A 230,686-nucleotide genomic window follows, 5' to 3' on the forward strand; every position below is an offset into this window, starting at 1 on the left:
TGGGTGTAGCTCATAGCGATTCCTCCGTCTGAATGTTTGTGTCGTAACTTCATTCTAAACGAGGCCATCGCTGTGGGCTTTTTTTTGCGTTCACGTTCAGATGTTGCACTTAATTTTATAATTCATCATATACAAAAAAACCGTCTGTTCGCATGAAGCGATCAAACGGACTCAGTCGTTAGTCAAATAGCGGGCCAGATTGTCGAGCGTGGAGTGAAGTCCGGTGTCATGATCTAGTTTCTGAATCCCCGGTGGGACGTTCTCACAAACGATTGTAACGCGTGTTCCTCCATCGAGTGCCTCCAAATACCACGTCTGAATCATCTCTCCAGCAAAGGCCGGGTCTGCTGACTCGAATGTACCCACCTGCACAATCTTGAGACCGGGGACGAGGTCAACAAAGCGTCCTTTCGACACATCGGTCCGGTCCGTCGTTTTGCCGGATACGAGATCGGCTTCTTCATACGTGAGGACGAGCTGGTACGTGCCGCCAATCCAAGGCTCGAACACGGTCGCGCGAGCCGACATACCTTCCGGCGGTAGCCACTTGACGAGCTCCTTTTTGTCGAGAAACGCTTGATAAATTCGATCTGGTGGTGCCTCAATCCATGTCATGGCCGTATCAATCCGTCGATTCATCACTTATCACCCCTTACATGTCGTTATTGAATTCTCTATCAACTATTCGCGTACCCAATCACCAGTTCTCAGCCCTCGATACGAGTCATTGATTGAACTCGTTTTCGGTCCAACTTGCCTAAAGACGTATAGGGCAGCTCTTTAACGAAAGCGATTTCTCGAGGGATTTGATAGGTTGCCACTCGTGTGCGTAACCAGCTCAAAAGTGCTTCTTCAGTCATTTGTTTATCAGAATATAATTGGACGTATGCCTTCAGAATTTGGCCAGCGTAGACATCGTCTACACCGATGACAGCGACGTCTTCGACACTCGGATGGGTGCACAGCGCAGCTTCGATTTCCGACGGATAGATGTTGTTGCCGGCTGAAATGATCAAGTCGTCTGTCCGTCCACATAAAAAATAATACCCGTTCTCGTCCCGATAACCCATATCGCCCGTTTCAATCCAGAGGTCTGGGCTATTTTTCATGGACCATGTATTCCGAATGCAAAATTGACCGATCCTACCCGGTCCAACTTCTTTTCCGTCCATTACGACCTGCAATCGGTTTCCCGGAATTGCTTTTCCGAGCGTGTCTGGATGATCATATAAATCTTCGGGTGTCGCAATGATGTTCAAACCGGCTTCCGACGTCCCATATAGATTGTATAAGACATTCCCCAGATGATTGGTTACTTCACTCACTAAAACCGGATTTAGTTTTGCACCCCCAGACGCAATGCAAGCCAAGGAACCAAGCGCTTCTTGGTCGTGCTTCAACATTTTATGGACCATCAAAGGAACGACCGTGACCACTTCGACTTGATGCTGCCGAATGAGGGCGCATGCGTGTTTCGCATCAAAGCTCTCTTGCATGACAACTTTCTTTCCCAGAGCAAGAAAGGATAATAGGACAGCGATCCCATAGCCATGGTAAATCGGCGTGGCGATATAGGCCGTATTGTAGGTTGGCAGCTGCAATCGGTTCAGTAAAGCCGCAAACGGATGGAGGAAGTTAAACAGGGACGGACGGTGAATCACTTGTTTCGGCTTCCCAGTCGTGCCACCGGTCAACAGCACAATCTTTCCGCTGGATGAAGCCGTCAGTTTGGCTTTTTGGTGTGAAGCCGACGTTGACAACCTGTTGATGGATTCTTGCGTTTCATGATAACTGACGAGTTTTGCATGCTGATAGGACGATTTTTCAATCAATCCACGAAATTCTTCGTCGTAAATCAGGAAGTCGAAGAGATGTTCTTGTACGAGCCGGTCGAACTGCTGTTGACTCATGGCACAATTGAGCAAATATACATCTGCGCCGAGCCGCGATGCAGCAAAAATGCCTTGCACGAACGACGCGTGGTTTTTACAGAAGAACGCCACTTTATGGCCTTTCACAATCCCATACCTCTCTGCTAAAAGAGAAGCTAGATGTTCACAGCGCTTCTTCAACTCCTCATAATTGATTGTTCCCCGACCATCCACCAAAGCAATCTTTTGGCCGCCTGTCTTTTCCGTCAATGCAAAAAGAAGCATCAGGTTGACACCGTTTTGACGGATTGCCAAGCAAAGACGTCCTAAGTTCGATAAGGAAAGAAAATTGAGCTGCGACAATATGTTCAACAAATTAAACATTGCTTCTGTCACGCTCCTTTTTCTTGACTAACTTGAGAACGATAAAGGATAACGGTGACCTGAAAACGACTGAAGCCCATTGACCTAGAATCAGCCACCACGGTTTATAGACGTTCCGTTTCGTATACAAGGCGTGACCAATCATTTCCGCCACGTGAACCGGTGACATGGCGGGAGAGTTCTGGTAAGCAATCGTCGGTTCGATCATCGGTGTCCTCACGAGCGGCAAGTAAATCGAAGTGGTGTATATGTTTTTGACTTTCAGTTCCGGCTCCGCCGAGCGCAACCACGTATCAAACGCGGTTTTAGACGCCTGGTAGGCAGCCCAGTAAGGTACAGGCAAGAGCAAGACGTTGATTGTAGAGACGTTGATAATTTGTCCGTTCTTTTGGGCAAGCATCGGAATGAGCGAGAGCAATAACTGGACCGGGGCAAAATAATTGAGTGCCATCGTACGTGTGAAGTCATGGTAACGATCTAGCGATTGGACAATTGGACGGTTGATGGAGATGCCGGCGTTGCTGACGACAACATCCAATCCGTCCGGCAATTGGTTCAGAAATGCCAGCAATTCGATTCGTTCCTCTTCGTTTCGCAAATCTGCCGGGAATACCGTCACACGGGCTGAAACCTGTTCAATGTCGTCTTTCATGGCGTTCATGTTTGCTTCGCTGCGGGCCACTAGAATCAGGTGCGCAGTCGTATCCGCTAACAGATAGGCGAACGCCTTGCCGATTCCTGAACTCGCTCCAGTGATTAGGATCGTCTTCCCGTCCACTTCTTGTTTCATCTTTTCGAAATGAAAGGAAGGCGATAAAAATAGAAACTTCTCCAAAAGCGTGTAGTTATGCATATAGCCAGCACCTTTTTATAAAATATTGTGATTGAATCAGGAATCACTGTTGACTTAATGTTCAAGATACATATCCAAATGCAACAGCTCGTCTCGAAGCGGTGACAAATCTTTTACCGAATGGACCCCCATCATATAGTCGTATCCGAAGAACACCTTGAACGTGTATTGTTTGTCTGACTCATTCTCTTTATACTCTAACTCGGCATAAAGCGTATTCCGGAACATGAGGCGAAACATGTTCGGGACTTGGTCTCGGGACAAGACCTTTCCTGGCTTCACTTTTTTACGAAGTTCTCTCATCCGGATCGGATAAAGCTCATTGAACGCGTGTTGCGAAAAAGGTCGATAGTCATAGTCGCGTCGTTCTAGATAGGAGACGGTCAATGTCTTTACGCCTAAATAGAACATGATTTGCTCAATCGCTTTGACGTAATTCGATTCCACGCGGAGATATTCCTCCAATGTGAAGACGACTCCGTCAAACGTTCGGAGGATGTCCGTGATTTCCGTCCACTCGTCAATTTTTCCTCTCGTTTCAGGATGATATTTGGTTATGCTATAGATGTTCACATAGTCACCTAGCCTGTTCCTTTGTTTTGTGTGTAGTCTAAAAAAAGGACACGACAGTAGAGTCGTGTCCGATTATGCGCCGACGATGGCGTCGTGATTCCCTTTTGTCCATCCATAGGCGACTTCACGGAGGGCAAGTTCCCCGAACAAGCGCTCTTTCGCATCGATGACCTGCCCATCACGTTGCTCATAGAACGTGCGGTACGGGTTCAATTCAAGCGCCCAGATGATGAGCCCGTGATTCGACATCGCTTGGACCGCTCGCTCGAGCAGGAGCGAGCCAATCCCGTTGCGTTGATGGTCCTCTAAAATGTAAATCGCATAAATTTCATTGCGATGATCCGGATAGTCGCCGGTCCGCTCTTCCCCGTAAAGGACGAACCCGACGATTTCCTCTTCGACGATGGCGACGAACCCTTCGACTTCGCGTTTGGCGAGGGCGCTGCGGACCTTTTCAGACCACTCGATCGCGTTCGAACCGAGCTTCAAAAGAAAGTCGGCCGGCACAATCCCCCGATAGGTCGTGCGCCACCCGTTCACCCTCACCCGCGCAATCCCGTAAGCGTCTTTCGGCTCGGCTTTCCGTATGAGCATCCGTACCCCTCCTTACCCGTTCAATTTACAAGTATTTTACCACAAATCATCCAACTGAAATCACAGTTCTTCCAGATTTGACTGACAATCATTTGACAAAAAACGACCGTAGGATAGCCTACGGTCGTAAAGGTTAAGCGACGTTACGCGTCGTTGTAGCTTGCGTGTCCGTCAATGGTTTTTTCAAGAATGACAAGAGCAATGCTCCAATCAAGGCTCCCGCAAGAATCGCAAGGGCGTAAAGACCCATGCTCATAGCGACGTTTCCGGCTCCTTCAAGGAGTGGGAAGACGAAGATTCCGCCGTGCGGCGCTGGCAATTGGATGGCGAAGAAGGCTGACAATCCACCAGCGATGGCTGATCCGAGAATCGCTGACGGCAATACCCGAATCGGATCGGCCGCTGCGAACGGAATGGCCGCTTCTGTGATGAACGAGGCTCCCATGATATACGCTGTCTTCCCGGCTTCACGTTCTTGTTTCGAGAACTTTTGACGGGCGAATACAGTCGATGCGAGTGCGACGAGAAGTGGTGGCACCATCCCGCCGGCCATGACGGCCGCCATGACTTCTTGGTTACCGGCAGTAAGTGCCGCTGTACCGAAGACGTAGGCTGTCTTGTTGATTGGACCGCCCATATCGACGGCCATCATTCCACCAACGATAACACCGAGCAAGATGGCGTTCGCTCCGCTCATGCCGTTGAGTGTGTCCATCAACCATGTCATGAGTGCAGCGATTGGTTCGTTGACGACGAGCAACATGATCATCCCAGAGATGAATGAGCCGAGTAACGGATACAACAGGACTGGCTTGATTCCTTCAAGTGTGGCCGGCAACTTCGCGAGCGCTTTCTTCAAGAAGAGGACGACATAACCGGCAAGGAAACCGGCGATGAGTCCACCGAGGAATCCGGCGTTCCCTTGGCTGGCGAGTGCCCCGGCGACGAGACCTGGTGCGAGACCTGGACGGTCGGCAATCGACATCGCGATGAAACCAGCAAGAATCGGAACAAGGAAGCCGAACGCTGCGCCACCGATTGTCATGAGTTGGGCGGCGAATTCGTTGTATGACGGGTCATCCGGGTTAGCCGAGTTGATGCCCCAGAAGAAACTGAGGGCAATCAAGAGACCACCAGCGACGACGAGAGGAAGCATCGCAGATACCCCGCTCATCAAGTGCTTGTAGATACCGGTGCGCTGTTCTTTTTGCTGACCTGACTTCCCAGTCGCTTGATAGACCGGTCCATCTTGTTTCACAGCACGATTAATCAACTCTTCTGGCTTCCGGATCCCTTGGGCGACCGGGACTTCAATGACGTGTTTACCCGCGAAACGATCCATCTCGACGGCTTTATCAGCCGCGACGATGATGGCTGTCGCTTTCGCAATATCAGCCGCTGTCAATTCATTCTTGACGCCGGTCGAACCGTTCGTCTCGACTTTGATATCGACACCCATCGCTTCCGCTTTCTGCTTCAAGCTATCGGCGGCCATGTACGTGTGAGCGATACCCGTTGGACAAGCCGTGACAGCAAGGATGTAAGGTGCATCGGCTTGAACCGGTTTCGAAGCAACAGGAGCCGCCTCAGCCGCTTCTTTTTCTTCGATGGCCCGAATGACGTCATCTTCTGACGTGGCTGCATAGAGACGTTCTTGGAACGCTGGATCCATAAGGAAGACAGATAATTTCGAGAGTGTTTCCAAGTGTTCGTTATTGGCGTGTTCTCCAGCGGCGATCATGAAGAACAAGCGGCTGTTTTGGCCGTCGAGTGCTTCGTAATCGATGCCTTCCGAGCGTCCAAAGGCGATGGCCGGTTGTTTGACGGCCTTCGTCTTCGCGTGCGGGATGGCAATCCCTTCACCGAGTCCGGTCGTACTTTGTGCTTCACGTGCGAGGATGGCGTCGCGGTAGCCGTTACGATCCGATAGTTTGCCAGCGCGGTCGAGCACGTCGACGAGTTCTTCGATGACTTCGGCTTTCGAACGGCTGCGGAGATTCAGTTGAATCGTGTCCTTTTTAAGAAGGTCCGTGATATTCATGTTGTTTCCTCCAATCGAGATAGTGGGATGACGCTGACTTCGCCGACCAGGCGGTCCACGTCTTCTTTTGTGCACAGCCCGAACGTATATGCAGACGCGCTGCCGGTCGTGACCGCATAGCGGAACGCTTCGGTTGCGTCGTGGTCGAGAATGTTGGCGACGAATCCGGCGACGAGTGAATCGCCTGCTCCTACCGAGTTGACGAGTTTGCCGCTCGGTGTGTTCGCCGTATAGGCGCCTGAATTGTTGACGAGCATCGCACCGTCACCGGCGAATGAGACGATGACGTTTTGGGCACCGCGTTCGACCAACTGCTCCGCATACGGGAGCGCCTGTTCGAACGTCTCGATGTCTGTATCGAACAGTTCACCAAGTTCATGGTGGTTCGGTTTAATCATGAGCGGATTGAGTGAGAGGACTTCGAGCATCGCTTCCTTCGTCGTATCGACGACGAACTCGGCACCGTTTGCCCGCACCGTCTCAGCGAGCGTGCGGTAGAGTGTATCCGGCAGATTGCCCGGAATGCTTCCGGCGAGGACGACGATGTCGCCCGGTTGAACGTGATCGAACTGACGCGTCAACCGTTCAAGTTCCGTGTCCGAGATGACCGGGCCGCTCGCGTTCAATTCCGTCTCTTCTTGCGCTCGAATCTTGACGTTGATGCGCGTCTGACCATCGACTTCGACGAAATCGGTTTGGACGCCCTTGTCGGTCAGCGCCTTCTTGATGAAGTCTCCCGTCGTGCCGCCGACGAATCCTAACGCGACTGTGTCGACGTCATATTCACGTAAGACGAACGCGACGTTGATGCCTTTTCCTCCGGCCCGCTGCGTCGTCTCTTGAATCCGGTTGACTTCACCGAGGACGACTTCAGGGAGCGTCACGTAATAATCGATTGAGGGGTTCAGTGTTAACGTGTAAATCATTGGGCGTTCACCACCTTTGTGATTGATTGAATTGAACTGACGCTTGTCGAGTCGCTCCATGTGACGAGTGTAGCCGCTTCGAGCGGAGCCACCCGACTGAACGAACGTTTCCCGAATTTTGAATCGTCCGCCAAAATGTACGCCTCGCGAGCCAGTTCGATTGCTGTTTTTTTGACGAGTGCCTCTTCCGGGTCTGGGGTTGTGTACCCGGCCTCTAGGTCGACGCCATTGATGCCAAGAAAAGCGAGGTCGACCCGATAGTTCATCATGCTCTCCCGAGCGTTATAGCCGACGAGTGCCTGTGTCGACCGTTTCAACTCACCACCGATCACGAACGTCTTGATATCGAGGTCGAACAAGTCGTTGGCGATTGGTAAACTGTTCGTCACGACGATGACGTCTTTTCCATCTAAAAAAGGAACCATCGCTTGCGTCGTCGTCCCAGCATCGAGATAGACGGACATCCCGTCTTCGATGAATGTCGCGGCCTTCCGTGCAATCGCGACTTTTTCATCGACGTGCTGATCTCGTTTCTCCTCGAACGTCGGCTCTTCTTCGTAGCGGGCCACGAGCGTTGCGCCGCCGTGTACCCGTTCGAGATAACCTTCTGCTTCGAGGTCGGTCAAATCCCGGCGAATCGTCGACTCCGACGATGCCGTCAACTCGACCAATTCTTTCAATTTGACAATCTTTTGCTCCGACAGACGTTGCAAAATCAGTTGATGTCGTTGCTTCGTTAACATCATATTCCCTCCGTAGCTCTAATATAAAGCGTTTTCATTTAAAAAACAATCATAAACATTCAAAAACATTCATCTTTTTTTACGTTTTCACAATTATAACATAAAAAACGGTCACTTAGTGACCGTTTTTGACAGTTCATTATCGTTTCATCAACCAATCGTTCAATCGGCGAATGAGTTCGGGATGAAGCGGTGCCTCAATGGCGTTTCGATATTCCTTATGCAATGTGAGGAGCGCGTGCGGACTCGTCCGTTCGACGAGCAAGTGGTTCATGTTGTGGATGATGTGGCTGTCGATGTCCCCTTTCGTCCGAATCGAGTGGACATGCTCCGGCGGGACTTGGACATCGCGGTCACCGGTCAGGGCGAGCACCGGGACCCGCACATGTTCGAGTCGCTCGCGGACGTCATACGACGCATGCTCGCGAATCCATTTGGCGTTCACGACTTGGCCGCGGTACTTGAAGGCGGCGACGTTCGTCCGCAGCGACCGTTCGAGCAAATCGTCTTGGCGCTGGCGAATCTTCTTCGGGACGCCGGTCAATCGATAGAACACGCCCTTGAGTCCTTTCACCGAACCGACTTCAGTTGCGAGTGCGTCGGCTTGCAGCAAGAACATCTTCTTCGAGGAATCGTTGAATCCGGCAAGAAGAAGCAGTCCGGCCGCGTTCGTCTCGAGCTGGACCGCCGGGGCAATCACTGCCCCTTCGCTGTGACCAAGCACATACATGTCACTTGCGTCCGGCTCCTGTTTGATGGCGTTGACGACGGTGATCGCATCTGTAACCAAATCGTGCAGCCCGACTTTATTGAAATCACCGTCCGATTCACCGATGCCTTGTTTATCATAGCGGTAGACGTTGACACCCATCTCAAAGAGCGCCTCGGCCAGCTTTTTATATGTGCCGAATTGGGATGGTCCAAGATTGCCGTCCCGGTCGCTCGGCCCACTCCCGCTGAGCAGGACGACCGTCTTACGGGGTTCGCCGTGGGTCATCCACGTACCGACCAGTTGTCCATAATTCGTTGTCACGTTCAGTTGTCGTTCCATTGTATCGCCTCCCCTTTCATCATACCGAAGTATTTAAGAGAGGACGAGTGTTTATCCGTAAAGAAAAGACGTTCTTATTAGGAACGTCTCGGGGAAAATCGTTTCATTGAGTAATCAGCCACTGCTTCAACCATTCAACTTGCTCTTCCATCACTTCATTGGATAGACGATCTAGATTATCGTATTCAGTATGCAATTCATAAACCGCCAACCGCGAATCGCTCAGGACGGCTAGAGGTAAGTCAGTTTCTCCGTAGCTGTCCAGACTTGAACTGCCTAATATCGTCACATCAAGTGCGTCGAACGGTTCTGTCTCTAAAAAGGAGTGGCGTTTCATCCCAATCGTTCGAATGTAAAGTGGGTCGTCCCCCGTTCCCATGGCATCTAACTGCAGAATCGTCTTCAACGATGGTTGACGCTCTTTCAATTGAGCGAGATAGTCATCACTTGCCTCTTCTCCAAACCCACTACCATTTAAAAAAACGTAGCGGATTGTGGCATCGGTTTTCACACCGTCCCTCTTTTCTAATAAATGATAAAGGACGGAAGACCCACTAACGCTTGATAGGACATGATCCCCTTTCCACGAAGCGTCAAGGCGAGACATGATGACAATTTCTTCATCCCCTTCCCCTTGTTGTACATACTCTATATACGGTATTTCTTCGAGGTACGGTTCGATGACAATCATTTCGCCATCACGAAAAGCTTTGGCCGCCTCTCCATCGACTCCGGTACCCCCAATCGGTAATGTATAGGAAACAATCACGAAGCCGCTCTCATCCGGTTCATTTGGATGCGGTGTAATGACGTAACCGGCTGCCCCTGTTTCAGCGAGTTTACCTAAGTAACGGTTGCCCGCTTCATCATTATCGATGACCCCGTAATAATCTGACGTATAGGCCGTATGCGACTTTTCGAGAGAAGTGTCTGTCATCGGCAACACGATCACTTTGCCTTCTACTTGTTCGATGGGGTCATCCCAGTTCATATGTAAAAGTTCACCTTCGATCTCCTGTTCGAGCGCCATGCTCGAGTATCCTTCAAAATAATCGTCGCCTAGATAAATGTCCGTCCAATAAGTAGAGCGCTGGACGTAATGGACGATACTCTTCGCACTCACTTCTAGCTCTGTACCAAATGTGTCAAAAACTCAAAACTATCGTAACTATCTGCATCTCGATCTTGTGACGCAAAATATTCAGCCATCTCATAAGGACTTGTTGATGAGAGCGGATTGAAATAAAGAAAAACGGTAAATAGTGCCGACAGTAAGCTGTACATAATTGTCATCTGCGTATCTCCATGAAAAAAAACTCATCAATAAATGGTTGTATTATCCTATTATATTAAGTTATCTGACAATTGTATATTTCTTTTTCACAAAAAACGGCCTCCCTCTGAATGAGGGAAACCGTTTTGATCGGTGCAAGACTTATACACCTTCGTATGCAGCGTACATGATCTCTTTCAATTCTTCGACGAGCGGCATTTTCGGATTGGCCGTCGTACATTGGTCTTCGAACGCGTCGACTGCCATCTTGTCGACTTTCGCGTCGAGCTCCGCTTTCTTGATGCCTTGGGCTTTGAACGAGAGTTTGATGTTCAAGCGCTGACCGAGCTCGATGACAGCTTGAATGAGTGACTCGACGCCTTCCTCAGTCGTGCTGGCTGGAAGTCCGAGGTAGCGCGCGATTTCTGCGTAACGCTCGTCGGCGATGAATGACTCATATTTCGGGAACGCCGCGAGTTTCGATGGGCGTGTCGCATTGTAGCGGATGACGTGCGGCATGAGGATCGCGTTCGTCCGTCCGTGTGGGACGTGGAACTCGCCACCGATTTTGTGTGCGATCGAGTGGTTGATACCGAGGAACGCGTTCGCGAACGCCATACCAGCCATTGTCGATGCGTTGTGGACTTTCTGACGCGCTTCGGCGTCACTTCCGTTCTCATACGCTTTCGGGAGGTAATCGAAGATCATCTTCATCGAACGAAGCGCGAGTCCGTCTGTATAATCGTTAGCCATGACTGAGACGTACGCTTCGATGGCGTGTGTCAACACGTCCATTCCTGTATCGGCCGTGATTGATGCTGGGACCGTCATGACGAACTCAGGGTCGACGATGGCGACGTCCGGTGTGATCGCGTAGTCAGCGATCGGGTATTTGACGTTGCGTTTCTTATCCGTGATGACCGTGAAGGGTGTCACTTCAGAACCCGTGCCTGATGTTGTCGGGATGGCGACGAACATCGACTTGTTACCGAGCGTCGGGAACTTGTACGTCCGCTTGCGGATATCCATGAATTTTTGGCGAAGGTTCGAGAACTTCTCTTCTGGGCGTTCGTAGAAGAGCCACATGCCTTTCGCGGCATCCATTGGTGATCCACCGCCGAGTGCGATAATCATATCTGGTTGGAAGTGACGCATCGCTTCGGCACCGCGCATGACCGTCTCAACTGACGGGTCTGGCTCGACTTGGTCGAAGATGCGGTACTCGATGCCAGCAGGCAAGTTTTTGACGACTTTATCGGCAAATCCGAGTTTGACCATCATTTCATCCGTGACGATCATCGCCCGTTTTTTCGATGTGAGCGATTGAAGGTACTGGACTGAGTTTTTCTCAAAGTAAATCTTTTCAGGGACTTTAAACCACTGCATATTCACGCGACGTCTCGCCACCTTTTTCACGTTGAGTAGATGTTTCGCCGTCACGTTCTCAGAGACGGAGTTTTTACCGTACGACCCACAACCGAGTGTGAGTGATGGTGTCATTTCGTTATAGAGGTCACCGATACCACCGTGTGCCGTTGGCGAGTTGACGATGATGCGGCAAGCTTTCATCCGGAGTCCGAAGGCGAGGATGGCGTCGTCGTCAGTCGAGTGGATCGCTGCCGTATGTCCGAGACCACCGATTTCAAGCATCTTCTCAGCGATAGCAAATCCTTCTTCACGCGATTGGACTTTATAAGCACCGAGCACCGGGCTGAGTTTCTCGTGTGAGAGCAACTCTGTCGCACCGACCGTCTCGAGTTCGGCGATCAAGATTTTTGTATCGGCCGGGACTGTGAGTCCAGCTCGTTCGGCGATCCAGGCTGCCGGCTTCCCGACGATTTCCGGGTTGACCGCACAAGAGTCTGTTTTGATAACGAGTGTCTCGAGTTTCGCTTTCTCTTCTGGTGAGCAGAAGTAGCAACCGAGCGCCGTCATTTCCGCTTTCACTTCTTCATACACTTCTTGGTCGACGATAATTGCTTGTTCAGATGCACAGATCATGCCGTTATCGAACGTTTTCGACAAGATGACGTCCGAGATGGCACGTTTCACTTTTGCTGTTTTGTCGATGTAGGCCGGAACGTTACCAGGACCGACGCCAAGGGCTGGTTTACCAGTCGAGTAGGCTGATTTGACCATCGCCGCTCCACCAGTTGCGAGGACCATGGCAACACCTGGGTGGTTCATGAGCGCTTTCGTCGCGTCGAGTGACGGTTTTTCGACCCATTGAATCAAGTGTTCCGGAGCTCCCGCTTCGATGGCTGCGTCACGAAGGATCCGTGCCGCTTCACTTGAACACTGTTGTGCCGACGGGTGGAAACCGAAGATGATCGGGTTACGTGTTTTGATGGCGATGATTGCTTTGAACATCGTCGTTGATGTCGGGTTCGTGACCGGTGTGACCCCGGCGACGACTCCGACTGGTTCCGCGATGTACGTGATACCGTTTTGCTCATCGTCCTCGATGACGCCGACCGTCTTCTCGCCACGGAGTGAGTTATAAATATATTCTGTCGCAAAGATGTTTTTGATCATTTTATCTTCAAACACACCGCGACCGGTTTCTTCATATGCATGTTTCGCGAGGGCGACGTGTTGTTCGAGACCTGCGAGCGCCATCGCTTGAACGATTGCATCGATTTTCTCTTGGTCGAACGTCATCAATGTCTCGAGCGCCGTGTGGGCTCTAGTGACGAGCGTGTCGACCATCTGTTCTGCTGATGTTTCTACTACTGCTTTCTCTTTAACTGCCATGTTGGTTTCCTCCTCATGAATGAGAGCTTATACTGTTGACTTGATGGAGAGCACGGGGCAATCAATTGGTTCGAGAAGAGTTTGTGCTTTCCTTCACATTCATAGAATACAACGTTTCTCGCATTTTGTGCGTGACAACAATGTGAACTCTTTCACAATATTTTTCAGGGGAATGAGGATAGGGCTTGCTTTTTCATATGTCGCTCAGTAAAATCGAATGCGTTTTCATGAAAATAAAGCAGATGCGATATGAAAACGCTTACATACGTTGTGTCCATGATGGGGCGAATGCGCTGTGCAAAATGTCACGGGATGAGGATTGGTCGTCCAGCCTGCGCTCGGTCGTGTATAATGAAGAAAGAACCTAATTAGGAAGTGACATGATTATGCCGAGACAAGACGCATCCGATCAGTTCGTGAAACTGATCCCATTTATTCGCCGGAAGTTGTTACGTCGTTCCGACCTTCCGCAAATCCCAAACTTAAACTTTTCCCACTTTCATCTCCTCATGTTGATTGAAGATGAAGGCGCGGTCACGAACGGACACATCAGTGAGACGTTATCGATTGCCCCGCCGAACGTGACGCCGCTCATCACGAAGCTCGTCGATGAGGGCTACATCACCCGCGTCCCGGACGAACGCGATCGCCGCGTCATCTGGAATCAACTGACCGAAAAGGGCGAACTCGTCCTCCGCGAGCGTCGCGATTCGTTCCGTCGCCTGTTCGAGGACCGTCTCGCGTTTCTGAACGAGGAAGAGACGGACCGCCTGATCGACAGTTTGAAGACGTTGACGGAGATCGTCGAGAAGATGGATAAAAGCGAGGGATGATTTTTGCTCGTCAACATCCACGTCTTCTTATATAATCGAGGATGAATCAATCGAACAATGGAAAGAGAGATGACATGTAATGGGTCGTAAATGGAACAACATTAAAGAGAAAAAGGCGTCAAAAGACGCCAATACGAGTCGCATCTATGCGAAGTTCGGCCGTGAAATCTACGTAGTCGCCCGTCAAGGGGAACCAGATCCAGAATCAAACCAAGCACTCAAGTTCGTCGTCGAACGAGCGAAAACGTACAACGTCCCGCGCGCAATCATCGACCGTGCTATCGACAAAGCGAAGGGCGGCGACGAAGAGAACTTCGACGAGCTCCGCTATGAAGGATTCGGACCGAACGGCTCGATGCTCATCGTCGACACGCTCACGAACAACGTCAACCGGACGGCGTCTGAAGTCCGCGCCGCTTTCGGTAAAAACGGCGGCAACATGGGTGTCAGCGGGTCGGTCGCTTACATGTTCGACGCGACGGCCGTCATCGGTGTCAACGGCATGTCTGCCGACGATGTACTCGAACTCATGATGGAGCACGACCTCGACGTCCGTGATGTCATCGAAGAAGATGAGACGGTGATCGTCTATGCGGAACCAGAAGCGTTCCATGCCGTCCAGACTGCCTTCAAAGCAGCAGGCATCGAGACGTTTGAAGTCGCCGAGTTGACGATGCTGCCCCAAAACGAGATTACCCTCGACGACGAGTCGAAAGAACAGTTTGAAAAATTACTCGACGTCCTCGAAGACCTCGAAGACGTGCGCCAGGTATACCATAACGTTGAAGGATGACGAACGAGCGATAACTTTTCGGAGTTATCGCTTTTTTTGAACAATCGATTTGACAACCCGAAACACGTATGTTAAATTTCAAAAGTCTTTATCATATTAAAGTGATAACAAGAGAAAGAGTTTTGAATGAAAGGTGTTGGAAATGATGAATGCTGTCTTATTAGCTGTTATCGTATTATTCGCGCTCGCGATCAGTCGCGTGCACATCGTCTTGTCACTCATCCTTGCCGCCGTCGTCGGTGGTCTAGTCGGAGGTCTCGGATTCAATGAGACGTTGACCGCCTTCAGTGACGGGCTCGGCGGAGGTGCGACAATCGCCCTCAGTTACGCGTTGCTCGGCGCCTTCGCCGTCGGTCTATCAAAAACTGGACTCCCAGACATCCTGGCTGAAAAGTTAATCAGCATGTCAGGACGCGACGTCACTGGCAAAAGTGTGACACGGGTCAAGGCGCTATTGCTATCGTTCTTATTACTTCTAGCGATAAGTTCACAAAACGCGCTACCGATTCACATCGCGTTCATCCCGATCGTCATCCCGCCGCTCCTCGTGCTGTTTAACGAGTTGAAGCTCGACCGCCGGCTCGTGGCGACGATTCTCACATTCGGTCTCGTCACCCCGTACATGTTACTCCCGGTCGGATTCGGTGGCATTTACTTGAACGAGATTTTGCTGCCGAACGTGGAAACGAACGGCATGACCGTCGGTGATGTCAACATCGTCAGCATCATGGCCATCCCGGCGCTCGGAATGCTCGTCGGTCTCATCACTGCCTTCTTCCACTATCGGAAGCCGCGTTCGTATGAGACGATTCAACTCGGACCAAGCGACTATGAGGTCCGGACGTTGAGCCCGCTCAAGATTTGGCTCACGGCCGCTGTCATCCTCGTCGTGCTCGTCGTACAGCTTCAAACCGAGTCGATGATCGCCTCGGCCGTCACAGGACTCATCTTGTTGACGTTGCTTCGCCTCATCCCTTGGTCAGAGGCCGATGACATCTTCACGAGCGGCATGCGCATGATGGCTTTTATCGGTTTCGTCATGATCGCAGCGAGCGGTTTCGCCGCCGTCATTCGCGCGACCGGTGCCATCGAACCGCTCGTCAGTGGTGCGAGCGGCATTATGGGTGACTCACAATTCGTGGCCGCACTCGTCATGCTCCTCGTCGGACTCGTCATCACGCTTGGCATCGGTTCGAGTTTCTCGACGGTTCCGATTATCGCAGCCATCTTCGTCCCGCTCTGCATCCAATACGGTTTCTCGGTCGAGGCGACAATCGCCATCATCGGGACGGCCGGTGCACTCGGTGACGCCGGTAGCCCGGCGAGTGACTCGACACTCGGACCAACGAGCGGCTTGAACGCCGACGGTCAACACGATCACTTGCGTGAGACGGTGTGGCCGACGTTCCTCCACTACAATATCCCGCTCATCATCTTCGGCTTGATTGTCGCCATGGTACTGTAATCACTTCCGATTGCGCCGAGCGTAAATCGTGCCGAGCAAGACGAGCACGAGTAAGAACCAAATCCCGGTATACATGAGGATCTCGATAATCATTGCTAATTCCTCCTAAATGTCCATGTAAAAAGGAGCGACGAAATCGTCGCTCCTTTTTATGATGAAGTTTTTAGCTGTTGTTGACAAGTGTTCAAGTATCCGTCGACGGTATCCGCGACTTCGCGGCCTTCCCGGATTGCCCAAACAATCAAGCTTTGTCCCCGTCTCGCATCCCCTGCGACAAACACACCCTCGACGTTCGACGTATAGTCATGGTTCGCCTCGATGCCGACTTTCCGGAGTTCACGCTCCGGTCGTTCGAATCCGATGGCGACAAGCACGAGATCGGCTGGATACGTCTCGACCGAACCGTCGACGACGAAGAACGTCGCCTTTCCGTCCGGTTTGACGATTTTCTCCATCCGCTCCGTCTCAATCCCGACGACCCGGTCCCCTTGTTTGATGACCCGGTTCGAGCGAATCAAATATGTGCGCGGGTCACGGTCGAAGTGTTCGATTGCTTCCGCATAGGCGTAATCGGTCGATAACGTGTCCGGTTGGAGCGGCCATGGCTTCTCCGGCGCCCGGAACATGCCTTTCTCCGGATGCTTCCCGAACTGCGTCACCGACTTGGCTCCTTGACGGATCGCCGTCGCCACACAGTCCGCGCCCGTGTCCCCGCCACCGATGACGATGACGTCTTTCCCGTTGGCGTCGAATCGAGCGTCGAGCGATTTCCCGCCGAGCGAACGCGTCGACTCGGTCAAATAATCCATCGCCGGCTCGACGCCTGTGGCATCATCCCCATCGATGCCGAGCGTACGCTGTTTTTGAGCTCCCGTGGCGAGAATGACGGCATCGTACGTGTGACGAAGTGACTCGATGGTCACATCGGTCCCGACGTTCACGCCCGTCTTGAAGCGAATCCCCTCCGCCTCAAGCAGACGTACACGACGTCGGACGACATCTTTCTCGAGCTTCATATTCGGGATGCCATAGAACAACAGGCCACCCGCCTCATCCGCTTTCTCATAAATCGTGACCGCATGGCCGAGCTGATTCAACTGATCGGCCGCTGCGAGCCCGGCCGGCCCGCTGCCGATGATGGCGACACGGCGTCCGGTCCGCTTCACGACGTGACGAGGTTTGACCCAGCCTTCCTCGAAGGCGCGGTCGATAATCGTCCGCTCAATCGATTTGATGGCGACCGGGTCTTCGCTGATACCGAGCGTACAAGATCCTTCACACGGCGCCGGACAGACACGACCCGTGAACTCCGGGAAGTTATTCGTCTCCATCAACCGTTCATAGGCTCGATACCAGTCCTGATCCGTTACGAGCTTGTTCCACTCCGGAATCAAATTGTGAATCGGGCAACCGATCGTCTCTTGTCCAATCATATCCCCGACGTGACAGAACGGGGTGCCGCAATCCATGCAGCGCTCGGCTTGTTTGACGATTGGTCCGTCTTCCATGCGGGAAGCGTATTCTTTATAATCATGAACCCGTTCGACGACTGAGCGCTCCGGCAATGTCTGTCGTGGGATATCGATAAATTTATGTCTCATACTCCCCCTCCTTCAGTCACGACACGGAATAGTTCGAGGGCGCGGTCGGCGTCACTCAATTCCGGACGCGTCGCCTCGATGTGACGCATGACGTCAAGCACGTTCGCATAGTCACGCGGCACGATTTTGACGAAGCGTTTGCGTTCTTGCTCGAACGCCTCGAGCACAGCTCTCGCTTTGACACTGTCCGTATGGAACTGGTGCATCTCGAGCAGTGCATAAATTTGTTCGGCATCCTCGTCGGTCAACTCACGGTCGACCGAGACGAGTTCTTGGTTGACGAGCTGTTCGTACGCTTGGTCCCCGTACAGATAGGCGACCCCGCCCGACATCCCGGCACCGAAGTTACGCCCGATATCCCCGAGGACGACGACCGTGCCACCGGTCATATACTCACAGCCATGGTCGCCGACGCCTTCAGTCACGGCGACGGCACCGGAGTTCCGGACGGCAAACCGTTCTCCGACATGACCGTTGAAGAACGCCATCCCTGATGTCGCGCCATACAGGCAGACGTTACCGGCGATGACTTGTTCACTCTCTTCGAACGGGGCATGTTTCTCTGCGATGATGGCGAGCTTTCCACCGCTCAGGCCTTTGCCGACATAATCGTTGGCGTCACCGATGACCGAGATGGTGATCCCGTTCGGCAAGAAGGCGCCGAGGCTTTGTCCGGCCGAACCGCTGAGACGGAGTGAAATCGTGTCCTCGGCGAGTCCGACGTTGCCATGCACTTTCGTCACTTCATGGCCGAGCATCGTTCCGACGGCGCGGTCCGTATTGCGGACGCGCCCGACGAAGAACGTCGGTTGGAGCGATTTGATGGAACGGGAGACGGCCGGAATCAATTTGCGATGATCATAAGACTGATAGGCCGGATGGGCCAATTCCTCTTTCTCCGGCAAAGCCGTCGGAATCGACAGCATCGGCGTCAAGTCGAGCGTTTTCGCTTTCGGATGAGCTTGTTTCCAGGCACTCTCCTCCAACAAGTCCGTCCGCCCGATGACGTCACGAAGCGAGGTCGCTCCGAGCGAGGCTAAAATCTCCCGTACTTCCTCGGCGAGGAACGTCATCAAGTTGACGACATGTTCGGGCTTGCCCATGAACTTCGCACGCAACGCCGGGTCTTGGGTCGCGACACCGACCGGGCACGTATCGAGGTGACACGCCCGCATCATGATGCAACCGAGCACGACGAGCGGTGCCGTCGCGAACGCGTATTCCTCGGCCCCGAAGATGGCGGCGAGGACGATATCGCGCCCGGTCATGAGTTTGCCGTCAGTCTCGAGCGTGACGCGACCCCGGAGCCCGTTTAACGCGAGCGTCTGGTGCGTCTCGAGCAGACCGAGCTCCCACGGGAGTCCCGTATGCTTGATTGACGTCCGCGGCGACGCCCCGGTCCCACCGTCGTAGCCGCTGATGACGATCGTATCGGCGTTCGCCTTGGCGACACCGGCCGCGATTGTCCCGACGCCTGACTTCGAGACGAGCTTGACGCTGATTTTCGCGTTCGGATTGACATGCTTCAAATCGAAGATGAGTTGCGCCAAATCTTCAATCGAATAGATGTCGTGGTGCGGTGGAGGCGAGATGAGTCCGACGCCTGGGACGGAGCCGCGCACTTCGGCGACCCATGGGTAAACTTTGTTACCCGGCAGTTGTCCGCCCTCACCCGGTTTCGCCCCTTGCGCCATCTTGATTTGAATCTCATCGGCGTGATACAAGTACTCGGCCGTCACGCCGAAACGTCCACTCGCGACTTGCTTGATACGACTGACGCGTTCACTGCCGTCCTCATCAGGGGTGAATCGCTTCCGGTCTTCACCGCCTTCTCCGGAGTTGCTCTTGCCACCGATTCGGTTCATGGCGATGGCAAGCGTCTCATGGGCCTCTTTCGATAGAGAACCGAACGACATCGCTCCCGTCTTGAACCGACTGACGATTGATGCGACCGACTCGACCTCGTCGAGTGGAATTGCATCCTGTTGTTTAAAGGAGAACAATTGGCGCAAGAATTGACCTGACGACTCATGGAGCTTGACGTAGGCATCGTAATACCGGCGCTCGTTCTCGCGGCAGGCTCGTTGCAAGAGGTGAATCGTCTTCGGATTGAAGGCGTGTTCTTCCCCATCGGCGCGCCACTGGAAGTCGGTCCCGGCCTCGAGTGGTCGTTCGTGTTTATAGGCGGATTCGTGCTGCCGGCGCGACTCGTCTTCAAGTTCGGTGAAACCGACACCGGACAACTGTGACGTCGTACCGCGGAAGTGACGCTCAATCAAGGCGCGGTCGATGCCGACCGCCTCGAAGATTTGGGCGCCACGGTAACTTTGGACGGTAGAGATGCCCATCTTCGACATGATTTTGACGATGCCGTCGACAGAGGCCGTCTGATAGCGGCGGACCGCCTCGTCGAACGAGTAGGACAGCTGGCCCGCCTCGACCGCCTCGGCGATGGTCGCATAGGCGAGATATGGGTAGACGGCGTCGGCGCCGTAACCGATTAAGGCGGCAGCTTGATGGACTTCACGAACTTCGCCGCTCTCGGCGACGAGACTGCATGATGCCCGTAGATTGACGCGAATCAAATGTTGGTGGACGGCGCTCAATACGAGAAGCGCCGGCATGGCGAGCATATTTTCGTTCATGTTGCGGTCCGACAAGACGATGACGTCGACGCCGTCACGGATCAGACCGTCGACTCGCTCGAACAGCGTCTTTAGCGAAGCTTCCAAATCGTACGCATATGACGTATCGACCCGCTCGACGCGTAGTGTCTCGTTCACTTTCTCGAGCGCGGCCGCATCGAGGAACGGATGCTTGAGCCAGACACGACGGGCGTGACCTCGCCCGGTATGGACCGGGTTCGCTTGTGGCCCGAGCCATGTGAATGTCGCAGTGACAATTTTCTCACGCAACGCATCGATCGGCGGGTTCGTAACTTGGGCGAAGTGCTGTTTGAAGTAATGGAACAAAGAACGTGGCCGCTCGGATAACACCGCGACCGGTTGGTCATGTCCCATCGACCCGATTGGATCTTTTTTCTCGAGGATGAGCGGGACGAGATATTGTTCAATGTCCTCTTTCGTGTATCCGAACGCACGCTGCTTCCGATGCAGGTCGGCGACGAACGGCTCGTCGACCGGTCCATCGCTGAGCTCGGTCATCTGCTTCAACCATTTGCCGTACGGCTCGGCCCGTGCAATCGTCTGTTTGATTTCCGCGTCCGGGATGAGTCGTTTCGACTCCAAGTCGATTAACAACAGTTGCCCGGGACGAAGTCGTTGCTTCGACTTCACGTTCTCGGCTTGAACCGGGATGACGCCGCTCTCTGACGATAAAATGAGCTCGCCATCGAGCGTCTCGATATAGCGCATCGGCCGCAGTCCGTTCCGATCCAAGATGGCACCGATTTGACGGCCGTCCGTGAAGACGACACCAGTCGGTCCATCCCAAGGCTCCATGATCGACGAATGATATTGATAGAAGTCTTTTTTGAACGGGTCTATTTTCACTTCCGCGAACGGCTCAGGGATGAGCATCATCGCCGTATGGGCGATGGAACGCCCGGTCCGGGTGAAGAACTCGAAAGCGTTGTCGAGCATCGACGAGTCACTCCCCGTCTCTTGGAGGACCGGGAACAGCTGATTCACATCCTCGAACAAATCGGTCGAGGTCACGCCTTCGCGGGCCCGCATCGCATCGATGTTGCCACGGAGCGTATTGATTTCCCCGTTATGGACAATCATGCGGTTCGGATGCGCCCGTTCCCATGACGGGAACGTGTTCGTCGAGAAGCGGGAATGGACGATGCCGAACGTGCTCTTAAAGGACGGCGCCTGCAAATCGAGATAGAAGCGCTCGATTTGTTCCGGCGTGAGCATCCCCTTATAGACGATCGTCTTTGTCGACAAGCTCGGCATGTACAGGTTCAACGCTTCGGTCTTTTCAATCATCCGCCGGAGCTGATAGAGCGTCCGCTCGTTCGAGTCATAGTCCGCGAACGGGCACGAGACGAACCATTGATAGATGGTCGGCTGTGTCACGCGGGCATGTTCACCAATCGCATGTGGATTGACCGGGACTTCGCGCCAGGCGATGGTCGCAAAATCGAATTCGTCGGCGATTGCTTCCATCTGACGTTGCTTGTCCCGAAGTCTCGACTCATCCGGTTGGAAAAAGACCATTCCGACTGCATAGCGACCTGGCGTCGGCAAATTCATCGTCTCCAGGAACAGTTCGTGCGGCAGCTCGGTCATGATGCCCGCGCCGTCTCCCGCATCGATGACCCCTTGTCCGCCACGATGTTCTAGCTTGCAGAGCATCGACAGCGATTTACTAACGATGTCATGTTTTTTCTCTCCATTTAGGTTGACATATAGCCCAATGCCACATGCGTCTTTTTCGAATCGTGAATCGTACAAGCCTGTTCGCTTCATCGAATCAACCCCTCTCTCTCGATCTTGTTTCGTAAATTTTATTTTGTTCTAAATATTCTGATAAATCAAGTGGGTTGTATACTATTCTGCATAACACAAATCGTCAAAGTCATAATTGAAAGCGGATTCATTAGCTTTATCAAGCTATTTATGAAAACCACTTATAATCTATAAAGAATAATTATCCATCAAATATATTAGTATATAGGTTCAAAAGAACTTAAATATGCACAAGAAAAAGCGATAACCAAATTAGGCTACCGCTTCAACTTCAACCAACTTATTCGACCATCTTGCGAGAATGGTGTAAAAATGCCCGTGGCTTCTTCCAAATGATCAAGCCTACATAACCGAGCGTGAGCAAAATCAAGGCACTGACGAGGACGACGTAAAGCGTTGCTTCCTCGATTCGCGCGAAGATGGCGATGTACGCCCAGACGAAGACGAGCGGATAGATGAAGTCACGATGCCACCACATGAAGACGAGTGCTAGGACGACCCCGACCATGAGCATGAGCGACGTCCAAGCAAGCTCGTCGAGTCCGAGCACGGTTGTGACCCGCTCTCGATTCATGACGACGAACACGTTGACGATCGTCGCGACGGACACCCAGCCGATATATATCGAGAATGGGAACCGGTCGAGCCAGCTCGTCGACGTCCGGAAGGCGATGTAATAGAGCCAAGCGAGCGTCGCCAAGAACGCGACCATGACGACGAGCGAGGCGATGAACCACTCGTTCGTAAACGTGAGCAACCAAAGGCCGTTCAAGATACACGAGACGAGAAAGCCCGCTTTCATCCGATTCGCCTGCCGGTTCGCGACCGACCCTTTCTTCAATTGCAAGACGAGCCAGACGGCGAGCGCGACATAAATCACGCCCCAAATCGAGAACGCATAGCCGGCCGGTTTGAAGTAAATATCGATGCGGTCCGACACAGCAGCGTTTTCACCGCTCGCGAAGTAGTTGATGACGACCGTCGCCAAAAATGCCAGCCAGTTGATTAATGGCCATTTTGATAAGTCCATAAGTAGGATCCTCCGAAGAAGACCTGACACCTCCTTTATTAGCATAGTTTTCTATACCCATGTGCCAACGCTCATACACATCCGGACTAGCTCTAGGAAGAATCGCTAATTACACAATAAAACGACCCCGATCTCAACCGGAGTCGTTTCAAAGAAGCGGCAGTGTCACCGCATTCGGGATCGCCCATCTGAGTTCATGGACAAAAGGCATCAATTGTTTAAAAGTCGATCTCGTCCGGATCTGGACCGAGACGGTCATGGGTCGCCACGGCATCGATTTTCGCCAAATCGTCCGCGTCGAGCGCGAAGTCGAACACATCGAAGTTCTCTTGAATCCGGTGCGGCGTGACCGATTTCGGAAGCGCGACGTTCCCCGTGTCCAAATGCCAGCGAAGCACGACTTGGGCCGGCGTCTTCCCATGTTTCTCAGCAATCTCGGCAAAGGCCGGGATATCGAGGAACTTCCCTTGCATGAGCGGGCTCCATGCCTCGACTTGGATGCCCTCGTCTTGGCAATATTCGACGACATCCGGTTGCGGGAGTTGCGGATGGAGCTCGATTTGGTTGATGAGCGGCGTCATCAGGCCTTCCTGTTTCAACGTCTCGAGATGATGCTCTTTGAAGTTCGACACGCCAATCGCCTTGATTTTACCGGCCTCATAGAGGTCAATCAAATCTTTCCATGCCTCGACGAACCCGTCGACTGGCCAGTGGAGCAGACAGAGATCTAAATAGTCAGTCTCGAGTCGAGCGAGTGATTCGTCAAACGCCTCTTTCGTCCGACGCTGGCGAATGTCTTCGTTCCAAATCTTCGACGTCAAAAAGATATCTTCACGAGCGACGCCTGATGTTTGAATCCCTTTGGCGACACCCTCTTCATTCTTATAGACGGCTGCCGTATCTATATGGCGATATCCGACTTTGAGTGCCTCGGCGACGGCCTGTGGCGCCTCCGTCTCGTTATCAACTTGCCATACCCCAAAGCCGATCATTGGAATTTTAACACCGTTGCGTAACGTTGCGAGTTGCATACAATCATTCCCCTTTCCAATCTGTTCGAGCTGATTGTATCATACCCGTCATTCTATTTCGAAAAACTAAATCGTCAAATCTTTTCGTGTGAAGCGTCCATAAGATAGGAGCACGCTGACGACGAGAATCCCCGCCAACAAGAAGAAAGAACGAAGCGTGGAATCCCCTTGGATTTGTGCGTTGGCGTCAAACAACGAGAATATCGACAGCGCATTCAACCAGTCGAGTTGGTCACTAAATCCTGAGAACACATTCGCCATCAAGAAGAGGGCGAATATGCCTCCCGTGACCATATACGACCGTGAGCTGTCGTCGAACAGGCTCGCGAGCACATAAGCGAGCGTCCCAAGCACGAGCAGCAGCAGACCCGCGTTTAACTGCAACGTCCACAATAAGCCAAGGTCAATCTGTAAATCAAACAAGACGTTGGCGAGCATCAGGCTGAGCCCGTTCAGTCCGACGAGCAAGGCTGACGCCATCAAGAGTACGACCAGACTGGCCGTCACGTAACCGCCACGCGAAATCGGTGCGGCCAAATAGAGCATGACCTCGCCTGAGTCCACCGGTTTGGCCATGAGCCGTGAGGCGAATGTGAGTGCGAACAGAATCGCCAACACGTAAAAGATGAGCCCATAGTAATTGCCGGCCAACAAGTTCATGACGTTGTCCATCGCCAAATTCGGATCGATTTTGAACACATCGAGTAGCTCAGGTGGCAACGAATCCAGTTTGCCTTCAATCAGCCCCGTCTCTTGGATGGACGGGAACACCGCCGCCAAAAAGAACAAAGAGAGACTCGTCCCGAGCGAGTATCCAAAAATCCAGCTCCGGTTTTGTTTGAACAGTGCCGCGATGAGAACCATTTAGTTCGCCTCCCCGTAATATTGCATGAACAGATGCTCAAGCTCGTCGGTGCCGCTCGACAACGATTGGACCTCGAAACGAGCGAGTCGATGAATCAAGCGGACGCCTCATGGCAACAGTTGGCCGGGCGGGGCTACGCCGCATTCCGGCAATTGATTGAATATGGGAAGACGAGCGGGGCCATCGACCCGGAGCTGTCGACCGATTCGTATTTACGGTACGTGCAACTCGTGCAACAAGCGATTTTATCTGACCCGGGCCTGTTCACGTCACCGATAAGCGAATCGATGCAAGACTATTTCCGATTTTTCTTGCACGGCATCATTCGGAAATAACTAAAAAGTCGCCTTCCCCTTCTTTTGTGTATAGCAAGGGGGAGGCGACTTTTTATATTTCGTTGTTATTTATCATTCGTTCTAAACACCGATTCCTTGATTGGATAAAGCGACAGGTCGAGCTCGCAATCTCCTGTCAGAACGAGGTCTGCGAGCACTTTCCCGATGAACGGACCGACCGTCAAGCCGGACGAGCCGAGACCGTTCGCGACGAGCAACTGCTCCGCTCCCGGTACGCGTCCGAGAATCGGAATCGAGTTCGGGGTGACCGGGCGAAAGCCGACCCGCGTCTCAATCAGTTCAGCCTCAGCGAGTCCCGGAGCCGATTCTAGCCCTTTCGAGAGCACTTCATGAATTCCGATTGCCGTCGGCCGTGCGTCGAACGCCTTGTCACGCTCATGCGTCGAGCCGATGACGATTCGTCCTTCTTCAAATCCGAGCAAATAGCGGCGCCGCGGCGGCATGACGACCGGCCAGTCGGAAGCATCCGTGTCCGGCAGCTGGACGTGCACGATTTGCGCTTTTTCGCCGGCGACACGGGCCGTATAGCCGATCGGCTCCATCAACTCGGGCAACCACGCCCCACAGGCGAGCACGATCTCATCCGCCTCAAAGCGGACACCGTCGCACTCGACATGATAGCCGTCCGCTTCGACGAGGACGGCCGAACCGTCAACCAAGGTCACGCCACGCTTCACGGCGACCCGTTCGAGGGCAGCTCGCAATTTCTCTCCATCGACACGAGCCCCGCCTTCGACAAGGAGGGCGTCATATTCGTCCGAGAGCGGTGGAAATAGCGCTCTCGCCTCTTCCGCTGTCATCCGGGTCAACTCCCCGATTTCTGGTGCTTCTTCCCGGCGCAGCGCCGTCCGTTCTTGCATCTCGTTCAATTTCTTGTCTTCATGCAAGGCGAGCGTCCCGACTCGTTTATAGCCGGTCTCGGTCTCTCCTTCTCGTTTCAAGTCATCGACGACCGTCGCATAGTAGTGAGCGCCGCCTTTGGCGAGCGCGTACCATGCCTTATTGCGACGCTGGGCGATCCATGGGCAGACGATTCCTGCTGCCGCGTCGGTCGCACGGCCCTTTTCTTTCCGGTCGATGACGGTGACGTCGGCTTTCCCCGCCAAATGATACGCGGTCGAGATGCCGACGATTCCTGATCCAATCACAATCACTTTTTTCATAACAGTTGCGCCCTCATCGGTTCGATGACGGCTTCACATCCTTTCTTAAAAAAATCACCGGCCCGAGGGCCGATGATCAGTCGCGCATGGCGAGGCGATAGAGTAAATCGAGTAGTTCAATGTAGAGCCAGATGAGCGTCACAATCAAACCGAACGCTGCCACCCATTCGAGCTCTTTCGGAGCCCGGCTCTCGACTTGACGCGCGATGTAATCGAAATCGAGTACGAGCGCGAGCGAGGCGATGATGACGATCACAAACTGCACACCGATCGCAAGCGGTGATGAGCCCGTCATGAACGGGAGCCCTGAACCGAAGAAACTCATCCCGATTTGGACGAGATAGAGCAACATGACCGTAAAGATTGCGGCCGTGACGCCGGCACGGAACTTTTGCGTCACTTTGACGAGACCCGTCGAGTAGACGAACCACATCGCGAACGCGACGATGAACGTCGTCAACACGGCACGGCCAACGATGCCCGGAAGCATCGCTTCGAAGAAGTACGAAATCAACCCGACGAACACACCTTCGACGATACCATACAATGGCGCAACGACCGGTGCCGTTCTCGGTTTGAACGTGATGACGAGTGCTAACACCAAACCAAGGATGAGTGAGCCGATCATGAGCGGGAACAACAACGCCTCCCCGATTGTCGGCACGAGCATCCACGTCGTCCCGGCGGCTGCCGTGACGAGCAAGAGTAGTGTGAACACTTTCGACCACGTGCCGGCTTTCGTCATCGGCGTGGTGCTATAAGCTGTTGTCTCCATCGATTTACGAAGAACTGGATTCGATTTAAGTCTCAACTGTCGTTAACCCCTTTATTCTATTTTCAGTGTTTAGCCATGACCTTGATGAATTCGCGCATATAGTCAGGCAGGTCAGGCGGACGGCGGCTCGAGACGATATGACCGTCGACGACGACCGGCTCATCATGCCAAATCGCACCCGCGTTTTCCATATCATCTTTAATGCCCGGCGTGCTCGTGACGTTGACACCATCGAGAATCTTCGCTGAAATCAACACCCATCCGGCGTGACAGATTTGACCGATTGGCCGCTTCTCGTCATGCATAAAGCGGACGAAGCCTTTCACCGAATCGAATCGGCGCAACAAGTCTGGTGACCAGCCACCCGGGACGAGGATAGCGTCGTACGATGAGATGTCGACGTCATCGAACGCAATGTCCGATTTGGCCGGAACGCCGTATTTGCCGATATAAGCATGATCCGCCTTTTCACCGGCCAGGATGACGTTTGCGCCTTCCTCGCGTAACCGATGGACCGGATACCATAATTCTAAATCTTCGAAGTCGTCGCTGACGATTTGCAGGACGTTTTTACCTTGTAATTGCATCGAATCCCTCCCTTTATTTGTCTTTCACAAGTATACCCCATAAGCTACGTGGCGAAAACAGTGACTGTCCACCAAGTACGTGCCTCCCATCAATTCGTTTATGTCACGGTCACAATCACATTGCCAGCCTTTCCTCCAGCATCGACGTATCGATGCACCGCGACGATGTCCTCGAGCGGGTAAACCGAATCGATGACGGCCTTTAACCGACCGGCTTCGAATAGCTCGTTCAAGAAAGCCAAATCCTCTTTCCGTTCACTCGCAGGTCCTTGCCCGGCGACAGAACTGAATTTCCCGTGTTCGGCAACATGTTTCCGTGCCAACCGCTTATCGATGTTTCCAGCCGCATCGAACACAGCGTCGTATGTGGTCAGTTTCTCGTCGTAGTTAGGCTTCGTGTAGTCGACCACGACGTCCGCGCCGAGACTTCTCACCAGTTCGAAGTTTCGCTCCCGACAAACTGCCGTTACGTGAGCCCCGTAATATTTCGCGATTTGAACGGCCATCGAACCAACTGCTCCGGAGGCCCCGTAAATTAATACGGTCTTCGCTTGTTCGATGTTCACTTTTCGCAAAAAGTGAAGAGTCGTCGTCCCGCCAAACGGCAAGCTGGCTGCTTCGACAAAACTAGCGTTGTTCGGCATGCGCTCGACACATTTACTCGCTTTGACACACGCATATTCGGCATAGCCACCGAACCGCATCCCGGTCAGCGCATAGACACGGTCGCCGACCTTGAAGTGCTCGATGCGGCTGCCCGTCTCGACGACCTCGCCTGCCAAGACGACACCCAGAATCGGTTGACGCGGTGCCTTGAAACCGACGACGATTCGCATCGGAAGCTTACCTAGAGCCGGTACATCGAGTGACCGTAGCCGACGGTCCCCGGAATGAACGGCTGTGGTGTAAACTTGAATCAATAACTCATCCGATTTTGGCACCGGTTTGTCGACTTCTTGAAGCTGCAATACGTCCGGTGGTCCATATGCGGTACAAATTACTGCTTTCATCGTATCCCTCCTCTTAAGACGTGATGTTGTTACTAGAGGAATTCACCGTTTCAATAAAATAAAACCAGATGAAAGAGTCATCTGATCTCTGAAATTGGTTTTTCATCATACAAGCTGAGGAATTAGAATGACCGCCAACAGAAATACGGCAGTGGTCTTTGCTTTATTTCGATTCAACGAAAAAGGAAGCAAAAATAGCCCAAGAACAGTGATGGCGAGGATTAGGAATCCATGGATGAAATACCCTTCGGCGGATGCGATTGGGATACTGATCACCTGAACGGTTGGATTTGAGAAAAAACCCATCGTTTCAAAAACAACATTTCCGATTAGGCCAAGACTCAGTAAGCATAAAGATAATGCAAAAAGTAATGAGTGCTGTTTCAAGATGATCCTCCTTTTAAAAGTATTTCAATAAACATGACGAGCTAGACTCGCTTGTCTTCTTCATTATAAGCAATCACATATTGTTTATGGAAAAAAATTCAACTAGTTCGGTTACAATGAGGTGGCTTCTATATCAATTTATTGAAAGAACTCTTACACGAAGGAGGTTTACAATGAAGACGTGCTATTATCTTGGATGGTTCAATGATTTTTTCCCAACTTATTTGGCAAATGCCTTGTCACGAGACGTGACAGATCGGCAGTCCCTTGTAATGATTAGCTCAGATCCTGCCTCAACTGCGGTTAATGGTGTTATCGAGCAATCGTGGCTACAGGAGGCTGGCATCTTGTTCAACGATTCTCACGTAATCAATTATGAAATGGATCGCACTAATGCGAAACATCTTCTCGACGCAGCTTCGATGATTTTCTTATTAGGTGGGGACACCATCAAGCAAAATCAGTTTATTCATGAATATGACCTAATCCAATCGATTCAACAAAGCGACGCTATCGTCTTAGGTGCTAGTGCTGGCGCCATCAATATGTCTTCGTCTTGGTTATGCTCGCCAAATATGGGTTATAACGTAACAACCTCAACTATTTTTCAAGGCGTGGCCCTCAACGATTTTTCGATGCTCTCCCACTTCAATCTCGAACAACACATGCACGTCGTCAAGCAAGAGCTAGCCTCGTTCTCTGAAGAAATACCAATCTATTTGTCGAACAAAGATTGTGCGCTTCGTGTTCAAGGCGATCAATTCGATATCTTCGGTGACGTCTATTTGTACTCGAATCGAAACATGACGAAGCTACCTGAAACCAAGTCCTTTGCCACTAATTTTTCACCCCCGCTCTAGAAGGGACTGATTATGCATCCTCGAGATGTGTACGAGAGTAAATCTGTATATGGAAAGCGAAACGTTCTGAAGTCCACATATTGTGTTATAATGAGTGCGACTTTTTGTAAATTTGAACGAGAAAGGGGACTTCCCACATGAAGCAATATCATGATTTATGCACCCATATTCTTGAGCACGGTGTCGTCAAAGAGGACCGGACCGGGACCGGGACGACGAGCGTGTTCGGCTACCAGATGCGGTTCAATCTTCAGGAGGGATTCCCCCTGGTCACGACGAAAAAACTACATACCCGCTCAATCATCCATGAACTGCTCTGGTTCATCACCGGTGATACGAACGTCAAGTACCTTCAAGACAACGGTGTCCGTATTTGGAACGAATGGGCAGACGAGGACGGCAATCTCGGTCCGGTTTATGGGGCACAGTGGCGCTCATTCCCAAAACCAGACGGCACGAGTGTCGACCAGCTCGCACAAGTGATCGAGCAGATTAAGACGAATCCGGACTCGCGCCGACTCATCGTCTCGGCATGGAACCCTGGGCAACTCGAGGACATGGCGCTCCCACCGTGCCACCTGTTGTTCCAATTTTACGTCGCGGACGGCAAACTATCGTGTCAGCTCTATCAACGTAGCGCCGATACGTTCCTCGGCGTCCCGTTCAATATCGCGTCATACGCCTTGCTCACGCACATGGTTGCCCATGTGACCGGCCTTGAGGTCGGGGACTTCGTCCATACGCTCGGCGACGCCCACATTTACCATAACCACTTTGAACAAGTGAACCTTCAATTGACGCGTGAGCCACGCCCACTCCCGACATTGAACATCTTGCGTGACGTGACGTCAATCGAGGACTTCCGCTTCGAGGACTTCGAGATTGTCGACTATGACCCGCACCCGCATATCAAGGGAGCGGTCAGCGTATGATCGTCCACGTCGTCGCCATCGGGAGAAATCGGGAAATCGGGAAAGATAACGCCTTGTTGTGGCGCCTGCCCGATGACTTGAAACAATTCAAGGCCATCACGACGGGCCAAACGGTCGTCATGGGTCGAAAGACGTTCGAATCAATCGGTCGTCCGTTACCGAACCGCCGCAATATCGTCGTCACGTCCGACCGATCGTTTTCAGCTGAAGGTGTCGATGTCTGGTACGACCTCGATTCGCTCAAAAATGAGACGACAGACCTTTACATCATCGGCGGCGCCACGCTTTATGAGCAGACGCTTTCGATGACGGACCGGTTCTATGTCACCGAGGTCGATGGCACGTTCGAGGCGGACACGTATTATCCACCGCTGCCGGACGGACTCACCGTGTCGGACGAACAGTTCCATCCGGTCGACGAGCGACATGCCTATAGCTTCACTTTCCGTCAATATGACAAAAGGGACATCGACTGAGTCGACGTCCCTTTTTAGTCGGGCAATTTTTCGAGCCACTTCTCGATTTTTTCAGTGATGACATCATGATGGTCCTGTTCGGCCAAATCGTCGTATAGCGTACCGAGCTCGAGTGCCGTCCGTTTCGACAACGCTAACACATGACTGTACTTGCCACGCTGCTCTTTGACGGCCGAGAGCGTCCCTCTCGTCTCCGTCGTACTCGATTCGTCTAAGATGAACATCTCCATATGATCGTTACAGGCGTAACGGTCGTAAGGACGATAGATGACCTCGTATCGTCGATGCTGTTTCGGCAATTGTTCGGCGAGCATGGTGTACTTCTCCGGGCTCATCGTCACGTAAGCGAGCCGCTTCTCCTCCCGGACCGCCGTCGAATAACGGATGATTCGATTGCGACCGTCACGCTTCGCCTTGTAGAGCGCCTCGTCGGCGTAAGCGCACCACTCCCCGAGTGTCATCCCGGTCTGACAGACGCGCGCATAGCCGATGGACACCGTCACGTGATGTTCGTATGTGAACGTCATCTCCTCAATGCGGCTGCGGACCCGTTCGAGCACCGCATCGACGACGTGGCGCTCGGACACGTTCAAGATGATGAGGAACTCTTCCCCGCCGTAACGAATCAACTCGTCACTCGAGCGAATCGCCAAACGAATCTCCTCGGCAACGCGATGCAACACCTCGTCCCCATACGCATGACCGAACGTATCGTTCAACTGCTTGAAATGATCGATGTCGAGCAACGCGAGCGTGAAGCTTTCACCGGACCGCTCCACGCGGGACATAAAGCGACTGAACGTCGCTTTCAAATATTTACGGTTGAAGGCGCCTGTCAATTCGTCGACGAGCAGCGCGTTCGAAACGAGCCGTGCCTTCTCGATATGATGTCCAAGCCGCACGAGCCGCTCTTCCATCGGAATCCACTCTTCCCAATAATCATCGAACCCATACGAGTAGGCGGCGAGCCGATAATGTTCATTCGTTCCGATCACGATGAGCGGGACGTACAGCTTCTTCATCTTGCTGACGAACGATTGGATCGCCCGTTCCGGGAAACGGGCCCACAGTTCGACATCCATGATGATCGCCTTCGGCACGTCCTCATAATCGTATTCACCGGCTTCTTCTAACGTCTGTAAAAAGACAGGACGTGCCCCGAGCTTTTCCACCCGCGGCTTATAGCGGCTGAACGTCGCAAAGTTGTTCGACAAAATCAAGACGAGGTCCTCGTCTTCTTGCTCGATGCCCAGGATCGTATGGATATATCGTTTCACCGGGGCAATCAATGCCATCGCTTCTGCTTGCGTCAGGACGGCCGGCAACTCACGCACGTCAGATTCGACACGACTGAAGATTTCAAGCAAGTGCATGAACCGTCTCTGTTTCACTTCTTGTTTCATCCAATCCAATAAAAACTCGATGTCTGTTGTTTGAATCTGTCTCGCGCTCGTGATTTGCGCCAAAATCTTATGTATACGATCTGTGAGTTGCTGCTTCATTCCCGACCCCCCAGTTTCGTTCTCCCGATATTCGCTTCTGACTATGATTATGCGACTTCATCCACGAAAATACAACTATTTACTTATTTTTTTCCTATTGTTTGACAGTAAGATGGTTCTTAAGACCCATAAGACAGCAGAAAAGAGCGGTCATGGACCGCCCTTCCCTTATTTACCAACTTTTAAGTTAGGAGACGTCATCTCTTCCGGACGAATCCATTGATCGAACTGCTCTTCCGTCAATAGTCCGGTCTCGAGCGCCGCTTCCTTCAACGACGTCCCATTTTTATGGGCGAGTTTCGCGATTTTGGCTGCGTTCTCGTAACCGATATGCGGGTTGAGTGCCGTCACGAGCATGAGCGACCGTTCCACGTTGTGAGCGATGACGTCCAAATCCGGTTCGATGCCGACGGCGCAATGCACGTCGAACGAATGTAGACTGTCCGTCAACAAGCGGCACGTCTGGAGGAAGTTGTACATGATGACAGGCTTGAACACGTTTAACTCGAAGTTTCCTTGGCTCGCCCCGAATCCGATGGTCGCATCATTGCCGAGCACTTGAGCCGCGACCATCGTCAACGCCTCGCTCTGCGTCGGGTTGACTTTTCCTGGCATGATCGAGCTGCCCGGTTCGTTTTCCGGAATCAAAATCTCGCCGATACCGGCACGCGGACCAGAAGCGAGCCAACGGACGTCGTTGGCGATCTTCATCGCGTCCATGGCGAGTGCTTTCAAGGCACCATGGGTGAATACGAGCTGATCGTGGCTCGTGAGCGCATGGAACTTGTTGACGGCCGTGATGAACTGTTTTCCGGTCTCTTGCGAGATTTTCTCGGCCACGACTTCGCCGAACTGCGGATGGGCGTTGATGCCCGTCCCAACTGCCGTCCCGCCGAGAGCGAGCTCTGTCAACGGTTCAAGCGTACGCTCAATCATCTGTTTCGACAGCTCGAGCATACGGACCCAACCGCTAATCTCTTGACCGAGCGTGACCGGCGTCGCGTCTTGCAAGTGCGTCCGACCAATCTTGACGATGTCCATGAATGACTCGGCTTTCTTCGCGAGCGTCGCGTGGAGCGCCTCGATTGACGGCAACACATGATCCTCGACTGCTAGGATGGCCGCAATGTGCATCGCCGTCGGATACGTGTCGTTCGAGCTTTGCGACTTGTTGACGTCGTCATTTGGATGGATCGTAAGCGTCTGACCGCGCGCCTTCAACTTATCGTTCGCCAAGTGGGCGATGACTTCGTTGACGTTCATGTTCGACTGTGTCCCTGAACCCGTCTGCCAGACGACGAGTGGAAACTCGGCGTCATGTTGCCCAGCGACGATTTCATCTGCGACTTCGGCGATGACGTCGGCTTTCGCTTGCTCCAACACACCGAGCTCGGCGTTGGCAAGTGCGGCACCTTTCTTCAAAATCGCGAAGGCATGCACGACCTCAAGCGGCATTTTTTCAGTCCCGATTTTAAAGTTCTCTAGACTGCGCTGTGTTTGGGCTCCCCATTTGGCTGAAGCCGGAACGTTGATTTCCCCCATCGTGTCCCGTTCGATCCGATATTCCATGAAAATTCCCCCTCTTTTTTTGACTACGCTTTCATTTTAGCGAAACTTTTGCAAAAAAGAAATCATTCCCCCGCAATTGACAAAAAGTCGGGCCCACGCCCGACTTTTAGCCTGTCATCAATGCCCGTTTAGCCACGTCATGGGCCCGGTTCTCCGCTCGAGGAATCCATTTGATGAATTTATTCGGCAATTCGTCATAAAGCGTCAGCGCCTTGACGAACAACGGACGCATCGATTGGTCTTTGAGGAAGCGCTGTTCGAGCGCCCGTACGACCGTCTCGGCGTCTGAATAGAACATGAACGTCGATTCGCCCGTCAGTTCGTGCGCTTGTTCGAGGGCGAACGCGAGCGCGGCGAGCTCCGCCTGAACGCTCGTTAACCCGACGCGTTGGGCAATGTACGTGGACACCGTGCCGTCGGTCTTCTTGATCCAGACGCCAATACCGTTCTCACCAGCCTCTTGGTTCGTCGCCGCATCAAAATAAATGTGAACCAAAGCGATACGCCTCCCAATCGGTCTCAATCGGTGCATGAATATCGATGAGCGAGAGACGTTTCGACAAGAGCGCCACTTCTTCTTGCCCATCAAGTTTCTTCGCAAACTTCTGATGCGCCTCTTGAAGCGCTTCTTGTCTCACGATGTCGTATAGCGTTTCGACCGTGTCATACGACTGGACGAGGATGGTCGCTGTCTTCGGTCCGATGCCGCGGACACCGGGAATATTATCTGAGGCGTCGCCTTGGAGCGCCTTCACATCGACGAACTGCTCTGGTCGGACGCCGTATGTCGCAACGAACACTTCCCGATTCATCATCATCTCTTCCCCTTTTTTCGGAACGATTTGAAACACGTTCGGGGAAAGCAACTGATGCAAATCGCGGTCTGACGAATACATATACGATTCGCCCGGGAATGCGGTTGCGACGGCCCCAATCAAGTCATCAGCCTCGTACCCGGCGAGCTCAGACTGAAAAATCCCGCGCTCGGTCAACGCTGCCCGCAACTTGACGTAATCGTGGAACAACGGTTCCGGCAAGCCGGTGCGAGTCGCTTTATAGTCCGGAAACAGGGCGTAACGGTGCGTCGTCTCGCGTGGTCCGTCCCAAAAGAAAGCGATATGCGTGAAGTCGTTCGTCCACCCGTCAACTTTTCGAAGCAGTCCCTTCAACGTCACATCGGGGTCGAGAGCCCGACGACGCTCTGTGGCAAAATAATATCGCGACAAGAGGTTAAACCCATCGACCAACATCAATTTCATCATGCATTCACCTCACAAGCTTGTAATCCGCGCGTGAGCGCGTCCCGGTCAAGATTTTTTCCAATCCAGACGAAGACGGAACGTGAGTCGTCGCTCGGTTCGTTCGCGAACGTCGCCCCCATCAGTTGATTCGTCGCTTGGACGACGAATTTTGATGTTTCTCCGTCTAAACGAACAATCGCCTTCAAGCGATAGACATCATCTTCATAGTGCATGAGCACTTCTCGGACGTATTGAGTGACGCGTTCCCGTTTGAGCGGCACGTCCGTCGTGAGCGTGATGGCCCGAAGTGATGAGACCGAGGAGTGTCCTGCCGTCAGTTGGCCGAGGAGCTGTTCGTCGACTCGTGAGAGCTGGAACGTATTCTCCGTCAAGTCATAGTCGCCGACCGTCTGAACCGTCTCGATGACTCGAACGGTCGGATTCAGCGCATTAATCCGCTCATGCGCCTGTTCGAGCGCATCCGCATCGACGAGGTCGACTTTATTCAATAAGATAACGTCCGCATAGGCGATTTGATGAATTCCTTCAATAAATAGCTCACGGTCCAATTGACTGGCATCGACGACTGTCAAAATCGCCGTCAACTTGAAGCGCGTGCGCAAGTAGTCATCATAATAAATCGTCTGAATGATCGGCGCCGGGTCGGCCACACCGGTCGTCTCGATGACGATGCGGTCGAACGTGTTTTTCGATGCGAGCTGATAGAACGTCTTGCTTAAATCGCTTTGAATCGAGCAACAGATGCAACCGTTCGACAGCTCGATCTGCTCTTGGTCCATCTTGACAATTAACTGTTCGTCGATATTCACCGACCCGAGCTCGTTGACGATGACGAGCAGCCGCTCGTCCGTCGCTTCTAGCAAGCGATTCATATAGGTCGTTTTTCCGGCGCCTAAAAAACCGGTCACCAATTGCACGGGAATCATGTACTGCACCTCACCTTATAAATTTTCGTGGACCCGCGCCCATTTCTCATAGCGCGCATCCAGCAAGTCGATCAAATGTAGCATCCACGCTTCTGTCGTGACCGGTAACACGCTCGATCCCCACTCGCGCTTGCCGTGGTGGGATAAAATCATATGCCAAATCCGATGATGGGCGTCGAGCGACAATGTGACACTTGCGGCCTGTTGACTCTTCTCGAACAACAGTCCGCCGTATGGCATATGTCCGATGAAGCTTCCCATCGGATTGATCGAGATGCCGGTCGTCTCACTTGTACCTTTGACCGAGAACAGTTGCTCGAACCGATTCGGGGACGACAGCAAGTGACTGTACTCGAACAACTTGCCGATATCATGGAATAAAATCCCGAGCGCGAGTTCGTCCCAACGGAGCGGCTCCTTCAATTCCGCGATGGCCTCGCAGGCCGCGTAAAGCGACTCGAACGTGCCCCGGAACGCCTGTTCAACTTTTACACCGTTCATCGTATTCCATACGTCTACTTTGTGCAACTGCTCGGCTTCTTTGATGACCCGGAACGCCATCGCCAAATGGTCGTCCTGTTCTTGGATGCGATAACCGAGTCGAAGCATACAGACCGTATGCTTCAAGAGGCCGCCGACATAGTTATGATGATGATACAGTGCAGCCGGTGCGAGTACGAAATCGTCCCAATAGCGGTCGAGTAGCGACATCGCAATCGCTTGATAGTCAGGCGAGAGCGTCGACAGAATCGCGAACAGCTCATCGGCGTATTGTTCCATCGTCTCGTCTCCAGGAAGACCTGGCAACAATGAGACTGCCTCGTCCCGGGCAATCGGTTTGGCCCGGTCGATTGTGATCGACTTGGCGCCGTCCGGTTTCGGATAGACGTCGATTTTCCCTTCAAGCTCGATCACACCAGACTCGTAAATCGGTAACAACTGCTCTTCGTTGCCACGCAACCATTGCTTGGCACGGATAAGTCCGCTCGATGTCGTCAAATTCAGTTGCAGCCATTTGGCACCCGATTTGCCTTCTCTCACTTCGACTGTACTGACGAGCGCTTTCGTCTGGACCGGTGTCCCGTCCGTAAGGTCAGTCAATCGCGTCGACGCTTTTTCGACGGTCGGGAGTTGGAACCGCGTCCGGTCGAAGCCGCTCCCCGTGATCGGATCAATCTGTTGGTAATAGTTCATATACAATGCCCTCCTTCTTCTCTTTGCCCATTGTATCGTGTTTTCCACTTCGAGGCGAACATACTTTCGTTATAGGTCATGAAGATTCCTAAATTATATTGAAAGCGCTTACTAGAATTGATACGATTAAGACAGCCAGATAAAGGGGGAACTCACATGATTTCATTGATAGATACGTATGAACGGTTGATCGCAACAGGGGAAGCGACACGTTACGCAACAACGCACTCAACAATTGATAGCATTTTACAGGCATCGGCTTGCCCGGTCTCACATCACGAACTCGTGGCGGCGGTCTCGGGACATGCGGGGAATCCATATACGCCGGACCAACTCGTCGACTCGGTCATCGAGCATGAGATGAAAGGCGCAATGGCCGTCCTCGTCGTCGCCGGTTATCCGATTCAAACACCGCTCGCCAAAGCCGTCGTCTTATCGGCATTCGCTCGGACGAACCGGATGAATATCGAGAAACTGAAAGAACTCGGTCATGCCGACCTGCTCGTGCGCATCCAGTCGGCCGAACGGTCATGGAAGCGGACGTATACACACTTATACCGCTCGGCACCAAGTCAGCTTTGTGACCAACTCGACTCACTTCTCGGCGGTTGTGCCGTCCATCGTGTGCTCGAGGCCATCGATTTCAATCCGAACGTCAAAACGGCATAAAGAAAGAGCGGTCCCCGGGCCGCTCTTTCTTTATGCCTTCAATTATCCTTCTGTCACTTCGACCGCTTCCGGTTCGAACAATGTGACGTTCCGTGCTGGTGAGAATGTTGAAATCGCATGCTTATAAATCAACTGTTGGCGCCCTTCCGATTCGACGATGACCGTGAAGTTGTCAAACGATTTGATGACTCCCCGAATTTGAAACCCGCTGACTAAAAACACGGTCGTCGGCACCATTTCTTTACGTAACTGATTCAAAAAATGATCTTGAATGTTATAGCTAGCCTTCATGTTGCATTCCCCCTAGTCTATGTCTCTTTGAAATAATCGGAATTTTCGAAAAAACTCCTCAACTTCATCATAAATATTTTGATACGATAGTTCAAATGATTTTCGTCCCATATCGACCCAAATCCCATTAAATTGATGACGGAACCATGTCAATTGACGTTTTGCGAACTTGCGCGTGTGCTGTTTGAGCGTCTCGCTCATCTGTTCTCGGGTCATCAATCCATCAAGATACGGAACGACTTCCTTGTAACCGATGGCGCGCATCGCTTGCGTGTCCCGATAACCAGCCGCGAGCAAGCGCTCGACTTCCTCGATGAGGCCCGCTTCGAGCATCAAGTCGACACGATGGTTGATGCGCGAGTAGAGCACGTCCCGGTCCGCATGCAAGACGAACAGTTTATAGGCGTAATGTTCCGACGGGAGGCTGTCCATCGCCTGGGCGTCGCCTTGGAGCGCGACTTCAAGGGCCCGGATGACGCGGCGGACGTTATTCGGATGAATGCTCTCGGCCCGTTTTGGATCGAGCGATTGCAGACGCGCATGCAGCGCCTCAGGTCCACCCGTTTCAGCTTCTAACTCGAGCGCTTCACGCAATTCGTGATTGACCGGTCGTTCTGTGAACTCATAGTCATATAGAATCGCACGGATGTAGAGACCTGTCCCGCCGACCAGAATCGGCAATTTTCCGCGCGCATAAATATCATCGATCGCCGCCCGGGCCAACTTTTGGAAAGTGGCGACGCTCATCGCCTCGTCCGGGTCGCATATATCAATCAAATGATGCGGAACCCCTTCCGCCTCCTCGACCGTCACTTTTGCCGAACCGATATCCATCCCGCGGTACACTTGGACCGAGTCGCCCGATACGATTTCACCGTTGAACGCTTTGGCGAGCTCAATCCCTGTCGTCGTCTTCCCGACAGCCGTCGGTCCGACGAGGACGATGACTGGTGTCTTTTCCATCCTTGTCACTCCTCAAACGAAAGACCGTCCCTTAAAGGAAACGGCCCGTTAAATTCTTCTTTTTATTGTATCATCAAACACGACCGCAAACAGCATCCATCCGCATAATAATAGTCCCATCAGTAAAATTAAGCCGTCACTCATCCGAGGTCGCCTCCTTTACGTATCTCATTCCCGCTTTTCACATTTTAGACACAAATGAATGCGCAAAAAAACGACGCTCCCAAAGGAGCATCGTTCATTGTGTCACTTCTACTAAACGGCGCTGGCGCCACATCGTCAATCCAAAATAAAGAATCGCGGTGCCGCTCGCGGCCCACCACATAACGCCATAGAGCGGCGTCATCAAATTTGCGAGACCGAACAGCGCCGGAATAATCAAGGTCAACCAAGCGAGCACGAAGGCGATCCGGGCCGTCAAGCCGTCAATCTGCCACCCTAGGCCCATCCCCATGAAGAACAGTCCCCACAAGAGCGACCAAAACAACCACGTGACTGCTCCCATCACATCGCTCGTCGTGAATGCGATCACCGCATAGAAGACGGCCGAAATCGATACGAAGAGCGAGAACCATCCGACGCCCCGACCGTCCAAATCGAACAGGAACGTCACACCGACGTACAAATATGTGAACGCGAACAAGTAGATGCTCGCATATCCAAACATCTCCGCCGAACTCGCCCCGATGACGAGCCACGTCGCGATGAACGTCTGCAATAGTCCAGTGAACAGACTAAACACACCCGCACTCTTAACGTCCACTTTTCCAAACAAAACGAGGCTGTTGATGAACAGTGCTACGCCTCCAAATAATAAACTTATATTCCCCACACTCATTGCTCCTTCATACAGATGTCTGACGTCTAATTTTATCTACGTCCACTGTAACTTGAATTCGCTTTCAGTGCAAGTGGAGAAATGGACGTTCACGGACTCGACAAACGTCACTCGTTTTCGAGCGTTTGAATCGCTTCATCGATTCGTTCCTGTTCGTCTTCTGTAAACGTCGGGAATTGTGGATCGATGTCTTCAAGAACATCAATCATGACCGTCGAGACGATATAACGTGCGTACCAGTCATCATCTGCCGGCAGTACATACCACGGGGAAAGTTCTGTTGCTGTGTTCGACAACATATCCTCAAAAATAGCTTGATAATCGTCCCAATGCTTTCGTTCCTCGACATCACTGAACGAGAACTCCCAATTCTTGCTCGGGTCTTTTAGTCGTTCGAGGAGACGGTCTCGTTGCACTTCTTTCGATACATTGAAAAAGAACTTGATGACCGCGAATCCGTTCTCGTTCAAATATTGCTCGAAATCGTTGATTTGACGATAGCGGACTTTCCATACCGACTCTTTGTCCTCATCGTCCGGGATGACCTCTTCTCCGAGCAGATCATGGACGCGCGGGGCAATCACTTCCTCGTAATGGGAACGGTTCAAGATGCCGACCTGACCGCGTTCCGGCATGAGGTCATGCATCCGCCAGAGATAGTCATGTTTCTTCTCTGTATCCGATGGTTTTTGGAACGCATTCGTCTTTAACCCTTGCGCGTTCAAATTCGAGAAAATGTAACTGATCGCCTCATCTTTACCACCCGCATCGAGCGCCTGTAAGACGACGACGACACCCTTTTTGGCTTCGGCATATAGTTTCCAATGCAACTCTTTCAATTTTTCGACACTCTCCGGAATCAGCTTGTTTTGCAACGTCTCGTCCGATGGGCGGCCCTTGATCGTGGTTGGGTAATCGTTCAGACGAATCCCGTTTTTATGGTCAATGCGAAATGATTGAATGTCCATATGTCCTCCTTGATTGCGACAATTTTTACGTACAATCCGTATTTACCCTATTCTTTCAAAAAATAGCGACAAAAAAATCCTTTCCGCCGAAACGGAAAGGATGTTTGAATGGACTCGGCTTAGTAGATTCCGACCGCGTCGAACGATTTCGCTGCCGCGACCGCTTGTGTACTCGTTGGACCGTACAAGTCTTTGGCTGACTGTACGACTGCTTGACGTAGGCTCGAGAAGTTCGATGTCGGTGTCAAGTAGACAGTGAGCGCGCGGTAGTAGACATCGCCCATTTGCTTGACGCCGATGCCTTGAACCGATACGCCGTAGTGTGAGCCCCCGCTCGCGAACAAGTAGGCCGCCTTGTTGACGATACCTGAGTTGATATGGACGCCACCGTTGTCTTGCGTCCCTGTGTAGCGGACCGAGTAGTGGTCCGGGTCACCGTTGGCCGCTGGGTTCGACATCGAACGGAGACCGTCCCCGGCAATACCCGGCGTATAGATGTCTTCCCCGACCAACCAGTCGAAGTTCGAGCCGACGCTGTACTCCGCGACCGTACCGAAGATATCAGAGATCGCCTCGTTGATGGCTCCTGATTCGTTCTGATAGATCAAACCGGCCGTGTACTCTGTGACCGCGTGTGACAATTCGTGAGCAACGACGTCAAGGGCGCCCGAGAGGTATGTGAACGTTTGGCCGTCCCCGTCACCGTACACCATCTTGCTGCCATCCCAGAACGCGTTGTTGTAGCTGCGGCTATAGTGGACCGTCGAGTTGAGGGCCGCACCGTTGTTGTCATAGCTGTTACGACCGTACGTGTTCTTGAAGAAGTCATACGTCTTCGTCGCGTTGACGTGGGCGCTGACCGCGGCCCGGTCGTACGTCGTGTTCAAGACGTTATCGACATCGGCCCAAAGCGATCCAGGAAGGCGCGTCCGGTTACCGGCGTCATACGTATAGATGCCTTTGCCGCGTGTCGAGTCCTGGAGATAGTAATATGAACCGCTCTTCGTCGTCTTGAACGTTTGGCTCTGGCCAAGGACGTCGATTCCCGTGCCGGTATACGTCGTACCCGTGACACCGTTCGTCGGTTTGGCGTGTGCCAATTGGTTGTACTTGTTCAATACTTTCCCGCTTGCCGCATCGATGAAGTACGTCCAACGTGACGGCTCATCCGCATCAAGAATCGTCCCGGTCACTTCATACGCATAGACCGCCTCTTCCCCGTTCGGATAGACGACGAGTTCCGCTGCCGGCTCAAGCTCGTATGCGCCTTTGTGGCCGACAAGCTCTTTATAACGAGCGACCGCTTTTTGTTCATTCAGCTTGATTGACTTATGTAATCCTTTGAGTTGTTTCGTATCATCGACGACCGTTTTCAATTGGCCATCATTATCGACGACACCGACGACGATTCCACCGAAGACCGGTACACCGTCAACCGTCTGTTGTAATTTGACGACTTGTCCGACTTTGTCACGCTTCGATTCGAGCGTTTTGAATTCGCCTTTCGCTTTCGCATACTCTTTGACGATTGTCGTCGGCGCCTCGTTCGATGGTTTCGTCAACGTACCTGACTTGAGCTCCGCCGCGCCGACAAGTTGCGGCACAAGCAAGACGCCTGCGATGAGTGATGTAGATAAAACTTTTTTCATGTGTGTTTCCCTCCTTATGTGGTGTCTCCTACTTTACATAGTTTCCCACATTTAATGTATCCAACTTTTTAATTATTTTGACAATTCAAATTATTAAGACATTTGGACTAACCCATCATTTTCTCTAGTCGTATCAGCCGTAACAAAAAAAGCGTCACCGTGGAAGGTGACGCCAGTCATCAATAAACATCTTTTTGTGTGAAATGGTAGAACGCATAAGCGAGAGCCGCTAGCGACCAGACGAATATGACGATGAGCGAGAACGGTAATGTCATCCCCTCGATCGGTGGGGCTTGCCCCTCGAGATAGGTATGAAGACCGAAGTTGACGTTCACCAAATATTTCGAGCTGTCCCAATTCGACCCGAGCGACGTGAGGAGCGGTCCTGAAATCAGGACCGCCATCATGATCCCAATCCCAGTCGCCGTATTTTTGACGATGACCGAGATCATGAGTGCGATCGTCCCGACGGCCGCGACGACGAACCAGGATAGGCCGACCGACATGAGCAAATATTGCCACATCGGCAGCGTATGGACGAAGTCGGTCGAGAACGTCCCGGTCGCCGAGGCTTGGAACCCAGTCAAAATCGGCGCGGTCCATCCGTCCCAACCGAGCACGATGCCAGAGATGACATAACTGACGAGTGCCGTGATGAAGATAAGAATCGACGTATACAGCAGCGTCGTCATCCATTTAGCAAGCAAAATCTTAAAGCGCCGGACCGGACGGGACAACAGCGTCTTGATTGTGCCATCATTATGCTCACCGCTGACGATATCGGCCATCAGGACGATGATGAAGAGTGGGAGCACGAGCGTCGTTCCTTGCGAGAAGAAGACACGCATGAACGTCGGCGCCCCAGGATAGTTCGGGTTAATATCATTATCTAAGTAATATTGATTCTGTTGGACCTGGAACTCCAAAATTTGACGGAACTCATCCTGAACGTTCGCCGAGGCGAGCCGGTTTTGCGTATCAACGATCTCTTGCTGTAAATCGACACGCCAGTCAATCGTTCCTTGTTCTTCCCGTTGTTTCTCGATCTGCCGGTAGTTGGCATACGTGAACATCGAGACGAGCACGATGAGAATGGTCGACACGACGAGAAGCCGACGTTTCTTATGAATCTTTAAGACTTCGTTCCGAATGAGGCCAAGGATTGACGGATTAGACAATATGGTCACCCCCGGTCAATGAAATAAACAATTCTTCTAGCGTCTGGACGCGTCGTTCGAGACCGAACACGTCGACGCCTCGATCGAGCAAGTAGCGATTCAAGCGAGCCGTTTCTTCCAGATTCATTGAGACCCGAATCGTCCGTTCATCGACAACATCGGCGTGATCAATCGACTCGAATCCGCGGATGATCGGCAAGACTTCAAAACTGTCGGCCACGTGGACATCGACCGTCGACGCCAACTCATGAATCAGTTCCTCGACCGTGCCGACTTTCACGATTTTCCCGCGCGACATGATGGCGACGCGGTCCGCGAGCAGTTCAATCTCGGCCAAGATGTGGCTAGAGACGAGGACGCTCAGTCCTGTCTCTTCAACGAGACGGCGGATGAAGAGTCGAAGGTCACGAATCCCCATCGGGTCGAGCCCGTTCGTCGGCTCATCGAGAATCAAGACACGGGGGTTGTTCAACATGGCCTGGGCGATGCCGAGACGTTGCCGCATCCCGAGCGAGTAGGTCTTCACTTTATCATCGATTCGTGCCGTCAAATCGACGAGATCGATTACTTCTTGAATCCGGGCCTCATCGACACCGGGCAACATCCGCGCGAAGGCGTTCAAGTTCTCACGCCCGCTCATGAACTTGTACAATTCCGGATTCTCAACGATGGCGCCGATTTGATTCATCGCCTGAACGAATTGACGTTCGACGCTGAACCCACAAATCGAGACGGTCCCGTTCGTCGGCTTAATCAATCCGACAATCATCCGAATCGTCGTCGTTTTACCGGCCCCGTTCGGCCCTAAGAAGCCGAACACTTCACCGGGGAACACATCGAACGAGATGTCATCGATGATCGTTTTTTTACCGATTACTTTTGTCAAATGATCTATCTTCAATGTTGGTTGCATCATCTCACCTCTCCTACATTCTATCGGACTCGATCGCATCTGTCCTATTCGAACATTCACATAGGGCAGGTTCACACTTATTTGATATGATAGTTCTATAGAAAGTGAGGTCATCACATGAAAAATGGGAAATGGTATGCGTTTTTAATCGGTTCTGTTTTCTTGACGGGCATCGCCCTATACGGTTTATGGATCGGTTACCAAGATATCGTCAATCCGCCGGAACGGACACTCTCGGTCAGCGAAGATACGAGACCCGAACCGGTCGGTGATGTTTACGTCGCACTCGGAGATTCATTGACACGCGGTGTCGGCTCTACATCCGGTGCGGGCTACGTCCAACCGGTCGGTGAAGCGCTCGAAGAGAATAATATCCGTACGCAGAATCTGGCCGTCTCCGGCGCCCGGACGGAAGACTTATTGGCGCAGCTCGAACAACCTGAAGTAAGACGCACGATTGAGAACGCCCGCTATATCACGCTCACAATCGGCGGCAACGACTTGTTCAACCGCGGCGAGAATGTCGACAATTTCGAATCGGTCGATATCGATCAAGTCGTGACCGAAGCGAAGACGAACTTGAATGAGATCTTCGAACAAGTTCGCGGATTGAACGATACGGCGCAAATCGTCTATATCGCGCTCTATAACCCGTTCCAAGAGAACGAAAACGGAGAGGCGTTCAATCAATTGATTCTCGATTGGAACGCCTCGGCATCCACGTTCGCTAACGCGCAACGCATCGATGTGATCGATCCGTTCGCTTACGTCTCGGACGTCGGCCGTGACCTTGCGACCGACCAGTTCCATCCGAGCGACCGGACATATGAGAAGTTAGCCGAGGACGTATTGTTCATCCTCGAATAAGCAACATGGCCTGATCGTCGCGATCAGGCCATGTTTTATCGTTCATATTTGACGAGCCAGCTCTCCCCGTCGCGTGTCATCGTCGTCCCAAACCAGCCTGCCTTCAATAAGGCGACTTGTTGCTCCGTCTCGCCCATATCGAGCCACGTCGTGTCACCAGTCGGGAGCCAGTCGCTGTGCAGTTCTTTCATAAAAATGTAGCGCAGCTTTCCGCCATATTTCGGTTTGAGGGCACCGATGCGAAGGCCGAGGGCGAACTTATCCTTCAGGCTCGGGATATTGAAAGGCGCCACGGTCGCACAGACGAGGTCGAACCGACTGCCATGTTCAAGCTCTTTCATGAGTAGCCTACCGAGATACTGTTGCAGACCGTAGCCGCGGTAGTCCGGATGGACGTTCGTCACTTCTTGATACAAGATACGGTCGAGCGCATCAAGCGGATAACCGATGTCGTATCCTAGATGCTCTTCGTCGAGCGGCGGGATCAGGAGCGCGCGGAATGCGATCAACGTGCCCTCGTGGTACGCCCCAATCAATGTGCGGTCGGTCAACAGCTTTACGAACTCCTCAGTCGTGAGGGACTGGTACTGGCTTCCTTCCGTCAATGTGGCCATGACGGCCTGTTGCACCGCCTCGACTTGTGCGAGCTCTGTCATCGTCAAATAGTTGACCTCGATGTCGAGGCCGTTACACTCACTGCGCCACATGGTCGACCCCTCCGATGACATACGTCGCCTTTGTAAGCCGTGACAAGACGGCCTCGTCGACGTCGACACCGAGACCTGCCCCATCGGACAGGCGGATGAACGGCAAGTCGTACATCAAGTTGCCGATGTCTTCGGCGAAACGAAGCGGACCTGTCAACTCGACCGATTGGACGATTTTGCTCGAGAAGGCGACATGAAAGCCTGCACTCGAGGCGACCGACGACTCGACCATCGACCCGATTTGACACTCGATGCCCGACATTTCGGCCATATGCACGAGTTTTTTCGCCGGGTAGATGCCGCCACACTTCATCAGTTTGATGTTCACTTTGTGGGCGGCCTGCATCATCGTCAACCGACGCATCTCCGTCACGCCGCGCACCCCTTCATCAATCATGAGCGGCACCGTGATTTTCCCTTTCACTTCGACCATGCCTTCAAAGTCGTCGGCCTTGACCGGCTGTTCGACCCAATCGATTTGGAATGGCTCGAGCTGCTTCATCGCTTGGAGTGTCTTGGCGGCATTCACCCAACCCTGATTGACGTCGACCCGAATCGGCACGTCTGGGCCGACGGCACGACGGACCGCCTCGACCCGACGTACGTCCGAGGCGACGTCGACGCCGACTTTCATCTTGACGGCCGTGTACCCTTGTTCAATCTGTTCGCGAGCCTCGGCCGCCATCGCCTCCGGCTCGCCGATACTGAGGACGTGCGTGACCGGAAACGCGTCGTGATAACGGCCACCGAGCAAATCATACACTGGAAGCCCGAGCTTTTTCCCGACGACATCATGACAGGCGATATCGAGAGCCGCCTTCGCCGCCGGCACGTCACGGATGGCCCGGTCCATCACGTCGTGAATCCGTTCCATCTGTATCGGATTTTCTCCGATTAAGAGCGGTCCGAGCACATGTCGAATCACACTGATTGTACTATCGAGCGATTCGCCCGTGACATGTTCATCGGCGACGGCCTCTCCATAGCCGACGTGACCACATTCGGTTGTCAATTTTACAATCACTGAAGGCATGTCGTCATAACGATGGTAACTGACGATGAACGGCACTTTTAACGGTAAACGAATCGCAAACAGTTCGATTTTCTCTATTCTCATATCCATTCTCCTTTACTTCTTACTTGTCATTAGCTATATTGTCGTTAAATAGTCGTTAAATTGCAAGGAGGAGTTTTGATGTCCATCCATATCGCCATCGTCGGATCGCACGAATTTGTGGAGACGATTCGCTCGCTCGGTTCACCAGAGGACGTCCGGTTCGCCTATCATCCGTATGAGCATCCGCACGAAGCAGCGACCATCGCTCAAACGCTCGGCTCGTTCGACGGCGTCTTTTTTTCCGGCTCATTCCCGTTCGCCTATGCGACCCCTCATCTTAGCCACGTGGCGGCACATCACGTCGTCCAAGACGAGACTGTCCTCTTGACGACGCTTCTATATGCGACGCTCACCCACTCCGTGTCGCTCAATCAAGTATCAATCGATTTGGTCGAACCGAGACGACTGACGTCGATTCTCGACTCGTTTCCAAACGAACGGGTCGCCCCCACCGTCATGCGCATCAGTCCTGATCTCGCATTCGAGGACGTCATCGCCTTTCATACCAATCACCAAGGCAAACAAACGAATCTGGCCATCACGAGCATCGAGCGGGTACATCATGAGCTCGTTCGTGCCGGGTTCAACAGTCAACTGATGATTGAGCCGACAGTGACCGTCAGGAACCATCTCGAACAGTTAATTCAACAAGTTCGGCAACAGTTGGCCGATGCCGCCCAGTTCGCCATCATCCGCTACGACACGGACGATATGGCGTTGCGTGACCATCTCGACTCGGTCCGGTATCTGGGTGGACATCTCGAGTCCGCGGAGGACCATCACATCACAGTATTGACGACCAAAGGTGAAGTGCTGAACGCGTTCGAAGAAGATACGCTCGCACCGAACGGGACGTACCGCATTGGAATCGGTTATGGCACGGACTATCAACAGGCGGACGAGCATGCTCAAATCGCCTTGTCTGCCGCAAGTGAAGAGCGCATCCGCATCGTCGATGATTCCAAACGATTATCGTTCCCGACCCGTGACGCGCACATCCCGTATCGCGTGACGGAACAACTTGCCTTCGACTTCATCAAACAAGCCGGAGTCAGCCCCGTCAATATCGGGAAGATTTTACAATTCGCCAAACGAAAGCACGAGTTCACGGCTAAAGAGTTGACCGACTATCTCGACGTGACGCGACGTACGACGGAACGGCTCATCAAAAAACTACATGACGCCGGCATCGTCGATGTGATCGGTGAAGAGATGAGCTATGGCCAAGGCCGGCCTCGCGCCGTCTATAAATTCAATTTCCCGACCTCATGAGGCCGGGAAATTTTTTATTGCGCCGCTTGTTGTTCAATCGGTGGTTCTGCACTCAACACAGCGATCCGTTCAATCGTGAAGCCTGTGAACGCATAGATGATTGAAATGACAGGAACGACAAAGTTTAAGATAGCGTATGGCGCGTATTCGAACGCCCCGACGCCGAGTGTCCCGAGAATGAACACGCCGCACGTATTCCACGGGATGAAGACCGACGTGAGCGTACCGCCGTCTTCAAGCTCTCGCGACAAGTTCTTCGAATGAAGTCCCATCTTCTCGTAGGCACTGGCGAACATGCGTGACGGCACGACGATCGAGATGTATTGTTCGGAACATGATGCGTTCGTCGCGAACGCCGCTAAAATCGTCGAAGCGACCATCGATCCGGCCGTCTTCGCAAGTTTGACGATTTGGTTCATGATGGACTGGAGCATGCCCGAGTATTCCAAGATGCCCCCAAACGTCATCGCGACGATCGTCATCGAAACGGTATACATCATCGCATCGAGACCACCCCGACTGAACAAGTTATCGACGAGTTCGTTGCCGGTGTCGATCACGTATCCACTTTGGAGCGCGCCGACACTATCTGAGAGCGAGCCGCCTTGGACGATGACTTGCGCCAAAAAGCCAAGGGCGATGCCGACGACGAGTGCCGGAATGGCCGGCACTTTTTTCGCGACGAGCGCGATGACGGCGAGCGGGATTAGCAACAACCACGGTGAGATGACAAAACTGTCTTTTAAAATCGCGAGCGTCTGGACGATTTCCGACGAGTCCGTCATCGTCTCGCTGAAGCGGCGGCCGAGCCACCAATACGCGCCAAGCGCAATGATAAGGCCCGGGATAGTCGTATAGAGCATGTGACGGATATGGACGAATAGGTCAGTATGCGTCAAACCGGCCGCCAAGTTCGTCGTATCCGACAGCGGCGACATCTTGTCCCCAAAATAGGCGCCAGAAATGACCGCTCCGGCGACCATCGGTGCTGGTATCCCCATACTTAGCCCGATGCCCATCCCGGCGACGCCAATCGTCCCCATCGTCGACCATGAACTGCCGATGGAGAGCGCAACGACCGCACAGATGATACAAATCGTCACAAGAAAATAGGCCGGCGAGATAATCGTCAACCCATAATAAATCATCGTCGCGACGACACCTCCCCCAATCCACGCCCCAATCGTCAAGCCGACCAAGATGATGATGACGACCGCCGGCAAGGCGAGCCGAATCCCTTTGTACATCATCTCTTCAATCTCTTTCCACTTATAGCCGTGTCGCCAGGCGACAAGTGCCGCCACCGCCGTCCCGATGATGAGCGGGATGTGTGGCCCTTGTTTTAATTGGACGATGGCTACGAGCATGACCCCGATCATGACAAGTAGCGGCAATACTACCCAGCGAAGCTTCATGTCTACCTTGTTCCCCTGTTGTTCCATGTGTCTTCCTCCCCGATAGCGAAAGATTCTGAATTGTCGTTATATTGTCGCTAATAAGATGATGATAACGCTTACATTCGGGGAAGGCAATACAAAAATGAACGGAAGCGAAGTCGCCTCGTTCATTTCGTCGTTCATATAGCGTGTACGGCCCGGCGCAACGTATCGGCGAGCAGGGCGGCCGCTTCCGGTAATACGTCACGATCGAACATCATCTGTGGATGATGAAGCCCTGGCGTCAAATTGGCCCCGATTCCAATCATCGTCGCATCGAGTCCCGGCTGTTCGACCGTATAAAAATGAAAATCGTCGCTACCTGACGTGATGATGCGATCGACAAGCACATCGGCCCCGAACCGCTGACTAATCGCTTCGGCCGCATGACGGCTCGAACGCTCGCCAATCAAGGCGCCAGGGGTGAAATCTTGCCACTCCCAGTCAATCGTCACTCCATGCAGGACTGCAATCTGGTGCAACATCGTCTCGACCCGGTCGCGTAGCTCGAGCAGTTCCTTGTTCTGTTGGGCCCGGACGTCAATCGAGAATGTCGCATTGCCCGGAATGATATTCAAATTCTCACTCCCGGCTTGGACGCCCGTCAGTTTGACCGAATGCGGCTCGAACGGCGACAAATAGATGCTTTTGAGCATCTGTTGAATCGTGAAGATGACGTCTAACGCGTTCTGACCTTGATGCGGCCGCGCACCATGAGCATCGTCCCCGCTGATCTTGCCTTTCAAGAAGAACGCGGCCCCATGTTGAATCGCAGCCGCATATTGACCGCGTTTCAGTTCCTCGAGCGGACGCAAATGAATGCCGTACAGCTGACTGACGTCTTGTAACGCCCCGTGTCGAATCATCGCGAGCGACCCGTTGCCTTGTTCTTCGGCCGGTTGGAAAATAAACCGGACCCGTTTCGGCAAGTGTTCGTGTCGCAACTCATCAAGTGCACCGAGCACCATGCTGATATTGGCATCATGGCCACATGAGTGATTGGCTTGGAACGTCCCGTCAACTTGTTGCCATAACGCGTCGATGTCGGCTCGGACAGCGATGACGTCATCTCCCTCACCAATCTCGGCGATGACGCCGGTGACGTCGGCAAACGTTTCGTGACGGACTTGCCATGACGTCAAAATATCGGCAATCGTCTTCGTCGTCTCGAATTCATTCCAGCTCACTTCGGGATGGGCATGAAAATGCTCAAACCAGTTCAATACGTTCGTCATGATCGATCCCCCATATGTACTTATATTTTTTTGACCCCTTTAATCAATACCCATTGCAGCGGCAATCGGGCCCACGTCACCCATTTCGGGAGCGGCATCTTGCCGAGTTTCGACGGTTTGAGCGCCATATTGATATTGGCCGGGAAGACGGCAATCAAAAATGCCGGTAACGTTCCCTTCACAAACCGTGTTCCCTTGTTCGTGAGCAACAGTGCGCCATAGACGACTTCGATAACCCCGCTCGCCTGGACCATGAACCGTTTGAACGGCCATGATTTCGGAATGATCGACATGAACGCCCGTTCTTGAACGAAGTGCATGATGCCGGCTCCTAAAAATAAAACACCGTATAGTGTGCGAATCAATGGAATCCCCTCCTTTTTTCTAAGCATAACAAAAAAGATGGGCTACGTGCCCATCTTTACAATGCATCCCCATTCGCATTTTGAATCTCGACATCGACCGTCTCGGTCTTGCCGTCACGAACGTATTCGATTTTGACCTTTCCGTCCGTATCGCGAATCAATTCACTCCGAAGGTCAATGAACGACGAGACGGCTTGATCGTTAATTTTCACGATAACGTCGCGTGCTTCGAGTCCGGCCCGTGCGGCCGAGCTATTCGTCTGCACTTCGACGATAATCGTACCGGCCGTCACCGACTCCGGCAAGTTGATTTGCTCGGTCAAGTACCCCGGTGGAAACTCGGACACGTCACGGAGCGACACGCCGAGCGATGGATGGTTCACTTCGCCCGTCTGTTCGATTTGGTTGATGAGCGGCAAGGCGATATCGACTGGAATCGAGAAGCCGACCCCTTCCACCGAATCGGTCGCAATTTTCATCGAGTTGATTCCGACCAATTGGCCCGATTCGTTAATCAAGGCGCCACCGGAGTTACCTGGGTTGATGGCAGCATCCGTCTGGATGACCTCGGCATTGAAATCGGCTTGTCCGTTCTCATCCGTATCGACCGGAACGAGACGGGACGTCGACGAGACGACGCCGCGCGTGACCGAGTTCTCAAACTGGCCGAGCGGATTGCCGATGGCGATGACAGTCTGTCCAGGCTTCAGTTCACTCGACTTCCCCATCGTGATGACGGATGAGACTTTGTCCGCATCGACTTCGAGCACCGCCAAGTCGTACGTGGCGTCACTGCCCATCAACTTGGCGTCCGCTGTCGATCCGTCATTGAATGTCACGGTCAAACGGTCAGCACCGTTGACGACGTGATGGTTCGTGACGATGTAAGCCGAGTCACCGTCTTTCTTATAGATGACACCCGAGCCGACACCAGCTTCGACCGATTCATTCGATAATCCGTTCGAAGCAAAATTGTTTACCGTCACGACGGCAGGTTGTGCGGTCGCGACCGCATCGATGACCGAGCTGTCCGCCGTCGTCGATGTCGTCTGGACCGGTGACCCTTCCGACGTCACGTTCGTATCAGACACGTTCGTTGGGACTTGATCGATGAACGGGAAGGCGATGGCCCCAGTCAAGACAGCACCGATTACCCCACCTACAAACCCAGGGAACATCCGACCGACGAATGAAGGTCGGGCCGGTTGTGTTGCGCGCGACGGCTCGTGTCGTTGTTCGGACGAGCCAAGCTCGGTGTCGAGCCAATCCTCGCGGCGATTTGGTTCATTTGATTCTGTTGGACGATCGTTGCGTTCCATGTGTAATCATCTCCTATATGATGTCTCCTCTTTTGTTATACCCTTAGTATAAGAGGCATAGTCATCGTTGTGCGGAAATGAGACATCGATTACAAGATTCTTCACAATTTGCGTCAATTGGGTCAGACGATAACGTTTTTTAACGTCCCGAGTCCCGTGATGCTCACTTCGATTGTATCCCCAGATTGGAGATAGACGGGCGGTTTCATCCCATGGCCGACCCCCGCCGGCGTACCGGTGGCGATGATATCACCAGCTTCTAGCGTCATCCCTTTCGACAACGTCCGAATCAACTCTTCAATTGGACGAATCATGTCCGCTGTCGACCCGTTTTGGCGTGTCTCACCGTTCACGACCGTTTGAATCACAAGTGGAAACGAGAGCTCATCCGGTGTGACGATATACGGTCCGAGCGGACAAAACGTGTCGAACGATTTACCGCGGAAAAATTGGACGTGCTGTTTTTGAACGTCCCGGGCCGTGATATCGTTCAAAATCGTATAGCCGAAAATATGGGCGTCGACGTCGTCGATGTCCCGCCCTGATTTTCCGATAATGACGGCGAGCTCGCCTTCGTAATCGAGTTGGTCGGTCAGTTCGGGATGACGTTCGACGACAGCCCCTGGTCCAACGACCGAAGTCGGAGCTTTCGTGAAGATGACGAGTTTGCCGGCTCCCGCCGTATCCATCTCTTTCACGTGTTCTTCATAGTTCTTGCCGATACAGATTACGTTTTTGAGTGGTCGGTATGGCGCGACGAGCGTGACGTCGGTCAATGGGATCCGAGGTGCGACGTCCAAATCGACATCCGGTTTAAACTCCCGCGCGATGACCTCTAACAACGAAGTCGTATGTAATTGGTCACTGACGTCATAAACAAACTCCCCTGCCACGACACCGACCCTTTGCTCTCCTTCAACTTGAAAACTACACCATTTCATCAAAATTCCCCCTTTTTTGCTAGTATACAAAAAATCGGGACGCGACGGTCCCGATTACGCTTTGTTCAAGAAAATAATTCGCTGATTGCTCGACCCCCGAAATCGGAGCGACCGGTCCATGAGCGGCTGTTCGAAACGACCGTCGACAAGTACATCGGCACGATCGAGCACGCTCGTGACGTACTCATCGTCCATACCTTGTAACTGTTCGAACGTATAGCCTGTATACACCCACACATTTTTCTGAAGTGCCTTGCACCCGTCGACGAGCCGGGCTAGTGCTTCCGGTTGCAGGAACGGCTCTCCGCCCGAGACGGTGACACCGTCCCAACCGGATTGTTCGATTCGGGTGAGCAGGTCCTCGACTGGTACGTCTTCCCCACCTCGCGGGTTCCATGATTCCGGATTGTGACATCCAAGACAGCGATGAGGGCATCCCGCCGTAAAGATGACCGTGCGAATGCCTGGACCGTCGACAACCGATTCGTCAAGTACGGATAGGACGCGCATGATGCTTCACCCTCGCTCGTTCTTCATCTCGTTTCGCCGAATTCCATCGGTCCATCGTGCCGACCAGATAGCCGGTGATGCGACGAATCCGTTCAATCTGCTCTTCCTCGCCACACGTCGGGCACGCGGCATCGATCGTTCCCTCGAGGCCGCAGTTACCGCACCGGTCGACGGGATGATTAATCGATCCGTAGCCGACGTTTTCGGTTCGCATGAGCCGGACGATCGCTTCGACCGCTTCCGGGTTATGGGCGAGCGACCCGTCGACTTCGACATAAGTGATATGACCCGCGTCACAGAGCGCATGGTACGGTGCCTCCAACCGAATCTTGTCACGAATCGACACTGACTTGTATACCGGCACATGAAACGAGTTCGTATAAAAGGCGCGGTCGGTGACACCCTCGATCATCCCGAACGCCTGCTGGTCCTTCAATACGAACTTCCCAGACAATCCTTCGGCCGGCGTGGCCAAGAGCGAAAAATTTAAATCGTGCTGCTCTGCCGCCTGTCTCATCCGATCACGTAAATGAGTGACGATATCGAGTCCGAGACGTTCCGCTTCCCGTGAATCGGCATGCGTGCCGCCTGTGAGCACGCGTAGCGCTTCGGCGAGACCGATGAAACCGACGGACAACGTCCCTTGCTTCAGTACATCCCGTAGCTCTTCTTCCGGTTGGAGTCTCTCGCTGCCCCTCCAGACGTGTTGAGCGTAAAGGAAGCGGAATTCGTCGGCATGACGCTTCGCTTGATAGTCGTACCGTTCGAGCAATTGATCGATGGCGACGTCGACGTAGGTGTCGAGCGTCTCATAAAATGTATGGATGTCCGGAGCGACGAGCGCCATCTTGACCAAGTTCAAGGTCGAGAACGATAAATTACCTCGTCCAATCGATGTCTCGGCGCCGTGACGATTCCCCATCACTCGTGTCCGACACCCCATATAAGCGACTTCTGAGTCATGGCTCCCATCATAATATTGCAAGTTGAACGGGGCATCGACGAAGGAGAAGTTCGGGAATAGACGCTTGCCCGTCACGCGACAGGCGAGTCGGAACAAGTCGACGTTCGGGTCGGTTTCATGAAAGTTGACACCCTCTTTTACTTTAAAGATTTGAATCGGGAAAATCGGCGTCTCCCCGTTACCGAGCCCTCGTTCGGTCGCATGCAACAACTCGCGGATGAAAATCCGGCCCCAACGGCTCGTGTCGGTCCCGTAGTTGATGGAGACGAATGGCACTTGGCCGCCTCCTCGCGAATGCATCGAATTGGCATTATGGATGAACGCTTCACACGCTTGATAGGTCGCTGTGATTGTCTCGGTCTCAGCGACTTCGAGAAGTTGCTCGGTCGACCATTCGACCGGAAGCTTCTTGAGACGCTCCAGTTGACGTTCATACGTCTTTTCGACGTATGGCGCTAAATCGACATCGAACATCGGGAACGCTTGACCCCCGTGTTGCATATTCTGGTTCGCTTGAAGAATGATCGAAGCGAGTGCCATCGCCGAACGGATGTCCTGGGGTGGTCGAATCGTCCCGTGACCGGTATGAAATCCGTTCGTCAACAACTCGCCGAGCGGGATTTGACAACACGTCGTCGATCCCGTCACGTAATAGTCGGCGTCGTGGATGTACAAAAAGTTGTCTGCGACGGCCTGACGTGTCCTCTCTGACAACAAATACGTTGTCGACAGCTGTTTCGATACTTCCGAGGATAATCGTGCCAGTTTGCCAAGTGGTGATTTCCCGTCGACGTTGGCGTTCTCTTGTACGAGATCTTGATCTGGGAGAACACAGACATCTTCATAAAGCTGGAGCATGTTCACTCCGCATCACCTCACTATATATTGATATGAATCGAGTTATGAACTCGATTCAATTCCATATATAGATTATGTCATGTTTGAGCATGGAGATGTGGAGTCTAAATTGTGAGCGTTGGTTGTGATATAAACGCAAAAACAGCCAAGCCCGCATATGGACTCGACCGTTCTTTCAAGTGACCCAACTTATAATTCTTTAGCTGGTTTCACGATTTTTAATTCAACTTCTTCTTTTTCCTCTGACTCTTGAGCTTCGCGCAAGCCTTTCGCGTTCAACCACGTATAGATCGCACCCATGAACAAGGCGCCGCCGATGATGTTACCGAACGTGGCCGGAATCAAGTTGTGGATGGCGCCGGCAAAGCTAATCGCCTCAGGGTGTGGGACGACGAGCGTGAGCGCAAATAAGACGAAGTTGGCGATGACGTGATCAAATCCTGACGCGAAGAAGACGGCGACGAGGAAAATCATCGAGAAGATTTGAGCGAACTCATTTTTCATCTGTTTTGGTAAGAAAATCGCGAGACAGACCATCCAGTTACAGAAGATGGCACGGAAGAAAATCTCGACCGTCGTATGATGCATCTTGCTCTCGACGACCGCGAACAACCAGTTATCCATCCCGAGTTCTTGGATGACGCCGGTCGGGGCGAGCAACAAGGCGAACAAGACGCCACCGAGCGCGTTCCCGACGAAACAAAGTAACCAGACGAGCATCGTGTCGCTGAGCGTCGTATAGCCGCGTAACGTCGACGTCGTGAAGTACATTGTGTTCCCCGTGAACAGTTCGGCTCCGCCGTAGATGATCATGACAAGGGCGATCCCGAATGAGAACCCGCCGATGAGTGTCGTGAACGGCGAATCGATCAAGTACATCCCGTTGACGACTTTAAGTGTGAAGATTGAAGCGAATCCGATAAAGATCCCCGCGAGCATTGCCCGTAAAAAGTATTCCATTGGCCGATAATGAATCATTTGCGAAGATGCCTGAGCTTTTTTCCGTAATGATTCGAGTGCATGGATTTCCATTGATGCCATGTCACAAACCCTTCTTTCTGTTTGAATGAACCCATATAATAAGAACGAACATGTGAAATCATTAACAATATAAGCCCGAATCCAATAAATTGCAATCGACCTTGGACCATGTTGACACATTTTTCACATCGTAATCGTTTACATATGTCGGATTTGTGACGAAAAAAACGACCCTTCGCAAAGGGTCGTTCGATCATGATTATTCTTTGCCTTCAGACTTCTCTTCAGACGCTTCAGAAGTTTCGTCAGCTGACTCTTCAGTCGCTTCGGTTTCACCTTCTGTCGTTGTCTCTGTGTCTGCTTCAAGCTCCTCAAGCGAGACCGGCTCGTTCACAGATGCGATTTGAAGCTCACCATCCGAGACGATTTCATAGTCTTTATTCTCTGGAATGTCAGCTACCGTGACCGAATCACCGATACCGAGTTCAGACACATCGAGTTCGATGCGTTCAGGAATGTTGGCCGGTGTCGCCGATACCGTTACTTTATAGAGCGTTTGCGCCAAGAAGCCGCCTTCTTTGACACCTTTAGCGTCGCCGACGAGTGTGACGTCCGCTTCGACTTCCGTCGCTTCGTCCATCTTTACAGCCATGAACTCAACGTGCTTGTATTCGTTCGTGAACGGGTCAACTTCTGTCCCGTGAACGAGCGTGTTCACTTTCTTGCCGTCGATGTTCAACTCGATTAACGCGTTGTCACCGTGTTCGCGGAGAATCTTGCGAAGTGCCATCTCCTCGAATGCAACTGGTGTGCTCTCGACTTTATAGCCGTATACGACACCTAGTACTTTACCTTCTTTACGCAAGTTTGCGCGGACCGAACGTGGTCGTAATTCTCGTTTCGTTACTTTAAGCGTGTCTGCCATAATCTTTTCCCCCTACTGGTTTATCGATCATGTCTACATCTTGAGGGTGAGGCAGTGAAAAAGCCACCTCTCAACCTCGATGCGTTGAGTGACATGTGTATATTGTTCCCATAGGCACCCGGACATAAACGTTACAGCCGGTTAAAAAAAGATTACAAGCGTGTCACATAACCCGTTTGAACAACTTCTCAAGTTCGTACGTGCTCCATTTCACCAAGATCGGTCGCCCGTGCGGACATGTATACGGGGACGTCGTCTGATTGAGGTCATTCAGCAATTGCCGCATCATTTCGTAGTTCAATGGATGGTTCGCTTTAATCGACCGCTTGCACGCCATCAAGATTGACGCGTCTTCCCGATATTTGGCGAGATTGACAGAGCGGTCCCGAATCGCCATCTCAATCAAATCGCGGACCGTTCCTTCTAAATCGTGTTGCGGGTACCACGTCGGAATCTCCCGGACGAGGAACGTGTTGCCACCGAACGGCTCCAATTCGAGACCCGCTTCTTTCAAGAGCGGAGCGACTTCTTCAATCGCGAGCGTCTCTTCTTGCGTGAACTCGAGCGTGAGCGGGAGCAGCAACAATTGATATTCCTTGTCCGGATTCCCGAGTTGCTCATAAAACAATTCGTATTTGATCCGTTCCTGAGCGGCGTGTTGGTCGATGACATACATGCCGTCTTCGGAACCGCAGACGATATAGCTCGCATGCAATTGGCCGATGACGTCGAGCGGCGGCAACCGCTCTCCTTTCGTCTCAATTTTGTCCGATTCGATAATCGGGTCGGTCGGTGCAGGCGCTTCATTGACGAGCGGGGTCGGCGACCATCGGCTTGGTGACGTGACAGGTTCACGGGGAATCGGATAGTTCCACGTCGGCGGTTCATCCATGACAGGTGTCCGTTCGACCGTGAAATCAAGTCGTTCTTGTTCGGTCCGATTAACCGGTCGCTCTTTCGGTTTGACCGATGGGATTAAACGCTGTTCCCGGAGCGTCAGTTGGACCGTCTCGCGAATCAACTGGCACAGCTCTTTCTCTTTCGAGAGTCGGACTTCCCGTTTTGTCGGATGGACGTTAACGTCAATCAACATCGGGTCCATCTTCACTTCGAGGACGGCGATCGGATAACGACCAATCGGGAGTAGCGTGTGGTAGCCCTCGAGCACACTTTGGGTCAGCGCAAAGTTTTTGATGCTCCGTCCGTTCAAGATGAGCGTCACATACTGCTTGTTCGACCGGGTCACTTCCGGACGGACGAGATGGGCGCTCAAGCTATAGTCGTTCGTCTTGCTTGACGCGGTGACGATTTGCGCCGCGACTTGACGTCCGTAAATGGCGAGCATGACTTGCTTGATGTCGCCGTTGCCACTCGTCCGCAGGAGTTCCTTGTCTTCATGGAACGCCGTGAGGCGAACTTCCGGGTGGGATAAGGCGATCCGGTTCAACGTATCGGTGATGCTCGCGAGTTCGGTCGCCGACGTCTTCAAGTATTTAAGGCGGGCCGGTGTATTGTAGAACAATTGACTGACCGCTATCTCTGTTCCGACGTTGGCTGCGGCCGGTGTTTGCGCCGTAACGACACCCCCTTGGAGCGTCATCTCAAATCCGTCCTCTTCGGTCCGGCGTGACTTCAGCGTCACATGACTGACCGAGGCGATGGACGCTAAGGCCTCTCCACGGAAGCCGAGCGTGCGAATCCGGAACAAGTCGTGCTCGTCCCGAATTTTGCTCGTCGCATGACGCAAAAAGGCGCGCGGAGCATCCTCTTCATAAAACCCGTGCCCGTTATCCCGAACTTTAATGAGACGTATCCCCGCCTCCTCCAAGTCGACTTCGATTTTCGTGGCACCGGCATCAATCGCATTCTCGACGAGTTCTTTCACGACCGAGGCCGGGCGTTCGACGACCTCGCCGGCCGCGATTCGGTTGGCCAGTTGCTCCGGTAACTCTTGAATGATTCCCATCGACTCACCCCTTCTTCGCAGATTGTTGGAGCGCATAGAGCGCCTGCATCGCCTCAATCGGGTTCATCGCCAGTAAATCGAGGCCGAGCAGTTGTCGTTTGATATCGTCTTCCGCCTCAAATAGTGACAGTTGGGCCACAGGTTCGGCTGGCACCGGATGTTCCACGACTGTGCGGGCCGGTTTCGGTTCCGTCTCGAGCTCAGACAAAATCGTTCGCGCCCGTTCAATCAAATCAGGCGGCAAATCAGCGAGTTCGGCGACATGAATCCCGTACGACTTGTCGGCCCGTCCCGGGTGAACTTCATGCAGGAAGACGACGCGCCCGTCCCGTTCGATGGCACGGACGTGCACGTTCTCAAGGGCAGGAATCGTGTCCTCGAGCACGGTCAACTCGTGATAATGGGTCGAGAACAACGTCTTCGCGCCGATGGTGGCCGCGATATATTCGACGATGGCCTGCGCGAGCGCCATGCCGTCATACGTCGAGGTTCCTCGTCCAATCTCATCGAGGAGGATGAGACTATCTGCTGTTGCTTCCGTCACCGCCTGCCGTGTCTCCGTCATCTCGACCATGAACGTCGACTGACCGCTCACCAAATCATCGGCTGCCCCGATGCGGGTAAAAATGCGATCGAACAATGGAAGTTCGGCCGCTTCGGCCGGCACGAACGAACCGATTTGATGCAGGATGGCAATCAGTGCGAACTGGCGCATATACGTCGATTTACCGGACATGTTCGGTCCGGTGATCAACAGCATGCGCCGCGTGTCATCGAGCGTCAAGTCGTTGGCCACGTATTCACCACGAGGCAATACCGTTTCGATGACCGGATGGCGCCCACGATCGATTTGGACATTGTTTGACGTTGTCGGCCGGACATAGTCCCGTTTTTCGGCGACAATGGCGAGCGCGAGCAGGACATCTAGTTCACTTAATGAGCGGGCCAGTTGTTGGAGCGGTTTCGTCTCTTGTTTGACTTCTTCACGTAACGTGACGAACAAGTCATATTCAAGCGTACAGCTCTTCTCCTCGGCACCGAGGATGAGCGCTTCTTTTTCTTTTAACTCAGGCGTGACATAGCGTTCGGCGTTCGTAAGCGTCTGTTTCCGTTCATACCGCCCCTCTTCGAGTAAGCGCGCGTTCGCTTTCGTCACTTCCAAATAGTAGCCAAAGACTCGGTTATAGCCGATTTTCAGCGACTTGATGCCGGTCGCGAGCCGCTCTTGTTGCTCGAGATTGGCAATCCACATCTTCCCGTTCGCTTTCGCCTCGAGCAGTTCATCGAGTTCTGTCGAATAGCCTGAACGAATCATGCCACCTTCTTTAATCGAGATGGGTGGTGTCTCGACGAGCGCCGCCTGAAGTCGTTCCGATAGCGCGTCGAACGTGTCGAGTGTCGCATCGATGTGATGCAATCGTGTTGCCGTGACATTCGCGAGCAACTCTCGTACCGCTGGAATGCGTTCAAGCGTGTTCCGCAACTGAACGAGGTCACGTGCGTTGGCCGTCCCGTATCCTACTTTCGCGACGAACCGTTCGATATCGTAGACGTGACGTAACTGCTCCCGTAATTGATCGCGGAGCATGAAATCATCGACTAAATTTTCGACGGCATCTTGGCGTTCACGAATCGCCTGTTCCGTATAGAGCGGCTGTTCGAGCCAACGTTTCAATAGTCGTCCCCCCATCGCCGTCGTCGTCTCATCGAGCAGGGCGAGGAGTGATCCTTTCCGTTCCCCGGACCGGGCCGAACGGAACAGCTCCAAGTTCCGGGCCGTGTTCGCATCGAGTTGCATATGGGCCTCAACCTCGTAGGCGACAGCGGGCTGCAGGTGATCGAGGGCTCGTTTTTGCGTCCGCGTCAAGTAGGCGAAAAGGAGTTCGAACGCACTTACTTGCGCCTCGTCGCGGGCACCGCTCGACAACGTGCTCGACAATCGCTCCGTCTGTACCGACAGCGGGATGCCGAGTGATGAGAGATGGTCTGCCAACTCGGCGTCATCAACGATGATCTCGCTCGGGACCAGTCCTTCGACTTCGCGTAGGACGGCCTCACGCGACGGTAAAGTCGTCAACCAAGATTCACCTGTCGTCACATCGCCGCGGGCGATTCCAAAACGGCCTGCGACGTTCACGACCGATAGTAAATACCGGTTCTCTTTCTCACCGAGCGCGGCCATATATGTACCCGGCGTGATGACTTGAATGACTTCACGTTTGACAAGTCCTTTCGTCGCTTTTGGATCTTCCATCTGCTCACAAATCGCCACGTTGAACCCTTTTTCAATGAGTTGCTCGATATAGATCGCAGCGGAATGATGCGGGACCCCGCACATCGGAATCGGGTGCTCGGCGTTTTTTCCGTTTTTCGCAGTCAATGTCAATTCGAGTTCTTTGGCGACGATTTGAGCATCTTCAAAAAACAGCTCGTAAAAGTCACCGAGCCGGTAGAAGAGAAAGGCGTCTGGATAATCGGCCTTGATTGAAAAGTATTGTTTCATCATCGGGGTTTGATGTATCGTTTCCATTCGTGTTCACCTCTAGAAATTAGAACAGCTGACCAAAGGCCAGCTGTCTGTTTGTTAGTATCCGCAGCCGCCGCGTGATTTCTCCGCTGCCATGCCGCTTCCTGTTTTACCGGCGAGAACGTCACCGTCCGTCGACTCGATAATGCGATCTGTCACCGAGTTGGCGAGTGTGACCGTCACGTATTGAAGCAAATCGTTCACTTCGACTTGCGTCTCTTGGAACGCCTGGACGACCGGAATCGAATCGAGTTCGTCCATCGCCTTGTCGATTTTTAGCTCGACTTTGGCGAGTGCTTCCGTCTTCCCGTAGTGCTTGCAGTTGACGGCTTCTTTTTGTAAGTATTTGATACGCTTAATCAACGTTTGAACGCGCTCACTTTCGTTCACTTTCGTTTCCGCTTCTTTGAAGCGGGCCACTTCCGGCATGCTCGCCAATAAGTCGGCTAATTCTCTCGCTTTTTGAATCACAGTTTGATCAGTCACCATCGTAAACCCCTTTGCTCTCTATGATTGAACGCACGTCTTGACGCACGCAAGTATTCCTCATCATTCTACCACGAACTTATGGCAAACGGTACCGCATCGATTCACTTCGAGATGGTCGCCGTCCGAACCATATCGACGTGAGGAATCCCATCCTCTAAGTACTCCTCGCTCGTTCGTGTGAACCCAAAGCTTGCATAGAACGGCTCCACGTACGTTTGCGCTTGCAAATACAAATCGCGATCCCCAAAGTCGGCCACGGCTTCTTGCATCAAGCGCCGCGAATGGCCTTGTCCCCGATGCGTCGATTTTGTGACGACACGACCGATGGCGATTGGCGATTCATCCTCGAGGACACGTAACGCCGCAATCGGGCGACCGTCTGCCTCAATCCAGTAATGGACCGCCGTCACATCTTTCCCATCGACTTCTTGGTACGGGCAATCTTGTTCCACGACGAAGATTTCAGTGCGGAGCGCCAATAACTCATAGAGCTCTCTCGTCGTCAATTCGTCAAACCGTTTTTTCTGCATATCAACTTGTCCCCCTCATAACTTCGAACCGAGCGCTCGGGCGACGTGGAGCCCGCTCGTCATCGCCCCGATCGTCCCGGCACCTGGAAACACCGTGTCGCCGCAAACGTAAAAATTCGGAAGGTTCGTCCGATAGCTCGCCGCATGGAATAACGCTTGTTGCGGTGTTTGGGCATATCCACCGACCGCACCGTGCGGACGTTTCGTATATTTCACCCATGCCCCCGGTCCGCCCGGAAGCAACACCGACGATGTGCCGGTCCAACTCGGGAACGCCCGTCGCACTGCCTTGACGAGGCGCTCGGTCCATTCTGTCTCTAGTTTCTCATACGTCTCCTTGTCTTTCCAAGCCTGCCACTCCGACAAATCGATATGGGTCGAGACGGTCAACGTTCGTTCCGACCGTTCGGTCCGGCGCGTATCGTCCGTAGCCGACATCGAAATGAAGGCGTGACCTGACGGCAAATCATCACTATATACTTGTTGGAAGAGCGGACGTCCCGTGCACGCCGCTTCCGGTAACGTGACGTAAAGACTGAACGTCCCCCATTGCGACCGTTCTAGTTGACGGCCGTACTGTCTATGGAACTGTCGAGCCGCTTGTCCCGTGACCAACTGGGCGGTCGCCTCGAGCGGGATGGCCGACACGACGACATTGACGAGGTCGAGCCGGCCCCGGCGATCGGTCAACAACCAACCGTCAGCAATCCGCTCGATTTTAACAATTTGTCGTCCGAGAATCGTTTTTCCATCGTCTCTTCGAATCGACCGCTCCAACGCGTGGGCGAGTGTGTACAATCCCCCATCGACGTAATATGCTCCCTCATGGTAAATGGATAAAGCGACGGCCGCGAGCAAATGGCTCGCCTCGCGGGCACCAGTCTGCAAGCTATCGAGCAAAATCCCGTCGATAACCCGCTCGAACGCAGTCCCGTTCAATCGATGCCGTTTTAACGTTGTACCGAGTGGTCGATACAGCTTCCGGAACGACCGGAGCTGTGCCGGTCGAAACGCTCGTATCGCAACCGATGCGTCACGAATCGTTCGAAACGGCAACGCCGGTAGCGTCTCAAACAAAGGACGGATCGTCTCGAAATCGGTCCACACTTCATTCAAAAAAGCACGAATTCGCGGAGCGAGCTCTGGAAATATCGACTCAAGTTCTGCTAAAAACAGATCCCGGTCTTGAAGATAATGGACAGTCTGTCCGTCGAGATGAATCTGCATCACCTCGGTTAACGGGCGAACGTCAATCGTTTCACCTAAGTAGGACAAGACTCGCTCATGCAGGCCGCCCGGTTCAAATCCCATCCCGAGCGTCGCCCCGGCCGGGAACCGATAGTCCCCCCGTTCGAATTTCCCGGCACAACCACCCCATTCTCGTGACGACTCGTATACGGTCACGTCATGGCCGATTCGGCTCGCTAACGCACCCGTCGTCAATCCGGCAACTCCTCCACCGATAATCCCGATTCGCATGTTAATCCCCTCCTGCCTTCATCATACATGGCTTCCCGAAATCCGAGACATTTCAACGTGTTCCGTAGACATATTTCACCGGTCAGGCAGGGTTCTGCCGGTAGATGGCGAAAAAATCGATAAAGGACAGGTGAAACCATATGCGAAGTCGGGTCATCATTTATCTGCTCATTCCAATCTTGATTTTTATCGGTATTTTGATTACACCTCCATCAGAAGAATCACAAAAAGTCGCCACCATGACGGCTGTCAACATTCAAGAGATGATTCCGTATGAACGCGAGTACACGGCACAAAAAGTGTTACTCGAGGAAGCGAACGATGGCCGCGAGGCGATGATCGAGGAGTGGCGGCTCGAACGCGGGGCGCGCACGACTTATAGTTACGTGTTGCGACTTCAGGGGTTCGATACGGTGATTCAAGTTGATGCTGGGGCGGCCAACACACGCTCGGACGGCTATTATGCCATGCAGGCGCACAGCCCCGTCTTTGAAGCGGACGAACCGCTGTCGATCGGTTATCCGATTGTGCTCTTCGCTAGCGAGCAGCGGCTCGTACTGAACCAGATGGAAGTACGCGTCCTATACGAAGAGGACGGTGTCATTGAAAAATGGCGTATCCTAGAATCCACAGAATCTTAATGAAGGCGGAACTAATATGAATCTCACATTTCAACGGGCAACCGAATCACAACAAGCCGAAATTTATGCACTTGCAGGCGTCAATCGTGAGGAAGCGACCAACCACGTGTCGACTGATAGCCGAGAAAAGATGATTGAAGCGTACGAACATTCTGCAAAGTTCGGTGCTTATTTTCTCTGTCTCGTCGATGACGAGACACTCATCGGCTGGACGCAAATCGACAAAGCGTTCGATTATTTGACGGGTGCGGAGGTCGGTTGGGTGAACGACCTATATATCAAACCCGTTTTTCGCGGGCACGGTTATGCCAAATTATTGATGCAAGAGGCGCTCGCCACGTTCAAACAAATGGGCTATACCGACGTGCGCTTGAACGTGTATGCGCATAATCAAACAGCGATGCATCTATATGAACAACTTGGCTTCTCCGACGTCAGCAAGTTCATGAAAATTGACATATGAGAGGCGAGACGTCATGCAAAAAATATTATTAATCGGTTCAGGCGGTTCGGGCAAGTCGACACTCGCCCGCGAGTTGGGCGCCCGACTCGGAATCGATGTTCATCACCTCGACGCGTTACTATGGAAGCCGAATTGGACACCCGCCACGCGACAAGAACAAATTAGAACGCAGTCCGCATTGATTGGACGCGATTCATGGATCATCGACGGCAATTATGGGGGCACGCTCGACTTGCGCCTTCATGCTGCCGACACGATTGTATTTCTCGACTTGCCGAGGATCATTTGTACGTATCGCGTCTTGAAGCGCATGCTTTCCTATCGTGGCAAGACACGTCCGGACATGGGACCAGGTTGTGAGGAACGGTTTGACCCGAAGTTCTTGAAATGGGTGTGGGATTATCCAAAGTCGCAGCGACCAGCGATTTTGCAACGTTTACACAAACTTGAATCCGAAAAAGACATCATTGTCCTGCGTTCACGGGCCGAAGTCCGTCGTTTCGTAGCGAATTAACTGGAGGCAAATAAATAAATCCAATTCTCGCAGAAATCGGGACCGTCTTTATTCCCGTCCGAGACGTTGCGACGTCACGGGACTGGTACTGTCAGCTATTCGATTTACCAGCAGATGGGCAGATTTTGTTCGGTCATCTCTATGTCGTTCCGCTCGACGGACCGAATCTCGTGCTGGATAGTAAGATATTTTCTGAAAGGAACGTCCTGAAAACTCCACTGTTTCATTTGAACACAACGGATATTCATCAGGCGTATGCGCACATGGAGCAACGACAAATTGACATTGTAACCCCGATTGAACACGACCATTGGTTTAATTTCAAAGACCCGGATGGAAACGTCCTGATGATGTGCCAATGCTGACGGGGGCTACGTAGGTTTCATGAATGGCTTGTCCGATGAGGAGGCGAATGCCTATTGGAACAGCGTGTTATCGCCGGACGTCCATTTGTTGATTGCCGCACTTCTACTTGAAAGGAGTACATAATGCCTTCTAAAATTGACCCGCTCGAAGCGGCACATCACTTTATCTCTACACATTTCCCCTACTGTCAGGCCGCGTTGCTCGCCGGGAGTGTCGTCCGTGGTGAGGCGACCGAGACGTCGGATTTAGACATCATCATCTTCGACGACACCCTCGTCTCGTCTTATCGAGAATCGTTCATCGAGTCCGGATGGCCCATCGAACTATTCGCCCATAACTTGACGTCGTATCGTACTTTCTTCGAACAGGATTGCCAGCGTGCCATTCCATCGTTACCGAGAATGATCATCGAAGGCATCGTCTTGAAGGACATAGACATCGTCGAAGACATCAAACGTGAAGCGAGAGCGTTGCTCGACAGCGGGCCGGAGGCTTGGTCGGACGAGACGATTGAGTTGAAACGATACTTTCTGACCGATGCACTCGATGACTTGATTGGATGTACCCGTCGCTCGGAAGGACTGTTCATCGCCGCAAAAATCGGTGAGCTCACGGCTGAGTTCATATTGCGTACGAACAAAAAATGGATTGGTTCATCGAAATGGACTTATCGTTCGCTTGAACAATTTGATGCGTCAGCCGCACGTCAACTCACTGGCGCCCTTGAGGCGTATTATCAAACGAACGAAACCGACGCGCTCATCCGTTACGTCGATGAGACGCTCTCCCCGTTAAGCGGCCGGTTGTTCGTCGGATTCAGCCGCGGGAAATCAAACGAAACGTGAGGGGCCTCCATGTTCTTTCTACAAATGTCCGGTTTTCCCGGATCAGGTAAGTCGACGCTGTCTCGGGAAATCGCCCGACGACTGGATGCGGTCATCGTCGATCACGATGTCACGAAGACGGCACTGCTCGAATTAACCGCACAACATTCGCTCGACCCGGAGCTGGCCGGAAGAGTCGCCTATGATCTCGACTGGGCGCTCGTCGAGTTCCATCTGTCTTTAGGACGGAATGTCATTCTAGATAGCCCCTGTCTGTATGGCGTAATGATTGACCGCGGCCTGGCGATGACGGCAAATAGCGGAGCCACGTATCGTTACGTCGAGTGTCTCGTCGACGACGTCGATGAAATCAATCGTCGCTTGCGCGAGCGCGAGCGAAAGCTCAGTCAAATCAGGAGCGTGTCACCAGAAGATTTTTATCGGACTGTCACAGCCAGTAAAAGACCTGCACATATGCATACGCTTACAATCGATACGAATCGCCCCCTCGAGACGTACTTGCCTGACGTCATCGCCTATCTTCAAGGGATTGATAGACCACCTGATGCATCCTGCGACTTTTGACCGGATGCATTTTTTTAAACTTTTTTGTATTTTTATGCTTTACAATTAATAATCATACATATACACTTAGTCTCATATCTTGAAGGAGGAATTCATACATGAAAAAGTGGTTCATTACAGGGGGATTAGTGGCAAGTGAATTATTAGCAGGATGTAGCCAAGAGACGACGGGCGAAGAGAAAAAGACACTCGTCATGGGGACGAGCGCCGATTACTTCCCGTATGAGTTTGTCGATACGGCGAACGGGGACGAGATTGTCGGATTTGATATCGAGATTGCCGAAACGGTCACGGAACGCCTCGGCTACGAACTCAAAATTGAAGACATGGACTTCGGTAGCCTGCTCGGGGCACTAAACGCCGGACGTGTCGACTTCGTTATGGCCGGTATGACGCCGACCGAAGAGCGGAAAGAAAATGCCGCCTTCTCGGATATCTACTTGTCGGCGACGAACTTAGTCATGACGAAAGATGAGTCACTCGAATCGATCGAAGCGCTCGCCGGCAAGAAAATCGGTGTCCAAACGGCTTCGATTCAAGAAAACATCGCCAAAGACCAAGCTCCGGAGGCAGAGCTCGTCTCATTGAATAAGATTCCAGAGATCGTCCAAGAGTTGAATACGGGTCGGATCGACGCGATGGTCATCGAGGACACGGTCGCCCAAAAATACTTGGATCAAGACGCAGGGCTCTATACGTTCGCGCTTAAAGAAGATGGCGAGAAAGGTTCTGCAGCCGCCTTTAAATTGGAGGATGACCTTCGCGATCAGTTCAACGAGGAGTTGAACAAGATGATTGACTCAGGTGAAATCGACAAACTCGCCAAAAAATGGTTCTCGATGGAGCCGACGGAATGAGACCAGTCTCGTTGCCAATTTATCCAGTCACCTATCCAGAAGGTAACCGTTTGAATCAAAACGAGAGTCAGTTCCCGGTGCCGTCCCGCCTGTATGACCAGCTCGCGACGATCTCGTTCCAAGACTTACATGAGTATCCGGTCCAACCGATTGACGAGTTGTTCACCCGTTATGCAGCCTACGCCGGTGTCGAGCCGAATCAATTGCTAGTCGGTTGCGGCAGTGACGAGATGATTCACGTCGTCACCCAGGCGCTGTTGGCACCGGAAGACGTCGTCTTGTCACCGAGCCCGGATTTCGCACTCTATCCGATTTTCACAACGATCGCGCACGGTCGTCACGTGCAAGCCGATGACCTGTCGTATGACGCACTCGTCCAGGCGATCACGAAACACACACCGAAGCTGTTGCTGTTGTCGAACCCGAACAATCCGACCGGAAAATTGTGGAGCGTCGCTGAATTGACCGAACTAGCGGGACTCGTGCCGTACTTGATCGTCGACGAGGCGTATATCGACTTCACGCCGGCGTCGAGTATGGTGGCTCACCTTGATTCATTCACGAATGTGATCGTGTTGCGGACGTTATCGAAGGCGTTTGGCCTGGCCAACGTCCGCCTCGGTTTCATGGTGACGACGACTGAACTCGTCGCTTACTTCCGTCAGTTCGTCCCGCCGTTCAACATTAGCGGCGTCAGTGCGAAAATCGCCAACATGTTCTTACAAGATGTGACGTATCTCGATGAGGCCATCGCTTGGCACGCCGACATGCGTGGACAGTGGACCGACTTGTTCGCCACGATTGGACACGTCCATCCCGCCGAGGCGAACTTCATTTACGTCACGCTTGATGAGCCGGAAGCCGTTTGGGCTCACCTCGCCGCGCATGGGGTTCACACGTCCCGGCAACCGAATGGGATTCGCATCACCCTCGGCAGTGAATCTGCTCTTGAAGCAGCACGTCAGGCACTAGTCACCTACGCGTCACAACCGACAGTATAAACAAACGACCCGACATCACGACGGGTCGTTTCGTCATGGTATGAACTTGAGCACTTTTGCTGGATTCCCCCCGACGACGGCACGAGCTGGCACATCTTTCGTCACAATGGCGCCAGAGGCGATAACGGCATCGTCACCGACCGTCACCCCTGGATTCAAGATGGCTCCGCCGCCAATCCATACCCGATGTCCGACCGTTACCGGCTTCCCGTATTCAAGGCCCGAGATTCGTTCGATCGGGTCGAGCGGATGCGTCGCCGTATAGACGTGCACACCTGGACCGAGCATACAATCGTCACCGAATGTGATCGGACAGATGTCGAGGAATACGCAGTCAAAGTTGGCGAAGAACCGTTCTCCGAGATGAATGTTATAGCCGTAGTCGCATTTGAACGTCGGTTCCAGATAAAACGAACCTCCGGTCGACCCGAACAGCTCCGCTAACAAGGCTTTGCGGATATCCAGTTCATCGATGCCAGACCGATTGAACCGTTCCGTTAAACGTCTGGCCTGACGCCGGTCGGCGACGAGCTCGTCGTCCCCGGCCATATAAAGTTCGCCTCGAATCATCTTTTCTTTTTCTGTCATCTGCTTCTCCCCCTTTTCTTTTTTTAGTATAGAGGAATTTCTGACCAAACGGGGAATAGGAACATGACGAATTAGAGGAGGAATAGACAGATGAAACGAATTCTTGATTGCAGAGCCAGTGATTTCTTGACGTTCAATCGTTCGGATTTGATTGGATCGATTCGGAAAGCCGAGGGGCGGACCGTCCTCGCCGAGGTCATCCCGACCGTGCAGCCGCTCTATCCAGAAGTGACGAACGCCGAACTCGCTCGAGCGTTCGGAGCCGATATGATTCTATTGAATATGCTCGACGTGTTCCACCCGTACATAAAGGGTCTCGAAAGCCACGCCTTGTTCGGTAACGTACCGGGCGAGACAATGTCTGACAATCCGATAATGGAATTGAAGCGGCTCGTCGGTTTGCCGATTGGGGTCAACCTCGAACCAGTCGACTTTTCCGAGAAATCGGAGGACATGTATGACGTGAAACAAGGACGGCTCGCGACACGGGAGGCATTCGCCAGAGCGTCCGAGCTTGGCATCGACTTCATTTGCTTGACCGGAAACCCGAATACCGGGGTGACAAATGAGGCAATCGAGCAAGCCATCATCAACGCGCGCCAAGAGTTCGCTGGGGTCATCATCGCCGGCAAGATGCACCAAGCCGGTGTCGGCCGAGTGCTCGATCAAGAGGCGTATGTCCGCTTTGCTGAGGCCGGGGCCGACATTATCTTGATTCCAGCGCCCGGCACCGTTCCTGGCGTCCGCGAAAATGAATTCTATGAAGTCACGCGCGAGATTCAGGCGTTGGATAAACTCGTTCTCGCCGCCATCGGTACGTCGCAAGAAGGGTCAGATGAAGCGACGATTCGTGACATCGCCTTGTCCTCGAAGCGCGGCGGGACGGATATCTTCCATATCGGCGATGCCGGATTGTCCGGAATCGCCACGCCGGAGAACATTCAGGCGTTATCAATCGCCATCCGGGGACGGCGCCATACGTATATTCGCATGGCCGCCTCGGTCAACCGCTAATCAAAAGGAACGAAGCCGTTTGTGGCTTCGTTCCTTTTGTGTTACCAGTCCGTGACGTCACGGCGTGGTTTAGCCGGAGTCGTCGTCCCATGTCGTTTGGCGAGGAGCGTCTCGACGTCTTGTAACGATACGCCTTTGGCGGCGAGCAAGACGAGCAAGTGGTACAAGAGATCGGCCGACTCTTCGACTAAATCTTCATCGTTCAGTGCCGCGATGACGACTTCGAACGACTCTTCCCCAAACTTCTTGGCAATCTTGTCGACACCTTGGTCGAATAGATAAGACGTATAAGACCCTTCTTTCGGTGACGCCTGTCGTTCTTGAATCAACTTCTCTAATTCGTGAATCATCCTTCCACCTCCGTGAAAAAGCAGCTTCGATTTCCCGTATGACATGTCGGTCCATTGGCACGGACACGTACCAAGAGTGCGTCTTGGTCACAATCGACGTGGATGCTTTCGAGCTCGAGCGTATTTCCGCTCGACTCCCCTTTCATCCAGAGTCGCCCTTTCGAACGTGACCAGAACGTGACTGTGTTCGTCTCGAGCGTCTTTTGAATCGCCTCATCGTTCATATAGCCTAACATGAGGACGGCGTCGTCCGCTGTCGACACGATGATGGCTGGAATCAATCCGTTTGCGTCGTAACGAACCGCATCGGCAAGTTGTGCTCGTTGCATACGTTCTTCACCTCTTCCACTGTCGTTTTCCGGTCATGCAAAATCGAGGCGAGTAGCGCCGCATCGACCTTCTCGAGCGCGTCGACGACATGATTCGCGTTCCCGGCACCGCCAGAGGCGATAATCGGGATATCGACGGCGTCCCGGAGCAAATCAAGGATTCGCAAATCGTAGCCGCTCTGCTTTCCGTCCTGATTCATCGACGTGACGAGCAGTTCACCCGCCCCAAGTGCAGCCACTTGCTTTGCCCAATCGACGGCCCGCAACTCGGTCCGGTTCTTCCCACCATACGTATAGACGAAGTAATCATCGTCCTCAAACTTGACGTCGATGGCGATGACGATACATTGTGACCCGAACCGCTCGGCCGCTCGTTTAATCAAATCGGGTGATTCGACGGCGAGCGTGTTGAGCGACACTTTATCGGCCCCGGCTTTTAAGAGCGAGGAAATATCCTCCAGCGACCGAATACCGCCACCGACCGTGAGCGGAATAAACACTTTCCGGGCGACGGCACTGACGACGTCAAGCATCGTCTGGCGGCGTTCCGTACTCGCAGTGATATCTAGAAACACGAGCTCATCCGCACCGGATGCGTCATAATACTTAGCAATCTCGACCGGGTCGCCGATATCCCGGAGTGCCACGAACTCGATTCCTTTGACGACACGACCGTCTTTCACATCAAGACACGGAATAATGCGACGTTTAAGCATGGCGCGCCTCCCACTCAATCAAGTCATCGAGGCTGACTTGTCCGGAAAGTAGTGCCTTCCCGACGACCGCTTCGTCGATACCGGCCGCTTGAAGTGCTTCGACATCAGCCTCGGTCGTCACACCTCCCGAAGCGATGAGCGTGACTGAAACAGCCTCACGCAGCGCCTTCATCCGCTCGAGATTCGGTCCGTTCAACTTCCCGTCCGACCCGATATCCGTATAGAGAATCGTTTTGACACCACGGTCAACGAGCCCTTTCGCGGCATCGATATCTTTTAAGTCGGTCGCTTCTTGCCAGCCGTTGACGGCGACGATGCCATCATAGGCATCGAGGGCGACGGCGACACGATCCCCGTACTTCGCGAGCGCCCGGTTCAAGAAATCCGAGTCTGTGAATGCTTTCGTCCCGAGCAAGACCCGGTCCGCACCGGTTGCCATGACCGCGTCGAGCGCTTCCTCGGAACGGATGCCCCCGCCAGTCTGAACGAAGAAACCGCACGTTTTGGCAAAGCGGACGACATCGAGATGTCTCGGTTCACCGGCTTTCGCCCCTTCGAGATCAATCAAGTGAAGCATCGGGACGCGCCCTTGCCACTCCTTCAATTTCTCATACGGGTCTCCGTACTGTTCTTCTGTATTGAAATCGCCTTCTGTCAAGCGGACGATTTTTCCGTCAATCAAATCAATGGCCGGTAGTAATCTCACGTTCGACCGCCTCCTTCCATTCTTTCAATAAACTGAGTCCAAACGCGCCGCTCTTCTCCGGGTGGAACTGCATCCCCGTGACGAGCCCTTTTTGCACGATGGCTGGCACGTCTTCACCCATATAATCGGCAGAGGCGATTACATTTACCGGGTCGGTCATGACGTGATACGAGTGAACGAAATAGACGTCCTCGTCTCGTAAAATCGAGTTCCAGCCGACGTGCGGCAGACGTTTCGCACGCATCCGTTCAACGCGGCCTTCAATCAAACCGAGTCCTTCTGTCGGGATCCCTTCCGTGCTCGACTCGAATAAGAGTTGCATGCCAAGGCAAATGCCAAGGAACGGCTTCTCCTGTGCCGAGCGCTTTAACAACGGAATCAGTCCCGTCTCGTTCAGCGATTGCATCGCCTGCGGGAATGCGCCGACGCCCGGAAGCAAGATGGCGTCAGCTGCCTCGATGTCGACAGGATTGTTCGTGATGGTAACGTAACAGCCGATGGCTTGGAGCGCCCGTTCGACATTGAATACGTTGCCCATTCCATAATCGATGACCGCGACCTTCATCCTTCGATCAGTCCTTTCGTCGATGGGAGTCGATTCGATCCGTCTTGCCCGATTGCTTCAGCGAGGGCGCGACCGAACGCTTTGAACAGCCCTTCAATCATATGGTGCGAGTTCGACCCGTAGAGCACCTCAAGATGAAGCGTTAAGCGGGCGTTCATCGCCACGGCCCGGAAAAACTCTTCGGCGAGCTCGGTATCAAAGTCCCCGAGTTTCGGATTTTTGATTTCGGTCCGGTAGACGAGGAACGGACGGCCGGACACGTCGACGACGGCACGCGCGAGCGTCTCATCCATCGGCAAATAACTCGTGCCGTAGCGGCGGATACCGATTTTGTCACCGAGCGCTTGATTGATCATCTGCCCGAGGGCGATTCCGACGTCTTCGACCGTATGGTGAGCGTCGACCCACGTATCCCCTTCGACATGGACCGTCAAATCGATTTGGCTGTGGAACGCGAACAGTGTCAGCATGTGGTCAAAGAAGCCGACGCCTGTCTTAACGTCACTCTGCCCCGTCCCATTCAAATCAAGCTTGAGCTCAATGTTCGTCTCTTTTGTCTCTCGTTTCGTCTCAGCTGTTCTCAAGTGAAGTCACCTCTTCTATCGTTTGTTGAAGCAAGCGGTATGCCTCGTCCGTACCCGCACTGACACGAAGCCCGTCTGCGAACGCGCGAACGTGCACGTCTTTTTCAAGGAATCGGGCGGCCCAGGCTTCGCTGTCCGGTGTCTCGACGTATAGGAAATTAGCACGGCTTGGCAAGACGTTCCCAATCGGTGCGAGCAACGTCTCAAGCTTTTGTCGCTGCGTTTGATGGAAGTTGATCGACTCATCGATATAAGCGGAGTCGTTCAAGACGACCGTCGCCACGGCCGCACTCAGCCCGCTCACATTGAATGGCGAGCGGAACCGGTCAATCTTCTCGACTAAGCGCTCGTCGGCAATCATGAAGCCGATGCGCAGATTCGCGAGTCCGAACGCTTTCGATAACGTCCGGAGAATGATGACGTTCGCGTGATCCGCTAGGCGGTCTTTGAATGAATCTTCCATCGTGAAATCGATATACGCTTCGTCGACGACCAAATACGGGACTCGACTGGCAATCCTCTCAAGATCATCGAGCGACCACATCTTTCCGGTCGGGTTGTTCGGGTTCGATATGAGGACAAGTTTCGGCCGTTCCGCCTCAATCGTCTGCATGAGCGCCTCGAACGACAATCCGTCCGTATCCGGCTGTACGAAATTCCCGCGGGCGATGTGCGTATAAATCCCATACATCGAAAAGTCTGGAATCGGTGCGGCGACGACATCGTCGGCATCGAGAATGGCCTGACAGAGAATCGCGAGCAATTCATCGCTGCCACTGCCGACCATGAGTTGCTGCGGGCTCACACCGGCATACGCCGCATAGCTTTGTTTAAGCGCCGTCAACTCGTCGACCGGATAATGGCTCAAGTCGAGCGGAAGCTCTCGGATAGCCGTCTTTAAGCGCTCTGGGAAGACATATTGGCTTTCGTTTTGATTCAACGCGTGCCCTTTGACCGCATGCGGAACGTAGCGTGGAATCGTCTCATAGTTCAGTCTCATACGTCCTCCAATCGGACCGCCATCGCCCGGGCGTGGCCGTCAAGTTGTTCTTGTTGCGCGATTCGAATCGCGGCACGCGTGATGCGCTCATCGAGTTCTGTCATTTGCAGGAATGTCTGGCGTCGGTAAAAATCATCGACCGAGAGACCGCTCGAGAAACGGGCCGTCCCGCTCGTCGGCAGGACATGGTTCGGTCCAGCGATGTAATCCCCAAACGCCTCCGCCGCTTCATGACCGAGGAAGAACGACCCAGCGTGACGGATGGCTTGCATGTAATCTTCCGGGTCGGCGACGGCGAGTTGGACGTGTTCAGCCGCCATCTCGTTCGCATACCGAATCGCCTCATCCTTCGTCTTCACGAGGACACCCCCGCGCTTCATCGCCTCTATCGCAATGTCACGCCGGGGTAATTCAGCCAATTGTCGCTCTAATTCTTGTCGAATCGCTTCGGCCAATTCGTCAGTCGTGACGAGCGCAAGTGCCGTCGCTTCGACATCGTGTTCGGCTTGGGCGAGCAAATCAGCGGCGACCCATTTCGGGTTGGCCGTCTCATCGGCGATGATAAGCACCTCGGACGGTCCAGCGACCGAATCGATGCCGACGATGTGGGAGACGAGCGATTTTGCCGTCGCGACATAGGCATTCCCAGGCCCGACGATTTTATCGACCGGTTGAATCGTCTCGGTGCCGAACGCCAAGGCGGCCACGGCTTGCGCCCCGCCGACGAGATAACATTCATCCGCCCCTGCGATTTTTGCCGCAATCAATAACGACAAATCGATGCCGTCTTGTTTCGGCGGCGTCACCATGACGACTCGCTTCACGCCTGCCACTTTCGCGGGAATGATGTTCATCAACACGCTCGACGGATAGACGGCCGTCCCGCCTGGTACATACACACCGACCGAATCGAGCGCCATGAAACGACGTCCAAGCCGGAACATGCCGTCTTCGTACACGTCATCTTGACGTCGCTGGCGTTCGTGAAACGTGCGAATGCGTTCGGCGGCGAGCGTCAACGCCTCGGTCAGTTCGGCGTATGCTTCAGGCGGCGTAAAGGTCGTCAAATCGACCGTCTCAATTTTGTCGACGCCGTCAAATTTCTTCGTGAATGCGAGGAGCGCCTCGTCCCCGTTCGACTCCACGGCCTCGAGGATTGGTTTGACCACTTCAACCCAGCTTTCCCGCCGGGTCCGGTTCGTTTCAGTGCTCATTGGGCATCCTCCTTGCTCAAGCGACGAATCCACGCCTTCAATTCATCAGGATTGTTGGCGAGTGCCGCCTCACTCGTGATGAACTTGGCGTTCACCGTGAAAATCGTCTCGTATTCTTCAAGGTCGTTCGCGCGGAGCGTCGCCCCCGTCTCGACGATATCGACGATACAATCGGCGAGACCTGTGAGCGGTGCGAGTTCGACCGATCCGTTCAATGCAATCACTTCGACGTTCTGTCGTTTCGAAGCGAAATGAGAGATGGCGATATTCGGATATTTGCTCGCGACTTTCAATTTTTTCGTTCCATTCTTCCATTCTTTCGGTCCGCAGACCGCCATGCGGCAACGGCCGAACGGCAAGTCTACGACTTCAAGAACCCCCGGCGTTTTCTCTCGCAAGATGTCTCCGCCGACGACGCCGACATCAGCGGCGCCGTGAATGACATATTTGTAGACGTCATCCCCTTTAACGAAGATGAACTCATGCCCGTCGACTTCGACCGTCAGTTCACGGCCGCGCTTTTCAGGCCAAACGGTAAGTCCGACTTGTTCGAAATAGTCTCGGGCCGCTTTTTCAATGCGCCCTTTTGCGATGGCTACCTTCATAAAATCACCTCACTTAACTGTTCTAAATCAAGGGACAGGCCGAACGCTCGTCGAGATTGTCCAAAATGTCCGTATAATGAATCATAACGACCACCCGAGAGGACGCGCCGTCCGTCGATGCTTCCTGTCACCGTCAATCCTGAATAGTAATCAAAATCACCAGTCTGACCAAAGTCGTACGAGACATTCAAACCGATGGACCGTAAATGTTCGACCGCCCGTTCGACTTCATCGATTGCAGCCGTCAAGCTTGACTCCGCGACTTCACGTAACTCATCAAGTGCAGAGTCACCAATCAAGAACGGTAATTTCGCGATTAACGGGTATTGATACGTATCGGCGAGTTCTCGAAGCGATTCCAAGTTACGGAGCGCCAAATATTGGCGTAACGTCCGTTCTGGGATACCGGCTTCGTCCGCCACTGCAGCGACCAAGGCAGCCGATCCAACTTGAATCCGGAGTCCGTCTTGCGGCAGGACACGCTCGGTCATACTGAGGAACGAGGCGATCAACTCCATATCAGGAGCGTCCCCGTCAATCCATTCGAGACCGAGCTGTTGACGTTCATGCGGCTGTCCCGAATGCTTCGGGGTACGTCGGTAGACGGCACCGGCATATGCGACACGCATCGGCTCATGACCGTCCGCGAGTTTCCGTGCAATTTGTAACGTATAGTCTGGACGCATGACGAGCAACTCTCCGTCATTCCCGAACAGACGATAATAGGCCGACTCATCAAACAAGGCCAAGTCTTGATAGTGCGAATAATATTCTACGAGTGGGGGTTCGATCACGCTGTAGCCGTTCGATTCGGCTCGTTCGAGAAATGATAACATCCACTGCTTCGGACGCAGAACGTCCTCCCCTTGCAATTCGTGCCATCCTTCCGGGATGGATCCTTTTGTATTGAACCAAATCATCGATATCACCCTTTATCTCATTATCACTTTACCAAACTAAAGTAGTGTGTTAAATTTATCAAATCAAGCCGGTGCTGTCAACCGGCGAACTCGAAAGGAATGTCGCCTGATGATTGACTTTACCCGTGATGGTCACCTTCACACCCCATTTTGCCCACATGGCTCGACAGACCCGCTCCAGGCGTATGTCGAGCAGGCGTTAGCCCGTGGTATCAAGACACTCACGTTCACCGAACACGCTCCGCTCCCGGCCCGGTTTCAAGACCCGACACCAGACAAAGACTCGGCGATGGCGTTCGAGTTGCTTCCGGATTATATCGAGGCCTTGCAGTCGTTAAAACGGACGTATCCGGCACTCGACCTTCGCCTCGGTTTAGAGATCGACTACTTGCCCGGCTATGAAGCTGAGACGTTGGCGTTGCTCGAGCCCTATGCCGACGTATTAGATGAAACAATCTTGTCTCAACACTTTATACTCGTTGACGGTGAGCTCCTGCCTGTCGACTTCTCGCTCGAGACGTTTCATGTCCTCGTCGAACGTATCGGCTCGTTCGAGGCCGTGATGAAACAATATTATACGGCGCTTGCTGCCGGCCTCGCATTCCCTTGGGAGCGCCTGAAAGTGGACCGCATCGGGCATATCGATTTACCAATCAAATATCAGTCCAACTATGTATGGGACCGGTCCAACGTCCAGGCCGAACAGTCGCGCCTGCTCCAGACGATGGCTGCCCGTGGCTTCGGGATCGATTTGAATACGGCCGGACTCCGCAAACCCGAATGCGGACAGCCGTATGCCATCGATGTCGCGTCTGAGGCGGCCGGACTCGGAATCCCGTTCGTGCTCGGATCGGACGCCCATATCGCTGTTGACGTCGCCGCTGGATTTAATGACATACAAAAAAAAGCCACGTTCCTATGAACGTGGCTTTTTCACAGCGATCTAGCTATCTAGATCCCCATTTTTGGTTGTCGATAACGATATGGCGTTCCATTTCTTCATCTATTGACAATAATACCATACTAATTCGGCAATGCAACCTGAAAATGAAAAAAAGGATGACGGAGTTGTCATCCTTTGTTATTTAGACCGCCATTTCAGCGTATAAACCTTTTAATTCCTCTGTAGACGCCTCGTCCATCTGTAACGCCACGAGTTCGACGAATTGAAGGGCTGGATCCTTGTCGCCCGACATCCGAACGATCTCGGCTGCCGCATCATCGAGCGCGAGCAAGATGCCCGATACACCTAGCGTCGGATAGTAACGGAGTAGCGCGCGGACGTGCTTCATTTCTGAAATATCATTTCCATTGATCTTAAGTGCTTTGACTGCCAACTCTTTATGCGTTCCAATCGCGAACTTATCTTCCCACACCTCTTCGAGTGTGATCAACGCTTCCACATCATAGGCACCATCTGTGAAACGAACTTGTTTTTCCATGTAACATTTCCCCTCTCGTTAATCTACTTTCATTATAAGAAAGAAACCCCCGAAAAGATTGTGAAATGTTGAACATTTTGTGGAATTTTTGTCTCACCTAGTTGTGAACATAAAAAAAGGTCCCTCCGAGGAGAGACAAATAATGGAAGAGTAAAACACCATTGGCAGTACATTAATAATATAACACCGAATGTAAACGTTTACAATGTGTTTTTAAAACTTTTTTCAAGTGGCATATGTACCACGTCAATTCCGCTCTCGCGCATCAAATCGAGACCGTCGCCATGTTCATAACCAACCGCATAGACGACACGAGCGACGCGGGAGGCGATCAAAGCGAGCGAGCAGGCGTGGCACGGCGAATGGGTCACATAAGCCGTCGCCCCGAAAGCGTTCGTCGAATCGGCGGCGAGCTTTCCGATTGCGTTGATTTCAGCATGAATCTCATGTTGTTTCGACCAATTGTGATGATCGTACGGGTCAGAGCATTTGATATAAGTCACACCGTCATGAATGAACGAGACCGGCGTCTCAAGCAAGTCGACCGCATTCGCGGATACGTATTCAGCACGCTTATAAAATCCATCATCCCGCTTTAAGAAGATTTCATTGCAGTTCGTATGCCCCGGCGGCGTGCCGTTCAGGCCAATCGAAATCGGCTTCTCATCTTTGACGATGACGCAAGCGACACTTTTAGAAGCACACTTCGAATGACGTAACGCCATCATATCGGCAAACTGTAACCACGTCTCGTCCCATAGGTGTTGTTTATCCATTGTTGATCCTCCTCGAAGAAAAGGAAAGTCTGAATGCTCAGACTTTCCCCGTTCAATATCCAGTCTCTTTTGGCAACTCTTTGTTTTTCGAAGCAATCTCGATGACTTTTTCTTTCAACTCGTGCTCCATCCGATCGAGTTCACGTTCCGCCTCACGACGCTTCTGACGTCCCTCTTGTTGAATCCGGAGCGTCTCATCGAGCGTCGAAAGCAAGTTCTCGTGCGCCACTTTGAGCGACTCGACCGAGACGATGCCTTTCTCGTTCTCCGTGGCAATCTCGATTGACGAGTCTTTCAACATCTTCGAGTTCTGCTCGAGCAAAGTATTCGTCGTCTTCGTGACGTCTTGCTGCATCCGGAGCGCCGTCTTTTGCCGCGTCAAGCTGAGCGCGAGCACGACTTGGTTTTTCCAGAGTGGAATCGTATTGACGACCGCCGACTCGATTTTCTCGGCTAGAATCTGGTTGTTCTGCTGGATGACCCGGATTTGCGGGGCCATCTGTAGGCTGATCGTCCGGCTCAGTTTCAAGTCGTGCAACTTCTTCTCAAACCGGTCTGCGAGTTGAATCATGTCGTTCAACTGTTGCAGTTTGACCTGGTCTTTCGACATCTCAACTTCTTGACGAAGCGGGGCAATCTCATAGCTCCGTACGTGATCAAGCTTCGTCTCCCCAGCGGCGATATAGACGTTTAGTTCTTCGAAGTAGCGTTTGTTTTTGTCGTACATTTGATCGAGCATCGTGATATCCTTCATCAAACCGAACTTGGCTCGGTCTAGATTATGGATGACCTCTTCTAAATAGACGCTCATCTTTTCAAACTGTAACTTATAGTTCTCGGCTTTCTTTTTGGCCCGGCCAATGAGCGGCAGGTTGTCCATGAAGCTCTTCTTTTCCGGTTGCAACATGTCCGGGTCCATCTTGCGCACGTTCTGCATCAAGTCGGACAACAGCTTGCCGGCGTCTCCGCCATCTTTCATCCGGACCTCAGTCAAGATTTGGTCCGAGAATTGCGATAGTTCACGTTGTACGTTCGAACCGAACAGCATGACGGAATCCGTCTTTTTAATATCAATCGACTCCGCGATGCGCGTGATGCGTTCCCGGTGCGCTTGTGGGACGTCGGCATTCACTTGAATGGCCGGTACCTCATGTTTCTCGGTCATCGCTGACCAGTCCACGGACGGGTCCGAAATCGCATCGGTTTCCGTCTTCGTTTTCGTTTGGGAAGTAAGTTCTTCTTCTGGCCATGACTGCCAGTTCGTTTCATTCGATGAAGTCATGCTTTTTTCTCCCTTCTGGTTGATCGGCCAATACTCTCTCCATCATGATCAACTCTCGTTCAAAATCGACCGCGTCATCTTCGAGGAGACGACTGCGCTGTTGTTTGAACTTGTCGACGATGAGCCGCATATTGGTCATCAACTGTTCACGTGTCTCTTCTTGAATGACGACCCGTTTTCCTTCTAGTTCTTTGAATTTCAATACGACCGATACGAGCGAGTCCAAATAGAACGTGAACAAGTCACGGACATGCTTGGCATCTTGAGGATTCTCGAACAGCTCAGCGAACAGTTCGTGTGCTTCTTTCGAGACCGCCTTCATCTCACGCCGCACCTCGATGTCTTTAATCTCAGGCAAGACGCGGTCAATCTGTTGTAACTTCTCATAGCCTTGTTCAATCGTCCGCTGTAAAAATTGAAGCTCTAAATCATCTGTCGCTTCAAATTGGCGCACCGGTGCCGCTTCTTCGAGCGGTTTCAAGATGCGTGAACCGACGAACGGTTCATCCTCATCGAGCAACAATTTCTTTTTGGCCCGCTTGGCGACGGGCGCCGGTGAGCGCTTCCGACGTTTGCTGTTCGACCACACTTCGTTCAATACGAGCGCCCCGACGATGATAAACAACCAAGAGAAATCAAAAACGCTTATGGCAAAATATAGGATTGCCCCGGTCAGGGCCCATTTCATCCATGTTTTCATCCGTTTCACCTCGTCTCATGATACTTCTATTGTACCTTACGTGACCCTTCAAAAAAAGTTTCGTCATCTTTATAAGCTTAGCATAACGTTCCCGCGCGCTCTCTCGGTCGCAAGAACGAAAAGTATTGCCGATAACTATACAAAAAACCTCCTGATTCAACGAATCAGGAGGTTGCTTCCGTTATAATCTGACCCACGTCGTCACCATAACTACGGCGACCGTCACCGGAATGACGTACCGGATCAAGAAGTGCCAGATCGGGTACAACTTCACACCGATGTCTGACGTTTGAATCTCTTCTTTCAAAATGCGTTGATCGACGATATATCCGACGAAAATCGACGTCAAGAGCGCACCGACCGGCATTAATACGTAGCTGACGATGTAATCCATCGAATCGAAGAACGTGCGACCGTCTAAGAACTGCATCTCGCTCATGACACCGAACGAGAGTGCCGATGGAATCCCGACTGCGAAGACGATTGCCGCTGACAACAGGGTGACGTAACGCTTCGATATCGTTTGTTTCTTCTCGTTCAACTTGTCCGTCACACCTGCTACGACGACTTCGAGCATCGCAATCGACGATGTGATCGAGGCGAATGTGAACAATAAGAAGAACAACACCATGAAGAATCCACCGAGCGGTACTTGGTTGAAGACGGCCGGCAAGACGACGAAGAGAAGCGCCGGTCCCTCTGCCGGGTCAAGACCCGAAGCGAATACGGCCGGGAAAATCGCGAGGCCTGCCAATAGCGAGACGGCGATATTCAAGAGAACGATCATGTTCGCTGAACGATTAAGCGTACCTTTCGTCTGAATGTACGAGGCGTACGTCAACATGGCCGCGACACCGAGCGATAGCGAGAAGAACGCTTGACCGAGGGCGAACAAAACCGATTCACCGGTCAAGGCCGAGAAGTCAGGCTGCAAGAAGAAGCGAACCCCTTCCATCGCACCGTCGAGCGTCAACGAACGGATGACGAGCACGATGAAACTGACGAATAAGAGCGGCATTAAAATCTTACTCATGCGCTCGATGCCAGCCTCGACACCTTTCAAGACGATTAAAAGCGTAATCAATAAGAACAAGAACTGACCGAACACGGCGATGCCTGGAGATGAGACGACATCTCCGAAAACGACACCGAACTCGTCGGGAGAACGTCCGTTCAATGTCCCGCTCAATCCGAGCCCGACATAGATTAAAACCCAACCGCCGATGACACTGTAGAATGAGAGCAATAAGAAACATGCGATGACGCCGAGGTAGCCGACGAGTGTCCAACGCCCGTGGCCTAATTTTTTGAAAGCGAGCAGTGCCGTCTTTTGTGTCGAGCGTCCGACGATGAATTCACCAATCAATAGTGGTAACCCGAGTAAGAGCGTGAACGCTAAAAACATGAGCAAAAAGGCGCCGCCTCCACTTGTGCCGGTGACATACGGAAATTTCCAGATTGCACCGAGACCAATCGCAGACCCTGCGGCCGCTAAGATGAATCCAATTTTTGAGGCGAACGAATTTTGCGCCATTACCATCCCTACTTCCTGTTTTCATATCTTTTTTCATAATAATAGTGAAATACTAACACGGTTCAGAAATGAGAACAACTAAAAACAGAGAAAAGTCTGAATTCTTTTCTCTGTCAGCAATTTTTATAGATTTTTAGTGTGACGGGACAAGAAATGACAACTCGCCCGGCAAGACATCGATATCCAACCGTTCAGCCTCGAAGTGCTCCCCATCGACGTCGATGATTTGAGATTCACTCAAATGGACGGTCAGTTGAGACATCTGTAGATGCACCCATTCCGGTGACGACTGTTCGAGCCCGAGCTGTTGGGTCAACAATTGACGAATCATCGGGAAGCCGATGGCGGAACTATGGACGACCTCGACGAGTCCGTCCGTGAACGATTGGGTCGGGAGCTTCGTCGGTACTGTCCCGAGATAAGCCCCGTTCCCTACATATAAGAAGCTGACTGGTCCATCGTGGACGACTTCCCCTCCGTGTTCGATGCGAACGTCGAACGGATCGAGTTCACGAAACTGCCGGATTGTCGCTAAAAAGTAACCGATTGACCCGAGTGATTCTTTTTGGAGCGGATCGATTTGTCTCGACGCGTCCGCGATCAGGCCGACCCCGATGAAGTTGAGCCCGTACCGTTCGTTGACTCGCATCACATCGACCTTTTGCGCGTAACTCATCTTGAACAAACGGGCCGCCTCGATCGGTTCGACCGGTAGAGCGAGGGCACGGGCGAAATCATTACACGTGCCAGCCGGAATCAGACCGATTGTCGGCCGTTCATCCCGCGGAAGCTTCATCAAGCCATTGACGACCTCGTGAAGCGTCCCGTCCCCGCCGACGACAATCAAGTGCTCGTAAGCCCCGCTCTCTTCGGCGAAACGACCGGCGTCTCCTTGCGCGAGCGTCTTCCGAATCAAAATCTCATCGTATAACGATTCAATCGTCCCGACTACCTCACCGAGCATCGTCTCGTTCCCGCCAGACGTGGGATTGGAGATAATCAATGCTCTCATAATAAGCCCGCCTGCTCCAAGAAATCTTTCGCGACGTCATACGCCCGTTCATTCCCGTACGCGACGCGACGGTTCAATTCAGACATCTCTTCGTCAGTAATTTTACCACCCAATTGGTTGAGGGCATCCTCGATTTCCGGATGTTCATCGAGCGTCTCTTGTTTCACCAACGGAGCTCCTTGGTAAGGTGGGAAGAACTGTTGATCGTCCTCGAGGACAAGCAATTCGTTCTCGGCGATATCCGGGTCGGTCGCATACGCATCGACGAGGTTGACGTCTCCACGTGCGATAGCACGATAGCGCAACTTTTGTTCCATCGAGACGACCGACGGGAAATCGAGTCCATACGCTTGTTGCAGTCCCGGGTATCCGTCTTCACGGTCCGTGAACTCGAGCGTGAATCCGGCTTTAATATCCGATTGAACGTTTCGTAAATCCGAGATGGTCGTGATGTCTTCTTGCTCGGCATAGTCGCGTGGGATCGCGATGGCGTACGTGTTGTTGAACTGCATCGGTTCAAGCAACGCATAGCCGTCATCGGCGAGCGCGTCCCGAGCCTGTTCATACACTTCACGTGCATCGTTCGAGTTCGGTGTCTCTTTCACGAGACTCGCGAGCACCGTTCCTGTGAATTCTGGATAGATGTCGACATCACCAGATTGTAACGCGCCCCAGACGAACGTCGTCTCTCCGAAGTTCGGACGGACGGATACAGACAAGTCAGTCTGATCTTCAATCAACAGCTTATACATGTTCATTAAAATCTCAGGCTCTGGCCCGAGTTTCCCCGCGATGACAAGGTCGGTCTGTTGCGTCCGACCGAAGGCGAGCGGGGCCGCGACGATGAGTGCCAACACGGTCGAGACGGCAATCAATTTCGTCTTGTTCCGGGTTGCCGTCGCCCCTTCCATTTGGCGAAGCAAGAAATCAAACAACAAGGCAAGGATGGCGGCCGGGATTGCCCCGAGCAGAATTAAGTAATTGTCGTTTCGGTTGATCCCGAGAAGGATTAACGTCCCGAGCCCACCAGCGCCGACAAGGGCGGCGAGCGTCGCCGTTCCGACAATCAGCACCATCGCCGTTCGAATCCCGGCCATGATGACCGGTAGCGCGAGCGGGAGTTCGACTTTCATCAAACTTTGGTTCGGTTTCATCCCACAAGCCCGGGCCGCTTCGATGAGAGATTTATCGACCTCGTTCAGCCCGGTGAATGTATTTCGTAAAATCGGGAGCAAGGCATATAGCACGAGGGCAATCGTCGCCGGTAAGGCACCAATCCCGACGAGCGGAATCATAAGACCGAGTAACGCCAAAGAAGGAATCGTTTGAATGATGGCGGTAACGCCTATTGCGGTCTCGGCCACTTTCTTGCGACGCGTCAACCAAATCCCGAGCGGAACGGCGATTAAGACGGCTATCAAGAGTGATACGACGGAGAGCTGCAAGTGCTCAATCAGCGCCTCGACGAGTTCGCCACGCCGGTTTTGAAATGTCTCAAGCATCTACCTCACCTCTTCCACGTTGGGTAAAGTCGAGGACGAACGGATCCGTACTCGCTCTGATTTCATCTGGAGTACCGATGACGACCAATTCGCCATCACGCATCAAGGCGATGCGATCCCCTAGTTTCATCGCTTCTTGCATGTCATGGGTCACGAACAGAATCGTCTTCCCGAGCTCATCGTTCAAGCGTTTAATATCATCTTGAAGCTGACCTCGGCTAATCGGATCGAGCGCCGAGAACGGTTCATCCATCAAGATGACTTCTGGGTCGGCTGCAAGCGCCCGCAATACGCCGACGCGTTGTTGCTGTCCACCGGATAGTTCCGTTGGCTTTTTCACTCGCAAGACCGGATCCAGCCCTGCAATGTTCATGAGTTCGGTCACGCGGTCCTTCGTCTTCTGTTTCGGCCATTTCAATAATTCGGGAACGACAGAAATATTTTCCTCGACCGTTAAATGAGGGAATAAGGCAATTTGTTGGAGCACATAACCGATGTTGCGTCGCAACTCGTATATATCGAATTGATAAATCTCTTTCCCGTCGATGAGGATTTTTCCATCTGTATGGTCAATCAGTCGATTCACCATCTTCATCGTCGTCGTCTTCCCGCATCCCGATGGCCCGATTAAGACAAAAATCTCTCCTTTACGGACTGTCAAATCCAAGTCTTTGACGGCTAGCGTCCCGTCTTCGTAGCGCTTGGACACATTTTGAAATTCTATCAACTCTACCCCTCCTCGGCTCGTAACTTTTTCATGAAAGTCAAATATTAGTTTGCCCGTTTCCAACGTTTGTTAAACAATCGGACGTGCTATCTGGTGCGTATGACCACTGCCGATAAGTAAAATCATGAAACAAGGCACAAAAAAAGGTCCTCCTGAAGGAGAACCTGCTGTTATGGAAGTGTAATCGTGATGTGGCGACGACCCCAGTTGATGGCCTCGTCTTTCGTATCGACGAGCAAGTCGACGATATTTCCTTTGATGCGTCCACCCGTATCCAAGGCGATCGCTTGACCGACACCTTCGATTTGAACAATCGTTCCAAGTGGAATGACAGCTGGATCGACGGCGATGATACGCATGCCGTTATAGAAAATCGAATCCGTGACATCATGACCGGTTGCCGTCAAGACGCGGCCCCCGTATGAGCCGTTATCGGCTGCATCGTTCGTGTACGCCGTCGACTCGGCTTGAATGGAGCGTCCTGTCGTCGAGATTGGAGTTGCAGTCGTTGTCGACACCGTCGATTGCTTTTTCGAAGTTGCGGCTTGACGTTTCGCTTCTTCTTGTCGTGCCTGCTCGGTAGCGACACGTTTTTCTTCGGCCAAACGTTCTGCTTTTGCTTCACGCTCTGCCTGCTCTCGCTCGGCTTTCTCTTCGGCGGCATGTTTTTCTTCCGCAATCCGTTTCGCTTCAGCCACACGTTTTTCTTCCGCGATCCGTTTCTGTTCGGCTAGTCGTTTTTCTCGTGCAATCTTTTGTTGGCGTTCTTGCTCGATCGCTTTTCGTTCCAATTCAAGTGGGTTTTGGACAATTTTTTGTTCCGTCCCAATCCCGATTTGGGCGGCATCCGCCGTCGCGGCAAACGCGAACGTTCCCACCGCCATAAGTAGGACAGTCATCATATATTTTAAGGAATGCATAATCAATAGGTCAGCACCTTTCTCGTCATCTAACGAACAGGAGTTAATTTACCATGTCCGTCCGACCCCGAGAAGGGATTTTGATGAAGTGAAATATTTCTGACACATCGACTCTCTGTCGGTTACAATCTGTAACATTTACGTGAAACATAGCTCTACCAAGCGTTTTAATAAAAATTACAGATTCGTTACAACATATCGTGTAACAAATCTGTAATCTGATTGTCATTCTGTTTCAGCTTCGGTCGAGCGCAAATCGTGAGGTCTTACCATGCCCCAAGGTGCCACGTCGACGTCCACTTCGAACGTCTTCGCTCCTTCGATTGCTGATGTCTCTTCCTCAGCGACACGATACGAACTCATATCATCAATATATACTTGGCGGTCGTAATAGTTGGCCCGAGTGCCTCCGAAAAACGGCCGTGAACTGACCCGGTCAATGGTCGCATATCCATCGTCCCCCGTTTTGAATGAGACGTATACTGTCCCTGACTCGACATCTTGTCTTCCTTCGAACGAGTCATACTCCAAATAGACGAAGTCTCCGAAAAACGGGTCGTACGGTTCGTAGGAAGTCGCTTTGAACGTATATGTCTCACCGAACCAGGACACCGCATAGACGAGCAGTATAAACCCGACGGCTATCAACACTTGCACAATCGGTACTAGCCAAGGCGTCAATCGTTTCATGTCTGAGCATCCCCTCTCGTAGTACGACTACGGCTTCGCCACCACAAGGCGAGCGACAATAAGAAGACGATCAATGCTCCGATGAGGAAGAAAAGTGAAATATCGAGTTTATCCCAAACATAGATGAAGTAGATCGTCATTTGAACGAGCAAGAAATAGATGAAGGCGAGCACGATCGGTTTGCGATTATGGTCTTGATAGACGAGATAAGCGAGGGCGACCGCTTCAAGCAGGATGGCCAGCAAGATGCCCGAATCCTCGAACAATGAGAAGGGGATGACGGCGAGCAGGCTGACCCACATCAAATCTGGACGTCGGTGCAACAAATAGACGGCGACGAGGACGACCGAAAGGATTGTCGCCTCGATGACCGACGGCGTTCGTTGAGACAACCAGCCTTCCGTCGCATTAATCAAATAGCCGATTGATAGGACGGCTGCGACGAAAAGGTACAGATAGTTCCATTGGGCCCGCTCCCGATAAACGAGAAACAAGACGTGTAGCGCAGCGAGTGCCCATAGCGGCCAAAAGCGGCCTTCATAGTCGGCGTACTGACCAATCGTGATCAATAGGCCGTAGAAGCCGAACCAGGCGAAAATGCGATCGAGCTCGTTGTCCCCATAATGGAACCAGACCCACGTCACGATCAATCCGAACGCAATCAACGTGATGCCGATGCCTTGAAAACTATTCGTGATTGCCAAAAAAGCAGCGAGTGCGGCCAAGAACGTGAAAATCGGATGTTTGAAAATCAATTTGTGCATGACGGCGACGGCAAGGAATAACCAGAATAAGAACGGAATTTGCGAGGAAAGATTATACGTCGAGAAAATGACGATCATCGTGGCGACGAAAAAGGCGACGCCTAACAGTCGGAATAGCGTGACATAGCGTGTCGCTTTCACTTGCAGGCGTTCGGCGGTCACATACATCCCGACCATAAACACGAGTAAAATGGCGACTTTCACAAGATCAGGAATCGCTTGCCAATTGGCCGCGACAAAACTGAATAGACTAAGTGCGAGCAAAATCGATCCGATAATCACAAGAATAGGCGGTTTGTGCTCACGTTTGTCACCGACCGCCAACTTCTTATGTTCATACTCGACCAAGCGCTGACCGGTCACTTCATCCAGTAAACCGGCCTCTTCCCATTCACGAACTTTTTTGTCAATGGACACCTGAATCATCCCTTTCGATTAAAAGGTCAGCTGGCGCGTTCGATCAATTCCAAATCTTTTTTCAGTAAAACTTGCTTCTCGAATTCGAGACCAAGCTGTTGAAATTCTTCCATGATGGAAACGTCCCCGATGACCGTATTGGTCAATACGGCAGTCACTTCTGCGACCCAACCTTCACGAGTTGACTTGACGATATCACCCACAACGAATTCTACAGACACAACCATTCACTTCCAATCTTAAATTTGTTTCTATCATTATAACGAAATTATATCGGTTTGAATACGTTTTCTTTAAGCCGTTTAATAAATTGTGTCAAAATTTTCCCAGTCAATCCCCAAATAATGTAGTCTTCATGTTCATAAAAAGGTTCTCTCATTTTAATTACCCGTTTTTCGTACGCTTTAGCATTCGCCATCCGGTCAAACGGAATATTTTGATCAGGATTCATCGTCCATTCCATTTCGCCGTGGAACGGGTCGAGCAACAGCAACGTCTCGACCGGGATTGAGAACAGATGGTCGACTTCATCGGTGTGACGGACGTCAGGGATTGTCGGAATCACCCCCACGAACGGATAGATCAGTTGCCGATGTGGCGTCGCGAGAGGTTGCAGGCGACCGATCACTTCAATCTCTTCCATCGCGAGCAATAGCTCCTCACTCGTCTCACGAATAGCCGCCTCGACCGGGGTCTCGCCAGGATCGAGACGGCCGCCCGGGAATGAGATTTCTCCAGGCTGGCGCCGCATCGTATGGGCGCGCACTTCAAAGATGACATGCCACGCTCCATCGACCTCGACCAAAGGAATCAACACAGCAGCCGTCTGTTCATAATTCTCTTCCATCGAAAAACTGTCACGCAATTGTTGTTCCGTGATCCACGATTGTTTCATGTTCTCCACCTCATTCTCTATGTTTCTACAGTTCCACCGTTGTCCCCTCGTTTAAACGCATCAAATGTCGGAAATATCATTATTAATGATAGGAGATGGTAGATGTGGTGGACAAACAAGTTGATGTATTGATTGTCGGGGCGGGCCCGACCGGACTCACGCTCGCGCTGACGTTAGCCAGATATGGAATCTCATTTGAAATCATCGATCGCAAGACGACACCGTCGAACAACTCCCGCGCCATCGGGATTCAACCTCGGACGATTGAAGTCTTCTCTCGTCTCGATGTCGCCAAAGAAGTGCTCGACCGGGCGCGGACCATCGAGAAAGGAAATCTATATTTTTCAGGACAATGGACGGCCAAGCTCGAATTCTCCCGTCTCGTCACGCCCTATCCGTTCGTGACGTTGCTCCGTCAAAACGAGACCGAAGCAATTCTCGAGGCGGCGTTAAACGAGCACGGGCATTACGTACAGCGTGGCGAAGCGCTCGTGTCACTGACTCATTACCCGTCTCGTGTGCTCGCACATTTGGAGTCAGACTCAAACCGGACAATCGAGGCCAAATATGTCGTGGCGGCCGACGGAGCGAACAGTTCGATTCGACGCATGCTCGCTCTGCCGTTCAGCGGAAAATCGTTCAAGGAATCGTGGGTGCTCGCCGACATGAAAGCCAAATGGAACATCTCGCGTGAAGAGGTGCATATTTTCTTTTCGGACCGCGGTGTATTGGAAGTCTTCCCGCTCACGGACGACACGATTCGCATCACCGGCAATCTCGCGAGCGATGAGTCGTTCAGCGAGGCGGAATTGCGTGAGTTAATCGAACAGCGCAGCCATATGGATGTCGAAATCGACGAGGTCGAATGGTTCTCATTGTTCCGGGTCCATAACCGCATGGTTGACTCATTCATTCACAATCGCGTCATTCTCATGGGTGACGCCGCCCATATCAATTCACCTGTCGGCGGACAAGGGATGAATACCGGCATCGCCGATTCGTTCAACCTCGGCTGGAAGCTGTGGCTTCATTTGAAGGCGGGTGCCCCGTTCCGCGTCGTCGATTCGTATCGCGATGAGCGCGAGCATGTGGCCCGTAACGTCCTGCAGACGACGAACGTGGCGACCGAAGTGTTACAGACAACGCTCCCAGTCCTCCTGCCGTTCCAAGCACTCGGCGCCGACGTCTTCACGCGCGTCAATCTCATCAACCAAAAAATCACGGAACGGATTGCCCAGCTACACTTGTCGTATCCTGGACATTCCCGCGTCCCGTTTTTACGCGTCACCGAAGGCAAGATCTTCCCGGAGATCGAGATTATCCGGACGGACGACGGACTCCGCACGAAGATTTCAGAAGTCGCCGACGGTCGCTTCCAAGTGCTCGTGCTCGACGACGATAAACGGGATGCGAGCGCGTTGTATGACTATTTGAACGATCATCAATCGTTCTTCCAAATCATCACGCTGTCGAAGACGAGCCGTCCCTTCTTCGATCAAGGCAACGAGCTCGCGAAATCGCTGTTCATGAAACGCGGCGTCCTCGTCATCCGTCCGGACGGTTATCTGCTCCACAAGCAGCGGCATCTTCGCCCGGAAGCGCTACAAGCGACAATGGCAGCATGGTTGCCGTCCCTATGACAAAAGCTCCACTCGGATTTGAGTGGAGCTTTTGTTTACGCTTGATTGTAATAAAGCGTCCCTGGTTTCGACAGCGTCAAGTCATAAAACGCCTCGAACGCTTCGATATCTTCCAACTTGCGAAAATCAACTTTGTCCGTCTCTTCATTCGGGATTGCAACGATGATGCCATCATCGGTTTGTTTGATCATCCCGGTCTGTCCATTATGGATGCGGATGTAGAGCACGTGCTTGTCTTCTAGCAGCGTCACGGCTTCGCGACGCGATTGAATCGTTGTTTTCATAGTCATCCCCCACTTTCTTTTGAGTATACCGGTCCATCGTTGTTGCTTTCAAGCGGTTGCGCCCTTAAAATTATGTAAAGAAGGGGTTGAACGCTTTGAATTTGGAAACTATTTTAATTATCGTCTTAGGCATCACATTCGTTGTGCTCGTCTCAATCCGCGCCGTCCGCAACTTGCAGTGGGTCCGCTTCGGTGAGGCGTTTGGCAAACAAGGCGAGGCGCTGCTGGACGACTATACGTACTTAACAGAACAAGGCATCACGTGTCGCGTCGAGCACGGTTTGCCGACCGGCCGCCTGTTCCGCCCGCTCGCCAAAAACTTGGACGACCGGGTCGCCTTGTTCGTCCATCGCAAAGACGAACAGAAGGCTCGACAATTATTGAAATGAAAACGACGCTGAAACTACAGCGCCGTTTTGTCAGGCTGTAGACATAAACATCGTCTGCAGCCTTTGTATTTGTCCGACCGGGCACAAGGAGTTTGTATTTTTACCACTTTCTCGCTTCCTATAACTTTTTGTTGTCGGCTTTGTCCTCCAGTAATCGTTCTAAAATTAATACGTAGACCAAAGCAACCAGGATTCCCAACGTACCTGGCAGAACAGCAATAATGGAGTCAGCCAGATATGCTACTGGGATTAAGGAAGTCAATAGAGATTTCACACCGAACAGCACCATCAGGGACGTAAGCAGAACAAGGGTCACCGTTCTCTTCTGCGTGCTCCCAAAAAATTGACGTCCCTTCTTCTCTCCCTTCGTCATCCCCAGCCAAGATAACATTCAGAAAACCTCCTACAATGAAAACGGCGCTGACTCTTCAGCGCCATTTTCATTTATGTACTTGCCGCTCCGAGCAATAGTAGGCGATGTGTTTAATCGTCGCCTCAGACAACAGCTCGAGCTTCGTCTTCGTGATGACGTCGTCAATCACATCGAATGTCTCGGCACAGTTCGCTTTGATGCGTTCCACTTTGAGACGTGGTGTCTCCGGGAATATTAAAAATGACGTGACGGGGACAGCTTGTCCGCATTGCCTCTTCAAGACGCTCCGGGCATGCTTCGTCATCCGCTCAAGCTCTTCCATCGGATGCGGATAGATGTTTTTCCAACCGAGCGGTGTCTCGAGACGACAATCCCGGTTCGTCATATGGACGGCCGACGTCGTCCGGTTGATGCGGACTAAAAAGACGCCTTTCGGTCCGACCAACACATAATCGAGAACGTCATCGCCGAGCTGGACGTGTTCAATCATCATCCAATCAAAGCGACACGTATGACGAATGATCTCAACGATCTCGTCCGTGTACGATTTCGGTGGTGCGATGACTTCTTCTTTCGTGCGGAACAAGCCTTTCGTCTGTCGTTTCTCAGGTTCTTTCTTGACGGCCGTCAATACTTGTAACATCTACTCCACCTCCTCCCTTTATTCGCTTGGACCGACCTGTTTTCCGAAGACGGCCTTTTCTAAATTCGAGATGCGTCGCAACATGTCATAGTTCGACGCGACAGGCTGGGCCGGTTTGACCGGTTCTGCTGCTTGTTCGTTCGAACCGCGACGAAGCGACTCGTTCTCTTGGCGCAACCGTTCGATTTCTTTCGTCATCTTCTCGTAATCGCGGATGACGACGTCCAAAAACTGGTCGACTTCTTCTTGTGAGTAGCCACGGAGGGCGGTCTTGAATTCTTGTTTATAAATGGCTTCAGCTGTTAGTTCGGTCTGCATGATTTTCACTCCCAATGTTGTTCCCATTGTTTTTCTTCTTCGATTACACGTAACTCTTCCGGCGTAATCAAGAATAACTCCATCTGGTGTTTTCGTTTAGCCCCTTCGACGAGAAAACGAGGGCTTCCCCCCGTCTCTTCGTCATACAGCGTGATTAATCCTGCTGCTTTGTCCAAAAAGAAGGCAGTTTTTGCGCGCAATTGGCTCGGGTCCTCGTACGGACGTTGGGTCAGCGGTTCAAAAAAGTCAGCCTCGAGCTGCAAGCGGATGAACAGTTCTTGTTCAAACGGCTTGTACTTCTCTTCCATCTGTAAAAAAGGTGGAAACACGGCAATTTTGATTGGATAAGATTCTCTTAACTCTAACAATACTTCTCCAGCCCACAATTCACAACCGTTCGTGCCACTAAAGATGAACCATTCGGCCCCACGCTCGATTGCTTCCATTATTTTTCGCTCGTAAGCTTCTTTGATGATATCGATGCCAGGATGGTCGGCTTTGAAGATGCCGAGCTCATGTGGACGATATCCTGTGATGGCGACAACTTTCATGACCGCTTCCTTTCTAACCGATTCATCCGATGACGGAGTGCCCGCATCTCGGTCAAGGCGGTCTGTCGAAGTACCGTCTCTTTACGTTCCGAGAGCGTCAGCGCCTGCTCGGTGAACGTGATGGCTCGGTTGATGTCTTTTTGATGATGTTCGGCATATTTCGCGAGCTCGACGAATGCCTCGACCGTACCGACCTGTTCGAACAGCGGCAACGCCTGCTCCATCTGGCCGGTCCGTTTCAACAGCAGGGCTTGACGCATCAAGGCACGTTTCGTCGGCTGTTCAAGCCGCTCATATTCTTGAAGCGCCGCCTCGGCATTACCGAGATCGTTCAACCAGTGGGCCCGCTCTTCCCCGAACGGCGTCTCATCAGCTTCGACGAGATGACAGAGCCGTTTATAGAGCGAGACGAGACTCAAACAGTCGGCATGGTGGTGTTCGATGACGGGCTGGATGATATCCGGTTCCCGTTCTTTCACGTATTGAAAATAGTGCATCGGCGCCAAAAAGCCGGGCATGTCGTCCGTCCGGGCATGACCGAAATGGGCCTCGACCGCTTTGAGCGAGACCGATTCAAGCGTCGGTTTCAACAGACGACGTGAGGCATGCAACAAATCGACGTGGCCGACGGCCGGGAGCGCCTTCACTTTCGAACGGACGAACGTATGCCTTGTTTTGATTTGGGGCCAGTCGAACGACTTGCCGTTATACGTCACGAAACGAACCTCGTCGCCGATGTCATTCAAGAAGTGATAGTAGAACGCGGTCTCGAATGCCGGGTGCGGCAACACGTACTGAATCATCTCCAGATGATCGTCTTGGAAGCGCGCGAAGCCGATTAAAAAGATTGAGGTGCCGGAGCCGCGAAGCCCGGTCGTCTCGGTGTCCATGAACAATACCTGTTCGGATGGCACATCGACTTGAAAGAACGGATGGGTCGATGTCGCGAGCGAGGCTTTCGCCTCTCCGAACGTATAATCATGATACGTCTCATCGAGTGGATAAATCTGTTTCAAGCGGACGCACCACTCTTGTTCGAACGTCAAAATCTCTCCGCCTCGGGCCCGCCATTTCGCTTGCTCGACGTCGTCCGGCGTCACGGTCACCTGTTTCGGTTCATTCGTTTTAATGAGTCGTGATAGTTTTGCTTTCATATCGTTCCTTTCAATGCTTGCAACTGTCTGACGACCTGCTGTTTAAAGTCACCGTAGCCAATCATTCCGACACAGCGCGGACAACCGCTCTCGCACGGACAATCGTCGACCGTTCGAATGGCCGCATCCAAGACCTCATCGGCGTCGCGATAAAGCGCTTCGCTCAGCCCGATGCCGCCCGGATAACGGTCATATAAATAAACGGTCGGTTTATTCGTATGGGTCGCTTTCATTTGAATCGTCGTGAACAGATCAAGCGTGTCACACATCAAATAGAGCGGGGCCAGGCGTCGCAACAGATCGCTGACCGCCTCGAGCTGGTCTTCCATGTCGGCCTCTGAATAGGCGAACCGTTCGTCGAGCGTAAACCATGTCGCGGTCGTATGAAGTTCCCGCTCCGGCAAGTGAATCGGTCCGGAACCGATATTCTCATGCGTCCCGAACTTGATTTTCTTGAACAGGGTCGCCATCGCGATGACCGACACTTCCCCAAACGTCTTCACGCCGGTCGTCTTGTTCTCTTCCAACACTTTCAGTTCGACTGCCAAATTGGCGTCCGTATAGTAGTCGACGTCGACGCGTCGGACGTACGCTTTCTTCTCTTCGAAGTCGAGACGTTCGACTTGATACTGCTCGGCGCCATGTAAATAGATGGCTTCGTCGTGGAGCAATGTCATCGCGCTGAACGTATCCATCTCACCGATGACTTGGTTCTTCGCGGTTTGATCGACGATGACGACGTTCTCTTGGTCACTCGTCCGAAGCGAGATGTCATGGGCGGGGAACGCATCGGTCATCCAATAATATTTATCGGCCCGTTCGTGCAAAATGTGGGCGTCCGTCAAGAAATCGAGAATCTCTTCCGTCTCGACTGTGCCGAACCGCTCCCCTTTCTGGAAAGGCAGTTCGAAGGCGGCACATTTCATATGGTCGACGAGGATGATTAAATTGTTCGGGTCGAGACGAGCCGCTTCCGGAGACCGGTCTAAAATCAAATCGGGTTGTTCGACGACGAGTTGGTCGAGCGATGACGATGAGGCGACGAAGATGACGAGCGCCTCGGAATGACGGCGTCCGGCCCGGCCGGCTTGTTGCCACATCGAGGCGACCGTGCCCGGATAACCGTTCAACACACACGCTTGCAATTGGCCGATATCGACGCCGAGTTCAAGCGCATTCGTCGAGACGACGGCCTTAATCTCCCCGTTACGGAGCCGGCGTTCGATTTCGCGACGCTCCGATGGCAAATAACCACCCCGGTATCCGACAATCGATTTAGGACCAAGCTCGCGCCGCGTCAATTCTTGTAAATACGTCAACAACACTTCGACCCTGACGCGTGAGCGGGCGAAGACGATCGTCTGGATGTCCGCCTCGACCAGTTTGGAAGCGATACGCTTCGTCTCGAGCGTGGCACTCCGGCGAATACCGAGCGCTTCATTGACGACGGGCGGGTTATAGAAAATCAAATGCTTCTTGCCTTGTGGCGCCCCGTTATTGTCGACGAGGACGACGTCTTCTTCCGTCAACAGTTCAGCCAGCTTGACCGGGTTGGCAATCGTCGCCGACGTCATAATCCATTTCGGATGACTCCCGTAATAGGCGCAAATCCGTTTCAGGCGGCGGAAGACGTTGGCGACATGGCTGCCGAACACGCCGCGATACGTATGAAGCTCATCGACAACGATATACTCTAAATTCTCGAACAAGCGAATCCATTTCGTATGGTGCGGCAAGATGCCGGAATGTAGCATATCTGGATTCGTGATGACGATATTGCCGGCGTCCCGTACTTTCGTTCGGGCTGCCGGTGCCGTGTCGCCATCATAGGTGAAGCAACGCAAGTCGCCCTCGAGCGCTTCGACCATCTCCATCAAATCGCTGTTTTGGTCTTGCGCGAGCGCCTTCGTCGGATACAAATAGAGCGCCCGGGCGTTCGGTTGTTCAATCATTTTCGACAGGACGGGCAGGTTGTAACAGAGCGTCTTCCCGGATGCGGTCGGTGTAACGATGACCGTCGAGTTCCCACGCGACGTCTGCTCGATTGCTTCGGCTTGATGAGTGTACAGTTGTTCAATTCCCCGGCCATGCAGCACCCGGACGAGATCTGGCGGCAGACTCGACGGAATCGGTGCGTAGCGGGCCGGTTTCGCCTCGACCGTATGCCAATGTGTCACGTTTTGAGAAAAGCCCGGGTCGGTCTTGAGCGTATGGATCATTTCTTCCACGGAACGTTTTTTCCGCATGAGGTTCACCTTCTTTACGATTTCGAAGGTGCGAGTCGCTCCACGATAGCTTTCACTTCGCCGATTCGTTCATCGCGTACGAGCCGATGGACAGCAGGTAAGCGCAGCACAGCCATTTCTTTGAAGGCGTCGGCGACATGTCCATTCTCTTCTTCGAGACGAATGATCGCATCGTCATACAACCGTTGCGTCGACCGTCCGAACAAGACGATGGTATGTAGCTTTGTGCATTTCGAATGGACGGCTTGCAAATGTTTCGTGTAACGCTGCACCGCTTTATGGTAGTCTTCATGCGTTGCGAGCGCTTGACGCTTGCCTCGCAGAAGTTCTGGATAGAATGGTTCGTCGCCGAGGAACATCGTCTCGACGCCGATTCGTTTCAAATAAGGATGGCCACTGGCCTCGGCTATCGCTTGATCATCAATCAAACGTCCGAACGGAATCGACTCCTCGACGAGCAATCGGCTCATTTTCAAGCCGTTGATACCGTGTAACGGAATACCTAAATCATCGTCTTGCAGTCGGTCGATCACAAACAACACTTTCATCTTGCGTTTCAGTGAGAGTTGTACCATGTGTCACCATCCTATTCGCTTTCTTTTCATTATAGCAAACGAAACAGAAAAACAGGGCGCTGATGTCGCCCTGTTTCCTGTGAATCTGTTTTAGTCACGACCACCGTTGCCATTCCCGTTGCCGTTACCTCGGCCATTCGAGTCTGTCGATTGACGGCTGACGTCTCCGTTCGAATCCGTTTCGCCATCAGTCTCATCTGCTGGCGGTTCTTCTTCGGTCGGTGGTTCCGTGTTCTCGTCTTCGGTGTTCGTGTCGTTCCCGTTATTCTCATTGTTACCATTATTGTTATTACCGTTATTGCCATTATTATCGTTGTTCTCATTATTTTGACCATCGGTTTGATCGCCTTCTTCTTCAGGCGACGTCTCTTCCGTGGCTGGCTCTTCTTCCTCTTCGGCCGGAGGCTCCTCGCTTCGTTCGACGGTATACGTAGTCTGAAGCGGGCTCGATTGTTGATCGCCGACGAGCGCGTTCGTCGCGTTGGCGACAATCGTGAACGTCGTCTGCCCTGAAGCGAGATCAGCGATGGCGATGCTCGTGTCCTCGGTTGTCCCGACGACACGCTCGCTTCCGTCCGGACGTTTTTCGGTCACCGTGAACGAAAGTCCTTGGTAACCTGCAGCCTGCACCCCTTGAGTGTCATACGACCACGAGAGTGTACCCGTTCCAGCAGGCACATCATAGTCAATCGATGCGCCGGTCGGAGCGGCCAATTTATCCGGCTGTAAGTCTTTCGGTTTCGTTCCTTTGACGTACAGCTCGTTGCCGAGCGAGAGCACCGACTCCGGTTGCTGGAAGCGGTCCGGTTGACCCGTCGCGTTCGTCACTTGCTGCATCATATACTCGAAGTAGTACTGGGCGTAGTTCGGTTTAAACAACGATACTGGTACGTCATTTGCACGGCCCGTCCATACCGAAATCGAGTAATCAGTCGTATAGCCGGTGAACCATTTATCCTTCTCGTCGCCTTTATCATCGTTCGTCGTTCCGGTCTTACCGGCGACGTCCCATGGGAACGCGCCAGGCTCATACGTCCCGTTCGAACCGCTGACGACGTCACGGAGCATGTCCGTCAACATATACGCCGTATAGTCTTCCATCGCCTGCTTCGCCTTGATCGGCGAATTGATCGTCGAGCCGTCGTTGAACTCGATTTTTTGAATCAAGTGCGGCTTCGTGTACATCCCGTTCGTGCCGAGCGCAGCGTAAGCGGCTGCCATTTGCGTCGTACTTGCTTCCGCCGTTCCGAGTGCGTTCGAGGCGTTCATCTCGTCGCCTGACATCGATGGCTCGATGCCGACGTTCTCGACGAACGATTGAATCGCTTCTTGACCGAACTCGTCCCGCACTTCATAGAAGGCACGGACGGCCGGTGTGTTACCGGAAATCGTCAAGTAGTAGCGCATCGTATTGGCACCGCGGAATCCTGTGTAATAGTTTATAGGTTTATAGTTATCGCTGTCGTCAAACGCTTTATCGATTAACACTTTCCCGGTCGACCATTGTGCGTTCTCGATCCCTGGACCGTAATCGAAGAACGGCTTCGCCGTCGAACCGATTTGGCGTTTCTCCCGTGAATAATCGCGGTAGGTTTTATCGCCTTGTTTCGCTTGTTCACTGTCGATGACGGCGACGATTTCACCCGTCTTCGTGTTCAACACCGTCGCCCCCATGCGGAGATCTTCTGGGAACGCACCATTCGGAAGGTTTACGTTATCGTTCTTAATGTCGCTATTGAACTTCGTGTGCAAGTCTTTATTGATTGACGTGTACACTTTCAAGCCAGTCCCGTAAATATCTGCCTGCTCGAGACCGTAGTCTTCTTCGAGCTCGGCTTGGACGCGGGCGTAAATCGAACGAGTATACGTCTCTTCTTCTGTTTCTTCACCAGGCGAGATGACGTCGGCGATCTCGACGTCAAGCGCCTGGTTGTATTGTTCTTCCGTGATGTGACCGTCACGCTTCATCGCCGAGAGCACTTGCTCTTGACGGTAACGCGTGAGCTCCTGGTCCCCGTTAATCGGGTCGTAGGCACTCGGACGTTGCGGGAGACCGGCCAAAATGGCCGCCTCTTGATAGTTCACTTCCGATACCGGTTTATTGAAGTATCGTTTCGAAGCCGTTTGGACCCCATATCCACCTGAACCGTAGTAGTTCTTATTCAAGTACATCTCTAAAATCTGTTCTTTCGTGTACTCGCGTTCAAGCTTGATGGCGAGCCACTGCTCTTGCAGCTTGCGCTTCAATTTCTTGTCGGTCGACAAGAACGATTGTTTGACGAGCTGTTGCGTGATCGTCGAACCACCTTCGGCCCCGAAGCCGTCGGTCACGTTCGCGAGCACGGCGCCACCGATGCGACGCAAGTCGACCCCGTTATGCTCATAGAAACGACGGTCCTCAATCGAGATGACCGCTTGTTGCATCACTTCCGAGATATCGTCAATCGAGACGTACTCACGAATTTGACCGCTGCCTTCAAGCGGCTCACCTTCAGCCGATAACAGCTGAATCGGGTACGTATCGACCAATTTCTCTTCATCGAGCGGTGGTGCTGTCGCAATCGCATACGCGGTGTATGCGCCGCCGGCGATGACGCCGATGATGAATAAAATCCCTAAAATCGTTATGATGCGTCGAAACTTCGACTTCTTCGCTTTTGGTTTCGGCTTTTTAGCCGCTGGTTTACGTTTATTGGTCGTCGTGTCTTGCCGACGTGCCATCCGACTTCGTTCCATTCATGCTTCACTCCTTCTATTTCAATCGAGCCATGCTTCAATCGCCGTCAAATAATCGATGGCCGGCATCGCTCGGGTTGGAACTTCAATTGCTTCTTGCTCGATATAGGAGAGCGGAATCGACTTGCGTCCCGATTCGCGCTGTTCCCACCAAACTAATAATTGCTCCGTTGATAACACATATTGCGTATTATAGCGGCTAAACCGAATGATGACAAAACAAATCCCTCCATGCCGCTCACACTCACGCATGTGGTGGATTTGGTGGTCGTGGAAGTTTCCGAGCGGAAACGACGTTTTATTGTTCGTCTCTTTCGCTTCGAAATCGATATACTTGCCGCGATACACCCCATTATAATCGGTCGTCGATGCTTGCTTGAAATACGCCTCGGTCACTTTTGCCGCACTCCGTTTCGGATAATCGACTTTCACGATTTGCAGCGGCGTCGGTTTCTTATGGATGACCGCCCGACTGTGGAGCCGATAAAACTCGTTCGTGTCGTTCAGCAGCGTCTCGAGGTTCATCCCTCGGTTCGCATACGTCTGCGGATTCGAGCGGGCCGGTCCAGCCGAAGGTTTCGGCTTTTTTCCGTTTGGATAGTGGAACAATGTCGTCACCCCTAATATCTAGTTTAACAGGTTCGCCCAGCCGTTCCTTCCGTCTGAAGTCTGATTGTCGAGTTCTGTCGCTCGACTCCTGTGTGGATTTTCCGCAATCCATATCGTACCAAACTCCCGTATGTTAAACTAGTATGTAGTGCATTGTGTAGTCAAATTGACACGACCTTGTTACGGAGAAGCTATTTATTTTTCTGAAATAAGTCTTCTACTTATTAGCCATAATCAGGGCGGAGTAAACGCAGATTGACGGAAGTTTCTAAAAAGTGTGCAATAAATAGTGTAAACCAAGGTTGATAAACAATTAGCAGGCCCGCTTTTATAAGCAGTAGAGCCATGGTTGGAGGAGTAAGATGGAAACACAAAAGAAGTATGTCATGTTCGTCGACGAGACGGGGACGCCAAAGGGAAACACGCAATTCAACCTGACCGGTGTATTGATGGAATATAAATATGCGATTGATGCCGACGAGGCTGGCATGCCTTGCGAATTGAAGCGTCGGTTACATGCCTTCAAACGCGACGTGTTCAAGACAGAAAATATCCCGCTCCATTTAAAAGAGATTTTAAAGGCTGAGCACCCTTACGGGAAAGAGGATGGCATCACAATCGATATGCTCCGTGATTTCTGGAACAAGTTGCCTGATTTCTTGCGCGATATCGACTGCACGATCGTCAGCGTCGAGGTCGATAAACAAAAACTTCATGACTTCTACTCGACACCGAAAGACCCGTACGTCGTCGCGTTCGCTCACTTGATGAAGTCGTTTTATGCGTTCTTGGAAGAGACGGAAGCCGTCAGCGCCCGCGTCGTCTTGGAGTCACGGGATGACTATCAGAACTTGCTCATCCAAAAAGCGTTCTTCGATATCTTCAATTCGGGGACGGTCCATCTCGACGTCGAGAAGAGCCGTCAAAAAATCAAAGGCTTCATCTTTTCAGAGAAGCAGAACACGGTGTATCAGTCGGGTCTCGAAATCGCTGACCTCGTCTGCCTCCCGCTCTCGCGCGTGCGTCGCGGCGTCATCGAAGTAAAACCACGGTTCGTCCATTATGGGGATGAGAACCGCATCTTCAAAGCCATCAAGGACAAGATTTACATTCGTAAAGAAAGTCCTGACCAAGATTTCCGCAACTGGGGATTCAAAAAAGTACCGATTACGAAAAAGCGCCGCGAATGGAGCGACCATCCGTGGAACCACTAAAAACTGCCTTGCCGATTATTCGGCAAGGCAGTTTTTTCGTTCATTGTCCGGTCGCTTGCTTGGACTTCATTCGTTTTTTCCCTTCGCGGCACATATCGAGCAGCGGACATGTCTCGCAAGCAGGACGTTGCGCTTTGCAGTGATACCGGCCGAAGAAGATGAACTGGTGATGGAGCTGTGACCATTCTTCGCGCGGGAACTTCTTCATGAGCGTGTCCTCGACTTGACGGACGTTATCTTTCCAACGACAGATACCGAGACGTTTCGAGACACGCTCGACGTGCGTGTCGACGGCGAATGCCGGTTCGTGAAATGCGACGGACAAGACGACGTTCGCCGTCTTCCGTCCGACGCCAGGCAACGCCTCGAGCGATTCGCGATCCGACGGGACGATCCCGTCGTGACGTTCTACGATTTGCATCGAGAGCGCCTTCACGTTTTTCGCCTTGTTCCGATACAGACCGATGCGCTTGATTAACGCCTCAATGTCGGCGACGTCAGCAGCGGCCATCGATTCGACGGTCGGATAGGTCTCGAACAGACCAGGCGTCACTTTGTTGACGAGTGCATCGGTCGCCTGCGCCGATAACGCCACGGCCACGACAAGCTCGAACGGATTACGGTGCGTCAACTCACAGTGGGCGTCCGGGAACATGCGACGCATCGTGTCAGACACTTCGGTCAATTGGGCTCTCGTCAACATCACTTTTTCCTCCGTTGATAATCGACGAGGTCCTCGAGTGACTCGACGTTGTGGTCTTGCCACACTCTGAGAATCTTGTCCATATATTTAAAGTTGCGTACGTTGCGAAGCTTTGCTTCCCGAAGCGCGGCCATAATCAGCTCTTCACTGAAGCCGTCCTCGGTCAACCAACCGACAATCTGTTCGATCTCGAACGGAGTGATCGTCCCGAATTCGCGCTCAAACGTATGAATGATGTTCTCATTTAACGAATGAGCCGATTTTTCAGGTGTCGCCCCTTCTTCGAGCGCAAGGAACAACGGGAGCAGACTGTATCGTTCAACCTCGGTCGACGCATCGATGGCGATCAACTCTTTTTGGAGCAAGCCGAGCAAAACGGAACGAGCCTCGCTTTCGGCCACGTTCATTCGGTCTCCGAGTTCGCTCGGAAGCGGCATCTCAATACCTTCCCCTGTCATCTCAAGCAAGTGGATGACGAGATTGAACTCGACCGGACTCAAGTTGAGGCGACGCGCCTCCGTGAACAGTTTTCTCGGAACGACGACTGGATTTTGTTCGAACAGCTTGATTAGATTATGTGCATCCATGTCGCACATCCTTTCTAGACAAATCAATCGGGGAAGACGAAGTCATCCCCGATTGGCGATTATGGGTGAATGCGGTTCAAGAGGCGTGGGAACGGAATCGCTTCGCGGATATGCTCGATACCGCTAATCCAGGCGACCGTACGCTCAAGACCAAGACCGAAGCCAGAGTGCGGGACCGATCCGTATTTGCGAAGTTCGAGGTACCAGTCGTACGCGTCCGTCTCATCGAGACCTTCTTTGATGATTTCTTCTTTCAACCGGTCGTAATCGTCTTCACGTTGCGAACCGCCGATAATCTCGCCGTAGCCTTCCGGTGCGATCAAGTCGGCACAGAGGACGAGTTCCGGGTTTTCCGAATCGACTTTCATATAGAACGGCTTGATGTCTTTCGGCCAATGTGTGATGAACACCGGGAGGTCATGCGCGTTGGCGATGGCCGTCTCGTGCGGGGCACCGAAATCGTCGCCGTACTCGATGTCGTCGAAGCCTTCGTCTTTTAAGAACTTGATCGCATCGGTGTAACGGACACGCGGGAACGGTGCTTGGACTTTCTCAAGTTTCGACAAGTCGCGTCCGAGCAGTTCCAATTCGTTGCGGCAGTTTTCGAGCGCCGATTTGGCGATATACGAGACGTAGCGCTCTTGGAGCTCGAGGCTCATGTCGTGGTCGAAGAATGCCATCTCCGGCTCGATCATCCAGAACTCGATCAAGTGGCGGCGCGTCTTCGATTTCTCGGCCCGGAACGTCGGTCCGAACGAGAAAACTTTGCCAAGTGCCATCGCGGCAGCTTCCATGTATAGCTGGCCCGTTTGTGACAAGTAGGCCGGTTGTCCGAAGTAATCTGTCTCGAACAACTCAGTCGTTCCTTCCGGTGCACTCGACGTGATGATTGGTGGATCGATTTTCACGAAACCTTCTTGGTTGTAGAACTCATACGTCGCCCGAATCAATTCGTTACGAACTTTCATGATCGCGTGCTGGCGACGCGAACGGAGCCAAAGGTGACGGTTGTCCATCAAGAACTCGGTACCGTGCTCTTTCGGTGTGATCGGATAGTCGATTGATTCTGCAATCACTTCCATCGCCGTCACTTCGAGCTCGAAGCCGAGCGGCGTGCGCCCGCCGTCCGATTTGACCGTACCGGTGACCCAGACCGAAGTTTCTTGCGTCACGCCTTTAGCGAGCGCGAACAACGCTTCGGCTACATCGGCTTTGACGACGACGGCTTGAGCGAAACCGCTCCCGTCACGAAGTTGAAGGAAAGCGATCTTTCCACTCGAACGTTTGTTGGCGATCCAGGCTCCGACGCGGACCGTCTGGCCTTCGTAATCTTTAAATTGGCTGATTGAAATAGTTGTCATATCCATATCCATCCTTTCGCTTATCGAGCTTTACGTGTAATGAAGTCTTCTACTCGATCGAGCGCTTCTAATACCCGTTTCAATTCTGTTGCATAAGACAAGCGGACGTAGTCGTCCTGTCCGAAACCTGAGCCTGGAACGAGGGCGACAAACGCTTCGCCGAGTACGGCCTCACACCATGCGTCGACCGAGTCATATCCGCTCATCAATGCCGCCTCTTTGGCGTTGGCATATAAGTAAAATGCGCCTTGCGGCTTCAAGCATGTGATGCCTGGGATGGCAATCAAACGCTCATAAACGATCTCGAGTCGTTCCGCGAATGAGACACGCATCATCTCGACGTCGTCTTGTGGTCCGTTATACGCTTCGACCGCCGCCGCTTGGGCGATTGACGTCGGGTTCGATGTCGAGTGCGATGCGAGGTTCGTCATCGCCTCAATAATCGTCTTATCGCCGACCGCATAACCGATGCGCCATCCGGTCATCGCGTGTGACTTCGAGACGCCATTGATGATGATTGTCCGCTCCAACATCCCTGGAAGCGTCGCGATTGAGACGAACTCCGCATCGCCGTAGACGAGTTTCTCATAAATCTCGTCACTGACGACGAGCAAATCGTGTCGTTTGATGACGTCCGCGAGTGCCGACAGTTCGGCCTCGGTATAAATCATACCGGTCGGGTTCGACGGACTGTTCAAGATGACCGCTTTCGTCCGTTCCGTGATGGCCGCCTCGAGCAACTCTGGCGTCAATTTGAACATCGTCGACTCATTCGTATCGACGTACACCGGGACACCGTCCGCGAGCTTCACTTGCTCCGGATAGCTGACCCAGTACGGTACCGGGATGATGACTTCGTCGCCTTCATCTAAAATCGCTTGGAACAATGTATAGAGGGCATGCTTCGCACCTGAGGCGACCATGACCTCCGCACGCGTGAACGTCAAGTTGCTGTCGCGCTTCGTCTTCTCGATGATCGCGTCTTTCAATTCGACCGTCCCGCCTGATGGCGTATACTTCGTGTCACCATCGCGCGCGGCCTGACAGGCTGCCTCGATAATGCGTTCCGGCGTATTGAAGTCCGGTTCCCCTGCGCCGAGGCCGATGACGTCTTGTCCCGAAGCCTTTAACGCTTTCGCTTTCGCTGTGATGGCGAGTGTCGTTGAAGGTGTCAACTGCTTTACACGTTGTGCCAATAGATGTTCCACAAAAACTCCCCCTTGGTTTCGTTACGAGTCCGTCAATTGGACCCGTCGAATAAATTCGCCCGCTTGGAGCGTATAATACGAATACGTATACGATGCGCCCGATTTCGTCACGACCTCAATCAAGGCCCGTTCGTCAAACCCGTATTTACAGCTGACGAGTGACCCGCCCGTTTCTGCGACCGATTCGGCACAGACTTGATCTAAGTCGACCGACGCGATGTCACGCGTCACAATCGGCAACTTGTCATCGACTGGCACGAACTGGACTTGATCCGTCTCCTCGAAGACGACATACGGTTCCGTCCCGTTATACAGCTCGGCCCGTTCGATGTTGACGGACGGTTGCTCGGTCTCGAGACGCTCGCGTGCCGCCTCGATCATCTTGTCTTTCGTGCGCTCGGTATGACCGACCGTGAACCAATAGATGCCACTAAATACGATGACGGCACCGATGAGTGCCGTCATGAACGCAACCACTACTTTGGTCTTCCGTGTCATTCCGTCCGATAGATGGTGAACACCATCTCTTCTTTCTTCGGATCATTCACTTTTTTCTCTAAAGCAAGACCGAACATTAAATCTTGGCCCTTCAACGTGCGGTTCAACAAGTCGACAATTTTGTATACATCTGCCGTCGGCTCGATTCGAACCGTCGCCAACGTCTCGATATTCGAATTCATGATTACTCCTCCTTCAAAAAACACTATACCCATTATTATAAAACGATAATATCACGATGCCTAGCGTTATCTCTGATTTCCTAGGCCGGTCTTTTCTTTCTCGTCTAAAAATAGCTCCAGTTCGGCGAGTGCAGTCTCGAGCGGACCGTCGATTCGGTCGACGGCCGGCAAACTGTTGATGAACTGCTTCCCATAACGGGTCGTCTCGACACGACGGTCAAAGACGAAGATGGCGCCGTAATCCTCTTTCGAGCGAATCAGACGGCCGACCCCTTGTTTAAAGCGGATGACCGCTTGCGGGAGTGACAGCTCGAAGAATGACGATTTGCCTGTCGCCTCGATTTTCTCGGACCGCGCCTGCATGACCGGTTGGTCGGGCGGGGCGAACGGGAGTCGGACGATAATGAGGCAAGTGAGTGCCTCGCCCGGAATGTCGACGCCTTCCCAGAAGCTGGCCGTCCCGAACAAAATCGATTGGTCGATGCGCTTGAATTGTTTCGTCAAACGGCTGCGTGATCCGCCGCTGACGCCTTGGGCGAGGAGCGTATAACCTTCATCAAGCTGGTCTTTGACGGCCTCGTGCGTCAACCGCAACAGTTCGTTCGATGTGAACAAGACGAGCATCCGTCCTTTCGTCACATTGGCGATTTGGGCAATCGAGCCTGCAATCTGTTCGACGAACCGCGGCAACGGAACCTCGTTGATGAGCGGGATATCGGATGGCACGAACAGTTTCGCTTGTTTCTTGAAATCAAACGGTGACGCCAGGACGACGCGACGGACATCCTCGCCGTCGAGTCCAAGACGGCGTTCGATGAATCCGAATCGGCCCGAAACGGTCATCGTCGCCGACGTCAAGACGGTCGAACGCTTGGCGAACAGTCGTTCATGCAAGAGCAGACCGATTTCGACCGGTTGCGTATACACCGAAGTCAACTTACGATTGGCCAGATTGAGTTCGACCCAACTGACAGCATCGTCATCCCGCGTGAGCATCGTCTCGTAGAGCACGCTCTCGATATCGCGCACGTCCCCGATGAACGCCTTCAAATCCCCGAGTACGGCCCGTTGTTTGAACGTCATATGTTCTTTATGCTCATCGAGAAGGCGATGCAGTTGCCGGAGCGTCGTCCGGAGTGTCCGCAGACGGTCTTCGAGTCGCTTCGCCACTTCCCGAATCGGACGGAACGGCTCCCCTTCCCGCTCAAAGCGGACGGTTTGACGTTGCTCCCGCTTTTTACCGAGCGACTGGAGCGCCGTGAGCAAATCGTTCAGTTCATCGTCGACGCGGGCGAGCGCTTGATCGGTCGCCTTGCTGAACGCCTCGGCTTCTTCTGCGACGGCCGTCAAATCAGCGAGTCCGAGCACGCGTGAATGGAACTTGCCATCGGCGCCGTAACCGAACCACTTGAACAAGCGGTCGAACTGAATCGCGTCGAACGTCACACCGAAGTGATGCGACGCGACTTCCTCGACTTGATGGGCCTCATCTAAGATGAGCGGCGTATCGGTCGGAAGAATCCCGGCCTGATGCTGCAAATCAGAGAACAATAAGGCGTGGTTCGTCACGATGATATCGGCCTCTTTCGAGCGCAAGACGGCCCGGGTGAAGAAGTCCCGGCTATACCACGGGTCAAAGCGGCCGAAGTCCGAGGCCGCGTCGGCTTGGATGAGCCGTTTGAACGAGGCCGGCCCTTGTGACGCCGCGCCTGGTAGCGACAACTCTTCCAAGTCGCCTGTCACGGTCTCGGTCAACCAGACGAGTACCATCGCCTTGCACATCGCTGGGAGCAAGCCTTCGTTCTCCTCCTCGAGAATCATCTCGAACTTGCGGAGGTCGATGTAATTGCGTCTCCCTTTCAACAACGTGAATTCGACTTCAGGGAAAATCGCTTTTAAAATCGGCAAATCTCGAGTCAACAGCTGTTCCTGCAATTGAATCGTATGTGTGCTGACGACGACCGGTCGTTTCGTCTCGAGCGCGTGATGTGCGCTCGGAATCAAATACGCCAACGTTTTTCCGGTCCCTGTCCCCGCCTCGATTAACAGTGTCGCTTCGTCATCGAGCGCTTTATAGACGTGGCGCATCATCTCAAATTGACTTTGCCGCGGCTCGAATTGCCCGAACAATGCCGGGAGCGTCTCTTCAATCGTCCGGTGAAGGAACGGCTCGAACGGCTCGCGTTCGATGGCGGGTTCGAACGTGTCGACGAGACGTCTCAGTGCGATTTTCCGATGAACATCGTACGTCGTCTCGTCGTCGGCCCGGATCCCGACTTGAATGATCAACTCATCGAGCAGCGGCTCGACGTTGCTCGTCCACGACTCGGACAACCGCCGCAATTGTTTTAGCGTGACGAGCGGTAACGCTCGCAACCGCTCGACCAAGCGAACGAACAGTTCAGCCGTTGCCTCGGCGTCGCTGAGCGCGCGGTGCGCGTCGGTGTGGACGAGGTTGAACGTCTCGGCGAGCGACTCGAGTGCGTGGCTCTCGAGCGTCGGGTATAGAATCCGCGCCAGCTCGACCGTGTCGATGGCCCGGCCCTGGAACGGGATATACCCGGCCAACTCTAAGCTTTCATTCAAAAAATTCAAATCAAACGATACATTATGGGCGACAAAAATCCGCCCGTCTAGCATCTTCCATATATCTGGGATCACTTCCTCAAACGTCGGGGCTTCCGCCACGTCTTGATTCGTGATCGTCGTCAACTGCGTGATAAAAGGCGGGATTGGGCGACTCGGACGAATCAAGGTACTGTAGCGCTCAATCACTTCACTCCCTTGAACGACCACCGCCGCAAATTCAATCAATTCGTCGCCGGACTTGACGGAATGACCAGTCGTCTCCAAATCCACTATCACATAGGTGTCCATAACATCCATCCCATCTTCGGCACGCTCGTGCTTTCTGTCTGTCTCATCTTACCATAGAACGATACACGAAAAAACGGGGATGCCTCTCGCGGACATCCCCGTTCGTCTTATAAAATCGTATGGGCGATTTCTTCGTATAGAAGTTGATCAATCTCGTTTCGCTCGTTCAAGACGGCGACTTTCGGACGATGTTGTTTCGCTTCCTCGGCCGTCATTTGACCGTACGCCATGATGATGACGACGTCCCCGACTTGGAAGTGACGGGCCGCAGCCCCGTTCAAACAGACGACACCTGAGCCTCGTTCGCCCTTGATGACGTACGTCTCGATGCGAGCCCCGTTATGGTTGTTCGTGATGTGGACATGCTCGTTCTCCATGATCCCGACCGCATCCATTAAATCTTCATCGATCGTGATCGAGCCGACGTAATGTAAATTCGCCTCGGTGACGGTCGCCTTGTGTAGTTTTGCGTGCATAAATGTTCGAATCATTGGATTCATCCTTTCTTCCAAATCACATTATCAATCAAGCGGGCCCGTTCGAACTGCACCGCTACAGCAATCAATAGTTCGGTTGACGCGGAGGTCACCTCGGTCAACGTCGGATAGTCTTTGATTTCGACATAGTCGATCGTACTGCTCGGAATGTGCTTCAAGCGGTCCTCGAGCCGTGCCATCACGTCTCGAATCGCCTCACCTTGCGCAAGGGCGTCTCGCGCCTCAATCAAGGCACGGTTGATGTCACTCGCATCCGCCTTCTCTGACTCCGACAAATAGACGTTACGGGACGATTTCGCAAGGCCCGACGGTTCACGGATAATCGCACAGCGGCGAATCTCGACCGGGACGAAATAGTCGCGGACGTAACCTTCGATTAGAGCGACCTGTTGCGCATCCTTCAACCCAAAGTAAGCGCGGGTCGGACGGACGAGATTGAACAGTTTCGAGACGACGGTCAAGACGCCATCGAAATGACCGGGACGACTGGCCCCGCATAAGACGTCAGCGCCGGTGCGCACCGTCACACGTGCCATGTCGAGCGGATACATCGTCTCCGTGTTCGGGTAGAACAAGACGTCGACACCCGCCTCGCGAGCGAGTGCCTCGTCCCGCTCGAAATCACGCGGATAGCGGTCGAGGTCTTCGTTCGGTCCGAACTGGGTCGGGTTGACAAAGATACTCATGACGACGAGGTCGTTTTCTGACTTGGCCGCTTCGACGAGACTGAGGTGCCCTTCATGCAAATAACCCATCGTCGGGACGAAACCGATCGTCCCGACACCTGTCAATGCTTCTTGTAACGAACGTGGGGTCGTGACGATGTTCATGCCTTGCCCCCGTAGAGCGTGTCGAGCAATGACTCATCCATCGTGAACGTGTGCCGTTCGAGCGGGAACGAGCCGTCTTTCGTCGCATCGACGTAATTGCGGATTGCTGTCGTCGCTACTTCATTCACGTCGGCATATGCCTCGACGAACTTCGGAAGGCGGTCGACGCCATATTTCAAGATATCGTGATAGACGAGTACTTGGCCATCCACATCGGCACCCGCACCGATTCCGATGACCGGGATGCTGAGCGCCTCGGCAATCTTTTTGGCCAATTGATGCGGCACACACTCGAGGACGAGCATCTTCGCGCCGACCCGCTCCGCCTCGAGGCTATCGGCAATCAACTGTTCTGCGTCTTCGAGCGACTTGCCTTGTACTTTATAACCTTCGAGCACACCGACCGATTGCGGAGTGAGACCAAGGTGGGCGACACACGGCATACCGACTTTCGTCAGACGCTCGATCGTTTCAAGCACCTCACCCGCCCCTTCAAGTTTAATCGCATCGGCTTGTCCGTCTTGGAACAACGTCGCGGCCGCTTGAAGCGTGCGGTCGAAATCACCGTGGTATGTCGCGAACGGCATATCGACGATGACGAACGTGTCACGGGCCCCGCGGCGAACCGCTTTCGCGTGATGGACCATGTCCGAGATTGTCACAGGAATCGTCGAATCGTAACCGAGCACGACCATCCCGAGCGAGTCCCCGACTAAAATGATATCGACGCCTGCAGCCTCGGCCAGTTTCGCGGACGGGTAATCGTAGGCAGTCAACATAACTAATTTTTCTTCTTGCTTCATCTTCTTCAATAACGAAGTCATCGTATGCATATAGTTCTCCTCCTAATGTGGAGACAGGTTAGAAAAAACGCCTTCCTACACGAATGGTAAGAAGGCGCACGAAAACAATCTCAAGTAGATGAGTGTCCTTCTGTCCCTGTCAAAATGATCAAGGCAGACAAAAAAATGTAGTGACGGTCTGCAGTACTGGTACACTTCGCGAGCGATAGCGTCCGGCACATTCATTATAGACCACGAACCCGTTTCCATCAATCATTCCAAACTGCGATCTCGGCAGAATAAATCGGCTCGACCGTTCCTTCATGTTCCAACAGGAGTGCCCCTTCCTCTGAAATGCCGCGCATCGTCCCGCGTCTTGGCTTCCCTGACGCCGTCAACGTCACCGGTTCGTTTAGATAGGCGGCGTGTTCGAGCCAATGGGCGCGCACAGAATCAAATCCTGAGGCGAGGAACAAATCGTATTCCGTCTCGAGCTCGGCGAGCAAGTGCGCGAGCAACTCGCTTCTCCGATACGTCTGATTCGTTTCAAGCTTGATGGACGTCGCGCGATGGGCGAGCTCGTCCGGGATGACATCGCTATTGACGTTCAACCCGAATCCGAGGATGACGGCTTGAATCCGGTCACCCTCCGTCTGCATCTCGGTCAAGATGCCGCCGATTTTTTTCCCATTGAGCAACAAGTCATTCGGCCATTTGATGGTAGCCGGGATACCTTGCGCATGCAGGGCGCGCGCGAACGCGCTCGCCGCCATGAGCGTCAGCTTCGAGGCGTCGCGAATCGGCAACGCCGGGCGCAGGATGACACTCGCCGCGATATTGACGTGGCTCGGATTATACCAGTTCCGGCCGAGTTGGCCTCGTCCCGCTGTCTGCTCCTCGCTGATGACGAGCGTTCCTTCGAGGACGCCTTTTTGCGCCAATTCATGGGCGATGCGTTGGGTCGTATCGACTTGATCAAACGCATGGACGGCTTGTCCGAAGCGTCCTTTTCGGAACGATACGAACGCTGGCTCATCGAGTCGGTCGGTCTGGCCGAACAATTGATACCCTTTTCGAGGAATCGTCTCAATCGCATACCCATCTTGTTTTAACATCTCAATATGCTTCCAAATAGCGGTACGTGAAATATTAAATTGACGGGCCAACTCCTGACCACTCCAGACGGTCCCGTCCTGCAACAGGTTTAATACTTTTCCGCGTGTTGAAGCCATCGTTTCGCCTCCTTTCGTAACGGTTCCGGTTCGTTGGCGAGCTCGCCTTCCAGCACGAGCCGTTCGACGTGGGCGAGCATTTGTTTGATGAGCGGACCCTTGGCCCCGATTTGGAGCGCGTCACGGCCGTCGAAGCGAAGCTCCCGGCGCGATTGAATCGGCAACTGCCGCTTCAACTGTTCAGCCGTCTCCGTCCGACCCGACATGTCGAGATACGTCGAGAGCGTCGCCGTCGTCGTCTCGTAAATCGTGAACGTGTCGAGGCCGGTCGTGAACAACCGGGCGAGCACGATCGCTTCCCGTTTCAGCGCGTTCGAGCGTTTCCACGGCGTCAACCAATCGGTCGCAGCGGCATGATGGACGAACAGCGCCCAGCCGCCGACCGGATTGACCGGCGTCCGTCTGTCGGCGATGACGCGCTCAATCAGTTCTGCCGAGACGTTCGGTAAGTACTGATGGATGCCGAGGTCCAGTATCGCCGCCAGCGCTTTTCGATACGCCGGACCGACCATCAGCTTCTCAAACTCGATGGCGACCCGCTCCATCGCGATGTCTTGCAGTTTATGACCGAGTTCGCGGGAAGCCCGTTGCACGTCGTCATCGAGACGGAAATCGAGCTGGGCCATGAAGCGGAACGCCCGCATGATGCGGAGCGCGTCCTCATTGAAGCGTTCGTACGGGCTGCCGACGGTACGAATGACACGCGCCTCAAGATCCATCCGACCGCCGAACAAATCGACGACGTTGCCATCGTGGAACGCCATCGCGTTCATCGTGAAGTCGCGCCGTTTCATATCCTCCTCGAGCGAGACGCCGAGCGACACGTGGTCGGGCCGTCTCGAATCCGAATAGGTCCCTTCCGACCGGAACGTCGTCACTTCGAACGGATGATGGTCGAGAATGACCGTCACTGTGCCGTGATCGATTCCGGTCGGTACCGATTTCGGGAACAAGCGCATGACTTCGTCCGGAAAGAGCGACGTGGCGATATCGATGTCATCCGGAAGCGTACCGCGCATATAGTCGCGGACGGCCCCCCCGACGATATACGCTTCGCCGCCGTGGGCGTTAATCGTTTCGATAATCTGTTTGGCGTATTCCCATTCCGTCATGGGCGCACCACCTGTTCATAAAGCGATTCATATGCCGTGACGATATCAGCCGACGCGAACTGTTTGGCCCGTTCGAGCCCGTTCGTGCGGAAGCGTGCATGCAGTTCCCCGTCGAGCAAAATCGCTTCGAGCGCTCTCGTCGCCGCGAGCGCGTCGCCGCGTTTGACGACGAACCCTTCCACGCCGTCAGTGATGACTTCCGGCAATCCGCCCGCATCGCTGACGACCGACGGGACGCCCGTCGCCATCGCCTCGAGCGCGACGAGACCGAACGCCTCTTTGTCCGATAACAGGATGTGGACGTCGCAAATCGACAAGAGCGCCGCCACTTGTTCTTGCTTCCCGGCGAAGATGACTTGCTCTTCGAGTCCCATTTCGCTCACGAGGCGGCGCATCGCTCCCATGAGCGGACCGTCGCCGACGAGGAGCAGTTTCTTATGTGGGACGTTCATCTGCTGGAACGCCTCGAGCACGAGATCGATTCGCTTCACTTGCCGGAAGTTCGAGATATGGATGACGACCCGGTCTTGATCGGACAAGCCATACCGTTCGCGGAGCGACGTGTCGGCCTGCGGTTGATAGACCGCCTCATCGATGAAGTTGTGGATGACGTCAATCGATAAGTCGGACCCAATCCGCTCGAGCGTCTCTTGCTTCAAACTGTCCGAGACGGCCGTGATGGCGTTCGATTGGCGTAAGCCGTACAAAATCGCCGGCTTCAATTCCTCATCTTCCCCGAGCACGGTGATATCCGTGCCATGGAGTGTCGACACGATCGGTGTCTTTGTCCCCGCCATCTCGCGTCCGAGGGCGGCACAGACGGCGTGCGGCACCGCATAGTGGGCGTGGATGACATCGAGGCCGAACGCCCGGATGACGCTCGCAATCTTCGACGCCAGCGTGATGTCGTACGGTGGATACCGGAACACCGAGTATTGATTGATCTCGACTTGGTGGAACGTGATGTTCGGATGATAGGCGTTCAATCGGAATGGGATGCTCGACGTGATGAAATGGACGTCATGGCCCCGGTCGGCGAGTTTCATCCCGAGCTCGGTGGCGAGAATGCCCGAACCCCCGACCGACGGATAACAGAGAACTCCGATTCGTAGACTCATGTGAGCTCACCTGCCCGATGGACGACGTACGGGCGACTCGTCATCAACCCTTCCGCATATGCGGTCCCGATTAAGCTGCCGAAGTGACGTTCCCGCGCCAACACCCGTTCGAGATAGGCGTCCGTGAGCGGCGTTGCCACGCCGTCGACCGGTGTGAACTGACTGGCATAGGCGCGCAAGGCGTCAAGTTTTTGCTCGATTGTCCCTGTGATGTCGATGCAGACGTCCGGTGTCGTATGGGCGTTAATCATATATTGATAGACGCTCGACGGCCGATATGCCGGGACGTCGGGCATGTATTTACGGATTCCGGCATTAAAGAGCGCCTCCTCGACGAGTCGGGCGCAGGCGCCGTGGTCGGGATGGCGGTCGATGCCGTATGGATACAGGACGTGTGTCGGACGCTCGGACCGAATCAATCGGACGATTGCCTCGATTTGCGTGGTGTCCCCGGTCAGGCCCCGGTCCGGGAACCCGAGATTGATGCGACGGATGCCGAGCACCCGATCGGCCGTTTCGGCTTCGATGCCGCGTGTGACGACGTCCCCGTTCGAAGACAGCTCCGCTCTCGTCAAATCGACGTATAGGACGTCGACCCCGGCCTCGGTCCATTGGGCGGTCATGCCGGCGATTCCGATTTCGATATCGTCTGGATGGGCCCCGATTGCTACTATTTTCATAAAATCACCTCTTCTGTGAAAATTATATCGGACTCATCGCAGAATGTCATATGTAGAGGGTAGTCAATCGAGAGGTTTTTCGAGTACGCTACTAGGTGGGAGGTGAACCAAATGACGGTACAATTACCGATTCGGTTTCGCAATATATTCTTTATTTTAATTGGTTCCTTTATCTTCGCGTTCGGCGTCTATCATTTCAACGTCCAGAACAATTTGGCGGAAGGCGGATTCACGGGCATCACCTTGATTCTGCGCGGTTTGTTCGACTGGTCGCCATCGATCACGAACTTGGCGCTCAACATCCCGCTCTTTTTTGTCAGCTACAAGCTGCTCGGGCGGACGACGTTCATCTATACGCTCATCGGGACGTTCAGTTTCTCGCTCTGGTACGCCCTCATCGCCAAGTACTCGAATCTAATCATCGATTTGACGGACGATATGGTGCTCGCGAGTCTATTCGCCGGTCTCTTCATCGGAGTCGGTCTCGGCATCATCTTCAATAACGGCGGGACGACGGGAGGCGTCGATATCATCGCCCGGCTCGTCCAACGTTATGTTGGCTGGTCAATCGGCAAGACGTTCCTCGTGTTCGACTTTTTCGTCATCGTCCTCAGTTTGACGTATCTCGATATCCGCGAGGCGATGTACACGCTCCTCGCCGTCTATATCGGTGCCCGCGTCATCGACTCGATGCAAGAAGGGACATACGCCGGCAAGGCCGCCATGATTATCAGCGATCATCGTACGGCCATCGCTGACGGGATTCACGCCACGATGAACCGCGGGACGACACGGCTCCTCGCCAAGGGCGGCTATTCGAATAAAGAGCTCGAAGTGCTATACGTCGTCGTTGGACGAAACGAAGTCAATCGGTTGAAGACAATCGTCAAACAGATCGACCCGCACGCCTTCGTCACGTTCCACCACGTCTATGAGGTCGGCGGTGAAGGGTTCACGTTCGATGAGAACCGTGTCCCGCTGAAATAAGTCACGACAAACGACGCCCCGTTCGGATGAACGGGGCGTTTCATTATTGCTCGATCTGGACGATCTCAAAATCGAGTGGGCCGCCCGGTGAAGCGATTGATACGGATTGACCGACAACGCCTCCCATCAACCCGCTACCGAGCGGGGACGATACGGAAATCGTTCCTTCCGCCAAATCAGCCTCGAGCTCACCGACGAGGCGATACGTCTCATCGTTCCCGTCCGGTAATTCCCGAATGACGACTCGGCTCCCGAACGCGACGACGTCGGGCCGACCCTCGTCGACGATGACGGCATCAGCGAGCAGACGCTCCAGTTCGATAATTTTAGTCTCAATCTGCTCTTGTTCCCGGACCGCGTCCGCATACGTCACGTCTTCACGGAAATCACAAAACTTCCGGGCCGTCTTGACGCGTTCGAGCGCCTCGCGCCGGCTATCGCCACGCAACGTCTCGAGCTGCTCCTGCAAGCGGAGACGCCCCGCTTTCGTCAATCGTGGGTGATTCATCGGCTGCTCCTTTCAAAAGCGAAATGAAAAAGTCCCGTCACGTGGACGGGACCCTTGATTCTACTCATCACGTGGCATAAAGACGATGAGTGCCAAACGGATCAGTTCGGCGACGGCGACGAGTGTGGCCGCCACATATGTCCAAGCTGCCGCGTTGAGCACTTTGCGTGCGCCCGACTCTTCCGTTGCCGTGACGATACCGTGGCTCGTCAATTCAGCCATGGCCCGTTTCGAGGCATCGAATTCGACCGGTAACGTGACAAGCTGGAACACGACCGCCCCGAGCATCATGATGACACCGAGTTGAGCGAGACCCATCGCGCCGAGCAAGAAACCACCTAAGAGAAGTGGGAACGACAAGTTCGACGTGATGTTCACGACCGGGACGAGACGATGACGGACCCGCATCATCTTATAATCGGTCGCATCTTGAATCACGTGGCCGATCTCGTGGGCCGCAATCGCAGCGGATGAAATCGTCGCGCCTTGATACACTTCGCGCGACAGACGGACGACTTTATTGACCGGGTCGTAATGGTCACTCATCAAACCATCGACCATCTCGATCCGGACGTTTTGAACGCCGTTTTGTTTCATGATGAAGTCAGCGACCTGTGCACCCGTGACTCCGCTTTGAATCGGTTGTTGGAGAAACTTTTTGTACGTACTTTTCACTCGCATCTGGGCCCATAACGGAATGAGCATAATCAGTGCAAGATAGAAAATATAGCCACCTAATGACATGTTCTCTATCACCTCTGCGTGTATTTGATAATCTGATTTTACATTCTAATGAACTTATTATCAAGCGAAGTGCGTAGGATGATGTGGTATCCCATAAAAAAACATATTCCGGTCAACCAGAACGACCCGTAGCCGATCCAGGCGATATGTTCGGCCAGTGACGGATAACGCGGCCATTGTCCGAGCACGTAGTCAACGACGTCGTTATGGATGACCCAGATGAGCGTCAAGACGAACGAGCGGACCGTCCATGTCATGAACGGTGCGTACAACAGCGCCTGGAACGCCATCGCCCCGTGTGACACCATCAGCATGACGGCCATGAGCACGGTGAACGTCTCGGCATCCGGACCGAGTTCCCGTAAGAACAAGATGTTCATGATGACGGCCCATACCCCGTATTTGATGAGCGTCACGAAGGCGAGCGTCTCCATGAGGGGCGACTTCTTCCCGGCAATCCATAAGCCGAGCACGACCGTGAAGAAGAGCGAAGCTGTCGGACTGTCCGGCACGAACGGCCAATAGATGAGCGGTGTGTCACGGAGCTGGGGCTCATACCAGACATATCCGTAAATCGTTCCGAACAAGTTGATGATGAACAAGAGCACCAAGACGGTCCGATGGGTGAGAATCGGGCGTAGCATATGTATCATTCGTGTATTCCATCCTTTTTTTCTCTATTGTAGCGCAACGGAGGCGAAGTAAAAAGAAGCGTGACCCGTTAGACGGGCCACGCTTCTTGAACCAATCGATTATTGGTTGTTTTCGCCGCCTTCACCGTATGAAGCGATGAATTCAGACATGGCTTGGAGATCTTCATCCGAACCATCCCATTGACCGGCTGGCATCGTACCGACACCGTTGACCGCGATATCCGCGATCTCTTCGGCCGTATACTGTGTGCCGACGAGTGCAGGAGCTGCTGCCCCGCCTTCGAGGTTCTGACCGTGACAGTTCACACAAGACTGAGCCGAGTAAATCTCATAGCCAGGTGCGGCCGTATCGATTTCAGGGCCCTCGCCCGGAACTTCCAAGATCCCTTGTTCATGAACTTGATCCCAGTGCGTCGTTTGAACCGATTCCCACGTCAAGTAGAAAATCGACAACACGCCGAGAAGCATGAAGCTAATGGCGATCGGACGTTTGGCCGGACGGCGTTCGAGTCCTTGGTCGAGCCATGGTGCGATCAAGAGCGCCGTGAAAGCGACCCCTGGCAAGATGACCGTCCCAAGCAAGATCCAATCCCCTGCTGCGAACTGATACTTGAGCAATTGATACAAGAACAAGAAATACCAGTCCGGAAGCGGAATGTATGACGTGTTCGTTGGGTCGGCGATGTTTTGGAGCGGTGGGGCCTCGACAATCGTCAAGGCGATGAATCCGATCAAGAAGACCGAACCGACCATCCACTCTTTCAACAAGAAGTTCGGCCAGAACGCTTCCGTGCGTCCTGGATACTCTGAATAGTCTTTAGCAATATTTTGTTTCCGATTCGAGATTCCTACTCGAGAGTCGGTTACAAATTTCATCCCTTTACCGCGATGCATATCGTTTCTCCTCCTTTTTGTCTTCGATTCGGCTTATAGCGGTCCTGAGATCCCTTGCTTACGAATCATCAAGAAGTGGGCTCCGAGGAGTCCGAACAAGGCCGCCGGTAAGAAGAAGACGTGAATGGCGAAGAAGTTCGTGAGCGTCCGTGCGCCGACGATCTCGCCACCGGCGAGAAGCGTTTTGGCGATACCACCAATGACCGGGACACTCTCGGCAATTTGAAGTGTAACTTTCGTCGCGAACAACGCTTTCATATCCCACGGCAACAAGTACCCTGTAAGACCAAGCGCCAAGACAACGAAGAACAAGAGAACACCGACGACCCAGTTGAGTTCGCGAGGTTTCTTATACGACCCGGTAAAGAATACGCGGAGCGTATGTAAGAACAACATGACGATCGCAACCGATGCGCCCCAGTGGTGCATCCCACGAACGATTTGTCCGTGCGCGATCTCGTTTTGAAGATAGTACACCGACGCGTGCGCGTTGATGATGTCTGGTACATAGTACATCGTCAAGAACATCCCTGACAGAATTTGAATCACGATCGTGAAGAACGTCAGACCGCCGAAGCAATAAACAAATGCTGAAAAGTGATGGGCAGGGTTGACGTGTTCTGGAACTTCATGGTCAGCGATGTCGCGCCATAACGGCGTGATGTCGACGCGTTCATCGACCCAATCATAAATTTTTTGTAACATCGACTATTCCCCCTCTCACAACTGTGCGACTGGACTGCCCAAGTATAGGAAGCCGTCTTTTTCTTCTTTTTCGTAGCGTGCAAGTGGTGCAGTCGGAGGCGTACCAGGAATGTTCGTTCCATCTTTCTCATAGCGACCGAAGTGACACGGGCAGAAGAATTCTGTCGGTCGAGTCGGGTCTCCACCATATCCTACTTGGCAGCCGAGGTGCGTACAAATTGGAGACAAGGCGATGATTTCGCCGCTCTCATCTTTAAATACCCACGCCGAAAGCGTTTCTTCAAATTCATACCAAGCATCTTGCGTTTGTTTCTTAAAGTCGACACGTTGCGGCTCAGTCGTGATGTCATCAAGACTGATGACTTTTACTTTATCGCCCGCTCCCGATTTTTTTAAGACCGGATCGATCGCAAAGTTGACCATCGGACTGATCAATGTTGCCGCCATAAAGCCACCTACACCAGTCAACGTATACGTTAAGAACTGACGGCGTGTGACTTTTGACCCATTTTGAGCCATTTCGTTCCCCCCTCATTCGTGTGCATAACCCCATAATTCTTTATGCATTCTTCACAAAAATTTCTCACTCAACAAAATAGTATATCAATAAAACCTCCACGTCAACCGCTTCATGTCGCCATCCAACGGCTCGAAAGATCGGTAATGACTTGCGTCGCAAAATTTTGAACCATCGTGTGCGACTGCTCGCCGGACATGCCTTTCAACGCAAGCGGCGGAACGAAAATAATCGGCAGTTCAGAGCCCTTGAAACGCAAATCCGAGGAGATGAACAACACATGGGTAAACCCCGATGCCGTCGCCTGAACAGTAACTTGTTCGGCGAGCGCACGCCCTGCCTCCGCGTCGACATAACTGATTGTCGGGCTTAGCATCGTCCGGCCGGACAATTGGCGCTCGGTTTCAAGTGCCACCGCCTGGATGACTTCGTTTCCTTCGGCTTTCCGCACCATGTCCTCATCAAACGCCAATTCGACGAGCGGGACGACGAGCGTATCGACGTATTGGCGTTCTGAGAGCGACTTCATCGCGTCTAGACCATCGAACCTCATCTTCCTCCTCCTCTCCATTAGACATACATCATTATGTTCATTGTAGCGTACCTACAATCGTTCCCTCTGCGAAACTTATGAACGAAATGTGAAATTATTGTGTATTCCTACGTCATTAATATACCAAAAAACAAGCGCAACCCATAACGGAAGCGCTTGTTTTTATTAAAATAATTTTGAGGCTCGGACTTGATGGAGCTGGCTCGTCAAGTTGCGGAACAATTTCTCGTCCCGTCGGTCGAGTGCCTTATCGATTTCGACGAGCAGACGCTCCTCCTCGAACTGGGCAACCGAGGCCCGAATGACCGTCTGGGCCGACGTCGTCACTTCGTCTTTCACTTCGGCGACGGGTTCGAACGGATTCAATTCCACGATATCAATCCACAGCTCATCAATCATCATGCCTTGAAAGTTCAACTCCACGTAGATGGCGCCGTCGTGGAGCCGGATGTCGTGATACGCCTTCTCGGGATTGACCGTGATGAGGTCACCCCGACGGTAACGGAACGGTTCGCCGTCAAATCCATACGCCGTCATGATCAGACTGCGCGGTGAGACCGAGGCGTTCGTGACGAAATGAACGTTCCCGAGTTTTTCTGGATGTCTGAGCCAGTAGTCGATAATCCACTTGGCTTCTCGTTTACGAAGCGTATGATGAGCGAGGAATCGCTTTAAAAATGTTCTTTTCCGCTCGACCATATGACCCCATCTCCTTTATATCGTTTAATCGTGATCCGTCAACCGTTCGAGCCGCTCTTCAAGTGCTTGGCGGTCATCGACATCGACAGTGAGCGCAAGCGTTTGCTCGAGCACTCGTTGCGCTTGGTCACGCTGTCCCTCTTCTATCAATAGTGTAGCCCATTCAATCGCAAATGACACGTCCTCTTTATAAACTTGCTCGATCGACCGGTATAACGTGACGGCCGTATCATAGTCCTCAAGTTCATAGGCCGCTTTCGCCTTGTACCATGTCATGAGTGGAGACGTCGAATGTTCCTCGAGCGCATCGATTGTCTCGAGGACGGCCTCCATGTCCCCGGCTTCGAACAAGACCGATAAGAGCAGCTCAGTCGCCTGAAGAGACTCCGGATTCAATGCGAGCGCCTCGCGCAGTTCCGTGACCGCCTCATCTGTCCGACCTTGTTTCAAGAACAGTTTCGCTTTTACCGTACGCAACTCGTCGTTATAGTCGTCGCGGTCAATCCCTTGGCCAATCACCTCGAGCGCCTCATCGAAGCGGCCGAGTTCGTCGAGCGCTTCCGTGTAAGGCAGATAGAGCGACGTGAAGTCCGGGTCCATCGAGCGAAGCGACTCAAACTGTTTGACGGCAATTTCGTCACGTCCGATGCGGTGGGCCGTCATGGCGTGACCGAAAATCGTGTTCAAGTTGCGGTTTTCCGCCTTCTCATACTCATCGAGTGCCTCTTCGAACGAACCGATCATCGTGAGCGCCTCGGCGTAATCGGCCTGATAATCGAGTTCTTCCGGCAAGCGCAAGTGCGGCAGACGCGCGTACAGCGGTACCGCCTGTTCGAACGATCCGATCGACGCGTACAACTCGGCCAATCCGTAGATGAGGAGCGGTTCGTCCGGGTTCGTCTCGAGCGCCTCCATCAGTTTCTTGACGGCGACCTCGTCCAACCCTTGTGATTGATATAAATCGGCGAGGAGGACGAGGCTACGCATATGCGCTTCCTTGTCCGTCGTATCGATTTTCTCGAGGACGGCAATCGCCTCTTCTTCCCGGTCACTGTCCAAGTAGGCCTCGGCGAGCGACAAGGCGACGTGCGGGTTGCCCGCATAATCGACATATAGCGCTGCGAGCAACTTGACGGCCCGATCGGCGAGGCCGAGTTCGAGGTAGAGATCGGCGATGGCCAACCGGTCCTCGTCCGACCCTTCCTTTTCGAGCGATTCGAGATGCATGAGGGCATGCTCCGTCTCACCTTTTTCAAGCATCTCAATGATATGGTTTAATTCTGTTTCGTCTAACATCGTCAAAATTCCTCCTAGCGGCTACTCGTATTGACGTTATTCTATCTCACGACCGAGTCGTTGTAAATCGTCACGGAAGCGCGGGTAACTCACGTCCGCTGCCTCGACATCGTCAATCGTCACATGTTCCGTCGTCAATAAGTCCGCAATTTGGAGCATCATCGCCAAGCGATGATCTCCGTGCGAGGAGACGTGTCCCCCGTGCAAATGGCTCGGATAGACGTCAAAGCCGTCATCCGTCTCGCGAAGGTCGACACCGAGCACCTTCAATTCGCTCGCGACCGTCTGAATCCGGTCCGTCTCTTTCACGCGGAGCTCCCCCGCATCCCGGACTGACGATGAGCTCGACGCCTGCGACGCGACGAGGGCGAATAATGGCAACTCGTCGATTTGATGTGGGATGGCGGTCCCGTCCAACCGGATGCCGTGGAGCGTGCTCGTCGACACGGTGACGTCCCCGACCGATTCTTCTCCGAGTGCGCGGACGTTCGTCACGTCAACGTGCGCCCCCATCCGTTCGAGCGTGCGCAAAAAGCCAATCCGTGTCTCGTTCAAACAGACGTCGGTCGTCGTGACGCGACTATCCGGGACGAGCGCGGCCCCGGCCCACCAAAAGGCGGCCGAGGACGGGTCAGCCGGTACGGCCACCGTCGCGCCTTCCAGGACGGACGGCGACAGCCGAATCGTCCGAACCCCCTCTTCCGAGGTGATGTCAATCTGCCCGTTGAACAGCGGCAGCATGCGTTCAGTATGATCCCTCGACAAGACCGGCTCGCGCACGATCGTCGGGCTGTCCGCACGGAGTCCAGCCAATAAAATGGCTGATTTCACTTGCGCGCTCGCGACAGGCAACGTGTAATCGATGCCCGTCAACGCCCGCCCGCGGATGTGGAGCGGAGCGACGTCACCTGCAAGGTCGGCTCCCATGGCGCGCAACGGGGCAGTGACGCGTCGCATCGGTCGCTTCGAGAGCGAGGCGTCGCCGGTGAGCGTGAACGTCCCGTCGTAGCCAGCAAGCAGTCCCGTCAAGAGACGCATCGTCGTGCCGGAGTTCCCGCAATCGAGTTCCGCCGACGTGAGCGACGGGCTGCCAGTGATGACGAGTCGTTCCGCTTGTTCATCGACTTGTGCGCCCAAACGACGGATTGCCTCGAGCGTCGACCGGCAATCCTCACCGAGGAGCGGGTCGTACACTGTCGTCTGTCCGTGCGCCACGGCCCCGAGCAATAACGCCCGGTGCGTAATCGACTTATCGCTCGGTACGCGTATCAATCCGTTCAATCCCATCTTAAAACCACCCTTTCAACTGATTATACGCTTCGACGAGCCGTTCGGTCGTGACGCTCGTCACGGTCACTTCTTCACCGAGCAGTACGAAGCGAATCTGTCCAGTTCGATTCTTTTTATCGTGGCCCATCACCTCGAGATACGCCTCGAATGGTTGCCAGAGGACCGGCGTGATTGCTTGCTGTTTCATGAATCCGGCGAGCGTTTCCGCGCGTGAGAAGTCTCCGGCGACGAGGAAGGCGTACACCATTCCGTATAGGATGGCCTCCCCGTGCGCTAGTCGGTACGCCTCGACCGACTCCAACGCATGGCCGAACGTATGACCAAAGTTCAGCCATGCCCTTACGCCGTGTTCCCGTTCATCGGTCTCGACGACCTGTCGTTTCACTTCAATCCCACGTGCGAGCCACGCCTCCCAATCGAGCGGTCCTTGCGCCAAAGCGGTGAACAGCTCGGTCTCGAACGAGTACCCGAGGACGTATCGTGACAAGTAGGCATGTTTAATTAACTCGCCGAGCCCACTCAGCACGTCACGGTCCGTCAACGTCTCGAGGCGGTCGACGTTATAGTGGACGCCCGCTGGTTGATAAAAGGCACCGATCGCATTTTTGGCGAGCGGATGGTTGACCGCGACTTTTCCGCCGACCGCTGAATCGTGGGCGAGAACCGTCGTCGGCACTTGTATGTAATGCAGCCCGCGCATATAGACACTCGCCAAAAAGCCGGCCAAGTCCCCAATCATGCCGCCGCCAAAGGCGACGACGAGCGTGTCCCGGTCACAGCCGGACGTCAACCCGTCCGCGACGAGACGTTCAATCGTCGCGAGAGATTTCGATCCGTCGCCCGGACGGACGACCGACCAGACGATTGGACGCGCGCTTGCCTCGAGACGAGTCCGAAACGCCGTCCCGTGCAGGCGATCTACCGTCTCGTCCGTGATGACCCACACGGTTGAGCACGAGAAGTAAGGGACGCAGTCGAGCCAGGCGTCCCCTCGTTCAATTGTGACGTCGTATGGAGTCGAGGCGTTCACGCGAATCGTCACCACGTGCGAATCTCCTCGCGGTACGCGTCGACGCGCGCTTGGATGCGTCCGACCGTGTCATGTCCGAACGTCTCGCATAACTCACGGGCGAGTTCAAACGCGACGACGGCCTCGACGACGAGTGAGGCGGCCGGGACGGCACAGGCGTCACTTCGCTCGATTTGGGCGAGGAATGGTTCTTTCGTATCGATATCGACGGATTGGAGCGGCTTGTAGAGCGTCGGAATCGGTTTCATCACAGCGGTACACACAATCGGCATCCCGGTCGTCATCCCACCTTCGAAACCGCCGAGATGATTGCTCAGGCGTGTATAGCCGTCCGGTCCATAGGCGATCGGGTCCATCACTTCCGACCCTGGTCGATACGCCATCTCGAACCCATCACCGAAAGCGACGCCTTTGATGGCGTTGACACTCATGACGGCGCGAGCGATGGCCGCATCGAGTTTCCGGTCATATTGGACGTACGACCCGAGCCCCGGGATGACACCATGCACTTCCGTACAGATGACACCGCCGAGTGAGTCACCGGCTGCTTTCGCCTCATCGATTCGACGCATCATCGCCTTGCCTGCCGTCTCATCCATCGTCCGGACCGGTGACGCCTCGATCGTGGCGCGCAATGTATCGAGCGACTCGTATGAGGCATCGGCCTCGACGCCGCCAATCACTTTGACATAGCTGACGAGCGACATCCCGACAGCAGCGAGCAATTGTTTGCTGAGTGCGCCGACTGCGACCCGAGCGGCCGTCTCACGTGCGCTCGAACGTTCGAGGACGTCCCGTAGGTCACGATGGTCGTATTTCAAGCCGCCGATGAGGTCCGCATGTCCGGGTCGTGGGCGGACGACACGGCGTTTGATTTCCACGTCCGCATCAATCGGTTCGGCCTGCATCACGTTCCGCCAATGAGTATGGTCCTTGTTCTCGATCCAGAACGAAATAGGGGCCCCTGTCGTCACCCCGTGACGAATGCCGGCCCTCACCTCGATTCGGTCTGATTCAATTTGCATGCGGCGGCCGCGGCCGTAGCCGGACTGCCGTTTCGCGAGTTCCGCATTGATGGCTTGCACATCGACCTCAAGCCCGGCCGGTGCACCCTCGATAATGATTGAAAGTCCAGGCCCGTGCGATTCTCCTGCCGTCAAATAACGCATAGCTGCCACCTCATTCTTCAAATTTTTCGTAGAAGAAGCTCTGCTTCATCTTGTAGCCGTATCGCTTCGGTTGAAAGATCTGCTCGGTCCCTCCGACGAAGAGGACACCGCCTGGTCGGAGTGATCGGTGGAACGATGTATAGACTTTCTCTTTCGCTTCCTCGGTGAAATAAATCAAGACGTTCCGACAGACGATTAAATCAAAATTCCGTTCATACACGTCGGCCAACAGATTATGTTTTTTGAACGTTACTAATTTTTTGATGTCCTCTGTGATGTAATAGTCGTCTCCACGGCGGGTGAAGTAACGTTGCCGAAACTCTGATGGCAAGTCAACGAGCGCCCGCTCATGATACTTGCCTTGTTTCGCTTTTTCGATCACCACGTCATCTAGGTCCGTCGCCGTGATTGTGAACTGGGCGGGTGACAAATGTTTCGATAACAGCATCGCCAACGAATACGGTTCTTCGCCCGTCGAGCACGCCGCGCTCCAGACGCGCAACTTGCCCTGGCTCTTACGGATGAGTTCCGGCAAAATGTCCGTCTCTAGTTGCTGCCAGCGGACCGGGTTCCGGTAAAATTCACTCACGTTAATGGTCATGCGATCCAAAAATTCATCGTATAAGCCCCGGTCCGACTCCATCGCTTTGAAGTATTCGATAAACGTGGCATACCCTTTCTTCTCGCGAAGTGCAATCATACGTCGCTTCATCTGGGCTTCTTTGTATAGGTTTAAGTCGATCCCCGACTTCATATAAAACTTTTTTACGAAGATGGCATAATCATTTATCACCAGTTCCAACCTCAATTCTTTCTCTTCTCCTAGATCATGTCGTGCCAAAACAAGCGAAAGCGCTTCAATCCCAATATAAAAAGGGACAGGAGGCCCCCGTCCCTTTTATCGTCATCAAACGTGTGATGCTTCAGTGGCGAACCAGAGTGACAATTCACGCTCTGCGCTTTCCACGCTATCTGAACCATGGATGACGTTTTGTGACATCGTCGAGGCCAAATCGCCACGAATTGTTCCAGGTTGTGCGTCCAACGGGTTCGTCTTCCCGATCATCAATCGAGAGACGGCGACGATATTTTCGCCTTCCCACTCCATCGCTACAACAGGACCAGACGTTAAGAATTCGACAAGCTCTCCAAAGAACGGCTTTTCCTTATGTTCCGCATAATGCGATTGTGCGACTTCAACCGATGGCGTCAATAGCTCAAGACGGTTCAACGTATATCCTTTCGTTTCGAAGCGCGAGATGATTTCCCCAATCAGACCGCGTTTCACTCCATCCGGTTTTACCATTAAAAATGTTTTTTCCATTCCCCTAATCCCCCTAAATCAATATGTGTACCATGTACTTTATTAGTTTACACGGTCATCTTGATTATTGAAAGGGTTTACAAGGTGGTTGTTACCATTTTCGTTTCCCGATATACTCGGCGATTTCAATGAGCGAGCGTTTGTCCGGTAAGTCCGGCAAGCCATCGAGACGTTGAATCGCCCGGTTCACGTACCGGTCGATCGTCCGTTGGCTTCGCTCGAGCGTCCCGTTGCGCTGCACTTCACGAACGAGCGTATGGGTCGTCGCGTAATCGGACGACTGGTTGACTTGCTGCAACCGACCAAAGAATTCAGGGTCTTCCGCTGAATAGAAGAGCGGCAACGTTTTATGACCGTGCTTCAAATCTTCTCCGACCGGCTTTCCAAGCTGAAAACTTTTCGCGGTGAAATCGAGCAAATCGTCCGTCATTTGAAACGCCATCCCGATGTCATAGCCGAACAGCCGCAGCTGTTTGACGACTTCGGGTGACGCCCCTGAGACGACGGCCCCGGCCGCACAACTCGTCTCGATCAAGAGCGCCGTCTTTCGGGCAATCCGATCGAGATATCGTTTCGGGGACTGGCTCCAGTCGTATTGGTCTTGGATTTGATTGATTTCACCGATACAAATCAGTTCCATCGTGTCTGCCATGATTTCCATCACGCGCGGCGAGTCGACCTCAGAGACGAGTCGAATCGCTTCGCCGAACAACGTATTCCCTGTATACATCGCGACCTGCTCATCGTAACGTTCCATGACGGTCGGTTTGCCCCGGCGAAGTGTGGCGTCATCGATGACGTCATCATGGACGAGCGAGGCCATATGAATCAGTTCAAGACTCGCCGCCACTTTCGTCAAGCGGATGTCTTTCGCTTGCCCGAAACCAGCGCTCAGCAATACGAACGCCGGACGGATCCGCTTCCCGCCCGCATCAAGCAGTTGCTTCGAGGCCGCCTCGATGACCGGGTGATCCGTATGGACCCGCGTCGACAAGAAGCGATCGATCTGCTCAATCTCTCGGTTCATGTGGCGATAAAGTCGCTTCAAAGACATCGGTCACCACTTCTTTCCTAGGTGCATGGCACACGCACCGCCGGAGAACGCCTTCACTTCGACTTGTTCGAAGCCTGCCGTCTCGAACATGCGTTTTAGCGTCAACCGGTCTGGGAATTGGTCGGTCGACTCTTGGAGCCATTTGTATTGATCGTATGAGCCGGCGAACACTTTCCCGAATAACGGCATGACCGAGCCGAAATAGAAGCGATACAGTTCGCTGAACAGCGGTGCTGTCGGTTGGCTCGTCTCGAGACAGACGACCGTCCCGCCCGGTTTCAAGACCCGGTGCAGTTCACGGAGCACCGTCATGTAATCCGGTACGTTGCGAAGGCCGAAGCCGATCGTCACGTAGTCGAATGAGTGATCCCCGAACGGCAATGCCATCGCGTTACCATGGATGAGTTCGATCGTCGGATAATCGGCCACTTTTGCTTGGCCGACCGCGAGCATATTCTCGGAAAAATCAAGACCTTTGACGACACCGGTATTACCAGCCGCCTCGGCGAGTTGAATCGTCCAGTCGGCCGTCCCGCAGCAGACGTCGAGACATTTTGCGCCCGGGAACACTTGCATGCGACGCATCGTCGCTTTGCGCCACCATTTATGCAAACGGAAACTGATGATCGAGTTCATCGTATCGTAGCTCGGTGAGATTGATTGAAACACGTCATATACTTTTTGCTCTTTTTCTTTCGGTTGCAATACGTAACATCCTTTCCGTTCTAAGCGACAGCGTGCGCCAGGAGCGTCGTTAGCTGTTCTCGTTGATCTTGGCGCAGTACTGTCGCCTTTCGTTCGATGATCGTTTTTCCGTTTGTGGTCAAGTAGGACCGACCTATCACCTCAGAAAACGTTTTAATCAATCCGAAGTTCGCTTCCATCCAAGTCGTGACGGATACGTCCGCATCAAGCGCGAGCGTACATTTCGCCCCATTGACAAGCTGGACCGACCGACCGAAGCGATTGCTATAGTCGGCAGGAAACAGTGCCAATATTTTATAAAATTGAGCCGAGGCGAAATCGCCGGCGAGCACTTTGAGTTGCCGCTCGAGCGAGCCGTTCGGGCAATCCTTTACTTGATCATGCAGTTCAAGTGCTTGATGTGCAAAATACGTCGCAAGCACGAGCTGACGTTGTTGATTCGATTCGATTTCAATCATCTCGACCATCCAACGAAGTAAAGGCATGTCGACTACGGGTACAATCTCGTGTCTCGTCAAATACGGATGGTTCATGCGTTCTTCGATTTGACGAGCAAGGTCGGTGACAACGGTTTCGTATGTCATCTGTTCCATGCTATCCCCCCTCGTCCTCTTCGTTGTCATTCTGACATAGTATAGCACATTTTTGTCACATTCACGCCATGGGAACTCGCTTTCCGACACAAAAAAAGCCGCCTTTCGGCGACTTATGTATTGCCCATTATTTGACCGCATCTTTAAGCGCTTTACCTGCTTTGAAGGCAGGAACTTTGCTTGCCGGGATTTCGATATCTTCTTTCGTACGTGGGTTGCGACCTTTACGGGCAGCGCGCTCACGAACTTCAAAAGTACCAAAACCGATCAATTGAATTTTATCACCGTTTTGGAGTGCTTCAGTGATAGATTCGAAAGTAGCTTCTACAACTTGTGTAGCTTCTTTTTTCGAAACATTTGCTTTCTCCGCAACTGCTTGGATTAATTCAGTTTTGTTCATCACGATTCACCTCCTCTCACTGAGAGTTTACGGGATTAATCATATCGTACAAACGTTGATATGACAACATTTTTTAAGCAATCGGTCTATATTCGACCCACTCAGTCGATCAGTTGTTTAAAAACTCGACTTCACCTTGTTCATTAATCGTGTACCCTTGCGAATAAGCCGGAGCGAATGGGGAGTCATTATAGAGCAAATACCGAATGTCCTCACCGACTTTTGGCTCTACATCCGTGTTCTCGAGGGCGGCCTCCAGGTCGGCCCGGTAGTCGACAAATAATTGTCCGGTCCCGTCGACATAGATCGGCAACTCGTTTTCCGTGTACGGACTCGGGATACTCGGCTCTTCAGAGACGAAGACGAGATCATAATCAATCGTGAATTGGTTCTTTCCGAGCGACCCGTCAAACGGGAACTTGCCTTCTTTGGCCCGGAACGCGTTAATGTTCGTCTGTAACTGTTGCAAGCTTTCTGACACACGTAAATCAATGAGTTTGACCTTCGGCTCCGTCTCGGCGTCCACGAGGACGTACAAGAACAGACCGCCTCCTTCGAAGCTGTTCGCCGGCGGGTCGGCTAAATAACCAGGGACGAGCCGGGCGAACTCAATCGGATAACGTTCCATGAGTGGCGTCTCGGCCGGCCTTGTTTTAATCGGCAACACCCCGGTCGTCTCCTTGAACGAGTCGACGGCCGTCTGTACCGACTTCAGTTGGTCTTCATACGGGACGTTATCGACCCGATTCGAATCCGGGAACATACATCCACTGAGCACGGTCGCCGCCAATAGACTCGCGACCAAAAAAATCCGTTTCACGTCTTATCCTCCTGTCGGTCCTGAAGCGACCACATAAATCATGATGATCGTCCCAAATAAAAATATGACGAATGCGATGACGCGGACGAGCGCCGCGAACCATCCCGTTAGTTTCGTATGGCTGACTGCCACCATGAGCGCGGCGATGGCAAACGCCCCGATGCCCGCAAATGAAATCCACATCTTGATCAGTGACGGTGTCACGTCTATCCCCTCGACTTTCTCTTTAAATCTAGCTCCGTACATTAGTGTAGCAAAAAAAACAAAGGAACTGAACGAAAACGTCAGTCCCTTTGCTCTACGTCGCCTTCGAAATGGAACACTTCTTCCATTTCATGCTTCTGCGGGCGTCTCATTAACTTTTGTACTTCATCATGTGGGCTCTTACCTTCGAATAACACGTTGTAGAGGGCCTCTGTGATCGGCATCTCGACACCGGCTTCCCGAGCGAGCGTATGCGCCGCCTCACAGGCACGCACCCCTTCCACGACCATGCCCATTTGACCGAGCACATCCTCGAGCTTCTCGCCGCGACCGATCGCGTTCCCGGCACGCCAGTTACGGCTATGCTGAGACGTGGCCGTGACGATCAAATCGCCGATTCCCGTCAAGCCGGAGAACGACGCCGGGTTGGCACCGAGTTGGACCCCGAGCCGGGCGATTTCGACGATCCCGCGTGTCATGAGGGCCGCTTTTGCGTTATCGCCATAACCGAGCCCATCCGTCATTCCTGCGGCAAGCGCGATGATGTTCTTGAGCGCACCGCCGTACTCTGCCCCGATGACGTCCGAATTCAAATAGACCCGGAACTGATCGTTCGTGAGCAACTCTTGAATCTCATCGGCCACGTCCAAGTCCTCGCAAGCGATTGTGATGGTCGTCAATTTACGGACGGCCACTTCCTCGGCATGCGTCGGTCCCGTCAAGACACCGATGGCCCGACGTTTCGACGGGTCGATCTCTTCGGCGATAATCTCCGACAGACGCTTATGCGTCTTCGGTTCGATTCCTTTGGCGGCATGCACGATGACCGCCGGTTCCGTAAGGAGCGCGTTCAACTCACGCGACACCGGACGAATCGCCGAACTCGGGACGACGAGGAATACGATGGAACGATCTTTGACCGCTTCCGCCAAGTCTGTCGTCGCCCGAATCGAAGTCGGCAACGGTGCGTCTTTCAAATAGGTCGCGTTCGTGTGGGCCGTGTTGATTTCATGAACGTGGTCTTCCTCACGTCCATATAGTAGAACATCATGTCCGTTGTCAGCGAGGACGAGCGATATCGCCGTTCCCCAGCTCCCTGCACCGATGACAGCTACTTTTGCCATAGGAGGCACCCCCATTACTAGTTTTTCTGACGAGCCACGATATGAATCGGTGTACCGGTAAAGTCAAATGCGCGGCGAATCTGGTTATCTAGATAACGTTTGTATGAGAAGTGAAGCAACTCTGGATCGTTGACGAACAACACGAACGTCGGCGGCTCGATGGCCACTTGCGTCGCGTAGTTAATCTTGAGTCGTTGTCCTTTGTCCGTCGGTGTCGGGTTCATCGCGACTGCGTCGACGATGACGTCGTTCAAGACGCTCGTCGAGATGCGACGGCGATGTGAATCAGCCACTTCTTTGACGACCGGCAGAAGTGTCTGCAATCGTTTCGACGTGAGTGCCGACAAGAAGACGATCGGTGCGTAGTCAAGGAACAAGAATTCTTTACGAATCTTCTCTTCCATTTTCTTCATCGTCTTATCGTCTTTGTCGACGGCGTCCCATTTGTTGACGACGAGAACGATGGCTTTCCCAGCTTCGTGGGCGAGTCCGGCAACACGTTTGTCTTGTTCGATGATGCCTTCTTCACCGTCGATGACGACGAGAACGACGTTCGAGCGTTCAATCGCTTTTTGGGCACGCATGACGCTGTAGCGCTCGGTAGATTCATACACTTTCCCGCGCTTGCGCATCCCGGCCGTATCGATGATGACGTATTCTTGCCCATCCCGTGTGAACGGTGTATCGATGGCATCACGAGTCGTTCCTGCGATGTCCGAGACGATGACGCGTTCTTCACCGAGAATCGCGTTCGTCAAGCTCGATTTCCCAACGTTTGGACGTCCAATGAGCGAGAACTGGATGACTTCTTCGTTGTACTCATAGTCGTCTTTGTCTGGAGCCATGTCGAGCACTTTGTCGAGCAAGTCCCCGAGACCAAGACCGTGCGTCCCTGAAATCGGGAACGGATCGCCGAATCCGAGTGAATAGAACTCATACATGAGTTCGCGCATCTCGAAGTTGTCGACTTTGTTGACGGCGAGGACGACCGGTTTGTTCGAACGGAACAACAAGTTCGCCACTTCTTCGTCTGCTGCTGTAATGCCTTCACGTCCGTTCACCATGAAGACGATGACGTCCGCCTCATCGATCGCAAGCTCGGCCTGATGCCGCATTTGCACGAGGAGCGGCTCATCACCGACCTCGATTCCGCCTGTGTCGATTAAATGAAACTTACGGTTCAACCACTCACCCGTCCCATAAATGCGGTCGCGTGTTACACCGGGCTTATCATCGACGATCGACACGCGATCTCCGATAATCCGGTTAAAAATCGTGGATTTCCCAATATTCGGGCGGCCTACGATGGCCACTGCTGGAATTCCCATATAAACACCTCTCTAACTTTCATTCAATAAGTCTATCGTTTCTAATTGCAACTGTACTATCATATCACAGGCGAATTTCTGTGACCATACAAAAAGAAGCGGGAGTCTGGCTCCCGCTTGAACGATCGTCTTATTTAGAATCGTCCAAGGCCTCGTCACCTGTCAATTCAGAGACAGAGAAACCTCCTTGGTCGCTATACTCGTCAAGCAGCGATTGATCCGCGTCGCCACGTGATGAATCGCTCGACTCGAGCGCACGCATCGACAACGAGATTTTCTTCTCGTCAAGATGGACGTCGAGTACTTTGACGGTTACTTCTTGGCCTTCTGACAAGACTTCAGACGGTGTCGCGATGTGCCGGTTCGCAATTTGCGAGATATGGAGCAAACCTTCAACTTGTGGTGCGACTTCGACGAACGCACCGAACGTGACGAGACGTTTGACTTTCCCTTCAATCACGTCACCTGGCTGAATTTTACCTTCTACCGATTCCCACGGTCCAGGCTGCGTCTCTTTAATCGACAACTTCACTTTCTCGTTGTCGAGGTCAAGTCCAAGCACTTTCACTTTGACTTTATCTCCTTCAGTCACAACATCGCTCGGTTTCTCAACCCGGCTATGCGCCATTTCCGAAATATGGACGAGGCCATCGACACCGCCGATATCGACAAACGCACCGAAATCTGTGAGACGTTGAACCGTCCCTTCGATGATTTGACCGACTTCAAGCGATTCGAGCGTCTCCGCTTTCTTGGCGCTCATTTCCGCTTCGGCAACCGCTTTATGCGACAAGATGACGCGATTTTTTTCGCGGTCAATCTCGACGACTTTAACCGTAATCGGTTTATTCAAGTAGGATGAGAAGTCTTCGACGAAATGGTTCTCTACGAGCGAAGCCGGGATAAATCCACGGATACCGATATCAACGACAAGTCCACCTTTGACCTTGTCTTTTACCATGACTTCGAATACTTCGCCGGATTCGAATTTCTCGACGATTTGATCCCAAGCTGCCTCGGCATCAACGTCTTTCTTCGAAACGACCACCTCTTCGTCCGTGACCTTTTTCACTTTGACACGGATTTCGTCGTTAACATGGAGTGATTCGTTTAAATCGTCTAAATGCATGCTTGATACTTCGCTGATTGGTAAAATTGCCTCGGTTTTATAACCGATATCGATCAACGCTTGCTTGTCCTCGATTTTGACGACAGTACCGGTCACAATTTGACCTCGATTGATTTCAAAATCAGGCATATCTTTCATTTCTTCGACCATTCCAACACTACCCCCTCACGATGAGTACAAAAAGGAGCGCCGTAAGGCGCTTACACCTAGTATAAACTTCTTATAATTCGAAAGATTTGTCAAGGTGTTATCAGGTTAGTTCCTCTCCTAGCGCGAGATTAAACCTGAAATTAACGAACGTTCCGTGAATGCTGCATGTACAAGTCACCGATTGTCGTCATAATCAAGTCGGCCGCGATTTGGGCGCTCGCCTTGTCCGCTTTCAAGCCGCTCATGTCGATCGGTTGGCCGATGACGACCTTCAACTTCGAGCGGAACTTATACGTCCCAATAATCGCCACCGGAAGTACCGACGCGTCCGAACGGAGCGCGAAGAACCCGACGCCGGCTTGGGCTTTGCCGAGCGTACCGTCTTTTGACCGCGTTCCTTCCGGGAAAATCGAGATGACCTCGTCTTCCTTCAACTTTTGCAAGACGACCCGGAGTGCTTGTCGGTCTCCTTCCCCGCGTGACACAGGAATCTGTCCAGCCCGATTCAAAATGTGTTTCAATACCGGCACGTCGAACAACTCTTTTTTCGCGAAGAAACGAAGCTGACGCTGTTTCGGCATCGCCCCGGCGAGCATGACCGGGTCCCAGTTCGATTGATGGTTCGAACAGACGATCATCGAACCGTTGAGTGGGACGTTGTCGCGCCCGATATACTCGACACGGAAGCTCAATCTACGGATGACATTGACGACAGCTACGGCCAGTCGATACATGCCGAACGGTCCATCGTTGAGCGGTTTCATCGATCAATCACCTGCTTCATCAAGTGCTCGATCGCCTCAACGACGCCGTCAATCGACAGCTCGGTCGTATCGAGATAATGCGCATCGTCGGCCTGACGAAGCGGGGCGACCTCACGCTCGGAATCGCGTTTGTCCCGCAAGGCGATCTCGAGCTGTAATTGTTCAAGGTCGCTCGGCAATCCTTTCGATACGTTTTCCTCATGGCGGCGGCGGGCCCGTTCTTCGACCGTCGCCGTCATGAACACTTTCAAGTCGGCGCCTGGTAAGACGTGCGTGCCGATATCGCGGCCGTCCATGACGATTCCGCCTTTACTGGCGAGGTCCCGCTGTAAATCCATAAGGGCAGCCCGTACTTCCGGCTGGCGTGCGACGAAGCTGACGTTGTTCGTCACTTCGCTCGTCCGGATGACGTCGGTCACTTCGTCGGCGCCGTCGAACACACGTTGTCCGTTCTCGGACGGGACGAGCCGTAAATCCATGTTGCCGATCATCTCGGCGAGTTTCGGCCCGTCTTCGAGACCGACCCCGTCTCTGAGGGCACGATACGTCACGGCACGATAAATCGCACCCGTATCGATATAGACATACCCTAGTTTTTTGGCAAGTGTTTTCGCGATCGTACTCTTCCCGGCTCCGGCCGGTCCATCTAATGCAATCTGTAACGGTTTATTCATAAAAATTGGGTATCGGCTCATCCCGATACCCGCCTCCTCTCGGTCATTTGTTCCGAGAACATCATACCAGTTTTTTAACGTGAAGAAAATACAGAGCCCGTCCGTTTTCTCGCTTCAAGTTGGGCCCGGAAGCAATAACGTAAAATCGTTTCCTGGTCCCTGTGCGATAATTCTTCGAAACGAAGCGACAGCTCTTGTTTCGCCGCCTGTTCGTGAATCCGTACGAGTCGGCTCTTGACGCGGAACGTTTGCGGATTCCCGCGGTCGTCATTGACCTGGAACGAGACGATGATGGCCTCGTCGACAGCGACCGGTGCCCGATTGGAGATGATGCGCATGCCTCCGGCCGATAAGTCGAGTGATGTCGACTCGAACGACGGGAACGCCTGCCCATCTTCCGCGGATACGGTCACGCGAATCATCTCCGGCACCCGCAAATATTCACGGCGCTGGACCCGTTTGATTTTCTTCTCATCCGGCATCGGGAATGCATAACGAAGCGTCAACTGCGCATCGCTCACCCGTCTCGAAATGACGGTGTCGAAGGCATATAGTTGCTCTTCTCCTTTAAAGAAATAGACGCGCATCGGCTCGTCTTCGTGCAAGAAGAACGTCTTTAACGTATCCGTTTCACTCGGGGACTCGATCCAGACGACTTGATCGTTAATGGCCGCGACCTTCGTCTTTCCTTCTTTTCTCCCTTCGACTTCCACCCGTAACTCTTGACCTACTTTTAACATGAAACGATTCCCCTTTATTCTATTTATATTGACGATGATTGGAGCGATTGGCAGTGCGGACGAGCAATAAGGCGACCATCCATAAGACGACTATATAGACGACAGCCGGTACTTTGTTCATCGGTTCGACGAGCAAGATATAGTCGAACATGCCATGCAACAGCGTGGCCGCCATGACAGCGGTGAACAGCCAAAACCGCTCGTGGTTGGAATGTTTGGCCCGGCCGAGACAAAACCCCATGACGACGGCGAACAGCGCGTGGCCGCTCACCGGCAGCACGGCGCGCCAGATGGCGATCTCGATTGAGTCGTACACCCATAAATATAGAAAATTCTCTAACGTGGCAAAGCCGAGTGAACAGGCGACCGCATAGAGAATCCCGTCGTAGTAATCATCAAAGACTTTATGTATGTATATTGTATAATAAATCATGAACCATTTAAAAAATTCTTCTAAAAGCGCGGTGGCCACGAACGCCTTCCAAAACGGGCCCACGAGCACCCCTTCTTCCACGAACGCATACTGGACGAACATGATCGGAAAGACGAGAATGGCCCCGGCGACGAACGACCGGATCACATAGCCGAGCGGTTCCGCTTCCAGTTCATGCCGGAGATAGAAGTAGGAAAGAAGGGCGAACCCTGGCGCAACCGCAGACAAGGCGATTGCAATCATGATGCATCTCTCCTTTCTCACGTTAAGCATACACTGAAATAGAGGAAAGAAAAAGTAGGGCACGCCTAGAAATTGGAAGAAACGAACAAAAAAGTTGGAGGTCTGTTATGAATCATTTATTACTCATCCACACCGGCGGCACAATCGCCATGTCCCAATCGGGGTCGGGACATGTCATGCCGAGCGAGGTCAATCCGATTGATGCGACGTTGCCGAAAGCGACCGATATCGCCAACATCACGACGAAACACTTCTCAAACATCCCATCGCCGCACATGACGCCTGAAAAAATGCTCGAGCTCGCCCAGTTCATCAATCAACAACTGACGCAAGACACGTATGACGGGGTCGTCATCACCCACGGAACCGATACGCTCGAGGAGACGGCTTATTTCTTACAAATCACACTCGGTGCCCCGGTCCCGATCGTCTTGACCGGGGCGATGCGCTCGTCGAACGAAGTCGGCTCTGACGGCGAATTCAATCTCATCACGGCGCTTCGGGTCGCCCAAAGCGATGTCGCGCGTGGCAAAGGAGTACTCGTCGTCTTCAATGGCGAGATTCATTCCGCCTTCAACGTCACGAAAACGCATACGTCCTCGGTCGACACGTTCAAATCGGTCCACTTCGGGAACGTCGGCATGGTGACGAAAGACCACGTCCTCATCTATAGCCAACCGACGACGAAGCAACCGAAGATGATTTCGACAATCACAAAACGGGTCGCGGTGCTGAAAGTCGTTGCCGGGATGGACCCGGACTTGATTGAGGCGGTACTCGCGCTCGGCTATGACGGACTCGTCCTCGAAGTGCTCGGTCAAGGCAACGTCCCGCCGTCGATCGTTCCCGCGCTCGAACTGCTCGTCGAACGCATGCCGGTCGTCATCGTCAGCCGCTGCTTCAATGGAATCGTTCAGGACGTCTACGGCTACGTCGGCGGTGGCCAGCAACTGAAAGAGATGGGCATCATCTTCTCGAACGGCTTGAACTCACAAAAAGCGAGACTGCGCCTTCTCGTCGAACTCGAGTCCGGTTCGTCGCAAGCGGTCATGGAACACAGCTTCAGTTTCCAACAATGAGTTGGCGACTTGCCAACCGATTCGTCCTTCCATACAATGAGGGATGAGGTGATTTCATTGAATAAACACGCTATCGTCGTCGGCGCCGGACCGTGCGGGCTGTCGGCTGCGATTGAATTGGAACGCATCGGCATCTCGTGCACGATTATCGAGCGCGGCAATATCGTCGATGCCATCTATCGGTATCCGACCCATCAGACGTTCTTCTCGTCTGCCAATCTGCTTGAAATCGGGAATATCCCGTTCATCTGTAAAGATTTGAAGCCACGCCGGCAAGACGCACTCGTCTACTATCGGGAAGTCGTCAGCCGGACTGGGCTCGATGTCCATCCGTTCGAGACGGTCGAGGCGGTCGAGCGGACCGAGAACGGTTTCGTCGTGCGGTCCCGACACGACCGGGACGGTGCCAAAGAGCGCCAGGCCGACTATGTAATCTTGGCGACGGGCTATTACGGACGCCCTCGTCGGCTTGACGTGCCCGGTGAAGAGTTGCCGCACGTCGCCCACTATTTCAAAGAGGCGCATCCGTTCTATCGGCAACGCGTCACGGTCATCGGTGGGAAGAACTCCGCCGTCGACGCGGCCATCGAGCTCGAGAAGGCCGGTGCCCACGTCACGGTACTTTATCGCGGGGACGGCTACAGTCCGTCCGTCAAACCGTGGGTATTGCCGACGTTCGACTCGCTCGTCCGTCATGACAAGGTGCGGCTCGAGCTCGAAGCGGAAATCGTTCGCATCGAACCGCATCACGTCGTCTATCGTCAGCATGGTGAAGAACATCGGCTCGAGACCGACCACGTCCTCGCCATGACCGGCTACTTGCCCGACCATGGGCTGTTCGCCGATGCCGGGGTCCAAGTCGATGAGGAGACCGGTGTGCCGGCGTTCGATGAAGCGACGTACGAGACGAACGTCGACGGCTTGTTCATCGCCGGTGTCGTCGCGGCCGGAAACGATGCCAATAAGATCTTTATCGAGAACGGACGTTTCCATGGCCAAGCGATCGCCGAGACGCTTCGGGAGCGCAACGGTGTCACATCATAAATAAAGAGAGGGAAGACCTGATTTCAGATCTTCCCTCTCTTTTGTTATACCCAACCGCGGAAGCGCGACGCTTCTGCCATCTTACGCACACCGACCATATAGGCGGCGAGACGCATGTCGACCTTACGGGCCGACGAGGTATTGTATACCGTATTGAACGAGTGGACGAGCACTTTCTCAAGCTTCTCTTCCACTTCCTCTTCCGTCCAATAGTACCCTTGATTGTTTTGAACCCATTCGAAGTATGAAACCGTTACCCCACCGCTCGAAGCGAGCACGTCCGGGACAAGCAGGATGCCACGTTCCGTCAAGATGCGGGTCGCTTCGTTCGTCGTCGGCCCGTTCGCGGCCTCGATGACGATGGACGCTTTGATGTTGTCGGCGTTGTCCTCGGTGATTTGGTTCTCGATCGCGGCCGGGACTAAAATGTCGCAGTCGAGTTCGAGCATCTCTTTGTTCGAGATCGTGTTCTTGAATAAGGTCGAGATTGTCCCGAACGAGTCACGACGGTCGAGCAGATACGGGATGTCGAGACCGTTCTCGTCATGGATGGCTCCGTACGCATCGCTGACGGCGATGACTTTCGCTCCGGCGTCATGCATGAACTTCGACAGGAAGCTACCGGCGTTGCCGAACCCTTGGACGACGACGCGGGCGCCTTTTAACTCGATGCCGCGACGGAGCGCCGCTTCTCGAATCATGATGGCGACACCTTTTGCCGTCGCCGTCTCGCGACCGTGCGAGCCACCGAGCACGAGCGGTTTCCCGGTGATGAAACCTGGTGAGTTGAATTCATCGATTCGGCTATACTCGTCCATCATCCATGCCATGATTTGCGAGTTCGTGAACACGTCCGGTGCCGGGATGTCTTTCGTCGGCCCGACGATTTGACTGATAGCCCGAACGTAACCACGGCTCAACCGCTCAATTTCACGGAAACTCATCTCACGCGGATCACAAACGATTCCACCTTTACCGCCGCCATATGGCAGGTCGACGATGCCGGCTTTCAAGCTCATCCAGACCGACAACGCCTTCACTTCGACCTCGGTCACGCTCGGGTGGAATCGGATTCCACCTTTTGTCGGTCCGACCGCATCGTTATGTTGCGCACGATATCCCGTGAAAATCTTTGTCGATCCATCATCCATCCGAACCGGGATGCGGACGGTCAACATCCGAAGCGGCTCTTTCAAGAGCTCGTACATCTCTTCTGGATACCCGAGTTTATCGAGCGCCTCGTGTATAACTTCTTGTGTCGATTCAAGGATGTTTTTTCGTTTTTGATGACCTTTTTCTTGATCCGTAATCATGAAGGTTTCCTCCCCTAAATTGTCGATTCTCCCCCAAGAATCAACCTCGTATTCGTTTAAAAGTATATCTGATACGCGCCTAATTTGAAAGGCTTTTACAAAAATAATGAAAGCGTTTTCTAAAACGAAAAAAGAAGGGAGTGCCCCTTCTTACTTTTCAAGTGCGAGTGCGATGAATCGCTCTAACAGTTCACCGTACGAGATACCGACGGCGCGAGCGCTGTCCGGGAACAGGCTGAGCGGTGTCATGCCAGGCAGTGTGTTCGTCTCTAAAATATAGGCGAGCCCGTCTTCTGAGACGAGGAAGTCTGAACGGGAATATCCGCTGCAGCCGAGGGCACGGTGCGCTTGAATCGCAGCCGCCTGAACTTCTTCGGTCAACGAAGCCGGCAACTCGGCCGGACAGACGTGAATCGATCCACCTTCTGAATACTTCGACTCATAGTCATAAAACTCGTTTTTCGGGATAATCTCGATAACCGGGAGCGCGGCTTCGGCGCCATGGTTTCCGAGTACAGGTACCGTCAATTCACGACCTTTAATATATTGTTCGACCAAGACGGCCGTATCGCAGGCGAACGCTTTGTCGATTCCTTCACGGAGCATCGTTTCGTCCATCGCGATCGTCAATCCGTTCGAAGACCCTTCTTGGGCCGGTTTGACGACACATGGGAATTCACCGCCCCACTCGACGATTTTCGCGTCGATATCGTCCCCTGTCTCGATGAGGACGTCACGGGCGATTCGGATGCCGGCAGCGGCGAAGATGATTTTCGCACGGGCTTTGTCCATCGCGAGCGCGGACGCCAACACACCAGACCCCGTGTACGGCAAGCCCGCCATCTCCAAGAGCGACTGCACGCGTCCGTCTTCACCGTACTTGCCATGCAAGGCGCTGACGACGACGTCGGCTTGAAGCGTCAACAGCTCATTGGCCCGGTCCGGGTGAAAATCAATCGCCACGACGTCGTGACCCCGTTCTTCGAGCGCTTCAATCATTCCTTTACCACTCGTGAGCGACACTTCCCGCTCACCTGATACACCACCATATAATACCGCGACTTTCATCAAATCTCTCCTTCAGCTAGCTACTCCAAAATTCAAGTTTTATCATACCATGTGTCGGCGGAAAACAATAGAAACAGAACAGTAAAAAAGCCGTACTTACGCGAACGTATCGTACAGCTGTTTCACGGCCTGTTCAGTTTGAATCGTCTTGCCGTACTCCATCATGACGTACGGACTGACGGTCGTCGTTCGACCGTACTCCGACAAGATGGCGGCCAGTCGTTCTTCCACGTCTGGTTTGAGCACCTCGACAAAGTGCAGATAATATCGTCCCTCGTAATGATAGAACGCTCCGCCCTGCTCGGTGTCTCGCATATGTGGGAACAAGCGAATCGAGGCGTTGATGACGTCCTCGATATCGTCAAATTGATAAATCAAATGATGAATCACGTCGATGGTGAGCCGAATCTCGACTTGCTCTTGATCCGACTCTGCTACGGGCGCATCGACTTTCTGGACGTCGATGACGAGCCCGTCACGGGGAAACATCGTCACGTTCAAGTCGACGGTCCCTTGTGGCATGAAGCCAAATTCCGCTTCCGCCGTCTCAAGCAATTCCCGCCACAGGTCTTGACCGCTCTCCCCCACGATGGTATCGATGGCGATGCCTCGAGTGGATAGGTCGCTCGCGGTCAAATATACCCTTAAATGTTCTTTTGTTTGCTTTTCAAATCTCAAACGAAAACCTCCAAAGAATAATCAATCCTACTTTATAAGCTACTCCCGTTTGTTCGAGCTGTCAAATAGTTGACAACCACTCGGTCCACGCCTCGGGCGTGTCCCCGAGGAAGGCCGATCCGAATTCGGACGCTTGAAGGCTGACCGCGTAACCACCGGCCCCGATGACGAGGTTCGGGTGGTCGGCTTGGATGAACTGCATCGCGTCTTTCAGGCCATCGAGATGTTCTGTCAACGTACATGAGAAAATCAGACACTTGGCATCGATATCGTGCAACGCCTCGTTCAAATCCTCTTTCGGGAATCCCGCACCGAGGAAAATCACGTCATAACCGTATTGGCGTAAGTAAAGCGTCACGAACAAGAGCCCGATTTCATGCATCTCGCCCGGGGCACAGACGCAAATGATGCGCGGCAAAAAGGGATTCATCGGCATTTGGAGCGAGAGCGTCGATAGACGGGCACGCAAAAAGGCCGTCGCAAAATGTTCATGCGCAATCGTGATCGTCCCATTCTCCCAACGTGTCCCGATTTCCATCAATAACGGACCGATGATATCTTTCGTAACCTTTTCAAAACTGAACGTATTAAAGGCACGATTAATCAAATCGTGCGCCTTACGTTCATCAAATGAAAGTAACGCCTCGAGCAACCCGTCCATGAGCTCCTCGTCATAAAGGCGGGCAGGCTTCGGCTTCGGGGCTTCATGTAGCTGTTGAATTGCTTGGGACACGGTCAATCCTTCCCGTTGTTTTTCAACGACCCATTTTATCTTCTCGACGTCTTGGTCGGAATACAATCGATGACCCGAATCTGTCCGGCTCGGAACGATGAATTGATAGCGTCGTTCCCACGCCCGGATCGTGGTCGGGTTGACTCCGGTGAGTGACGCGACCGTCTTGATGGAGTACTTCGGCACAGCAGCCCCTCCTTTCCTACTAGTTCTTCTCTTTCAGTATAGACCCATCTGTACGGCTTTACCTGTTTTATTGTGCAAATCTTGTGAGAAATTGGTGAGATTGTGCATATTCACAACCTCGGGCACGAAATCATAAAAAAAATACGACGTTCTCGTCGTATTGTTTAGAAAAAGATGTCGTGACGACCTATATATAAAAATACAAGAATAATGGCAAACATCGTCAGTGTAAGCATCATGGCGAGCGGCCGCTTCAGCCAGTTGTCGTTCAATTTCTCTTTTCGCTCATGCTCTTGCCGTTCAGCGCGAGATGGCAACGTGTCCACCACTTGTTCACGAAGTGAGTCCGCTTGATTCCGATGTCGCAACGTGTGCCCTCCTTTACCTTTTTTATCATTTTACTATGATATCAATCAAAGGAAAAGATACGAGCCAACCGATGTTTCCAATCTGTCACATTTTTAGACACAAGTTGCTCCGACGGCGGGAACACGATTTCGCCGCAGATGTCGCAACAATCGCTTTGCTTGACCGGTTGCTCCGAGAAATAATTTAACAAATAATCGCGCCGGCACGTCTTGATGAGGGCATAGTCCATCATCTGCCCGAGTTGACGATACCGGGCCCGCTTTCTATCTTTTACCCAATCCACCGCCTCGGCAAGCGTCCGCTCGGCAAGCATCTGATTCAACAGTCCCCAAACCGGGTCTTCCTCGTTCAAGCGCAATAAGCGTGGCAACTGGGCCAGGCTCGTGCCATTGTCTCGTTCAAAATAAGCGAGACGGATATCTTTGTCTTTCGGATATTGCTGGTCAATCAAAAACTGTTGAATCCGCTCATCCCCTTCGGCGTATAGCAAGACCGCGAAAGCCGGCTCACCGTCACGCCCAGCCCGACCGATCTCTTGCATGTACGCCTCGAGCGTGGCCGGGATTTGATAATGGATGACGGAACGGACGTTATCTTTATTGACACCCATCCCGAACGCACTCGTACACACCATGATGGCGACTTCGTCACGTAAAAATTGTGACTGCACAAGGCGCCGGTCCTCGGTCGACATGCCACCGTGATAAAACAAGGCGTCATCGAGATGGAGGGCGAGCGCTTCGGCCTCACGCCGTGTCGCCGTATAGATGACGGCCGGTTTCGGCACGTCGTGGACGAGTTCACTCAGACGACGCATCTTATCTTCTGACCCGAGACGTTCCACGATGAGGCGAATCTCGGGACGGTTCGCCGAGTGGACGAACTGCGCCGGCGAGAAGAGCGCCAGTTTCTCGACAATATCTCGTTTCACCGTCTCAGGCGCGGTCGCCGTGACGGCCATACACTGCGGACTGCCGAGCTGTTTGCGCAGTTCACCTAGGCGCGCATACTCCGGCCGGAACTCATGGCCCCACTGCGAGATGCAGTGCGCCTCGTCGACGACGAGCATTTGAATTTTCGTCCGCGCCAGCGCCCGAGTCACATGGGGCACAGCGAGTTGCTCCGGCGATAAATACAAGAAGCGGTACCGTTTCAAATGATTTAAAATCTCTTGCTTCTCTTCGAGCGTCTCCATCGACGTCAATCGCGCCACCCCGCGTTCGCCGCGTTCGCGGATGTGGAGCATCTGATCCTCAATCAGTGACAAGAGCGGCGAGACGATAATCGTCAACCCGTCGTTTTTGATATAGGACGGGAGTTGGAACGTCAATGACTTCCCGGCACCAGTCGGCATGATGGCAAGCACGTCCTGCCCATCGGCGACCGCTTCGATCACCTCGCGCTGTCCCGGACGGAAACTGTCATAACCGAAAACTCGCTTCAACGTCTTCTCAAACAAATGTCTCACCTCGTTTCAATCGTGCGAACACCAATCGGATTTGATAGTAACTGATTCCGTCGATTTGTTCAAAAATCGGCTTGAGCGCCCAACTCGATTCGTCACGTAGCTGCTCGACTTGCTTGATTTGCTCGAGCGGTACGAATTGATCGAGCGGAAATTCGTCCAAATACATCGCCATCTCGACGACGTGGTCTTCAATCGTACTGGTGCGTAATCGCCGCTGCGATTGCACTTGCTGGAACGACCGGCCGGCCAAGAACTGTTCATACGACCCCCGCGCCGATAAAGTCATCCGTTCACTCGATAAGCCGTGGGCGAATCCTAACAGTTTTGCATCTCGCGGCAGTTTCCATAGGAGCGCATTCCATCCGGCCAAAAAGTAAAGCCGGGCTGTCCGTGCATCAACGTCGAGGAGGGCCGCGATTTGCTCATACGTATATCCGGTCTCGAACGCCCCTGTGAACCGGTAGACGACAGCGGTCGCATAAGGATCGCCGATGTCTTCAAGCGCCGTCTCGAGCTCGTGGTGGAAGCTTTGAATCAACGGTCGCCATTCACGTTCGGTCCGCACGATTTGTTTGACCCAACGTTCGGCTAAACGGTCGGCTTGGACCGGATAAAACGTGCGCTCATGCTCGAGCGACATGAACGTCTGCACGAACAGACTGAGCCGTTTCCATGTCATCGTCGTATAGTCTCGATACTCACCGCCGAGACGGTCGAACAAGTCACTGACGGCCTCGGGCGAAGCGAGCATTGCCCCGGCTTCGGTCAAGGTAAAACTGGAGCGGTTGAGCCAACCACGCTTTTCGAACGAAGCGAGCAATTTCTCATAGTCGTACTTCGTGTAGGGGAACAAGCCAAAAATCGGTTCTAAATCATAAAAAAAGGCATCTTGCAGCGTCGTCGCCGATCGTTTTCCGTTCAATACGTGAAACAAACTACGTTCGCTGCGTTCACCTTTCAAGCGCTGGATGGATAGCAACAACACCCCGTCCGCCAAATGAACCATCGTTCCACCTCCTTGTTAAAATTATGCTTCCAAAACGTTATTCGTTTCCTCATTGAAATATTTGGGTATGTAGACTACAATTACTCATAGTCAGTAGAAAATCATTTCTATGCAGAGAGACGAAACGTATGGAGGGTTACAAATGGCAAAATTTACGATTGTTGATAAAGATACATGTATCGCATGTGGGGCCTGCGGAGCAGCTGCCCCGGACATCTTCGACTATGATGACGAAGGCCTCGCGTTCAACTTGATGGACGACAACACGGGTACGATTGAAGTCCCGGATGAGTTGTATGAGGACTTGATGGACGCGTTCGAAGGCTGCCCGACTGACTCAATTAAAGTCGCGGACGAATCGTTCGACGGCGACGCACTCAAGTACGAATAAGCGAGACATGTGTGCCATCTTGGCGCACATGTCTTTTTTTAACGTGTCGCTTTGCGGAAACCGGCCTCCCGCGCCTCTTCTTCTGTACAGAACATCTCTTCCGGGATCGTGCGCTCATAGCTCGCCCCGCCCGGAACGTGATAAATCTTCTCTCCGTCCCGATTGATATTCCCTTTAATGTCACATCCATCCGTGTCTCGTTTCGGCTGGGCCGGCTCGGTCGCCTCGTGGTCGAATCCGTTGCCGGTCACATAATCCTCGAGACTCCAAATCCCGAGCAATTCCCGACGCGCGGCCTGTTCGACGTCCCGGAACGCATCGACGTGTTGCGTGTTCGGCGCGTATACATAGGCGACGCGCGCCAGACCGCGACGTAACAATTCCTCGTTCAGCATCGCATCGTCGTACCAGACGTAGGCGAGCGTCCGTTGATAGCGATCGTAGCGCCCGACATCATACTCGAGCGTGATCGTATCCCCTTCCGGCAGCCACCGTTCGACGAATGATTTCGCATCCTCTCCGAACGGCTGGACCGGTAGCGTCGGATGGCTCGTCTCCGGTGTATCGACGAGCAGAAGGCGAATCGATTCGGTCGCTCCGTTCTCAAACTCGACTTTGAGCGTGTCCCCGTCGATGACGCGGTCGAGCGTGACCGTCTCGGTCTTCCCGAGCGGCCGCGCGACTTGTTGCGTGACCGACGCCGACGGAAAGTCGGCCTCGAGTTCGACGAGCGACTCCGGCGGGTCGATTTGTTCAGCGAACCAGTCATCGACTGAGCAGCCTGCGAGCGAGATGCTCAGCACGACAGCGATCAGCAGTTGCCACCATTTTTTCAATTGTCTCACCTCTACACCAGTATAACAAAAAAGGTTGTTTGACTTAAGCGTCAAACAACCTTGGTGAAATGGACATTTGTCCTTTTGGTGATTAGCGTTTCCCTTTAATATATGGGATACCGACCGATTTCGGTGCATCCGCACGTCCGACGACACCCGCGAGGGCAAGAATCGTAAGCGCATACGGTGCAATCAAGAGCAACACTTGCGGCACGTTGCTGATGACCGGCAAGTTACTGCCGATGATCGACAACGCTTGGGCGAAACCGAAGAAGAGGCCAGCTCCGAGCGCGCCGAGCGGGTTCCACTTCCCGAAGATCATGGCGGCGATGGCCAAGAAACCTTGACCGACAATCGTCGTCCCACTGAAGTTCGTCGTGACCGTGACGGCGTAGACCGCACCGGCGAGACCGCCGAACGCACCTGAGAGCATGACGCCCATGAAGCGCATTTTCGTGACGTTGATTCCCATCGTGTCAGCCGCCATCGGGTGTTCCCCGACCGAGCGGAGACGAAGGCCGAACGGCGTCTTGAAGATGACGAACCAGACGACGAACGCGAGCGCGATGGCGATGAACGACGTGTACTGGACGTTGATGAAGAACATACGAAGTACCGGGATATCCGATAAAATCGGCACGTTCTCTTTCGCAATCCGATACTCGATGAAATCGGTTTGTCCTTTGTTGTAGAGGACACGGACGACGAAGATGGCGAGACCGATCGCGAGCATGTTGATGGCGACCCCGAGCACCGTCTGGTCAGCGCGCCAAAGGATGGCCGGCACTGCCAAGAAGAGCGAGAAGAGCGCACCGACGACCATGGCGACCAAGAGCGCAATCCAAGGACTGAGACCACCAAGCCCCATCTCCGTCAACGTGAGCGTCGTGATGATGCCCGTGGCGGCACCGATGACCATGATGCCTTCCAAGGCGATGTTGACGACACCCGAACGTTCACTGAAGATGCCGCCGAGCGCCGCGATGATGAGTGGAGTCGCATAGGCCAACGCGACCGGGACGACGATATAGAGGACTTCTAAGAAGCTCATTTTTTCTCCACTCCTTTCTTACGATTTCCTTTGAATTTGTCAATCACGTAGTTGAACGCATAACCCGACGCCACGAAGATGACGATGGCCGCGATGATGACTTTGACGAGCTCAGACGGAATGTTGGCACCGAGCTGCATCGCGAGTCCACCGATGTTGAGTCCGGCGAACAAGATGGCTGCCAAGACGACACCGATGGCCGTGTTCGCACCGAGAAGGGCGACGGCGATCCCGTCGAATCCGACCCCAGTGAACGAGGCGCTGAGCGTCATGCCGTTGAACGTACCAAGGCCTTCCATCGCGCCGGCGAGTCCAGCGAACATACCTGAGATGACGAATGACAGGATGATGTTGCGATTGACGCTCATCCCCGCGTATTGTGACGCGTGTTTGTTGAATCCGACGGCCCGAAGCTCATAACCGAGCGTCGTCCGTTGCAAGATGTAGTAATAGACGATGGCCGCGAGCACGGCGATGATGACACCCCAGTGCAAGCGGGAGAACTGCGTCATTTCTTGAAGCCATGGCGACGCGAGCGACGCGGACTCGTTGATTGACTCGGTCCGTTCGTTCGTTACCCCGATGACGCTACGCAAAATCGCGTTCGTCGTGTACAAGGCGATATAGTTCATCATGATCGATGTGATAACTTCATGGACGTGGAACTTGGCTTTCAAGAAACCAGGGACGAACGCCCAGAGCGCTGCCGCGAACATGGCCGCGAGAAGCGCGAGCGGGAGGTGGATGAACATCGGTAAATCAAAGTTGATTCCGACATAAACGGCTGCCACCCAACCGATTAACACTTGACCTTCGACCCCGATGTTGAAGAGACCAGTCCGAAACGCGAACGCGACCGCTAAACCTGAGAAGATGAGCGGCGCTGCGGCACGAAGTGTTTCTCCGATTGCATATGGGCTTCCGACCATACCTTCGAATAATGAAGAGAATCCTTGAATCGGGTCATAGCCGCCAATCAGCATGACGATTGCCCCAACGAGAAGTCCCATCAAAATCGACAAGAGCGGGATGAGCAGTCGATTGAATCCTAACTTATTCATACTGTTTCTTCTCCTCTCTTACCGCCGGCCATCAAGAAGCCGAGTTCTTGCTCGGTCGTTTCTTTCGGATCACGAATCCCGACAATCTTACCTTCATATAAGACGGCGACTCGGTCCGCGACGTGTAAAATCTCTTCGAGTTCGAACGAGATTAAGAGGACGGCGCGTCCTTTCTCACGTTCTTTGATGAGCTGTTCATGAATGAACTCGATTGCACCGACGTCAAGTCCACGCGTCGGTTGGGCCGCAATCAACAAGTCAGGTGACCGGTCGACTTCACGGGCGATAATCGCTTTCTGCTGGTTACCACCTGATAAGGCACGGGCCGGTACATCGACCGATGGAGTTCGGACGTCAAACTTCTCAATCAACGCCTTCGCTTTCTCAGCCACAGCTTTATAGTTCATCAAACCACGCTTCGAGAACGGCTCTTTGTAATACGTTTGGAGGACCATGTTGTCCCGAATCGAATAGTCGAGGACGAGTCCGTGTTTATGACGGTCTTGCGGGATGTGACCGACGCCAGATTCCGTCACTTTACGTGGCGTGAACCCAGTCACGTCTTTCCCATTCAACAATACTTTTCCAGACTCCGGTTTCTTCAAGCCTGAGATGGCTTCAATCAACTCGGTCTGTCCGTTTCCGTCAATCCCGGCGATTCCGAGAATCTCTCCTGAACGAATCTGTAAATCCAAGCCGTCGACGGCTTCAAGCCCGCGACTGTCTTTGACGACGAGTTTTTGCACGTCGAGGACGACTTGCTGTGGATCTGCCTTGGAATATTCCGCATCAAAGTTAACTTCACGCCCGACCATCATTTCAGCCAAACGGTCTTCATTGACCGTCTCATCGATATCGACGGTGCCGATATAACGTCCGCGACGGATAACCGTACAGCGGTCGGCCACTTGCATGATCTCTTTCAGTTTATGCGTGATCAAGATGATCGATTTACCTTCTTCGATCAAACGCTTCATGATTTGAATGAGTTCTTGAATCTCTTGTGGCGTCAATACAGCGGTTGGCTCGTCAAAAATCAAGATTTCAGCGCCGCGATAGAGCGTCTTCAAAATTTCGACACGTTGTTGCATCCCGACCGAGATGTCCTCGATTTTAGCGTCCGGATCAATGCGGAGACCGTATTGTTCCGAAATCTCCATAACTTTTTTACGCGCCGTGGCCCGGTCGACCGTCAATCCGCTCTTCGGCTCTGAGCCGAGGATGATGTTCTCGGTCACCGTGAACTTCTCGACGAGCATGAAGTGTTGGTGTACCATACCGATTCCAAGGTCGTTGGCGATGTTCGGATTCTCAATGTCCACTTTCTCCCCGCGCACGCGGATTTCCCCACCTTCCGGCTGATAAAGGCCGAACAGGACGTTCATGAGCGTCGATTTCCCGGCACCGTTCTCGCCGAGCAACGCATGAATCTCTCCTTTGCGCAATTGGAGGGTGATATTGTCGTTGGCAACGAACGTTCCGAACTCTTTGCGAATATTGAGCATTTCAATTACATATTCCAAGAAAGTCCACCCCTAACTTTAAGTAAAGGGAGACCGCATGGGTCCCCCCTAACTCAATGAATTATTTTACTGTTTTCATGAACTCTTCGAACTCAGCGTCAGTCGCTGGAGCCGTGATGTCACCGTCGATCAACTGTGTGCGGTACTCTTCCACTTTTGTGAGGACGTCAGCTGAAACGTTCTCATCAGAAGTTTCAGCAATCCCTACGCCGTCGTCTTTCAACGAGAACTCAACGATTTCGCCTGCAGGGAACTTATCTTCCATTGCAAGTTTCGATACTTCGTAAGTAGCCGTGTCAACACGTTTGACCATTGACGTAAGTGTTACGTTCTCTGGAAGACCTTCTTCGTATTGGTCGCGGTCAACACCGATGACCCATACATCTTCGCCGTTCTTCTTACGGTTTTTCGCTTCTGTGAATACCCCTACCCCAGTACCGCCTGCTGCGTGGTACACGATATCAGATCCTGCTCCGTACATACCTGAAGCGATGGCAGTTCCTTTTTCAGCTGAGTTGAAGTCTTCAGCGTATTTCACGTCGATTGTTGCATCAGGGTTAACTGCCATGACGCCCGCTTTGTAACCGTTCTCGAACTTCTTGATTAAGTCAGACTCAACACCACCGACGAATCCAACTTTGTCAGTTTTCGTAGTGAGACCAGCGACGACACCAACGAGGAATGAACCTTCTTGCTCTTTGAACGTGATCGATGCGACGTTCGGCGCATCGACGACCATGTCGACGATCGCGAAGTTGTTGTCTGGGAACTGATCAGCAACTTTTTTGATGTCTTCGCCCATCAAGAAGCCGATTCCGTAAATCAAGTTGAAGTTATCGCGTGCCAATTGCTGCAAGTTTGGCTGATAGTCCGCTTGTTTTGATGATTGAAGATATTTGAAGCCTTCGTTTTCAGTCAAGCTGTTGTCTTTCCCGAACTTCGTAAGACCTTCCCAAGCTGATTGGTTGAACGATTTATCATCGACACCGCCAGTGTCGGTTACCATGGCTACTTTGAAGTCGCTGCCTTCGCCGCCGCCGTCGCTGTTTGAAGCACCTTCATTGTCATCCCCGCCACATGCTGCGAGTACTGTTGAGAGTGTGAGGCCTGCTGCTAAAGCTGAGAGAATCGTTTTTTTCTTGTTCATCGTCGTGTTTCCCCTTTCGGATCATAACAATTAAGGTTGTCATGTCATCAGTAGTCTTTACACCGGTATAAGAAAGCGCTTTCACGCTGTTCCCCAAAAATAACCGTTTCCGGATAAAACGAACGTGCTTAGACGCGTTTGCGAACGACGTGGAAGTCGAAGCGGTCCGCTCGGAAAAAGTTCGCCGAATCGAGCAGCGGTAAGTCGCTCTCATCGTAATGCAATTGCTTTAATGCCAGTAACGGTTGGTCCGTTTGAAGTTGCGTCGAGATTTCCGCGTTCACACTCGGTTCGATGTGCGTGATCGCATAAGCGACCCGACGTCCTACCTCTTGTTCGAGCGCATCAAACAACGACTTACCTTCCGTCAACGCTTTAGGATTCGAGACGAGGTGTGCCGGAATTTTATCGACACAGTATACAACTGGTGTCTCGTCTGCATAACGAATCCGGACAATCCGATAAATCGGCGAGTTCGGTTCAATTTTCAGACGCTCAGCTTCTCTCTCGGTCGCTAGAACCTTTTCGGCCACCAATACTTTCGTTCCTGGTGTCATCTTGGCGCGCATAATCATGTCCGTGACACTGAACAGTTCTTCAATCCCTGAAGTGAACGGGGGTTTTGAACTGATAAATGTTCCGACGCCATGTTTCCGCACGACAAATTTCTCGTCTTCGAGGATACGAAGGGCTTCCCGGAGTGTCGCTCGACTGACTCCTAGTTGCTTCGACAACTCGAACTCTGAAGGAAGCTTCTCTCCTTCACGATAGACACCATCGTCGATATCTTGCTTGATTTTCTCAATCACGCGAAGATAGAGCAAGCGATGATCGAGCTTGATCGACATGGGCCTCACCACCTTTACCTATTCTAACCAGTGCTCAGACATCTGACGTATGAATGTCCTTGCCAATATTAAGTATAGGGATTCGAGAATTAGAACGCAATACTTTTTGTTCGGAATCAGGGAAATATTTTAATGTGAAGGGATTATGTATACCTCTTAGTCTATATTACCTGTTGTGGAGCCGTTTGAAAAGAAAACGTAAAATGTAAACGGTATTAAAAAATGAAAGCGGTTCAACGATTTTAGTAGTATGTCTTAATGTATCAAATAGGTCAGATGTGCTATATTAGTTTGTCCCAACATGACGTTGACCCCAATCGTCACGTTTGAACCGGATTATCTGAAATTATATAAAAAACGAACGATTAGGATTCCTTATACCTAATCGTTCGTTTTACCATTTATACCTCTGGTTGATTAATGAGCACTTTCCGCGGCTTTGAGCCTTCTGACGGCCCGATATATCCAGCCTGTTCGAGCGAATCAATCAATCGGGCGGCTCGATTATAACCGATGCGGAATCTTCGTTGAATCATCGAAGTGGAAGCCGTCTCTTGCGTCAAGATGAATTGAACGACTTCTTCGAACAATGAATCGTCCGAGTCGATCGTCGTGACTTCCTCTTCTTTCGGCATCATCGCCTCGACATACTGGGCCCGTTGTTGGGCGATGACGTGATTGACGACCGTCTCGACTTCTTGATCCGAGACGAACGCACCTTGGACACGAATCGGTTTGTTCATCCCGTTGGCGAGCATGAGCATGTCACCCCGTCCGAGCAGTTTTTCCGCCCCACCACCGTCAAGAATCGTCCGTGAATCCGTTTGCGACGAGACCGCGAACGCGATCCGTGACGGGATGTTCGCTTTAATGACACCGGTGATAACATCGACTGATGGACGCTGCGTGGCAAGTACCATATGAATGCCAGCTGCCCGAGCCATCTGGGCGAGACGCATAATCGCGTCCTCGACGTCGTTCGAGGCGACCATCATCAAGTCGGCGAGCTCATCGACGATGACGACGATGAACGGCAGACGCTTCGCGTCCTCGTCGTCCGACTTATCGACGAGTTCGTTATAGCCTTCGATGTTCCGGACGCCGTATCGACTGAACAGCTCATAGCGCCGCTCCATCTCGGCGACGACTTGTTTGAGCGCTTGGGCCGCTTTCTTCGGATCGGTCACGACCGGCGTCAACAAGTGCGGGACACCGTTATAGACGTTCAACTCGACCATTTTCGGGTCGATCATCATGAGCCGGACCTCATCAGGACGCGTCCGCATCAAGAGTGACACGATCATGCCGTTGATACAGACCGATTTCCCTGAACCAGTCGAACCGGCGACGAGCAAATGCGGCATCTTGTTCAAGGCGATCGTCACCGTCTCGCCGCTGATGCTGCGGCCGAGGGCAACGAGAAGCGGCGACTGTTCGCGCTTGACCGGATCGGCCTCGAGCACTTCACGGAGACAGACCGGCGCCACTTCCTGGTTCGGCACTTCAATCCCGATGGCCGCTTTGCCAGGAATCGGGGCCTCGATCCGGATATCTTTCGCGGCGAGCGCGAGGGCAAGGTCGTCACTGAGCGACGTGATGCGGCTCACTTTGACCCCGATATCCGGTTGCAGTTCATACTTCGTCACGGTCGGACCGAGATGAATCTTCAATACTTTCACACCGACACCGAACGATTTGAGCGTTTGGACGAGTTTCGTCGCGTTCGCTTTCAAACGGGCGTTCTCACCGGACAAGTCGGTCACGACCGGTTCACTGAGAATCGTGAACGTCGGCAGCTCATACGTGTCTGACACATCCTGTGACGCCGTCATCATCATATCCTCGGTCGGCAGGTCGGCCACTTCTTCAGCAGAGGCCGTCTCCTCCACTTTCGGACGCTTCTCGGCGACGACTTTCTCGCTGAACCCGACAATCGGGATATCATGCATCGTCACCGCATCCGCCTCAGGCTCGGCTTCGGCAGGGATCGGCTCGACCTTCGCCGGGGCCGGGACGGCCTTCTGACGCTTCACTGGAGCCGGTTTGACCCGTTCCCGGTCGTGCCATTCTTGCTTGATGGCCGTACCCGTCTCAAGTAACCGTGAACCCATCGTCCGCCAAATCGTCGGCGATAATAGGGAAATCCCGACGATCATGCAGAGGGCTCCTAAAAAGATGATTCCGAAGTCGGAGAGCAAGTATTGGTTGAGTCGATAGAGCGCCCCGTTGACCTCGCCTCGTTCGGCCCCCCAGACCAAGTCCCCGAACATGAGGAACGACGTGAACAACAATAGGATCCCGGCCCGTTGCATCGGACGAAACTCGTTTAAAAAGACGAGCAACGTGAACGCGATTGCCAAATACGTCAGTGCCCCCCAGCCCCCGAACAACGTCGTCGCGAGGAGCGACGTCTGATTGCCGACCCATCCAAAATCGAACAGGGAGAAGATGAACGCCGTAATCGACAGGACGAAGGCGATCCAGCCATATGTACGTAGTGGGATGGGCTGTTTTTTCGCACGTCTCGTCGTCGGTCGTTTCCGCTTCACCGGGGTTTTTCTCGTTTTTTGTGCCACCTTAGATTCCTCCTAAAAAAACAAGGCAAAAGTCTGATGACTTTTGCCTTAATCTCAATTCCTTAAATCTCCATGATGATCGGCAAGATCATCGGACGACGTTTCGTCTGCTCGTACAAATAGACGCTGAGCCGTTCGCGGATATTTGATTTCAACTCGGTCCAATCACTTCCAGCTTGGAGACTCTTCTCAATCTGTTTCGTGACGATGCGGTTCGCTTCTGAAATCATCTCTTCCGATTCACGCATATAGACGAATCCGCGCGAGATGAGTTCAGGTCCTGAAATCAATTTCTTCTGTTTCCGGTTCAACGTGACGACACAGAGAACGACACCGTCTTGTGACAAGAGGCGACGGTCACGGAGCACGATGTTCCCGACGTCCCCGACACCGATTCCATCGATTAAGACGTTTCCAGCCGGCACTTTGCGGCTCATCCGGGCTTTGCGGCCCGTGAACTCAACGACATCCCCTTTTTCAACGATGAAGATGTTGTTCGACTTCACACCGACTTGCTCGGCGAGTTTCGAGTGGGCCATCTGCATCCGGTACTCCCCGTGAATCGGGAGGAAGTACTTTGGTTTGACGAGGTTCAACATGAGCTTGAGCTCTTCGGCCGAACCGTGTCCAGAGACGTGTACTTTGCGTTGGTTATAGATGACGTTGGCGCCTGAGCGGAAGAGCAAATCAATCGTCTTCGAGACCGACTTCTCGTTCCCCGGAATCGGCGTCGCCGCGATGACGACCGTATCGTTCAGGCGGATGTTCACTTGTTTATGGGCGTTGCGCGCCATGCGCGTCAAGGCTGCCATCGGCTCACCTTGCGAACCAGTCGTCAAGATGACGACTTTGTTGTCAGGCAAGCGATTCACTTGTGAAAGCTCGACGAGCGTCTTCGGCTTGAAGCGCAAGTAGTTCAGCTTCTGGGCCACTTCAACGATATTGACCATGCTGCGGCCGACGACGGCTACTTTACGGTCGTTCGCTTCGGCTGCCGCGAACACTTGTTGCAGACGGTGCACGTTCGAGGCGAATGACGCGACGATGACGCGGCCTTCGGCTTGATAGATGACGTCGTTCAACTCTGCGCCGACGAGCGATTCCGAACCGGTTTGACCCGGACGTTCCGCGTTCGTCGAATCCGACAAGAGGCAAAGGACGCCCCGTTGGCCGATGGCCGCCAACTTGTTGAAGTCTGACTGTTTCCCATCGACCGGTGTGTAGTCAAACTTGAAGTCGCCCGTGTGAACGATGGCGCCTTGTGACGTTTGGATACAGACCCCGACACAATCCGGGATCGAGTGGTTGACGCGGAAGAAAGTGATGAAATGATCAGCGATAGTCAATTTCGTTTTTGCGTCAATCAATCGGAGGTCGACTTCTTTCAATAAGCCAGCCTCTTTCAATTTGAGCTCGATTAAACCGAGCGTCAATTTCGTCCCATATACGGGAACGTGTTTCAAATCACGGAGTACGTAGCTGAGTCCACCGATATGGTCTTCGTGACCGTGTGTGATGAAAATCGCGCGTACCCGATCTTTATTTTCTTTCAAATACGTAATGTCCGGGATGACGATATCAATCCCGAGCATCTCATCGCCTGGGAACATAAGGCCGGCATCGATGACGAAGATGTCGTCGTCTAGTTCCACGACGTACATGTTCTTCCCGATTTCGCCTACGCCTCCAAGCGCAAAGACGCTAACGTTCTCTGTCTTCTTCTTTGACACTAACAAAAACCTCCTAGATGTTGCATATTCTGTTTCGTCCACTTATCGCTACTGAATATTGTATCGGAAAACTGCTGATATGCCAACATTTCCGTTCAATCGACGAGAGGTTTCATCACATCGGCAAGCGGCATCGTCGCTTTGTCATCCGGACGTTTCCCGGAAGCGAGCTGACGAATCGACAAACCGAAGTCCATTTGTAAGTGTGGGTAATCAGGAAAACTTCTCCAATCCCCGCCCCATTCGAAGCCGAGCGCCTTGCCGAGCTCCCCTAGTTCTTGCCAATCCGGTTCATCCGACCGATTATGGTCCGACTCCAAATCATAGTCGGCGCGGTTGTTGTGAATAATGACGAAGTCGACGGCAAGGCCATAGTTATGGTAGCTCTCACCTGCTTTGGCGTTCGTCACGACTTGACCTGGTTTCGAGCGACCTTGGGCGTACAGGGCGTTCTGCTCATCGGCTGAACGGTATCCTGACGTCAGGCGAACCTCGAGACCGAGGCACGAATAGGCTAGCCGCACGAACGATTCACTCCGCTCTCGTACGTGCGGATGCAGTTTGGCGAACGCCTTCTCGCTACGCTCGACGATGACCGCTTCCGAGCGCGAGTTGCGCTCACACATCCCCGCCTCGAACGTCGGTTCATCGACCCATGGCATCGGCCCCGGACGTGACAACGTATACGCTAAAAAGATTCCGACTAAAAAAGCCGTCATCGCGAACGTCAAGACGCCGGTCCATTTCATCGGCGCAACCGTTTACGGAGTCCTTTGACGAGCGGTAATCCTGTTTCAAGGGCGAAATAGAGCGGACGATTCAAGACTAGATCGAACTCGCCAACCTTCTCGATCATATCGCTACCCCAACCTGATTTGAACGCATACAGACCCGCATACTCATCATCGGCGTCGGTGCTGCCCGATACGCCACCGAAATCATAGCGTTCGGCCCCGCTCGCCTTGGCCGCTTGCATCATCGTCCATTGCATGAGGTGGTTCGGCATGAAGTCACGGAACTCGTTCGAAGACGCACCGTACAAGTAATACGAGCGTCGGCCGGCTAACGTCAACAGACCGCCCGATAAGACGAGCCCGTTCGGGTACTTGTCGTGCAACTCGTTCAGTTCCGGCAACGCAGCTTTAATCTTTTCAATCTGTTCGCCCGTCTGCTTTTGACGGTTCAACAGACTTGTCCGTTTCTTCTCGACCGTCTCCGTCTCGAGGGAACGTTCAATCTTGCCGAGGTCACGTTCGGCTTTTTCGAGCGTGGCCATCTGTTGGTCCAGCGCGAGCTTCGGTTCGAGTTTCGTCAAGAACAGACGCGCGTCCCCTGGCTGCAGGCAATCGTATAAGTTCTCGAAGTAATCAAGGCCGCGGATGGCAAAGCCGTCCCGCTCACCCGTCACTTTCATCAACTCCGCGAACGTCTGGAGACCATCGCGACCGACTTCCGTGCAGACGATTCCTTTTCGTTCTGCCAAACGCACGTTATAGCGGAACTTATGATGGAACTTGCCAAAAATCTCTTTCTCGCTCGGACGCAAGTCCGTCTCCATCGTGAACCGAGGCTGGGCGTAATCGAACCCGCCGCCGTATCCTTTATGGTTAAAACCGAGGCTAGCCATTTCCGTCAACAGGCCTGGCACTTCGTCTCGGTCGATATTCGGATCGATTTTCACGGTAATCGCTTTATTCGCTTTGGCGACCCGTTTCGCTTCTTCGGTCAACGCGGTCAACGAAGCCACATCGTCATAGTCGACGACGAAACCGCGCGGCGCGTAGCAAAGCGTGAACGGAAGTTTAGGTACGCGTTTGAACAAGAGTAACGCGACCCCGCTCGTCACACCATTGGTCGCGACGGCGATCCGCTCGGCGAACCAGCCGTTTTGTCGTTTGACGTTGGCCCAACTTGAGAGTTGAAGCAAATCCCCACGGTCATGTGTTTTGACGAACTCGTCATGCTCTTTTTCTGTCAAGGTGATCGGTTGTACTGCCATAAATCATGATTCCTCCGTCTTCAAAATTGTCGCTCGGACGATCGCTTCTTCATCTAGCGGAATTTTCTCATTGCCAATGATTTGATATTTCTCATGTCCTTTGCCGGCCAGGACGACGATGTTATCGGACTCGGCCAATTTGGCCGCGTAGCGGACCGCCTCTTCGCGGTCCCCGATCTCAACGAAATTGTCGTGGGTCATCCCGGCAGCGATGCCGCTCGTGATTGAGTCGTAGGCTTCATAGCGTGGATCGTCCGTCGTGATGACGACCGTTCCTGCATACTTCGAGGCCATCTCTCCCATCGTCGGCCGCTTCGTAACGTCACGATTTCCGCCTGTCCCGATTAAGAAAACAATCTTCTCTTTCGGCACGCCGACGAGCGACTTCAAGCATTGCTCGATGCCGTCGGGCGTGTGGGCGTAATCCGCATAGACGTTATAGCCCGGCACATCGAGGCGTTGCATCCGCCCTTTGGCCGGATGGATCGCTTCGAGCGCCTGGACGATTTCGGGCAAGCGATAGCCTGCCGCGAGTAGGCAACCTGTCGCGAGCAAAATGTTATACACGTTGAAGCGGCCGATGAATTGAACCGTCAACGGATGGCGTTCGCCTTGATAGTTGAGGCAAAAGCTCGTCTCTGACAGCGTCTGAACGATATCTGATGCCGTCACGTCTGCCATCGCGTCAATCGCATAAGTAATTACTCGCGCCCCTGTCATCGTCTCATACAGCTTGCTGTATGGGTCGTCTGCGTTCAGTACGGCGACCTTGTGACGTGACGCCATCTGTCCGAGCTGTGCGAACAGTAGCCCTTTCGCTCGCGCATAGTTCTCGAATGTGCCGTGGAAATCGAGATGGTCGTGCGTCAAGTTCGTGAATCCGACGATATCAAAGTCCGTCCCGATGACACGGCCGAGTTCGAGTCCGTGCGATGACACTTCCATCATCACATCGGTCACGCCTTCTGCGTGCATCCGGGCGAGCAATTGTTGTAGCTCTGAGCTTTGCGGTGTCGTATTTTTACTTGGAACGACCGTATCGTTGATGCGGACCTCGACCGTGCCAATCAATCCGGTGCTATGACCGAGCTCGGTGAGGACGTCGCGCAGAATCGTCGTTGTCGTCGTCTTGCCGTTCGTCCCAGTGATCCCGAACAGACGCATCTGTTCAGACGGATACTGATAGAACGCCGACGCTAAGAGGCCGACCGATCGTGTGCTGTCGCGCACGATCAAGTTCGGTACGCTTAACGAGAGCGGACGCTCGCTGACGACGGCTACGGCCCCTTTGCTGACCGCCAATTCGGCATAGTCATGACCGTCGACCGTATAGCCTTTGATGGCGACGAACAGCGTCCCAGGGACGACTTCTCTCGAGTCGGTCGTCACATGGGTCACTGGGATGGCTTGTAAGTTTGGTTGATTAATCAATTGAATGTGTTTAGCTAAATCCGTTAAGTTCAAGTCTTTCCCTTCTTTCACCTGTTCCTGTCCAAAGTAAAGAATACCTCTTAATCAGTGTAGAGAACTTACAATTCGGTTTCAAGTCAGTCTTCGGACGGAAGGACATAAGATTTGGCAGGGGCGTGGCTGAGCACCTCTCTGATTAAGGCGTTGACACCATGCACATCGATGCGATCGATTTTATCGAGCACCTCGTTCAAGTCCTCGACGTCGTCGAGCAGGACGAGGTTTCGACCGTTTCGGTTCATGCGGGCACTCGTACTCTCATTCCCGAGGACGAGCGACCCTTTCAATTGGCGCTTGCCTTTCTCGACTTCCTCGTCGGACAATCCGTCCGCAATCAACGTCTCAAGTTCGCGCGTCATAATCGTCTCGACTTGGGCGAGCGTATCCGGAGATGTCCCGATATAAATTGTGAACGTCCCATGGTCATCGAACGTCGTGTAGTACGAGTAAATCGAGTATGCCAGCCCCTCTTCTTCTCGAATCGACTGGAAAAGACGCGATGACATCGTGGCCCCGATGGCATTGTTCATTAAGGCCAAATGCGGCAGACGATCATCTTTGGCGGCAATCGCCTCAAAGTTCCAACAGAGGTGTGCTTGCTCTGTCTCTTTCTGTTTTTTCATCACGTCACTGTATAAAATCGGAGTCGTCGATTCTTTCGGAGATTCCCCTGATGGGAGGTCGGCAAACCTTGTCTTGACCGCCTCAATCAATTCATCGGTCACATGCCCGGCAATTGAAACGACAACACGATTGCCCGTGTACGTCGAAGTGACGTAACGGAGCAGTTGGTCTCGCGATAGGCTGAGGACGCTCGCTTCCGTCCCGAGAATCGGTTCGGCGAGGATGTCGTCCTTATAGACGGCTTTCGCGAGCAGCTCGTGGACGAGGTCTTCCGGTGTGTCCTCATACATTTTAATCTCTTCTAAGACGACCCGCTTCTCTTTCTCGAGCTCCGTCTCGTCAAATAACGAATCGAATAGCATGTCGGCGAGCGCATCGAACGCGATGACCGCGTGCTCGTCAAGCGTCTTCACGTAATAGCACGTGTGATCTTTCGACGTGAACGCGTTGACGCTGCCCCCGAGCTCATCGAAGAACGACGCAATCTCTTTTGCCGTTCTCGTCTTCGTTCCTTTAAATAACATATGTTCAATCAAGTGGCTGATGCCAATCTCGGTCATGTCTTCGGTGCGAGTTCCGGCTTTGATAAAGACACCGGTCGACGTGCTGCGGACATCTGTCATCGGTTCAATCACGATGCGGACGCCGTTGTCTAATGTGATCCATTCCATGTTATCACTCCTATGAAAAAGGCCATCGCACCAGACGATGGCCATCATGATTAGTTTGTCGAGCGTGGCGGACGACGGTCTCCGTCACGACGCGGCGGACGGCTGTCACGTGGTGGACGGCTTTCGCGCTGCGCTTTACGTTTTGCTTCGTATGCTTCACGTTCTTCCGGTGACAATCCTTCAAGGATGAGCACTTTGTGTGAGGCATTGACTCGGCCTTTGTCGTCAATCTCTGTCACACGGACTTTGATTGTATCGCCGAGTTTAACGACGTCTTCGACGTTCGCGACACGCTCTAAGCTGAACTCAGAGACGTGGACGAGCGCGTCTTTCCCTTTGAACAATTCGACGAACGCACCGAACTTCTCGATGCGGCGGACCGTTGCATCGAACTCTTCGCCGACGACGACTTCACGGACGATGTCGCCGATAAGGGCCATCGCCATATCGATGCCATCTTGATCGGTCGACGCGATGAAGACCGTTCCGTCTTGCTCGATATCGATTTTGACGCCCGTTTGGTCGATGATGCTGTTAATCATCTTCCCGCCCGGTCCAATCACATCGCGGATCTTATCCGGATTGATCGTCATCGTCACGATTTTCGGTGCATACTTCGACAACTGCGGACGCGGTGCGTCGAGCGTCTCAAGCATATGGTTCAAGATGTGGAGACGGCCTGAACGTGCTTGTTCGAGTGCCTCTTCCAAAATCTCACGCGTGATTCCGGCGATTTTGATATCCATTTGGAGCGCCGTGATCCCGTCTTTCGTTCCAGCGACTTTGAAGTCCATGTCACCGAGGTGATCTTCGAGTCCTTGGATGTCCGTGAGAACCGTGTAATGTTCGCCTTCCATGATGAGACCCATCGCAATCCCGGCAACCGGTGCCTTAATTGGAACCCCTGCATCCATGAGAGCGAGTGTCGAGCCACAGATTGACGCCTGTGAACTTGAACCGTTCGACTCGAGTACTTCCGAGACGAGACGAATCGTGTACGGGAAGTCGGCTTCTTTCGGGATGACCGGGAGCAACGCACGTTCTCCGAGGGCACCGTGACCGATTTCACGACGACCTGGCGCACGCACCGGACGAGCTTCTCCGACCGAGAACGGCGGGAAGTTGTAATGGTGCATGAAGCGCTTGTTCTCTTCGAGACCGATGCCGTCGATGATTTGAGCATCTCCGATGACGCCGAGTGTCGCCACCGACATGACTTGTGTTTGTCCACGTGTGAACAACCCAACGCCATGGGCGCGTGGCAATAAGCCCGTTTCCGACGCAAGTGGACGGATGACTTCAGGGCGACGACCGTCCGGACGAACTTTATCGACCGTGATGAGACGGCGAACTTCATCTTTGACAAATTTGTTCAAGATGCCAGACACTTCTTTCAACTTGGCCGGCTCGTCGACGAGGCGCTCTTCGTAGATGGCGACGTACTTGGCAATCACTTCGTTGATTGCTGCGTCACGCGCATGCTTCTCTTCGACTTGAACCGCAGCGTTGATTTCTGGACGAGCTGCTTCAAGCTCAGCCGTCAAGGCGTCATCAAACTTCGATACCGTGTATTCGAACTTCGGTTTCCCGACAGCTTCGACGATTTCCGTTTGGAAAGCGACCAATTTCTTGATTTCTTCATGACCGAACAAGATTGACTCGAGCATGACGTCTTCCGGTACTTCGTTGGCGCCTGCTTCAACCATGTTGATTGCAGTTGCCGTTCCGGCGACTTGGAGTTCGAGGTCTGTCTGTTCGAGCTGAGCCGTCGTCGGGTTGACGACGAACTCACCGTTGACGCGTCCGACTGTCGCACCGGCGATCGGGCCATCGAACGGGATGTCTGAAATCGAGAGTGCGATTGACGTTCCGAGCATGCCGGCCATCTCAGCTGGGCAGTCCGGGTCGTTCGACATGACGTAAATCATCACTTGGATATCATGACGGAAGCCATCCGGGAAAAGCGGACGGATCGGACGGTCGATGAGGCGCGATGTCAAAATCGCGTTCTCCCCAGGACGACCTTCCCGACGGAGGAAACCTCCTGGAATTTTACCGACCGAGTATAATTTTTCTTCATAGTTGACCGTGAGCGGGAAGAAATCTAAATCCTTCGGCGCTTTCGATGCTGTGACCGTGGCGAGCACGACCGTGTCCCCATAACGGACGAGTGCCGAGCCGTTTGCTTGTTTCGCAAGTTGCCCGACTTCTACAGACAGCGGACGCCCGCCCCATTCTGTAGAAAATACTTGTTTCGTACCTAACATGAACATTCTCCTCTCAAACCTTATCTAGTTTATTATGTAACTCATTCATATGAATGTCTAATGATTTTCCTCCTAAAAAAGAAGAAACGGACTAGGAACAAGTGTCCCAGCCCGTCACATGGTCCGTTCGGATTAACGACGGAGACCAAGGCGTTGAATCAATTCACGGTAACGTGTAACGTCCTTGTTACGAAGGTACGTAAGCAAGTTACGGCGACGTCCAACCATTTTCAAAAGACCGCGACGTGAGTGGTGGTCTTTCTTGTGTGTACGAAGATGATCGTTTAAAGTGTTGATTTGTTCAGTCAATACTGCAACTTGAACTTCCGGTGAACCAGTGTCACCTTGTTTTGTCGCGTATTCCGCGATGATTTCGTTCTTACGTTCTTTTGAGAGTGCCATTGCCTCTCCACCTCCATTTAATAGAAAATTGCCGCGTTGCCGAGCCGACGTTGGTGAATCGATCAGCCAAGCGAAGCGGTGTACTTTGCGTACCAAAATAGGATACCGTACCACCCATCCAAAGTCAAGACAGGATTGCCCGAGCGGCCGTCTCATCTTGCTTGAGTTGGGCGATGAGCGAGTCGAGTCCGTCGAACGCCCGCTCGTCCCGTAAATAGTGCATCCATTCGATTTCAATCAATTGTCCGTATAAATCTTCCGAGAAGTCGAACAAGTGGCTCTCGATTGAGACGTCACCGGTCGCATAGAACGTCGGCCGCCGACCGACGTTCGTCATCGCGTCGAACGTCCGACCGTCCTGAAGCCGTACACGCGTCGCGTAGACGCCTAGACGAGGCATAACATACGATGCGTCCATGACGACGTTCGCCGTCGGGTAGCCGATCGTCCGGCCTCGGGCGTCACCGTGGATGACTTCCCCGCAGATAACGTACGGCGTACCGAGCAATTCACTCGCCACTTCGACATCACCGGCACCGAGCAACTGACGAATCCGTGTCGACGACACTTTTTCGCCGCCGCTCGTCTGTTCGGCGACGACCGAGGTCGTGAAGCGACCGCGCGCATGATACGGCAGCGTTTCCATCGTCCCCTCGCCGAATTTACCGTACGAGTAGTCAAAACCTGCCGTCACATGGACCGCACCGGCACCAATCAAATAGTCATCCACGAACTGTTGTGGCGACAGGCTCGCCAACTCTTTCGTGAACGTGATGACGATGCATCGTTCGACACCGAGTGCGGCAATCCGGTTCAATTTCCGCTGGAGCGGTGTGATATAACGGACCGCATCCGGTTTGTTCGATAACACTTGTTTCGGGTGCGGGTCGAACGTGATGACGGTCACGGGCACGTCAAGCTGTTTTGCTTGCCCCTGCGCATGCCGAATCACGGCCTGATGTCCGGTGTGGACGCCGTCAAAAAATCCGAGCACCATGACCGAAGGGACCAGGTCTGGTGTCTCAGGATACGTCAGATGGATCGTTTCCATACTTCAATCTCCCCTTTAGTCGATAGTCAACATGACCTCGACAGTTGCGTCTGTTGTTCCGTCAAGCCGTCGATAGAGGGCAAGTGGAATTCCTTCTTCATTATAGACAGTAAACAGTTCAAATTCGAGCGAGACGTCGTTCAAACGACCTCCGTTTCGAATATACCGTTCTCGATTGACTGGAATCGTCATGGCCGGCCAACGTTTGATGACCTCTTCGAGCGGGATGAGGTGGTTCATTCGTTCCTCGACCGTCTCGAAGTCGGCCAGTTGCTGTAACGTGACGGCGGCCGTTTCCTCAAACGAACCAGACCGGGTCCGCCGCAAGTCGCTCATATGGGCCGGATAGCCGAGCAGCTCCCCGATTTGAACGGCGAGCGTCCGGATGAACGTCCCTTTGCCACACTCGACGTCGACACGGAAACGGCAGACACCGTCTTCGATGACCGGCTCATTCGTCCGGACGAGGCGGTGAATCTCGACGATGCGGCGCGGTCGGTCCACCGTCTGACCTTTTCGGGCGTATTCATACAATTTCTTACCGTTCACTTTGACAGCAGAGAAGTAAGGCGGGATTTGCTCGATTTTTCCTGTCAGCTTCTCAAGGACACGATCGATCTCCGCAGCGGTGAACGCCTCGGGACCGACCTCGCGCGTCTCGACGACCTCGCCATGTGCGTCCTCCGTCATCGTCGCTGTTCCGATTGTAATCTCGGCGGCGTACCGTTTGCCTTCATCGGTCAGAAAACGAGACAGCTTTGTCGCCCGTCCGAGGCAAATCGGTAGGACACCGGTCACTTCCGGGTCAAGCGTGCCGGTATGTCCGACTTTTTTCGTTTGGAACAATTTACGGAGCTTGAACACACAGTCGTGGCTCGTCATGCCGCTGTCTTTATCTAAAATCAATACGCCAGTTGGTTCCATCTGAATTCCTCCCATCAAAAAAGGGGAGACGCGAGTCCCCCCTTCAATTTATTGGTCGTTCCGATTTAAGTCACGAATCAATGAATCGATATGGCTACCATATGCGACCGATGAATCGTATTCGAACGACAATTCTGGCGTTTTCCGAAGACGGATGCGGCTTCCGATCTCGCGGCGAATAAATGCGCTCGCCTTATCAAGACCAGCTTGCGTTTCAGCCTTCACCGTGGCGTCGTCTCCGAGCACCGTGTAGTAGGCTGTCGCTTGCTGCAAATCTCCCGTCACATCAACGCTCGTGATTGTAGCGTTCTTCGTACGTGGGTCGTTGACTTCACGGAGCAAGATATCTGTAATCTCTTTACGCATCTGCTCTGCGACGCGTTGGGCACGAATGTTCATACGTGTTCCCTCCTCGCTTTATTTACGTTCGACTTCTTTCATGATGAACGCCTCGATGACGTCCTCCACTTTAATATCGTCGAACTTCTCTACTTTAATCCCACACTCGTAGCCTGCCGCGACTTCTTTAACGTCGTCTTTGAAGCGGCGAAGCGTATCGAGTTTTCCTTCGTACACAACAATCCCGTTACGGATGATTCGGACGCCGGCGTCGCGTGAGATTTTACCTTCTGTGACGTAACAGCCGGCAATCGTACCGACTTTCGAGACTTTAAAGACGTCACGGACTTCAACTTGTCCTGTGATTTCTTCAACGAACTCAGGGTCGAGCATCCCTTTCATCGCGCTCTCGATTTCATCGATTGCGTTATAGATGATGCGGTGCAGACGCATTTCAACATGCTCTTGCTCGGCCATCGACCGGGCGTTACCATCTGGGCGAACGTTGAATCCGATGATGATCGCATTTGCCGCCGAAGCGAGAATGACGTCACCTTCTGTGATGGCACCGACACCTTGGTGGACGATGTTGATTTTAACGCCTGCGACGTCGATTTTACGGAGTGAACCAGCGAGTGCTTCAGCCGAACCTTGAACGTCTGCTTTGATGATGACGTTCAAATCTTTGACTTCGCCTTCTTGAATGCGACTGAACAAGTCATCAAGACTAACTTTAGCCGATTCGCGACGCTGTGATTCGAGGTAACGTTGGTAACGTTTTTCTCCGATTGCACGTGCTTTCTTCTCATCTTCAAACACGATGAACTGGTCACCCGCTTGTGGGACATCGTTCAATCCTGTAATTTCGATTGGTGTCGATGGACCAACTTCTTTCACACGACGACCGATATCGTTGACCATGGCCCGGACGCGTCCAAACGTGCTACCGACGACGATTGAGTCACCAATTCGGAGTGTCCCGTGTTGAACGAGAAGCGTGGCGACAGGACCGCGACCTTTGTCGAGCTTCGCTTCGATGACCGAACCGCGAGCTGGCATTTTAGGCGTCGACTTGTACTCTTCGACTTCAGAAACGAGCAAGATCATCTCGAGCAACTCATCGATTCCTTCGTCTTTCAAAGCTGAAATCGGTACGAAAATCGTTTCGCCGCCCCACTCTTCCGGTACAAGACCGAACTCTGTCAATTCTTGTTTGACGCGGTCAGGGTTTGCGCCTTCTTTATCCATTTTGTTCACAGCGACGATAATCGGCACGTTAGCCGCTTTCGCATGTGAGATGGCTTCTTCTGTCTGTGGCATGACGCCGTCATCCGCTGCGACAACGATAATCGCGATATCCGTCACTTCGGCTCCACGAGCACGCATCGTCGTAAAGGCGGCGTGACCTGGTGTGTCGAGGAACGTGATCTTTTTATCGTTGACTTCAACTTGATAAGCACCGATGTGCTGCGTGATTCCTCCGGCTTCACCAGCAACGACTTTCGTGTTGCGGATCGAGTCAAGAAGTGTTGTCTTACCGTGGTCGACGTGACCCATGATTGTGACGACAGCTGGACGCTCAACAAGCTCATACTCAGAGAAGTCGATTTCTACTTCTTCAAAGTCCGTCTCATCGATGAGTACTTCTTTCTCAACTTCATAACCGAATTCAGTTGCAAGCAACTCAATCGTCTCGTCATCAAGTGTTTGGTTGATTGTCGCCATGACACCAAGACCCATCAACTTCATGATGATCTCGTTTGGCTTTTTATCCATCTTCGCAGCGAGGTCCGATACGCTGAGGACATCATCGTACTTGATGACGTTGCCCATTTCAGACTCTTGCGCTAAACGAGCTGCTTTACGCTGACTCGTTTTCGAATTTGGATCCGCTTCTAACGGCACAGCTGCTTTCGCAGGCTTGCCTTTGAATTTACCACCGCGCTTTTTGTTGCGGTTGTCGTTGCGGTTGTTGCCGAAACGGTTGCCACCACGGTTGCCAGCTTGGTTGCTTTGACCGCTAGACGCTTGTGGGCGTGCTTTCGGTGCTTCTTGCTTGGCAGCAGGCTTCGTGTCAGCGGGTTTTGACTCGGCAGACTTCGTTTCAGCTGGTTTCGTTGCAGCTGGCTTTTCTTGCTTGTCAGCCGAACGGTATTTCTCAGGATTGAAGACACGGTCGAGTTGCTTGACCGACTCCTCATCTAAGACAGCCATGTGGTTTTTCACTGGCTTGTTCATTTTCTCGAGCTGAGTAATGACTTGTTTACTTGTTACATTCTGTTCTTTTGCAAATTCATAGACGCGTTTTCCCAAAGCATCCACCTCCGTTAATAGTTAAGAGAGAAGTTGCTTAAGCTTGTTCGCAAATCCGGATTCTGTCACAGACACGACGACTCGCATGTCTTTACCTAAAGCAGCCCCGATCGTATATCGGTCGCTCACTTCAATCAATGGAACACCATACGATGTACACTTGTCGGTAACCCGTTTTCTCGTAGACGCTCCTGCATCTCCGGCAAGGATGACAAGCTTGGCTCGGCCAGCTCGCACATCCTTCAACACAAACTCTTCTCCCATCGTTACTTTCCTCGCACGTGCGGCAAGGCCTAACAATGATTCCCACTGACTCATGATTCGGCTCCTGTGACAGCTTGAAGCAGCTGCTCATAAAGCGCGTCACTCGTCTTGACTTTTAAATGATGATCGAGTGTCCGTTTTTTCTCTGCTAAACGAATCACATCCGCATCTTTCGACAAATACGCACCACGTCCGTTCAATTTACCGGACGTATCGATGACGACGTCACCTTCCGGCGTCCGAACGACACGAATCAACGCTTGTTTCGGTAACATTTCTTGCGTGACCACACATTTGCGCAAAGGAAGTTTCTTTTGCTTCATGGTCATTCCTCTTCTTTCACCGTTGTCGGCTCGAGGGCGACGTCAACCGAGTCAGTCTGTTCCACTTCATTGTGAACAATTTCTGGCTCCGGTTCAACTTTTTCGGCGTACGTATCATACAAGTCCATGCCTTCTGCATCGGTCTCGCTCTTGATATCAATTTTCCATCCCGTCAACTTAGCGGCAAGACGGGCGTTTTGACCACGTTTCCCGATGGCGAGTGACAATTGATAGTCTGGCACGACGACCGTCGTCGATTTATTCGGTTCATTGACGTACACGTCAACGACTTGAGCCGGGCTGAGTGCGTTTTTCACGAACTCTTTTGGGTCGTTCGACCAACGAACGATATCGATTTTCTCACCGTTGAGCTCATCGACGATTGTTTGGACCCGTTGCCCTTTCGGACCGACACAAGCACCGACTGGATCGACGATGTCTGAATGAACAGCAATCTTCGAGCGATCACCCGCTTCGCGTGAGACCGACATGACGTCGACCGTTCCGCTCGCGATTTCTGGCACTTCGAGCTCGAACAGGCGACGCAACAGACCTGGATGCGTCCGCGAAACTTGAATGGCTGCTCCAGACCCTTTCGTCGTCGAATCGACTTTTGTGACATACACCTTGATGCGGTCATGAATCTGGTACGATTCATTCGGCATCTGCTCGTTCGGTGTGAGCACCGCTTCGATATTGTTTTCAAGACCGATATACAAGTTGCGTGGGTCGAACCGTTCCACAATCCCCGTCATGATCTCGTCTTCTTTATCGACGAAATGGTTATAGATGCGCTCGCGCTCGGCTTCCCGCATCTTTTGCGTGACGACTTGTTTGGCTGTCATCGCCGCGACGCGACCGAAGTCGCTCGGTGTGACTTCTTCTTTATGGAAATCCCCTAACTCATAGTTCGGGTCAATCTCATGCGCTTCTTCGAGCGACAATTGTTGCTCGGGATGCGAGAGACGTTCAACGACTTCGAGAAGTGCGAAGACGCGAATATCACCGGTCACTTGGTCGAATTCAACTTTTACGTTTTCATTCGGGTTGGCGACGTTTCGGCGGTATGCCGAAATGAGCGCCTGCTCAAGTGCATCGATGATAATCTCCTTCTCGATTCCTTTTTCGTTAGCAATCTGTTCGATTGTTGTGAGTAATTGTGGCCCCATCTTTACCTCTCCTTAACTAAATGTGACCGCTAGGCGGGCTTGTGCAATTTTGTCTACCGGTAGCGATATCGCTTTTTTTCTTGTCTTGATGCGTGTCTCGACGATGGCGGTCTCGCCGTCATATTCCGTCAAAATCCCTTCGAACTCTTTGGCACCTTCAATCGGGGCAAACGTCTTGATATAGACGTTTTTTCCAATCGCGCGTTCAAAGTCGGTCGGCTTCTTCAGCGGTCGTTCGGCACCGGGACTCGAGACGTCAAGATAATAGGCTTGTTCGATCGGATCGCTATCGTTTAGTTTTTCCGAGAGTTGTTCGTTGATGTTGACGCAATCATCTAAATCGACGCCCCCCGGCTTGTCGATATAGACGCGCAAGAACCAGTCTGGCCCTTCTTTCACGAATTCGACATCGACCAATTCCATGTTCTCACGCTCCACGATCGGCAACGCGATCGCTTCGACGACTTCTGTTATTTTGGACACTCTCATCCCTCCTTCTGGCTTTTACATACAAGAAAGGAGTAGGGTTCCCTACTCCTTTCCGTCGTAGTATCCAACATTGTTCGATACCAATATATCATATTTTCCCGGTTTTTCGCAACTTACACCCCAAAATCAAAGAACGAGAGTTGGTTCTCATCCGGGAGGCCTTCGAGACATTTCATCGTATCGAGCGTCTCGACGATCGTCTTCGACAACTTGGCCCGTTTGCGCAAGTCTTCTTTCGATAAAAACTGTCCTTCGGCACGTGCATCGACAATCGCTTTCGCCGCATTCGTACCGAGACCATCGACCGCATTGAACGGCGGGATGAGCGTGTTTCCTTCAATCAAGAACTCGGTCGCGCTCGAACGGTACAAATCGATGTTCTGGAACTTCATGCCGCGCTCTAACATCTCGAGTGCGAGCTCGAGCACGGTGTGGAGACCTTTGTCTTTCGCCGTGGCTTCAAATCCTTTTTCACGGATATCCGACATCGCTTTACGCACGGCCTGTGACCCTTTAATCATCGCCGACAAATCGAAGTCGCCGGCCCGGACCGTGAAGTACGTCGCGTAATATAGAATCGGATGATGCACTTTGAAGTAGGCAATCCGGACGGCCATGAGCACGTACGCTGTGGCGTGCGCTTTCGGGAACATATACTTGATTTTCTTACAAGACGAGATGTACCATTCCGGGACATCATTGGCCCGCATCTCCGTCTCCATGTCTTCCGACAAGCCTTTCCCTTTCCGTACCGACTCCATGATTTTGAAAGCGAATGACGGTTCGAGGCCCGCATAAATCAAGTAGACCATGATGTCATCACGACAACCGATGACGTCTTTCAATTCACACGTCCCGTTATAGATGAGTTCGTTCGCGTTCCCAATCCAGACATCTGTCCCGTGAGACAGTCCCGAAATTTGAACGAGTTCGGAGAACGTCGACGGTTTCGTCTCTTCGAGCATCTGCCGGACGAACTTCGTTCCGAACTCTGGAATCCCTAGCGTACCCGTCTTCGATTCGATTTGTTCCGGCGTGACACCGAGTACTTCCGGCGACGAAAAGATTTTCATGACCGTCGGGTCGTCCGTCGGAATCGTCTTCGGATCGATACCGGACAAATCTTGGAGCATCCGGATGGCGGTCGGATCATCGTGACCGAGAATATCGAGTTTGAGCAAGTTGTCATGAATCGAGTGGAAGTCGAAGTGGGTCGTCTTCCATTCGGACGACTTATCATCGGCCGGATATTGGATTGGCGAGATTTCGGCGATGTCCATATAGTCCGGGACGACGATAATCCCCCCCGGGTGTTGCCCGGACGTCCGTTTGACGCCGGTGACACCCGAGACGAGCCGGTCGACCTCGGCATTCCGATAAATCTTATCGTTCTCGGTCGCATAGCCTTTCACGTACCCGTACGCCGTCTTATCGGCAATCGTCCCGATTGTACCGGCACGATACACATACTCTTCACCGAACAACACTTTCGTGTAGGCGTGGGCGTGCGGTTGATATTCACCCGAGAAGTTCAAATCGATATCCGGCACTTTGTCCCCTTTGAAACCAAGGAACGTCTCGAACGGGATATCGTGCCCGTCCTTCGTATACCAAGTCCCACACTCCGGACATTGCTTGTCGGGAAGGTCATACCCGGACCCGACCGATCCGTCGTCGAAGAAGTGGGAATGTTGACACTTCGGACAGACGTAATGCGGTGGCAGCGGATTGACCTCGGTGATTTCGGTCATCGTCGCAACGAAACTCGATCCAACCGAACCACGTGACCCAACGAGATAGCCGTCATCGAGCGATTTCTTCACGAGTTTATGCGAGATTAAATAAATGACCGCAAACCCGTGACCGATAATCGACTTCAACTCTTTCTCGAGCCGAGCCTCGACGATTTCCGGCAGTTGTTCTCCATAAATCGAACGGGCCATATCATAACTCATATTCCGGACTTCATCGTCGGCCCCTTCAATCTTCGGCGTATACAAGTCGTCCGGGATGATTTGAATCGACTCGATTTGATCGGCGATTGCGTTCGGGTTCGTGATGACGATTTCACGGGCGAGCTCGTCCCCGAGGAATTTGAAGTCCTCCATCATCTCTTTCGTCGTCCGGAAATGGGCGTGCGGCAGTTCTTTCCGCGTGTTGATGAAGTTGGCGCCACCTTGCGTCCGAATCAAAATCTCCCGATACGAGCGGTCCGTCCGGTCGAGATAGTGGACGTTGCCGGTCGCACAGACAGGCAGTCCGGCCTGATCAGCGACACGAATGATCCGTTTGATGATTTCACGCAACTCGAGTTCGTTGGCGACGATCTCTTTATCGATGAGGTGCATATAGAGCGCCGGCGGGTGAATCTCGATGAAATCGTAAAACGCCATCATCTTCTCAAGTTCTTCGTCAGACTTGTTCAGGGCGGCATCGAAAATCTCGCCGTTGTCGCACGCCGAACCGATCAAGAGGCCCTCACGGCGCTTGATAATCTCCGAGCGCGGCATGCGTGCCATCCGGAACAAGTAGTCAATGTGCGACAAAGAAATCAGTTCGTATAAGTTCCGGAGTCCCGGTTTTTTCGTTTTCGCATAAATTGTCGCATGGAACGGACGAATCTTCGAGACGTCGCTCCCGACTTTCGCGTTCAGCGAGCGATGCGTTTCCATCTCAAACATCTGTTTGGCGAGCTCGAGTAGCTTCATGAGCAAATACGCCGTCGCCTCGGCATCATAGATGGCGCGGTGATGTTGCGTCAACTCGATATCGAATCGCTTCGCGAGCGTGTTGAGACGGTGGTTCTTGAGTGTCGGTAAAATCGTCCGGGCGAGCTCGAGCGTGTCGATGACCGGATAGTCATCCGGCTCGTGCCCACCGCTCCGGAGTGTCGCCTCAAGGAAGCCCATGTCAAACGATGCGTTATGGGCGACGAGAATGCCGTCCCCGCACCAATCGACGAACTGCTTGGCGATGACTTCCGGATCGGGTTGGCCATGGACCATGTCATCGGTGATACCCGTCAGTTCGATCGTCGTGGCCGAGAGCGGATGCTTCGGATCGGCGAACGCCTCGAAGCGGTCGATAATCTCTCCGTCCTTGATTTTGACGCCCGCGAGCTCGATGATTTTATTGTAGACGGCCGAAAGTCCCGTCGTCTCGACGTCGAAGACGACGTACGTCGCATCGTCGAGCGGGACGTCGGTCGGATGATAAGCGACCGGTACGCCGTCATTGACGACGTTCGCCTCGACCCCGAACAGTACTTTAATGTCATTCTTTTTCCCGGCGTAATAGGCTTCTGGGAACGACTGGACACCGGCATGGTCCGTGATGGCGATGGCACGGTGGCCCCATTTCGCTGCTCGTGCGACCAGTGCCGACACGTTCGTGACCGCGTCCATCTGGCTCATCTGCGTGTGCGCGTGCAGTTCGACACGTTTCTCACCGGCCCATTCGTCCCGGACCGGTTCGACTTTCACTTCTTGCAGTTGTGACGCCATCATGCACAGTTCGCGCATGAAACTGTCATCCTCGACCCGACCGGCCGCTTGAATCCACATGCCTTTTTTGACGGCACTTAGCATACGGTCATCGTCATCATCGCGCGCGAACACTTTGACGATGAGTGAATCGGTATAGTCCGTCATCTTGAACGTGAACAGTTTCTTCCCGCTCTTCAGTTCTTTCCGTTCGGCCGAGAAGACGAGGCCACGGATGGCGACGCGTCGTTCTTCTTCGATAATCGTCTTGATTGGGACAATCTCGTCTTTAATCAAGGCACCCATCCGCACTTCAGTGACCGGCTCATCGTTCGTCTCGGTCGACTTGGCGAACTGCGCCGCTAGTGCGAGCTTCGCCTGTTCCAAATCTTCTTGGACGACTTGTTCGCGCAACGCTTGGTTCGCTTCTTCATTTTCTGAGAACAGCGCTTGGCATGGTTTTTTCATAAAGCCGTAGGCGCTGTAGAGCGCTTGGACTTCTTGGCATAGCTCTTTATCGACATAGTTCGCCTCAGGGGCCGAGCGCACCGGGATGAGCAATTTGTTCTGCTCGAAGCGCGGTGCGACCGATGCGAAATAACTGCGCATCGCGCCTGACACTTGACTCAGCTCACTGACGATCCGGGGCCAATAGTCGATATAGTCCTGTTCGCCCCCACCTGACGTCGTCGTGAACCGCGCATATACCTCGTCCGCGAACGTCGCATAACGACTCTCGAGCCGGCTCATGAACAGTTGGTACACCTCATACGGCAACACGTGTTGTAATTGGAAATAAAACGTCCACGTCCGACGTTGCTTGTTGACGACGAGTCGTGATAACTCTGCTCCGTCGAACTGATCCGTTTCGGTCGTGATGCCGAGGTCACCCAAGAGCAATTGCATTTTTTGATTAGCTTCCACGGGTAAGAAGTCCCCCCTTTTATCATTCAATGTCGAAAAATGAAGGTGACGGCAAGAAACCGTCACCTTCATCGATCATTTGGCTTCGTTCAGTTGCGTCGTGATGACACGTGGCAACTCATCGACTGTCGTCTCGAGGACTTCGCCAGTGGCACGTACTTTCACTTCGACGATTCCTTCGCTCGCTTTTTTCCCGACGTTGATACGAATCGGAAGACCGATCAAATCAGCATCGGCAAACTTGACGCCAGCCCGTTCTTTACGGTCATCATACAACACATCGTACGTCGATGACAGCTCATCGTATAAACGGTTCGCGAGTTCGACTTGCGCCTCGTCTTTCGTGTTGATGGCAATCAAATGCACATCGAACGGAGCGACGCTCTTCGGCCAGACGATTCCGCGATCGTCATGATGTTGCTCGATGACGGCCGACAACGTCCGCGAGACGCCGATGCCGTAACAGCCCATGATGAGCGGTTCGGCCCGACCTTCTTCGTTCAAGAACGTCGCGCCCATCGCTTCTGAATAGCGCGTGCCGAGCTTGAACACTTGTCCGACTTCAATCCCGCGGGCGAAGCGGACCGGACCCGACTCGTCAGGTGCCATGTCGCCTTCGACGACGAAACGGAGGTCGTGATACGTCAAATGCGACAAGTCGCGTTCGGCGTTGACGTGCGTATAATGGGTGTTCGCCTCGTTGGCGCCACATACCGCGTCGACCAAATATTTGACGGCGTAATCAGCCACGACTTTGACCGGTGAATGAATCGGTCCGAGCGTGCCCGGCTCACAGCCGAACAAGTCGATAATCGTCGCTTCTTCTTCCATTTGGATGTCGAGTCCACCGAGGGCGTTCTTCACTTTGACGTCGTTCGCCTCGTGATCACCTCGAACGATGGCCATGACCGTCTCGCCATCGACGTTGAAGAGAACCGACTTGATCGTCGTCTTCGGATCGACGTTCAAGAAACGCGCCACATCTTCAATCGTCTTATTGTCTTTCGTGTCGACCTTGTCGAGGGCGAGCACGTCGGCCACTTGCATGTCATAGCGGTCGAGCGTTTCCGCCATCTCGATGTTCGCCGCATACGTCGATGAATCCGTATAAACAATCGTATCTTCACCGATTTCGGCGAGCGCTTGGAACTCGTGTGTATCTTTCCCACCAATGGCACCAGAATCGGCCACGACTGGACGATATTTCAAGCCGATGCGGTCAAAGATGTTCGAGTAGGCTTGATACATATTTTTGTACTCTTCGTCCAAGTCGTCTTGCGTCGCGTGGAACGAGTAAGAGTCTTTCATCAAGAACTCACGGCCCCGGAGCAATCCGAAACGCGGACGACGTTCGTCGCGATACTTCGTTTGAATCTGGTACAAGTTGACCGGTAGCTTTTTATACGAATTGAGTTCATCGCGCACGATTGACGTAATGAGTTCCTCATGGGTCGCACCGAGTGCGAAACGACGGTCATGACGGTCCGTCAATCGCATCAATTCTGGACCATAAATGCCCCAGCGTCCCGTTTCTTCCCATAGTTCAGCCGGTTGAATCGCAGGCATGAGCAACTCTTGCGCTCCGGCCCGGTTCATCTCTTCGCGGATAATCGTTTGGATATTGTGTAATACGCGATGGCCGAGTGGGAGATATGAATAAATCCCAGCGGCGTTTTGGCGCATGAAACCCCCACGGACGAGTAGCTGATGGCTAATGGCTTCCGCATCGGCCGGCACTTCTCTTAATGTAGGCATGAACAGTCTCGATTGTTTCATAGGTATCAACGTTTCCCTTCTGTAACTCGATTGGATCTAATTATTTAAAGAATGATTGGATATCATTCCAGGTGACAATCAACATGAGCAGCATGAGCAAGGCGAACCCGATAAAGTGGACGAAGCCCTCCTTTTTCGGATCAATCGGCCGTCCGCGTACCGCTTCGAACAAGAGGAAGATGAGTCGTCCTCCATCGAGCGCCGGGAGCGGCAACAAGTTGAAAATGGCCAAGTTGACGGATAGAAGTGCCGTCCAGTTGAGGAGCATGATGAATCCGCTCGCTGCCACTTCGTCGGTCATGCGGACGATCCCGACCGGACCGGCCAACTGATCGACGCCGACCTGGCCCGTCACCAAGTCACCGACCGCGGAGAAGATCAGCGTCGACATCGTCCACGTCGTCTCGGCCCCGGTTGTAAAAGCTTTGGCCGGTGAACGTTCGAGCGCGTTCGTCACGCCTAAAATCCCGACCGTCTCCCCATTTTGTTCGACCGCTTGCGGCGTAATCGTCACCGTTTGCTCGACGTCGTCACGAATATACGTCACTTCGGTCGGCGTGTCGGCACGATCCGCCAATACCGTCCGCAAATCGAGCCAGTTGTCAATCGGTTGACCTTCGATTGAGACGATCTCGTCGCCTGCGACGAGTCCAGCTTGATCAGCGGCCGAGTCCGGTTGGACCGTACCGATTTGACCATCGTCCGTCGGTGTCCCTTGGACGAGACCGACGATGACGAGGAGGAGGAAGGCAAGGACGAAGTTCATCGCCGGACCGGCTGCAATCGCAAGCACCCGTTTCCAGACAGACTGGGCTCCGAACGTGCGGTCGTAAGGCGCGATTTGAATCTCCATGCCTTGGTCGACGAGAAGTGTGTCCCGCTCGAGCGAATAGACACGGACCTCATCATCGACGAGCAGTTGTACTTTCAATTCGCGGACCGAGTCAAACTTGTCGACCGTCCCGACGATATGAACGTCTTGGGCCTGGTCCGGTTGGAAATAGACGCGATCGACCGTCCCAGCACTCGTCAGACGCAATCCGACGTGTTGCCCAGCCTTCACTTCGATCGGCTCAAAATCTTCCCCGGCCATTTTGACATAACCGCCGATTGGCAATAGTCGAATCGTATACAGCGTCTCATTTTTTCGGAATGAGAGGATTTTCGGTCCAAACCCGATTGCAAATTCATGACAGAGAATCCCTGCCCGTTTCGCCATGACGAGGTGTCCCCATTCATGAACCGAAATGAGTACCCCAAACATCAAAACGATGGCGATAAAAGTCGTCATTGTCTATTCTCCACCTTCACTTTCCTTGCTGAATTTGTTCTCGAACCGCTCGGTCGATTTGAAGAATCTCCTCGAGCGTCGGTTCTGCAATTACCGTATGTGTCTCCATCGCTTGCTCGACGATGCGTTCGATATCGAGGAATGCGATCTCCCCGTTCAAGAACAGCTCGACGGCCGCCTCGTTAGCCGCATTGAGCACGGTCGGCATCGAACCGCCGGCGCGCCCGGCCTCATAAGCGAGGCGTAACGCCGGATAACGTGTCAAATCTGCTTCCGCGAAGTGCAGCGTTCCGATTTCTCTCAAGTTTAACCGCTTGTTCCCTTCGATTTCAAGACGTTTCGGAGCCGATAACGCATAGAGAATCGGACCTCGCATATCGGGGTTCCCAAGTTGCGCCATGACAGCGGCATCTTTGAATTCGACCATCGAGTGGATGATCGACTCGCGATGGAGCACCACTTCAATATCATTATAATCGATATCGAACAACCAGTGCGCTTCGATGACTTCGAGTCCTTTATTGAACATCGTAGCCGAATCGATTGTGATTTTGGCCCCCATCGACCAGTTCGGGTGCGCCAGCGCCTCCGCGACGGTCACCCCTTCAAGCTCTTCCCGCGACTTGTCACGGAAACTTCCGCCTGAAGCCGTCAAGATGATTTTCGAGACGTCCTCGCGGCGTTCGCCGTTCAAGCATTGATAGATGGCCGAATGTTCGCTGTCGACCGGGAGCAGGCTAACACCGTGTTTTTTGACTGCCTCGGTGACAAGGTGTCCTGCCGTGACGAGCGTCTCTTTGTTCGCGAGCGCGATGTCTTTCCCCGCTTCGATGGCGGCAAGGGTCGGTTCAAGCCCGACGGCGCCGACGACTGCCGTCACGACGACATCGGTCCTTTCAGCGGTCGCACATGCAATCAACCCTTCCAGTCCGATGAAAAAGAGTGGTTCATATGTAAGGCGTGGCTTGAGCTGTTCGAGTACCTCGATATTTTTAGCGGATACGTATTTCGGCCGCAGGCGATTGATCCATTCTTCCGCCACGTCTACGTTCGATCCGAACGCATATGCCTCAAGTTCAAACAAGTCGGGGTGCTGTTCGATGACGTCGCATGTTTGTACGCCAATCGATCCAGTCGCCCCGATTAAGCTGATTCGCTTCATCTTGACACTCCTCTTTTATAACAAATTAAATACCCAAATGACGGTGAATACCGCGATCATACTATCAAACCGGTCTAAAATCCCACCGTGTCCCGGTAACAGATGACCGGAATCTTTCACATTATATTGACGCTTGTATGCTGATTGTACCAAATCCCCGAGTTGACCGACGACTGATACGACGACCGCGAGCACCAACACCTCGAGAATCGGCAACACCGGCTCGATGAGCACGTAGATGATACCGAGGACGATCGCCGATATGATGCCGCCGATGGCACCTTCAATCGTCTTATTCGGGCTGATGGACGGCCACAGTTTCGTCTTTCCGATCGCTTTCCCTGTGAAATAGGCACCGGAATCGGTCGCCCAAATCATGAACAAGACGAGCAACACTTTGACGAGCCCGTCTTCTGACAAACGGACGAGTGCGAAACTCGAGAACCCGACGACGAGATAGACGGCCGAGACGAAATAAAAACTCGCATCCTCATACGTAAAACGGTTTTTCGTGACAACCGTCCAAAACAAGAGGAGCATCAATCCGAGCACCATCCATTGCGTCGTCGACATCGGCAGTTCCTCGAGGACGAGTCGGCGTTCGAGCAACAACAAGATGAATGGGAATGCCACGAGAAGTGACGTCACGAGAAACGGGAACGCCATCAATTTATGGTTGCGCATCAACGTGAACTCGCTCAATCCGATTAAGGCGAGCACGCCCATCAAGATGACGAACGGGCTACCGCCTAGGGCAATCAACGTGACAAAGATGGCGCCGGCCCAGAGACCGGTAATGATTCGTGTTTTCATGTCACACCCCGCCAAACCGGCGAGTCCGCGCGTTATACGCTTCAATCGCCTCGACGAAATGGTCCCGTTTAAACTCAGGCCATAACACGTCCGTGAAATGTAGTTCAGCGTAAGCCCCTTGCCAGAGCAAGAAGTTCGAGAGGCGCTGTTCCCCACTCGTGCGGATAATCAAATCAACGTCTTGCATGTTCGTCATGAGACGCTCACCAATCATGACGTCATCGATCTCGTCCGGTTGAATCGTACCGTGCGCTACATCACTCGCGATTTGTTTCATCGCTTGAACGAGTTCATCACGTCCGCCATAGTTGAGCGCAAAGACGAGATCAAGCCCCGTATTCGTCGCCGTCCGTGTCCGTGCCTCATCGACCGCTTCTCGCGTCCCGCGTGGCAGTTTTGTCACATCGCCTGCGACGAGCACGCGAACGTTCTGTTCATCCAATTCTTTTAAATCCGTCTCTAAAAATTGCTTCGGCAATTTCATCAAGAAGTTGACTTCTTCTTCAGGACGCGTCCAGTTCTCCGTCGAGAACGCATACAGCGTCAATGAACGGATGCCGAGTTCTTGGGCGGTGCGCACCGCTTCCCGGACCGACTTCATCCCTTCCCGGTGACCCATGATGCGAGGGAGCCCACGCTTCTTCGCCCAACGGCCGTTGCCGTCCATGATGATGGCGACGTGTTCGGGAATGCTCAGTTCCGCCTCGGTTTTTGTTTTAGGATTCACCCATTTAAACATACTCTATCCTCCTGATTGTATGAAAGAGGGACCCTCTCAGTAAAAGGGTCCCCACACAGCTTTTTGGTATACCACTTCCGTGATTACACTTCCATGATTTCTTTTTCTTTCGTCGCTGCAGATTCATCAATCTTTTTGATGTACGAATCCGTTAACGATTGAACGTCATCCGCGTAACCGCGAAGGTCGTCCTCAGTCAAGTCCCCATCTTTTTCAAGCTTCTTCAAGTTTTCATTCGCGTCACGACGAACGTTACGGACAGCTACTTTCGCTTCTTCCGCATATTTTTTCGTCACCTTCACGAGCTCTTTGCGGCGCTCTTCTGTCAAAGCTGGGATCGCGAGACGAATGACCGTCCCATCAGAAGACGGCGAGAGGCCGAGGTCGGCTTTTTGAATCGCTTTCTCGACATCTGACACCATCGATTTGTCCCATGGTTGAATCAAGAGTAGACGCGCTTCCGGAGTGTTGATGTTCGCCACTTGGTTGAGCGGAGTCGGTACGCCGTAGTAGTCGACTTGGACCGGGTCCAAGATTGACGCGCTCGCGCGTCCCGTACGAAGTGTCCCGAAATCACGTTTCAAGGCAGAATGGGCTTTCTCCATCTTTTCTTCAGCAGTTTTCAATACGTCATTAACACTCATGAATTGATTCCTCCTACTACCGTCCCGATATGTTCCCCGAGTACGACACGTTTGATGTTTCCTTCTTCAAGCAATGAGAATACAATCAGTGGGATATGGTTGTCCATACATAGTGATGTGGCTGTCGAATCCATCACTTGGAGTCCGTCTTTTAAGACGTCCAAGTACGTGAGCGTGTCGTATTTGACCGCATCCGGAACGAGTTTCGGATCCGCCGAATAGACACCATCGACGTTGTTTTTACCCATCAGGATGACATCAGCTTCAATTTCCGCTGCGCGGAGTGCTGCTGTCGTATCTGTTGAGAAGTACGGGTTCCCCGTCCCTGCCGCGAAGATGACGACTCGACCTTTTTCAAGGTGACGCATCGCCCGACGACGGATGTACGGTTCAGCCACTTGGCGCATTTCGATTGAGGTTTGGACGCGCGTCTGGACACCGTTCGATTCAAGGCTATCTTGAAGTGCGAGCGAGTTCAACACCGTGGCAAGCATGCCCATATAATCGGCATTCGCCCGGTCCATGCCGAGTTCGCTGCCCGTCTTCCCGCGCCAGATGTTTCCGGCTCCGACGACGACGGCTACTTCAACGCCCAAGGCGACCAACTCTTTGATTTGTCCAGAGATCGAGTTGACGATGGCCGGGTCAATCCCGTACCCTTGATCTCCTGCGAGCGCTTCTCCACTCAATTTTAACACAATTCGCTTATATTTCGGTTCCATACTTTGCCTCCTCTTGCTTGAAAAAAGGGAACACGCTCCCTTAACGAACTAACTCAAGGTTATACAGACGTGTTCCCAATTTTGATTGCATCACGGGTGATGCAGATTATTTTTTAAGTTGGTTCATTACTTCTTCAGCAAAGTTTTCTTCGCGTTTTTCCATACCTTCTCCAACTTCGAAACGTACGAATGAGTTGACACGGCCGCCTTTAGACTCTACGTATTTCCCAACTTTGAAGTCAGCGTCTTTAACGAATGTTTGGTCGACGAGGCAGATTTCCTCGAAGTACTTGTTCATACGTCCCGCGATCATCTTCTCGACGATGTTAGCAGGCTTGCCTTCGTTGAGGGCTTGCTCAGTCAAGACTTTCTTCTCACGGTCTGCTTCTTCAGCCGATACTTCGTCGCGTGTCGCGTAAAGTGGGCGTGCTGCTGCGACGTGCATCGCAACGTCTTTCGCAACTGTCTCGTCTGTTGTCCCGTCGATGATGACGATCGAACCGATACGTCCACCCATGTGAAGGTACGTGCCGAAGACTGCATCGTCAGCTTTTTCAAGAACTGCGATACGACGGAGTGAGATTTTCTCTCCGATTGTCGAAGCTTCTTCTTGGATGTGCGTTTCAAGTGTTTTACCTGCTACGAACTCAGAAGCAAGTGCTGCTTCAACCGTTGTCGCGCCTGAAGTGAGAACTGCATTCGCCACGTCTGAAACGAGTGTTTGGAACTTCTCGTTTTTCGCAACGAAGTCTGTTTCTGAGTTAACTTCGACGAGCGCAGCTTTGTTGCCGTCAACCGCTACTGCCGTCAAACCTTCTGCTGCGATGCGGTCGCCTTTAGCTGCTGCTTTAGCGATCCCTTTTTCACGAAGGAAGTCGATTGCCGCTTGCATGTCACCATTTGTTTCAGTGAGTGCTTTTTTGCAATCGAGCATACCTGCGCCTGTTTTTTCACGAAGTTCTTTTACCATTGCTGCTGTAACTGCCATCGGAAATTCCTCCTTGTAAAACTTACGAATTTTTAAGAAAAAGCACTAAGGCTTCATATACGTGTCCTAAAAAAAGGTGATAAAAGGCTTTCCCTTTATCACCTGTTGTCTGACCGATTACTCAGCTTCTGTCGCTTCAGCTTCTGGAGCTACTGCTTCTTCAGCTACTTCTTCTTCGCCTTGCTTCGCTTCGATGATCGCGTCTGCCATCTTAGAAGTGAGCAATTTAACCGCACGAATCGCATCGTCGTTCGCTGGGATGACGTAGTCGATTTCGTCTGGGTCACAGTTTGTGTCGACAATCGCAACGATTGGGATGTTCAATTTGTGAGCTTCTGCAATCGCAATACGCTCTTTACGTGGGTCAACGATGAAGAGGGCATCAGGAACACCTGGCATGTCCTTGATTCCGCCGAGGAACTTCTCAAGACGTGTCATTTCTTTTTTCAAGATGATGACTTCTTTCTTAGGAAGTACTTCGAACGTACCGTCAGCTTCCATTTTCTCAAGCTGCTTCAAGCGGTTGATACGCTTTTTGATTGTTGAGAAGTTTGTGAGTGTTCCACCCAACCAACGCTCGTTGATGAAGTACATACCTGAACGGAGTGCTTCTTCTTTGATCGTGTCTTGAGCTTGTTTTTTCGTACCTACGAAGAGGACGTTTCCGCCTTCTGCCGCGAGTTCACGAACGAAGTTGTAAGCTTCGTCTACTTTTTTGACCGTTTTTTGAAGGTCGATGATGTAGATTCCGTTACGCTCCGTGAAGATGTATTTCGCCATTTTTGGGTTCCAACGGCGTGTCTGGTGACCGAAGTGTACACCAGCTTCGAGCAATTGCTTCATTGAGATTACTGCCATGATAAATTTCCTCCTTGTGGTTTAAAAAAGTCCTCCGCCTCGTTCATCGTTGTATTCCGACCTTTCGGCACCGAGGAATACCATCCCGAGACGTGTGTGATGTGTTTAACACCGAAAATTACTATAGCATATGTCAGGCAATCCGGCAACTCTCACTTTTTGCGAAGTTTGGCATAAAGGGCGACTTCTCCCTCACCTTTTCCGAGCAGTCGGGCCGTCTCTCGGACCGAATGGTTCAGTAAAACGTCCTCGACGTGCGGTGCCTGTTGGCGCTCACGGGACGACGGTGCCTCCATCGGCGAATCCTCAAGTGCAGGTTCCACAGCCGATTCCTCGCTCGATGGCGCAGGGTGTTTCACGACATCGTTCATCGATTCCATGAACGACAACAGGAGGGCCTCGGTCTCACGCTTCTCCTGTTCGAGCAGCGTGACACGAGCCGTCAGCGCCTGGACTTGACGAAACAAAATCAACAGTCCGTACGCGACGATACAGGCGATTCCGATATAGACGACGGTCATCTCCATCCCTCCTTCACGATGTCTTTTCTTCTAAATAGGAACGTCCGAGCGCAAGCTTCAACGTCTTCAGCGCCTTGGAATGAATTTGTGAGATGCGGGACGTCGAGAGTTCCAACACTTCACCGATCTCCGTCAACGTCAACTCGTCGAAATAAAATAACGACACGACGAGCCGTTCTTTCTCAGATAAATGCTCAATCTCGTTCGTCAACACATCGAGCAGCTCGCGCTGCAGAAGCGTATCTTCCGGTTTTTCGGAATCGGGGTCGAAATACGTGACGGACATGACCTTGCCTTCCTCTTGAAGCGTCACCGCCTCATCGATTGACAACATGTTCGCAAAGTATCCTTCCGCCATCGCTTTCTCGATTTCTGAGACCGGCAGTTCGCACGCGTGCGCCAGCTCTTCTTTCGTCGGAGCCCGGTGCAGCTTCTGTTCAAGCTGTTCGGCGACGTGGTCAATCTTCTTCACCCGTTCACGCACCGATCGAGGCAACCAATCGATTTTCCGTAGTCCATCGATGATGGCGCCCCGAATCCGAAACGCCGCGTACGTGTCAAACTTGTTGTTGTGTTCTGGATCATATTTCATGAGGGCATCGTACAATCCCATGTAACCCAAACTTTTCAATTCGTCGCGTTCGACGCTCTTCGGGAGCGTCACGATCATTCGTTGCACGTGATAATGGATCAGGAACTCATAGTGCGTCAATAGTTCATTCGCCGTATCCATATCGCGGTCAGTATTCCAACGATCCCACAACTCGGTAAGTTGAGTCGTCATGTCGATCCCCCCTAAATTTCCTTTGTTCCTACGCTGACCGTTCGAATCGAGAGGACACAAGTCGCCACATCAAATTCAATCGTCCGCCCATTATGTCCGCCACAGTCCTCGGCGATGAGCGGAATCCGGTGCGCCTTTAACGCATTGCGGACGGCCTCGGCATTTCGTTCCCCGATGCGCATCGCCTCATTCTCATATTTGAATTGAAACATTTGGGCGCCGCCGGCCATCTTTGCTTGCAACCGACCGGCCCCAGCCCGTTTCAATGAAGCGACGAGAGCATCGATGGCCGTATCCGCATATTTCCCTACTTCAATCGTTTGATGTTTGCGGGCGATCGCCGAATCCGGCAACATGACGTGGGCCATCGCCGCGACTTGGAGCCGGACGTCGTACAGGATAACCCCGACACACGAACCGAGCCCGGCCGTCCGCAACTTGTTCGGCGCCGTCGTCTGCTTCCATTCTGCAATCCCAATTTTGAGTACTTTAGCCATGGCCCATCAACCGCTGCTTAATCCGTTCGAGCGAGCCATGCGTCGGAAGGAACAACACATGTCCGGCACTTACTTTTCCGTCGATGCGGAACGTCGTATCGATATAGAGCGCCGCATCTTCTTCGGGCTGGACCGATGTGACGACGAATTCGACGATCGAACCGGCCATGTCGACCGCTGTCGCCGGGACGTGAATCGGGATCGGTGTATTTAACCAATCGCCGAGCGCCCGGGCGTAGGCCCCGCTCATGATATTCCCAATCTCTTCCCATGCCGACTGACCGAGTTCATCGGCCGCTTGGAACGTGAACCCGCTCCCGATAAGTGATGAGACCATCATCTCGGCGTCGTCGACCGGGAATAAGATGAGGATCATGCCGCTGATGTCGCCTCCGAGCTCTAATAGCACGGATGCCACGTGACGCTCAGGACCGCCGACCCGTTCCGGAAGATACGTGATCGGTTCCATCTCGGCCGAGGATACGGTAATGTTGACCGGCTTGGCCAAGAGCGTCGACAATGCCGTCGCTGCGTGGCCTGATCCGATATTGCCAAGTTCTTTCAATAAATCTTGCTCGAACTCACTCAGCATGTTGTTCCTCGAACAACGCATTGGCGTCGAGAAGCGAGAACAGTTTGTCCTCCCCTTTCGCAATCGCCGTCAAATGAGCCGACAACATGTCTCGACTCGATTCAGGAATCGGCTCGAGACGAACGTCCTCGCTTTCCACGACCTCGTTGGCGCGATCGACGATAAAACCGGCATCGCCTTGATTGAGCGAGGCGATTAAAATCCGTGTCTCGTCGGTCGGTTCAATCGCCTCATACCCGAGGCGGAGGCGAAGGTCGATGACCGGCGTGACAACACCGCGCAAATTGATGACGCCCTTGACGTGAGCCGGTGCGTTCGGGACGCGTGTGACCGGTTGTACTCGTTCAATCGAGCGGACCGACTGGACATCGATCCCGTATGTGTTCGTTCCCAGTGAAAAGACTACCCATTTTTGTTCCATCCTTCTTCCTCCTTAGAACAGATCGTTGCTGTCGACAATCAAGGCGACACGCCCGTCTCCGAGTATCGTCGCACCAGAGATGGCCGGAATGCCCTCGAGATACGTACCGAGCGGCTTCATGACAATCTCTTGTTGGCCAATCAAATCGTTGACGACCACGCCGACGAGTTTATTTCCTTTACGGACGACGACGACCGGGAATTGCGTCTTCGTTTCCGTCTCAATCGCAAACATTTCTTTTAAATAGACGAGCGGGACGAGCTGACCTCGGAAATCGAAGACACGTTCGCGATGGGCCGTCAAAATGTCGGCCTCGTCAAGAAGTGTCGTCTCAAGAATCGATGACAACGGGATGGCGTACGTCTCCTCACCGGCTTGAACGAGCATCGCCGAGATGATGGACAGCGTGAGCGGAAGGCTGACTTGGAATTTCGTCCCTTGTCCGACGACCGTCTCGAGCGTGACGACCCCTCCGAGTGATTCGATTTTGTTTTTCACGACGTCAAGACCGACACCGCGACCAGACAAATCGGTGACGACATCTGCCGTCGAGAAGCCTGGGGCGAAGATGAGCATAGCGACTTCGTTATCGGTCATCGATGTCGCTTCTTCCGGCGTGATGACGCCGCGCTCGAGCGCTTTTGACCGGACTTTATCGACATGGATCCCTGCCCCGTCGTCCTCGATTTCAATGAAGACACGGTTGCCGCCATGGTAAGCCCGGAGTGCAAGACTCCCTTGCTCCGGTTTCCCGGCTGCGACACGGACTTCTGGTAGTTCGATGCCGTGATCGATGGCATTGCGAATCAAGTGAACGAGCGGGTCGCCAATCTCATCGATGACCGTTCGATCGAGTTCCGTTTCCGCGCCCGTGATATCAAGTTGGACTTTTTTATGGATGTCTTTCGCGACCGAACGTACCATGCGTGGGAAGCGGTTGAACACTTGCTCGATCGGCATCATCCGGAGCGTCAGGACGAGTGATTGGAGTTCGTTCGTCCCGCGTTTGATTTTCTCGACTGTCTCGTTCAATTCAGGCTGTCCGACTTCGTCGGCGAGCCGCTCGAGACGACCGCGGTCGATAATAAATTCTTCAAATAAGTTCATTAAGCGATCAATCCGTTCCAAGTTGACGCGAATCGTCTTCGCCTGGGCGACGGCTTGTTCTTTCGGCTCGTCCGCCTCGACTTTCGGTTTCGCTTCGGCGACGGCGACGGTCTCGGCACTGACGGCGACTTCCGGTTCACTCGATGCACTCGTATACACCGTCACGTGGACGCGCTCGACTTCTGACACTTGGGACACGGCGTGTTCAATCACGTCGGCCGTCTCTTGCGACACGAACAAGACGTCAAACGATAGCTCAAACTGCTCTTGTTCGATGGCCTCGGTTTCCGGTAACGTCCGGACGACCTCGCCGAGTTCTTGCAGGCGATCGAATACCATATAGGCACGCGCCGCTTTCAAGACGACGGCATCGGATAGTTTCACGTGCAATTGGAACGCCTCGAAGCCCGTCTCTTTCGCTTGGGTGATGACCGAATCCGTATAAAGGTCGGCTGTGAAGACGTTGGATTCGACCGTCGGAGCCGCCTCTGGCGTACTGCCGATGAACGACTGGAACGCAGACACCGTCGCAGCGACATCGACGTTCGCGCCTCGGCCGCCAGTCTCGATATTAGCGATCATCTCTTCGATTTGTTCCATTGCTGAGAACATCGTGTCAAGCAATAGCTGGTTGCTCTCTTTCTTACCGGCCCGAACCAAGTCGAGCGCGCTCTCCATCTCATGTGTCAAGTTGGCCACACTCTCGTAACCCATCGTCGCCGACATTCCTTTGAGCGTATGCGCGGAGCGGAAAATCTCTTGAATCGCCTCTTGGCTGCCCGTCTGTTCAAGTTTTAACAGTTGGGTGTTCACCGATTGAATATGTTCTTGCGACTCATCTAAAAACAATCCTAAGTATTCGTTCACGTCCATCTATAATGCCTCCCTGTCGTTAGACTCGGTTCCACTGACGTTTCAAGTTCCCCATCAAGCGATCCATAAAATGACGCGGTTTCGGCGGTGTCCCGGTCAATGTCGTTAAAATCCGCTCTAACCGCCAACTGATATCACTTTTTCGGTCCAAATGGTAAAACGGGACTTGGGCGATGACCGCTCGTCTGACCGTGGCGTCATCTGGTAAATACCCGAGGAATCGAATCGATTTCTTTAAAAACTGCTCACACGCAACTTCCATTCGTTCAAAACATTGCAGCGCTTCCTCACCCGATTGGGCCCGATTGACGATGACGCCGAGCGGTAAGTCTGGGCTTTGTCGATGCACCAGCTTCGTATAGGCGTACCCATCCATGAGCGAGGTCGGTTCAGGCGTCAAGATGAGAAACATCTCATCGCATCCTTCAATGAATTGAAGTGATGTGTCGGTCGCCCCGGCCCCCATGTCGAACAGGACATAATCGTATTCAGTGAGCACTTCGAGTTCACGCATAAAAAATTGCATATCGGCATGTGAGAATTGGACTAGTTCATCAAGTCCACTCCCCCCATGTAATATATCGACACCATGCACACCTTTCTGAACCGAGGCGGCCAGCGGAATTCGGGCTTTGACCGAATCCATCATCGTCCGTGATCTCGAGGCGTTCAACAAGATATGCACGTTCGCCATCCCGATGTCGAGATCGACGATCAAGACACGTTTCCCGAGCTCGACGAGACCGATGGCCGTATTGACGCAGACGTTCGTTTTACCGACCCCGCCTTTCCCGCTCGCAAAAGCGATTGTCGTCGGTGCGGTCTCCGTTTTCGCCCTCAGACGTCTTGCTTGGTCCATTGGGTCCACCCTTCTTTCTCAAGTAAACGATCCGTCAATCGGTCCGGCTCTCCGGGGACAAGGTCGTCCGGCACTTCTTGTCCGTCCGTCAGCCAAGCGACCGGCAGCCCACTTTCGCGAACCATCCGATACATCGCATGGATGTCGCTCGTCTCGTCCGCTTTCGTGAAGATCAGCGACCCGAGCGGCAACGGCTCGAACTGACGATATATCATTTCCATGTCCCGCATCTTTGACGTCAAGCTGAGGACGAGCGAGAGACTCGTCTCCGAAAAGTCATGATGCCGCTCGAACTGCTCAACATACGCCTCGTCGCGGAAGTTGCGGCCAGCCGTATCAATCAAAATGATGTCTTTTCGAGCGAACAGCTGCTTCGCCCGCTTGAAATCATCAAAATCGTAGGCGACCTCGACCGGGATGTCTAGAATCTCGGCGTACGTCTTCAACTGCTCGATGGCAGCGATTCGATACGTATCCGTCGTGATGAGGCCGACCGAGAGTCCATGCTCGAGCTTATAGTGGGCGGCTAGTTTCGCGAGCGTCGTCGTCTTGCCGACACCGGTCGGACCGACGAGCATCATGTACCGCTTCGGTTCCGGTACAGGCAAGAAAGAATTTTGGATTTGATCGCGGACGTAACGTTCGACGGCGTCGACCGATTTTGTCGTGTAATACAGTTCCTGAATCGCTTCGTCCCACGCTTCACCTTGAAACGATTCGGACGCGAGCAGCGCTTCAACGTGTGCGAGTGGTGCCGGCAACCGTCTCGCTCCCGAGATTTCAGGCGCAGCATACGCGACGTTCCGTGGCTGCGGTTGATGTCTTGGTGCCGGTTCAGGTTTCGTTGCCGCGACCGGCTTCGCAACCGTACGTGGTTTGACGGCAAGTGGTGCTTTCTCGAGCGCGGCGATGACCTCGACGTGTTGTGAGGCGAACAAGCCGAGCCACCCTTTCTTCACTTGGCGCGAATTCAAGATGACGGCGTCGTCGCCAAATTCTTGTTTGACTTTCGCCATCGCTTCCGCCATCGTCTTGCCTGTATATTTTTTGATTTGCACTTAAATCACCCCAATACTTTTCACTTCAATCGAGCTGAGCAGTTCGTTGTAGGCGAGGACCGGCACATCCGGATAATACCGTTCGAGCAATTGTCTCACGAATAGGCGGATTGTCGGCGAACAGAGAATGACGGCAGATGCCCCGTAGCGTTCGAACATCGACAGCTGCTCGCCCGAGCGTTCGATGATCTCGCGGGCTTGTTCCGGGTCGAGCGCCAAATAGTTGCCGAACTCCGTCTTTTGAACGGCGTCTTGAATCAGCTGTTCGGTCTGGCCGCCGAGCGTGACCACGTAGAGTGGTCCGTCGGGCGGACTGACTTGGTCCGTCAATTGACGCGACAGACCTTGCCGGCAATATTCGCCGAGGATATCCGCGTCTTTCGTTACTTTGCCATAGTCGGCCATCGTCTCGAACAAGAGCGGTAAATTGCGAATCGAGACGTGTTCTTTCAACAGATGACGGAGCACTTTTTGAATGTCGCCAATCGACAGGACGGATGGTGTCACGTCTTCGACGAGCACCGGATGTGTCTCTTTCAAATGCTCGACGAGCTGTTTCGTCTCTTCACGGCCGAGCAGGTCGGCAGCGTGTTTCTTGAGCGTCTCCGTCAAATGTGTCGCCACGACGGATGGCGGATCGACGACGGTATACCCGCTCATCTCTGCGCGGGTGCGCGTCTCTTCATCGATCCATAGCGCCGGGAGACCGAACGCCGGCTCCGTCGTTTCAATCCCATATACTTCCGGATCTTCAATCCCAGGACTCATTGCCAAGTAATGATCGAGCAAGAGTTCGCCTTCAGCGACGACGTTGCCTTTCACTTTGATGCGATATGCGTTCGGTGACAGTTGCAGATGATCACGAATCCGTACCGTCGGCAAGATGAACCCGAGTTCGAGTGCGAGCTGACGACGGATCATGACGACCCGGTCGAGCAAATCGCCTCCTTGCGATTCATCGGCGAGCGGAATGAGTCCGTAGCCGAATTCGAACTCGATGGCATCAATCTGTAACAGCGAGACGACCGTCTCGGTCGGTGCCGACGGTTCTTCTTCCGGTAAAGGTGTGTCGACGACCCGTTTCAAATTGCGACGCATCGTATAGGCGCCGTAGAACGTGGCGCCGGCAATGAGAAGCGTCACCGGCAGCAGACTCGGCGAGATAATCCCGAGCATGATGACGATGGAGCCGGCGATATAGAGCAGTGTCGGGTTTTGACTGAGCTGATCGACGACGTCCTCGCCGAGGTTTCCATCTGAGACGGCACGCGTAACGATAATCCCGGTCGCCGTCGAGATGAGGAGCGCTGGAATTTGCCCGACGAGTCCGTCTCCGATTGTCATGAGTGAGAACTTCTGGAACGCCTCACCAACCGGCAGGCCCATGTCCACGACGCCGATGATAATCCCGAAAATCAAGTTGATGGCGACGATGATAATCCCGGCGATGGCATCCCCTTTGACAAATTTCGAGGCCCCATCCATCGATCCATAAAAGTCGGCTTCACTTTGAATCTTTTTCCGGCGGATTTGCGCGTCTTTATCATCAATCAATCCCGAGTTTAAATCGGCATCGATGGCCATCTGTTTACCCGGCATGGCATCGAGGGTGAAACGCGCCGACACTTCGGATACGCGTTCGGCCCCTTTCGTGATGACGACGAACTGGATAATGACGAGGATGAGGAAGACGACGAATCCGACGAGCACTTTCCCGCCGACGACGAAGTTTCCGAATGTGGCGATGACTTCTCCGCCGTATCCGGTCGATAAAATCGAACGTGTCGTCGACACGTTCAATCCGAGCCGGAACAACGTCACGATCAGCAAGAGTGACGGGAAGACCGAGAAGTCGAGTGCTTCACGCGCATTCATCGCGACGAGCAAAATCAGCAACGCAATCAGTATGTTAACAATGATTAAAAAATCTAATATGAACCCCGGTAACGGGATGACGAGCATGACGACGATCATGAGAACGCCAATCAATACCGCCAAATCTTTAGCTTTTACAGCCAATACATACTCCTCCTCAAGACGGTTGTTTCAATTGATAGACGAATGCGAGCACTTCGGCAATCGCCTGATAAAACGACTCGTCAACGACTTCCCCGATATCCATTTGGGCGTACAGCGCCCGGGCCAACGGTTTGTTTTCGACAATCGGGATATCATGTTCTTTGGCCACGTCCCGGATATTGAAGGCGACGCGATCGACCCCTTTGGCGACGACGAGCGGCGCGAAGTCTTTCGTGTCGTCGTACCGGATGACGACGGCATAATGGGTCGGGTTGGTGATGACGACGTCCGCGTTCGGAATTTCTTGCATCATGCGGCGCATCGCCATCTCCCGTTGTTGTTGTTTGATTTTCGATTTGATGAGCGGGTCACCCTCACTATTCTTATACTCGTCTTTGATATCTTGCTTCGACATGCGAATCGATTTCTCAAAATCGAATCGTTGATAGAAGAAGTCGAGCAACGCGAGCGCGAGTAAGGCCACACTCACCCATAGTCCGAGTTCGATCGTGATATGGGCGAGCGCGATGACCGATTCACGGATATGTTCGACCGCCATGCGGGACAGCTCTTTTTGATTCTGCCAGAGCACGGCGACGGCAGTCGTCAGGATAATCAATAATTTGAATAAGGACTTTAAAAATTCGACGACCGCTTTCATACTGATAATCCGTTTGACCCCTTTAATCGGATCGATTCGTTCGAGTTTCGGTTGAATCGCTTCCGCCGAGAACAACGTCCCGATTTGAAGATAGTTGATTAAAATCCCGAAAATGACGGCGACCGCGAAGAACGGGCCCACAATCAGTCCGACGCGAAGCAACAGGTCGGTGAGCATGCCGGACAATCCGTTTGACAGATCGAACAACAAGTAGCTCGGACCGAGCAAATCCTTCGTCACACTGAACAGCTGTTTGCCGAGATACGGTCCTAAGAACGATAACATGAGAAACATCGCTAACAAGGCGAAGGCACCAGTCAAATCGGCCGACTTGGCCACTTGACCTTTCTTGCGCGAGTCCTCTCGTTTACGTGGTGTTGCTTTTTCGGTTTTTTCTCCTGCAAAAAATTGAAGATCGACCGATAAGGTATATAGAGGCTTCATGAGGCGTCTCCTAGCACAGTCATAAAATCACGTAACACTTCTTGTAGAATCGGGATGAATTGGCTGATGCCGTTCAAGGTCAAGCCCATCATAACGACCATGACCGAAAATCCCGCAATCAGCTTGAATGAAAATCCGATTGCAAAAATATTGAACTGCGGCGCCGATTTCGCCAAGAACCCGAGCGCCATGTCGACGAGCAAGAGCGACGCCATGAGCGGAAAGGCAAGTTGCAGGGCGACCATCATCGTCATCGTGACGACCTTGACGGCCATCATGAGTGACGCTTCGCTAAAGTCGATGATCGGCTGACCCGGCGGATAAATTTGAAAGCTATAATAGATGCCATCAATCAGCAACAGATGTAAGTTGCTCGACAGCATGATAAACAACGTAAAAATATAATAGAATCGACCAATCAGCGGCGACTGCCCTCCGAACATCGGGTCATAGGCCGATGCCATCGCGAGTCCAAGCTGTAAATCGATGACGCCACCCGCAATCTGGGGCGCGAAGAATAAAATGTTAATCAAAATACCGAGTACCAACCCAATCAATACTTCGTACAATACCTGCAAAATATAGGCTTGGCCGAGATCGAGCGGCTCTGTCACCGTGAACATCGCATAGTACGCTAAAAAGGCACTGAACGCGACGCGGTGCATGACCGGCAGTTGCCGGGATGAAAATAACGGGACGCTCACGAAGAAGCCGGAAAGACGGGCGAACGTCAATCCATAGAGACTGATGAAATCGACCGCGTTCATTTCGAGGCGACCTCGACTATCAGTTCAAAAATCAAACGGGTGAACCCTTCAATCTGTTGCAGCATCCAAGGTCCAAAGACGACAAGCCCGATAAAGACCGAGACGATCTTTGGGACGAACGATAGCGTCTGCTCTTGAATTTGTGTCGTCGCCTGTAAAATCGAAATGACGAGACCGACGACGAGCGAAATCAATAAGAGCGGCATCGAGATTTTCAATAACGTCCACACACTCTCCGTCGCCAAATAAATGACCATTTCCTGCGTCATATTCGTTCCTCCTACATACTTCTAAGCAAGGACTCCACAATCAAGTGCCATCCATCCACCAACACAAACAGTAACAATTTGAACGGTAATGCGATCATGACCGGCGGAAGCATCATCATCCCCATTGACATGAGGACACTCGCCACGACCATATCGATAATCAAAAATGGCAAGAAAATCATGAACCCGATTTGGAACGCCGTTTTCAACTCGCTAATCGCATAGGCCGGGACCATCGCGAGCAGTGGGACATCTTCGACCGACTCAGGTTGCTCATAGTTCCCATACTTAATGAATAATTGCAAATCCTCTTGGCGCGTATATTGGGCCATGAACCGCTTCATCGTATTTCCCGCCTCTTCGAACGCCTCGTCTTGACTGATTTCGTCGTTCATATATGGCGACAACGCTTGATCATTCAACTCAGAAAGTACAGGCGACATGACGAACAATGTGATGAACAGGGCGAGCCCGATAATCAACTGGTTCGGCGGCGTCTGCTGTGTTCCGAGTGCCGGGCGGATGAACGAAAGCACGACGACGACCCGTGTAAAACAAGTCATCAAGATTAAAAACGATGGCGCGAGCGTGAGCAAGGTGAGCACGACCAACAATTTGATCGAGGTCGATGTACTGTCTGGCGTCTCCAAGTTGATTAATTGTTCAATCGTCGTCATCGTTTCTTCCTCACTTCTTCAATCTGGGCCAACTGTTGTTTAAACGTGTCGAGGAAAGCCGACGAGTTCGACTGGTTCAAGGTCGGGGCATCGAGTGCCGCCTCGTCCATCGCTTCGGCATCAATCCGGTCGAGCAATTGAATTGAGTCGCCGACACCGAGCACGTACACTTGTTCACCGAGCTTGACGAGTTGCACCGAACGGTCTTTGCCGAGCGGGACACCACCGAGATGGGTCAAATGCTGAGCCGATTTCACGCCTTGTGTCCGTGCATTCAACCATCGCACGAGGACGAGGAACCCGCCGATGACGACGACCAGGCTCAAGATGAGCTTGATGGCCGTGCCGACCGATGAGACGGCCGATGTGACCGGTTCCTCTTTCGTGTCTGGTTGTTGCTGTTCGAACTGTTGGTCGACGGTGGCGGCCTCGACCGTGGCCGGGACGAATAACCCAGCCACGAGAAGGATAATCAACCACCACTTGTTCATTGTGCGACCGTTTTTGAGACTGCCTCGACGACGCGTTCAGCGTTGAACGGTTTGACGATAAAGTCTTTTGCTCCTGCTTGAATCGCATCGATAACCATTGCTTGTTGTCCCATCGCCGAACACATAATTACTTTCGCGTTCGAATCGAACCCGCGGATTTCTTTCAAAGCTGCCAAGCCGTCCATTTCTGGCATCGTGATGTCGAGCGTGACGAGATCGGGCATGAGCTCACGATATTTCGCGACTGCATCGACACCGTTCTCCGCTTCTCCGACGACTTCAAATCCATTCTTTGTCAAGATATCCTTAATCATCATGCGCATGAACGCCGCATCATCTACCACTAAAATTTTTGCACTCATTGTTCTTCCTCCTTAAACGATGCCAATCCGCTCGTGCGGTTGGATAATTTCTGTTACACGGACGCCGAAGTTCTCTTCGATGACGACGACTTCGCCGCGGGCGATCCGTTGTTGGTTCACATAAATATCGACCGGCTCACCGGCCAACTTATCGAGTTCGATAATCGAACCTTGTGACAGCTCGAGCACTTCTCGGACCGAACGTTTCGTCCGTCCGAGTTCGACCGTCACGTTGAGCGGAACGTCATACAACAATCCCAGATTCGCTGGAATCGAGTCGTTCGTCGCTGGTGCGTGGAGCGGCATGAACTCGGCTTGGCTGACCGCGACTTCCGGTACCGACTTCGCTGCCGGACGAACCGGTTGTTGGGCGGCGGGAGCCGGTGCCTTCGGCGCTTCCTGTTTCGGTGCGGCCGGGGCAGCTGCCGGAGCTGGTGCGACAGGTGCTGGCGATGTGGCGGCCATCAGTTCGTTGACGAGTTGTTTCCCGAACTGGACCGGGGCAATTTGAACGATTTTCGAATCGATTAACGTACCGACCTTCAAGTTGAATTCGATTAAGACCATCGTCTCCCAAAGCTCGAGGCGGTCGATAATCGTCTGGTTCTTCGTCGCATCGAACACTTCGATGAGCGGTGGTGAAATATCAATCTTTTTCGAGAATACGGTCGACAATGATGTCGCTGCCGCACCCATCATTTGGTTCATCGCTTCTTGGACGGCCGACAGGCGAATCTCATCGAGTCCTTCCGGGTCGACTCCAATCCCGGTCCCACCGAGCATCAAGTCGGAGATGATAGCTGCGTCTTCGCGTGTCAATACGAGCACGTTCTCGCCTTTCAAGCCTTCAGTATAGCCGACCCGAAGCGCGACGTGAGGCGTCGGATAACGCTCACGGAGCGCATCAATCGTGACTTCACTGACGATTGGTGTCGTGATTTCTACTTTTTGTTGCAATAACGTCGATAGCGCCGTCGCTGAGTTGCCGAACGAGATATTTCCAATTTCCCCTAAAGCGTCGCTCTCCATCGAGTCAAGATGCTCTTCAGGCTTCTCCTCCGGTTTTGACGACTCGCTCGTCCCGCGCAATAACGCGTCTATTTCATCTTGTGACAACATCTCACTCATTGCTCTTCCTCCTTCACCCGGTGGAGCACTTGGACCGCCATCCGCTTCCCGCTCACACCGACTTGCCCTCTGAACACTTTATTTTCCCCTACCATGATCGATAACGGGTCTTTCACCAATTGATCGAGCGTCAAACAATCCCCGACCTCTAATTGCAACAAGTCACCGAACGTAATCGTCGACTCCCCGAGCAGGGACACGACCTCGACCGACGAGTTCATCAACTGGGCTTTGAGCGGTTCTTTGCTATTCCCGCTCGCATTGCGGCGATTGGCCTCTTGCATCCAGTAATGACTCGACAGTTTTGATAACACTGGCTCGATTGTCACGAACGGCAAGCAGACGTTGATCGTTCCACTCACTTCGCCGATGGTGACACCAATCGAGACGAGAACGACGGTCTCGTTTGGTGACACGAGTTGAAGGAACTGGGGATTGACCTCGACGGCTGTCATTTCCGCCTTGATTTCGGCAATCGATTCCCAGGCATCTCCGTATCCTGAAAACGCTCGTTTATATAATTGCGTCAAGATGCGCATCTCGATTTCCGTGAAACTCTCGACTTTTTCAATCTCGACCCCGGGACCGCCGAGTAGGCGGTCGAGCATCGCGTACGAGATGTTCGGATTCACCTCGATGATGAAGCGGCCATTAAGTGGGGGCGCTTCAATCAAGTTGATCATCGTCATGCTCGGAATGGAATGAATGAATTCGTCATACGGAAGCTGCTCGACCGAGTTGACCGTGAACTGGACGTATGTCCGGAGCTGGGCCGAGAAGAACGTGGTCAGCATCCGTGTGAAATGCTCATGAATCCGGGTCAAGCTTCGGATTTGGTCTTTCGAGAATCGGACCGCCCGTTTAAAGTCATACTGCCGGACTTTCCGCTCTTCTTCCTGGGCCAAAAAGGAGTCGGCTTCGACGTCGCCACTGCTTAACGCCGATAGCAAGGCATCAATTTCTTGTTGAGATAAGACTTCTCCCATGATGCCACCTCACTGTATGATTTTCTTCGTCATATAGACTCGTTGGACCTCACCTGACTCCAACAGCCCGTTTAATTGTTTACGGAGCGACTGCTCAAATTTCTGCATGTCTTCTTTCGTCGTGAGCTTCGCTTTCGTCATACCGGCCAAGTCGCCGAGGATGACGTTATGCACTTGGAACTTTCGAAGTTCGAGATCTTCTTTCGTCTCCGCGGCATCGGTCACGATCGTGAACTGGACGTTAATGAAACGCTCATCTTGGATGTTCGTCGTCATATCGTCCGTCGTGAAGCTACGTTCGGCCAACTCTTCGGCGGTGACGGGTTTCGTCTTCGCCGTCACGTTGTCACCAAACAAGTATTTATAAGTCATGAATCCTGCCCCGCCCATGACGAGCAGGACGACTAACAGGATGAGCACCATCTTCATGGCGCCGCCTTTTTGTTTTTCTTCACTCATCTTCTTCACCTCGTATGCCTATCGTTCCAACCAAACCGATCGAGGCATAAAACGCCGTCGTCCGGTCGATGATTTGTTGTTTCGTCTCGCTGACGATATACGTCTTTCCGTTATACAAGTGAATGATCGTGTCGGGCTCGGCTTTGACCGTCTCGATGAACAAGGCGTTTAGCACAAGTTCTTCACCCCGGAGCGTTGTGACGTGAATCATTAGCGTTTCAAGTTGACGAGTTCTTGGAGAATCTCGTCCGATGTTGTAATGATTCGTGTGTTCGCTTGGAAACCACGTTGGGCGACAATCATTTCTGTGAACTCTTCAGACAAATCGACGTTCGACATCTCGAGTGCACCCGAGACGAGCTCGCCACGTCCATCTTGTCCAGCAACACCGACTTGCGGCAATCCCGAGTTTTGCGATTGAATGAAGTTGTTCGCGCCGACTTTTGACAATCCGGCGTTGTTGGCGAACGTGACGACTTGGATTTGACCGACGACTGTCGAAGCCCCGGCGTTATCGACGTAGCTGACTTGTCCGTCTTTACCGATTGAGAGCGACTTCGCCCCAGCCGGGATATTGATGCGCCCGCCACCGATTGATTGGACATAAGCCCCATCCCCGTTCACAAGGTCGCCTGCGTTGTCCGTGTAGAAGTTACCGGCCCGCGTGTATTGCGTCTGCCCGTTTACGTCCAAGGCGAAGAATCCTTCACCTGAGATTCCGACGTCAAGCGCTCGACCAGAGTTTTGCATGGCGCCTTGGTTATAGACATTATCAACGGTTGCCATCGTGCCCCCAAGACCGACTTCTTTCGGGTTGACCCCGCCACTCAAACCGTTCGCCGCCGTCGCACTGCCGACCTGTTGGCTGACGAGGTCTTTAAACGTGACGCGCCCTTTTTTATAACCGAACGTGTTGACGTTGGCGATGTTGTTCCCGACGACATCAAGCTTCGATTGGAAGTTCTTTAACCCACTGATTCCTGAGTACATTGCTCTTAACATGATGAATCCTCCTATGCTGATTTGATGGAAGTGATGTTGTACACGTTGACGGACGTTCCGTCTTCAAGGTCGGCCACATAGCCGGCCTCGGTCTTCGAGATTGAAACAACACGTCCCGAGCCTTTAATCGTCTCGGTTTCTGTTTCATTTGTATAAGCGACCGTTTGTCCGATCATATTGCTGAATTCTGAAATCGAGGCCATTTGTCGGTCGACGAGCACCGAGTCGAGTTGTTTCGAGATTGTCTGCATTTGTTCGAGAGAAGAGAACTGAGCCATCTGGGAAATGAACTCACGGTCTTCCATCGGTGACATCGGGTCTTGGTTCGCGAGCTGGGCGAGCAATAGTTTCAAGAACATACTTTGATCGTATTGGTTCGTCGCTTTCGGCATCGATTGATCCGGGAGCGTGTAATCATTCGTCTTCGGCTGGATGGTCGTCATCGTCAGGGTCTCCTTTCGGTTGTTCATGCTGTTCTGGTTCATGTTGGTCGAACTCATTGAAGCTCGAGTTTTTCGTCTCTAGCGCTTGTTGGGTCAAGTTGACCTCGACGCGGACGTTCGGGTTCGCAGGCTGGAGCGTTTGTTGCAACTGACCTAGTTGCGATTGCAATAACTGTTTCGCTTCTTGGTTGCTCGCAAACAGCTTGACGACGAGTTCCCCGTTTTGCCGTTCGAGTTTGACGACAAGTTCCCCTAACTGTTCCGGATACAGGCGGACCGTGAACACTTTCGACCCATCGGCCCCACTCTTGAAGGGGGCCCGTTGCAAGGCCGCTTCGATCCGAGCCTGCATGTTCTCAGGCAGTGAGCCTTTCGAGGCGTACATCACCATCTCAGAGTCGATGCTTGGTTTGGACCACGTCATACTTTTCGGCATCCAGTCGGTGTCTTTGATCGACTGTGGTACCTGTACGGGTTGCGTTTCAGTTTGCATTACATCGGGTATAGATTTTGGGGTCTGTCCGAGCGTCCCTTTAAACTGCGCAACGACTTGCTGGATAATGCGCACGTTCTCCTCTACTTGATCGACCGGTACCGTTTGGACTAGTGTGTCCGTCTCTTTCTTCGTGAGCGTGAACGAGAGCGTCGGCGCTGCCGTTTGACTCGTTAGCAGGGCAGGGATTGCGTCCGGGGCCTTGGCCATTGCAGGTTCCGGGGCGACTTGATTCAAAATCCCGATATAGGCATCCATGAACTTTCGATACGCATCGGCCGGCAACGACTTTAACCATTGCAGGCTATCCGGCTGTTGAAGCCACTGCTCTAACCGATTCGATACGTTCTCGAGCGGGAGCGATGCTTCGTCTTCCGGAACAGCCATAGCTTCAGGCGACGCGGTCGGCGTCGTTCCGAGCATGGCCGAGAGCAATTCTAAAAACTGTCCGGTCGGGGTCGCACTCGCGTCCCCGCCTTTTTGTGGTGCCCCTTGCATCGATTGGGCCAGTAAGGCGATATTCATCATCATGTCCTCCTTTCCAGTCACTGGAGCAACTGGGTGACGACGGCGGCCTGTTGGGCATCCATCCGTCCCAATATGTCGGCTTGTTGCTTCGGCGACAATTCCTTCAATAGGTTCGCCACTTGCGGACTCTCGAGTTCGTTCATGATGGCAGCGGCTTGTTTCGCTGACATCTCTTCATAGACACGAGACACGTCCGAGGTTTCTTCTTCGACCGCACTGGCCGTCGCCAATTCCGCGACGAGTCGGTCCCGTTCCTGAATCAACTTCGAGACTTCTTCTTGTCTAGCCTTCACTTCGTTCGTTAACTCGGCGTTATCGGCCCGAAGCTTCTCAATCTCTGCATTCGCCACTTTCAAGCGATTCGCGGCATCAGTATCCACCCCGGTCACGTTCACGTTCGTCTTCACTTTTTCTTCCGGCTCTTGTTTTGAACCGGTCTCTAGAAACGGGACCGATAACAACGGACGGTCCATCGCATAGTTCATGACGACAATCCCTCCAACGAGTAGAAAGATGGCCGGGACGAGAACGAGCGCGACCAATAGCTGTCTGCCTCGCTTCGTGTTGTCTTTTTCCATCGGTTTACTTCCCTTTCCCGTGATGAATCACTGCCAACTCATCGATGAAATGCTGTTCGATGAGCTTTGTCGCGGCCACTTCATTTTGACTGACTTTTTCATGCAACGTTACATATTTCTTTTCCTCAACGACTTTTCCGAGTAGACGTTCCTGCGACAAATGGTAGCGGTTGCGTGCCTGCTGGACAACGAGTTGCTGTGTCTCGATTTGGCGTTTCAACCGTTCGCGTGTCTGTTCACGGTATTGCGACATTAGCAAGTCGATGACTCCAGCTTGTTCGTCTTGACTCTTCATGAGCGACTCGTACGTCAATACGAGCCGATAGAGCGACTCCATCTCTGTCTCGAACCGCGCTTTATGTTGTCTCATCTCCGTCGCCGACTCTTCTTTCTCGTGTTCTGCGATTGGCATGATGCGCTCTAACAATAATCTGTTCATCGTTCACCTCGCACGATTTGGGCCAGGCGCTCGAGCGATTGCTCGAGCGGGGCCTCTTCTTCGATCGATTGCTTTAAAAACGTCAACAAGTTCGGATACTGCTCGATGGCAGTATCGATGGCCGGGTTCGTCCCTTTTTTATAGGCACCGATGTTGATTAAGTCTTCGGCATCCAAATAGGTGGCCAGCCACCCCCGGAACGTCTGCGCGACCTCCCGATGCATCGGCGTGGCAATTTGGTTCATGACGCGGCTGATTGACTTCAAGACGTGTATCGCCGGGAACTGCCCGCGGTTCGCGAGCGAGCGGTCCATGACGAAGTGTCCGTCTAATATCCCGCGCACCGCATCCGCAATCGGCTCGTTCATATCGTCCCCGTCGACGAGGACGGTGTAGAACGCAGTAATCGATCCTGTCACGGCGGTCCCGCTTCGTTCTAACAGTTGCGGCAGCATCGCAAAGACGGAAGGCGTATACCCTTTGGACGTCGGTGGTTCCCCTGTGGCGAGTCCGATTTCCCGTTGCGCCATGGCGAACCGGGTCACCGAATCCATCATGAGGACGACTTCTTTACCTTGATCGCGGAAGTATTCGGCGATGGCTGTCGCCGTATAAGCTCCTTTCAACCGCACGAGCGGCGGTTGATCGCTCGTCGCCACGATGACGACCGAGCGGGCCATCCCTTCTGGTCCGAGTTCTTTCTCGATGAACTCTTTCACTTCCCGGCCACGCTCTCCGATCAAGGCGATGACGTTGATGTCGGCCGATGATCGTTTGGCAATCATGCCGAGCAATGTTGACTTCCCGACGCCGGAACCTGCGAACAATCCGACCCGCTGTCCTTTCCCGACCGTCAAAAGACCGTCGATGACGCGAACGCCTGTCGAGAGGACGTCTAAAATGCGGGGCCGCTCAAGCGGGTTCGGCGGCTTACGAAGCACGTCGTAACGTGCGCCAGGCGTGTCACCCTCACCGGACAACGGACGGCCGAGACCGTCGAGTACTTGGCCAATCAACTCGTCGCCGACCGGTACTTGAAGCATCCGGCCTGTCCCTTTGACCATACATCCCGGTGCGATTTGCGTCGTTTCGCCGTAAGGCATGAGGAGGACGCGTGCCTCATTGAATCCGACAACTTCGGCTTCGACGTGTTGACCGGATGGTAGCTCGATTAAACAACGTTCACCGATAAAAGCACTCGGTCCATTCGACTCGATCATCAGACCGACGACCCGACAAACGCGTCCGACTTTTCGGACGTATTCGTCATCGGGCGAGGACACAATCGACTCGAGTACGCGGTCAATAAGCGCCATCGGCCAGGACCTCCTTGATTTTGGAGCGTACGCGGTCAAAGCTATAGCTCAAATCGAGCTCATCCCCGTGATGCGGGGTCTCAATCCTTACGCTCGTCTCATCCAAACCTGCATCCGCCCGGTATTTGATGCCCGGGCCGTCTGGGATGACCCAGTCCGCTTCAAAGCGTTGAATCGAGGCGAGTCGCGTTGGATGGACGTATACCGTCAATGATTCTGCATCGAGTTGACGGAGCAACTGTTCACGGACCCGGTCGGCGAACAACACCTCATCGTTTCGGACGAGTTCTGTCGTCACGCGAGCGCTGACCTCGACGGCGAGGGCGACGAGCTGTTGCTCGGCGTCCCGCCATTTCGTGTCAAACAACTGCTCGAGTTCGACGCTGACGGTGTTTAACCGGGTCGTCAATTCGTCATACTCGGCCTTGCCGTCCCGTCTTCCTTGGTCAAAGCCTGCTTCATAGCCTTCTTGCCTAGCCGACGCGAGCACTTCTTCCCTTAAGTCGGTGAGTTCTTGCTCCATCGCCGTGCGGCGCGCTTCGAGTTCGGCTGCTTGCTCGTCTAGCTGCGCACGTGTTTGGGCCAACCGCTCCCGCTCTTCATCCTGGTGTAGCGTACTCACCGGCTCGAGGAACGGCTTTGAATCAATCCGTTGCGGTTCGAGTGGTGTCGCATAGTGGCGTTTGATTACGTTAGACAACGATGTCATCTCCTCCACCGCGGCTGATTACGATTTCTCCGACGTCTTCTAGGCGACGGATGATGCCGACGATACGGCTTTGTGCCTCTTCGACGTCACGCAACCGGACAGGCCCCATGAATTCCATGTCTTCTTTGAACGTTTCGACCATTCGTTGCGACATGTTTTTGAAGATAATCTGTTTGACTTCGTCGGACGAGACTTTGAGGGCGAGCAAAAGATCGTCGTTCGCCACTTCGCGGATAATCCGCTGAATCGCCCGCGAATCGAGTGTAACGATATCCTCGAAGACGAACATCCGTTTTTTGATTTCTTCGGCCAATTCCGGGTCTTCGATTTCAAGCGCATCGAGAATCGTACGCTCTGTAGTACGGTCGACGCCGTTGAGCACTTCGACGACCGCCTCGATGCCACCGGATTGGGCATAGTCTTGCATATCCGTTTGGGACAAGTTCTTCTCGAGAATCTGTTCAATCTCATGAATCACGTCCGGGTTGAGTCGGTCCATCGTCGCGATCCGTTTGGCGACTTCCGACTGAATCTCAGGCGGGAGCTCAGACAAAATTTGTCCTGACTTGACCGGTTCGAGATGCGCCAAAATCAAGGCGATCGTTTGCGGATGTTCGTTTTGGATAAAGTTCAACAGCTGTTTCGGGTCGGCCTTGCGGGCGAACTCGAACGGTCGGACTTGAAGCGTCGAGGTGAGGCGGTGGATGAGGGCCATCGCCTTCTCTTCTCCGACCGCTTTCTCGAGCACCGTTTTCGCGAATCCGATGCCACCTTGCGTGATATAGCTCTGCGCCATAGCGAGCTCGTGGAACTCACCCATGATGGCTTCTTTTTGTTCGGATGATACTTTTTTCAACGCCGAAATCTGGAGCGTCAATTGCTCCATCTCTTCTTCGGACAGATGCTTGTAGACGCTCGCTGCCACTTCAGGTCCAAGCGAGATCATGAGCATGGCCGCTTTTTCTCGGTTCGGTTGTTTGGCGTAATTCACAGTACTCACTCCTCAGACATCCATGTACGGAGAAGTTTGGCGAACTCTTCAGGGTTGCTCTCTGCCAATTTCTCCAACTGTTTCTTCTTGACGGCCCCTTCGCCCCGTTCTTCGAGGTCGAGGTCCGGCACTTCGTCTTCATATGGGACTTCCCACTCGTTCGACTCGGCTACGGGTTCGCGGTTGCGCTTGCGCATCGCGAAGAACAAGAGCGCGAGCAAGACGACGGCACCGGCTGCGGCGGCATACATCCACCATTGCGTCGGTTGTTCGACCGCGGCCGCTTCTTCCGTTTCTGCGAACGGACGTGAGACGACGACGACTTTCTGTTCAAGTTCCGCCTCAGTGAGTGCCTCTCCAGTCTTGGCGAGTGACGTTCGGATAATCGAGTACATCATCGTCTCGAGGTCACCCTCGAGCTGAGGATCGATCGTCGTCGCCCCGTTCGGTGGTTCGACAATCAATTGGACGCCGAGGTCACGAATCGAGTACGGTGCGTTTTGAATCTGTTTCGTAATTCGGTTGACTTCATAATTGATGATTTCATGATTCTTTTCGCTCTCTTCTTCCCCGGTGCCCGTGGCAGCCGGGAAATTGACCGTATCGTTCTCGGCCGTGCCGGCAGCGGTTGCTGCGCCGGTTCCGCCCGTATATGCCTCAGCAATCCGTTCCGCCGAAGTGACGATGCCTTCCATGCTGTCCTCGTTGACAGGTGTCACAAGGTTTTGCTCTTCAGCAGATTGCGTCGTGTCGATATCGGCCGTGACCGAGACGAGCACGCTTCGTTCCCCGAGCAACACCGACAACATTTGTTGAATCTGTTGACGAACGTCTTTCTCGACTTGGCGTTTCAAGACGAGCGGGTCGGTCGATGATCCACCGGCCGTCGTCGTCTGGTCTAAATCGTAATACGTGAAATATTGGTCCATGACTGAGATATTTTCAGGTTTCAAGTTAGGTACGCTCTTACTGATTAAATGATAGAGCCCTTTCACCGTGGCCGGCTCAAGATTCGTACCAGCTCCTAAATTTAGGACGATGGAGGCCGTCGGTTCACCTTGATCTTCGGCCAAGAAGACCGATTTTTCTGGAATCGAGATGATGACTTTCGCCTGGTTGATCCCTTCGATTTGCGTGATCAACCGTTCGAGCTCGGTCTGCATCGCGCTCCGCTCGATGACGGCCATCTCACGGTCCGTCGTTCCGAAGCCAGCGTTCTCGCTGAAGAAGCTATAATCGATTGCTCCCGATTTCGGGATGCCTGCTGCCGCCAGACTGACTTTCAGTTGGTCGACTTGCTCACTCGGCACGTAGACGCTGACACCGTTCGAAGTCGCTTTAATCTCAGCCTTCACGCCGTCGGCCGTCAGCTGTTCCGTCACCTCGCCCGCCTCTTGGGCGGACAGGTTCGTATAGAGCGGGGCCATGTTCGGACGCGACAGCCAGACGGTCAAGAGCACCGCGACGAGAAGCACGCCGGCGATGACGAGACCCCAAATGATTTTACGGTTCGTTTTTATCGTTTGAAGCGAACCGGTCAGTGAACCGAATCGTTCTTTTAACTTTTCATTCATCGCTACTCGTCATCCTCTACTTTAAACTTGCATTCGCATCATTTCTTGATAGGCCTCGACTGCTTTGTTGCGCACCTCTATCGCGAGTTGCATCGCAATCGACGACTCTTCACTTTGTATCATGACTTGATGTAAATCGGCCTTGCCGACGGCGAGGTCGGCTCGGGCCGCGCTCGTCGCTTGTTGGACGTCATTTAACGAGCGCATGGCCTCGTTCAAATACGTTCCGAACTGGGACGGCGTCTCTTTCACCGCCGGCGCGACCGTCGGCTGTGTGCCCATCAATTGAATCGGGTTGATTTGCATGTATCGTCACTCCTTATCCTTTGCCAATTTCCATCGCTTTGACGAGCATCGCCTTCGTGGCGTTCATCGCGGCGATGTTCGCCTCGTACGACCGCGTCGCCCCCATCAAGTCGACCATTTCTTTCAATAGGTCGACGTTTGGCATCTGGACATAACCGCGGTCATCCGAATCAGGATGACTCGGGTCATAGACGAGCTTGTACGGACTCTCATCTTCCACAATCTGTGAGACTTCGACGCCGCCGCTGACAGCGGACAGCTGTTGGCGAAACGGCGCTTCCTGCATCACGGTCATTTTTCGTGTATACGGTTTCCACTCCCCGTCGACGAGTTTGCCGCGTGTCGTCTGGGCGTTCGCGATGTTCGCGGACACCGTGTCCATCCGTAACCGCTGCGACGTCAGTGCCGTCGCCGAAATATGAAAACTATCAAACATGCCCATCGTCAACGTCCTCCTCTAATGACGGTTTTGAGTCCGCCGAGTCGGCGGTTCAACTGTTCCATCATCGCTTCATATTGAAGCTGGTTCCGTGCCAATTCGCTCATCTCGTAATCGAGATCGACGTTATTGCCGTCACTTCGCATCGCACCTCCGGCCCGATCCGTGATCGTCGTCGCCGCGCGCTCGCTCGGACGACCGCCTGCCAGCTTGAGACGCATCTCGTTGTTCAGCGTCTGTTCGAACACGGCTTGCTTCGCCCGGAAGTTCGGGGTATCGATATTCGATAGGTTATGGCTGATGACTTTTTGATTTACGACCGAATGATTGATCGCTTGCTTCATTAATTGATAGTCGCTGCCAATCCAATTCATGCGTTTCACTCGCTTTCACTAAAAGAATGCATGTATATACCTTATTTGGAAAATCCACTATTTCATTGAAACAAATCTGTAACAGTCTTGAAAGATATTTTTATTAAAACAGGTAAATGCTGTCTTCTGTTTTTGTCGAATTTACGACGAATTCTGAAAATAATTACTTTTGAACTAAAAAAAGTCGCCCCCATTACATTGGGAGCGACTTTGTAAGTCGAAAGTCCTATATCGTTAGGCTTTCTGATATTCATCAAGTAAATCTGATTTATTTCAGTTCGATTTCAACTTCTGTAATTCAAACAAGAAGTTATCATTCAATATCTTAATATATGTTCCTTTCATCCCGAGTGAACGCGACTCGATGACACCCGCACTTTCCAATTTACGGAGCGCGTTGACGATGACCGAACGTGTAATTCCCACACGGTCGGCAATTTTGGAAGCAACTAGTAAACCTTCATTGCCGCCAAGCTCTTCGAAGATGTGCTCGATCGCTTCAAGCTCAGAATACGAGAGCGAATTGATCGCCATTTGGACGACCGCTTTTTTACGGGCTGACGCCTCGGCTTCGGCCGCTTTCTCACGAAGAATCTCCATCCCTACGACCGTCGCGCTATATTCGGCCAAGACGAGGTCGTCTTCCGTGAACTCGTTGTTGAGCCGGCCGAGCACGAGTGTACCGAGACGCTCGCCGCCACCGATGATTGGAACGATCGTCGTCATCGAGTCGAGGAACAACTCACGGTTCTCGACCGGGAACGCCGTGTACTCACTGTCGATGCCGATATTTTCCGTCGTCTCTTTGACGTTGAACAAGTTCGAGGCGTATGGCTCCGGGAATTGACGGTCGACCAAGAACGCCTTCATGCGTTCGTTCTCGATTTGTTGTTTGATGGCAAAACCGAGCAAGCGGCCCCGACGACTGACGATGAACGTGTTTGCTTCGAGTACTTCGCGCATCTTATCCGCCATTTCTTTAAAGTCTACGTGTGCGCTTGCCTCTTGTTGAAGCATCGTGTTCAATTGGCGTGTTTTGTCTAGTAAGTTCATAATTCTTATTTTCCTCCCTGTATGTGCATACAGAATCTTATAGTATAAATTGGCTAAGGTCTCGATCTTCCGCAATCGAGCCGACTTTCTCTTTGACATAGGCCGGTGTGATTTGAACATGCGTTTGCGGCATGTCGGCCGCCTCGAACGACAAGTCTTCAAGGACGCGCTCCATGATCGTGTACAAGCGGCGGGCCCCGATGTCATCCGTCTCTCGGTTGACGTGCGTCGCAATGCGCGCAATCTCCTCGATGGCCGGATGCGTGAACTCGACGCTAATCTCCTCCGACTCGAGGAGTGCCGTGTACTGCTTGATGAGCGCCTGGGACGGTTCCGTCAAAATCTTAACGAAGTCCTCCTCGGTCAGGCTGCTCAGTTCAACACGAATCGGGAACCGACCTTGCAGTTCAGGAATCAAGTCGGACGGCTTCGCCATATGGAACGCTCCGGCGGCGATGAAGAGCACATGGTCCGTCTTGACCGGACCATACTTCGTGACGACGGTCGATCCTTCGACGATCGGCAAGATGTCACGCTGGACGCCATCTCGTGAGACACCGGCATGGTCTTGAGACTTCGTCGCAATCTTATCGATCTCATCGACGAAGATGATGCCCATCTGTTCACTGCGGCGCACGGCCTCGTCATGAACCTCGTTCATATCGAGCAAGCTTTCCGCTTCCTCGGCGATGATGAGCGGACGTGCCTCACGGACCGGCAACTTGCGTTTCTTCCGTTTCTTCGGCACGATTTGCCCGAGCATGTCCTGCAAGTTCGATAACCCTTCCATACCTTGCCCTTGGAACAAGTCGACGGTCTGCTTCTCCTCGAGGTTGACCTCAATCAATCGCTCCTCGAGTTCACCGAGTTCGAGCAAGCGACGCAACTGTGCGCGGTCGGACGACTGCGTGTTAGTCGGCTCCTCGGTCTTTTGGGTTTGGCCGCCGAACAGCGCCTCGAACGGGTTCGAAGCAGTGGTCGGTTCGACTTTTGCCTTCCCTTGCAAAGCGTCGAGGATGCGTTCCGTCGCAGCGACTTCGGCTTGCTCTTTCACGCCTTCCTTTTTCTCTTCCTTCACGAGACGGACCGATGCTTCGACGAGGTCACGGACCATCGATTCGACATCGCGGCCGACGTAGCCGACTTCCGTGAATTTCGTGGCCTCGACTTTGACGAACGGCGCGCCGACGAGTTTGGCCAGGCGGCGTGCGATCTCCGTCTTCCCGACACCGGTCGGTCCGATCATCAAGATGTTCTTCGGTGTCACTTCATCACTCAGGTCGGCACTCAACTTTTGGCGACGGTACCGGTTGCGGAGTGCGATGGCGACGGCGCGCTTGGCATCCTTTTGTCCGATGACGAAGCGGTCTAGCTCCGCTACGATTTGGCGTGGTGTCAGTTCACGTTTCATTCAGAATCGCCTCCGATCGTTTCTACGATGACTTGGTCGTTTGTATAGACGCACAACTCTCCGGCAATCTCAAGAGCGGCGCGGGCTATGTCTTCCGCTGATTTCTCAGGCGAATGGCGCACGAGCGCGCGCCCGGCAGCGAGCGCATAGTTCCCGCCCGAACCGATCGCTAAAATGCCATCATCCGGTTCAATCACTTCGCCGTTCCCAGACACGAGCAGTAGGTGCTCACGGTCCATGACAATCAAGAGCGCTTCGAGTTGACGGAGCATCTTATCCCCGCGCCACTCTTTGGCCAGCTCGACGGCCGCACGCGGCAAGTTTCCGTTATACATCTCTAGCTTTGATTCAAACTTCTCGAACAGGGTGAATGCGTCGGCAACGCTTCCGGCGAATCCGGCGACGACTTTACCGCCGTAGAGACGTCTTACTTTTTTGGCCTTGTTTTTCATGATGACGGCGTTTCCGAACGTGACTTGTCCATCCCCGCTCATAGCACCATGCCCGTTGTGACGAACTGCGAAAATCGTGGTTGCGTGAAACATCTGATGACCTCCTACTTTCTCGGATGTGTGGCTTGATAGACCGCTCGCAAGCGTTCCGTCGAGACGTGGGTGTAACGCCCCGTCGTCGAGAGCGACTCGTGGCCGAGCAACTCTTGGACGGCACGGAGGTCGGCCCCGCGCTCGAGCAAGTCCGTCGCAAAACTATGACGGAGCGAGTGAGGCGTCAACGGCTTATGCAGGCCGCCTTGTTTCCTCAGACGCTTCATGACGTAGCGAATTTGGTCTGTTGTCACTCGATTCCCTTTTTGACTGAGGAATAATGCCGTTTCTTGGGGGGAAGCGCATGTTCGGCGTGCATCGAGATAACGATTAAGCGCCTCGATGGCGAACTGCCCGATTGGAATGTAGCGTTCTTTCTTCCCTTTCCCGACGACATGCACGAAGGCGAGTTCGGCATCGTAAGACGACACGTCCATCCCGCACAACTCGGCGACGCGCATGCCTGTCCCGTATAGCATCTCGACGATGGCGACATCACGGGCCCTCAGGAACGGATCATCTTGTCCGTCCGCGGTCGCGATGAGCTGTTCGACCTCGCTCGGCACGGCGAACGTCGGAAGCGTCTTGCGCCGCTTCGGTGACGTCAGGCCGTGGAACAGTGGATCGACACCCGTCTCCCGTGCCACAAATTTCCCGAATTGTTTGAGGCACGACACTTTTTGGGCGACCGTCGTCGTGGCGTTGTCCGTCTCATAAAGGGCATATAAATAACGCCGCGCCGACTGCACATCATACGGATCTTGATGTGTCGATTGGCAATAAGCGGCGTACTGGTCGAGCGTCTGCTCGTAAGAGCGTTTAGTATGAGGAGACAGTCGGCGTTCGACTTGGCAATAGCGCAAAAATGACTGTTGATCGTCACCGAATCCCATTCTCTCGCCCCCTCGTTTTCAGCTTAAAAACGCATGTTCCCGTCAAATCGAAATTAGCATAGCACACACCGTCAGAGGTGACAATAGATAGCCCTTCAATAATCTGAAAATTTTCAAAGTGTTGTACAAATTACACAATTGAAATTTAAATTCACAAAAAAGGAGCCAAAAAATGGCTCCTTTCCCTTAAATCTCTTTATATTGCTGAATCGTTTCAAGGGCACGGTTCGCATAACGTTCGTACCGTTCTTGTTTCTTCATTTTCTTCGGCGCATCTTCTAGCGACGGCACGAGCCCGAAGTTTGCGTTCATCGGTTGGAAGTGCTTGCCGTCCGTCGTCGTGATATAGTGCGCCATCGAACCGAGCATCGTCTCGCGTGGCAAGACGACGAGTTCTTCACCGGCAATCAGTTTCGCTGCGTTAATCCCAGCGAGGAGCCCTGACGCCGCCGATTCGACGTACCCTTCCACACCGGTCATCTGCCCGGCGAAGAACAACGTGTCGCGTGTCCGCGCCTGATACGTCGGTTTCAACAGGCTCGGCGAGTTGATGAACGTGTTCCGGTGCATGACACCGTAGCGCACGATCTCCGCGTTCTCGAGACCTGGGATGAGTTGAAGGATGCGTTTCTGTTCGCCCCATTTGAGGTGGGTCTGGAAACCGACCAAGTTGAACAGCGTGCCGGCCGAGTTGTCTTGACGTAACTGCACGACCGCGTGCGGACGTTTGCCCGTCTTCGGATCTTCAAGGCCGACCGGTTTCATCGGTCCGAACAAGAGCGTCTTCTTGCCGCGTTGGGCGAGGACTTCAAACGGCATGCAGCCTTCGAAGTAAATCTCTTTCTCGAACTCTTTGAGCGGGACGACTTCTGCTTTGACGAGCTCGTCGTAGAACACGTCGAACTCTTCTTCCGTCATCGGACAGTTGAGGTACGCCGCCTCACCTTTGTCGTAACGTGATTTCAAATAGACCTTGTCCCGGTCGATCGTCTCGCCGTCTAAAATCGGTGCCGCGGCGTCGTAGAAGTAAAGGTAATCTTCCCCTGTGAACGCTTTGAGCGAAGCCGAGAGGTCCGGTGACGTGAGCGGACCGGTCGCCATGATGACGATCCCGTCCGGAATCGCCGTGATTTCTTCGTTGTGCACCGTCACGTTCGGATGGTTTTTCAACGTGTCCGTCACGAAGCCGGCGAAGTCATGACGGTCGACGGCGAGAGCGCCGCCGGCCGGTACGCTTGCCGTGTCGGCCGCTTTCAAGATGAGCGAGTCGAGCGTGCGCATCTCTTCTTTCAAGACGCCGACCGCGTTTTGGAGCCCGTTCGCTCGTAGCGAGTTCGAGCAGACCAGTTCAGCGAATTGGTCCGTATGGTGTGCCGGTGTCTTTCGGACCGGTCTCATTTCATACAAATCGACTTGAATTCCGCGTTTCGCGAGTTGCCAAGCCGCCTCGGAGCCGGCGAGGCCCGCTCCGATCACAGTTACACGTTGCTGCAAAGTTAATCCTCCTCTAACTGATGTACCTCGGCATGGGTACAGTTCGTACATTGATATTTCACACCGTCTTTAATTTTTTTCTCGACCATCATTTTACCACATTCCGGACACGGTTTCGCGACCGGCTTGTCCCATGAGACGAACTCACAGTCTGGATAGTTCGAGCAACCATAGAACAGACGACCCTTTTTACTGCGTCGTTCGACGACTTGTCCGTCTTTGCAGCTCGGACACGGGACGCCAATCTCGACTTGTACCGGTTTCGTGTTCGTACAGTTCGGGAAGTTCGAGCATGCCATGAATTTCCCGTAACGGCCCATCTTGATGACCATCGGCGAACCGCACACTTCGCAGTCGATGCCGGCCGGCTCATCTTTCACTTCGATTTTCTCAATCTCCGATTCCGCCCGTTTCAAACGCTTCTCGAAACTGCGATAGATTGGAGCGACGACTTCCGTCCATTGGACTTCCTCGTTCTCAATCGAGTCGAGGAGCGTCTCCATGTCGGCCGTGAACTGGACGGTGATGAAGTCGTTGAAGTACTCATCGATCATCTCGATGACGAGTTCGCCGAGTTCTGTCGGAACGAACTTCTTCTCTTCAAGGACGACGTATCCGCGTTTTTGAATCGTATCGAGCGTCGGTGCATACGTCGACGGACGACCGATCCCGAGTTCTTCCATCGCCCGGACGAGGCGCGCCTCACTGTATCGTGGCGGCGGTTGTGTGAAGTGCTGTTTCGGTTCGATCGTCTCGAACTTGACGAGGTCATCCACTTCGAGCGGCGGGAGCAACCCTTCTTTCTCCGGGTTCGTGTCTTCGATATCTTCATCTTTCGATTCGATATACACTTTCATGAAACCAGGGAATTTGACGGTCGACCCGTTGGCACGGAAAGTCATACCGTTCGACTCGACGTCGATTTTCACCGTATCGAGGATGGCCGGCGCCATTTGGCTCGCGACGAGACGCTCCCAAATCAACTTGTACAACCGGAGCTGGTCACGTGACAAGTACGCTTTCACCGAGGCCGGGTCGCGTAACGCCGAAGTCGGACGAATCGCTTCGTGGGCGTCCTGAGCGTTCGCGGCTTTCTTTTCTTTTTGTTTTTGCAACGCGACGTACTCTTCTCCGAACGTGGATTCGATATACTCTTTCGCTTCTGCTTTTGCCAAATCCGAGATGCGCGTCGAGTCGGTACGCATATACGTGATCAAACCGACGGTGCCTTCTTTCTTGCCGAGGTCGATCCCTTCGTATAGCTGTTGCGCGAGCATCATCGTCTTCTTGGCACGGAAGTTCAATTTACGGGCCGCATCTTGCTGGAGCGAACTCGTCGTGAACGGGAGCGACGCGTTGCGCTTCCGCTCTTTCTTCGTGACGTCGATGACTTTAAATGAGTCGTCAATCGCTTTGAGCACCGCGTCGGCATCCGCCTCGCTCTTGAGCTCCATTTTTTTCCCGTCTTTTCCATAAAACGAAGTCTCGAACGATTCGCCTTCATGGTTGAGGGTGAGTTTGATGGTCCAATACTCTTCTGGGTCGAAGGCATTGATTTCCCGCTCCCGGTCGATAATCATTTTAACGGCCACGGATTGAACGCGTCCGGCCGATAATCCTTTTTTGACTTTCTTCCATAGTAATGGGCTCATCCCGTATCCGACGAGACGGTCCAAAATTCGACGCGCCTGCTGGGCATCGACGAGGTCATGGTTGATTTTACGTGGGTGTTTGAACGACTCTTTAATCGCATCTTTCGTGATCTCGTTAAAGACGACGCGACATTCCGTCGTTTCGTCGACACCGAGGGCACGTGCTAAATGCCAAGCAATCGCTTCCCCTTCGCGATCCGGGTCAGCCGCGAGAAAGATTTTCGTCGCTTTTTTGGCTGCCGTCTTCAATTCTTTCAAAACTGGACCTTTGCCACGGATCGTGATGTACTTCGGTTCAAAGTCATGTTCCACGTCGACACCGAGTTGACTTTTCGGTAAATCGATGACGTGACCCATCGAAGCCTTGACCGTGTAATTCGATCCTAAATAACGTTTAATGGTTTTCGCTTTCGCGGGTGATTCGACGATCACCAAGTATTTTGCCATACATCTGCTCCCCTTTTAGAGGTCATTTAAATCCCTACCATAATATTCATGTTGTCGATGGTTTGTCAACGTCCAATCCTTGAACAGGTTAGAATTTGATCGGCAGTCGTCAATGGAATCGCCCCGTCTTCAATCAATTGATTCGGACCGGCCGCGAGCGGATCGAGCGGGCTTCCAGGCACTGCGAATACCGTCTTTCCTTGCTCGAGGGCATGTCCGACCGTGTTCATCGTCCCGCTTTTGTGACGGGCCTGGATGACGACGAGTCGATCGGCAAGTCCGCTGACAAGACGATTTCGTTCTAAAAATTGAATTTTTTTGACAGGTGTTTCCGGTGTGTATTCCGTGAGGAGTAACCCGTGTCGCGAAATCCGCTCGAACAAGGGGGCGTGGACCTGTGGATACAAGTGCGAAAAGCCCGCTCCGAGGATGGCGATGGTCGGCCGGTCATGATCGAGCGACAGCTCATGGACGAGACCGTCGATGCCGAGCGCCCCACCCGAGACGGAGACAGTTTCTTCTATTAAAGGACGGAAATGTTCGACAAGTCGACGGCTGATGCGATTCAATTCACGGCTTCCGACCAATGCGGTCGTTTGTTGATGTAGTACCTCTAAATCGCCTCGATAAAACAAACAATACGGCGGATTCGGGATGTGGAGCAGCGCGGACGGGAACAATTCGTCCTCCCACGTCAAAAAACGATCGTACGTGACCGTGGAACGAAGCGCCCGTTCGGCCTTGCTCCGGACGCGCGGATGGAACTGATGCATGTTCATATGCGTGTGAGACAAGTAATGATGGACGAACTCGACCGGCAACCGTTCGGCTGCGAATCGAGCGATTGTTTGATTCATCACAATCACCTCTAAAAAATGAGGGATGCTGCGCATCCCCCATTCCGAATGGTTTACGTTGTCGGTTGACCCGTCACGCAAGCTTCATACAAACCTTGTTGTTTCAACACCCGGATGAGTGTCTCTCCGATGACGGCAGGCGTCTCGGCGACTTCAATCCCGTTGGCGTTCAACGTCTTGATTTTCTCAGCGGCCGTACCTTTTCCGCCCGAGATGATGGCGCCGGCATGGCCCATCCGTTTGCCTTCAGGGGCTGTTTGACCACCGATGAAACCGATGACCGGTTTCGTCATGTTCGCCTTCACCCATTCCGCAGCCTCTTCTTCAGCCGTTCCACCGATTTCACCAATCATGATGACCGCTTTCGTGTCCTCGTCTTCATTGAACGCTTGGAGCGTGTCGATGAAGTTCGTGCCGTTGACCGGGTCTCCACCGATTCCGACAGCTGTCGATTGTCCGATTCCGGCAGTCGTCAACTGATGGACCGCCTCATACGTGAGCGTCCCTGAGCGCGAGACGATACCGACGTGGCCTTTCGTGTGGATATAGCCTGGCATGATACCAAGTTTCGCTTCCCCTGGCGTGATGATCCCCGGGCAGTTCGGTCCGATGAGACGGGCCGGTTTGTCCTCGAGGTAACGCTTCACTTGAATCATATCGATGACCGGGATACCTTCTGTGATACAGATGATCAACTCGATACCGCTATCGGCCGCTTCCATAATCGAATCGGCTGCGAATGCAGGTGGCACGTAGATGATTGACGCGTTCGCGCCAGTCGCTTCGACTGCCTCGGATACCGTGTTAAAGACCGGTACGCCGTCAAGGACGGTCGTGCCACCTTTACCAGGTGTCACTCCTCCGACCAATTTCGTGTTATATGCCAGCATCTGTTCGCCGTGGAACAGACCTTGTTTCCCCGTGATCCCTTGAATGATCACTTTTGTATCTTGATTCGCCCAAATACTCATGTCGTTTCCCCCTTATCGAACGAGTGCCGCGATTTTTTCTGCACCGTCAGCCATCGAGCTCGCCGAAGTGATCGCAAGTCCAGATTCATCGAGAATGCGTCGTCCCACATCCACGTTCGTACCTTCTAACCGAACGACGAGTGGTAAATCGAGACCGATTTCTTTCGTCGCCGCGACGATACCTTCAGCAATGATGTCACACTTCATGATGCCACCAAAGATGTTAACGAAGATTCCTTTGACTTGGTCGTCTGACAAAATCAATTTGAACGCTTCCGTTACTTTTTCTTTCGTTGCACCGCCGCCTACATCGAGGAAGTTAGCGGGTTCGGCGCCGTAATGCTTGATGATATCCATCGTCGCCATGGCCAAGCCAGCCCCGTTAACGAGACAACCGATGTTGCCATCGAGCGCGATATAGCTAAGGTCGTGTTTTGACGCCTCGACTTCACGCGGATCTTCTTCTGTCGTGTCGCGAAGGTCGACGATGTCTTTATGACGATAAAGTGCGTTGCTGTCGAAGTTGAGCTTCGCATCGAGTGCGATGACGTTGCCGTCTTTCGTCGTGACGAGCGGGTTGATTTCCGCAATCGTGCAATCTGTCTCGACGTACACTTTATACAATTTCATGACCATGTCGCTGAATTTGTTGACGAGTTTGGTCGGCACTTCCATCTTGAACGCGAGACGGCGTGCTTGGAACGGACGGAGTCCGACGACTGGGTCGACGACTTCTTTATGAATCTTTTCAGGTGTATGTTCAGCGACTTCCTCGATGTCCATACCGCCTTCTGATGAACCCATGATGACAATTCGGCCGATCGAACGGTCAAGCACAAGTCCTAAGTAAAATTCTTGGTCAATGGCAGAGCCTTCTTCGATGTAAAGGCGTTGCACGACTTTTCCTTCTGGTCCAGTCTGATGCGTGACGAGCGTCTTGCCGAGAATCTCTGACGCGTACTGTTTGACTTCTTCATCTGACTTCGCAAGTTTGACACCGCCGGCTTTCCCGCGGCCTCCTGCGTGAATCTGAGCTTTGACAACTTTTAGTTCACCGTCTAGCTTGGCGGCGGCTGAGACTGCTTCTTCAACCGTGAACGCTGGATAGCCCGTAGGTACGGCCACTCCAAACGCCCGAAGCAATTCTTTCGCCTGATACTCATGGATATTCATTTCGTTTCCCCCTTAGTCCCCTTTAATATCGGCACGTCTATTGTAACGAAAAACTGAAAGCGCTGTCTATCGTTCTTGCTTTATGTTTTCATCTTTTTTTCACATCTACCCCTAGACATCTTCGATTTTTCCTTGTTCCATCTGATAAAGAAACACGAAAAGCTCGGCGATGACCTGATATAGGTCGTCTGGAATCTGCTCTTCAATCTGTAGGGCGGACAAGAGTGACAGTAAGGCCGGGTCCTCATGAATCGGCACCCCGTTCGCTTGCGCGAGCACGAGCATGCGCTCGGCGACGAGTCCGCCCCCTTTGGCGACAACGCGCGGTGACTCCATCGATTGCTCATAGGACAAGGCGATGGCTTGTTTGCGATCGGTCATACGCGTTGGTCCACCTTTCCGAGCGGGGCGAACGTGTCCGGTACCGTTGCTTCCTGTTTTGGTTCGAACGAGAAGCGGGACAGCTCATAGCCACTAGCTACGAGTGCGCGCCCGAGCAACGGCTCATAGGCGTTGACGAACGGACTCAAGTCATGTTGCTCGTTGAACACTTTAACCGACACGTGCCGCTTCTGGACGAGCAAATCGATGCCCGTCTCTCCATATTTCGGGGTCTCGAGGAATAGAACGATGCGGGCATGATCAGAGTCGATGACCTCGCCTTTCGGCGCCTCGAGACGGAACCGCACTTGTTCAAACGGTCCTAAATGCGGTATGTGAAATGCTTGAACGACGAACGGCGGGGCCTGCACGGCGTTGAACGTCTCCTGGGCCCGGACGAACTGTTCGAACTTCGGGTCGCCTTTCGCTTTGAACAGCTCGACGACGAGTTGCTTCACGTCAGCACCGGCCCCGCTCTCGAGCAGTTGCCGGCCTTGCGCCTGGAGCGGCTCGGGCGTAGCGAGTGGTTGGCGCGCCAGACGCCCGAGCTCGCTGCCGAGCTGGGCGAGCGGTGACCGCGCTACTTGCGCGAGCGCTTCTGCTTGTTGCGGCACGACCTTCAAGACGAGTTTCGGCTCGAGATCCGTGACGACCATTTTGTACGTCACGTTCTCTTTGACGTCGGCGTTCACCCCGACCCGGAACATGCCTTGCGGCAGCTGCATGACCGCCTCGCCGCCGGGCAACAGTTGGAGTACCCGACCGACGACCGTATTGCCGACGAGCAGTTGCCGTGAATTTTGTTCGGTGACCTTGAACGGCAGGACGCCTTGGTGATCGATGCGCATCGTTTCCCCTCCTACATCTGTTTAATCGGTGCGAACGACTTCCGGTGAATCGGTGTGATACCGTGTTCCGCGAGGCCGGTCAAATGGTCTTTCGTGCCATAACCCGCATTCCGTTCGAACCCGTACCCGGGATAGAGGATAGCGTAATCCTCCATCATGTTGTCGCGAATGACTTTTGCGACGACGCTCGCCGCCGCGATTGAGACACTCCGGGCATCCCCTTTGATGAGTGACTGCTGCGGGATGTCGAGGTCGAGCCGCATCGCGTCAATCAACAGCGCATCGACCGTTCCGAGCTGCCGGACCGCTTCCACCATCGCCAGTTTCGTCGCCTCATAAATATTGACCTGGTCGATCACGTCAGCGTCGACGATGCCGACACCGACCGACGCCTCGTCCATGAGGATGCGGTATGCCAGTTCCCGCGCACGTTTTGACATCTTTTTCGAATCGTTCAGGCCGGGATGATAAAACCCTTCCGGCAAGATGACGGCCGCCGCGACGACTGGCCCCGCGAGCGGCCCTCGACCGACCTCGTCGACACCACCGATGAGACGGAACCCTTGGGCCTTCCACTCGTCTTCGAATGTCTGACGGGCCGTATAATCGGCACGGAGGGCATGTTCTTGTGCGAACTGTCGCTCTCGTTGCCGGATGAGCGTCTGGACGCCCGCCCGCGGGTCGCCTTTCAACTCGGCCCGTACCTGCTCCCACTCTTCATATCGGACCGTCTGTAGCCGTTGTTTAATCGCTTGAATCGTCATTCCGTTCCTCCTATTCAAAAAAGCCCTGTTTGCACAGGACTTCACGCCATGTCATGGTCGGCCGGCGTCTCTAGGGAGACGCGTCCGATTTTCTCATGACGCAGTTCGTTCAATAGTAATTCGCTCGCTTTCTCGAAATCGACGTAGCCGCCGCTAACGAGTCCACGTTTCTTCCCAATCAATTCGAGCAGTTCGACGGCATCTTCCGGCAGTTGATCGATTTTGAATCGTTCTTTCAACTGTTCCGGATAGCGGGCCGACAGCTCGCGGGCCGTATAGAGCGCGATATCATCAAGGTTCAAGATATCATCCTTGATGGCACCGGTCGCCGCCAAGCGATAGCCGACCATCTGGTCCTCGAACTTCGGCCACAGAATTCCAGGCGTGTCGAGCAGTTCCATCTCGCCGCCTTTCATCTTGATCCATTGCTGACGCTTCGTGACACCCGGACGGTCGCCGGTGACAGCGATGTTGCGTCCAGCGAGACGGTTGATGAGTGTCGACTTGCCGACGTTCGGTATGCCGATGATGAGCGCGCGGATTGGACCGGGGTTTCGGCCTTTCTCACGCATGCGGTCATGCTTCTCTTGCATGAGCTTCTCGGCGCCCGACATGAGCTGCTTCAAGCCTTTGCTATGTTTCGCGTCGACGGCGACGACCTCGATGTCATCGCGCTTCAAGGCGCGGAGCCAGGCGTCGGTGACGACCGGATCGGCCATATCGGCTTTATTCAAGACGATGAGACGCGGTTTGCCTTCCGTGATCTCATCGACCATCGGGTTACGGCTCGATTGCGGAACACGTGCATCGACGAGTTCGATGACGACATCGATGAGCTTTAACTTTTCTGTTACTTGTCTTCGTGCCTTGGCCATGTGGCCAGGGAACCATTGAATTGCCAAACAAACACCACCTTATTCTTGTACGGTCCCGAAATCGCCGAGCGGCCAGAACACGAAGTTCGTTTTGCCGACGACGTCCTCTTTCGGGACAAAGCCGATTTCACGGCTGTCTTTCGAGTTTTGACGATTGTCACCCATGACGAAGTACGAGCCTTCAGGGACGACCGTCTCGCCCGTCACTTGTTCGAGCGTAAAGTTTTCGGTAAGAGGAAAACCGTTCATCTGTGCCTTAAAATCCTCTAAATACGGTTCTTCGACCGCCTCACCGTTCAAGTAGAGCGTATCGTCCCGATATTCGAGCGTATCGCCAGGAATGGCGATGACGCGTTTAATATAGTCTTTCGATTCTGTCGCGTGGAAGACGATAATATCGCCTCGGTCGAGCTCACCGACGTAGTTCGAGATTTTGCTGACGATCATGCGATCGGCATTTTGGAGCGTCGGCATCATCGACTCTCCTTCGACGATGACAGGTACAAAGATGAACGTCCGGATCACGAACGCGATGACGAGCGCAACGACGATCGCCTTAAGCCAACTGAACACTTCTTTCAACTTGCCTCACTCCTCTGTCCGTTTGAACTTATTGTACTAGAAAAAAAGAAGCTTGTCGCAAGCGACAAGCTTAATCCCCATCTTAACGACGGATTTCTTTAATACGTGCTGCTTTACCGCGAAGGTTGCGGAGGTAGTAGAGTTTCGCACGACGGACTTTACCGTAACGAACGACTTCGATTTGCGCGACACGTGGTGAGTGAAGCGGGAATGCACGCTCAACACCTACGCCGTAAGAAATCTTACGAACTGTGAATGTTTCGCCGATGCCGCCACCCTTACGCTTGATGACTACGCCTTCGAAGATCTGGATACGCTCGCGCGTTCCCTCTACGACTTTAACGTGGACACGTACTGTGTCACCAGGACGGAAAGCAGGTACGTCTGATTTGAATTGTTCTTCTGTGATTTCACGGAACAGTTTTTGTGTGTTCATGAATAGTTCTCCTTTTTCTTCAATGTTCATATCTTCATCTGCCCAAGCATCCAACAGCGGAACATCGGTAATTGGTGGGGTTAACCCACATGCTCAAACATAGCACAATTCGGTCAATCGCGCAACGATTCAATGAATTTTTTATCTGCCTTCGACAGTTCAATGCGCTCAAGCAGGTCCGGTCGCCGGCGATACGTGCGCAGGAGCGACTGCTCTCGGCGCCACGCTTCGATTTTGGCGTGATTGCCCGACAAGAGCACGTCAGGCACTTTCAGACCACGGAACTCCGCGGGGCGTGTATAGTGCGGATACTCGAGTAGCCCTGTCGAGAACGAGTCATCTTCATGGCTCGCCTGATCCCCGAGCACTTCCGGGATGAGACGGACCGTCGCATCGATCATGACCATCGCGGCGAGCTCACCGCCGGTCATGACGAAGTCACCGATTGACACTTCGTCCGTCGCGAGCTCGTCATGAATCCGTTGATCGAACCCTTCATAATGGCCGCATAAAAAGATCAAGTGTTCCTCGGTCGCCCATGCTTCCGCCATCTGTTGGTCGAAACGGCGTCCAGTTGGCGTCGTGACGATGACGCGGGGACGCTTCTTATTGATGGCGTCGAAGGCGTCAAAGATCGGCTGTGGGGTGAGCAACATGCCCGCCCCGCCACCGTACGGGTAATCGTCGACCTTATGGTGTTTGTTCGTCGAGAAGTCACGGAAGTTCGTGAACGCCATCTCGACTTGTCCGAGTGTACGGGCCCGTCCGACGATTGAATGATCGAGCGGGGCGAACATCTCGGGGAATAACGTTAAAACATCAATCTTCATCGTCAATCATTCCCGGAATCGGGGTGATGACGACACGTTTCGCCTCGACATCGATGTTGCTCACGACCGATTCGATGTACGGGATGAGCGCGTCCGACTTGCCAGGGCGTTTGATGACCCAGACGTCGTTGGCACCAGTCTCGAAGATATCGTCGACGACACCGATGACCTCACCGTCGACGACGGCCTCGCAACCGATAATCTCGTGATAGTAAAACTCATGCTCCGGTAACTCGTGGACGTGCTCGACATGAACGTATAGTTTCATCCCTTTATACTTCTCGACGAGATTGATATTCTCAAGCCCTTTGAACGTCACGAGATGGAACTGCTTATGCGGACGATACGTCGTCACCTCGAACGGGAGCTTCTTGCCATCGACGTCCAAATAGAGCGTCTCGCCTTTCTTGAAGCGTTCGGCTGGGAAATCGGTCGCGGCGAGCAACTTCAGTTCCCCTTTCAAGCCGTGGGTATTGGCGATCTTACCTACGTATAACCATTCCATTGTTGTGCCTCCTCAAAAAAATGGGCCGACCTCATAAAAGGTCGGCCACATCCTTACTTCGCGTTTTTCGCGTTGTGGAATTTCTCCATGATCCCTGCTTTAGAGAACAAGTTACGTACTGTGTCAGATGGCTTCGCGCCGTCTGCCAACCATTTGAGAGCGAGTTCTTCGTTGATGCGAACTTCTGCTTCTGGTTTTGCAACCGGGTTGTAGTGACCGAGTTGCTCGATGAAACGGCCATCACGTGGTGAACGTGAATCAGCTACAACGATCCGGTAGAAAGGTGATTTGTTTGCGCCCATGCGCTTGAGACGAATTTTAACTGCCATGGTAATATACCTCCATCATGTGTTTAAGAATTGACAACTTTAATAGTATACTGTTTTTTTGCCCGACTGACAAAAGTTTTCTTAGAAGAACGGAAGGCCGAGACCTTTTTTCTTCCCTTTCATTTGTCCTGACATCTGCTTCATGAGCTTCTTCATGTCATCGAACTGTTTGATGAGACGGTTCACTTCCTGGATGGAACGACCGCTCCCTTTTGCGATCCGCTTGCGACGACTCGCGTTGAGCACTTCAGGATTGGAGCGCTCATGCTTTGTCATCGAGCGAATGATCGCCTCGACATGATCGAGTTGCTTCTCGTCGATTTGGACGTTCTTCAACCCTTTCATCTTACCTGCACCAGGTAACATCGAGAGCAATTCGTCAATTGGGCCCATGTTTTTCACTTGACCCAACTGCTCGATAAAATCATCGAACGTAAACGATGCATCGCGAATTTTGCTTTCAAGCTCCTTCGCAGCATCTTGGTCCATCTGTGACTCGGCTTTTTCAATGAGTGTGAGCACGTCCCCCATCCCAAGAATCCGTGACGCCATGCGTTCCGGGTGGAATGGTTCGAGGGCATCCAACTTTTCACCGAGACCGACGAACTTAATCGGCGCTCCCGTGACTGCCTTGATTGAAAGGGCTGCCCCACCACGTGTATCACCGTCGAGCTTTGTGAGCACGACGCCGGTGATTCCGAGTTTCTCATTGAAGCTGTCGGCCACATTGACCGCATCTTGACCCGTCATCGCATCGACGACGAGGAAGATTTCATTCGGTTTGGCAATCGTCTTCACGTTTTCGAGTTCGCCCATGAGCGTCTCGTCGATGTGAAGGCGACCGGCCGTATCGATCAACACGAAATCGTGATGATTGGTTTTGGCGTACTCGAGCGCTTTTGTGACGATTTCTTCCGGCTTCACTTGGTCGCCAAGTGAGAACACCGGTAAATCGAG

Annotated in this window: 240 protein-coding genes and 1 pseudogene (1 of these 241 cut by a window edge); 27 read left to right on the forward strand and 214 right to left on the reverse strand. The window is 53.0% G+C overall.

Going from position 1 to position 230,686, the window contains the following annotated elements:
• Positions 1 to 171: 171 nt before the first annotated feature.
• The 11 genes from KNP80_RS02490 to adhE form a co-directional block, all read right to left on the reverse strand.
• A complete protein-coding gene (locus KNP80_RS02490; RefSeq protein WP_214833537.1) occupies positions 172 to 639 on the reverse strand; it encodes an SRPBCC domain-containing protein in 468 nt (155 codons plus the stop codon).
• Between the two features lie 68 nt (positions 640 to 707).
• Complete coding sequence (locus tag KNP80_RS02495; RefSeq protein ID WP_251132312.1) at positions 708 to 2,186, reverse strand: class I adenylate-forming enzyme family protein; 1,479 nt, start codon at positions 2,184 to 2,186, stop codon at positions 708 to 710.
• A 61-nt stretch (positions 2,187 to 2,247) separates the two neighbouring features.
• Positions 2,248 to 3,108, reverse strand: coding sequence for an SDR family NAD(P)-dependent oxidoreductase (locus KNP80_RS02500; RefSeq protein WP_214833541.1), 861 nt, complete (start codon positions 3,106 to 3,108; stop codon positions 2,248 to 2,250).
• Between the two features lie 54 nt (positions 3,109 to 3,162).
• Positions 3,163 to 3,555: a hypothetical protein gene (locus KNP80_RS02505; protein WP_214833545.1), complete on the reverse strand. Its 393-nt coding sequence runs from the start codon at positions 3,553 to 3,555 to the stop codon at positions 3,163 to 3,165.
• Between the two features lie 198 nt (positions 3,556 to 3,753).
• Positions 3,754 to 4,275: a GNAT family N-acetyltransferase gene (locus KNP80_RS02510; protein ID WP_214833548.1), complete on the reverse strand. Its 522-nt coding sequence runs from the start codon at positions 4,273 to 4,275 to the stop codon at positions 3,754 to 3,756.
• A 133-nt stretch (positions 4,276 to 4,408) separates the two neighbouring features.
• Positions 4,409 to 6,316, reverse strand: a complete 1,908-nt coding sequence (locus KNP80_RS02515; protein ID WP_214833551.1) for a PTS fructose transporter subunit IIABC — start codon at positions 6,314 to 6,316, stop codon at positions 4,409 to 4,411.
• Entirely contained in the window at positions 6,313 to 7,242 is a 930-nt protein-coding gene (gene pfkB, locus KNP80_RS02520; protein WP_214832733.1) for a 1-phosphofructokinase, read from the reverse strand. The genes KNP80_RS02515 and pfkB overlap by 4 nt, the downstream gene beginning before the upstream one ends.
• Positions 7,239 to 7,985: a DeoR/GlpR family DNA-binding transcription regulator gene (locus KNP80_RS02525; RefSeq protein WP_029595570.1), complete on the reverse strand. Its 747-nt coding sequence runs from the start codon at positions 7,983 to 7,985 to the stop codon at positions 7,239 to 7,241. Before KNP80_RS02525 ends, pfkB begins: the two co-directional genes overlap by 4 nt.
• Before the next feature lie 139 nt (positions 7,986 to 8,124).
• The gene (locus KNP80_RS02530) at positions 8,125 to 9,036 is read right to left on the reverse strand and encodes an alpha/beta hydrolase (protein WP_214833554.1); all 912 of its coding nucleotides are present in this window, start codon (positions 9,034 to 9,036) and stop codon (positions 8,125 to 8,127) included.
• A gap of 103 nt (positions 9,037 to 9,139) precedes the next feature.
• Positions 9,140 to 10,159 (reverse strand): zinc-binding metallopeptidase family protein, encoded by a 1,020-nt coding sequence (locus KNP80_RS02535; RefSeq protein WP_214833557.1) that lies wholly within the window; start codon positions 10,157 to 10,159, stop codon positions 9,140 to 9,142.
• Between the two features lie 312 nt (positions 10,160 to 10,471).
• Positions 10,472 to 13,063: a bifunctional acetaldehyde-CoA/alcohol dehydrogenase gene (gene adhE, locus KNP80_RS02540; RefSeq protein WP_214832739.1), complete on the reverse strand. Its 2,592-nt coding sequence runs from the start codon at positions 13,061 to 13,063 to the stop codon at positions 10,472 to 10,474.
• 380 nt (positions 13,064 to 13,443) lie between these two features.
• Here adhE and KNP80_RS02545 point away from each other — a divergent pair, with 380 nt between their 5' ends.
• From KNP80_RS02545 to KNP80_RS02555, 3 genes are all read left to right on the forward strand, one after another.
• Positions 13,444 to 13,896 (forward strand): MarR family winged helix-turn-helix transcriptional regulator, encoded by a 453-nt coding sequence (locus KNP80_RS02545; RefSeq protein ID WP_251132313.1) that lies wholly within the window; start codon positions 13,444 to 13,446, stop codon positions 13,894 to 13,896.
• A 79-nt stretch (positions 13,897 to 13,975) separates the two neighbouring features.
• Positions 13,976 to 14,689, forward strand: a complete 714-nt coding sequence (locus KNP80_RS02550; protein WP_138859483.1) for a YebC/PmpR family DNA-binding transcriptional regulator — start codon at positions 13,976 to 13,978, stop codon at positions 14,687 to 14,689.
• A 145-nt stretch (positions 14,690 to 14,834) separates the two neighbouring features.
• Positions 14,835 to 16,154, forward strand: coding sequence for a Na+/H+ antiporter family protein (locus KNP80_RS02555; RefSeq protein WP_214833560.1), 1,320 nt, complete (start codon positions 14,835 to 14,837; stop codon positions 16,152 to 16,154).
• 149 nt (positions 16,155 to 16,303) lie between these two features.
• Here the strand turns inward: KNP80_RS02555 and KNP80_RS02560 are convergent, their stop codons facing one another.
• The 5 genes from KNP80_RS02560 to KNP80_RS02580 all read right to left on the reverse strand — a co-directional run bounded on the left by KNP80_RS02560 (position 16,304) and on the right by KNP80_RS02580 (position 25,116).
• Complete coding sequence (locus KNP80_RS02560) at positions 16,304 to 17,755, reverse strand: glutamate synthase subunit beta (protein ID WP_214719678.1); 1,452 nt, start codon at positions 17,753 to 17,755, stop codon at positions 16,304 to 16,306.
• Positions 17,752 to 22,191 (reverse strand): glutamate synthase large subunit, encoded by a 4,440-nt coding sequence (gene gltB / locus KNP80_RS02565; protein WP_214832743.1) that lies wholly within the window; start codon positions 22,189 to 22,191, stop codon positions 17,752 to 17,754. The genes KNP80_RS02560 and gltB overlap by 4 nt, the downstream gene beginning before the upstream one ends.
• Positions 22,192 to 22,471: 280 nt before the next feature.
• Entirely contained in the window at positions 22,472 to 23,221 is a 750-nt protein-coding gene (locus KNP80_RS02570) for a TspO/MBR family protein (protein ID WP_214719680.1), read from the reverse strand.
• A 218-nt stretch (positions 23,222 to 23,439) separates the two neighbouring features.
• Positions 23,440 to 24,252, reverse strand: a complete 813-nt coding sequence (locus KNP80_RS02575) for an aldo/keto reductase (protein WP_214832745.1) — start codon at positions 24,250 to 24,252, stop codon at positions 23,440 to 23,442.
• Positions 24,253 to 24,318: 66 nt separating this feature from the next.
• Positions 24,319 to 25,116, reverse strand: a complete 798-nt coding sequence (locus KNP80_RS02580; protein WP_214832747.1) for an ABC transporter permease subunit — start codon at positions 25,114 to 25,116, stop codon at positions 24,319 to 24,321.
• Between the two features lie 90 nt (positions 25,117 to 25,206).
• Between KNP80_RS02580 and KNP80_RS02590 the strand changes: the two genes are divergently transcribed.
• Entirely contained in the window at positions 25,207 to 25,452 is a 246-nt protein-coding gene (locus KNP80_RS02590) for a hypothetical protein (RefSeq protein WP_214833565.1), read from the forward strand.
• Positions 25,453 to 25,517: 65 nt separating this feature from the next.
• Here the strand turns inward: KNP80_RS02590 and KNP80_RS02595 are convergent, their stop codons facing one another.
• The 5 genes from KNP80_RS02595 to KNP80_RS02615 all read right to left on the reverse strand — a co-directional run bounded on the left by KNP80_RS02595 (position 25,518) and on the right by KNP80_RS02615 (position 29,395).
• On the reverse strand, positions 25,518 to 26,636 hold the full coding sequence (locus tag KNP80_RS02595) for an NAD(P)/FAD-dependent oxidoreductase (protein ID WP_214719684.1): 1,119 nt from the start codon (positions 26,634 to 26,636) through the stop codon (positions 25,518 to 25,520).
• Positions 26,637 to 26,712: 76 nt separating this feature from the next.
• Positions 26,713 to 27,447 (reverse strand): Bax inhibitor-1/YccA family protein, encoded by a 735-nt coding sequence (locus KNP80_RS02600; RefSeq protein WP_214719685.1) that lies wholly within the window; start codon positions 27,445 to 27,447, stop codon positions 26,713 to 26,715.
• A gap of 26 nt (positions 27,448 to 27,473) precedes the next feature.
• The gene (locus KNP80_RS02605; protein ID WP_214719686.1) at positions 27,474 to 27,998 is read right to left on the reverse strand and encodes a type 1 glutamine amidotransferase domain-containing protein; all 525 of its coding nucleotides are present in this window, start codon (positions 27,996 to 27,998) and stop codon (positions 27,474 to 27,476) included.
• 98 nt (positions 27,999 to 28,096) lie between these two features.
• Complete coding sequence (locus KNP80_RS02610) at positions 28,097 to 29,008, reverse strand: NAD(P)-dependent alcohol dehydrogenase (RefSeq protein WP_214719687.1); 912 nt, start codon at positions 29,006 to 29,008, stop codon at positions 28,097 to 28,099.
• Between the two features lie 105 nt (positions 29,009 to 29,113).
• Positions 29,114 to 29,395 carry a hypothetical protein gene (locus KNP80_RS02615; RefSeq protein ID WP_214719688.1) on the reverse strand — a complete coding sequence of 94 codons (282 nt, stop codon included), beginning with the start codon at positions 29,393 to 29,395 and terminating at the stop codon, positions 29,114 to 29,116.
• A gap of 173 nt (positions 29,396 to 29,568) precedes the next feature.
• Between KNP80_RS02615 and KNP80_RS02620 the strand changes: the two genes are divergently transcribed.
• From KNP80_RS02620 to KNP80_RS02630, 3 genes are all read left to right on the forward strand, one after another.
• Positions 29,569 to 30,255, forward strand: a complete 687-nt coding sequence (locus KNP80_RS02620; RefSeq protein WP_214719689.1) for a Type 1 glutamine amidotransferase-like domain-containing protein — start codon at positions 29,569 to 29,571, stop codon at positions 30,253 to 30,255.
• Positions 30,256 to 30,392: 137 nt separating this feature from the next.
• Positions 30,393 to 31,187 carry a thymidylate synthase gene (locus KNP80_RS02625; RefSeq protein ID WP_214832750.1) on the forward strand — a complete coding sequence of 265 codons (795 nt, stop codon included), beginning with the start codon at positions 30,393 to 30,395 and terminating at the stop codon, positions 31,185 to 31,187.
• Positions 31,184 to 31,663, forward strand: coding sequence for a dihydrofolate reductase (locus KNP80_RS02630; RefSeq protein ID WP_214719691.1), 480 nt, complete (start codon positions 31,184 to 31,186; stop codon positions 31,661 to 31,663). The genes KNP80_RS02625 and KNP80_RS02630 overlap by 4 nt, the downstream gene beginning before the upstream one ends.
• Positions 31,664 to 31,677: 14 nt before the next feature.
• Here the strand turns inward: KNP80_RS02630 and KNP80_RS02635 are convergent, their stop codons facing one another.
• From KNP80_RS02635 to KNP80_RS02660, 6 genes are all read right to left on the reverse strand, one after another.
• Positions 31,678 to 33,165: a GGDEF domain-containing protein gene (locus KNP80_RS02635; RefSeq protein WP_214832752.1), complete on the reverse strand. Its 1,488-nt coding sequence runs from the start codon at positions 33,163 to 33,165 to the stop codon at positions 31,678 to 31,680.
• 168 nt (positions 33,166 to 33,333) lie between these two features.
• Positions 33,334 to 34,734 carry a class II fumarate hydratase gene (fumC, locus tag KNP80_RS02640; RefSeq protein ID WP_214719693.1) on the reverse strand — a complete coding sequence of 467 codons (1,401 nt, stop codon included), beginning with the start codon at positions 34,732 to 34,734 and terminating at the stop codon, positions 33,334 to 33,336.
• A 106-nt stretch (positions 34,735 to 34,840) separates the two neighbouring features.
• On the reverse strand, positions 34,841 to 35,230 hold the full coding sequence (locus tag KNP80_RS02645) for a reverse transcriptase-like protein (protein WP_214719694.1): 390 nt from the start codon (positions 35,228 to 35,230) through the stop codon (positions 34,841 to 34,843).
• Positions 35,211 to 35,993, reverse strand: a complete 783-nt coding sequence (locus tag KNP80_RS02650) for a 5'-3' exonuclease (RefSeq protein ID WP_214719775.1) — start codon at positions 35,991 to 35,993, stop codon at positions 35,211 to 35,213. The genes KNP80_RS02645 and KNP80_RS02650 overlap by 20 nt, the downstream gene beginning before the upstream one ends.
• Entirely contained in the window at positions 35,993 to 36,922 is a 930-nt protein-coding gene (locus KNP80_RS02655; protein WP_214719695.1) for a CobW family GTP-binding protein, read from the reverse strand. The genes KNP80_RS02650 and KNP80_RS02655 overlap by 1 nt, the downstream gene beginning before the upstream one ends.
• Positions 36,923 to 36,937: 15 nt before the next feature.
• Positions 36,938 to 38,116 (reverse strand): DNA-binding protein, encoded by a 1,179-nt coding sequence (locus KNP80_RS02660; protein WP_214832754.1) that lies wholly within the window; start codon positions 38,114 to 38,116, stop codon positions 36,938 to 36,940.
• 156 nt (positions 38,117 to 38,272) lie between these two features.
• On the opposite strand from KNP80_RS02660, the gene KNP80_RS02665 reads away from it, so the two are divergent.
• Positions 38,273 to 38,785, forward strand: coding sequence for a hypothetical protein (locus KNP80_RS02665; RefSeq protein ID WP_214832756.1), 513 nt, complete (start codon positions 38,273 to 38,275; stop codon positions 38,783 to 38,785).
• A 42-nt stretch (positions 38,786 to 38,827) separates the two neighbouring features.
• Here KNP80_RS02665 and hfq read toward each other — a convergent pair whose 3' ends face one another.
• From hfq to KNP80_RS02700, 7 genes are all read right to left on the reverse strand, one after another.
• The gene (gene hfq, locus KNP80_RS02670) at positions 38,828 to 39,076 is read right to left on the reverse strand and encodes an RNA chaperone Hfq (RefSeq protein WP_021067304.1); all 249 of its coding nucleotides are present in this window, start codon (positions 39,074 to 39,076) and stop codon (positions 38,828 to 38,830) included.
• A 12-nt stretch (positions 39,077 to 39,088) separates the two neighbouring features.
• A complete protein-coding gene (gene miaA / locus KNP80_RS02675; RefSeq protein ID WP_214719698.1) occupies positions 39,089 to 40,039 on the reverse strand; it encodes a tRNA (adenosine(37)-N6)-dimethylallyltransferase MiaA in 951 nt (316 codons plus the stop codon).
• 238 nt (positions 40,040 to 40,277) lie between these two features.
• Positions 40,278 to 40,871 carry an AmiS/UreI family transporter gene (locus tag KNP80_RS02680; RefSeq protein ID WP_214832758.1) on the reverse strand — a complete coding sequence of 198 codons (594 nt, stop codon included), beginning with the start codon at positions 40,869 to 40,871 and terminating at the stop codon, positions 40,278 to 40,280.
• Between the two features lie 113 nt (positions 40,872 to 40,984).
• Positions 40,985 to 41,845, reverse strand: a complete 861-nt coding sequence (locus KNP80_RS02685; protein ID WP_214832760.1) for a PPK2 family polyphosphate kinase — start codon at positions 41,843 to 41,845, stop codon at positions 40,985 to 40,987.
• A gap of 119 nt (positions 41,846 to 41,964) precedes the next feature.
• Positions 41,965 to 43,494 carry a M4 family metallopeptidase gene (locus KNP80_RS02690; RefSeq protein WP_214719701.1) on the reverse strand — a complete coding sequence of 510 codons (1,530 nt, stop codon included), beginning with the start codon at positions 43,492 to 43,494 and terminating at the stop codon, positions 41,965 to 41,967.
• Positions 43,495 to 43,673: 179 nt separating this feature from the next.
• Positions 43,674 to 44,672, reverse strand: coding sequence for an ABC transporter permease (locus KNP80_RS02695; RefSeq protein WP_021067298.1), 999 nt, complete (start codon positions 44,670 to 44,672; stop codon positions 43,674 to 43,676).
• Positions 44,665 to 45,585: an ABC transporter ATP-binding protein gene (locus KNP80_RS02700; protein WP_214711058.1), complete on the reverse strand. Its 921-nt coding sequence runs from the start codon at positions 45,583 to 45,585 to the stop codon at positions 44,665 to 44,667. Before KNP80_RS02700 ends, KNP80_RS02695 begins: the two co-directional genes overlap by 8 nt.
• A gap of 117 nt (positions 45,586 to 45,702) precedes the next feature.
• Between KNP80_RS02700 and KNP80_RS02705 the strand changes: the two genes are divergently transcribed.
• Complete coding sequence (locus KNP80_RS02705) at positions 45,703 to 46,452, forward strand: GDSL-type esterase/lipase family protein (RefSeq protein WP_214833572.1); 750 nt, start codon at positions 45,703 to 45,705, stop codon at positions 46,450 to 46,452.
• A gap of 35 nt (positions 46,453 to 46,487) precedes the next feature.
• Here KNP80_RS02705 and KNP80_RS02710 read toward each other — a convergent pair whose 3' ends face one another.
• Positions 46,488 to 47,159 (reverse strand): hypothetical protein, encoded by a 672-nt coding sequence (locus KNP80_RS02710; RefSeq protein ID WP_214719704.1) that lies wholly within the window; start codon positions 47,157 to 47,159, stop codon positions 46,488 to 46,490.
• Positions 47,146 to 48,276, reverse strand: coding sequence for a mandelate racemase/muconate lactonizing enzyme family protein (locus KNP80_RS02715; RefSeq protein ID WP_214719705.1), 1,131 nt, complete (start codon positions 48,274 to 48,276; stop codon positions 47,146 to 47,148). Before KNP80_RS02715 ends, KNP80_RS02710 begins: the two co-directional genes overlap by 14 nt.
• A gap of 78 nt (positions 48,277 to 48,354) precedes the next feature.
• Between KNP80_RS02715 and KNP80_RS02720 the strand changes: the two genes are divergently transcribed.
• On the forward strand, positions 48,355 to 49,548 hold the full coding sequence (locus KNP80_RS02720; protein WP_214719706.1) for an HTH domain-containing protein: 1,194 nt from the start codon (positions 48,355 to 48,357) through the stop codon (positions 49,546 to 49,548).
• A 14-nt stretch (positions 49,549 to 49,562) separates the two neighbouring features.
• On the opposite strand, the gene nhaC is transcribed toward KNP80_RS02720, so the two are convergent.
• From nhaC to KNP80_RS02790, 14 genes are all read right to left on the reverse strand, one after another.
• Entirely contained in the window at positions 49,563 to 50,963 is a 1,401-nt protein-coding gene (gene nhaC, locus KNP80_RS02725; RefSeq protein WP_214833901.1) for a Na+/H+ antiporter NhaC, read from the reverse strand.
• 161 nt (positions 50,964 to 51,124) lie between these two features.
• The gene (locus KNP80_RS02730; RefSeq protein ID WP_214832762.1) at positions 51,125 to 52,219 is read right to left on the reverse strand and encodes an amidohydrolase; all 1,095 of its coding nucleotides are present in this window, start codon (positions 52,217 to 52,219) and stop codon (positions 51,125 to 51,127) included.
• A gap of 20 nt (positions 52,220 to 52,239) precedes the next feature.
• Positions 52,240 to 52,584: a DoxX family protein gene (locus KNP80_RS02735; RefSeq protein WP_198922698.1), complete on the reverse strand. Its 345-nt coding sequence runs from the start codon at positions 52,582 to 52,584 to the stop codon at positions 52,240 to 52,242.
• A 56-nt stretch (positions 52,585 to 52,640) separates the two neighbouring features.
• Positions 52,641 to 53,903: a S1C family serine protease gene (locus KNP80_RS02740; RefSeq protein ID WP_214832764.1), complete on the reverse strand. Its 1,263-nt coding sequence runs from the start codon at positions 53,901 to 53,903 to the stop codon at positions 52,641 to 52,643.
• Positions 53,904 to 54,025: 122 nt separating this feature from the next.
• Complete coding sequence (locus KNP80_RS02745; RefSeq protein WP_214832766.1) at positions 54,026 to 54,844, reverse strand: fumarylacetoacetate hydrolase family protein; 819 nt, start codon at positions 54,842 to 54,844, stop codon at positions 54,026 to 54,028.
• Positions 54,845 to 54,898: 54 nt separating this feature from the next.
• Positions 54,899 to 55,354, reverse strand: coding sequence for an anaerobic ribonucleoside-triphosphate reductase activating protein (nrdG, locus tag KNP80_RS02750; protein WP_021067287.1), 456 nt, complete (start codon positions 55,352 to 55,354; stop codon positions 54,899 to 54,901).
• Positions 55,332 to 57,176 (reverse strand): anaerobic ribonucleoside triphosphate reductase, encoded by a 1,845-nt coding sequence (locus KNP80_RS02755; protein WP_214832768.1) that lies wholly within the window; start codon positions 57,174 to 57,176, stop codon positions 55,332 to 55,334. Before KNP80_RS02755 ends, nrdG begins: the two co-directional genes overlap by 23 nt.
• Positions 57,177 to 57,365: 189 nt before the next feature.
• Positions 57,366 to 58,208: a formate/nitrite transporter family protein gene (locus tag KNP80_RS02760; RefSeq protein ID WP_029595608.1), complete on the reverse strand. Its 843-nt coding sequence runs from the start codon at positions 58,206 to 58,208 to the stop codon at positions 57,366 to 57,368.
• 208 nt (positions 58,209 to 58,416) lie between these two features.
• Entirely contained in the window at positions 58,417 to 59,082 is a 666-nt protein-coding gene (locus KNP80_RS02765) for a 50S ribosomal protein L25/general stress protein Ctc (protein ID WP_214832770.1), read from the reverse strand.
• A gap of 163 nt (positions 59,083 to 59,245) precedes the next feature.
• On the reverse strand, positions 59,246 to 61,048 hold the full coding sequence (gene mutL / locus KNP80_RS02770; RefSeq protein WP_214832771.1) for a DNA mismatch repair endonuclease MutL: 1,803 nt from the start codon (positions 61,046 to 61,048) through the stop codon (positions 59,246 to 59,248).
• Positions 61,049 to 61,052: 4 nt separating this feature from the next.
• Positions 61,053 to 63,578, reverse strand: a complete 2,526-nt coding sequence (mutS, locus tag KNP80_RS02775; protein WP_214832773.1) for a DNA mismatch repair protein MutS — start codon at positions 63,576 to 63,578, stop codon at positions 61,053 to 61,055.
• A 54-nt stretch (positions 63,579 to 63,632) separates the two neighbouring features.
• Entirely contained in the window at positions 63,633 to 64,064 is a 432-nt protein-coding gene (locus tag KNP80_RS02780; protein WP_214833579.1) for a YlbF/YmcA family competence regulator, read from the reverse strand.
• 101 nt (positions 64,065 to 64,165) lie between these two features.
• Complete coding sequence (locus tag KNP80_RS02785; RefSeq protein ID WP_021067280.1) at positions 64,166 to 64,594, reverse strand: GNAT family N-acetyltransferase; 429 nt, start codon at positions 64,592 to 64,594, stop codon at positions 64,166 to 64,168.
• 15 nt (positions 64,595 to 64,609) lie between these two features.
• Positions 64,610 to 66,073 (reverse strand): phytoene desaturase family protein, encoded by a 1,464-nt coding sequence (locus KNP80_RS02790; RefSeq protein WP_214833582.1) that lies wholly within the window; start codon positions 66,071 to 66,073, stop codon positions 64,610 to 64,612.
• A gap of 140 nt (positions 66,074 to 66,213) precedes the next feature.
• Between KNP80_RS02790 and KNP80_RS02795 the strand changes: the two genes are divergently transcribed.
• The 8 genes from KNP80_RS02795 (at position 66,214) to KNP80_RS02830 (ending at position 71,324) form a co-directional block, all read left to right on the forward strand.
• The gene (locus KNP80_RS02795; protein ID WP_214799667.1) at positions 66,214 to 66,714 is read left to right on the forward strand and encodes a hypothetical protein; all 501 of its coding nucleotides are present in this window, start codon (positions 66,214 to 66,216) and stop codon (positions 66,712 to 66,714) included.
• Between the two features lie 16 nt (positions 66,715 to 66,730).
• Positions 66,731 to 67,177, forward strand: coding sequence for a GNAT family N-acetyltransferase (locus KNP80_RS02800; protein WP_021067277.1), 447 nt, complete (start codon positions 66,731 to 66,733; stop codon positions 67,175 to 67,177).
• Positions 67,178 to 67,190: 13 nt separating this feature from the next.
• A complete protein-coding gene (locus KNP80_RS02805; RefSeq protein ID WP_214833586.1) occupies positions 67,191 to 67,691 on the forward strand; it encodes a DNA topology modulation protein in 501 nt (166 codons plus the stop codon).
• A 35-nt stretch (positions 67,692 to 67,726) separates the two neighbouring features.
• Positions 67,727 to 68,056, forward strand: coding sequence for a VOC family protein (locus KNP80_RS02810; protein ID WP_353047969.1), 330 nt, complete (start codon positions 67,727 to 67,729; stop codon positions 68,054 to 68,056).
• A gap of 123 nt (positions 68,057 to 68,179) precedes the next feature.
• Complete coding sequence (locus KNP80_RS02815) at positions 68,180 to 68,902, forward strand: nucleotidyltransferase domain-containing protein (RefSeq protein ID WP_214833589.1); 723 nt, start codon at positions 68,180 to 68,182, stop codon at positions 68,900 to 68,902.
• A gap of 9 nt (positions 68,903 to 68,911) precedes the next feature.
• A complete protein-coding gene (locus tag KNP80_RS02820) occupies positions 68,912 to 69,466 on the forward strand; it encodes a P-loop nucleotide/nucleoside kinase family protein (RefSeq protein ID WP_214719721.1) in 555 nt (184 codons plus the stop codon).
• Between the two features lie 98 nt (positions 69,467 to 69,564).
• The gene (locus tag KNP80_RS02825) at positions 69,565 to 70,323 is read left to right on the forward strand and encodes a transporter substrate-binding domain-containing protein (protein ID WP_214833592.1); all 759 of its coding nucleotides are present in this window, start codon (positions 69,565 to 69,567) and stop codon (positions 70,321 to 70,323) included.
• Complete coding sequence (locus KNP80_RS02830; RefSeq protein WP_214833595.1) at positions 70,320 to 71,324, forward strand: pyridoxal phosphate-dependent aminotransferase; 1,005 nt, start codon at positions 70,320 to 70,322, stop codon at positions 71,322 to 71,324. Before KNP80_RS02825 ends, KNP80_RS02830 begins: the two co-directional genes overlap by 4 nt.
• 33 nt (positions 71,325 to 71,357) lie before the next feature.
• Here the strand turns inward: KNP80_RS02830 and KNP80_RS02835 are convergent, their stop codons facing one another.
• Positions 71,358 to 71,912 (reverse strand): maltose acetyltransferase domain-containing protein, encoded by a 555-nt coding sequence (locus KNP80_RS02835; RefSeq protein WP_214832789.1) that lies wholly within the window; start codon positions 71,910 to 71,912, stop codon positions 71,358 to 71,360.
• Positions 71,913 to 72,002: 90 nt separating this feature from the next.
• On the opposite strand from KNP80_RS02835, the gene KNP80_RS02840 reads away from it, so the two are divergent.
• Positions 72,003 to 72,926, forward strand: coding sequence for a DUF7916 family protein (locus KNP80_RS02840; protein WP_214833599.1), 924 nt, complete (start codon positions 72,003 to 72,005; stop codon positions 72,924 to 72,926).
• Between the two features lie 41 nt (positions 72,927 to 72,967).
• Here the strand turns inward: KNP80_RS02840 and hisE are convergent, their stop codons facing one another.
• Genes hisE through KNP80_RS02890 form a run of 10 tightly spaced genes read right to left on the reverse strand, consistent with a single transcriptional unit; the run spans position 72,968 to position 79,915 of the window.
• Positions 72,968 to 73,276, reverse strand: a complete 309-nt coding sequence (hisE, locus tag KNP80_RS02845; protein WP_214719725.1) for a phosphoribosyl-ATP diphosphatase — start codon at positions 73,274 to 73,276, stop codon at positions 72,968 to 72,970.
• Positions 73,273 to 73,605, reverse strand: coding sequence for a phosphoribosyl-AMP cyclohydrolase (gene hisI, locus KNP80_RS02850; RefSeq protein ID WP_214719726.1), 333 nt, complete (start codon positions 73,603 to 73,605; stop codon positions 73,273 to 73,275). The genes hisE and hisI overlap by 4 nt, the downstream gene beginning before the upstream one ends.
• The gene (hisF, locus tag KNP80_RS02855; protein WP_214719727.1) at positions 73,554 to 74,321 is read right to left on the reverse strand and encodes an imidazole glycerol phosphate synthase subunit HisF; all 768 of its coding nucleotides are present in this window, start codon (positions 74,319 to 74,321) and stop codon (positions 73,554 to 73,556) included. Before hisF ends, hisI begins: the two co-directional genes overlap by 52 nt.
• Complete coding sequence (gene hisA / locus KNP80_RS02860; RefSeq protein WP_214719728.1) at positions 74,314 to 75,027, reverse strand: 1-(5-phosphoribosyl)-5-[(5-phosphoribosylamino)methylideneamino]imidazole-4-carboxamide isomerase; 714 nt, start codon at positions 75,025 to 75,027, stop codon at positions 74,314 to 74,316. The genes hisF and hisA overlap by 8 nt, the downstream gene beginning before the upstream one ends.
• Positions 75,005 to 75,592: an imidazole glycerol phosphate synthase subunit HisH gene (hisH, locus tag KNP80_RS02865; RefSeq protein ID WP_214833602.1), complete on the reverse strand. Its 588-nt coding sequence runs from the start codon at positions 75,590 to 75,592 to the stop codon at positions 75,005 to 75,007. Before hisH ends, hisA begins: the two co-directional genes overlap by 23 nt.
• A complete protein-coding gene (gene hisB, locus KNP80_RS02870) occupies positions 75,589 to 76,176 on the reverse strand; it encodes an imidazoleglycerol-phosphate dehydratase HisB (RefSeq protein ID WP_214719730.1) in 588 nt (195 codons plus the stop codon). Before hisB ends, hisH begins: the two co-directional genes overlap by 4 nt.
• Positions 76,163 to 77,176, reverse strand: coding sequence for a pyridoxal phosphate-dependent aminotransferase (locus KNP80_RS02875; protein WP_214833605.1), 1,014 nt, complete (start codon positions 77,174 to 77,176; stop codon positions 76,163 to 76,165). Before KNP80_RS02875 ends, hisB begins: the two co-directional genes overlap by 14 nt.
• Entirely contained in the window at positions 77,173 to 78,390 is a 1,218-nt protein-coding gene (hisD, locus tag KNP80_RS02880) for a histidinol dehydrogenase (RefSeq protein ID WP_214719732.1), read from the reverse strand. The genes KNP80_RS02875 and hisD overlap by 4 nt, the downstream gene beginning before the upstream one ends.
• Positions 78,387 to 78,995, reverse strand: a complete 609-nt coding sequence (hisG, locus tag KNP80_RS02885) for an ATP phosphoribosyltransferase (protein ID WP_214719733.1) — start codon at positions 78,993 to 78,995, stop codon at positions 78,387 to 78,389. The genes hisD and hisG overlap by 4 nt, the downstream gene beginning before the upstream one ends.
• Entirely contained in the window at positions 78,992 to 79,915 is a 924-nt protein-coding gene (locus tag KNP80_RS02890; protein ID WP_214833608.1) for an ATP phosphoribosyltransferase regulatory subunit, read from the reverse strand. The genes hisG and KNP80_RS02890 overlap by 4 nt, the downstream gene beginning before the upstream one ends.
• 109 nt (positions 79,916 to 80,024) lie before the next feature.
• Here KNP80_RS02890 and hisJ point away from each other — a divergent pair, with 109 nt between their 5' ends.
• Positions 80,025 to 80,837 carry a histidinol-phosphatase HisJ gene (gene hisJ, locus KNP80_RS02895; RefSeq protein ID WP_214719735.1) on the forward strand — a complete coding sequence of 271 codons (813 nt, stop codon included), beginning with the start codon at positions 80,025 to 80,027 and terminating at the stop codon, positions 80,835 to 80,837.
• Positions 80,838 to 81,000: 163 nt separating this feature from the next.
• Here hisJ and KNP80_RS02900 read toward each other — a convergent pair whose 3' ends face one another.
• The 13 genes and pseudogenes from KNP80_RS02900 to KNP80_RS02960 form a co-directional block, all read right to left on the reverse strand.
• Positions 81,001 to 81,357 (reverse strand): hypothetical protein, encoded by a 357-nt coding sequence (locus KNP80_RS02900; protein WP_029595627.1) that lies wholly within the window; start codon positions 81,355 to 81,357, stop codon positions 81,001 to 81,003.
• A gap of 200 nt (positions 81,358 to 81,557) precedes the next feature.
• A complete protein-coding gene (locus tag KNP80_RS02905) occupies positions 81,558 to 82,133 on the reverse strand; it encodes a deoxycytidylate deaminase (protein WP_214719736.1) in 576 nt (191 codons plus the stop codon).
• A gap of 52 nt (positions 82,134 to 82,185) precedes the next feature.
• Entirely contained in the window at positions 82,186 to 83,415 is a 1,230-nt protein-coding gene (locus tag KNP80_RS02910; protein WP_021067252.1) for a toxic anion resistance protein, read from the reverse strand.
• Positions 83,399 to 84,103 carry a 5-bromo-4-chloroindolyl phosphate hydrolysis family protein gene (locus KNP80_RS02915; RefSeq protein ID WP_251132314.1) on the reverse strand — a complete coding sequence of 235 codons (705 nt, stop codon included), beginning with the start codon at positions 84,101 to 84,103 and terminating at the stop codon, positions 83,399 to 83,401. Before KNP80_RS02915 ends, KNP80_RS02910 begins: the two co-directional genes overlap by 17 nt.
• A gap of 193 nt (positions 84,104 to 84,296) precedes the next feature.
• Positions 84,297 to 85,649: a sodium-dependent transporter gene (locus KNP80_RS02920; RefSeq protein WP_214719738.1), complete on the reverse strand. Its 1,353-nt coding sequence runs from the start codon at positions 85,647 to 85,649 to the stop codon at positions 84,297 to 84,299.
• Between the two features lie 133 nt (positions 85,650 to 85,782).
• Positions 85,783 to 86,661, reverse strand: a complete 879-nt coding sequence (locus KNP80_RS02925) for a diacylglycerol/lipid kinase family protein (protein WP_214832806.1) — start codon at positions 86,659 to 86,661, stop codon at positions 85,783 to 85,785.
• Positions 86,658 to 88,163, reverse strand: a complete 1,506-nt coding sequence (locus KNP80_RS02930) for an ABC transporter permease/substrate-binding protein (protein ID WP_214833613.1) — start codon at positions 88,161 to 88,163, stop codon at positions 86,658 to 86,660. Before KNP80_RS02930 ends, KNP80_RS02925 begins: the two co-directional genes overlap by 4 nt.
• Positions 88,164 to 88,173: 10 nt before the next feature.
• Positions 88,174 to 88,890 (reverse strand): annotated as a pseudogene (locus KNP80_RS02935) (ABC transporter ATP-binding protein); the annotation flags it as partial.
• A gap of 170 nt (positions 88,891 to 89,060) precedes the next feature.
• Entirely contained in the window at positions 89,061 to 89,792 is a 732-nt protein-coding gene (locus tag KNP80_RS02940) for a 3D domain-containing protein (protein ID WP_251132315.1), read from the reverse strand.
• 243 nt (positions 89,793 to 90,035) lie between these two features.
• Positions 90,036 to 90,500: a GDYXXLXY domain-containing protein gene (locus KNP80_RS02945; protein ID WP_214799546.1), complete on the reverse strand. Its 465-nt coding sequence runs from the start codon at positions 90,498 to 90,500 to the stop codon at positions 90,036 to 90,038.
• Positions 90,497 to 91,690, reverse strand: a complete 1,194-nt coding sequence (locus tag KNP80_RS02950; protein ID WP_214833619.1) for a DUF2157 domain-containing protein — start codon at positions 91,688 to 91,690, stop codon at positions 90,497 to 90,499. Before KNP80_RS02950 ends, KNP80_RS02945 begins: the two co-directional genes overlap by 4 nt.
• A 17-nt stretch (positions 91,691 to 91,707) precedes the next feature.
• On the reverse strand, positions 91,708 to 91,884 hold the full coding sequence (locus KNP80_RS02955; RefSeq protein ID WP_232939448.1) for a DUF2187 family protein: 177 nt from the start codon (positions 91,882 to 91,884) through the stop codon (positions 91,708 to 91,710).
• Positions 91,885 to 91,949: 65 nt separating this feature from the next.
• Entirely contained in the window at positions 91,950 to 92,528 is a 579-nt protein-coding gene (locus KNP80_RS02960) for an NUDIX hydrolase (protein ID WP_380081934.1), read from the reverse strand.
• A 155-nt stretch (positions 92,529 to 92,683) separates the two neighbouring features.
• On the opposite strand from KNP80_RS02960, the gene KNP80_RS02965 reads away from it, so the two are divergent.
• A complete protein-coding gene (locus KNP80_RS02965; RefSeq protein ID WP_286038183.1) occupies positions 92,684 to 94,216 on the forward strand; it encodes an FAD-dependent monooxygenase in 1,533 nt (510 codons plus the stop codon).
• 35 nt (positions 94,217 to 94,251) lie between these two features.
• Here the strand turns inward: KNP80_RS02965 and KNP80_RS02970 are convergent, their stop codons facing one another.
• A complete protein-coding gene (locus tag KNP80_RS02970) occupies positions 94,252 to 94,500 on the reverse strand; it encodes a hypothetical protein (protein WP_021067240.1) in 249 nt (82 codons plus the stop codon).
• Positions 94,501 to 94,601: 101 nt separating this feature from the next.
• On the opposite strand from KNP80_RS02970, the gene KNP80_RS02975 reads away from it, so the two are divergent.
• The gene (locus KNP80_RS02975; RefSeq protein WP_031200203.1) at positions 94,602 to 94,889 is read left to right on the forward strand and encodes a hypothetical protein; all 288 of its coding nucleotides are present in this window, start codon (positions 94,602 to 94,604) and stop codon (positions 94,887 to 94,889) included.
• A 118-nt stretch (positions 94,890 to 95,007) separates the two neighbouring features.
• On the opposite strand, the gene KNP80_RS02980 is transcribed toward KNP80_RS02975, so the two are convergent.
• The 9 genes from KNP80_RS02980 to recU form a co-directional block, all read right to left on the reverse strand.
• On the reverse strand, positions 95,008 to 95,280 hold the full coding sequence (locus tag KNP80_RS02980) for a hypothetical protein (protein WP_214719745.1): 273 nt from the start codon (positions 95,278 to 95,280) through the stop codon (positions 95,008 to 95,010).
• Positions 95,281 to 95,329: 49 nt separating this feature from the next.
• Positions 95,330 to 95,905 carry an NERD domain-containing protein gene (locus tag KNP80_RS02985; RefSeq protein WP_214719746.1) on the reverse strand — a complete coding sequence of 192 codons (576 nt, stop codon included), beginning with the start codon at positions 95,903 to 95,905 and terminating at the stop codon, positions 95,330 to 95,332.
• A gap of 18 nt (positions 95,906 to 95,923) precedes the next feature.
• Positions 95,924 to 96,223 carry a cell division regulator GpsB gene (gene gpsB, locus KNP80_RS02990; RefSeq protein WP_021067237.1) on the reverse strand — a complete coding sequence of 100 codons (300 nt, stop codon included), beginning with the start codon at positions 96,221 to 96,223 and terminating at the stop codon, positions 95,924 to 95,926.
• Positions 96,224 to 96,228: 5 nt separating this feature from the next.
• Positions 96,229 to 96,774: an SLOG family protein gene (locus KNP80_RS02995; RefSeq protein ID WP_214719747.1), complete on the reverse strand. Its 546-nt coding sequence runs from the start codon at positions 96,772 to 96,774 to the stop codon at positions 96,229 to 96,231.
• Positions 96,771 to 97,928 carry a ribonuclease H-like domain-containing protein gene (locus KNP80_RS03000; protein ID WP_214832817.1) on the reverse strand — a complete coding sequence of 386 codons (1,158 nt, stop codon included), beginning with the start codon at positions 97,926 to 97,928 and terminating at the stop codon, positions 96,771 to 96,773. Before KNP80_RS03000 ends, KNP80_RS02995 begins: the two co-directional genes overlap by 4 nt.
• Positions 97,925 to 100,174: a DEAD/DEAH box helicase gene (locus tag KNP80_RS03005; RefSeq protein ID WP_214832819.1), complete on the reverse strand. Its 2,250-nt coding sequence runs from the start codon at positions 100,172 to 100,174 to the stop codon at positions 97,925 to 97,927. The genes KNP80_RS03000 and KNP80_RS03005 overlap by 4 nt, the downstream gene beginning before the upstream one ends.
• Positions 100,175 to 100,188: 14 nt before the next feature.
• On the reverse strand, positions 100,189 to 100,749 hold the full coding sequence (locus KNP80_RS03010) for a hypothetical protein (RefSeq protein ID WP_251128934.1): 561 nt from the start codon (positions 100,747 to 100,749) through the stop codon (positions 100,189 to 100,191).
• Positions 100,750 to 100,839: 90 nt separating this feature from the next.
• Positions 100,840 to 103,485 carry a transglycosylase domain-containing protein gene (locus KNP80_RS03015; protein WP_214833623.1) on the reverse strand — a complete coding sequence of 882 codons (2,646 nt, stop codon included), beginning with the start codon at positions 103,483 to 103,485 and terminating at the stop codon, positions 100,840 to 100,842.
• A gap of 21 nt (positions 103,486 to 103,506) precedes the next feature.
• Positions 103,507 to 104,103 carry a Holliday junction resolvase RecU gene (gene recU, locus KNP80_RS03020; protein ID WP_214752161.1) on the reverse strand — a complete coding sequence of 199 codons (597 nt, stop codon included), beginning with the start codon at positions 104,101 to 104,103 and terminating at the stop codon, positions 103,507 to 103,509.
• A 353-nt stretch (positions 104,104 to 104,456) separates the two neighbouring features.
• Here recU and KNP80_RS03025 point away from each other — a divergent pair, with 353 nt between their 5' ends.
• A complete protein-coding gene (locus KNP80_RS03025) occupies positions 104,457 to 105,308 on the forward strand; it encodes a DUF3800 domain-containing protein (protein ID WP_021067230.1) in 852 nt (283 codons plus the stop codon).
• Positions 105,309 to 105,348: 40 nt separating this feature from the next.
• On the opposite strand, the gene nth is transcribed toward KNP80_RS03025, so the two are convergent.
• The 14 genes from nth to bshB1 all read right to left on the reverse strand — a co-directional run bounded on the left by nth (position 105,349) and on the right by bshB1 (position 118,975).
• Positions 105,349 to 106,011 carry an endonuclease III gene (nth, locus tag KNP80_RS03030; protein WP_021067228.1) on the reverse strand — a complete coding sequence of 221 codons (663 nt, stop codon included), beginning with the start codon at positions 106,009 to 106,011 and terminating at the stop codon, positions 105,349 to 105,351.
• Positions 106,011 to 106,598 (reverse strand): DnaD domain-containing protein, encoded by a 588-nt coding sequence (locus KNP80_RS03035; RefSeq protein WP_021067227.1) that lies wholly within the window; start codon positions 106,596 to 106,598, stop codon positions 106,011 to 106,013. The genes nth and KNP80_RS03035 overlap by 1 nt, the downstream gene beginning before the upstream one ends.
• Positions 106,599 to 106,657: 59 nt before the next feature.
• Positions 106,658 to 107,959, reverse strand: coding sequence for an asparagine--tRNA ligase (gene asnS / locus KNP80_RS03040; protein WP_214719751.1), 1,302 nt, complete (start codon positions 107,957 to 107,959; stop codon positions 106,658 to 106,660).
• Positions 107,960 to 107,979: 20 nt separating this feature from the next.
• On the reverse strand, positions 107,980 to 109,167 hold the full coding sequence (locus tag KNP80_RS03045) for a pyridoxal phosphate-dependent aminotransferase (protein ID WP_214832825.1): 1,188 nt from the start codon (positions 109,165 to 109,167) through the stop codon (positions 107,980 to 107,982).
• Between the two features lie 21 nt (positions 109,168 to 109,188).
• Complete coding sequence (locus KNP80_RS03050; protein WP_214832827.1) at positions 109,189 to 109,665, reverse strand: hypothetical protein; 477 nt, start codon at positions 109,663 to 109,665, stop codon at positions 109,189 to 109,191.
• The gene (locus KNP80_RS03055; RefSeq protein ID WP_021067223.1) at positions 109,662 to 109,847 is read right to left on the reverse strand and encodes a YpmA family protein; all 186 of its coding nucleotides are present in this window, start codon (positions 109,845 to 109,847) and stop codon (positions 109,662 to 109,664) included. The genes KNP80_RS03050 and KNP80_RS03055 overlap by 4 nt, the downstream gene beginning before the upstream one ends.
• 66 nt (positions 109,848 to 109,913) lie before the next feature.
• On the reverse strand, positions 109,914 to 112,733 hold the full coding sequence (gene dinG, locus KNP80_RS03060; RefSeq protein WP_251128935.1) for an ATP-dependent DNA helicase DinG: 2,820 nt from the start codon (positions 112,731 to 112,733) through the stop codon (positions 109,914 to 109,916).
• A gap of 98 nt (positions 112,734 to 112,831) precedes the next feature.
• Positions 112,832 to 113,215 (reverse strand): aspartate 1-decarboxylase, encoded by a 384-nt coding sequence (gene panD / locus KNP80_RS03065; protein ID WP_021067221.1) that lies wholly within the window; start codon positions 113,213 to 113,215, stop codon positions 112,832 to 112,834.
• A gap of 5 nt (positions 113,216 to 113,220) precedes the next feature.
• Complete coding sequence (gene panC / locus KNP80_RS03070; protein WP_214719755.1) at positions 113,221 to 114,051, reverse strand: pantoate--beta-alanine ligase; 831 nt, start codon at positions 114,049 to 114,051, stop codon at positions 113,221 to 113,223.
• Positions 114,048 to 114,884: a 3-methyl-2-oxobutanoate hydroxymethyltransferase gene (panB, locus tag KNP80_RS03075; RefSeq protein ID WP_214719756.1), complete on the reverse strand. Its 837-nt coding sequence runs from the start codon at positions 114,882 to 114,884 to the stop codon at positions 114,048 to 114,050. The genes panC and panB overlap by 4 nt, the downstream gene beginning before the upstream one ends.
• A gap of 218 nt (positions 114,885 to 115,102) precedes the next feature.
• Positions 115,103 to 116,065 (reverse strand): biotin--[acetyl-CoA-carboxylase] ligase, encoded by a 963-nt coding sequence (locus KNP80_RS03080; RefSeq protein ID WP_214832829.1) that lies wholly within the window; start codon positions 116,063 to 116,065, stop codon positions 115,103 to 115,105.
• Positions 116,038 to 117,177: a CCA tRNA nucleotidyltransferase gene (locus KNP80_RS03085; RefSeq protein ID WP_214832831.1), complete on the reverse strand. Its 1,140-nt coding sequence runs from the start codon at positions 117,175 to 117,177 to the stop codon at positions 116,038 to 116,040. The genes KNP80_RS03080 and KNP80_RS03085 overlap by 28 nt, the downstream gene beginning before the upstream one ends.
• Positions 117,174 to 118,295 carry an N-acetyl-alpha-D-glucosaminyl L-malate synthase BshA gene (bshA, locus tag KNP80_RS03090; protein ID WP_021067216.1) on the reverse strand — a complete coding sequence of 374 codons (1,122 nt, stop codon included), beginning with the start codon at positions 118,293 to 118,295 and terminating at the stop codon, positions 117,174 to 117,176. Before bshA ends, KNP80_RS03085 begins: the two co-directional genes overlap by 4 nt.
• Positions 118,292 to 118,975: a bacillithiol biosynthesis deacetylase BshB1 gene (bshB1, locus tag KNP80_RS03095; protein ID WP_214832833.1), complete on the reverse strand. Its 684-nt coding sequence runs from the start codon at positions 118,973 to 118,975 to the stop codon at positions 118,292 to 118,294. The genes bshA and bshB1 overlap by 4 nt, the downstream gene beginning before the upstream one ends.
• 111 nt (positions 118,976 to 119,086) lie before the next feature.
• Between bshB1 and KNP80_RS03100 the strand changes: the two genes are divergently transcribed.
• Entirely contained in the window at positions 119,087 to 119,962 is an 876-nt protein-coding gene (locus KNP80_RS03100) for a YitT family protein (protein ID WP_021067214.1), read from the forward strand.
• Positions 119,963 to 120,005: 43 nt separating this feature from the next.
• On the opposite strand, the gene KNP80_RS03105 is transcribed toward KNP80_RS03100, so the two are convergent.
• The 27 genes from KNP80_RS03105 to prsW form a co-directional block, all read right to left on the reverse strand.
• Positions 120,006 to 120,470: a GreA/GreB family elongation factor gene (locus tag KNP80_RS03105; protein WP_214832835.1), complete on the reverse strand. Its 465-nt coding sequence runs from the start codon at positions 120,468 to 120,470 to the stop codon at positions 120,006 to 120,008.
• Positions 120,471 to 120,530: 60 nt separating this feature from the next.
• The gene (locus tag KNP80_RS03110; RefSeq protein ID WP_214832837.1) at positions 120,531 to 121,214 is read right to left on the reverse strand and encodes a zinc metallopeptidase; all 684 of its coding nucleotides are present in this window, start codon (positions 121,212 to 121,214) and stop codon (positions 120,531 to 120,533) included.
• A gap of 38 nt (positions 121,215 to 121,252) precedes the next feature.
• Complete coding sequence (locus tag KNP80_RS03115) at positions 121,253 to 121,867, reverse strand: DUF1405 domain-containing protein (RefSeq protein WP_021067211.1); 615 nt, start codon at positions 121,865 to 121,867, stop codon at positions 121,253 to 121,255.
• Positions 121,868 to 121,966: 99 nt separating this feature from the next.
• Positions 121,967 to 122,761 (reverse strand): menaquinol-cytochrome c reductase cytochrome b/c subunit, encoded by a 795-nt coding sequence (locus KNP80_RS03120; protein ID WP_214832839.1) that lies wholly within the window; start codon positions 122,759 to 122,761, stop codon positions 121,967 to 121,969.
• Positions 122,762 to 122,794: 33 nt separating this feature from the next.
• Positions 122,795 to 123,466, reverse strand: coding sequence for a menaquinol-cytochrome c reductase cytochrome b subunit (qcrB, locus tag KNP80_RS03125; RefSeq protein WP_021067209.1), 672 nt, complete (start codon positions 123,464 to 123,466; stop codon positions 122,795 to 122,797).
• 15 nt (positions 123,467 to 123,481) lie between these two features.
• The gene (locus tag KNP80_RS03130; protein WP_021067208.1) at positions 123,482 to 123,985 is read right to left on the reverse strand and encodes a QcrA and Rieske domain-containing protein; all 504 of its coding nucleotides are present in this window, start codon (positions 123,983 to 123,985) and stop codon (positions 123,482 to 123,484) included.
• A 110-nt stretch (positions 123,986 to 124,095) separates the two neighbouring features.
• A complete protein-coding gene (locus KNP80_RS03135) occupies positions 124,096 to 124,536 on the reverse strand; it encodes a DUF2487 family protein (protein ID WP_021067207.1) in 441 nt (146 codons plus the stop codon).
• Positions 124,537 to 124,701: 165 nt separating this feature from the next.
• Positions 124,702 to 125,235: a ReoY family proteolytic degradation factor gene (locus KNP80_RS03140; RefSeq protein WP_021067206.1), complete on the reverse strand. Its 534-nt coding sequence runs from the start codon at positions 125,233 to 125,235 to the stop codon at positions 124,702 to 124,704.
• 24 nt (positions 125,236 to 125,259) lie between these two features.
• On the reverse strand, positions 125,260 to 126,531 hold the full coding sequence (locus tag KNP80_RS03145) for a tetratricopeptide repeat protein (RefSeq protein ID WP_214832841.1): 1,272 nt from the start codon (positions 126,529 to 126,531) through the stop codon (positions 125,260 to 125,262).
• A gap of 36 nt (positions 126,532 to 126,567) precedes the next feature.
• A complete protein-coding gene (gene aroA / locus KNP80_RS03150) occupies positions 126,568 to 127,818 on the reverse strand; it encodes a 3-phosphoshikimate 1-carboxyvinyltransferase (RefSeq protein ID WP_214832843.1) in 1,251 nt (416 codons plus the stop codon).
• Position 127,819: 1 nt separating this feature from the next.
• Positions 127,820 to 128,866, reverse strand: coding sequence for a 3-dehydroquinate synthase (locus KNP80_RS03155; RefSeq protein WP_214833631.1), 1,047 nt, complete (start codon positions 128,864 to 128,866; stop codon positions 127,820 to 127,822).
• Positions 128,860 to 130,020, reverse strand: coding sequence for a chorismate synthase (aroC, locus tag KNP80_RS03160; protein ID WP_214833634.1), 1,161 nt, complete (start codon positions 130,018 to 130,020; stop codon positions 128,860 to 128,862). The genes KNP80_RS03155 and aroC overlap by 7 nt, the downstream gene beginning before the upstream one ends.
• 10 nt (positions 130,021 to 130,030) lie before the next feature.
• On the reverse strand, positions 130,031 to 130,810 hold the full coding sequence (locus KNP80_RS03165) for a CheR family methyltransferase (RefSeq protein WP_029595663.1): 780 nt from the start codon (positions 130,808 to 130,810) through the stop codon (positions 130,031 to 130,033).
• A gap of 117 nt (positions 130,811 to 130,927) precedes the next feature.
• The gene (gene ndk, locus KNP80_RS03170) at positions 130,928 to 131,344 is read right to left on the reverse strand and encodes a nucleoside-diphosphate kinase (protein ID WP_021067200.1); all 417 of its coding nucleotides are present in this window, start codon (positions 131,342 to 131,344) and stop codon (positions 130,928 to 130,930) included.
• Positions 131,345 to 131,435: 91 nt separating this feature from the next.
• Entirely contained in the window at positions 131,436 to 132,398 is a 963-nt protein-coding gene (locus tag KNP80_RS03175) for a polyprenyl synthetase family protein (RefSeq protein WP_214832851.1), read from the reverse strand.
• A gap of 3 nt (positions 132,399 to 132,401) precedes the next feature.
• Entirely contained in the window at positions 132,402 to 133,103 is a 702-nt protein-coding gene (locus KNP80_RS03180; protein WP_214719767.1) for a demethylmenaquinone methyltransferase, read from the reverse strand.
• A 20-nt stretch (positions 133,104 to 133,123) separates the two neighbouring features.
• Positions 133,124 to 133,696 (reverse strand): heptaprenyl diphosphate synthase component 1, encoded by a 573-nt coding sequence (locus KNP80_RS03185; RefSeq protein WP_214832853.1) that lies wholly within the window; start codon positions 133,694 to 133,696, stop codon positions 133,124 to 133,126.
• A 127-nt stretch (positions 133,697 to 133,823) separates the two neighbouring features.
• Positions 133,824 to 134,096, reverse strand: coding sequence for an HU family DNA-binding protein (locus KNP80_RS03190; RefSeq protein WP_021067196.1), 273 nt, complete (start codon positions 134,094 to 134,096; stop codon positions 133,824 to 133,826).
• A 109-nt stretch (positions 134,097 to 134,205) separates the two neighbouring features.
• Entirely contained in the window at positions 134,206 to 134,916 is a 711-nt protein-coding gene (locus tag KNP80_RS03195) for a hypothetical protein (RefSeq protein WP_021067195.1), read from the reverse strand.
• 3 nt (positions 134,917 to 134,919) lie between these two features.
• Complete coding sequence (locus tag KNP80_RS03200; protein WP_251026112.1) at positions 134,920 to 135,099, reverse strand: DUF2768 family protein; 180 nt, start codon at positions 135,097 to 135,099, stop codon at positions 134,920 to 134,922.
• A gap of 101 nt (positions 135,100 to 135,200) precedes the next feature.
• A complete protein-coding gene (locus KNP80_RS03205; protein WP_214719768.1) occupies positions 135,201 to 136,244 on the reverse strand; it encodes an NAD(P)H-dependent glycerol-3-phosphate dehydrogenase in 1,044 nt (347 codons plus the stop codon).
• A gap of 17 nt (positions 136,245 to 136,261) precedes the next feature.
• A complete protein-coding gene (gene der / locus KNP80_RS03210) occupies positions 136,262 to 137,572 on the reverse strand; it encodes a ribosome biogenesis GTPase Der (RefSeq protein ID WP_021067192.1) in 1,311 nt (436 codons plus the stop codon).
• Positions 137,573 to 137,702: 130 nt separating this feature from the next.
• Positions 137,703 to 138,851 (reverse strand): 30S ribosomal protein S1, encoded by a 1,149-nt coding sequence (rpsA, locus tag KNP80_RS03215; protein ID WP_214833638.1) that lies wholly within the window; start codon positions 138,849 to 138,851, stop codon positions 137,703 to 137,705.
• 140 nt (positions 138,852 to 138,991) lie between these two features.
• Positions 138,992 to 139,615: a lysophospholipid acyltransferase family protein gene (locus KNP80_RS03220; RefSeq protein WP_214832855.1), complete on the reverse strand. Its 624-nt coding sequence runs from the start codon at positions 139,613 to 139,615 to the stop codon at positions 138,992 to 138,994.
• On the reverse strand, positions 139,612 to 140,289 hold the full coding sequence (gene cmk, locus KNP80_RS03225) for a (d)CMP kinase (protein WP_214719778.1): 678 nt from the start codon (positions 140,287 to 140,289) through the stop codon (positions 139,612 to 139,614). Before cmk ends, KNP80_RS03220 begins: the two co-directional genes overlap by 4 nt.
• A 74-nt stretch (positions 140,290 to 140,363) precedes the next feature.
• Positions 140,364 to 141,029, reverse strand: a complete 666-nt coding sequence (locus KNP80_RS03230) for a flagellar brake protein (protein WP_214832857.1) — start codon at positions 141,027 to 141,029, stop codon at positions 140,364 to 140,366.
• 19 nt (positions 141,030 to 141,048) lie between these two features.
• Positions 141,049 to 141,705 (reverse strand): glutamic-type intramembrane protease PrsW, encoded by a 657-nt coding sequence (gene prsW, locus KNP80_RS03235; RefSeq protein WP_021067187.1) that lies wholly within the window; start codon positions 141,703 to 141,705, stop codon positions 141,049 to 141,051.
• 107 nt (positions 141,706 to 141,812) lie between these two features.
• On the opposite strand from prsW, the gene KNP80_RS03240 reads away from it, so the two are divergent.
• Entirely contained in the window at positions 141,813 to 142,784 is a 972-nt protein-coding gene (locus KNP80_RS03240; RefSeq protein WP_021067186.1) for an asparaginase, read from the forward strand.
• 36 nt (positions 142,785 to 142,820) lie between these two features.
• On the forward strand, positions 142,821 to 143,828 hold the full coding sequence (locus KNP80_RS03245; protein ID WP_214719779.1) for a YpdA family putative bacillithiol disulfide reductase: 1,008 nt from the start codon (positions 142,821 to 142,823) through the stop codon (positions 143,826 to 143,828).
• A 44-nt stretch (positions 143,829 to 143,872) separates the two neighbouring features.
• Here KNP80_RS03245 and KNP80_RS03250 read toward each other — a convergent pair whose 3' ends face one another.
• From KNP80_RS03250 to KNP80_RS03280, 7 genes are all read right to left on the reverse strand, one after another.
• Entirely contained in the window at positions 143,873 to 145,141 is a 1,269-nt protein-coding gene (locus KNP80_RS03250; RefSeq protein ID WP_214833642.1) for a Glu/Leu/Phe/Val family dehydrogenase, read from the reverse strand.
• Positions 145,142 to 145,291: 150 nt separating this feature from the next.
• On the reverse strand, positions 145,292 to 146,209 hold the full coding sequence (locus KNP80_RS03255) for a D-alanine--D-alanine ligase (RefSeq protein ID WP_021067183.1): 918 nt from the start codon (positions 146,207 to 146,209) through the stop codon (positions 145,292 to 145,294).
• Between the two features lie 96 nt (positions 146,210 to 146,305).
• Positions 146,306 to 146,887, reverse strand: a complete 582-nt coding sequence (locus tag KNP80_RS03260; RefSeq protein WP_021067182.1) for an adaptor protein MecA — start codon at positions 146,885 to 146,887, stop codon at positions 146,306 to 146,308.
• A gap of 61 nt (positions 146,888 to 146,948) precedes the next feature.
• On the reverse strand, positions 146,949 to 147,806 hold the full coding sequence (locus KNP80_RS03265) for a MerR family transcriptional regulator (RefSeq protein ID WP_214752191.1): 858 nt from the start codon (positions 147,804 to 147,806) through the stop codon (positions 146,949 to 146,951).
• A 164-nt stretch (positions 147,807 to 147,970) separates the two neighbouring features.
• The gene (locus KNP80_RS03270) at positions 147,971 to 148,174 is read right to left on the reverse strand and encodes a hypothetical protein (RefSeq protein ID WP_214719577.1); all 204 of its coding nucleotides are present in this window, start codon (positions 148,172 to 148,174) and stop codon (positions 147,971 to 147,973) included.
• Positions 148,175 to 148,215: 41 nt separating this feature from the next.
• Positions 148,216 to 149,619 (reverse strand): RecQ family ATP-dependent DNA helicase, encoded by a 1,404-nt coding sequence (locus KNP80_RS03275; protein ID WP_251128873.1) that lies wholly within the window; start codon positions 149,617 to 149,619, stop codon positions 148,216 to 148,218.
• A gap of 7 nt (positions 149,620 to 149,626) precedes the next feature.
• Positions 149,627 to 150,649, reverse strand: coding sequence for a YpbB family protein (locus KNP80_RS03280; protein ID WP_251026087.1), 1,023 nt, complete (start codon positions 150,647 to 150,649; stop codon positions 149,627 to 149,629).
• Between the two features lie 142 nt (positions 150,650 to 150,791).
• Between KNP80_RS03280 and KNP80_RS03285 the strand changes: the two genes are divergently transcribed.
• Positions 150,792 to 151,040 carry a ferredoxin gene (locus tag KNP80_RS03285; RefSeq protein WP_021067177.1) on the forward strand — a complete coding sequence of 83 codons (249 nt, stop codon included), beginning with the start codon at positions 150,792 to 150,794 and terminating at the stop codon, positions 151,038 to 151,040.
• 38 nt (positions 151,041 to 151,078) lie between these two features.
• Here the strand turns inward: KNP80_RS03285 and KNP80_RS03290 are convergent, their stop codons facing one another.
• The 82 genes from KNP80_RS03290 to ffh all read right to left on the reverse strand — a co-directional run.
• Entirely contained in the window at positions 151,079 to 151,885 is an 807-nt protein-coding gene (locus KNP80_RS03290) for a thermonuclease family protein (protein WP_214719399.1), read from the reverse strand.
• A gap of 82 nt (positions 151,886 to 151,967) precedes the next feature.
• On the reverse strand, positions 151,968 to 152,927 hold the full coding sequence (locus tag KNP80_RS03295) for an ABC transporter permease (protein ID WP_214832282.1): 960 nt from the start codon (positions 152,925 to 152,927) through the stop codon (positions 151,968 to 151,970).
• Positions 152,924 to 153,988, reverse strand: coding sequence for an ABC transporter permease (locus KNP80_RS03300; RefSeq protein ID WP_214719401.1), 1,065 nt, complete (start codon positions 153,986 to 153,988; stop codon positions 152,924 to 152,926). The genes KNP80_RS03295 and KNP80_RS03300 overlap by 4 nt, the downstream gene beginning before the upstream one ends.
• Positions 153,985 to 155,511, reverse strand: coding sequence for an ABC transporter ATP-binding protein (locus tag KNP80_RS03305; RefSeq protein ID WP_214719402.1), 1,527 nt, complete (start codon positions 155,509 to 155,511; stop codon positions 153,985 to 153,987). The genes KNP80_RS03300 and KNP80_RS03305 overlap by 4 nt, the downstream gene beginning before the upstream one ends.
• Before the next feature lie 61 nt (positions 155,512 to 155,572).
• Positions 155,573 to 156,658: a BMP family lipoprotein gene (locus KNP80_RS03310; RefSeq protein WP_214719403.1), complete on the reverse strand. Its 1,086-nt coding sequence runs from the start codon at positions 156,656 to 156,658 to the stop codon at positions 155,573 to 155,575.
• 128 nt (positions 156,659 to 156,786) lie between these two features.
• Entirely contained in the window at positions 156,787 to 157,506 is a 720-nt protein-coding gene (locus tag KNP80_RS03315) for a GntR family transcriptional regulator (RefSeq protein ID WP_021067171.1), read from the reverse strand.
• A gap of 401 nt (positions 157,507 to 157,907) precedes the next feature.
• Complete coding sequence (locus KNP80_RS03320; RefSeq protein WP_214833646.1) at positions 157,908 to 160,082, reverse strand: DNA translocase FtsK; 2,175 nt, start codon at positions 160,080 to 160,082, stop codon at positions 157,908 to 157,910.
• A 62-nt stretch (positions 160,083 to 160,144) separates the two neighbouring features.
• A complete protein-coding gene (locus KNP80_RS03325; protein WP_021067169.1) occupies positions 160,145 to 161,812 on the reverse strand; it encodes a ribonuclease J in 1,668 nt (555 codons plus the stop codon).
• A gap of 95 nt (positions 161,813 to 161,907) precedes the next feature.
• A complete protein-coding gene (locus KNP80_RS03330) occupies positions 161,908 to 162,561 on the reverse strand; it encodes a M15 family metallopeptidase (RefSeq protein WP_021067168.1) in 654 nt (217 codons plus the stop codon).
• On the reverse strand, positions 162,558 to 163,811 hold the full coding sequence (locus KNP80_RS03335; RefSeq protein WP_214719407.1) for a lipid II:glycine glycyltransferase FemX: 1,254 nt from the start codon (positions 163,809 to 163,811) through the stop codon (positions 162,558 to 162,560). The genes KNP80_RS03330 and KNP80_RS03335 overlap by 4 nt, the downstream gene beginning before the upstream one ends.
• A gap of 3 nt (positions 163,812 to 163,814) precedes the next feature.
• Positions 163,815 to 165,293, reverse strand: coding sequence for a UDP-N-acetylmuramoyl-L-alanyl-D-glutamate--2,6-diaminopimelate ligase (locus tag KNP80_RS03340; RefSeq protein ID WP_214719408.1), 1,479 nt, complete (start codon positions 165,291 to 165,293; stop codon positions 163,815 to 163,817).
• 65 nt (positions 165,294 to 165,358) lie between these two features.
• On the reverse strand, positions 165,359 to 166,576 hold the full coding sequence (locus KNP80_RS03345; protein ID WP_214719409.1) for a M16 family metallopeptidase: 1,218 nt from the start codon (positions 166,574 to 166,576) through the stop codon (positions 165,359 to 165,361).
• 50 nt (positions 166,577 to 166,626) lie between these two features.
• Entirely contained in the window at positions 166,627 to 168,843 is a 2,217-nt protein-coding gene (pnp, locus tag KNP80_RS03350) for a polyribonucleotide nucleotidyltransferase (RefSeq protein ID WP_021067164.1), read from the reverse strand.
• 132 nt (positions 168,844 to 168,975) lie between these two features.
• Positions 168,976 to 169,245 (reverse strand): 30S ribosomal protein S15, encoded by a 270-nt coding sequence (rpsO, locus tag KNP80_RS03355; RefSeq protein WP_015881433.1) that lies wholly within the window; start codon positions 169,243 to 169,245, stop codon positions 168,976 to 168,978.
• Between the two features lie 124 nt (positions 169,246 to 169,369).
• Positions 169,370 to 170,296 carry a bifunctional riboflavin kinase/FAD synthetase gene (locus KNP80_RS03360; protein ID WP_214832293.1) on the reverse strand — a complete coding sequence of 309 codons (927 nt, stop codon included), beginning with the start codon at positions 170,294 to 170,296 and terminating at the stop codon, positions 169,370 to 169,372.
• Between the two features lie 15 nt (positions 170,297 to 170,311).
• Complete coding sequence (truB, locus tag KNP80_RS03365; RefSeq protein ID WP_214719411.1) at positions 170,312 to 171,220, reverse strand: tRNA pseudouridine(55) synthase TruB; 909 nt, start codon at positions 171,218 to 171,220, stop codon at positions 170,312 to 170,314.
• Positions 171,221 to 171,268: 48 nt separating this feature from the next.
• On the reverse strand, positions 171,269 to 171,619 hold the full coding sequence (gene rbfA, locus KNP80_RS03370; RefSeq protein WP_021067161.1) for a 30S ribosome-binding factor RbfA: 351 nt from the start codon (positions 171,617 to 171,619) through the stop codon (positions 171,269 to 171,271).
• Positions 171,620 to 171,637: 18 nt separating this feature from the next.
• Positions 171,638 to 173,872 (reverse strand): translation initiation factor IF-2, encoded by a 2,235-nt coding sequence (gene infB / locus KNP80_RS03375; protein WP_214719412.1) that lies wholly within the window; start codon positions 173,870 to 173,872, stop codon positions 171,638 to 171,640.
• Positions 173,873 to 173,893: 21 nt separating this feature from the next.
• Positions 173,894 to 174,190: a YlxQ family RNA-binding protein gene (locus KNP80_RS03380; protein ID WP_021067159.1), complete on the reverse strand. Its 297-nt coding sequence runs from the start codon at positions 174,188 to 174,190 to the stop codon at positions 173,894 to 173,896.
• Positions 174,187 to 174,465, reverse strand: coding sequence for an RNase P modulator RnpM (gene rnpM / locus KNP80_RS03385; RefSeq protein WP_165569410.1), 279 nt, complete (start codon positions 174,463 to 174,465; stop codon positions 174,187 to 174,189). The genes KNP80_RS03380 and rnpM overlap by 4 nt, the downstream gene beginning before the upstream one ends.
• Entirely contained in the window at positions 174,462 to 175,628 is a 1,167-nt protein-coding gene (gene nusA, locus KNP80_RS03390; RefSeq protein WP_114165576.1) for a transcription termination factor NusA, read from the reverse strand. The genes rnpM and nusA overlap by 4 nt, the downstream gene beginning before the upstream one ends.
• A gap of 12 nt (positions 175,629 to 175,640) precedes the next feature.
• On the reverse strand, positions 175,641 to 176,111 hold the full coding sequence (gene rimP / locus KNP80_RS03395; protein WP_021067156.1) for a ribosome maturation factor RimP: 471 nt from the start codon (positions 176,109 to 176,111) through the stop codon (positions 175,641 to 175,643).
• A gap of 119 nt (positions 176,112 to 176,230) precedes the next feature.
• Positions 176,231 to 180,505, reverse strand: coding sequence for a PolC-type DNA polymerase III (locus KNP80_RS03400; RefSeq protein ID WP_251130307.1), 4,275 nt, complete (start codon positions 180,503 to 180,505; stop codon positions 176,231 to 176,233).
• 93 nt (positions 180,506 to 180,598) lie between these two features.
• On the reverse strand, positions 180,599 to 182,299 hold the full coding sequence (locus tag KNP80_RS03405; protein WP_214719416.1) for a proline--tRNA ligase: 1,701 nt from the start codon (positions 182,297 to 182,299) through the stop codon (positions 180,599 to 180,601).
• 40 nt (positions 182,300 to 182,339) lie between these two features.
• Positions 182,340 to 183,590 carry an RIP metalloprotease RseP gene (rseP, locus tag KNP80_RS03410; protein ID WP_214719417.1) on the reverse strand — a complete coding sequence of 417 codons (1,251 nt, stop codon included), beginning with the start codon at positions 183,588 to 183,590 and terminating at the stop codon, positions 182,340 to 182,342.
• Between the two features lie 16 nt (positions 183,591 to 183,606).
• Positions 183,607 to 184,752: a 1-deoxy-D-xylulose-5-phosphate reductoisomerase gene (dxr, locus tag KNP80_RS03415; RefSeq protein ID WP_214719418.1), complete on the reverse strand. Its 1,146-nt coding sequence runs from the start codon at positions 184,750 to 184,752 to the stop codon at positions 183,607 to 183,609.
• A 15-nt stretch (positions 184,753 to 184,767) separates the two neighbouring features.
• Positions 184,768 to 185,565: a phosphatidate cytidylyltransferase gene (locus KNP80_RS03420; RefSeq protein ID WP_214719419.1), complete on the reverse strand. Its 798-nt coding sequence runs from the start codon at positions 185,563 to 185,565 to the stop codon at positions 184,768 to 184,770.
• 1 nt (position 185,566) lies between these two features.
• A complete protein-coding gene (locus KNP80_RS03425; protein WP_021067150.1) occupies positions 185,567 to 186,304 on the reverse strand; it encodes an undecaprenyl pyrophosphate synthase in 738 nt (245 codons plus the stop codon).
• 83 nt (positions 186,305 to 186,387) lie between these two features.
• Entirely contained in the window at positions 186,388 to 186,948 is a 561-nt protein-coding gene (gene frr, locus KNP80_RS03430; protein WP_021067149.1) for a ribosome recycling factor, read from the reverse strand.
• Complete coding sequence (gene pyrH / locus KNP80_RS03435) at positions 186,945 to 187,670, reverse strand: UMP kinase (RefSeq protein WP_021067148.1); 726 nt, start codon at positions 187,668 to 187,670, stop codon at positions 186,945 to 186,947. Before pyrH ends, frr begins: the two co-directional genes overlap by 4 nt.
• A gap of 106 nt (positions 187,671 to 187,776) precedes the next feature.
• Entirely contained in the window at positions 187,777 to 188,658 is an 882-nt protein-coding gene (gene tsf, locus KNP80_RS03440; RefSeq protein ID WP_214719421.1) for a translation elongation factor Ts, read from the reverse strand.
• Positions 188,659 to 188,775: 117 nt separating this feature from the next.
• Positions 188,776 to 189,516: a 30S ribosomal protein S2 gene (rpsB, locus tag KNP80_RS03445; RefSeq protein ID WP_021067146.1), complete on the reverse strand. Its 741-nt coding sequence runs from the start codon at positions 189,514 to 189,516 to the stop codon at positions 188,776 to 188,778.
• A 152-nt stretch (positions 189,517 to 189,668) separates the two neighbouring features.
• The gene (locus KNP80_RS03450; protein ID WP_214719423.1) at positions 189,669 to 190,037 is read right to left on the reverse strand and encodes a hypothetical protein; all 369 of its coding nucleotides are present in this window, start codon (positions 190,035 to 190,037) and stop codon (positions 189,669 to 189,671) included.
• Positions 190,038 to 190,050: 13 nt separating this feature from the next.
• On the reverse strand, positions 190,051 to 190,821 hold the full coding sequence (locus KNP80_RS03455) for a FliA/WhiG family RNA polymerase sigma factor (protein WP_021067144.1): 771 nt from the start codon (positions 190,819 to 190,821) through the stop codon (positions 190,051 to 190,053).
• Between the two features lie 11 nt (positions 190,822 to 190,832).
• A complete protein-coding gene (locus tag KNP80_RS03460) occupies positions 190,833 to 191,318 on the reverse strand; it encodes a chemotaxis protein CheD (RefSeq protein ID WP_214833648.1) in 486 nt (161 codons plus the stop codon).
• Positions 191,311 to 191,931: a chemotaxis protein CheC gene (locus tag KNP80_RS03465; RefSeq protein ID WP_251132318.1), complete on the reverse strand. Its 621-nt coding sequence runs from the start codon at positions 191,929 to 191,931 to the stop codon at positions 191,311 to 191,313. The genes KNP80_RS03460 and KNP80_RS03465 overlap by 8 nt, the downstream gene beginning before the upstream one ends.
• Positions 191,900 to 192,331: a chemotaxis protein CheW gene (locus KNP80_RS03470; RefSeq protein WP_029595691.1), complete on the reverse strand. Its 432-nt coding sequence runs from the start codon at positions 192,329 to 192,331 to the stop codon at positions 191,900 to 191,902. The genes KNP80_RS03465 and KNP80_RS03470 overlap by 32 nt, the downstream gene beginning before the upstream one ends.
• A gap of 12 nt (positions 192,332 to 192,343) precedes the next feature.
• Complete coding sequence (locus tag KNP80_RS03475; RefSeq protein ID WP_214833651.1) at positions 192,344 to 194,311, reverse strand: chemotaxis protein CheA; 1,968 nt, start codon at positions 194,309 to 194,311, stop codon at positions 192,344 to 192,346.
• A gap of 19 nt (positions 194,312 to 194,330) precedes the next feature.
• Positions 194,331 to 195,170, reverse strand: a complete 840-nt coding sequence (locus KNP80_RS03480) for a MinD/ParA family protein (protein ID WP_214833653.1) — start codon at positions 195,168 to 195,170, stop codon at positions 194,331 to 194,333.
• Positions 195,149 to 196,228: a flagellar biosynthesis protein FlhF gene (locus KNP80_RS03485; protein WP_214833656.1), complete on the reverse strand. Its 1,080-nt coding sequence runs from the start codon at positions 196,226 to 196,228 to the stop codon at positions 195,149 to 195,151. Before KNP80_RS03485 ends, KNP80_RS03480 begins: the two co-directional genes overlap by 22 nt.
• A complete protein-coding gene (gene flhA, locus KNP80_RS03490) occupies positions 196,229 to 198,247 on the reverse strand; it encodes a flagellar biosynthesis protein FlhA (protein WP_214833659.1) in 2,019 nt (672 codons plus the stop codon).
• A gap of 13 nt (positions 198,248 to 198,260) precedes the next feature.
• Positions 198,261 to 199,352 (reverse strand): flagellar biosynthesis protein FlhB, encoded by a 1,092-nt coding sequence (gene flhB / locus KNP80_RS03495; protein ID WP_214833662.1) that lies wholly within the window; start codon positions 199,350 to 199,352, stop codon positions 198,261 to 198,263.
• Positions 199,349 to 200,119: a flagellar biosynthetic protein FliR gene (gene fliR, locus KNP80_RS03500; RefSeq protein ID WP_021067135.1), complete on the reverse strand. Its 771-nt coding sequence runs from the start codon at positions 200,117 to 200,119 to the stop codon at positions 199,349 to 199,351. The genes flhB and fliR overlap by 4 nt, the downstream gene beginning before the upstream one ends.
• A complete protein-coding gene (gene fliQ, locus KNP80_RS03505; RefSeq protein WP_214833665.1) occupies positions 200,116 to 200,388 on the reverse strand; it encodes a flagellar biosynthesis protein FliQ in 273 nt (90 codons plus the stop codon). Before fliQ ends, fliR begins: the two co-directional genes overlap by 4 nt.
• 11 nt (positions 200,389 to 200,399) lie before the next feature.
• On the reverse strand, positions 200,400 to 201,065 hold the full coding sequence (gene fliP / locus KNP80_RS03510) for a flagellar type III secretion system pore protein FliP (protein WP_214832311.1): 666 nt from the start codon (positions 201,063 to 201,065) through the stop codon (positions 200,400 to 200,402).
• A complete protein-coding gene (locus tag KNP80_RS03515) occupies positions 201,062 to 201,556 on the reverse strand; it encodes a flagellar biosynthetic protein FliO (protein WP_021067132.1) in 495 nt (164 codons plus the stop codon). The genes fliP and KNP80_RS03515 overlap by 4 nt, the downstream gene beginning before the upstream one ends.
• Positions 201,553 to 201,918, reverse strand: coding sequence for a response regulator (locus KNP80_RS03520; RefSeq protein WP_021067131.1), 366 nt, complete (start codon positions 201,916 to 201,918; stop codon positions 201,553 to 201,555). Before KNP80_RS03520 ends, KNP80_RS03515 begins: the two co-directional genes overlap by 4 nt.
• Positions 201,919 to 201,930: 12 nt before the next feature.
• Positions 201,931 to 203,046, reverse strand: a complete 1,116-nt coding sequence (fliY, locus tag KNP80_RS03525) for a flagellar motor switch phosphatase FliY (RefSeq protein ID WP_214833670.1) — start codon at positions 203,044 to 203,046, stop codon at positions 201,931 to 201,933.
• The gene (gene fliM / locus KNP80_RS03530; protein WP_214833673.1) at positions 203,043 to 204,032 is read right to left on the reverse strand and encodes a flagellar motor switch protein FliM; all 990 of its coding nucleotides are present in this window, start codon (positions 204,030 to 204,032) and stop codon (positions 203,043 to 203,045) included. Before fliM ends, fliY begins: the two co-directional genes overlap by 4 nt.
• Before the next feature lie 9 nt (positions 204,033 to 204,041).
• Entirely contained in the window at positions 204,042 to 204,491 is a 450-nt protein-coding gene (locus tag KNP80_RS03535) for a flagellar basal body-associated FliL family protein (RefSeq protein WP_021067128.1), read from the reverse strand.
• Positions 204,484 to 204,702, reverse strand: coding sequence for a flagellar FlbD family protein (locus KNP80_RS03540; protein WP_214752225.1), 219 nt, complete (start codon positions 204,700 to 204,702; stop codon positions 204,484 to 204,486). Before KNP80_RS03540 ends, KNP80_RS03535 begins: the two co-directional genes overlap by 8 nt.
• Positions 204,702 to 205,493, reverse strand: coding sequence for a flagellar basal body rod protein FlgG (gene flgG, locus KNP80_RS03545; RefSeq protein ID WP_214832314.1), 792 nt, complete (start codon positions 205,491 to 205,493; stop codon positions 204,702 to 204,704). The genes KNP80_RS03540 and flgG overlap by 1 nt, the downstream gene beginning before the upstream one ends.
• 11 nt (positions 205,494 to 205,504) lie before the next feature.
• Positions 205,505 to 205,936, reverse strand: a complete 432-nt coding sequence (locus KNP80_RS03550; RefSeq protein ID WP_214833676.1) for a flagellar hook capping FlgD N-terminal domain-containing protein — start codon at positions 205,934 to 205,936, stop codon at positions 205,505 to 205,507.
• A complete protein-coding gene (locus KNP80_RS03555; RefSeq protein WP_251132319.1) occupies positions 205,908 to 206,954 on the reverse strand; it encodes a flagellar hook-length control protein FliK in 1,047 nt (348 codons plus the stop codon). The genes KNP80_RS03550 and KNP80_RS03555 overlap by 29 nt, the downstream gene beginning before the upstream one ends.
• A 20-nt stretch (positions 206,955 to 206,974) precedes the next feature.
• Positions 206,975 to 207,535: a MotE family protein gene (locus tag KNP80_RS03560; RefSeq protein WP_021067123.1), complete on the reverse strand. Its 561-nt coding sequence runs from the start codon at positions 207,533 to 207,535 to the stop codon at positions 206,975 to 206,977.
• A 4-nt stretch (positions 207,536 to 207,539) separates the two neighbouring features.
• Complete coding sequence (locus KNP80_RS03565; RefSeq protein ID WP_214719435.1) at positions 207,540 to 207,974, reverse strand: flagellar FliJ family protein; 435 nt, start codon at positions 207,972 to 207,974, stop codon at positions 207,540 to 207,542.
• Positions 207,971 to 209,290, reverse strand: a complete 1,320-nt coding sequence (gene fliI / locus KNP80_RS03570) for a flagellar protein export ATPase FliI (RefSeq protein ID WP_214719436.1) — start codon at positions 209,288 to 209,290, stop codon at positions 207,971 to 207,973. The genes KNP80_RS03565 and fliI overlap by 4 nt, the downstream gene beginning before the upstream one ends.
• A complete protein-coding gene (locus tag KNP80_RS03575; RefSeq protein WP_214719437.1) occupies positions 209,277 to 209,999 on the reverse strand; it encodes a FliH/SctL family protein in 723 nt (240 codons plus the stop codon). Before KNP80_RS03575 ends, fliI begins: the two co-directional genes overlap by 14 nt.
• On the reverse strand, positions 209,983 to 210,990 hold the full coding sequence (fliG, locus tag KNP80_RS03580) for a flagellar motor switch protein FliG (protein ID WP_021067119.1): 1,008 nt from the start codon (positions 210,988 to 210,990) through the stop codon (positions 209,983 to 209,985). Before fliG ends, KNP80_RS03575 begins: the two co-directional genes overlap by 17 nt.
• Before the next feature lie 5 nt (positions 210,991 to 210,995).
• Positions 210,996 to 212,564, reverse strand: a complete 1,569-nt coding sequence (fliF, locus tag KNP80_RS03585) for a flagellar basal-body MS-ring/collar protein FliF (protein ID WP_214719438.1) — start codon at positions 212,562 to 212,564, stop codon at positions 210,996 to 210,998.
• Between the two features lie 21 nt (positions 212,565 to 212,585).
• Complete coding sequence (fliE, locus tag KNP80_RS03590) at positions 212,586 to 212,870, reverse strand: flagellar hook-basal body complex protein FliE (protein WP_214719439.1); 285 nt, start codon at positions 212,868 to 212,870, stop codon at positions 212,586 to 212,588.
• A gap of 13 nt (positions 212,871 to 212,883) precedes the next feature.
• On the reverse strand, positions 212,884 to 213,312 hold the full coding sequence (gene flgC / locus KNP80_RS03595) for a flagellar basal body rod protein FlgC (protein ID WP_214833683.1): 429 nt from the start codon (positions 213,310 to 213,312) through the stop codon (positions 212,884 to 212,886).
• Positions 213,313 to 213,314: 2 nt separating this feature from the next.
• The gene (gene flgB / locus KNP80_RS03600; RefSeq protein ID WP_131433917.1) at positions 213,315 to 213,683 is read right to left on the reverse strand and encodes a flagellar basal body rod protein FlgB; all 369 of its coding nucleotides are present in this window, start codon (positions 213,681 to 213,683) and stop codon (positions 213,315 to 213,317) included.
• Positions 213,684 to 213,956: 273 nt separating this feature from the next.
• Positions 213,957 to 214,736, reverse strand: a complete 780-nt coding sequence (gene codY, locus KNP80_RS03605) for a GTP-sensing pleiotropic transcriptional regulator CodY (protein WP_016508279.1) — start codon at positions 214,734 to 214,736, stop codon at positions 213,957 to 213,959.
• Between the two features lie 37 nt (positions 214,737 to 214,773).
• Complete coding sequence (gene hslU / locus KNP80_RS03610) at positions 214,774 to 216,147, reverse strand: ATP-dependent protease ATPase subunit HslU (RefSeq protein ID WP_214833686.1); 1,374 nt, start codon at positions 216,145 to 216,147, stop codon at positions 214,774 to 214,776.
• A complete protein-coding gene (hslV, locus tag KNP80_RS03615; RefSeq protein WP_021067113.1) occupies positions 216,144 to 216,692 on the reverse strand; it encodes an ATP-dependent protease subunit HslV in 549 nt (182 codons plus the stop codon). Before hslV ends, hslU begins: the two co-directional genes overlap by 4 nt.
• 11 nt (positions 216,693 to 216,703) lie before the next feature.
• A complete protein-coding gene (gene xerA / locus KNP80_RS03620; protein ID WP_214719441.1) occupies positions 216,704 to 217,585 on the reverse strand; it encodes a site-specific tyrosine recombinase/integron integrase in 882 nt (293 codons plus the stop codon).
• A gap of 186 nt (positions 217,586 to 217,771) precedes the next feature.
• Positions 217,772 to 219,079, reverse strand: coding sequence for an FADH(2)-oxidizing methylenetetrahydrofolate--tRNA-(uracil(54)-C(5))-methyltransferase TrmFO (trmFO, locus tag KNP80_RS03625; RefSeq protein ID WP_251128877.1), 1,308 nt, complete (start codon positions 219,077 to 219,079; stop codon positions 217,772 to 217,774).
• A gap of 2 nt (positions 219,080 to 219,081) precedes the next feature.
• Positions 219,082 to 221,178 (reverse strand): type I DNA topoisomerase, encoded by a 2,097-nt coding sequence (topA, locus tag KNP80_RS03630; protein WP_214752238.1) that lies wholly within the window; start codon positions 221,176 to 221,178, stop codon positions 219,082 to 219,084.
• A gap of 65 nt (positions 221,179 to 221,243) precedes the next feature.
• The gene (gene dprA, locus KNP80_RS03635) at positions 221,244 to 222,035 is read right to left on the reverse strand and encodes a DNA-processing protein DprA (protein ID WP_251132320.1); all 792 of its coding nucleotides are present in this window, start codon (positions 222,033 to 222,035) and stop codon (positions 221,244 to 221,246) included.
• 53 nt (positions 222,036 to 222,088) lie between these two features.
• Complete coding sequence (gene sucD, locus KNP80_RS03640) at positions 222,089 to 223,006, reverse strand: succinate--CoA ligase subunit alpha (RefSeq protein WP_021067108.1); 918 nt, start codon at positions 223,004 to 223,006, stop codon at positions 222,089 to 222,091.
• Between the two features lie 12 nt (positions 223,007 to 223,018).
• Entirely contained in the window at positions 223,019 to 224,179 is a 1,161-nt protein-coding gene (gene sucC, locus KNP80_RS03645; protein WP_214833692.1) for an ADP-forming succinate--CoA ligase subunit beta, read from the reverse strand.
• A gap of 111 nt (positions 224,180 to 224,290) precedes the next feature.
• Complete coding sequence (locus KNP80_RS03650) at positions 224,291 to 224,560, reverse strand: EscU/YscU/HrcU family type III secretion system export apparatus switch protein (RefSeq protein WP_214719444.1); 270 nt, start codon at positions 224,558 to 224,560, stop codon at positions 224,291 to 224,293.
• Positions 224,557 to 225,408: a hypothetical protein gene (locus KNP80_RS03655; RefSeq protein ID WP_214719445.1), complete on the reverse strand. Its 852-nt coding sequence runs from the start codon at positions 225,406 to 225,408 to the stop codon at positions 224,557 to 224,559. The genes KNP80_RS03650 and KNP80_RS03655 overlap by 4 nt, the downstream gene beginning before the upstream one ends.
• An 11-nt stretch (positions 225,409 to 225,419) precedes the next feature.
• Positions 225,420 to 226,172: a ribonuclease HII gene (locus KNP80_RS03660; RefSeq protein WP_214832328.1), complete on the reverse strand. Its 753-nt coding sequence runs from the start codon at positions 226,170 to 226,172 to the stop codon at positions 225,420 to 225,422.
• A 41-nt stretch (positions 226,173 to 226,213) separates the two neighbouring features.
• On the reverse strand, positions 226,214 to 227,074 hold the full coding sequence (gene ylqF, locus KNP80_RS03665; protein ID WP_131433895.1) for a ribosome biogenesis GTPase YlqF: 861 nt from the start codon (positions 227,072 to 227,074) through the stop codon (positions 226,214 to 226,216).
• A 12-nt stretch (positions 227,075 to 227,086) separates the two neighbouring features.
• The gene (lepB, locus tag KNP80_RS03670; protein ID WP_214719447.1) at positions 227,087 to 227,629 is read right to left on the reverse strand and encodes a signal peptidase I; all 543 of its coding nucleotides are present in this window, start codon (positions 227,627 to 227,629) and stop codon (positions 227,087 to 227,089) included.
• An 82-nt stretch (positions 227,630 to 227,711) separates the two neighbouring features.
• The gene (gene rplS, locus KNP80_RS03675) at positions 227,712 to 228,065 is read right to left on the reverse strand and encodes a 50S ribosomal protein L19 (RefSeq protein ID WP_021067101.1); all 354 of its coding nucleotides are present in this window, start codon (positions 228,063 to 228,065) and stop codon (positions 227,712 to 227,714) included.
• 113 nt (positions 228,066 to 228,178) lie between these two features.
• Positions 228,179 to 228,895: a tRNA (guanosine(37)-N1)-methyltransferase TrmD gene (gene trmD, locus KNP80_RS03680; RefSeq protein WP_214800883.1), complete on the reverse strand. Its 717-nt coding sequence runs from the start codon at positions 228,893 to 228,895 to the stop codon at positions 228,179 to 228,181.
• On the reverse strand, positions 228,885 to 229,400 hold the full coding sequence (gene rimM / locus KNP80_RS03685) for a ribosome maturation factor RimM (RefSeq protein WP_214719449.1): 516 nt from the start codon (positions 229,398 to 229,400) through the stop codon (positions 228,885 to 228,887). Before rimM ends, trmD begins: the two co-directional genes overlap by 11 nt.
• A gap of 53 nt (positions 229,401 to 229,453) precedes the next feature.
• Complete coding sequence (gene rpsP, locus KNP80_RS03690) at positions 229,454 to 229,729, reverse strand: 30S ribosomal protein S16 (protein WP_021067098.1); 276 nt, start codon at positions 229,727 to 229,729, stop codon at positions 229,454 to 229,456.
• Between the two features lie 81 nt (positions 229,730 to 229,810).
• A protein-coding gene (ffh, locus tag KNP80_RS03695) for a signal recognition particle protein (RefSeq protein ID WP_021067097.1) crosses the window boundary here: on the reverse strand, positions 229,811 to 230,686 show its 3' portion. 465 nt of this gene lie beyond the right edge of the window; only the last 876 of its 1,341 coding nucleotides appear in the window; its start codon lies beyond the right edge, outside the window — the gene reads right to left on this strand; it ends in the stop codon at positions 229,811 to 229,813.

The sequence above is a fragment of the Exiguobacterium sp. E4787 genome (assembly GCF_018618375.1).
In the GTDB taxonomy this organism is placed as follows: domain Bacteria; phylum Bacillota; class Bacilli; order Exiguobacteriales; family Exiguobacteriaceae; genus Exiguobacterium; species Exiguobacterium chiriqhucha.

Coding starts and splice junctions, on each gene's coding strand:
- KNP80_RS02490 (WP_214833537.1), bottom strand. CDS start 639: ATGAATCGACGGATTGATACGGCCATGACATGGATTGAGGCACCACCA.
- KNP80_RS02500 (WP_214833541.1), bottom strand. CDS start 3,108: ATGCATAACTACACGCTTTTGGAGAAGTTTCTATTTTTATCGCCTTCC.
- KNP80_RS02510 (WP_214833548.1), bottom strand. CDS start 4,275: ATGCTCATACGGAAAGCCGAGCCGAAAGACGCTTACGGGATTGCGCGG.
- KNP80_RS02515 (WP_214833551.1), bottom strand. CDS start 6,316: ATGAATATCACGGACCTTCTTAAAAAGGACACGATTCAACTGAATCTC.
- pfkB (WP_214832733.1), bottom strand. CDS start 7,242: ATGATTTACACGTTAACACTGAACCCCTCAATCGATTATTACGTGACG.
- KNP80_RS02525 (WP_029595570.1), bottom strand. CDS start 7,985: ATGTTAACGAAGCAACGACATCAACTGATTTTGCAACGTCTGTCGGAG.
- KNP80_RS02530 (WP_214833554.1), bottom strand. CDS start 9,036: ATGGAACGACAACTGAACGTGACAACGAATTATGGACAACTGGTCGGT.
- adhE (WP_214832739.1), bottom strand. CDS start 13,063: ATGGCAGTTAAAGAGAAAGCAGTAGTAGAAACATCAGCAGAACAGATG.
- KNP80_RS02545 (WP_251132313.1), top strand. CDS start 13,444: ATGATTATGCCGAGACAAGACGCATCCGATCAGTTCGTGAAACTGATC.
- KNP80_RS02550 (WP_138859483.1), top strand. CDS start 13,976: ATGGGTCGTAAATGGAACAACATTAAAGAGAAAAAGGCGTCAAAAGAC.
- KNP80_RS02555 (WP_214833560.1), top strand. CDS start 14,835: ATGAATGCTGTCTTATTAGCTGTTATCGTATTATTCGCGCTCGCGATC.
- KNP80_RS02560 (WP_214719678.1), bottom strand. CDS start 17,755: ATGAGACATAAATTTATCGATATCCCACGACAGACATTGCCGGAGCGC.
- gltB (WP_214832743.1), bottom strand. CDS start 22,191: ATGAAGCGAACAGGCTTGTACGATTCACGATTCGAAAAAGACGCATGT.
- KNP80_RS02570 (WP_214719680.1), bottom strand. CDS start 23,221: ATGGACTTATCAAAATGGCCATTAATCAACTGGCTGGCATTTTTGGCG.
- KNP80_RS02575 (WP_214832745.1), bottom strand. CDS start 24,252: ATGCAACTCGCAACGTTACGCAACGGTGTTAAAATTCCAATGATCGGC.
- KNP80_RS02580 (WP_214832747.1), bottom strand. CDS start 25,116: ATGGTTCTCATCGCGGCACTGTTCAAACAAAACCGGAGCTGGATTTTT.
- KNP80_RS02590 (WP_214833565.1), top strand. CDS start 25,207: ATGAATCAAGCGGACGCCTCATGGCAACAGTTGGCCGGGCGGGGCTAC.
- KNP80_RS02595 (WP_214719684.1), bottom strand. CDS start 26,636: ATGAAAAAAGTGATTGTGATTGGATCAGGAATCGTCGGCATCTCGACC.
- KNP80_RS02605 (WP_214719686.1), bottom strand. CDS start 27,998: ATGCAATTACAAGGTAAAAACGTCCTGCAAATCGTCAGCGACGACTTC.
- KNP80_RS02610 (WP_214719687.1), bottom strand. CDS start 29,008: ATGAAAGCAGTAATTTGTACCGCATATGGACCACCGGACGTATTGCAG.
- KNP80_RS02620 (WP_214719689.1), top strand. CDS start 29,569: ATGAAGACGTGCTATTATCTTGGATGGTTCAATGATTTTTTCCCAACT.
- KNP80_RS02625 (WP_214832750.1), top strand. CDS start 30,393: ATGAAGCAATATCATGATTTATGCACCCATATTCTTGAGCACGGTGTC.
- KNP80_RS02630 (WP_214719691.1), top strand. CDS start 31,184: ATGATCGTCCACGTCGTCGCCATCGGGAGAAATCGGGAAATCGGGAAA.
- KNP80_RS02635 (WP_214832752.1), bottom strand. CDS start 33,165: ATGAAGCAGCAACTCACAGATCGTATACATAAGATTTTGGCGCAAATC.
- fumC (WP_214719693.1), bottom strand. CDS start 34,734: ATGGAATATCGGATCGAACGGGACACGATGGGGGAAATCAACGTTCCG.
- KNP80_RS02650 (WP_214719775.1), bottom strand. CDS start 35,993: ATGAAATTGATGTTGGTCGATGGGTTTAACCTCTTGTCGCGATATTAT.
- KNP80_RS02655 (WP_214719695.1), bottom strand. CDS start 36,922: ATGATTCCCGTGCAATTGGTGACCGGTTTTTTAGGCGCCGGAAAAACG.
- KNP80_RS02660 (WP_214832754.1), bottom strand. CDS start 38,116: ATGAACTATTACCAACAGATTGATCCGATCACGGGGAGCGGCTTCGAC.
- KNP80_RS02665 (WP_214832756.1), top strand. CDS start 38,273: ATGATTTCATTGATAGATACGTATGAACGGTTGATCGCAACAGGGGAA.
- hfq (WP_021067304.1), bottom strand. CDS start 39,076: ATGAAGGCTAGCTATAACATTCAAGATCATTTTTTGAATCAGTTACGT.
- miaA (WP_214719698.1), bottom strand. CDS start 40,039: ATGGAAAAGACACCAGTCATCGTCCTCGTCGGACCGACGGCTGTCGGG.
- KNP80_RS02685 (WP_214832760.1), bottom strand. CDS start 41,845: ATGGACATTCAATCATTTCGCATTGACCATAAAAACGGGATTCGTCTG.
- KNP80_RS02690 (WP_214719701.1), bottom strand. CDS start 43,494: ATGAAAAAAGTTTTATCTACATCACTCATCGCAGGCGTCTTGCTTGTG.
- KNP80_RS02700 (WP_214711058.1), bottom strand. CDS start 45,585: ATGCAACCAACATTGAAGATAGATCATTTGACAAAAGTAATCGGTAAA.
- KNP80_RS02705 (WP_214833572.1), top strand. CDS start 45,703: ATGAAAAATGGGAAATGGTATGCGTTTTTAATCGGTTCTGTTTTCTTG.
- KNP80_RS02710 (WP_214719704.1), bottom strand. CDS start 47,159: ATGTGGCGCAGTGAGTGTAACGGCCTCGACATCGAGGTCAACTATTTG.
- KNP80_RS02715 (WP_214719705.1), bottom strand. CDS start 48,276: ATGAGAATAGAGAAAATCGAACTGTTTGCGATTCGTTTACCGTTAAAA.
- KNP80_RS02720 (WP_214719706.1), top strand. CDS start 48,355: ATGTCCATCCATATCGCCATCGTCGGATCGCACGAATTTGTGGAGACG.
- nhaC (WP_214833901.1), bottom strand. CDS start 50,963: ATGAAGCTTCGCTGGGTAGTATTGCCGCTACTTGTCATGATCGGGGTC.
- KNP80_RS02730 (WP_214832762.1), bottom strand. CDS start 52,219: ATGACGAACGTATTGAACTGGTTTGAGCATTTTCATGCCCATCCCGAA.
- KNP80_RS02740 (WP_214832764.1), bottom strand. CDS start 53,903: ATGGAACGCAACGATCGTCCAACAGAATCAAATGAACCAAATCGCCGC.
- KNP80_RS02745 (WP_214832766.1), bottom strand. CDS start 54,844: ATGAAATGGTGTAGTTTTCAAGTTGAAGGAGAGCAAAGGGTCGGTGTC.
- nrdG (WP_021067287.1), bottom strand. CDS start 55,354: ATGCGCGTCCTATCCGTACTTGACGAATCGGTTGTCGACGGTCCAGGC.
- KNP80_RS02755 (WP_214832768.1), bottom strand. CDS start 57,176: ATGCTCCAGCTTTATGAAGATGTCTGTGTTCTCCCAGATCAAGATCTC.
- KNP80_RS02760 (WP_029595608.1), bottom strand. CDS start 58,208: ATGGAAATCCATGCACTCGAATCATTACGGAAAAAAGCTCAGGCATCT.
- KNP80_RS02765 (WP_214832770.1), bottom strand. CDS start 59,082: ATGGCAGACACGCTTAAAGTAACGAAACGAGAATTACGACCACGTTCG.
- mutL (WP_214832771.1), bottom strand. CDS start 61,048: ATGGGAATCATTCAAGAGTTACCGGAGCAACTGGCCAACCGAATCGCG.
- mutS (WP_214832773.1), bottom strand. CDS start 63,578: ATGGAAACGATACATCAAACCCCGATGATGAAACAATACTTTTCAATC.
- KNP80_RS02780 (WP_214833579.1), bottom strand. CDS start 64,064: ATGGTGACTGATCAAACTGTGATTCAAAAAGCGAGAGAATTAGCCGAC.
- KNP80_RS02785 (WP_021067280.1), bottom strand. CDS start 64,594: ATGCAGAAAAAACGGTTTGACGAATTGACGACGAGAGAGCTCTATGAG.
- KNP80_RS02790 (WP_214833582.1), bottom strand. CDS start 66,073: ATGCGAATCGGGATTATCGGTGGAGGAGTTGCCGGATTGACGACGGGT.
- KNP80_RS02795 (WP_214799667.1), top strand. CDS start 66,214: ATGCGAAGTCGGGTCATCATTTATCTGCTCATTCCAATCTTGATTTTT.
- KNP80_RS02800 (WP_021067277.1), top strand. CDS start 66,731: ATGAATCTCACATTTCAACGGGCAACCGAATCACAACAAGCCGAAATT.
- KNP80_RS02805 (WP_214833586.1), top strand. CDS start 67,191: ATGCAAAAAATATTATTAATCGGTTCAGGCGGTTCGGGCAAGTCGACA.
- KNP80_RS02815 (WP_214833589.1), top strand. CDS start 68,180: ATGCCTTCTAAAATTGACCCGCTCGAAGCGGCACATCACTTTATCTCT.
- KNP80_RS02820 (WP_214719721.1), top strand. CDS start 68,912: ATGTTCTTTCTACAAATGTCCGGTTTTCCCGGATCAGGTAAGTCGACG.
- KNP80_RS02825 (WP_214833592.1), top strand. CDS start 69,565: ATGAAAAAGTGGTTCATTACAGGGGGATTAGTGGCAAGTGAATTATTA.
- KNP80_RS02830 (WP_214833595.1), top strand. CDS start 70,320: ATGAGACCAGTCTCGTTGCCAATTTATCCAGTCACCTATCCAGAAGGT.
- KNP80_RS02835 (WP_214832789.1), bottom strand. CDS start 71,912: ATGACAGAAAAAGAAAAGATGATTCGAGGCGAACTTTATATGGCCGGG.
- KNP80_RS02840 (WP_214833599.1), top strand. CDS start 72,003: ATGAAACGAATTCTTGATTGCAGAGCCAGTGATTTCTTGACGTTCAAT.
- hisE (WP_214719725.1), bottom strand. CDS start 73,276: ATGATTCACGAATTAGAGAAGTTGATTCAAGAACGACAGGCGTCACCG.
- hisI (WP_214719726.1), bottom strand. CDS start 73,605: ATGCAACGAGCACAACTTGCCGATGCGGTTCGTTACGACGCAAACGGA.
- hisF (WP_214719727.1), bottom strand. CDS start 74,321: ATGCTTAAACGTCGCATTATTCCGTGTCTTGATGTGAAAGACGGTCGT.
- hisH (WP_214833602.1), bottom strand. CDS start 75,592: ATGAAGGTCGCGGTCATCGATTATGGAATGGGCAACGTATTCAATGTC.
- KNP80_RS02875 (WP_214833605.1), bottom strand. CDS start 77,176: ATGAGACTGAACTATGAGACGATTCCACGCTACGTTCCGCATGCGGTC.
- hisD (WP_214719732.1), bottom strand. CDS start 78,390: ATGAGCACTGAAACGAACCGGACCCGGCGGGAAAGCTGGGTTGAAGTG.
- hisG (WP_214719733.1), bottom strand. CDS start 78,995: ATGAAGGTAGCCATCGCAAAAGGGCGCATTGAAAAAGCGGCCCGAGAC.
- KNP80_RS02890 (WP_214833608.1), bottom strand. CDS start 79,915: ATGATTTGGTTCAATACAAAAGGATCCATCCCGGAAGGATGGCACGAA.
- hisJ (WP_214719735.1), top strand. CDS start 80,025: ATGATTGACTTTACCCGTGATGGTCACCTTCACACCCCATTTTGCCCA.
- KNP80_RS02900 (WP_029595627.1), bottom strand. CDS start 81,357: ATGGAAAAACAAGTTCGTTTCACAGATGGTGCCTATGATGTGGAAGCG.
- KNP80_RS02905 (WP_214719736.1), bottom strand. CDS start 82,133: ATGGATAAACAACACCTATGGGACGAGACGTGGTTACAGTTTGCCGAT.
- KNP80_RS02910 (WP_021067252.1), bottom strand. CDS start 83,415: ATGACTTCATCGAATGAAACGAACTGGCAGTCATGGCCAGAAGAAGAA.
- KNP80_RS02915 (WP_251132314.1), bottom strand. CDS start 84,103: ATGAAATGGGCCCTGACCGGGGCAATCCTATATTTTGCCATAAGCGTT.
- KNP80_RS02920 (WP_214719738.1), bottom strand. CDS start 85,649: ATGGCGCAAAATTCGTTCGCCTCAAAAATTGGATTCATCTTAGCGGCC.
- KNP80_RS02925 (WP_214832806.1), bottom strand. CDS start 86,661: ATGAGAGCATTGATTATCTCCAATCCCACGTCTGGCGGGAACGAGACG.
- KNP80_RS02930 (WP_214833613.1), bottom strand. CDS start 88,163: ATGCTTGAGACATTTCAAAACCGGCGTGGCGAACTCGTCGAGGCGCTG.
- KNP80_RS02940 (WP_251132315.1), bottom strand. CDS start 89,792: ATGATGACTGTCCTACTTATGGCGGTGGGAACGTTCGCGTTTGCCGCG.
- KNP80_RS02945 (WP_214799546.1), bottom strand. CDS start 90,500: ATGAAACGATTGACGCCTTGGCTAGTACCGATTGTGCAAGTGTTGATA.
- KNP80_RS02950 (WP_214833619.1), bottom strand. CDS start 91,690: ATGATTCAGGTGTCCATTGACAAAAAAGTTCGTGAATGGGAAGAGGCC.
- KNP80_RS02960 (WP_380081934.1), bottom strand. CDS start 92,528: ATGGAAGAGAATTATGAACAGACGGCTGCTGTGTTGATTCCTTTGGTC.
- KNP80_RS02970 (WP_021067240.1), bottom strand. CDS start 94,500: ATGAAAACAACGATTCAATCGCGTCGCGAAGCCGTGACGCTGCTAGAA.
- KNP80_RS02980 (WP_214719745.1), bottom strand. CDS start 95,280: ATGTTATCTTGGCTGGGGATGACGAAGGGAGAGAAGAAGGGACGTCAA.
- KNP80_RS02985 (WP_214719746.1), bottom strand. CDS start 95,905: ATGTTACAAGTATTGACGGCCGTCAAGAAAGAACCTGAGAAACGACAG.
- gpsB (WP_021067237.1), bottom strand. CDS start 96,223: ATGCAGACCGAACTAACAGCTGAAGCCATTTATAAACAAGAATTCAAG.
- KNP80_RS02995 (WP_214719747.1), bottom strand. CDS start 96,774: ATGAAAGTTGTCGCCATCACAGGATATCGTCCACATGAGCTCGGCATC.
- KNP80_RS03000 (WP_214832817.1), bottom strand. CDS start 97,928: ATGAAAGCAAAACTATCACGACTCATTAAAACGAATGAACCGAAACAG.
- KNP80_RS03005 (WP_214832819.1), bottom strand. CDS start 100,174: ATGCGGAAAAAACGTTCCGTGGAAGAAATGATCCATACGCTCAAGACC.
- KNP80_RS03010 (WP_251128934.1), bottom strand. CDS start 100,749: ATGGTACAACTCTCACTGAAACGCAAGATGAAAGTGTTGTTTGTGATC.
- KNP80_RS03015 (WP_214833623.1), bottom strand. CDS start 103,485: ATGGAACGAAGTCGGATGGCACGTCGGCAAGACACGACGACCAATAAA.
- KNP80_RS03025 (WP_021067230.1), top strand. CDS start 104,457: ATGGAAACACAAAAGAAGTATGTCATGTTCGTCGACGAGACGGGGACG.
- nth (WP_021067228.1), bottom strand. CDS start 106,011: ATGTTGACGAGAGCCCAATTGACCGAAGTGTCTGACACGATGCGTCGC.
- KNP80_RS03035 (WP_021067227.1), bottom strand. CDS start 106,598: ATGGATGCACATAATCTAATCAAGCTGTTCGAACAAAATCCAGTCGTC.
- asnS (WP_214719751.1), bottom strand. CDS start 107,959: ATGACAACTATTTCAATCAGCCAATTTAAAGATTACGAAGGCCAGACG.
- KNP80_RS03050 (WP_214832827.1), bottom strand. CDS start 109,665: ATGACACGGAAGACCAAAGTAGTGGTTGCGTTCATGACGGCACTCATC.
- KNP80_RS03055 (WP_021067223.1), bottom strand. CDS start 109,847: ATGAATTCGAATATCGAGACGTTGGCGACGGTTCGAATCGAGCCGACG.
- dinG (WP_251128935.1), bottom strand. CDS start 112,733: ATGGATGTTATGGACACCTATGTGATAGTGGATTTGGAGACGACTGGT.
- panD (WP_021067221.1), bottom strand. CDS start 113,215: ATGATTCGAACATTTATGCACGCAAAACTACACAAGGCGACCGTCACC.
- panC (WP_214719755.1), bottom strand. CDS start 114,051: ATGAACATCGTCACGACCCCACGTTCGTTACAAGAAGCATTGACAGGT.
- panB (WP_214719756.1), bottom strand. CDS start 114,884: ATGCATACGATGACTTCGTTATTGAAGAAGATGAAGCAAGAAGAAAAA.
- KNP80_RS03080 (WP_214832829.1), bottom strand. CDS start 116,065: ATGGCTTCAACACGCGGAAAAGTATTAAACCTGTTGCAGGACGGGACC.
- KNP80_RS03085 (WP_214832831.1), bottom strand. CDS start 117,177: ATGACGGAATGGGAATACGCCAAACAGATTATCGAAACGATTAACGCC.
- bshA (WP_021067216.1), bottom strand. CDS start 118,295: ATGAGTCTACGAATCGGAGTTCTCTGTTATCCGTCGGTCGGGGGTTCG.
- bshB1 (WP_214832833.1), bottom strand. CDS start 118,975: ATGAAAATAGTAGCAATCGGGGCCCATCCAGACGATATCGAAATCGGA.
- KNP80_RS03100 (WP_021067214.1), top strand. CDS start 119,087: ATGACGGTACAATTACCGATTCGGTTTCGCAATATATTCTTTATTTTA.
- KNP80_RS03105 (WP_214832835.1), bottom strand. CDS start 120,470: ATGAATCACCCACGATTGACGAAAGCGGGGCGTCTCCGCTTGCAGGAG.
- KNP80_RS03110 (WP_214832837.1), bottom strand. CDS start 121,214: ATGTCATTAGGTGGCTATATTTTCTATCTTGCACTGATTATGCTCATT.
- KNP80_RS03115 (WP_021067211.1), bottom strand. CDS start 121,867: ATGATACATATGCTACGCCCGATTCTCACCCATCGGACCGTCTTGGTG.
- KNP80_RS03120 (WP_214832839.1), bottom strand. CDS start 122,761: ATGCATCGCGGTAAAGGGATGAAATTTGTAACCGACTCTCGAGTAGGA.
- qcrB (WP_021067209.1), bottom strand. CDS start 123,466: ATGTTACAAAAAATTTATGATTGGGTCGATGAACGCGTCGACATCACG.
- KNP80_RS03130 (WP_021067208.1), bottom strand. CDS start 123,985: ATGGCTCAAAATGGGTCAAAAGTCACACGCCGTCAGTTCTTAACGTAT.
- KNP80_RS03135 (WP_021067207.1), bottom strand. CDS start 124,536: ATGAGGTTCGATGGTCTAGACGCGATGAAGTCGCTCTCAGAACGCCAA.
- KNP80_RS03140 (WP_021067206.1), bottom strand. CDS start 125,235: ATGGTCGAGCGGAAAAGAACATTTTTAAAGCGATTCCTCGCTCATCAT.
- KNP80_RS03145 (WP_214832841.1), bottom strand. CDS start 126,531: ATGTTAGACGAAACAGAATTAAACCATATCATTGAGATGCTTGAAAAA.
- aroA (WP_214832843.1), bottom strand. CDS start 127,818: ATGGGATTGAACGGATTGATACGCGTACCGAGCGATAAGTCGATTACG.
- aroC (WP_214833634.1), bottom strand. CDS start 130,020: ATGCGTTATTTGACGGCAGGAGAATCGCACGGGCCTGGACTTTCAATC.
- ndk (WP_021067200.1), bottom strand. CDS start 131,344: ATGGAAAAAACATTTTTAATGGTAAAACCGGATGGAGTGAAACGCGGT.
- KNP80_RS03175 (WP_214832851.1), bottom strand. CDS start 132,398: ATGTCTTTGAAGCGACTTTATCGCCACATGAACCGAGAGATTGAGCAG.
- KNP80_RS03185 (WP_214832853.1), bottom strand. CDS start 133,696: ATGGAACAGATGACATACGAAACCGTTGTCACCGACCTTGCTCGTCAA.
- KNP80_RS03190 (WP_021067196.1), bottom strand. CDS start 134,096: ATGAACAAAACTGAATTAATCCAAGCAGTTGCGGAGAAAGCAAATGTT.
- KNP80_RS03200 (WP_251026112.1), bottom strand. CDS start 135,099: ATGTGGATTTCATTTGCGGGCATCGGGGCGTTTGCCATCGCCGCGCTC.
- KNP80_RS03205 (WP_214719768.1), bottom strand. CDS start 136,244: ATGGCAAAAGTAGCTGTCATCGGTGCAGGGAGCTGGGGAACGGCGATA.
- der (WP_021067192.1), bottom strand. CDS start 137,572: ATGGGAATTCCAGCAGTGGCCATCGTAGGCCGCCCGAATATTGGGAAA.
- rpsA (WP_214833638.1), bottom strand. CDS start 138,851: ATGGTCGAAGAAATGAAAGATATGCCTGATTTTGAAATCAATCGAGGT.
- KNP80_RS03220 (WP_214832855.1), bottom strand. CDS start 139,615: ATGAAACCGCTCAACGATGGACCGTTCGGCATGTATCGACTGGCCGTA.
- cmk (WP_214719778.1), bottom strand. CDS start 140,289: ATGAATAAACCGTTACAGATTGCATTAGATGGACCGGCCGGAGCCGGG.
- KNP80_RS03230 (WP_214832857.1), bottom strand. CDS start 141,029: ATGTTAAAAGTAGGTCAAGAGTTACGGGTGGAAGTCGAAGGGAGAAAA.
- prsW (WP_021067187.1), bottom strand. CDS start 141,705: ATGATTGCAATCGCCTTGTCTGCGGTTGCGCCAGGGTTCGCCCTTCTT.
- KNP80_RS03240 (WP_021067186.1), top strand. CDS start 141,813: ATGAATCATTTATTACTCATCCACACCGGCGGCACAATCGCCATGTCC.
- KNP80_RS03245 (WP_214719779.1), top strand. CDS start 142,821: ATGAGGGATGAGGTGATTTCATTGAATAAACACGCTATCGTCGTCGGC.
- KNP80_RS03250 (WP_214833642.1), bottom strand. CDS start 145,141: ATGATTACGGATCAAGAAAAAGGTCATCAAAAACGAAAAAACATCCTT.
- KNP80_RS03255 (WP_021067183.1), bottom strand. CDS start 146,209: ATGAAAGTCGCGGTATTATATGGTGGTGTATCAGGTGAGCGGGAAGTG.
- KNP80_RS03280 (WP_251026087.1), bottom strand. CDS start 150,649: ATGGTTCATTTGGCGGACGGGGTGTTGTTGCTATCCATCCAGCGCTTG.
- KNP80_RS03285 (WP_021067177.1), top strand. CDS start 150,792: ATGGCAAAATTTACGATTGTTGATAAAGATACATGTATCGCATGTGGG.
- KNP80_RS03295 (WP_214832282.1), bottom strand. CDS start 152,927: ATGAGCTTCTTAGAAGTCCTCTATATCGTCGTCCCGGTCGCGTTGGCC.
- KNP80_RS03300 (WP_214719401.1), bottom strand. CDS start 153,988: ATGAATAAGTTAGGATTCAATCGACTGCTCATCCCGCTCTTGTCGATT.
- KNP80_RS03310 (WP_214719403.1), bottom strand. CDS start 156,658: ATGAACAAGAAAAAAACGATTCTCTCAGCTTTAGCAGCAGGCCTCACA.
- KNP80_RS03315 (WP_021067171.1), bottom strand. CDS start 157,506: ATGTCGATCAAGCTCGATCATCGCTTGCTCTATCTTCGCGTGATTGAG.
- KNP80_RS03330 (WP_021067168.1), bottom strand. CDS start 162,561: ATGAAATGGACCGGCGTCTTGACGTTCGCGATGACGGCTTTTTTAGTC.
- KNP80_RS03335 (WP_214719407.1), bottom strand. CDS start 163,811: ATGGCAGTACAACCGATCACCTTGACAGAAAAAGAGCATGACGAGTTC.
- KNP80_RS03345 (WP_214719409.1), bottom strand. CDS start 166,576: ATGGAATGGATCACATTAGACAACGGCGTCCGCATCGTGATTGAACCG.
- pnp (WP_021067164.1), bottom strand. CDS start 168,843: ATGTTAGGTACGAAACAAGTATTTTCTACAGAATGGGGCGGGCGTCCG.
- rpsO (WP_015881433.1), bottom strand. CDS start 169,245: ATGGCACTCTCAAAAGAACGTAAGAACGAAATCATCGCGGAATACGCG.
- KNP80_RS03360 (WP_214832293.1), bottom strand. CDS start 170,296: ATGGAAACGATCCATCTGACGTATCCTGAGACACCAGACCTGGTCCCT.
- truB (WP_214719411.1), bottom strand. CDS start 171,220: ATGGAACCAACTGGCGTATTGATTTTAGATAAAGACAGCGGCATGACG.
- rbfA (WP_021067161.1), bottom strand. CDS start 171,619: ATGAACATTCGTGCCCAACGCGTCGCAGAGCAGATGCGTAAAGAGATT.
- KNP80_RS03380 (WP_021067159.1), bottom strand. CDS start 174,190: ATGAGTCAGTGGGAATCATTGTTAGGCCTTGCCGCACGTGCGAGGAAA.
- rnpM (WP_165569410.1), bottom strand. CDS start 174,465: ATGACCATGAAGCAAAAGAAACTTCCTTTGCGCAAATGTGTGGTCACG.
- nusA (WP_114165576.1), bottom strand. CDS start 175,628: ATGGGGCCACAATTACTCACAACAATCGAACAGATTGCTAACGAAAAA.
- KNP80_RS03400 (WP_251130307.1), bottom strand. CDS start 180,505: ATGCAATTGCTCTTGGGTGACCTCGGCATCACGACCGAAACGGATCAG.
- KNP80_RS03405 (WP_214719416.1), bottom strand. CDS start 182,299: ATGAAACAATCGAGACTGTTCATGCCTACATTAAGAGAAGTGCCGGCC.
- rseP (WP_214719417.1), bottom strand. CDS start 183,590: ATGACGACTTTTATCGCCATCGTTTTGATGTTTGGGGTACTCATTTCG.
- dxr (WP_214719418.1), bottom strand. CDS start 184,752: ATGAAGCGAATCAGCTTAATCGGGGCGACTGGATCGATTGGCGTACAA.
- KNP80_RS03420 (WP_214719419.1), bottom strand. CDS start 185,565: ATGAAAACACGAATCATTACCGGTCTCTGGGCCGGCGCCATCTTTGTC.
- KNP80_RS03425 (WP_021067150.1), bottom strand. CDS start 186,304: ATGTTTAAATGGGTGAATCCTAAAACAAAAACCGAGGCGGAACTGAGC.
- frr (WP_021067149.1), bottom strand. CDS start 186,948: ATGAGTGTTAATGACGTATTGAAAACTGCTGAAGAAAAGATGGAGAAA.
- pyrH (WP_021067148.1), bottom strand. CDS start 187,670: ATGGAACCGAAATATAAGCGAATTGTGTTAAAATTGAGTGGAGAAGCG.
- tsf (WP_214719421.1), bottom strand. CDS start 188,658: ATGGCAGTTACAGCAGCAATGGTAAAAGAACTTCGTGAAAAAACAGGC.
- rpsB (WP_021067146.1), bottom strand. CDS start 189,516: ATGGCAGTAATCTCAATGAAGCAATTGCTCGAAGCTGGTGTACACTTC.
- KNP80_RS03450 (WP_214719423.1), bottom strand. CDS start 190,037: ATGACCGTCGTCTATATCGGAATCGCCTGTATCGTCGCGTACGGACTG.
- KNP80_RS03455 (WP_021067144.1), bottom strand. CDS start 190,821: ATGACGACTCAACTTACCGAGTTGTGGGATCGTTGGAATACTGACCGC.
- KNP80_RS03460 (WP_214833648.1), bottom strand. CDS start 191,318: ATGGCTAAAGTACTCAAAATTGGGATTGCAGAATGGAAGCAGACGACG.
- KNP80_RS03465 (WP_251132318.1), bottom strand. CDS start 191,931: ATGCGTTGTTCGAGGAACAACATGCTGAGTGAGTTCGAGCAAGATTTA.
- KNP80_RS03470 (WP_029595691.1), bottom strand. CDS start 192,331: ATGGAACAAAAATGGGTAGTCTTTTCACTGGGAACGAACACATACGGG.
- KNP80_RS03475 (WP_214833651.1), bottom strand. CDS start 194,311: ATGGACGTGAACGAATACTTAGGATTGTTTTTAGATGAGTCGCAAGAA.
- KNP80_RS03480 (WP_214833653.1), bottom strand. CDS start 195,170: ATGGACCAAGCAAGACGTCTGAGGGCGAAAACGGAGACCGCACCGACG.
- flhB (WP_214833662.1), bottom strand. CDS start 199,352: ATGAAGCCTCTATATACCTTATCGGTCGATCTTCAATTTTTTGCAGGA.
- fliR (WP_021067135.1), bottom strand. CDS start 200,119: ATGAACGCGGTCGATTTCATCAGTCTCTATGGATTGACGTTCGCCCGT.
- fliQ (WP_214833665.1), bottom strand. CDS start 200,388: ATGACGCAGGAAATGGTCATTTATTTGGCGACGGAGAGTGTGTGGACG.
- fliP (WP_214832311.1), bottom strand. CDS start 201,065: ATGACGACGATTGAACAATTAATCAACTTGGAGACGCCAGACAGTACA.
- KNP80_RS03515 (WP_021067132.1), bottom strand. CDS start 201,556: ATGAACAAGTGGTGGTTGATTATCCTTCTCGTGGCTGGGTTATTCGTC.
- KNP80_RS03520 (WP_021067131.1), bottom strand. CDS start 201,918: ATGAGTGCAAAAATTTTAGTGGTAGATGATGCGGCGTTCATGCGCATG.
- fliY (WP_214833670.1), bottom strand. CDS start 203,046: ATGAGTGAGATGTTGTCACAAGATGAAATAGACGCGTTATTGCGCGGG.
- fliM (WP_214833673.1), bottom strand. CDS start 204,032: ATGGGAGAAGTCTTATCTCAACAAGAAATTGATGCCTTGCTATCGGCG.
- KNP80_RS03535 (WP_021067128.1), bottom strand. CDS start 204,491: ATGAGTGAAGAAAAACAAAAAGGCGGCGCCATGAAGATGGTGCTCATC.
- KNP80_RS03540 (WP_214752225.1), bottom strand. CDS start 204,702: ATGATTCACGTCACAACGCTCCGGGGTGAAGAACTTGTGCTAAACGCC.
- flgG (WP_214832314.1), bottom strand. CDS start 205,493: ATGTTAAGAGCAATGTACTCAGGAATCAGTGGGTTAAAGAACTTCCAA.
- KNP80_RS03550 (WP_214833676.1), bottom strand. CDS start 205,936: ATGACGACCATCCAGCCGAAGACGAATGATTACACGCTCCCGGATCAA.
- KNP80_RS03555 (WP_251132319.1), bottom strand. CDS start 206,954: ATGAATATCGCCTTACTGGCCCAATCGATGCAAGGGGCACCACAAAAA.
- KNP80_RS03560 (WP_021067123.1), bottom strand. CDS start 207,535: ATGGAAAAAGACAACACGAAGCGAGGCAGACAGCTATTGGTCGCGCTC.
- KNP80_RS03565 (WP_214719435.1), bottom strand. CDS start 207,974: ATGAACAGATTATTGTTAGAGCGCATCATGCCAATCGCAGAACACGAG.
- fliI (WP_214719436.1), bottom strand. CDS start 209,290: ATGGCGCTTATTGACCGCGTACTCGAGTCGATTGTGTCCTCGCCCGAT.
- KNP80_RS03575 (WP_214719437.1), bottom strand. CDS start 209,999: ATGACATCGTTGTCTAACGTAATCAAACGCCACTATGCGACACCACTC.
- fliF (WP_214719438.1), bottom strand. CDS start 212,564: ATGAATGAAAAGTTAAAAGAACGATTCGGTTCACTGACCGGTTCGCTT.
- fliE (WP_214719439.1), bottom strand. CDS start 212,870: ATGCAAATCAACCCGATTCAATTGATGGGCACACAGCCGACGGTCGCG.
- flgC (WP_214833683.1), bottom strand. CDS start 213,312: ATGGGCATGTTTGATAGTTTTCATATTTCGGCGACGGCACTGACGTCG.
- flgB (WP_131433917.1), bottom strand. CDS start 213,683: ATGAATTGGATTGGCAGCGACTATCAATTAATGAAGCAAGCGATCAAT.
- codY (WP_016508279.1), bottom strand. CDS start 214,736: ATGAACTTACTAGACAAAACACGCCAATTGAACACGATGCTTCAACAA.
- hslU (WP_214833686.1), bottom strand. CDS start 216,147: ATGAAACGTGAACTGACACCACGCCAAATCGTAGCGGAGCTAGACCGC.
- hslV (WP_021067113.1), bottom strand. CDS start 216,692: ATGTTTCACGCAACCACGATTTTCGCAGTTCGTCACAACGGGCATGGT.
- xerA (WP_214719441.1), bottom strand. CDS start 217,585: ATGGGATTCGGTGACGATCAACAGTCATTTTTGCGCTATTGCCAAGTC.
- topA (WP_214752238.1), bottom strand. CDS start 221,178: ATGGCAAAATACTTGGTGATCGTCGAATCACCCGCGAAAGCGAAAACC.
- dprA (WP_251132320.1), bottom strand. CDS start 222,035: ATGAATCAAACAATCGCTCGATTCGCAGCCGAACGGTTGCCGGTCGAG.
- sucD (WP_021067108.1), bottom strand. CDS start 223,006: ATGAGTATTTGGGCGAATCAAGATACAAAAGTGATCATTCAAGGGATC.
- sucC (WP_214833692.1), bottom strand. CDS start 224,179: ATGAATATCCATGAGTATCAGGCGAAAGAATTGCTTCGGGCGTTTGGA.
- KNP80_RS03650 (WP_214719444.1), bottom strand. CDS start 224,560: ATGACCGATCGCAAACAAGCCATCGCCTTGTCCTATGAGCAATCGATG.
- KNP80_RS03655 (WP_214719445.1), bottom strand. CDS start 225,408: ATGCGCATCGATCACCAAGGCGTCCTGCCGTTCAAGGTCACCGAACAA.
- KNP80_RS03660 (WP_214832328.1), bottom strand. CDS start 226,172: ATGACGATTCAAGCGATTAAACAACGGCTACAGACGGTCCGATATGAA.
- rplS (WP_021067101.1), bottom strand. CDS start 228,065: ATGAACACACAAAAACTGTTCCGTGAAATCACAGAAGAACAATTCAAA.
- trmD (WP_214800883.1), bottom strand. CDS start 228,895: ATGAAGATTGATGTTTTAACGTTATTCCCCGAGATGTTCGCCCCGCTC.
- rimM (WP_214719449.1), bottom strand. CDS start 229,400: ATGGAATGGTTATACGTAGGTAAGATCGCCAATACCCACGGCTTGAAA.
- rpsP (WP_021067098.1), bottom strand. CDS start 229,729: ATGGCAGTTAAAATTCGTCTCAAGCGCATGGGCGCAAACAAATCACCT.